This is a genomic window from Luteococcus sp. H101 (assembly GCF_038433155.1).
In the GTDB taxonomy this organism is placed as follows: domain Bacteria; phylum Actinomycetota; class Actinomycetes; order Propionibacteriales; family Propionibacteriaceae; genus Luteococcus.
This window is the reverse complement of the sequence record NZ_JBCDMW010000022.1, coordinates 1-202,943: the sequence shown is the minus strand read 5'-3', so window position 1 is coordinate 202,943 and position 202,943 is coordinate 1. Positions and strand designations below refer to the sequence as shown.

The window sequence follows — 202,943 nt, the reverse complement described above, 5'->3', positions numbered from 1 at the left end:
CGAGGCGCACCGGGCTCGTTCCTCGCCCTGCCTCGTCGAGCTACTCACGCTCGTCCCTCGCGCTCGTAGCGGCCCCTCGACAGGCTCGGGGTCCGTGGTGGGGCGGCCCGGTGAGCACGCCTCGCGCGCCGGGATTGGGCGGGTGGGCGGCCAACCACTAGGCTGGGGTCGGTCTGCATGGCCCCATACCGCAGGAAATGAGGAGAACCGTGACGCACGTCGTGGACGAGGCCTTCGACGCTTCGGTCACCGCTCGGCTGGCCCGGATCGAGGAGGATCTGGTGCAGGCGGCAGTGGCCGACAGCCCCTTCGTGACGGAGGCCGCCCGACACATCATCGACGCCGGCGGCAAGCGCTTCCGGCCGCTCTTGGTGATCCTCGGTTCCCACTTCGGCGCCGACTTCGACGAGGCCGACCTGGTGCGAGCCGCGCTGGTGGTGGAACTCACCCACGTCGCCAGCCTCTACCACGACGACGTCATGGACGACGCCGACAAGCGCCGCGGGGCGCCCAGCGCCAACCGTCGCTGGGACAACTCGATCGCCATCCTGGTGGGTGACTACCTGTTCGCCCGCGCCTCCACCACCGTCGCCGAGCTGGGCACCGAATACGTCCGGCTGCAGGCCGAGACCTTCGCCCGGCTGGTCCAGGGACAGATCGCGGAGACCCGCGGCCCGCAGGAGGGCGACGATCCGCTGGCCCACTACCTGCAGGTGGTGGCGGACAAGACCGGCTCCCTGATTGCCACCTCCGCCGTCTTCGGGGGCATGGTGGCCGGCGCCTCCGACGAGGTGTTGCGCGCCCTGGGCGCCTTCGGGGAACAGATCGGCGTCGTCTTCCAGCTGAGCGACGACATCATCGACATCACCAGCACCGTCACCGGCAAGACCCCCGGCACTGACCTGCGCGAGGGGGTGCCCACCCTGCCCACCCTGATGCTGCAGCCCTCCACCGACCCGGCCGACGAGCCGCTCAAGCAGCTGATTGCCTCCGACCTGTCCGACGACGACCGGTTGGCCGAGGCGCTGGCCGCCCTGCGGGCCCACCGGGTGATCGAGCAGGCCCGGGCCGAGGTGCAGCGGCACGCCGACCTGGCCCTGTCCCACCTGGCCCCGCTGCCCGACGGCCACGCCAAGACGGCGCTGGCCAAGATCTGCACCGACCTGGTGGGCCGCTCCAACTGACTCGCCGGCGCCCGTGACCCCAGGCGTGGCTCCGACCGGTACCCGACGGGAGTAACGATGCTCGACCTGCGCCGCCTGCACGTCCTGGCCGCCGTCGACCGGTTCGGCACCATGACCTCCGCGGCCGCGCACCTGCACATCACCACGTCGACCGTCAGCCAACAGATCGCGCTGCTGGAGAAGGACGTCGGGATGCCGTTGTTCGACCGTACCGGGCGCACGGTGCGGATCAACGAGGCGGGCGCCAGTCTGGTGGCGCACTACCGGCGGATCGTCGCCGTCGTCGAGGAGGCCGAGAGCAGCCTGGCCCGCTTCCGCACCGGCGTCGAGGGCGTCATCCGGATCAGCACCTTCCCCAGCTTCGCGTCGGCCGTGCTGCCCACCGTGTTGATGGCCCTGCGGGAACGCTATCCGCAGCTGGAACTGCTGGTGATGGACACCGAACCGCACGAGAGTGTCGCCCGGCTTCGCGAAGGCGAGATCGACGTCGCCGTGGTGGACAACAGCATCGCCTTGCCAGGGGAGGGAATCGACGTCATCCCCCTGGCCCGCGACGAGATCGTGCTCTGCCTGCCACCCCACCACCGCCCCACCCCGGCAGATCCGGCCGCCCTGGCCGACTTCGCCGACGAGGCGTGGGTGATGGACGCCGAGCACACCGGCTTCGAGGCCTGGATCAGCGACATCTGCCAGCAGGCAGGCTTCGAACCACGCGTGGTGGCACACTGCAGCAATCTGGTTGCCGCGCTGGGTCTGGTCCGCGCCGGATTCGGGGTGGCGTTGATGAGTTCGCTCAACCTGGGCCGGGAGACCGCGGACCTGATGGTCCGCCACGTGGAGCACGCCCCCTACCGGGAACTGCGCATCCTGGTGCGCACCGCCAGCCGGAACTCTCCCGTGGCCGGTGCCGTGGTGGGGGAGCTCAGCCGGGTCACCCGGGAGCACTATCGCCACAAGAACGCTTCAATCAGCAAGATTTCCAGCTGATTGTCCATTTTTCCCGCAATCATCCTTTGCGAAACGTCAACAGCGAGCATCCGTAGGTCGGACCTCATGGCCTCTCCGGGTCCCTAGAGTTGGTTTGGCGATCAGACAATTCACTGTTCGCCGTGACCGGCCGGACTACGACGACGACGTCGAGCGGCCTCTCGGGAAGGAAACAGCGTGGCTCTCAGCGTTCTGGACATCTACTCGATCGGGATCGGACCGTCGTCCTCGCACACCGTCGGTCCCATGCGGGCAGCGGGACTGTTCCTGGCCGAGCTGGACCAGGCGGGCCTGACCGGCTCCGTCGCGCGGGTGCGCAGTCAGCTCTACGGTTCACTGGGCGCGACCGGCCACGGCCATGGTTCCGACAAGGCGGTGTTGCTGGGGCTGATGGGGGAGGATCCGGAGCACGTCGACACCGAATCCGTCGACAGTCGGGTGGCGGCCCTGGAGAGTTCCGGGCAGTTGGTGCTGGGTGGTGGCCGCCGGATCGGCTTCAACCGCGCCGAGGACCTGGTGCTGCACCTGCGCGAGACCCTGCCGGCCCACCCCAATGGCATGTCCTTCGAGGCCTATGACGCCGATGGCGGGCTGCTGGCCAGCAGCCGCTACTACTCGATCGGCGGTGGCTTCGTGATCGACGAGCAGGCCGCCACCCGGCGGACCCCCCTGCTGGACCCCGAGGTGGAATTGCCCTACCGCTTCGACACCGCCAAGCAGTTGCTGGAGATCTGCGCCCGGGAGGGTCTGTCGATCAGCGACGTGATGCTGGCCAATGAGGCCACCTGGCGCCCCGAGGCCGAGACCCGCGCCGCCCTGTTGAACATCTGGCGCGTGATGGAACAGTGCGTCACCGACGGTTGCCGTCGCACCGAAGTCGCCCTGCCGGGTGGGCTGGCCGTACCGCGTCGGGCCCCGAAGCTGTACCAGGCGCTGCATGCGGAGACCGACTCCCAGGATCCGCTGCGGGCGATGGACTGGGTGAACCTGTTTGCCCTCGCCGTCAACGAGGAGAATGCCTCGGGTGGCCGGGTGGTGACCGCTCCCACCAATGGCGCGGCCGGGATCATTCCCGCCGTCCTGCACTACTACATGAAGTTCTGCCCGGGTGCCGACGAGGAGGGCGTGGTCCGCTTCCTGCTGACTGCGGCCGCCATCACCATCCTGATCAAGCAGAATGCCTCCATCTCGGGCGCCGAGGTCGGCTGCCAGGGCGAGGTTGGCTCCGCCTGTTCGATGGCTGCCGCCGGCCTGTGCGAGGTCCGGGGCGGCACCCCGGCCCAGGTGGAGAATGCGGCGGAGATCGGGCTGGAGCACAACCTGGGGCTGACCTGTGACCCGGTCGCCGGCCTGGTGCAGATTCCGTGCATCGAACGCAATGCGATTGCCGGTACCAAGGCGATCAATGCCGCTCGGATCGCGCTGCGCGGCGATGGCACCCACCAGGTGTCACTGGACGCCGCCATCCTGACGCTGCGCACCACCGGCGCCGACATGTCGAGCGACTACAAGGAGACCTCACGTGGTGGCCTCGCGGTCAACTACGTGGCGTGCTGAGGCACGCACCCAACCCTGCTGAGGAGCATCAACACATCATGAAGACAATGTTGTCTGACCAGGCCCAAGAGGCCGCTCCAGAACGGATCGAAGCCACCGCGCCGCGGTGGAATGGCTTTGACCGGAACTGGATGATCAGCCTGTTCGGCACCGCCATCGGTGCCGGCATCCTGTTCCTGCCGATCAATGCCGGCGCCGGCGGCGTCTGGCCCCTGCTGGTGGTATCGCTGATGGTGGCGCCCATGACCTATCTGGCCCACCGTTCCCTGTCCCGGATGATCTGCCACTCCCGTCGGCCCGGCGACGACATCACCGTCGTCGCCAAGGACTTCTTCGGTGAAGGCTTCGGGAAGCTGGTCACCGTGCTGTACTTCTTCGCGATCTACCCGATCGTGTTGATCTACGGCATCGGGATCACCAACACCGTGGACAGTCTGATCGTCAACCAGTTCCACCAGCCGTCTCCGCCCCGCGCGGTGCTCAGCTTCATCCTGATCGCGGCCATGATGGGCGTGATGGTCGCCGGGCAACGGATCATGCTGATCGTGACCGGCTGGCTGGTCTACCCGCTGATCGCCGTGCTCTTCGGCGTCACCGTCTATCTCATTCCCAGCTGGAAGCTGGACTTCTTCACCGCCGACGTGCCCTCGGCCGGCAGCCTGGCCAAGTCGATCTGGCTGATGATTCCGGTGATGGTCTTCGCCTTCAACCATTCCCCGGCGATCAGCCAGTTCTCGCTGGCGATGAAGCAGGAGTACGGCCAGCACGCCCCGGACAAGGCCTCCCAGGTGCTCAAGCGCACCACGGTCCTGTTGGTGGTCTTCGCGATGGGCTTCGTCTGGTCCTGCGTCCTGGCGCTCGGTGTCGACGGCCTGGCCGAGGCCCGCAAGACCAATCTGCCCGTGCTGAGCTACCTGGCCAATGTCAACGGTGCCCCGTTCATCTCCTACCTGGGCCCGGTGGTGGCGATCACCGCCATCGCCTCCTCCTTCTTCGGGCACTACCTGGGCGCCGCGGAGGGCCTGGCCGGCATCGTCCGCTTCGCCGACCCGGACGCCCGCAAGATCAGCAATCCGCTGTTGACCAAGGCCATCGCCGGCTTCATGTTCCTCACCACCTGGCTGGCCGCCGTGGTCAACCCGAGCATCCTGTCGATGATCGAGCAGCTCTCCGGCCCGATCATCGCGATGGTGCTCTTCCTGCTGCCGATGTGGGCGATCCATCGGGTGCCGGTGCTGCAGCGCTACCGCGGCCGGGCCTCCAATGTCTTCGTCGTGGTGGCCGGACTGCTGGCCGTCAGCGCCGTGGTCAGCGGTTTCCTGGCCTGAGCGTCCAAGAAATTCCTCGCCCCGTCGTCGGGATTCGGACACCGACGGCGGGGCGAGAGTCTACCCGGGCCGGGCCTCACCAGATGGTCACCCGATCCTCGGGGGCGAGCCACATGCCGTCCTGGGCAGTGGTGCCGAAGGCCTCGTGGAAGGCATCCACATTGCGCAGGATCTGGTTGCACCGGAACTCCGCGGGGGAGTGCGGGTCCACCACCAGCATTCGGCGGGCATGCTCATTGCGGGCCTTGCTGGACCAGATGGTGGCGTAGCCGTGGAAGAAGCGTTGGGTGCCGGTCAATCCGTCGACCGGCTCCGGCTCCACCCCGTCGGTGGCCATCCGCCAGGCCTTCAGCGCAATCCCCACCCCGCCCAGGTCACCGATGTTCTCCCCAATGGTGAAGGCACCGTTGACGTGCACCGGCGGCTGGTCGTCGGCCAGCTCCAGCGGGGTCAGCGCGTTGAACTGCTCCACCAGCGCTGCGGTGCGTTCGGTGAAGGCCGCCCGGTCCGCGTCAGTCCACCAGTTGCGCAGCTTGCCGTCGCCGTCGCAGGTGGACCCCTGGTCGTCGAAGCCATGGCCGATCTCGTGCCCGATCACCGAGCCGATGCCGCCATAGTTGACCGCGTCGTCGGCATCCGGGTTGAAGAAGGGCGGTTGCAGGATCGCGGCCGGGAAGACGATCTCATTGCGCAAGGGGTGGTAGTAGGCATTGACCGTCTGCGGGGTCATCAGCCACTCGTCGCCATCCACCGGCCGGGTCAGCTTGGCCAGCTGGTAGCGGGTCTCGAATTCGTCGACGCGCAGCACATTGCCCACCAGGTCACCGGGGATGAGTTCCAGCGCGGAGTAGTCCCGGAAGTTCTCCGGGTGGCCGATCTTGGGGGTGAAGGCGTCCAGTTTGCGCAGCGCCTCCGCCCGGGTGTCCTCACCCATCCAGTCCAGGGCCGTGATCGACTCGCGGTAGGCGGCCAGCAGGTTGGCCACCAGCTCGTCCATCCGCTCCTTGGCGGATGCGGGGAAGTAGCGCTGCACGTAGACCTTGCCGACGGCCTCACCCATGGCGCCCTCCACCAGGGCCACCCCCCGCTTCCAGCGGGGCCGCTGCTGCTCGACGCCCTGCAGGGTGCGCTCGTAGAAGTCGAACCGCTCGTCGACGAAGGCGGTGGACAGCCAGGGGGACAGCGCGGTGACAATCCGCCACCGGCACCAGGCCCGCCACTGCGGCAGTCGCTCGATGGTGAGCAGCTCGGCCGCCTCGGTGAGGAAGCTGGGCTGGCCGTTGACCACAAGGTCCAGCTGCTCCGGGTTGGCCTGCATCCCCGCCGCCAGCCGGTCCAGGTGCAGCCCGGGCACCTCGTCGGTCAACCGCAGCCAACTGGTGGGGTTGTACTTGGCGGCCAGGTCCCGGGTCCGTTCCCGGGCCCAGTGGCGACGGGCGATCTCGGTCTCCAGGGCCACCACCTGTGCGGCCTGCTCCGCGGCGTCGGACACGCCGGCCAGGGACAGGCTGCGTTCCACATGGGCCCGGTAGGCCGCCAGCAGCTCGGCGTGCTCCTCGGCCAGGTAGTAGTCCCGGTCCGGCAGCCCGATCCCGCCCTGTTCCAGGAAGAGCGCATACCGGGTGGGGTCGGCCATGTCCGCGTCAGGGCCAAGCTGCACCAGCGCACCAATCCCGTGCGCCAGGCTCCAGCCCCAGTGCTCCGCCAGCTCCTCGACGCCCACGATCCGATCCACCCGGTCCAGCAGCGGTTCCAGCGGGCCCGCGCACAGCGCCTCGATGGCGTCGGTGTCCAGGAAGTCCCGGTAGAGGGTGGCCACCTTGTCCGCCTCCTCGACGGGTTTCTCCACCCCGGGCCGGGCGGCCAGTTCCTCGATGATCTCCCGCACCGCCCGGCGGGACTTCTCCGTCAGGTCGACGAAACTGCCGGCCGAGGGCTTGTCCGGGTCGATCGGGGCCTGGGCCAGCCAGGCGCCGTTGACATGCCGGAAGAGGTCATCCTGGGGCCGGATCGCGGGATCGATGCGGCTGGAGTCAAGAGCTGGAATCACCCCGCCCAATCTAGCGGGCCGGGCCCGTCGACGGGCCGATCCCGACGGGCATTGTCAGCCGCGCCGTCGGATGCGAGGCTGGGCCCATGACCGAGACTCGCATCGTCAGTGCCGAGCGGGAGATCGCCGCCCCGTTCGAGGAGATCTTCGAGCTGATCGCCGACCCGGCGCTGCAGCCGCAGTGGGACGGCAACGACAACCTGACCCAGGCGGCCCGGGGGCAGCGGGTGCACAGGGTTGGCGACGTCTTCCGGATGATCGTCACCGGCAACCGGCCCCGAGACAATGAGGTGGTGGAGTTCACCGAGGGCCGGCTGATCGCCTGGAAGCCATCGCCGGTGGGCGAGCCCCAGCCCGGCCAGCTGTGGCGCTGGGAGCTGGAACCGCGCGGGCCGCGGGTCACCCTGGTGCGGCACACCTATGACTGGACCGAGCTGCACGACGAACAGCGTCTGGCCCGGGCGCGGACCACCACCCCGGCCAACCTGATGGCCTCGATCGAGCGGCTCAAGGAGCTGGCCGAGTCCCAGACCCAGCCGGGCTGAGCACCCGGCTCAGTGCCGGATCTCCCAGGTGTCCTTGCCGTCCAGCATCGCCTGCAGACCCGCATCGACGGCCCGGCTGCCCTTGGCCAGCTCCACCTGCTCGCGCGCCAGGTCGTCATAGGCCGGGCGCTCCACATTGCGGAAGATGCCGATGGGGGAGCGGTGCAGCACGCCGCCGTCGGTCAGCCGGCTCAGGGCGAAGGCCAGCGACGGGTCCGCGTGCTGCGCGTCGTGCACCAGGATGTTGTCCAGCCCCACCTCGGAGACCTCGACGACGTCCACCGAGCCGTCGCCGTGCTGCACGACGCCCAGGTGGTTGTCCTTGCCGAACAGGATCGGCTCGCCGTGCCGCAGTGGGATGATCGCCTCGTCGGACTGCGGGCCCTTGATGGCGTCGAAGGCACCGTCGTTGAAGATCGGGCAGTTCTGGTAGATCTCCACCAGGGCGGCGCCGCGGTAGTCGGCGGCGGCCTTCAGCACCTCGGAGAGGTGCTTGCGGTCCGAGTCGACGGTGCGGGCCACGAAGCCCGCCTCGGCGCCCAGCGCCAACGAAACCGGGTTGAAGGGGGTGTCCAGCGAGCCCAGCGGGCTGGACTTGGTCACCTTGCCGGCCTCGGAGGTGGGGGAGTACTGGCCCTTGGTCAGGCCGTAGATCCGGTTGTTGAACAGCATGATGGTGACGTTCACATTGCGTCGCAGCGCGTGGATCAGGTGGTTGCCACCGATGGACAGCGCATCACCGTCGCCGGTGACCACCCACACGCCAAGGTCCGGCCGGGTGACCGCGACGCCGGTCGCGATGGCCGGGGCCCGGCCGTGGATGGAGTGCATGCCGTAGCTGTCCACGTAGTACGGGAAGCGCGAGGAGCAGCCGATCCCGGAGACGATCACGGTGTTCTCCCGCTTGATCCCCAGCTCCGGCATCATCCCCTGGAAGGCGGCCAGGATGGCGTAGTCGCCGCAGCCGGGGCACCAGCGGACCTCCTGGTCACTGGTGAAGTCCTTGCGGTTGAGCGGCTCGAGGCTCAACGGCACCCCGGCCAGGCCGCGGTACTCGCTGGTCTGCTCGGTGACGGGGGTCTGGGTCGCGGTCACTTGGTCTCCTGTGGGGTCTGCTCGACGGCGTCCGCGGACTCCTCGATCTGGGTGTCGATCGGGACGTCGGGATGGTCGGGGTCGATGGCGTCGATCTCGGTCTCCAGGTCGGCCGCCAGCTCGCTGAGCGAGATCGGCAGGCCGAAGACCTTGGAATAGCTGTGCACGTCGACGAGGTACTTGGCGCGCAGCATCATGGCGAACTGGCCCAGGTTCATCTCCGGCACGATCACCCGGTCATAGGCCTTGAGCACCTCGCCCAGGTTGGCGGGCAGCGGGTTCAGGTGGCGCACGTGCGCCTGCGCGACGTGCCGGCCGGTCTTGCGCACCCGGCGCACCGCGGCCGTGATCGGGCCGTAGGTGGAGCCCCAGCCCAGCACCAGCACCTTGGCCTTGCCCGACGGGTCATCCACCTCGACGTCGGCGATGTCGCGCACGATGCCGTCCACCTTGGCCTGGCGCAGCCGGACCATCGCGTCGTGGTTGGCCGGATCGTAGGAGATGGCACCGGTGCCGTCGGCCTTCTCGATGCCGCCAATCCGGTGCTCCAGGCCCGGGGTGCCGGGCTTGGCCCAGGCGCGGGCCAGGGTCTCGGGATCCCGCTTGTAGGGCAGGAAGGCGTCCCCGTCGTTGGGCTCGGTGGCGAAGTTCGGGTCGATCGCGGGGATCTCGTCCACCTGCGGGATCTTCCACGGCTCCGCGCCGTTGGCCAGGTAGCCGTCGCTCAGCAGCACGACGGGGGTGCGGTAGACCACGGCGATCCGCACCGCCTCCACCGCCATGTCGAAGCAGTCGGCGGGGGTGGCGGGCGCCAGCACCGGAACCGGTGCCTCACCATTGCGGCCGTACATCACCTGCAGCAAGTCGGCCTGCTCGGTCTTGGTGGGCATGCCCGTCGACGGCCCGGCGCGCTGCACGTCGACCACCACCAGCGGAAGCTCGGTCATCACGCCCAGGCCGATGGTCTCCGCCTTGAGCGCGATGCCGGGGCCGGACGTCGAGGTGACGCCCAGCGCCCCCGCGAAGGAGGCGCCCAGCGCGGCGCCGACGCCGGCGATCTCGTCCTCCGCCTGGAAGGTGATCACGCCCTGCCCCTTGTGCTTGCTCAACTCGTGCAGGATGTCGGAGGCCGGGGTGATCGGGTAGGAGCCCAGGAAGAGCTGCAGGCCCGCCTTCTGGGCGCCGACGATCAGGCCGTAGCTGGTGGCGGTGTTGCCGGAGATCTGGCGGTACCGGCCGGTCTGCATCGGGGCCTTGGCCACCTCATAGCGCACCGCGAACTCCTCGGTGGTCTCACCGTAGGCGTAACCGGCGCGGAAGGCGGCGATGTTGGCGTCGCGGATCTCCGGCTTCTTGGCGAACTTCTCGCCCAGGAAGGCCTCGGTGCCCTCGGTGGGGCGGCTGTAGAGCCAGTTCAGCAGGCCCAGCGCGAACATGTTCTTGCTGCGGGCGGAATCCTTGCGGCCCAGGCCGAAGTCCTTCACCGAGGCGACGGCCAGGCCGGTCAGGTCCAGCGCCACCAGCTGGTAGTCGGCCAGCGAGCCGTCCTCCAGCGGGTTGGCCTCGTAACCCACCTTGGCCAGGTTGCGCTTGGTGAACTCGGCGGTGTCCACCAGCAGCAGCCCGCCGCGGGGCACGTCCTTCAGGTTGGCCTTCAGGGCGGCCGGGTTCATCGCCACCAGCACGTCGGGACGGTCGCCCGGGGTGACGATGTCGAAATTGGCGAAGTGCAGCTGGAAGCTGGACACGCCGGGCAGGGTGCCCTGGGGGGCGCGAATCTCGGCCGGGAAGTTCGGCAGGGTGGAGATGTCATTGCCCAGGGTGGCGGAGTCATGCGTGAAGCGATCTCCGGTCAGCTGCATACCGTCGCCGGAGTCGCCGGCGAAGCGAATCACCACTCGATCGAGCACATGCACAGCGGACACGGGGGCCTCTTTCCAACGGGGAGAACAACACTCAGTCTGCAAGCCTAAACCCTCGCGAAAAAGGGGGTGGGAGCCTGTCACGTTAGGCTGGCCGTCGTGACGGGTATTGCGCAGGGCAGATTCATCGACTGGTTCGGCGACCATTCCGTGGTGGTCGTGGACCTCGCGCTGGCCTGTTGCGCCATCGAGACCGAGTTTGCGGTGCCCGCGGGCGCACCGCGGCTGGAGCGGGTTCCCGACGGCGCCCAGGTGGTGGCGGTGGTCTCCGGCACCCTGACGGACGCGCTCAGTGGCATTGTCAAGGAGGAAGTTGACAACCTTCCGGGGGCTTTTGTGGTGAGCTTTGGCGCCTGCGCCTGCGCGGGCGGTCCGTACTGGGACGCCCCGTCGGTGACCAAGGGGGTGGACCAGCTGGTGCGGGTGGACCGCTACATCCCTGGTTGCCCGCCACCGCCCGAGGCTCTGGGCCTGGTGCTGGGCGAGCTGCGCACCGGGCTGGAGGTGGCACGGTGAGCGCCCATGGCCTGGACGACCAGCTGCGCGACGTCGACCCGGACACCTGGTTGGCGGCCATCTCCACGGCGTTGGCGCAGGGTTTCGGCTTCTTCGACTGGCTGGGTTGCGTCGACGAGATTGGCCGCGCCGACGAGCTGCGGGTGGTGTTGCGGCTGGTGAACTTCGACGCGACGCCACCGCGCGGGCTGCGGCTGCAGACCCGGGTGCCCCGGCAGGCTCCGGTGTTGCCGAGTTGCATCGGCCTGCTGCCCGGAGCCGCCTGGCACCAGCGCGAGGTGCATGACTTCTTCGGCGTGGTCTTCGACGGCGCGGACCTTGCGCCGCTGTTGAACCATGCCCCAGCGGGTGCGGAGCCCGTGCGTGGGCTGCGCAAGGACGTGGTGCTCGCAGCCCGGGCGGCCCAGCCCTGGCCTGGTGCCAAGGAGCCGGGGGAGGGGGCGGCCGCGCCCAGCCGACGCAAGATGGCGCCGCCCGGGGTGCCCGATCCGGATGTCTGGGGGGACCGCGACCCCGCCGCCCCCCTTCCCGATCCCGCCGAGATTGCCGCCGCTGTGGCCGGGGGCCGAGTGAGGAGGCGTCGATGACCGAACAGCCCCGGCCCGTCCAGGGCCACGGCTCGATCCGCCTGATCGAGGACAAGTGCACGTCCTGCATGATCTGTGCCCGGGAGTGTCCGGCCTGGTGCATCCAGATCGACTCGCACACCGAGCAGGTCAGTGGTCAGGGTGGAGCCCCGATCGGCGGGGCCGCGGCGTCGGCCACCAGCGGCTATGCCCGCGCCCGCCAGCGGTCGGTGAACGTGCTGGACCGCTTCCAGATCGACTGGTCGTTGTGCATGTACTGCGGCATCTGCGTGGAGCAGTGCCCCTTCGACGCCCTGGAGTGGGCCGGCCGGCACGTGGCAACCGCGGACCACCCGGGCGGCCTGCACCACGGCCGCGAGCAGCTCCGGTGAGCGTCGCCCCCACCGGATCCTGGATCGGTGACCTGGAGCTCCACTGGAGCAGCGTGCGCACGGCATGGCGGGTGCGGCACGTGCGCCGGGGTGCCTACGGCACCCTGCTGATCGCGCTCGGTTCGTTGACCCCCGCCTACCTGCCGCAGAACTCGCCGTGGTGGCGGATGTTGCGCCTGCTGCACGTCACCGGCACCCCCGCCCGGATCGGCGGGACGCTGCTGGTGATGGCCGGCCTGATGCTGCTGGTGGACGCCTGGTTCCGGATGCGGCCCGGGGCCCAGCCCGAGGGTGAAGCGGTGGCCTACACCCACCTCAAGCACTGGGCGGTGCTGGCCATCTGGGGCGCCCCCTTCCTGCTGGCCCCACCCATCTTCAGTCACGACGCCTACTCCTACGCCGCCCAGGGCTGGCTGATCCACAATGACATCAACCCGTACCACGGCAATGTGATGCTGCTGCCCGGTTCCTTTGCGGACCAGGTGGCCTGGGTGTGGCGGCGCACACCGGCTCCCTACGGGCCCCTCAGCCTGCAGATGCAGCACCTGATCGTCGACGTCTGCCGGTTCGACCCTTATGTCTCGGCGCTGGCAATGCGGATCCCGGCACTGGCCGGGGTGGTGCTGATCGGGCTGCTGGTGCCCCGGATCGCCGTCAAGCTGCGCCTGGATCCGGCCGAGGCGGCCTGGATGGCCACCCTGAACCCGGTGCTGGTGATCGACTTCATCGGCGGCGCCCACAACGACGCCCTGATGGTGGGGCTGCTGGTGGCCGGGCTGTGGCTGGCCTTCCAGCGCAGCTGGGCCTGGCTCTTCTCGGCGGTGCTGGTGGGCACGGCGGCCGCCATCAAGCAGCCGGCGATCCTGGCCTGCTACGCCCTGCCCCTGATCCCCCGGGAGTGGGCCAGCTGGCGCTGGCAGGAGCTGTTCACGACGGTGGTGCGGGTGCTGGTCAGCTTCCTGATCGGCGTCGGGACCTTCGCGGGGATCACCAGCCTGACCGGGCTGGGCTATGGCTGGCTGGATGCCGTCGACGTGCCGGGCAGCGTGGTCACGGTCTCCCCGTCCACCATCATCGGCCAGGGTGGGCAACTGCTGGCCAACTGGATGGGGTTGGACCCCAGCGGACACAACGTCATCCGCTATGCCCGCACCTCGGGCATGGTGATCGCGGTGCTGCTGATCTCCGCCTTCGCGCTGACCATCGCCCGGCGTCGTCCCCTCACCTTCCTGTCCTGGAGTTTCCTGGCGGTGGCGCTGTGCTCCCCGGCGCTGCACTCCTGGTATGTGCTGTGGGGCGGCGTACTGGTGCCGTTGACCAGGCCGTCGCAGCGAATGGTGCGGGCCGGGGTGTGGACCACCGTCGTACTGCTCAGCTATGCCGCCATCAACCTGGCCTACCGCAACAGCGTCAGCGCCGTGGACTCCTTCAACCCCGCCGTCGCGCTGGGGATCACCGCCGTCGCCGTCCTGGGCTGGCAGGTCTACACGCATGAGCGCAGCACGGAGAAGCGGCGACGTATGCTGGCGCGCAGACGGCACGACTGACATCAGGAGGCGATCATGACCCCCGAAGCCACTCCCACCGATGCTGTGGTGGCCGAACCGACCCCGGCCGAGATCCGCACCGAACGCGACGGTGACACGGCCCGGCTGGTGCTGGACCGGCCACGGGCGATCAATGCCCTCAGCCCGCAGATGATGCACACCATCTCCCAGACCCTGCAGGCCTGGCAGGAGGACCCCTCCGTGGAACGGATCGAGCTGGTTGGGGAGGGGGAGCGGGGCTTCTGCGCCGGCGCCGACGTGCGGGCCATCCGTCAGCTGGTGCTGGAGCAGCCCGAACAGGCCGTCGACTTCTTCACCGAGGAGTACCAGGTCAACGCCCTGATCGCCGGCTCCGCCAAGCCGATCACCTCCCAGCTGCACGGGATCGCCATGGGTGGCGGGCTGGGTCTGGCGCTGCACGCCACCCACGTGGTCACCACTCCCGACCTCAAGCTGGCCATGCCCGAGGTGGGGATTGGCCTGTTCCCCGACGTCGGGGTCTGCTGGCAGCTGGCCTGCGCGCCCGGCCAGACCGGGGCCTACCTGGCGATGACCGGCACCACCATCGACGCCGCCAGCGCCCTGTATGCGGGGATGGTGCATGAGATCCTGCTGCCCGAGCGGTTCGACGCGGCCCCGCCGGAGCCGCGAGGAGCCGTCTCCCCGGAATTGATGGATGCCGCCGAGGGCTCCCAGCTGGCCCAGGACCGCTCCTGGATCGACGAGTGCTTCACCGGCGATGACCCCGCCGGGATCCTGGCCCGGTTGGAGGGTCACGGCAATCCCCGGGCCCGGCAGTGCGCCGGCGAGATCCGGGCCAAGTCGCCGTGGAGCGTGTGTGTCGCCCTGGAGGCCGTGCGCCGGGCGGGCCAGCTGGAATCGGTGCGGCAGGTGCTGGCGCAGGACCTGGTGCTGGCGCGCAGCTTCGTCGCCGACTCCGACTTCGTCGAGGGGGTGCGCGCCCAGCTGGTGGACAAGGATCGCAACCCCTCCTGGCGGCATGCTCGGGTGGAGGACGTCCCCCGGGAGCTGGTCCTGGGGATGTTCCAGGAGCGCTGACCCAGCCAGGGTCTGGAGCCTGGCCCAGCCACGGTGGCCGAGCCTGTCGAGGCCCCTGACCGGGCGATCCGTCAGAAGTCGTAGTCGACGACGACCGGGGCGTGGTCGCTCATCCGCGCCTCATAGCTCTCGGCCCGGTCGGTACCCCCACGGACCGCCAGTTTGGCCAGCTTCGGGGTGGCGAACTGGTAGTCGATCCGCCAGCCAGCGTCCTTCACGAAGGCCTGGCCCATCCAGCTCCACCAGGAGTAGGGGCCGTCCTGGTCCGGATGCAGGGTGCGCACGACGTCCACCAGGGTGCGTGGGGAGAGGATCTGGTCCAGCCAGGCCCGCTCCTCGGGCAGGAAGCCCTCGCTCTTGAGGTTGCCCTTCCAGTTCTTGATGTCGTGCTCGTCATGGGCGATGTTGAAGTCACCCATCACCAGGAATTCCCGGCCCTGCGCGGCCGCGGTGCGCCTGGCCCTGGTCAGGTGCCGGGCGAAACCCTTGAGGAAGCGCATCTTGCGTTCGTACTTGGCGCCCCCGTCGGGCTTGTCCCGGCCGTTCTTCCCCTCGGCCTGCAACTCGGCCGGCAGGCCGCCCTTGGGCAGGTACAGGCTGGCGACGGTCAGCGGCCGGTCGGCCAGGTCCACCTCCAGGTAGCGCCCCTCGGTGGCGAAGGCCTTCAGCTCCCGCGCCAGGGCATCCCGCTCCGCCTCCTCGCGAAGCTCGACGTCGGAGTCACCCGGCGCCCGCACCAGGGCACCGGCGCCCCAGCTGCGCACATCCAGCGGCAGCTGCCGGGTGAGGATGGCCACCCCATTGCGGCCGGCCAGCTGCCCCGCGTCGTAGGCCAGGTGGTACTCCCCGAAGATGCCGTCGGGCAGCAGCGGCACCGGGCAGCGCACCTCCTGCAGGGCCACGACGTCGCACTGCCGGCTGGCCAGCCAGTCGGCGAAGCCCCGCTTCTGGGTGGCCCGGATTCCGTTCACGTTGAAGGTGGCGACGCGCAACATGTCCGCCAGCCTAGTCACCGTCGCCCGATCACGTCCGGCCGACGGTCCGGGCCCGTGGTGCGGGAGGGGTGCAGGGTCCCCGTCGCGGGTGTCCAGTGAACTGCTGCATCCTGGGCATTCCCCCGGGAATGCGTAGTGCCCGCCGGTGTGGCTGGCCGGCGGGCACTGGGACTTGTTGGTTCAGGCCTTGGTGAAGCGGATCCGGTAGGCCTCGGGCGTGGGGTCGATCACCTCGGTGCTGTACACACCGGGGAAGAGCTGCTCGATCTGGTTCAGCAGGGGAGTGGGCACGTGCGGGGCGACGAGGTCGAGCTGACCGCCCGACGGGATCTGGCTCAGGGCGCCGATGATGGCGCCGTGCCGCACGGCGTGCGGGATCTGCCCGGCCACCAGCGTGGGGACCTCGGTCTCGTGGTCATGGCCGCAACCGCAGCCACCGGACTTCTCGACAAGGGGGAGTTCGTTCGTCATGGCACCCAATATATATGGAAAGTTCCGTGTCAATGCCGGCGGGTGTCATGGCGGGACGGGGCGTCCGGGCCCCGCTGCCCCGACGGTGGCGGCCGACCGAGAGGGCAGCTGGTCGGCAGACTGGTTCCGGGGTGTTGTGGAACTCGTCGAGCAGTGGTCGGGCCCCGACGCCACCTCAGCGGTAGTTGGTGAACTGCACCGCGAAGTCGTAGTCCTGCTGCTTGATCAGGGCCTGGACGGTCTGCAGGTCGTCGCGCTTCTTGGAGCTGACCCGCAGCTCCTCGCCCTGAATCTGTGCCTTGACGCCCTTGGGTCCCTCGTCGCGGATCAGCTTGGAGATCTTCTTGGCGTTCTCCTGGGTGATCCCCTGCTTCATGGTGCAGGTGATCTTCCACATCTTGCCGCTGAGCCGGGGCTCGCCGGCGTCCAGCGCCTTGAGGTTGACGCCGCGCTTGACCAGCTTGGTCTGGAAGACGTCCAGCACGGCCTTGGCTCGCTCCTCGCCATTGCTCTCGATCTCGATCGCCTCGCCGGACCACTTGATGAGCGAATCGGTGTTCTTGAAGTCGAACCGCTGGCTGACCTCGCGGGCCGCCTGGCCCAGGGCGTTGTCCACCTCCTGCCGGTCGACCTTGCTGACGATGTCGAACGAGCTGTCGGCTGCCATGTTCTCTCCTCTGGGTTTGGCGTGCGGGCTCCATTTTGCCAGCGGCGGTGGCTCGATTGGCATGATCCGCCATCGGGCTGCTAGTGTTTCTCCTCGCCGGGTTGACCGGCATGGCAGGTTGCCCGAGTGGCCAAAGGGAGCAGACTGTAAATCTGTCGGCGTACGCCTACGTAGGTTCGAACCCTACACCTGCCACTCGAAAGCCCCGGATCCGTCCGGGGCTTTCGTGCATCTGCCACACTGTTCCCCTGAGCTGTCCCGGCCGCTGGATCGCCCGAGCCGACGTGGAGGAGGACCCGACGATGGACCAGCCGTTCTCGGCGCCCGACGCCCTGCGTCGGGCCAATCTGCGGGTGACCGCCATCCGGACCGCGGTGCTCGACGTCGTGGCCGCGGCTCCCCATGCGGAGGCCGAGGCTGTCCGTCGGGGGGTGGTGGAAAGGCTCGGGTCGGTCTCGGTCCAGTCCATCTACGACACGCTCAACGTGCTGCGGGAAGCCGGTCTGTTACGACGGGTGGAGCTGGCCGGTCATCCGGCCCTCTACGAGATCCACGCCCACGACAATCACCACCACATGGCCTGCCGCAGCTGCGGGGTGGTGCTGGACGTCGCCTGCGCGGTGGGGCGGATGCCCTGCCTGGCGCCCTCGGAGACTCACGGCTTCGTGCTGGACGAAGCCGAGGTCATCTACTGGGGCAGGTGCCCCGCCTGTTCCGCGGGCTGAACGGGGGCCGGGTCTCTCTTTGTGCTCCGCATGCGGTGGGGTGCCCCTGATGTCGGATAGTTCACGCACTCGTGTCCCGGAATGCTCCCGACTTGTTTGAAGTCTTACTACATTGGGCCGTGGGGGCAATGATCGGCCTCCCTTGGGCCAGGGCTGTCTCACGCAGACCACACTCGCCTTGCAAAGCGCTGGGTCAGTCGCTAGGTTCATTCTTGAACGGTTCCAGTTTCTGGAAATAGTCCAGTTTTGAACGAAAGGTTCCCCGATGTCCCTGATGAACACCAAGATCCTCCCCTTCAAGACCCAGGCCTACAAGGACGGCCAGTTCGTGGAGGTGTCCGACGCCGACGTCCTGGGCAAGTGGGGCGTCTTCTTCTTCTACCCGGCCGACTTCACCTTCGTCTGCCCCACCGAGCTGGGCGACATGGCCGACCACTACGAAGAGCTGAAGAGCATGGACGTCGAGGTCTACTCCGTCAGCACCGACTCGCACTTCGTGCACAAGGCCTGGACCGAGGCCTCCGCCGAGGTTGGCAAGATCAAGTACTACATGCTGGGCGACAGCAACGGCCAGATCACCAACAACTTCGACAACATGCGTCCCGGTGCCGGCCAGGCCGATCGCGCCACCTTCCTGGTGGACCCCGACGGCATCATCCAGTACATCGAGACCACCGCCGAGGGCATCGGCCGGGAGGCCGGCCAGCTGATCCGCAAGATCAAGGCCGCCCAGTACGTGCGCAACCACCCGGGCGAGGTCTGCCCGGCCAAGTGGGAAGAGGGCGAGGCGACCCTGACCCCCGGCATTGACCTGGTGGGCAAGATCTGAATGAACGGGGGCTCCGCCCCCGTTGGCCCCCGGAAGGGCGGCGAAGTCGCTTCGCTCCGCTCCTTCTGTTCCGTCCGGTCGTGCGGCTCCTTCGTCGCCTGACCGGACGGGGGGCTCCGCCCCCGTTGGCCCCCGGAAGGGCGGCGAAGTCGCTTCGCTCCGCTCCTTCTGTTCCGTCCGGTCGTGCGGCTCCTTCGTCGCCTGACCGGACGGGGGGCTCCGCCCCCGTTGGCCCCCGGAAGGGCGGCGAAGTCGCTTCGCTCCGCTCCTTCTGTTCCGTCCGGTCGTGCGGCTCCTTCGTCGCCTGACCGGACGGGGGGCTCCGCCCCCGTTGGCCCCCGGAAGGGCGGCGAAGTCGCTTCGCTCCGCTCCTTCTGTTCCGTCCGGTCGTGCGGCTCCTTCGTCGCCTGAGCGGACGGGGCCACCGCATCGGCATCGGCCGGTTCGGGCCGCCGTGGTTGCCCCCGCCGCAGGGAGTCAACCACGGTCCCCGAGCTTGTCGCGGGGCCGTTCGGCCCGTCGAACCAATCCCGGATCCCCGTCGTGAAATCCCCGTCCTGAAGTAGGAGCCATGGCAGTTCTTGATTCCAATCTCACCGCCCAGCTGTCCCAGCTGTTGACCAAGGTCGTCGAGCCCATCGAGCTGGTGGCCAGCCTTGACGACCGTCCCAAGGCCCAGGAGATGCTCGGGCTACTGAACGAGATCGCCGCGCTGAGCGACAAGATCACCGTGCGCAGCGACGGCGACGACGCCCGCAAGCCCTCCTTCAGCATCGAGCGCCCCGGCACGGACATCGCCGTCCGCTTCGCCGGCATCCCGCTCGGCCACGAGTTCAGCTCCCTGGTCCTGGCGCTGGTCCAGGTGGGCGGCAACCCCGTCAAGGAGGATGCCGACCTGATGGAGCAGGTCAAGGAACTAGACGGTGACTACGAGTTCACCACCTACATGTCCCTGACCTGCCAGAACTGCCCCACCGTGGTGCAGGCCCTGAACGCCATGAGTGTGCTCAACCCGCGGATCAAGCACACCGCCGTAGAGGGCTCGCTCTTCCAGGACGAGGTGAAGGAGAAGAACATCCTCACCGTCCCGCAGGTCTACCTCAACGGCGAGCCCTTCGCCACCGGCCGGATGGACATGGCCGACTTCGTTGCCAAGCTGGACACCGGCGCCGGCGCCAAGGCCGCCAGCAAGCTCAACGAGCGCGAGCCCTACGAGGTGCTTGTGGTGGGCCAGGGCCCGGCCGGCGCCTCGGCCGCCATCTACACCGCGCGCAAGGGTTTCCGTACCGGCCTGGTGGGGGAGCGCTTCGGCGGCCAGGTGCTGGACACCATGGCCATCGAGAACTTCATCTCCGTGCCCAAGACCGAGGGCCCCAAGTTCGCCGCTGCCCTGGAGCAGCACGTCGGCGACTACGAGATCGACGTGATCAAGAACCAGTCCGCCACCGGAATCATCCCCGCCGAGAAGGAGGGCGGCCTGCACACCGTCACGTTCGGTGAGGATGCCGCGCTCAAGGCCCGCAGCGTGATCATCGCGACGGGTGCCAAGTGGCGCCTGATGGGCGTCCCGGGCGAGGAGGAGTACCGCAACAAGGGCGTCACCTTCTGCCCGCACTGCGACGGCCCGCTGTTCAAGGGCAAGAGGATCGCCGTTGTCGGCGGTGGCAACTCCGGCATCGAGGCCGCGATCGACCTGGCCGGGATCGTGGAGCACGTCACCGTCGTCGAGTTCATGGAGACCCTGAAGGCCGACGACGTGCTGCAGGACAAGCTGCGCTCCATGCCCAATGTGGACGTCATCCTGAACGCCCAGACCACCGAGGTGGTTGGTGACGGCGCCCAGGTCACCGCCCTGAAGTACAAGGACCGGGCCACCGAGCAGGAGCACCAGCTGGACCTGGCCGGCGTCTTCGTCCAGATCGGCCTGCTGCCCACCACCCAGTGGCTCAAGGGCACCGCGGTCAAGCTCTCCCCGCGGGGTGAAGTGGAGATCAATGACCGGGGCGAGACCTCGGCCCCCGGCATCTTTGCCGCCGGCGACTGCTCGACCGAGCCGTACAAGCAGATCGTCGTCGCCCAGGGTTCCGGGGCCACCGCTGCCCTGAGCGCCTTCGACTACCTGATCCGGCACAAGCAGGCGGCCGTCGAGGCCTGATCCAGCACCACCCGGGCCCGCCCCTCGACGCTCCTAGAGCGTCGAGGGGCGGGCCCGGTGTGTCCGAGGGGTCGGCGCGTCGTCGGGCCGGAAGCCTCTTGTGCTGCGTCTCGTGGACACTCGCTCGCTCGCGTCTCCTCGCGGAACCGCGCTGCGAGGCTCCGGACCCGTCGACGAACCGACCCGGGCCAGTGCGGTCCAGGGCCTCGACCGGCTCGGGAGCCGGGTGGGGAGCTCAGGCCAGCAGACCGGCCGCGGCGATCCGCAGGGCATTGCCGAAGGAGGTCTCGCGCTCCTCGGCAGACATGTCGCCCGAACCATCCTTGAGGTGGTCGCTCACCGTGAGCACCGTCAGCGCCTCCGCACCCTCCAGCGCCGCACACGCGTACAGCCCGGCCGCCTCCATCTCCACGCCCAGGGTGCCCACCCGGTCCAGGCCCTCGACGACGTCGGAACGGCCCAGGTAGAAGAAGTCGGAGGAGTAGATCGGCCCGACGTGCACCTGGGCGTCGCCCACCAGCTCCATCGAGCGGGCCTGGTCCACCGCGCCACGCAGCATGTCGAAGCTGGCGGCCAGGCTCATGGTGACGCCGGGGGTGTACAGCGTCGAGACATTGGAATTGGTGTGGGCCGCGTTGCCGATCACCACGTCGCGCACCTTCACCGTCGACGAGATCCCGCCGCAGGTGCCCACCCGACAGATCCGACGCACCCCGTAGAAACGGAACAGCTCGGTGGCGTAGATGCTGAGCGACGCAATGCCCATCCCGGAGGCCATCACGCTCATCGGGGTGCCCTGATAGGTGCCCGTCCAGCAACCGATCCCGCGGACGTCGCTGACCAGCTGGGCGTCGGCGAGGAAGGTCTCGGCGATCCGGGCGGCGCGCTTGGGATCGCCGGGCATCAGTACCAGCTCGGCGATCTGGCCCGGCTCGGCGGCGATGTGCGGTGTGGCCATGGTGGGTCCTCCCTTGGGTGGGTCGGTTCGTGTGGCTGGCCCGGCGGTGCGGCCTCCTGGACAGCCTACTGGGATTGTGGCGGCCCGGATGCTCTAGCCGGACCTCACTCAAAACGGTACGATCGTAAGAGAAATCGTACTCTTGCTGATCACCTGCCCGACCTGCACGTTCAAACCAGAAGGAGCCGTCATGACCGAACCCAGTGCTGTGTTCTCTCCCGACGACATCGTGATCGTCGGTGCCGCGCGCACCCCGTCGGGCAAGCTGCTCGGTGCCCTGTCCAGCCTGTCCGCGCCGGAACTCGGCGGCATCGCCATTGCCGGTGCGCTCGAGAAGGGCGGCGTCTCGCCCGAGCTGGTGGACATGGTGGTGCTGGGGGAGGTGCTGCAGGCCGGTGTCGGCCAGAATCCCGCCAAGCAGGCCGCCCTGGCCGCCGGGATCCCGGCCTCGGCCCACACCAGCACGGTGAACAAGGTCTGCCTGTCCGGCCTGACCGCCATCATCGACGCGGCCCGCGCGCTGCGCTGCGGGGACAGCGAGGTGGCCGTCGCGGGTGGCATGGAGTCGATGTCCCGGGCGCCCCATCTGCTGCCCGACCTGCGGGTCGGCAAGTCCTATGGCGGGGTGCAGATGATCGACCACATGGCCTACGACGGGCTCACCGCCGCCGACATCGGGATCCCGATGGGCGAGCTGAGCGAGCGCTATGCGGAGCGCTTCCCGGTCACCAGGGAGGAGCAGGACGCCTTTGCCGCCCAGAGCCACCAGCGTGCGCACGCCGCGTGGGAGGACGGAACGCTGGCCCGGGAGGTGGTGCCGGTGACCGTGCGCGGCCGCAAGGGTGACGTCGTGGTGGAGCGTGACGAAGGCGTCCGCCCCGACTCCACTCCGGAAGCGATGGCCCGGCTACGCCCCGCCTTCACTCCCGACGGCACTATCACCGCCGGCAATGCCTCCTCGATCTGCGATGGCGCGGCGGCCGTCGTGTTGACCACCCGTGCCCGGGCGGAACGGGAGGGGTGGCGGCCCATGGCCACGCTGCGGGCCTGCGGCCAGGTGGCTGGCCCGGATCACTCGCTGCAGGCCCAGCCGGCACAGGCCATCGCGCAGGCGCTGCAGCGGCAGGGGTGGACGGCCGATGACCTGGACCTGGTGGAGATCAATGAGGCCTTCGCCGCCGTCGTGGTGCACTCCGCGCGCGAGCTGGGGGTGGACCTGTCCCGGGTGAACGAGTGTGGCGGCGGCATCTCGATCGGCCATCCGATCGGTGCCTCCGGTGGCCGGCTCACCGTCCACCTGGCTCATCAGATCGCCTCCGGCAAGGCCACTCGCGGCGCCATCGGGCTGTGTGGCGGGGGCGGTCAGGGCGAGGCCCTGCTGCTCGAGTCCTGATTTCGAGACGGCCTCTAGTATTTGGAAGTCAAACTATGTACTGTGTGACTAAAGCCACATTTTGGCTGTCAACGGAGACCAACGCGGCGAAGGACAATGACCATGACTGAAACCACCATCAGGGAAGTTCACCACTACATCAACGGGGCCGTCGTGCAGGGCAAGTCCGGCCGCTTCGGTGACGTCTACAACCCCAGCGAGGGCGTCGTCCAGGCCAAGGTGGCGCTGGCCACCGCCGCCGAGGTGACCGAGGCCGTCGACGCGGCCGCCGCGGCGCAGCCGGAGTGGGCCGCCACCAGCCCGCAGAAGCGCGCCCGCATCCTGGGCAAGTTCATCAACCTGGTCCGGGAGAATGCCGACGAGCTGGCCGAGCTGCTCTCCAAGGAGCACGGCAAGGTGCTGGCTGACTCGCACGGTGACATCGAGCGCGGTCTGGACGTCGTCGAGTTCGCCATGTCCGCCCCGCACCTGCTCAAGGGCGAGTACTCGGATTCGGTCGGCCGCGGCATCGACACCTACTCCATGCGCCAGCCGCTGGGTGTGGTGTGCGGCATCACCCCGTTCAACTTCCCGGCCATGATCCCGCTGTGGAAGTGCGGCCCCGCCATCGCGGCCGGCAATGCCTTCATCCTCAAGCCCTCCGAGCGTGACCCGGGCGTCCCGATGCGCCTGGCCGAGCTGTGGACCGAGGCGGGCCTGCCGGCCGGCATCTTCCAGGTGGTCAACGGTGACAAGGAGTCCGTCGACGCCCTGCTGGACGATCCCCGGGTCAAGGCCTACGGCTTCGTCGGCTCCACCCCGATTGCGCAGAGCATCTACGTCCGGGCCGCCGAGAACGGCAAGCGCGCCCAGTGCTTCGGTGGCGCCAAGAACCACATGCTGATCATGCCCGACGCGGACCTGGACGCCGTCGCGGACGCCCTGGTGGGTGCCGCCTTCGGCTCCGCCGGTGAGCGCTGCATGGCGATCTCCGTCGCGGTGCCGGTGGGCGAGGAGACCGCCGACGCGCTGGTGGCCAAGATGAAGGAGCGTACCGAGAAGCTGAATGTCGGCGCCTCCCTGGACCCGAAGGCCGACTACGGCCCCCTGGTCAGCGAGGCCGCGCTGAAGCGCGTCGAGGACTACATCGCCCAGGGCGAGCAGGCCGGCGCCGAGCTGGTGGTGGACGGCCGTGGCTTCACGCTGGCGGGCCATGAGAACGGCTACTTCATTGGCCCGACCCTGTTCGACAAGGTCACCAAGGAGATGTCGATCTACACCGACGAGATCTTCGGCCCGGTGCTGTGCATCATGCGCGCCGCGGACTACGAGGAGGCCCTGGCCCTGGTCAGCGACCACGAGTACGGCAACGGCACCTCGATCATGACCCGCAATGGCGACGCCGCCCGGGACTTTGCCAACCGCGTCGACACCGGCATGGTGGGCATCAACGTCCCGATCCCGGTGCCGATCGGCTTCTACACCTTCGGTGGCTGGAAGGCCTCGGGCTTCGGCGACCTGAACCAGCACGGGCCGGACGCCTTCCGCTTCTACACCAAGACCAAGACCGTCACCTCCCGTTGGGCCGCCGGCGCCAAGGACGGCTCCCACTTCGTGATGCCGCGGGGTGACCAGTCGTGACCCAGGCAACCGACGCGCCCGAGCCCGAGGTCCTCACCGAGGTCCGGGGCAAGGCCGGCGTGATCACCCTGAACCGGCCCAAGGCGATGAATGCGCTCAACCAGAACATGGTGGACGTGCTCGCCCAGGTGCTGGAGCAGTGGCGGGATGATGACCAGGTCAGCCTGGTGATCCTCGCCGGCGCGGGGGAGCGCGGCCTGTGCGCGGGCGGCGACGTGGTCAGCCTCTACCGGGACGCCCTGGCCAACGGCACCGACGGTGCGAAGTTCTGGGCCGACGAGTATGCCCTGAACCTGGTGATCTCGAACTACCCGAAGCCCTATGTCGCGATCATGAACGGGATCGTGCTGGGCGGCGGGATCGGGGTCTCGGCGCATGGTTCGCACCGGATCGTCACCGACGACACCCGGGTGGGCATGCCGGAGACCGGGATCGGCTTCGTGCCCGACGTCGGCGGTTCCCACCTGCTCACCCACGTGCCGAGTCACCTGGGCACCCACCTGGCCCTCACCGGCCAGCACGTGGGCCCCGGCGAGGCGATCGAGTGCGGCCTGGCCGACGTCTACGTCCCGCAGGACCAGCTGGCCACCCTGGTTGAGCAGCTGTGCGAGACCGGCGACGCCGGCCTGGTGCAGGGCTTCGCGCAGCCGGCGCCCACCGGCTTCGCCGCCGAGCACGACGACGTCGAGCAGGTCTATTCCCAGGAGACGGTGGAGGAGATCCTGGCGGCCCTCGACGAGCTGGGGCAGGACTGGGCCGCTGATGCCGCCAAGCGGATCCGCCGCAACAGCCCGCTGGCGCTGAAGGTGACGCTGGAATCCCTGCGTCGGGCCAAGGGGCAGAGCCTGGCCGAGGCCCTCGACACCGAGTTCCGGGTCTCGGTGAACATGCAGCGTGGGCACGAGTTCGTCGAGGGGGTGCGCGCCCAGCTGGTTGACAAGGACCGCAACCCGCAGTGGCAGCCCGCCACGCTGGACGAGGTCGGTCCCGACGGGGTGGCGGCGGTCTTCGCGCCGATCACCGATGAGCGGATCACCGAGCCGCAGTTGGCCAGCCGCGGCTGACCGGCCAGGTGATCACCTGACGGGTGCCGGGTTCCCAGCCCCCCGAGCGGAGCCCGGCACCCCCTTCCCCACTCCCACCCAAACTTTTGCACAGGAAGGTTTTCCCATCATGAACCAGACCGTCGGCTTCATCGGCCTCGGAAACATGGGTGGCTTCATGGCCGCCAACCTCGTCAAGGCAGGCTTCACCGTGCAGGGCTTCGACCCGGTGCCGGAGGCCCGCGACCGTGCCGCCGCCGCGGGGGTCACCCCGTGTGAGTCCCAGGCCGACGCCGTTCGGGGGGCGCAGTTCGTGGTCACCAGCCTGCCGAATGGCAAGATCCTCAAGGCGGCCTATGACGGCCCCGAGGGGCTGCTGGCCAATGCCCCGGGCGACACCCTGTTCATCGACTGCTCCACCGTCGACGTGCTGGATGCCCGCGAGGCCCGGGAGATGGCGCTGGCCGCCGGCCACCGGGCGATCGAGTCCCCGATGTCCGGTGGCACGACGGGCGCCGAGGCCGGCACCCTGACCTTCATGGTGGGCGCCGAGCCCGAGGACCTGGAGGCGGCTCGCCCGGTGCTGGAGGCGATGGGCAAGAAGATCGTGCTGTGTGGCGGCGCCGGCGCCGGGCAGGCGGTCAAGCTGTGCAACAACATGGTACTGGCCATCCACATGATCGGTGTCAGCGAGGCCTTCGTGCTGGCCGAGTCCCTGGGGGTGGACCACCAGGCCTTCTTCGACGTCGCCTCCAATGCGACCGCCCAGTGCTGGGCCCTGAACACGAACTGCCCGGTGCCCGGCCCGGTGCCCACCAGCCCCGCGAACCGGGACTACGCGCCCGGCTTCATGACCGCCCTGATGACCAAGGACCTGGGGCTGGCCGCCAGCGCGATCGAGCTGACGGGCACGGATGCCAAGATGGGGGCGTTGGCCGTGGAGGTCTACCGTCGCTTCAACGAGGGCGACGGCTCGACGAAGGACTTCTCGGCCATCATCAACGAGATCCGAGCCAATACGTCGAAGGACGCGTGAATGAGCAGCTACGAGAACATTCTGGTGGAGACCCGCGGCCGGGTAGCCATCATCACCCTCAACCGGCCCAAGGCGCTGAATGCGCTCAATGACCAGACCATGCGTGAGGTGGCCGCCGCCACCGCCGAGCTGGACGCCAACCCGGAAATCGGCTGCTTCGTGCTGACCGGGTCCGAGAAGGCCTTCGCCGCCGGCGCCGACATCAAGGAGATGTCGGAGAAGTCGGCCACCCAGATGTACACGCTGGACTGGTTTGCCGGGTGGGACCAGTTCACCAGCCGTCGCACCCCGGTGATCGCCGCCGTGAACGGTTACGCCCTGGGTGGGGGCTGCGAGCTGGCGATGATGTGTGACTTCATCCTGGCCGGGGACAAGGCCAAGTTCGGCCAGCCGGAGATCAACCTGGGCGTCATCCCCGGCATGGGTGGCTCGCAGCGGCTGACCCGGGCGGTGGGCAAGGCCAAGGCGATGGAGATGTGCCTGACCGGCCGGATGATGGACGCCGAGGAGGCCGAGCGCTCCGGGCTGGTGGCGCGGATCGTGCCGGCCGACCAGCTGTTGGAGGAGGCCATCAAGACCGCTGAGCTGATCGCCTCCAAGTCCAAGGTGGCCGCCACCATGGTCAAGGAGGTGGTCAATGCCGCCTATGAGACCAACCTGCAGCAGGGCGTGATGTATGAGCGCCGGGTCTTCCACTCGGTCTTTGCCTCGGCAGACCAGAAGGAGGGCATGGCCGCCTTCGTCGAGAAGCGGGATCCCAACTTCACCCACCAGTGAGCGCAGGGCACGGCGCCCGAACCGGCTTCGGTTCGGGCACCGTGTCGCGTCGCCACGCGCCCCGGGTCAACGGCTCTTGACCAGGCGGATCGCCGCCTCGGCGATGCCCGCGCGACCCAGCCCATAGTGCTCCAGGAGGTAGGCCGTCGTACCCACCTGGCCGAATTGTTCCCGCACCCCGATCCGGTACAGCGGGGTGGGGAGCTGCTCCGCCAACAGCTCGGCGACGGCGGACCCCAGGCCGTTGATCACATTGTGGTTCTCGCAGGTGATCACGGCTCCGGTGCGGCGGGCCGAGCCCAGCACGACGGTCTCGTCCAGCGGCTTGACCCGGAAGACGTCCACCACCTCGGCGCTGATTCCCTGCTCCGCCAGCAGATCGGCCGCCGCCAGCGCCTCCGACACCTCGATTCCGCAGGCCAGCAGGCTGACGTCCGAGCCCTCGCGTAGGACGACAGCCCCTGCCTCGGCAGCCCCGAAGCCCTCGGGGTAGACCTCCACCGCCGGTGCCTTGCGCTGGGTCCGAACATAGGTCAGCCCCCTGCGGCGATGTGCTTCGCGCAACACCGCGGCCAGTTGGACCGGTGAACAGACGTCGTAGACGTGGATGCCGGGGATCACCCGGACGATCCCCATGTCCTCGAAGGTCATGTGGGTGCCACCGTTGTGCTCGGCGGTGACCCCGGCATCCGAGCCGACCAGACAGGCACCGAGCTGGGCGTAGGCCAGGGAGACGAAGATCTGGTCCATTGCCCGACGGGTCAGGAACTGGCCGAAGGAGTGCACGAAGGCGTAACCCCCGACGGCCGCCAGACCGGCCGCGGTGCCGATCATGTGAGCCTCCATGATCCCCACGTTGACGTAGTGCTCGCCCATGGGTTCGGCCAGGCGATCGGTGGACATGGACGACGACAGGTCGGCCTCCAGAGCGTAGATCTCCTCCGGGAACTCCCGGAACAGCTCTTCGACGGTCTGGGCATAGGCCTTGCGGAGTTCGATCCCCGCGAGCGGCGCTGTCACTGTTCCTCCTTCTGGGCCACATCCGCCAAGTAGCTGGTCAGGACGCTCTTGCCCTCGTCATCCAGCCGGACATGGTGGTTGCTGGCCATCTGTTCCAAGTAGGGCACCCCAGCACCCTTGACCGTGTCGAGCACCAGACAGACCGGACGGTCCGTGGCGTCCCGGGCTTCGGCCAGCGCGTCGGCGATCGCCTCGGCATCCTGACCGGGAACCCGACGGGCGTCGAAGCCGAAGGCGGTGAACTTGGCCACCAGGTCGAAGGGCTCGCAGATCTGGTGGGTGGTGCCGTCCAACTGCTTCTTGTTGTCGTCCACCAGCAGGACCAAGTTGGTGAGCCGGCGGTGTGCGATGAACTGTGCCGCCTCCCAACACTGACCCTCGTTGAGCTCACCGTCGCCGACGATCACATAGACCCGGTTGGGGCGGCCACTGGCCCTGAGGCCATGCGCCATCCCGGCGGCGGCCGAGATGCCCTGTCCCATGGACCCGGTGGTCATCTCGACCCCGGGCACCTTGAGTCGGTCCGCGTGGGAGGGCAGCTCCGTGCCATTGGCATTGAGCGTGCTCAGCCGTTCCTCGGGAATCATGCCGATGGCGGCGAGCGCCGCGTACAGGGCCGGGGCGGCGTGCCCCTTGGAGAGGACGAGCCTGTCGCGCTCCTCCCAGGCCGGGTTTGATGGGTCGACGGTCATCTCCCGGCCGTACAGGGCGGCGAGAGCCTCGACGATGGACAGGCTTCCACCGAAGTGTCCGTAACCGATCCCCAGCAACTCGCTCACCAGGAGCCGACGGATCCGGCGGGAAAGCGCACCGACATCTGCGGTCGGCACACGTGTGGATTCTGCCAAGCGGCTCATGCCGTCGCCACCTCCGGCTTGCGACGCGAGCGGCTGACGATGGTTGCGGTGATCATGGCGCCATAGATCAGCGCCAGGCCAGCGATCACGGCGAACTTGCCGGTCTTGCCCAGCAGGCCGAAGTAGATGCCCATGGTGGTGAAGTCGAAGTCGCTGAAGGTGGATCCGGCGAAGCCGAGCGAGCCGAGCACGGGCATCAGGGCGATGGGCAGGAAACTGATCGCCACGCCATGGACGAAGGCTCCGGCGACGGCACCCTTCCAGCCGCCTCGCGAGTTGCCGAAGACGGCGGCCGTCGCGCCGCAGAAGAAGTGGGGAACGACGCCCGGCAGGACGATCGACAGGCCAAGGGCCGCCATCACGGGCATCGAGACCAGACCGCCGATGAAGCTCACGATGAAGCCGATCAGCACGGCATTGGGAGCGAAGGGGAAGACGATCGGGCAGTCCAGAGCCGGGATGGCCTTGGGGACGAGCTTCTCCGAGATGCCCTTGAAGGCGGGCACGATCTCGGCCAGGATCAACCGCACGCCGGCCAGGATGATGAAGACGCCGCCGGCAAACTTGCCGCCCTGGGTGATGGCGTAGATCAGGTAGTTGCCCTGGTCGAACTGCTTGGTGAAGGAGGGGCCGGCGAAGAGCACGACGATGATGTAGATGATCATCATGGTCAGGCCGATGGCGACGGTGGAGTCGCGCAGGAAGGCCAGGCCCTTGGGGAACTTGATCTCCTCGGTGGAACGGACCGGCTTGTTGTTCTTGGCCGCGGACTTGCCGAGCAGGTGGCCGATCGCACCGGCGAGCCAGTAGCCACCGCCGCCGAAGTGGCCCAGGCCGATGTCGTCCTTGCCGGTCATGGTCTTCATGAAGGGCTGCAGCATCCACGGAGACAGCGACATGATGGCGGCCAGCGCAAGCGCGCCGACGAGGATTCCGGAGATCCCGTGGAAGCCGGCCACGGTGAAGATCACCGCGAACATGCAGGCCATGTAGAGGGTGTGGTGGCCGGTCAGGAAGATGTGCTTGAACCGGGTGGTGGCGGCGATCAGGATGTTGAAGACCATGCCGAGCAGCATGATCCAGGCGGTGGTGGTGCCGTACTGCTTCAGCGCCACCGCGACGATCGCCTCATTGTTGGGGACGACGCCGCGGACGTGGAAGGCGTGCTGGAAGAGGTCTCCGAAGGGGGTCAGGGAGCTCACCACGACGTCGGCGCCGGCGCCCAGGACCAGAAAGCCGATGAAGGTCTTGATGGTGCCCTTGATGGTGTCACCTGCGCTCTTGCGCTGCAGCAACAGGCCGAGCAGGGCGATCAGCGCCACCAGGAAGGCCGGGGTGGACGCGATCGACTGCAGGAAGTCGAGAATCGCCTTCATGATCCTCAGCCCTCCACCAGGCCGAGCTCGCGACAGGTCTCGGTGACCTTGGCGCGCAGCTCGTCCATGTCGATGATGGAGTCGAGAACGACGGTGGGGGTGTTGAAGTGGACTCCGTCGGCCACGTCTCGCGCCAGGAAGAAGACGTCGGCATCACCATCGCTGGAGCTGGATACGTCGGAGTGCTCCACCTCGACGCCGGTGACGCCGAGCTCACCAAGGATCTTCTCGATGTTCATCTGGACCATGAAGCTGGAGCCGAGGCCGGATCCGCAGATTGCCATGAACTTCATTGTTCTGCCTTTCAGTGGTTGTGCTGTCGGTGGTTGTTCTGATTGCCGCCGAGGATGGCGACGACATCGTCGGGAGTGGTGGCGGCCTTCATGGCCTCCACCTGGCCGGGATCGGTGAGCACCCCGGCCAGCGTCCGCAGCATGGACAGGTGGGACGTGTTGTCCGGGGTGGCCAACAACAGGAAGACCTCAATCGGGTGGGCCGGATCATCCAGCAGCAGGACCGGGGTGCGGGTGCGCAGGAAGGACAGGGCGGGGGAGTGCACCAGACCCTCACCCCGGGCATGGGGCATGGCCACACCTCGTCCGAAGTCGAAGTAGGGCCCCATTTCTTCCGCGGTGGCGATGATGGCCTCCACATATCCCGGCTCGATGGCGCCGTCCGCGATCAGCGGCTGGGCTGCCAATGCGACGGCCTCGCGCCAGGTCAGTGCCTGGTCGCTGAACTGGACCCTGCTGGGAAGCAGGGGCGTGGCTGGATTCGACATGACCATCTCCCTTGACTTGTCATGTTGTTATGATGTTTCCATAGACTATAGACACAGATGGGGTTCTTTCGGAAGAGGGCCCCGGTGTAGGTTTCCCCGAGGGGCGTCGACACCGGTGCCGCAGGAGGAGGAGTCATGGCGGGGGTCGTCAAGCACGCAGCCCTGCATGACCTGTTGGCCCAGCGCATCCAGGGAATGGAGCCGGGGGATCAGATCCCCACGGAGGCAGAACTGTGCCGAACGTACTCGGTGAGCCGGATCACCGTTCGGCGGGCCATTGGTGATCTGGAACGAGAAGGCCTGCTGGTGCGGGAACAGGGGCGCGGGACCTTCGTCTCTCGGCCCGTTATTCCGCAGGTCTTCCGGGAGAACCTCAGCGCCCACGTGATCGGCTTCCATCAGCAACAGGCGGCGCTGGGGAACCGGGTTGCCACCCGGATCATCTCCAATGAGATCGTCTTCGACATCGCGATGGCCGATCGGTTGGGGCTCAGCCCCAGCAGTCCCTTGGCCAGGATCGAACGGGTGCGCTATGTGAATGGCCAACTGCACCAGCACTGCCTCACGTGGCTTGATGGGGTCCGTTTCCCGAACATCGTCGACCATGACTTCACCGATGCCAGCCTGTTCGACTATCTAGCCAAGGCACATGGCGTCCACCTGGTGCGCAATGAGCTCACGGTCTCCATCGTCAATGCCAGGGGATCCGTGTCCGAACTGCTCGACGTGCCGGAAGGGACGCCGCTGCTCGGCATGCAGTCATCCGTCTTCGACGAGGGGGAGTCCCTGGTCGCAATCAGCCTCACCACCCATGCACCCGACCACGGAGAGATCTCGATCTGTGTGGGGCCCACTCCGCCCGGTGGCTGACGGTGGCAGCGCAGGGCACGGCGCCCGAACCCTTCCGGTTCGGGCGCCGTTGCCTGTGCTCGACGTGGGCGGTGCTGACTAGGTGATCGACGCCTGGTAGATGCTGTCGATGGATTCGCCCAGCATCTGGTTGAACTCCTCGTCGGACTGCTGGGCCGTCAGGCCCTCGGTGAGGGCGCGGCTGAAGGAGGCGATCAGCCCGTGGTTGCGGGCCAGCAGCTGGTTGGCCTCCTCCCGGCTGTATCCGCCCGACAGCGCCACCACGCGCATCACACTGGGATGTGCGATCACGTCGGCGTAGAAGTCATCCTCGCTGGGAAGAGTGAGCTTGAGCATCACCGGGCACTCCTTGGGGAGGGCCTCCAGGTGGGCCAGCAGCTCGTCGCGCAGGATCCGCTCCGCCTCCGCCTTGTCGGCGGCCTTGATGTCCACCTCCGGCTCGATGATCGGGACCAGGCCCTTGTGGCCGATCTGCCCGCCGACCTCGAACTGCTGGTCCACCACGGCCTTGATCCCGAGGGGATTCGCGGCGGCGATGAAGGAGCGCATCTTGGTGCCGAAGATTCCCTTCGCCACCGCGCGGTCCAGCAGGACATCCAGTTCGGGCATCGGCTTCATCAGCTTGGCCCCGTCGGCCTCGTCGGCCAGGCCCTTGTCCACCTTGAGGATGGGCACCACCTGCTTGGTCTCCCACAGGTACTGGGCGGTGTCGACGCCCTCCACCTGGCTGTCCATGGTCTTCTCGAACAGGATGGCGGCCAGGATCTTCTCGCCGGTGAACGACGGGGAGGTGATGATCCGGGTGCGCATCTGGTGCACCAGCTCGAACATCTCCTGCTCGGAGCCGTACTGGCTCTCGTCGACGCCGTAGAGCTTCAGAGCCTTGGGGGTGGAGCCGCCGCTCTGGTCGAGGGCCGCGACGAATCCCTTGCCGGTGGACATGCGTTGTGCCTGGTCGGTGTTCATTTCTCCTCCACTGGGTGACGGGGGCTGCCTGGCGGTGCCAGCCCTGTATCGAGGCTAACCCGCCCGGGGAGGTTTGGGATGAGGTCTTTGCCACATCCGGGCGGGTCAGTCGGCCAGGTCCCCAGCCGCCCGCCGGTAGACATTGCACAGCGCGCTCAGCTGGTCACGCTCCTCGTCGTCCAGCCCCAGGTCGGTGAAGACCCGGTTCAGCACCTCCACCGCCCCGTGCACCAGCGTGATCCCCTGGTCGGTGATCCCCACCAGTTGGCCGCGGCCATCGTCGGGATTGGGCCGACGCTCCACCAACCCGTCGCGCACCAGCCGGTCGACGGTATTGGTGACCGACGCCGGGTGCACCTGCAGCCGGGCGCTGACCTTGGACATGGGCAGCGCCCGCGAACTGGAGAACATCAGCAGGGCCAGCAGCTCGAACCGGGAGAAGGTGATCCCGAAGGGCTTCAGCTCCTGCTCGATCCGCGACATCATCAGCTGGTGCACCCGCACCACGGAGACGACGGTGGCCATGCCGGGGGCCGCGTGCTCCCAGCCGTGGGCCGCCCACTGCCGTTTGGCCTCGGCGATCGGATCACTGCTGCGCTGCTTGCGCTGCGGACTCACTGCTCCTCCTCTGGGTCTGCGGTTCCCCCGGGGACATGCGACGGCTCCCCGCCCCATTCGCCCGGACGGACGAATCGGGCGGGGAGCCAGAGACTATCGGTTGCGCTGCGCGGGCACGCTCACCCGCGCAGCGACGGGAAGTCCGTGTCGGAGAATTCCTGCTGGACGCTGGTGGCGCCGCCGTCGGCCGCGTGGATCTCGTCCTCGCGCTTGCGCAGTTCCACCCGACGGATCTTGCCGGAGACGGTCTTGGGCAGGTCATGGAATTCCAGCCGGCGGATCCGCTTGTACGGCGCCAGGTGCTCGCGGCAGTGCTTCAGGATGGACTCGGCGGTCTCGGCATTGGGCTCGTAGCCCGCCGCCAGGATCACGTAGGCCTTCGGCACGGCCAGCCGGATCGGGTCCGGAGAGGGCACGACGGCCACCTCGGCGACGGCCGGGTGTTCGATCACCGCGGACTCCAGCTCGAAGGGGGACAGCCGGTAGTCGCTGGCCTTGAACACGTCGTCGCCACGGCCGACGTAGGTGATGTAGCCGTCGGCATCCCGGTCGGCGATGTCGCCGGTGCGGTAGAAGCCGTCGCGGAAGGCCTCGGCATTCTTGTCCGGGTCACCGTAGTAGCCCGGGGTCAGGCCGACGGGCCGCGGGTCCAGACGCAGGCAGATCTCGCCATGGTCGCCGATCTCGTCGGTGGCGGGGTCGATCAGCACGACGTCCATGCCGGGCAGTGGGCGGCCCATGGAGCCGGGCTTGACCTCCTGGCCCGGGGAGTTGCCGATCTGCACCGAGCTCTCGGTCTGGCCGAAGCCGTCGCGGATCCGGGTGCCCCAGCCCGTCTCCACCTGGGAGATCACCTCGGGGTTGAGGGGCTCGCCGGCGGCGATCAGCTTCTTGGGCGGGTTGGGCATCTGGGACAGGTCGGCCTGGATCAGCATCCGCCACACGGTGGGCGGGGCGCAGAAACTGGTCACGCCCTCCTTGGACATCTGCTTCATCAGCTTGCCGGCGTCGAAGCGGGAGTAGTTGTACAGGAAGACGGTGGCGCCGGCGATCCACGGGGCGAAGAAGTTGCTCCAGGCGTGCTTGGCCCAGCCGGGGGCGGCGACGTTGAGGTGCACGTCGCCGGGCTCCAGGCCGATCCAGTACATGGTCGAGAGGTGACCGACCGGGTAGGAGGTGTGGGTGTGCTCCACCAGCTTCGCCTTGGAGGTGGTACCAGAGGTGAAGTAGAGCAGCAGGGTCTCGTCGGCCAGGGTGGGCGCCTCGACGACGAACTCGGTGGGCGCATCGAAGGAGTCCGAGAAGCTCAGGGTGGGGTGGGCATCCTGGGCGGGGGGCTGATCGCCCACCTGGATCACGGTCAGCTCCTGCGGCACGTCCTGGAACTTGCCGGCATCCTCCGGGTTCACGATCACCCAGGAGATCTCCGCGCGCTCGGCGCGGTCGGTCAGGTCGGCCGGGCCCAGCATGATGGTGGTGGGGGCAATCACGGCGCCCAGCTTGATGCAGGCCAGCATGCTCTCCCACAGCTCCACCTGGTTGTGCAGCATGATCATCACCCGGTCACCACGCTTGACCCCGACGCTGCGCATCCACATGGCCAGCTGACTGCTGCGCTCCGAGAGCTGGGCGAAGGTGCGGCGGGTCTCCGGCCCGTCGGCCTCGACGATGATCAGGGCCTCGCGGTCCTTGGACTCCGGGGCGGTGGCCAGGTGGTCGAACCAGTCCAAGGCGAAGTTGAACTCCTCGAAGCGGGGCCACTCGAAGCTGGCCCTGGCCGCGTCATAGTCGGTGCGGACGCTGAGCAGATGGTCTCGGGCGGCCTGGAACTTCTCGGTATTGGTGGTCATCGGGGCTCCTGTCCGGTCGGGAGAGCGTGGCTGCGCTGCCACTGTGAGCTTTCTCACAGGAACTCTACTTTGATTTCAAACCAAATGTCGAGGGTTTCCGGCCAAAAATCTCAGCCCTGGCTCCCCGGCTTGTCAGCGCCCAGTCCAAACAGGATGACCTGTCCCAACTCGGTGTAGGCGCGGGCTGGATGGGCCCCCTGCAGCCGCCCCTGTTGGATCTGCTCCATGGCCAACTCGATCAACTGCGCGATGAAGTCCAGGGGTACGTCGCGGAACTCCCGGTCTGCGACGCCGCGCTCGATCAGCTGGCGGATCTTCTGGGTGGCGTGGTGGGTGTTGGTGTCATAGATCCCGCGGGTGGCCGGATGGGTTGCGACGTCGCGCATGAAGGTGGCCGACGCGGGCTCCAGGGCCGCGCCCATCGCCTCGAAGTAGGCCTGCAGCGCCCGCGCGGCGGAGCGCTGGCTGGTGAGCGCCAGATCCGTGCGACGAGCCACCTCCCGGAAGAAGCTGACCAGCACCCGGCGCAGCACGTCGTCGGCGGTGCGCCCCAGCGCATACATGGTGGACTTCGAGCAGTGGAAGCGGGCGGCGGCCTGGTCCATGGTGAAGTGCGCAAAGCCCTCCTGCAGGAAGGTGGTCAGCAGGGCGTCGAAGAGCTCGCGCTGGCGCGGGGTGGCGAGGGCGGGGCCAGCGCTCCCGGGTGTCTCGACGGGGGTGGCCGGGGCCGTGGCGGCGCTCGTGTGCGGCGGGGTCTGGGGCACGGAGGGGCTCCTGTGGCTGGTGGGTGATGGGTCTGCCATGAGTTGGACGGGGTCTTCCCATTGTGCCACTTTGGCAGTACGGTATTCGCATAGATCGTACAGTGTGACCAACTTCACAACCCAGCTGCACGACCCAGCTCAGCACAGTGCATCACCGGAACCCAGAGCCGAATCCAGTGGGGTGCGACGAAGCTCCTCACCAGCCGAGAGGAAGATCCATGTCAGCAATCGAGGGCGCTGCCCAGGACCGTACGTCGCATCTGGCGGGAATCGCCTTCCCCGAGGCCGACCTGCTGCAGGTGGCCGACCAGCTGGAGCCGGCCGAGCGCCAGCGGCTGGCCGAGCTGCACGAATTCCTGCAGACCGAGATTCGCCCCGTGGTGGGGGAGTACTGGGACCGGGAGCAGTTCCCCTTTGACCTGCTGCCCAAGCTGGCCGCGCATGGTCTGGGTGAGTTGGAGTTCTCCGGCGCGAGCCGGCTGTTCAAGGGGCTGGCCTATGCCGAGGTGACCCGCGCCGACGTCTCGCTCTCGGCCCTGGTGGGCATCCACAACGAGCTGGTGCTGGACCTGCTCAACCAGCTGGGTTCCGAGGAGCAGAAGCAGACCTGGCTGCCCGGTCTGCGTCAGTTCCAGAAGGTGGGCTGTTTCGCCCTGACCGAGCCGGACCACGGCTCCGATATCGCCGGCGGCCTGGCCACCACCGCCACCTGCACCGAGGATGGCTGGATCATTGACGGCCAGAAGCGCTGGATCGGCGGCGGCACCTTCTGCGACTTCGCGATCGTCTTCGCCCGGGACACCGCCGACAATGTGGTCAAGGGATTCATCGTCGAGTCCGACCGGGAGGGCTTCCAAGCCACCAAGATCAAGAACAAGCTGGGCCTGCGGATCATGCAGAACGCGGACATGGTCTTCGACCAGGTGAAGATCCCGGCCGAGAACCTGATCCCCGGCTGCGACTCCTTTGCCGCCACCAATGTGATGCTGCGCAATTCCCGCGCCTGGGTGGGCTGGCAGGGGGCCGGCGTGCAGCTGGCCATCTTTGACCGCGCCCGGGAGTACGCTGTCACCCGGGAGCAGTTCGGCAAGAAGATCGCCCGCTTCCAGCTGGTGCAGGAGGCGCTGAGCCGAATTGCCGGCAATGCCGCCTGCTCGCTGGCGATGATGGCCCAGATCGCCTGGCTGCAGACCAATGACAAGTTCGACATGCCGCACGCCGCCATGGCCAAGGCCACCGCTACTCGGCTGGCCCGCGAGTCCGCCGCCGCCGGCCGCAACCTGCTGGGTGGCAACGGAATTCTGACCGAGAACGAGGTCTCCAAGCTGCTGGCCGACGTCGAGATCCTCTACACCTATGAGGGCACCTATGAGATCAACTCCCTGATCGTCGGCCGCGCCATCACCGGCGTCTCGGCCTTCGTCTGAGCCGTCCCCGACGAGAACCAACCAGGAGCACATCATGGACATCACCACCCCCGCCTCCGCCATCGTCACCGGCGGAGCCTCCGGCCTGGGCGCCGCCACCGCGGCGGCCCTGGCCCAGCAGGGCCTGCAGGTCTTCGCGATTGACCTGCCCGCCGGGATCGAGAAGCTGCGGGCGGCCGGCGGCGAGCAGGCAGGCGTCACCTACCTGGGCGTCGACGTCACCGATCCGGCGGCGGTGCAGCAGGCCGTCGCCACCGCCCAGGCCGCTGCGCCGCTGAGGGTGGCGGTGAACTGCGCCGGGATCTGCCCGTCGGCCAGGATCGTCGGCCGCAAGGGCCCGCACGATCCGGGGCTGTTTGCCACCACCATCCAGGTCAACCTGATCGGCACCTTCCACGTGATGACGTTTGCGGCCGAGGCCATGGCCGGCAACGAGCCGCTCGACGAGGACGGTCAGCGCGGCGTGGTGGTCAACACCGCCTCGGTGGCGGCCTTCGAGGGGCAGGTGGGTCAGGCGGCCTATGCCGCGTCGAAGGGCGGGGTGTATGCCCTGACCATCACGGCGGCGCGGGATCTGGCCGGGGTCGGGGTGCGGGTGAACAGCATCGCCCCCGGTGTGGTCTGGACCCCGATGATGGAGGGCATCAACGAGGACTTCCGCACCGAGCTGCAGAACCGGGTGCCCTTCCCGCAGCGCTTCGCCAAGCCCGAGGAGTTCGCCAAGCTGGTGCTGTCCCTGGTGGACAACGACTACCTGAATGGCGAGACCATCCGGCTGGACGGCGCCCTGCGGATGCCCCCGCGGTGAGCTCTTCCTGAGCGCGTCGACGGGCGGTTCCTGAGCTTGTCGAAGGGCGGCCGCCGTGGTTGGTTCCGCAACCACGGCGGCTGCGGCATTCTCCGCTACAAACCCACCCCATGCAGGGGGGTCTTGGGGGCAGCATGCCCCCAGGGATCAGTGGTAGGGCTGGAGATCCCAGTAGGGGAAAACGGCCCGGGAAGTGGCATTGATGGCCGGGCAGGGCACCTCGGGGTAGAAGCGGTCCAGGTGGAAGTCGGCCAGGGCCGCGGCGGCTCCCTCGTCGCCCATGGTGGCCGAGGTCTGGTCCCGACGGACCCGTTCGGCCCAGTCCCGCGGCATCGGTCGGTCCGGCTCGACGGTCTGGTTGCCGACGGCGGCCACCAGGTGTGCCCAGGCCCGGGCGGCGGAGTCGCGCTGATAGCCGCCGCCACCCAGCGCCACCCACCGGCCCTGCGCAAAGCGATCCGCCCAACCCGCCGCGGCGCGTTGGCTGAGCGCCATGGCGTCCATCGAGATGTCCAGGTGGGTCAACGGATCGGCCCGGTGCGGATCGGCGCCGTGCTGGCTGATCAGGATCTGGGGTTTGAAGGCCCGCAGCAGGGGCGAGACGATGGCATTCAGCGCCCGCAGCCAGTCCAGGTCCTCGGTGTGGGTGGGTAGCGCGACATTGACCGCGGTGGCCAGGGCATCGGGCCCGCCGATCTCGTGGGCGAAACCGGTGCCCGGGAACAGGTGCTGGCCGGTCTCGTGCACGGAGATGGTGAGCACCCGCGGGTCATCCCAGAAGACCCTCTCCACCCCGTCGCCGTGGTGGGCGTCCAGGTCCACATAGGCCACCCGGTCAGCGCCGTGGGCCAACAGCCAGGAGATGGCCACATTGGCGTCGTTGTAGAGGCAGAAGCCGTGTGCCTGGCCGGGCATGGCGTGGTGCAGGCCGCCGCTGATGTTGACCGCGCGCCGGGTCCTGCCGTCCCAGACCAGCTGGGCCGCCGTCGCGGAGGCGGCGGCAATCCGGGAGGCGACGTGCGGCAGCCCCGGCACCACCGGATTGTCCTCGATCCCGATGCAGCGTTCCGGGTGTGGCTTGCCGTCGTTCAACGCCTGGATGTAGCCCTCCTCGTGCACCGGGCGCAGCAGATCGTCACTGGCCTGCCACGGCTCCACGATGTCGAAGCCGTCCAGCAGGCCCAGCTCGTCGGCCAGTTCCACCGCCAGCCGAACCCGGTCCGGGCCCATCGGGTGCTCGGGGCCGAAGCTGAAGCGTTCCAGCTCCTCGCAGTGCACCAGCACGGGGCGGGTGTCGGGTGCCGCCAGCGGGATGCTCACGTCGCCCTCCTGGCCAGCGGGTCACGTTCGGCGGGCAGCGGGACAATCCGCATCCGGGCGCCGACGATGGCGGTTCGGTCCCGGCCGGCGATCACCGGGGTGAGTTCCACCTCCGCCAGGGCCACCTGGTCATCCTTCAGCCGGGCGAGCCGGATCAGGGTGTCCTCGATGCTGTCCAGCCGGGCCGGGGGAGCGCCCCGGTAGCCGTGCAGCAGGCGCGCCGCGCGCAGCGAGTCCAGCATGGTGCGGGCGTCGGTGCGACGCAGCGGGGGCACGCCCCAGGCCAGGTCATCCAACAGGTCCGCCGGGGCACCCGCGACGCCGACGCAGAGCATCGGGCCCAGCACCTCGTCCTCGATCGCCCGCAGCGCCAGCGGGGTGCCGTGCTGGGTGGTGACCTGGACCACGGGCGCCAGCACCGTCGGGTCGCCGTCGGACAGCCCCAGGTCGGATGCCGTGCGGCCCAGCCCCTCCCAGGCCCGGCGCATCGCGTCGGCGTCGGTGAGGTGGAAGTAGATGGTGGGCAGGTCGGTGCGGCCGCGGACGCTGGGCGCGGTGGCCTTGAGCACCACGTCCCAGCCCAGGCCCTCGGCCGCCGCCACGGCCTCCTCCGCGGAGCCGACGGCCTGCCACGGCACCAGGTCGATGCCGTAGGCGGCCAAGATCTGGGAGCACTCCGCGTCGCTGGCCCAGCGCCCCTCGGGGCACTCCAGCAGGATGTTGGCGATCAGTGATCGGACCTCCATCTCCCGCCCCTCGTAGACCTCGTCGTCGGGGTGCGGACGCTGCCGGGCGCGACGCTCCTCGTTGTCGACGATCAGGGAGATGGCCCGCAGCGCGTCGGCATAGGCGGTGAAGCAGGGCAGGCCCCCCGGCAGGTCCGGCCCGGTGGCCGTCTGGGCCGGGTCCCGGAAGCCGACGAAGACGCCCACCACCGGTGTCTCGTGGCCCCCGGCGGCCAGCTCGGCCAGCCCGTCGCGGACCAGTTCCAGCACCGGGTCCACCACCTCCACCACGCCCACCACCACGGCGTCCACCTCGGGATCGGCGACGGCCCGCGCCGCGGCGGCCTCCAGCGCCCCGGTGCTGGGGTGCTCGTGGATGGTGACCGGATCACCCGGCTCGAGCCCGAAACGCACGGCCGCCTGACGCATCTGGTGGGCCAGTCCGGTGGAGTTGGAGATCACCCGCACCCGTCGTCCGGGGGGAACGGGCTGTCGGGCCAGGATCTGCGCGACGTCATACATGGTGTCGCGGCGGCTGCACACGATGGCGCCGGAGTTCTGGATCACCTGGTCCAGCGCCGTGGCCGGGGCCGACGGCAGGCCCGGGACGTCGGACTCGGCGCTGAGCAGGGCGCGCGACGGGGTGAAGACCACCACGTGTTTGGCCAGCGCCAGCCGACGCAGCACCCGGAAGAACTTGCGCGGATTGCCCACCGAGTCCAGCGAGAGCAGACAGACCCGGGTGCGCTCGTCGTCGGACCAGTACTGCATCACGTCATTGCCGGTGACATCGGCGAAGGCGCCGGTGGCAATGAAGGAGCTCAGCCCGATGCCGCGTTCCAGGGCCCGGGAGAGCACGATGGTGGCCACTCCGGCGCTCTGGGTGAACAGCCCGACGCTGCCCTGACGGGGCGGGCTGGCGGGGGAGGCGTTGAGCTGCAGCTCGGGATCCGTGTTCACCAGCCCCAGCGCCGACGGGCCGAGCGCCCGCAGGCCGTGGGTGCGGGCCCAGGAGACCAGCTGGCGGGCGTGGTCGTGGTCCAGCTGGGTGGAGCGGTCGCTGGCCAGCACCAGGATGCCCCGGGCGTGCTTCCGGGAGGCCTGCTCGATCAGTTCTTCCAACTCGCTGGTGGCGGCCCGCACCACCACCAGGTCCACATCGCCGTCGATCTGGGACAGTGCGCGGGTCTGGGCCTGGGTGGAGCCGTCGGCGCCGGTGGTCACCACCAGCTCACCCCGGTAGCCACCCTGCACCAGGTTGGCGGCAATGTCCTTGACCCGCATCACCTCGCCCACGACGGCCACTCGTCGCGGCTCCAGCAGCCCCCGGATCGCATTGCTCTCCGCCTTGTGCTCCCGCTGTTCCATCACGGCCCGGGACTGGTCGGTGGCGGCCAGCGGGAAGTCCACCAGGATGCAGCCGTCGGCCATCTCCGGACGCACCACGTAACCGGCATGGGTGAAGACCTGCAGCATCTTGCGGTTCTGGGTCAGCATCTCCGCGGTGAACCGCTCCACCTGGCACTCCCGGCCCACCTCCGCCAGGTGCTCCAGCAGGATGTTGGCGGCGCCGCGGCCCTGCTGGTCGTCCTGCACCAGGAAGGCCACATTGGCCACCCGGGCCGGCAGCAGCTGGTCCAGCACCTCGTAGTTGGCGAAGGCCACCATCTGTTCGTCGACGGCCAGCATCAGCGCCACCCGGTCCCGGTCACAGTGGGTGTAGTCGTGCAGCTCCTTCTCGTTCAGCTGGGGGTGCGCGGCAAAGAAGCGCAGGTATTTGGACTGTTCCGAGACCCGGCCGTAGAAGGCGATGAGTTCCTCCCGGTCGTCGGGGGTGAGGGGGCGCAGCTGGGCGATTCCGCCGTCGGCCAGCACGACGTCGGCCTCCCAGTGGGTCGGGTCGATGACGGGCTCCGGTGACCTGGTCATGGGCCAAGGCTAGGGGCCTCGACTGCGGCTGTCACTGGGCCGTCCCGGGAGGTGGGCCGGGGTGCGACGGCGCCGATTTGTGCCCGCTGTCGGATTCCTCTATTGTTCTGCGAGTCGCCTTCACGGCCCCCGGGTCGGGAAGAGGACGAAGTCGGGATCTGATTTGAAACCGGTTCACCGATCCGGTAGATTTGATCGTCGGCAAGCCCCTATAGCTCAGTTGGTAGAGCGTCTCCATGGTAAGGAGAAGGTCAGCAGTTCGATTCTGCTTGGGGGCTCTGATTGTTCACGGACGGCCGTTGACCCAGCGGCTCGGGTGACCGAACGGTCCGCGAGCAACTTGGCGGGGTAGCTCAGGGGTAGAGCAAGCGGCTCATAATCGCTGTGTCGCGGGTTCGATTCCCGCCTCCGCTACCAAGACCGATCCAGCACTGCCAGCCGGCAGCACGCGCCACGCACACGAAGGAACGACCATGGCCAAGAAGGGCGGGGACATTCGTCCCAAGATCACGCTTGCCTGCACCGAGTGCAAGGAGCGCAACTACATCACCAAGAAGAACCGTCGGAACAACCCCGACCGTCTTGAGCTGAAGAAGTTCTGCCCCAAGTGCACCTCGCACACCGCTCACCGCGAGACCCGCTGAGCACACCCAGGCACTCAGAATCTGGCCGTCACCCCACCGGGTGGCGGCCAGTTCTGCGTCTCGGGTCGAGAATGGGGAAGGTTCGGGCTCCCGGGAGAGCCCGAACCTTCCCCATTGCTGTGATGGATTGTCTCGACGGACCGTTCGGGCGGGTCAGCGGCGGATCACGCGGCCCAGGTTGGCGAAGACGGTCTCGCCGGTGGCGTCCTTGACCCCATCGTTGTCGGTGACGACGTAGACATTGCCCCGACGGTCAATGGTCATGCCCTCCAGCTTCTCCTGGGTCCAGCCATTGCCGGCCCGCAGGGTGGGCAGCACGTCCACGGCCAGCCGCTTGGCCAGCACCGGCAGCTTCTGGCCGTCGGCGACCCCCTTGCTGGTCAGCTTCACGGTGTAGATCCGCTTGACCTTGGCGTCGGGGCCGTTCATCTTGTCCCGCTCGATCACGGCCAGGGTGTCACCGTTGACGGTGGTGACCTCGCTCAGGCCCAGCCAGTCGCCCTTGGTCTTGGTGGTGCCCAGCCGGTAGCCGTAGAAGGTCCAGCTGCCCTTGGCGATGTCATAGCGGCCGATCCGCGTGACGTCCTCGCCCTTGGCCTCGCGCTGGAAGGCGACGTAGAGCACCTTGCCGTTGGTGCTGCCGCTGACGCCCTCGATGCCCTGCTTGCCCAGCTTGGCGGCATAACCGGCCGGGATCGTGACCTCGCGCAGCACCGCGCCCCGGGCGTCGGTCTCCACCAGCCGGTTCTCCGGGCCGGTCTCGCCCTCCACACCCAGCCAGAAGCCCTTGCCGTCGCGCTTTCGCCAGATGCCCTCGACGTCATAGCTGGCCTGCTTGCCGGCCTTGGTGACGGGGATGGTGCCGGTGATCCGGGCGGGCCGCGCGGTGGCGTCGATGGTCAGGATCCGGGTGTTGGCATAGGCCGAGTCGGTGACGCTCCACAGCCTGCCGGGCTTGCGGGGGTCCGCGGTGAGGGCGCCCAGCGCACCCCAGCCGATCCTTTTGTTGGCCGTGATCTGCGGGTAGCGCCGCAGCTGCGCCTGCTTGCCCTGGGCCGAGGAGCGGGTGAGGCGGTAGAGCTGCACGCTGGCCCGGATGTTGTTCTCGGCCTCGTCCACCTCGCTGGAGACCACCAGCAGGTTGCGCGACGGGATCGGCAGGATGCCCTCGGGGCCATTGGTGGAGGCCAGCATCTGCAGGTACTTCGGCTGGGCGGGATTGCTGACGTCGTAGACCGCCACCACATTGGCCCGCTCGGTGCCGACGAAGGCGTAGCGCCGGCCCTGGAAGGTGGCCACGGCCAGGCCCTCCGGCTCCACACCCTTCTTCTCGGCCCGGGCCTCGGGCCAGTTGCCATTGTCAATCACGTGCCGTTCCAGGCTGTTGCCGGCATCCCAGACCACCTTGCCCGTCCGCGAGTCGAAGATGGTCCAGGCCCGGGTGCCGCCCTTCCAGTCGCCCTCATTGGCGGTGGCCACGTAGCGGTTGTCGATCCAGCCGATGGAATCGGGCTCGCGCGGGGCGGTGATGCTGCCGGTGGGGTTGATCACCTTGTCCTTCTTGACGTCGACGCCCTTCACTGTGGCCGTACCGGCGCTGAAGGTCTTGACCACCTTCTGCCGGCGGTGGTCGATGATCGCAATCTGGTTGTTCTCCTGCAGGGTCAGCGCGGTGTACCTGCCGTTCGGGCTGATCTTCACGTACTCCGGCTCCGGATCGGTGGGCGCCACCATGCCGCGCAGGCCGGTCAGCGGGGTGCGCTTGACCCGCCACGTCTTCACCGGACTGTCCAGCCGGATCGACGCCAGATAGCCGGCCGGGGTCTGGGGCAGGTCGCCCTCATCGCCGCCCTTCGGGGTGGCTTCCTCGTCGCGCTGGTTCTCGATCGCGATGGTGGCCCACCGCCCGTCGGGGGAGACATCGATGGAGTCGGGCTGGCCGCCCAGATCCACCTGGCGCAGCAGCGTGCGGGTCCTGGCATCCAGCACCAGCAGCACGCCCTTCGGGCTGGAGAACTTGCCGTCGGTGCGGTCCACGCACACCAGGATCTTGTTGCCGGTGGCGTAGACGCTGGTCGGCTCTCCACCCACCGCGACGGTGCCGCGCGGCTTCGGCTTGCCGGGAACCCGGATGTCCACGAAGCCGATCCGCTTGCCCGCGGAGTCGGTGTACACCACGGTTCGGCCGTCGGGGGTCACGGTGGAGATCTCGGCCACCGCCGCCTCGGACTTCTTGCCGTTGAGGTAGGCCGGCATGGTGGCCACCCGCTCGAAGGCGCCGGCCCCGGGCGTGGGCCGCGGGGCCGGGCGGCGGGCCTCTGCGGTGGGGGCGGTGACGATCAGGCCGCAGGTCAGGCCGGCGGCGGCGACGATGCCGACCGCGGCGCGCAGGCCCCGACGAGTGGTGGTGCTGGGCACGATGTGTCTCCCTTGGTGGTGTTGTGATGCCCACGTCGGGCACCGGCGTGGACGGGGGACAGGCTCTCAACAGCGGATGAACCCTGGAAGACGGTCAGGCGGACCACTGGTGAACTGGCGGCCACGGTGCGGCCCGGTAGCCTTGGGGCCATGCCGATCACCCCTGAGCACGTCGGGCGCAGCTACCCGCCCACCGCCCCCTACCGGATCAGTCGAGCCAAGATCGCGGAGTTCGCCGCCGCGCTCGGCGGTGCCGAGGGTGGCGACCCCAACCCCGCCTATGCCGGTGAGGCGCCCGTCGCCCCGCCCACCTTCGCCATCGTGCTGGGAGCCCAGGCCTGGGAGACGCTGTTCGGTGACCAGGAGCTCGGTCTGGCGCTGAGCCGCACCATGCACGCTGACCAGCGCTTCGACTTCCAGCGGCCGCTGCGCGAGGGCGACGAAGTTGTTGCCCAGCTCACCATTGACAAGGTGCGCAACCGCGGCGCCATGGACATGGTCGGCGTCCGGGTGGACGTGCGGACGGTTGCGGGTGAGCCGGTCTGCACCGCCACCAGCCAACTCATCCACACCCGCCCCGAGGGAGGACAGGAATGAGCTTCGACCCCAGCACCGTCGCCGTCGGAGACCGGCTGCCGGACCTGGACGTTCACATCACCCGGGAGCGGATCGTGCGCTACTCGGGCGCCTCGACGGACCTGAACCCGATCCACTTCTCGGACCGGCATGCCCGGGCGATCGGGCTGCCCGGCGTGGTGGCACACGGCATGTGGACCATGGGGACCGCCCTGCGGGTGGTGACCGACTGGTGCGAGGACCCGGCCCGGGTGAAGAGCTACTTCGTTCGGTTCACCCGTCCGATCCAGGTTCCCGACGACGACCAGGGCCTGCTGGTGCAGTTCGGCGGCACCGTGACCGCCGTCGCCGACGGGATGGCCAGCGTGGCCCTGACGGCCACCTGCGTTGAGGACAAGGTCTTGGGCGCGGTCACGGTGGAGGTGGCGTTGTGAGTGGGGAGCAGGATTCGGGGCTGATCAACCTGGTGGACGACGACTACGGGCAGAACGACGACAATGCGTGCGACATGTGGCACGTCGACGCCCCCCTCACCCCGCGGGAGCCGGTGGGCGATTCGGTGGAGTTGGCCGACCACACCACCTTCCGGGTGGGCGGGCCGGCGCGCAAGCTGGTGGTGGCCACCACCGAGGCCGAACTGGTGGCCGCCGTCCGGGAGGCCGACCAGGCGGGGGAGCCCCTGCTGGTGCTCTCCGGGGGATCCAACCTGCTGGTGGCCGACGAGGGCTTCGGGGGCACCGTCGTGAAGGTGGCAACGCGCGGGATCAGCGCGGACGTGGCGGGCTGTGGCGGGGCCGTGGTCACCGTCGCCGCGGGTGAGGTGTGGGATGACTTCGTCGCCTTCACCCTGGAACAGGAGTGGTACGGGTTGGAGACGCTGTCCGGGATTCCCGGGCTGGTGGGCTCCACCCCGATCCAGAATGTCGGCGCCTATGGCAGTGACGTCTCCCAGACCATCTACCGGGTGCGCACCTTGGACCGCCAGACGGGGGAGTACCGCACCTTCACCAATTCCGAATGTGGCTTCGGGTACCGGGATTCGGTCTTCAAGCGCACCCGGATGCCCGACGGGGGCCCGACCGGACGCTATGTGGTGCTGGAGGTGATGTTCCAGCTGGAACTGGGGAATTTCTCGGCCCCCATCCGCTACCAGGAACTGGCCAGCCGGCTGGGCGTCGAAGTGGGCCAGAAGGCCGAGACCAAGAAGGTGCGCCAGACCGTGCTGGCGCTGCGGTCCGGCAAGGGCATGGTGAGCGATCCGGCCGATCACGACACCTGGAGCGCGGGCAGCTTTTTCACCAATCCGATCCTCGACGAAGGTCGGGCTGCGACGCTGCCCCCCGAGGCCCCGCGCTTCGCGGCCGGCCCGGGGCTGGTCAAGTCCTCCGCGGCCTGGTTGATCGACCATGCCGGCTTCGGCAAGGGATTCTCGGTGGGTGAGCGGGCCAGCCTGTCCACCAAGCACACCCTGGCGCTCACCAACCGGGGCGGCGCCAATGCTGAGGACTTGCTGGAACTGGCCCGGGTGGTGCGCGACGGGGTGAGCGAGCGCTACGGCGTGGTGCTGGAACCGGAGCCGGTGCTGGTCGGGTGCCGGATCTGAGCGTGAATTCCCCACCCGCCGGGGTGTGATCCGGCCTCCGAGCGGGGCCGCTGCCCAGCTGGCCGTCACCCCGGGGATCCCCCGACGGGTGACGGCCAGTTGGTCGCATGGCCATCTGAACTCGCCCCAAATATCCCGTAGGGTCAGGGATGTCGGCCGCCTGAACAGGTGGCCGAAAGTCGTCTCGGGGGAGAATTATGATGCACAGGCTATTTGAGCGGACTCTGCCCACCATCATGCTCGATGGCGTGCGCATCCATGCGCTCACCTGGCGGGAGACCGTCGACGTCGTGATGACGGAGCTGGACCGGGGGCGGGGCGGGCTGCTGCTCACCGCGAACGTGGACATCATGTACCGGATGAGCCGTCCCGACGCCTCCGACCTGAGGACCCGGGCAACCATGATCGTCCCCGACGGGATGCCGCTGGTCTGGGCAAGCAGGTTGCAGGGCACGCCGCTGCCCGAGCGAGTCACTGGCGCCGACCTGGTCTGGCACCTGTCCGAAGCCGCCTCCCGGCGTGGGCGCACGGTCTTCCTGTTGGGCGCGGGGCCGGGCATCGCGGAGCGGGCCGGCCAGGAGTTCGTCCGGCAGTACCCGGGTCTGGAGCTGGTGGGCACCGAGTGCCCGCCCTTCGGCTTCGAGAAGGACGAGGCCTACCTGGCGCGGCTGAAGGCCCGCCTGCTGGAGCTGCAGCCGGACCTGGTCTTCGTGGCCCTGGGCTTCCCGAAGCAGGAGCGGGTGGCCCTGGAGTTGATGCCGACGCTGCCCGGGGCCTGGTTCATGGGCTGTGGCGGCGCGCTGGACATGGCCGCCGGCCAGACCCCGCGGGCGCACCCGACGCTGCAGAAGCTGGGGGCGGAGTGGTTGCACCGGCTTGGTCTGGAACCGCGACGGATGGCCAAGCGCTACCTGGTGGACGACGTGCCCTACGCCGCGCGGATGGTTGCCGCGTCGGCGGTGAAGGGCTTGCGCCGGAAGCGCTAGAGTGCAGGGGGTCGTGTGCTCGTGCTGATGCCCAGTTCGACTCTTGGCCGCAAAGCAACTACACTTTTCATCTTGGTGGCACCCCCGGGTGGCATCGAAGGGCAATAGCTCAATTGGCAGAGCAGCGGTCTCCAAAACCGCAGGTTGGGGGTTCAAGTCCCTCTTGCCCTGCGAAGCAGGTCTCACCTGCCGACCAGTCAATCCCCATCGGGGGCACGTCCGGCCCAATCGCACGGGTCACCGACACAAGCCGAAAGGCGCGAACGAAGGAACACTGTGGCCGACGACCAGACGCGTAAGTCTTTTGACGACGCCGAGTACGAGTCGGTACCAGAGCCGTTCGAGTCGGATCCGTCGGGCGAGAATCTCGCCCGGCACGCCGAGGATGGCCCGGTGGGCGACATCATGGACGACGAGGCGGAGGAGCTCTCCGGAGAACCCGTCGCGGACCGCACTCCCGGCCACGCCGATCCCGAGGACATGGTGATCGACGACCCGCAGCAGCTGGCCGACGCCGAGGCCGTCGCGGCCCGTGCCCGGTCATCGCGTCCGGTGCGCAAGAAGCGGTCCCAGTCGGCGGCCGAGCAGGGCGCCCAGGGCGACGCTGCCGAGGCCGCCACCACCGAGCCGGTGGCCACGCCGGAGGAGCGGCCCAGCATGCCCAAGCCGGTGCGTCGCAACCGGCCGCAGCCCGCCAGCCAGACGCTCTCCGGGGAGGCGTCGAGCGCGAGCCCCGTCCCGGCACCGGTCCGCAAGAACCGGTCGGCCAGGGTCTCCTCGTCCTCCTCCGCGGAGGTGGCGGTCAAGCGGACCACGCCCGCTGCCTTCGTCGGCCAGTCGGTGGATGAGCTTCGCAAGGTGATCTGGCCCACCAGCTCGCAGCTCAGCCAGTACTTCGTCGTGGTTCTGCTGTTCGTCCTGTTCATCGTTGCCTATGTCGGTCTTCTGGACCCCGCCTTCGGCTGGGTGCTGTTGAAGTTCCTCGGCAAGTGACCCAGCCCTAGCTACGGAGAATCACGTGACCAATCACCCTGAATTCGACGAGTCCGCATTCGACGAGTCCGCCGAGCAGAACCCCGAGGTGGAGATTGACCTGGGGCAGTTCGACGACGCCGAGGAGGCTGAGGCGCCCGAGGCCGAGCTGAACCTCGACTTCGGCGAGGACGTTGCCGACGAGGCCGACAAGATCGAGCTGAACTTCGGCGACGACGAGGACGAGCAGTCCGAGGATGACGAGCCGGCCGAGAGCAGCGAGGATGCCGACGCCGCCCTGGAGGAGGCCCTCGAGGAGCTCCGTCAGGAACTGCGCACCAAGTTCGGCGACTGGTACGTCGTGCACACCTACTCCGGCATGGAGAACCGGGTGAAGCAGAACCTCGACGCCCGGGTGCAGACCCTGAACATGGAGGACTACATCTTCGAGACGGTGGTCCCCACGGAGCAGGCGGTGGAGATCCGCAATGGCGCCCGCAAGACCGTCACCCGCACCGTGCTGCCCGGCTATGTCCTGGTCCGGATGGACCTGACCGACGAGTCCTGGTCCACCGTGCGCCACACCCCGTCCGTCACCGGTTTCGTGGGGCAGGCCCAGACGCCGGTCCCCCTGAGCCTGGAGGAGGTGGAGCGGATGCTGACTCCGTCCGTGATGGCGCGCGTCGCGTCCGAGCAGACCACCCCGACCCCGCGGACCCGCAAGAAGGTGGAGGTCGTGGACTTCGCGGTCGGCGACTCCGTCCAGGTGACCGACGGCCCGTTCGCGGGCGTCCACGCCACCATCACCGAGATCAACGTGAACAGCCAGCGGCTCAAGGCCCTGGTCGAGATCCTGGGTCGCGAGACCCCGGTCGACCTGACCTTCCCGCAGATCGCCAAGATCTAGTTCACGCCCGGCCGAGCCGCCAGCCCGGCCAGCGCAGTACCAGTGGCCACGCAGCCCGCGTGGCCCAGCCAAGAAAAGGACCCAAACATGCCTCCCAAGAAGAAGGTAGCGGCGCTCGTCAAGGTCGCCCTGCAGGCGGGTGCAGCCACTCCCGCACCGCCGGTCGGTACCGCCCTCGGCCCGCACGGCGTCAACATCATGGAATTCTGCAAGGCCTACAACGCCAAGACGGAAAACCAGCGCGGCAACATCGTCCCCGTCGAGATCACCATCTACGAGGACCGCACTTTCACCTTCATCACGAAGACCCCGCCGGCCGCCGAGCTGATCAAGAAGGCTGCCGGTCTGAGCAAGGGCTCGTCGGTGCCGCACAAGGACAAGGTGGGCAAGCTCACCGCCGACCAGGTGCGTGAGATCGCGACCACCAAGCTCCCCGACCTGAACGCGAACGACATCGAGGCCGCCATGAAGATCGTGGCCGGCACCGCTCGTTCCATGGGCGTCACCGTCGAGTGACCCTCGCCCGGGCAACTGCCCGGGTGACGCTCCCCGCTGGGAGGGCCGGCGCGGTCCGCACCAGCACCTGGTGGATCAGCCCACGAGGCTGACTGCAGACAAGAACAAAGGAACCAGATCAATGAAGCGCAGCAAGGCCTACACGGCCGCAGCCGAGAAGCGTGACGAGAACCAGCTGTACTCCGCGGAGGAGGCCATCCAGCTGGTCAAGGACGGCGTCTCGGCCAAGTTCGACGAGACGATCGATGTCGCCATGCGGCTCGGCGTCGACCCCCGCAAGGCGGACCAGATGGTCCGCGGCACGGTCAACCTCCCGCACGGCACCGGCAAGACGGCAAGGGTCCTTGTCTTCGCCAACGGCGCCAATGCCGAGGCCGCCAAGGCGGCCGGTGCGGACGAGGTTGGCTCGGACGAGCTGATCGAGAAGGTGGCTGGCGGCTACCTTGACTTCGACGCCGTCGTGGCCACCCCGGACCTGATGGGCAAGGTCGGCCGTCTGGGCCGCGTGCTCGGCCCGCGTGGCCTGATGCCGAACCCGAAGACCGGCACCGTCACCATGGACGTGGCCAAGGCCGTCAGCGACATCAAGGGCGGCAAGATCGAGTTCCGCGTGGACCGGCACGCCAACCTGCACCTGCTGGTGGGCAAGGCCTCCTTCGACGCCAAGCAGCTGGTGGACAACTACTTCGCCGCCCTGGACGAGGTGCTGCGGCTCAAGCCGAACGCCTCCAAGGGTCGTTACCTGAAGAAGATCACCATCTCCTCGACCATGGGCCCCGGCGTCCAGATCGACCCCACCAAGGTGAAGCCGGCCGAGCAGGCCTGATCACCCCCGTAGCACCACAACTCCCCGTCGCCCTGAGGGCGGCGGGGAGTTCTGCATCCCCGCCCCAGCGCTCAGCCACGGGGCCGGGCGGGTCGACGTCGGGCGGCAAGGGGGTCGGGGGTCGGGGGGTCGGTCCTGGTGGCCGGGCGGATCGACGTCGGGGATGGGCCTTGGTTGCCGTGGCCGATCCGGTCGGGGCCAGCCACCCGCACCGTGCACCCGCTGCTGCATGCTGTGCCAGCCCTTGCACCCTGCGCGCGGTATGCGGGGCGCGTGGTGCCTCGGGCGGAGCGACGTGCAGCATCTGGTGCGCCGTGGTCGGTGGCTCAGGAGTCCAGACCCAAGGACCCCCAGAGCACCCTGCCTCGCCATTGTGGGCATGACTGGCAGCAGCCCGTCGTCCAACAGTCCACACACCCAAGGGCAGGGCCTTTCACCAAGAAGCCCCGTGCCCGGCTCCCTGGTGGGGGAGCCGGGCACGGGGCTGGCCGCTGCTGCGGCGAATGGTCCTGTGATCAGGCGGGGCGCACGGCGCCGGCGAAGGGCATCGAGTTCACCGAGGCGACCTTCACGTTCTGGCCGGTGCGGGGAGCGTGGATCACCTTGCCGTTGCCGACGTACAGGCCGACGTGGCCGCCGCCGTAGAAGCCGACGATGTCACCGGGGCGCAGGCTGGACTTGCTGACCCGCTTCAGGCCGCTCAGCTGGGCGTAGCTGGTGCGCGGGATGCTCTTGCCGGCCGAGCGCCAGGCGGCACCGGTCAGGCCGGAGCAGTCGTAGGAGGAGGGGCCGGTGGCGCCGTAGCGGTAGGGCTTGCCGATCTGGGCGTAGGCGAAGGACACCGCACGCGAGCCCTTGGCGCTGGAGCCGGTGTAGCTGCTGGTGACGCTGCGCTTGGGGCTGGTGGTGACCTTGGCACCGGCACCCTTGCGCAGGGCGTGCAGGGTGCGGGGGTCCAGCCGGCTGACCCGGCCCAGGCCGCGGGAGGCCTGGTAGTTGCGCAGCTGGGAGTTGGTCTGGCCACCGAAGTAGCCGGTCACCTGGACCTTGTAGCCCACCTGGTTCAGCGCCAGCTGCAGGTACCGCACCGAGCTGCCGCTCTGGCCGTACGAGACATTCTTGGTGATCTTGCGGGCGTTCTGCATGGAGCAGTACACGTTCTTGGCGGTGCTGGAGCAGTTGGCTGCCTCAGCGGGAGCTGCCACAGCAAAGGTGCTGAAGCCGACGGCGGCGGTGGCCGAGGCGGCCAGTACAGTGTTGCGGAGCTTGGTCATGTGTTCGTGATTCCCCTTGAATGGTGTCGGCCGCTGCAGTGGGTGAGCGGCCGTCTTTCGCGGTGTTTCTCGGTGCCTCCCAGGTGGGGCGACACGGGAACACTACGGCCCTGAACGTTCTTCGCCAACTCTCAGGCTTCATTAAGGATTGCTCAGGGTGGTCCGTGGCATGGGTCGCAGGCCGGCGACTCCACGCTGGCAAGCCATTTCGCGCCACGCGAAAATTGTTGAGTGATAAATGTCACAGCGAAACCCCTGCAACCTCGCAGTTCTGCCCCGGTGATCCCCGACAGCCCGGCCTGAGGATGTCTCAGCTTTGCCTGGGTTCGCGTGGTATCTGGGCCGACGTGGTGTGTGGGTCAACCTGTTTGCTTGGGCGCTGGCGTCTTGCCTGGGTCCACGCGGTGCCTCGTCGTGCTGGCTGGCGCCCCGCCGGCTCCTCGTCGGCGTGGTTCTGGCCGGATTTGTACTTGGCGTCGACGACGGTCTACAGTTGCAGGGCCGAAGACCGCTGGTAGTGATGAATGTGCAGTCGAGAGATTGGCTGGACGCCCGCGCAGGTGAACGCAGTTCGATTCCCAGATGAGACAACTGGGCCGCAAGGTCAGGATGTCGGGTCTGGAAGTTGCCCCGCGCCACTTGTGCGCCGGGGCTTTTTTGTTGTTCCGGGCCTGTCGCGCGTCAACGGTTGAGGCACAGGCGGGTCGCCCCTCGGGGTGGCTCGCGGACAACAGGAAGTGGGAAGGAGACCCAATGGCTAGGCCAGACAAGGCGGCTGCGGTCGATGAGCTGAAGCAGAGCTTCACCAACGCCGATGCAGCCGTGCTGACCGAGTACCGCGGACTCACCGTGAGCAACCTGAAGGAACTGCGCAGGTCGCTTGGTGGGGACGCCACCTACGCCGTTGCGAAGAACACCCTGACCACGATCGCGGCCAAGGAAGCCGGCATTGAGGGGCTCGACGAGCAGCTCACCGGCCCGACCGCCATCGCCTTCATCAACGGTGACGTTGCCACCGTTGCGAAGGGTCTGCGTGATTTCGCAAAGGCCAACCCCCTCCTGGTCATCAAGGGTGGTGTCATGGACGGCAAGGTCCTTGACGCCAATGAGGTCAAGAAGCTTGCTGATCTCGAGTCTCGTGAGGTCCTCCTCGCGAAGCTCGCGGGTGCCATGAAGGGCGCTCCGCAGCATGCCGTCCAGCTGTTCGCCGCTCCGCTCGCCCAGGCCGCTCGCGCCCTGGGTGCCCTGGAGACCAAGGCCCAGCAGGACCCCTCGATCATCGCTGGCGCCGGTGTGGCGCCCGCGGCTGACCAGGAAGCCGCCGAGGCCACCTCGGAGGCACCCGCCGCTGATGCGGCAGATGCAGCTGATGCTGCTGACAACACCGACGCGGCCAACTGACGCTGCATCAGACAGAAATACGAAAGGACCATCATGGCCAAGCTCAGCACTGAAGAGCTCCTTGACGCTTTCAAGGAGATGACCCTGATCGAGCTCAGCGAGTTCGTCAAGCAGTTCGAGGAGACCTTCGAGGTCACCGCCGCTGCTCCGGTTGCCGTTGCCGCCGCTCCCGCGGCCGGTGGCGCTGCCGGTGGCGACGCCGCCGCTGCCGACGAGGGCTCCGACGAGGTTGACGTCATCCTCGAGGCTGCCGGCGACAAGAAGATCCAGGTCATCAAGGAGGTGCGCGCCCTGACCTCCCTCGGCCTGAAGGAGGCCAAGGACCTCGTCGAGGGTGCCCCCAAGCCCGTCCTGGAGAAGGTCGGCAAGGAGGCTGCCGCCAAGGCCAAGGAGCAGCTCGAGGCTGCCGGCGCCACCGTCACCGTCAAGTGACCCCATCCCCCGCGGGGGAGCGCTGAATGTCGCCAGGGCGGCCGGGAAACCGGCCGCCCTGGCTTCTTTCTGTCTGGAGCGTCCCCTCGCCGGGCGGGCTGGCCGGGGCGGCACGCCGGGCCCGCCCTTTGCCTGACCGTCGCCAGCCGCTAGAGTTGGCAGCACTCGGAGGGGCGCATCGCAAGGACGCGGTGCCTGACACGGTGGTGGGCCGGAGCGCCGCTGTGCGCTCGTGTTGATTTTCCCACCCTGTTCGCGTAGTGTGCTTTTTTGCCCCATCGCCAAACTGTCGACCCGTGACTTGACTCGGGTCGTTCTGCATGCAAAGAACCCTTTCCGAGTTCTTGGAAGGACCAATATCTTGGCCGCCTCGCGCACTGCGTCGAAGAACATGAATGTCGTCTCCACCAGCGGACGAATTTCCTTCGCGAAGATCCATGAACCTCTCGAAGTCCCCAACCTGCTCGACCTCCAGACGAAGTCCTTCGACTGGCTGATCGGCAACGAGGCCTGGCGCACCAGCGTCGACGAGGCCTTGGCCGCGGGACGCACCGACGTCAACACCAAGTCCGGGTTGGAGGAGATCTTCGAGGAGATCTCCCCGATCGAGGACTTCTCCGAGACCATGTCGCTGAGCTTCCGCGACCACCGCTTCGAGAGCCCCAAGTACTCCGTGGAGGAGTGCAAGGACCGCGATGTCACCTATGCGGCCCCGCTCTTCGTCACCGCCGAGTTCATGAACAATGACACGGGCGAGATCAAGAGCCAGACCGTCTTCATCGGCGACTTCCCGCTGATGACGGACAAGGGCACCTTCATCATCAACGGCACCGAGCGTGTCGTCGTGTCCCAGCTGGTTCGTTCCCCGGGCGTCTACTTCGAGCAGACCCCGGACAAGACCTCGGACAAGGACATCTTCACCTGCAAGATCATCCCGTCGCGCGGTGCGTGGCTGGAGTTCGAGGTGGACAAGCGGGACATGGTGGGTGTCCGGCTGGATCGCAAGCGCAAGCAGAACGTCACCGTGCTCCTCAAGGCCCTGGGCTGGACCGACGAGCGGATCCTGGAGGAGTTCAGCGAGTACGAGTCCATCCGTCAGACCCTGGAGAAGGACCACGTCTCCACCCAGGACGAGGCCCTGCTGGACATCTACCGCAAGCTGCGTCCCGGCGAACCGCCGGCCCGTGACGCCGCCGAGGCGCTGCTGAAGAACTACTACTTCAACCCCAAGCGCTATGACCTGGCCAAGGTCGGCCGGTACAAGATCAACAAGAAGCTGGGTCTGGGCCTGCCCTTCGACCAGCAGGTGCTGACCGTCGACGACATCGTCGCGGCCATCCACTACGTCGTGGCGCTGCACGAGGGCAAGACCGAGATCGAGCGCGATGGGCAGCCGATCCTGGTTGAAGAGGACGACATCGACCACTTCGGCAACCGTCGCCTGCGCACCGTGGGTGAGCTGATCCAGAACCAGCTGCGCACCGGCTTGGGCCGGATGGAGCGCGTGGTCCGGGACCGGATGACCACCCAGGACATCGAGGCGATCACCCCGCAGACCCTGATCAACATCCGTCCGGTGACCGCGGCGCTGAAGGAATTCTTCGGCACCTCGCAGCTGTCCCAGTTCATGGACCAGAACAACCCGCTGGCGGGCCTGACCCACAAGCGTCGTCTGTCCGCGCTGGGCCCGGGCGGTCTGTCCCGTGACCGCGCCGGCATGGAGGTCCGTGACGTCCACCCGTCGCACTACGGCCGCATGTGCCCCATCGAGACCCCGGAAGGCCCGAACATCGGCCTGATCGGCTCGCTGGCCTCCTTCGCCCGGGTGAACGCCTTCGGCTTCATCGAGACCCCGTACCGCAAGGTCGTCGACGGCTCGGTCACCGACCAGATCGACTACCTCACCGCGGACGAGGAGGATCGTTACGTCATCGCACAGGCCAATGCCGAGATTGATGAGAACGGCCGCTTCGCCGAGGAGCGCGTGCTGGTCCGGATCAAGCACGGCGATGTCGACACCGTCCCGCGCGACGACGTCGAGTACATGGACGTCTCCCCGCGCCAGATGGTGTCCGTGGCCACGGCCCTGATCCCCTTCCTGGAGCACGATGACGCCTCCCGGGCCCTGATGGGCGCGAACATGCAGCGTCAGGCCGTGCCGCTGCTGCGCAACGAGGCTCCCTTCGTCGGCACCGGCATGGAGTACCGCTCGGCGATCGACGTCGGTGACGTCACCGTGGCCGACAAGGCCGGTGTGGTGATGAGCGTGTCCGCCGACCTGATCGACGTGGCCTGCGACGACGGCACCTACCAGACCTACCAGCTGCAGAAGTTCAAGCGCTCCAATGCCGGCACCTGCATCAACCAGCGCCCGCTGGTGAGCCAGGGCCAGCGCGTCGAGGTCGGCACTCCGCTGGCCGACGGCCCGTGCACCGACGGTGGCGAGATGGCCCTGGGCCGCAACCTGCTGGTCGCCTTCATGAGCTGGGAGGGCCACAACTACGAGGACGCCATCATCCTGAGCCAGCGCCTGGTGCAGGACGACGTGCTCACCTCGATCCACATCGAGGAGCACGAGGTGGACGCCCGCGACACCAAGCTGGGCCCCGAGGAGATCACCCGGGACATCCCGAACGTCTCCGAGGAGATGCTGGCGAACCTGGACGAGCGCGGCATCATCCGGATCGGCGCCGAGGTCGGTACCGGCGACATCCTGGTGGGCAAGGTCACCCCGAAGGGCGAGACCGAGCTGACCCCGGAGGAGCGGCTGCTGCGTGCCATCTTCGGTGAGAAGGCCCGCGAGGTCCGCGACACCTCGATGAAGGTGCCGCACGGTGAGACCGGCGTCGTGATTGGCGTGCGGGTCTTCGACCGCGAGGAGGGCGACGAGCTGCCTCCGGGCGTGAACCAGCTGGTGCGCGTCTACGTGGCGCAGAAGCGCAAGATCTCCAATGGTGACAAGCTGGCCGGCCGTCACGGCAACAAGGGCGTCATCTCCAAGATCCTGCCCGTGGAGGACATGCCCTTCCTGGAGGACGGCACCCCCGTCGACATCGTGCTGAACCCGATGGGTGTTCCGTCGCGAATGAACGTCGGCCAGGTGCTGGAGAACCACCTGGGCTGGATCGCCAAGACCGGTTGGGACATCGACGGGGTCGAGGGCGAGTGGGCCGAGCGCCTGCGCGAGGTTGGTCTGGGTCACGTCGACGGCAATTCCCGCCTGGCCACCCCGGTCTTCGACGGCGCCAACGAGGATGAGATCTCCGGCCTGCTGGAGAACGGCATCCCCACCCGCGACGGGGACCACCTGGTGGACCGCGACGGCAAGGCGCGGCTCTTCGACGGCCGCTCCGGCGAGCCGTACCCGGAGAAGGTGGGCGTCGGCTACATGTACATGCTGAAGCTGCACCACCTGGTGGATGACAAGATCCATGCCCGTTCCACCGGCCCGTACTCGATGATCACCCAGCAGCCGCTGGGCGGCAAGGCGCAGTTCGGTGGCCAGCGCTTCGGTGAGATGGAGGTGTGGGCCATGGAGGCGTACGGCGCCGCCTGGGCCCTGCAGGAGCTGCTGACCATCAAGTCCGACGACGTCCCCGGCCGCGTGAAGGTCTACGAGGCCATCGTCAAGGGCGAGAACATCCCCGAGCCCGGCATCCCGGAATCCTTCAAGGTTCTGGTGAAGGAGATGAAGTCGCTGTGCCTGAACGTGGAGGTCCTCTCCAGCGACGGCACGGTGGTGGAGCTTCGCGACAGCGAGGATGACTACCGCTCCGCCGAGGAATTCGGCATCGACCTCTCCCGTCGTCCCGGCAGCGACTCGTTCGCGGTCGTCGACGAAGTCTGAGTACCAGGGACGCACCGCGTCCTCGCCCGGCGGGCCGGCCCTCACCGGCCGGCCCCGCCGCGCGACTCAGTCAAGACAAGTACTCAGACATCTGAAGTTTCCTGAACCACCAGGAGAAAGAGAACCAACGTGCTGGACGTGAACTTCTACGACGAACTCCGGATTGGCCTGGCTGTAGCCGACCAGATCCGCGAGTGGTCGCACGGCGAGGTCAAGAAGCCGGAAACCATCAACTACCGCACCCTGAAGCCCGAGCGCGACGGCCTGTTCTGCGAGAAGATCTTTGGTCCCACCCGGGACTGGGAGTGCAACTGCGGCAAGTACAAGCGGGTGCGCTTCAAGGGCATCATCTGCGAGCGCTGTGGCGTCGAGGTCACCCGCTCCAATGTCCGTCGCGAGCGGATGGGCCACATCGAGCTGGCCGCCCCCGTGACCCACATCTGGTACTTCAAGGGCGTCCCGAGCCGGCTGGGCTACCTGCTGGACATCGCCCCGAAGGACCTGGAGAAGGTCATCTACTTCGCCGCCTACATGATCACCGCCGTCGACGAGGATGCCCGGCACCGGGATCTGCCCTCGTTGGAGGCGAAGGTGGAGAACGAGCGCAAGCGCCTGGAGCAGCGCCGCGACGCCGACATCGAGGCCCGGATGGCCAAGCTCGAGGCTGACATGGAGCAGCTGGAGAACGAGGGCGCCAAGGCCGACATCAAGAAGAAGGTGCGCGACGGCGCGGAGAAGGAGCTCAAGCAGCTCCGGGACCGCAGCCAGCGCGAGCTGGACCGCCTGGATGCCGTCTGGACCCGGTTCAAGGGCCTGAAGGTGCAGGACCTGGAGGGCGACGAGATCCTCTACCGGGAGATGAAGGCCCGCTTCGGCAAGTACTTCGAGGGCTTCATGGGCGCCGAGGCGATCAAGCGTCGCCTGGCCACCTTCGACCTGACCGCCGAGGCCGAGAACCTGAAGAACACCATCCAGACCGGCAAGGGCCAGCGCAAGACCCGCGCCCTGAAGCGGCTGAAGGTGGTCTCCGCCTTCCTGGACGGCAAGAACTCCCCGGCCGGCATGGTGCTGGACGCCGTCCCGGTCATCCCGCCGGACCTGCGTCCGATGGTGCAGCTGGACGGTGGCCGCTTTGCCACCTCGGACCTGAACGACCTGTACCGTCGCGTGATCAACCGCAACAACCGCCTCAAGCGGCTGCTGGACCTGGGTGCGCCCGAGATCATCGTGAACAACGAGAAGCGGATGCTGCAGGAGGCCGTCGACTCGCTGTTCGACAACGGCCGTCGTGGCCGTCCGGTCACCGGCCCGGGCAACCGCCCGCTGAAGTCCATCAGCGACATGCTGAAGGGCAAGCAGGGCCGTTTCCGCCAGAACCTGCTGGGCAAGCGCGTGGACTACTCCGGCCGTTCCGTGATCGTGGTGGGTCCGCAGCTCAAGCTGCACCAGTGCGGCCTGCCCAAGGCGATGGCCCTGGAGTTGTTCAAGCCCTTCGTGATGAAGCGGCTGGATGACCTGAACTACGCGCAGAACATCAAGAGCGCCAAGCGGATGGTGGAGCGTCAGCGTCCCCAGGTGTGGGATGTCCTGGAAGAGGTCATCAAGGAGCACCCGGTGCTGCTGAACCGTGCACCTACCCTGCACCGTCTGGGCATCCAGGCCTTCGAGCCCCAGTTGATCGAGGGCAAGGCGATCCAGCTGCACCCGCTGGTCTGCACCGCCTTCAACGCCGACTTCGACGGTGACCAGATGGCCGTGCACCTGCCGCTGTCGGCCGAGGCCCAGGCCGAGGCCCGGATCCTGATGCTGTCCACCAACAACATCCTGAAGCCGGCCGACGGCCGTCCCGTCACCCTGCCGACCCAGGACATGATCATCGGCATGTACTTCCTGACCCAGGAACGTGCGGGCGCCGGTGCCGGCAATGCCTACTCCTCGCTGTCCGAGGCCCTGATGGCCTTCGACCGCAAGGAGCTGCTGGTGGGCGCCCCGATCAAGCTGCGGCTGAAGGACATCGTTGCTCCCGAGGGCGCAGAGGTGCGTCCCGACGGCAGCGTGATCCTGGAGACCACGCTGGGCCGCGCCATCTTCAACGAGGCGCTGCCGGCCGACTACCCGTTCATCAACGAGACCGTCGGCAAGAAGCAGCTGGGCGCCATCGTCAATGACCTGGCCGAGCGCTACCAGAAGGTGCTGGTTGCCCAGACCCTGGACAACCTGAAGGACTTGGGCTTCCACTGGGCCACCCGCTCCGGCGTGACGGTCTCCATCGGCGACGTGCAGACGCCGCCGAACAAGCCGGAGATCATTGCCTCCTACGACGCCAAGGCCGCCAAGATCGACAAGCTCTACGAGCGTGGCGCGGTGACCGAGGATGAGCGTCGCCAGGAGTTGATCCAGATCTGGACCGACGCGACCGCCGAGTTGACCACCGCGATGGAGAAGAACTTCACCGCGACCAACCCGATCTTCATGATGGTGCACTCCGGTGCTCGAGGAAACATGACGCAGATGCGTCAGATCGCGGCCATGCGTGGCCTGGTGGCCAACCCGAAGGGTGAGATCATCGCCCGCCCGATCAAGTCCAACTTCCGTGAGGGCCTGTCGGTGCTGGAGTACTTCATCTCCACCCACGGTGGCCGTAAGGGCCAGGCCGACACCGCGCTGCGCACCGCCGACTCGGGTTACCTGACCCGTCGTCTGGTGGACGTCAGCCAGGACGTGATCATCCGCGAGGAGGACTGCCAGACCGAGCGTGGCCTGACCAAGCCGATCGCGGAGGTTGACGAGGCCGGCGTGCTGCGGGCCCTGGGCAATGTGGAGACCGCCGTCTACGCCCGTACCCTCGCGGTGGACGCCACCGACGAGCAGGGCACTGTGGTGGTCCCCGCCGGCACCGACCTGGGTGACGTGGAGATCAAGGCGATGGTGGAGGCCGGCATCTCCACCGCCAAGGTCCGCTCGGTGCTGACCTGTGAGGCCGCCACCGGCACCTGCGCCATGTGCTACGGCCGCAGCCTGGCCACCGGCAAGCTGGTGGACGTCGGCGAGGCCGTCGGTATCGTCGCTGCCCAGTCCATTGGCGAGCCCGGTACCCAGCTCACCATGCGTACCTTCCACACCGGTGGTGTGGCCGGTGACGACATCACCCAGGGTCTGCCCCGAGTGGTCGAGCTCTTCGAGGCCCGCCAGCCCAAGGGCAAGGCCCCGATGGCCGAGGCTGCCGGTCGGGTCACGATCGAGGAGGGCGACCGTTCGCGCAAGATCATCGTCAAGCGCGACGACGGCCAGGAAGACCTCGAGTACCCGGTGCCGCGTCGCGCCCGTCTGGAGTTCGAGGACGCCAACGGCGTCAAGCACTCCATCAAGGACGGCGACCACGTGGAGGCCGGCGAGCAGCTCACGGCCGGCACCCTGGACCCCCAGGACGTGCTGCGGGTTCGCGGTGTGCGCAAGGTGCAGGAGCACCTGGTGGAGGAGGTCCAGCGGGTCTACGGCACGCAGGGTGCCCCGATCCACGACAAGCACATCGAGATCATCATCCGGCAGATGCTGCGTCGGGTGACCGTGATCGATTCCGGCGACACCCAGATGATGCCCGGCGAGCTCGTCGACCGTCCGACCTACGAGAGCCAGAACCGCACGGCGCTGGCCGAGGGCGGCAAGCCCGCCGAGGGTCGTCCGGTGCTGATGGGCATCACCAAGGCCTCGCTGGCCACCGAGTCCTGGCTGTCCGCGGCCTCCTTCCAGGAGACCACCAAGGTGCTGACCGACGCCGCCATCCATGGCAAGTCGGACTCGCTGGTGGGCCTGAAGGAGAACGTGATCCTGGGCAAGCTGATCCCGGCCGGTACCGGTCTGGACCGCTACCGCAACATCCGGGTGGAGCCCACCGCGGAGGCGAAGGCGACCGCCTTCACCATGAGCTACGACCCGTTCGACTACGACTTCGGGTCGGGCACGGGCGCGGCGGTTCCGCTGGAGGACCTGGACTTCGGCGACATGCGCTGAGGTTGACCTCTGATGTCCACTGGGGCGTCTCCCTGCGGGGAGGCGCCCCAGTGCCGTTCCCCAAGGATCTGCGAGCGCGTCTGCCACACATGATCCCCGAACCTGTCGAGGGGCCTCGCGAGGCCCGGACGTCGTGGTTGGGCTCCCTGGCATCGGGCCGCTAGCGTGGCCGGCATGCGCATCCTCTCGGTGAATGTCGGACAGCCCCGTGAAGACCTGGGCGGCTATGGCATCCCGACGGGACATGACAAGCGCCCGGTGGGCTCCATCCGGGTCAGCGATCCCGGCCCACGCACGCCGGACGGCCCCCGGCTCTCGGGGGTGGAGGGTGACTTCGTCGGGGATCGCAAACACCACGGGGGTACGGACAAGGCGGTCTATGCGGTGGGCCGGGAAGACCTGGACCTGTGGAGCCGACGACTGGGGCGGGAGCTGTCGCCGGGCTGGATGGGGGAGAACCTGACCACCGTCGGCTGGGATGTCAACGCCTCGATCGTGGGGGAGTGCTGGGCCGTCGGGGAGGCGCTGCTGCAGGTGAGCGTGCCCCGGATCCCGTGCCGCACCTTCCAGCGGGTGGCCGAGCGGCCGGGCTGGATCAAGGAGTTCACCCGGGCGGGCGGCGCCGGCAGCTACCTGCGGGTGCTGCGGCCGGGCCGGATCGAGCCGGGCATGCCGGTGGCCCGGGTGGAGGTGCCCGGCCACGGGGTCAGCATCCGCGAGCTCTTCTGGGCCCGCACCACCCGGCCCGAGCTGGCGTCCCGGGTGCTGGCGGCGGGCGAGCTGCTGGCGGCCGACGTCCGGGAGAAGCTGGCGGGCCGCGTCACCACGGACCTGTCGTGACCTGACGGCCGTAGCCAGCGCATGCTGGGTGACACGTTTTGACCCAGCGACGCCCGTCGAGTAAATTTGTGACCTGTGCTCGATCGGATCGGGCCTTTGTGCGTGCCCTGGCAGTGGGGTCGCCCGCCTAAACGTTGCGAGGTGGGGGACAACGGTGCGGAGTTCGCACTGCAGACAACTGCACCAGCTGGGGATAACGGTGGTCCACAACTGAGGCGCGGGAGCTGCAAGCCAGGGTAAGACCATCCAGACAACGAAAGAGATACCAGCCGGTGCCTACAATCCAGCAGCTGGTCCGCAAGGGCCGCACTGACAAGGTCAGCAAGAACAAGACCCCCGCGCTCAAGGGTTCGCCCCAGCGTCGTGGCGTGTGCACTCGTGTGTACACCACCACCCCGAAGAAGCCGAACTCGGCCCTTCGCAAGGTGGCCCGTGTCCGCCTCTCCTCCGGGATCGAGGTGACCGCCTACATCCCCGGCGTGGGCCACAACCTGCAGGAGCACTCGATGGTGCTGGTGCGCGGTGGTCGTGTGAAGGACCTGCCCGGCGTTCGCTACAAGATCATCCGCGGTTCGCTCGACACCCAGGGTGTCAAGGGCCGCAAGCAGGCTCGCAGCCGCTACGGCGCGAAGAAGGAGAAGTAATGCCTCGCAAGGGTCCGGCGCCCAAGCGCCCCGTCATCGTCGATCCGGTCTACGGTTCGCCGCTGGTCTCCCAGCTGGTCAGCAAGATCCTGCTGGACGGCAAGAAGACCACCGCCCAGGACATCGTCTACACCGCGCTGGAGGGCACCCGCGAGAAGACCGGTGTCGATCCCGTGCAGACCCTGAAGCGCGCTCTGGACAACATCAAGCCCTCGCTTGAGGTCAAGTCCCGTCGCGTCGGCGGCGCCACCTACCAGGTGCCGATCGAGGTCAAGCCCGCTCGCGCCACCACCCTGAGCATGCGGTGGCTGGTCGGCTTCTCCCGCGCCCGTCGGGAGAAGACCATGGCCGAGCGCCTCATGAACGAGATCCTGGACGCCTCCAATGGTCTGGGCGCCTCGGTCAAGAAGCGTGAGGACACTCACAAGATGGCCGAAGCCAACAAGGCGTTCGCCCACTACCGCTGGTGATCAACCGCCCCAGCGCCGGTCAGCCGGTGCTGGGGCATTCATCACGTCCGGGATGGGTAGAATCTCCTCCCGGACGTGTTGCACGTCCAAACCTGTTCGAACCCATTCAAAGATTTGAGGTTGAAGCCCTGTGGCCATCGACTTGAAGACTGACCTGGCCAAGGTCCGCAACATCGGCATCATGGCCCACATCGACGCCGGCAAGACCACCACTACCGAGCGCATCCTGTTCTACACGGGCATCACCCACAAGATCGGTGAGGTGCACGACGGCGCCGCCACCATGGACTGGATGGAGCAGGAGCAGGAGCGTGGCATCACCATCACCTCCGCCGCCACCACCTGCTTCTGGCACGACACCCAGATCAACATCATCGACACCCCCGGCCACGTGGACTTCACCGTCGAGGTGGAGCGCTCGCTGCGCGTGCTCGACGGTGCCGTGGCCGTCTTCGACGGTGTGGCCGGCGTGGAGCCGCAGAGCCAGACCGTGTGGCGTCAGGCCACCAAGTACGGCGTGCCGCGCATCTGCTACATCAACAAGCTGGACCGCACCGGCGCGTCCTTCGACCACTGCATCAAGACCATCCGCGAGCGCCTGATGGCCACCCCGGCCATCATCCAGCTCCCGATTGGTGCCGAGGCCGACTTCAAGGGCGTCGTGGACCTGGTGGAGATGAACGCCAAGGTCTACCACGGTGAGACCGGTCTGGGTGAGATGTACGAGGTCGAGGAGATCCCGGCCGACATGCTGGAGCAGGCCAAGGCCGCCCGCGCCGAGCTGCTCGAGGTTGTGGCCGAGGCCGACGACGAGCTGATGATGATGTTCCTGGAGGGCGAGGAGCCCACCGTCGAGCAGCTGAAGGCGGGCATCCGCAAGGGTGTGCTGGCCAACCAGTTCAACGCCGTCGTCTGTGGTACCTCCTTCAAGAACAAGGGTGTGCAGCCGCTGCTGGACGCCGTCGTCGACTACCTGCCGTCCCCGCTGGACGTGCCGGCCATCGAGGGTTTCAAGCCGGGCGACGAGTCCGCCGTGCTGGAGCGTCACCCCAACAACGACGATCCGCTGTCCATCCTGGCCTTCAAGATCGCGGCCGACCCGCACCTGGGCAAGCTGACCTTCATCCGCGTCTACTCCGGCGTCCTGCAGGCGGGCACCCAGGTGCTCAACGCCACCAAGGGCAAGAAGGAGCGGATCGGCAAGATCTACCAGATGCACGCCAACAAGCGTCAGGAGATCGAGTCGATCGGCGCCGGCATGATCTGCGCCGTGATGGGCCTGAAGGACACCACCACCGGTGAGACCCTGTGCGACGCGGCCAACCCGATCATCCTCGAGTCGATGGAGTTCCCGGCGCCGGTGATCGAGCAGGCCATCGAGCCGAAGACCAAGTCGGACCAGGAGAAGCTGGGTGTCGCCATCCAGCGTCTGGCCGAGGAGGATCCCACCTTCCGCGTCCACACCGACGAGGAGACCGGCCAGACCATCATCGCCGGCATGGGCGAGCTGCACCTCGAGGTGCTGATCGACCGCATGAAGCGTGAGTTCAAGGTCGAGGCCAACATCGGCAAGCCGCAGGTGGCCTACCGTGAGACGCTGCGCCGTGCGGTGCAGAAGGTCGACTACACCCACAAGAAGCAGTCGGGTGGTTCCGGCCAGTACGCCAAGGTGATCGTGGACCTGGAGCCGCTGGAGCCGGGCTCGGGCTACGAGTTCGTCAACGCCGTCACCGGCGGCCGCATCCCCAAGGAGTACATCCCCGCGGTGGACGCCGGCATCAAGGACGCCATGCAGTTCGGCGTGCTGGCCGGTTACCCGGTGGAGGACATCCGGGTGACGCTGACCGACGGCGCCTACCACGATGTCGACTCCTCGGAGATGGCCTTCAAGATCGCCGGCTCGATGGTCTTCAAGGAGGCCGCCAAGAAGGCCGACCCGGCCATCCTGGAGCCGATGATGGCCGTCGAGGTGACCACCCCGGAGGACTACCTGGGTACCGTGATCGGTGACCTGAACGCCCGTCGTGGCCACATCCAGAGCATGGACGAGCTGCACGGCAACCGCGTCGTCCGCGCCCTGGTCCCGCTGTCGGAGATGTTCGGCTACGTGGGTGACCTGCGGTCCAAGACCTCCGGTCAGGCCTCGTACTCGATGGAGTTCGACTCCTACGGCGAGACCCCGAAGAATGTCGCCGACGAGATCGTCGCGAAGGCTCGCGGCGGCGAGTGACGGTTTCGGCCGGGCCGGGGCGGGGGAGCGATCTCCCGCCCCGGCCGGGTCAGCACCGGGGAATCAGTTTGACTCTGACGCCTTGGTGCACAAAACTTGGACGGTACCCTTGCCCAGCCTGCTGAGCAGGGGCGAAGCCCAGTAAGTCAGGAAACGGGGTGGGATCTCCCCACCCCGCTCACACCCAAGTACGCCCCGCGGAGAGCGTGGCGGCAATCCAGAAGGAGCCCTCAGTGGCAAAGGCCAAGTTCGAGCGGACTAAGCCGCACTGCAACATCGGCACCATCGGACACATCGACCACGGCAAGACCACGCTCACCGCGGCGATCTCCAAGGTGCTCCACGACACGTACCCGGATCTCAACGAGACCTTCGCTTTCGAGAACATCGACAAGGCTCCCGAAGAGCGCCAGCGTGGCATCACCATCTCGATCGCTCACATCGAGTACCAGACCGAGAAGCGCCACTACGCGCACGTTGACTGCCCCGGCCACGCCGACTACGTCAAGAACATGATCACCGGTGCTGCCCAGATGGACGGCGCCATCCTCGTGGTCGCCGCCACCGACGGCCCCATGCCCCAGACCCACGAGCACGTGCTGCTCGCCCGTCAGGTCGGTGTGCCCGCCATCGTCGTCGCGCTGAACAAGTGCGACATGGTGGACGACGAGGAGCTCATCGAGCTCGTCGAGATGGAGGTCCGCGAGCTGCTGTCCTCGCAGGACTTCGATGGCGACGACTGCCCCGTCGTGCGCGTGTCGGCCTTCCAGGCCCTGCAGGGTGACGCCAAGTGGGCCGAGAGCATCGTCGAGCTGATGAACGCTGTCGACGAGTACATCCCGCAGCCCGAGCGTGAGACCGACAAGCCGTTCCTGATGCCCGTCGAGGACGTCTTCACCATCACCGGCCGTGGCACCGTGATCACCGGCCGTATCGAGCGTGGCGTCGTCAAGACCGGCGAGACCGTCGACATCATCGGCATCCGTGAGGAGAAGCAGTCCAGCACCGTCACCGGTGTCGAGATGTTCCGCAAGATCCTCGACGAGGGTCGCGCGGGCGAGAACGTCGGCCTGCTGCTGCGTGGCACCAAGAAGGAGGACGTCGAGCGTGGCATGTGTGTCATCAAGCCCGGCTCCACCACCCCGCACACCGACTTCGAGGGTTCCGTCTACGTGCTGACCAAGGAGGAGGGTGGCCGTCACAAGCCGTTCTTCTCCAACTACAGCCCCCAGTTCTACTTCCGTACCACGGACGTGACTGGCGTCGTGCAGCTGCCCGAGGGCACCGAGATGGTCATGCCCGGTGACAACACCGACATGACCGTGCACCTGAACAAGCCCGTCGCCATGGAGGACGGCCTGAAGTTCGCCATCCGCGAGGGTGGCCGGACCGTCGGCGCCGGCCGCGTGACCAAGATCATCAAGTGACCCTGTGTCGCTGATCATGGTCAGGTGACAGCCTGAACAACGCAAGGGCCCCGATCCGCAAGGATCGGGGTCCTTGTGCATGTCCCCTTGTGCATGTCCCCTTGTGCATGTCCCCTTGTGCGTGTTCCCTTGTGTATGTACCGAGGTGCCATGGGCCTCGACAGGCTCGGCCGCCGTGGTTGGGGGAGGACATGACGAGGGCCACACACCGTGCGGTGTGTGGCCCTCGGCCGGTTCCCCGGGTCAGCGGGTGATGCGGGTCACTCCGGGATGGTGAAGACCTGGCCGGGGAAGATCAGGTCGGGGTTCTTCACGCCATTGGCGCGGGCGATGTCCATGTAGTCGACGCCGAACTTGGCCCCGATCTCGCTCAGGGTGTCGCCCGGCTTCACGGTGTAGGTCTGCTTCGGCTTGCCGGCCGGGGCGGCGGGGGCCTGCTTGGCCTGGTCCGCCTTGGACTTGGCGTCCGCCTCGGCCTTCGCCTTGGCATCCGCAGCCGCCTTGGCGTCGGCGTCGGCCTTGGCCTTCGCATCAGCGGCAGCCTTGGCATCGGCGTCGGCCTTCGCCTTGGCGTCCGCATCCGCCTTGGCCTTCGCGGCCGCCTCGGCGTCGGCCTTGGCCTTCTCGTCGGCCTCGGCCTTGGCGCGAGCTTCGGCCTCGGCCTTCTCCTTGGCGTCCAGCTCGGCCTGGGCGGCGGCCGCGGTGGCCTCATTGCTGGCCTGCTGCCGGTCGATGCGCGCCTGATCATCCGCCGAGACCTCGGCGGGGGGCATCTGGTCATTCTTCTGGTCGTTCTTGTCCAGGCCCAGCTTGTCCTTGATTCCGTCAAAAAGTCCCATGATTCCTCTTCCTGTGGGACGCCCAACTCCGGGCGCATGCCTTCACGCTAGCCCCATGGGGGTGGGCAGCGCCCGTGACCGGGCCGATTACGCCGCTGGCTGACAGCTGCTCAGCCCCGGGTCAGCAGGACCACCGGATAGCTCGCGAGGAGCTCCGAGACCAGGATGGAACCGGTGAAGACCGCGCCGGTCAACTGGTCCGTCCACTGGCCGTCGAGGTCCACCGTGGTGTCCTGCCAGCCGCCCTGCTCTGCCAGCCCCACGGGCAGCCGGGTGGCCAGGCTGATCAGGCCGGAGCGCTCGAAACCCAGCAGGTGGTCCGACGCCAGGCCGGTGGCCCGCACGGGCCGGTAGCCGACGAACAGTTCCGGCCGCTCGCGGCGCAGCCGCAGGACGGTGCGTACCAGGTGCTGCTTGGCGGCCGGGTCCTGCGCGTCGGCGGGTTCGCTGGTCAGCAGGGCGCGCAACCGCTGGTGGTCCACCGGGCGACGGTTGTCCGGGTCCACCAGGGAGTCATCCCAGACCTCCGTGCCCTGGTAGACGTCGGGGATGCCCGGCATGGTCAGCTGCACCGCCTTCTGGGCCAGGCTGTTGCTCCGGGCCGGCCCGTCCAGGGCGGCGGTCAGCGCGTCCCAGCGGGGGCGGATACTGGCGGACTCATAGGCCGACTCGATCGCGTCGTGCACCGCCTGCTCGAAGGCGGCATCCGGGGACATCCAGCTCGTGGCCAGCCCGGCCTCCCGCATCGCCTTCTCGGCATAGTCATGCAGCCGCTGGCGGTCCTCGACGGGACCGGTACCGGCCAGCGTCTGGGCCAGCAGATGGGCGAAGGTCGGCTCCGGCACCGCGGTGTCCGCGCTGAAGGCGTCCAGGAAGGCGATCCACGGCTTGCGCAGCTCGGACAGCGCCGCCAACCGGGCCCGGACGTCCTCGCCCCGCTTGGTGTCGTGCGTGGCCAGCGAGGTCATCGAGTCGGGCAGCTCCCGTTCCCGGCGGTCCATCGCCTTGTGGAAGGCATCCGGATCGGTGCCGAAGCTGGCCGGGTGGCCACCCACCTCGTTCAGGGCGACGAACCGGTTGGCCCGGTACCAGGCGGTGTCCTCCACGCCCTTGGCCATCACCGCGCCCGTGAACTGCTGGAAGCGGCGGGCAGCCTCCTGGCCGACGTCCAGCAGCTGCGGTTCCAGCACGTCGAGTGCGGCGGACAGGTCGGTGCGGTCATGCCGGGTGTCGGCCAGGGACGCCGTCAGCGCGGCATCGTCATCCGGCAGGTAGGTGCGGTAGACGCCCATCCTGGCGGCCAGCTGGTGCATGGCCTCGGCCACCTGCTCCGGCGCCAGGCCACCAAGATCCAGCAGGGAGAGCAAGCGCCGCGTCTCCGCGCCGAACATCTCCCGGGCCATCCACTGCTTGCCGCGCAGGATGTGCTGGGCCACGTCCAGCTCGTCACCGGTGCGACGCTGGTAGTCGTCAGTGAAGAAGTCCTCGGCGGCGGGATCGACGAAGACCTGGTTCACCTCGGTCATCGCGTCATAGCCGGTGGTGCCGGCCACCGGCCAGTCCGGCAGGTCCTCGCCGTGCTCCAGGATCTTCTCGGCCACGATCCAGGCGTCCGGGCAGGCCTCGGCCAGCCGCTCGAAGTACTGTTTGGGGTCCACCAGGCCGTCCGGGTGGTCCACCCGCAAGCCGTCGATCCCGTCCTCGCTGACCATCCGGACGATGCGCTCATGGGTGGCGCGGAAGACCTCCTCGTCCTCGATCCGCACCCCGGCCAGCGTCGCGACGGCGAAGAAACGCCGGTAGGTGAGCTGCTCGTTGCCCTCGGCCCCCGGGACCAGCCGGTAGTGCTGGCGGTCATGCACCTGGCGCGGGGTGTCGCCGGCGTGGGCGGTGCCCGGCGCCACCGGGAAGCGGTGCTCGTAGAAGCTGAGCTCGGTCAGGTCGTCGCTCAGGGTCAGCCGGTCCACGTCATCGGCACTGCCCAGCACCGGCACCGAGATCGGCCCGGCAGCCCAATCCACGTCGAACCAGCGCGCCTGCGAGGAGGACTGCCCATCCCGCAGGGTGCTCCACCAGGCCGGGTTCTCCCAGGCGTGGGCGATGCCCAGGTGGTTGGGCACGATGTCCACCACGATCCCCAGCCCCTTGGCGCGAGCGGCGGCCACCAGTTCCCGCCAGCCCTGCTCACCGCCGCGCTGGGGGTCGATCACGGCCGGATCGGTCACGTCGTAGCCGTGGCCCGAACCGGTGGTCGAGGCAAGGATGGGGGAGAGGTAGAGGGCACCGACGCCGAGCTCGTCGAGGTAGTCGACGACGCCGGCGGCATCCTGCAGCGTGAAGTCGGGGGTGATCTGCAGCCGATAGGTGGAAGTGGGCTTCATGCGGCCGAGCCTAGTGGGCCGCGCGGACAGTTCCCGCCAGGTCCGCGGCCATTCCGCTGTTGGCTGCACGGGCTACCGTGGAGGGGTGAGCACTCCTGGGGCCGGACGCCCCCGTGACCGTCGTCCCGGCGCCGCCGGCAACCGCGCCCCGCACGCCGCAGCCGGGGCGGACATCGGCACGTCGCGTGGCCTGGCGCACACCTTGGACGACCTGGTCCGAATCCCGGGCACCACCATCACCCTGGGCGTCGATGCCCTGCTGGGGCTGGTCCCCGGCGTCGGTGACGCCGCAACCACGGCGATGGCCAGCCTGATCCTGGTGGACGCGGTGCGCGCCCAGGTTCCGCTGCCGGTGCTGGCCCGGATGGTGGCCAACTGCGGTCTGGACGCCCTGCTGGGCCAGCTCCCGTTGGTGGGGGACCTGGCCGACATCGGTTTCCGCTCCAACCGCAAGAACCTGCGGCTGCTGGAACGTGCCGTGGCCGACCCCCGACGGGTGGAGCGCAACAGCGTCGCCTACCTGGCGGCGGCCAGCGCGATGGTGCTGCTGGCGGTGCTCGTGATGATCGGCGCGACGCTGTTCGCGCTGTGGTGGGTGGGGAAGGTGCTCGGGATTCTCTGACGCGGGCGGACACTCGGTGACCGGGTGGGGGTGGGCGATGCCCCGATCGGGTGGTGGCGGACGCTGGGTGACCGGTTCGCTCGGCGACTGTGCCGCGACAAGCCTTCTCGTTCATCGAAGCCTGGTCGCGTCTTCTACGTCGCTGCCGCGAACCCGGACCACCCAGCGCCCTTGGTTGCTGGCTACCGCGGGTTGGGTGCGGGCGGATGCCGCGGGTGGGAGGAGCACTCCGTGCCCCCGTCCTCCCGAGGCGGGTTACTTGCGCTTCTGGAGGGCCGCCCATTCGTCGCGCAGGCCAACCGTGCGGTGGAAGAGCATCGGCTGGTCCGGGTCGCAGGCGAAGTAGCCGGTGCGCTCGAACTGCACCACCTCACCGGGCTGGGTCTCGGCCAGGGCAGGCTCCACCTTGCAGCCGGTCAGGATCTGCCGGGAGTTCGGGTTGAGGTCATCGAGCGCCTCGCCGGTGGTCTCGCCGGGGATCCGGGCGGTGAACAGGCGCTCGTAGAGGGCCACGGTGGCGTCGACGGCATGGGCCGCAGAGACCCAGTGCATGGTGGACTTCACCTTGCGGCCGTCCGGGGCGTCGCCGCCGCGGGTGGCGGGGTCATAGGTGGCCAGTACCTCGGTCACGGTCCCGTCGGAATCCTTGATCACGTCGTGCGCCTTGACGAAGTAGGCGCCGCGCAGCCGCACCTCGCGGTCCAGCGTGAGCCGGAAGTACTTCGGCGGCGGCACCTCCGCAAAGTCCTCCTGCTCGATGTAGAGGCTGCCGCTGAAGGGCATGGCGCGCAGACCGTCCTCCGGACGCTCGGGGTTGTTGGTCACCTCGAAGTACTCCACCACCGGCTCGCCGTTCTCGTCGGTGGGCCAGTTGGTCAGGGTCAGCTTCAGCGGGCGCAGCACCGCCATCCGGCGCTGGGCGTTCTGGTTGTGCTCACGCCGCACGAAGCTCTCGAACTCCTCGATCGCCTTGACCGAGTTGTTGCGGGTGGTGCCGATGGCGGTCATGAAGGCCCGGATGGCGGCCGCCGGATAGCCGCGGCGACGCATGCCGCGCAGGGTGGGCATCCGGGCGTCGTCCCAGCCGTCGACCAGCCCATCCTCGACGAGCTTCTTGAGCCGACGCTTGGAGGTGACGGTGTGGGTGAGCTCCAGCCGCGCGAATTCCAGCTGGCGCGGCTTGTCGCCCGGCAGCGGCAGGTGCTCCAGGAACCAGTCGTAGAGCGGCCGGTGGGCATCGAACTCCAGGCTGCACAGGGAATGCGTGACGCCCTCCAGAGCATCGCTCTGGCCATGCGCCCAGTCATAGGTGGGGTAGATGCACCACGCGTCGCCGGTGTTGTGGTGACGGGCATGCCGGATCCGGTACATCACCGGGTCGCGCAGCCACATGTTCTCCGAGGCCATGTCGATCTTGGCGCGCAGGCAGCGGGACCCGTCGGGGAACTCGCCGGCGCGCATCCGCCGCAGCAGGTCCAGGCTCTCGGCGGCCGGCCGGTCCCGGAAGGGGGAGTTCACGCCGGGCTCGCCGAAGCCGCCCTTCTGCGCGCTGATCGTCTCCCCGTCCTGGTCATCCACGTAGGCCAGACCCTGCTCCACCAGGTGCTCGGCCCAGACGTAGAGCTGCTCGAAGTAGTCCGACGCGTGCACCGTCACGCCCGGGGTGTAGCCCAGCCAGGCGATGTCGTCCTTGATCGAGTCGACGTACTCCGCCTCCTCGGTGCCCGGATTGGTGTCGTCCAGCCGCAGATTGCACACCCCGCCGAAGTCCTCGGCCACGGAGAAGTTCTGCACGATCGCCTTTGCGTGCCCGATGTGCAGGTAACCATTCGGCTCGGGTGGGAAGCGGGTCTGCACCCGCTGGCCGTAGGTTCCCTGCTCGTTGTCGCGACGCACGGCATCGCGGATGAAGTCATTGGCGGCAACCACGGGCTCAGGGGCATTCATGGCCGCAAAACTAGCATGCACGGGCGTGGCCGCCGCTGGCCGGTGAGCAGGCACGTCGGCCAGGCGCAGCTCCAGGGGCTGTTGGCCGTCGACGGGCCGACCCGTGAGCCCACGGCCGCACGATAGGCTGGCGCCATCATGACTGAAGAGCTGAACCTTGCCCCGGCCGCCGTCGACCTGTCTCCCGCGCGGCTGCGCGTGGCGCCCTCCCCGACCGGTGATCCGCACGTCGGCACCGCCTACATGGCCCTGTTCGACAAGGCGTGGGCCCGGCGCACCGCCGGCGCCTTCGTGCTGCGGATCGAGGACACGGACCAGGCCCGGCTGGTGCCGGGCTCGGAGGAGCAGATCTACCAGACTCTGGAATGGCTCGGGCTGGGCCCCGACGAGGGTCCGCAGCAGGGCGGGGAGTACGGCCCCTACCGCCAGTCCGAGCGGCTGGACACCTACCGGCCCTTCGTGGACCAGCTGATCGACGACGGCCACGCCTACTACTGCTGGTGCAGCGCCGAGCGGCTCAAGCAGATGCGGGAGCAGCAGCAGGCCGAGAAGCGCGACGTGATTGGCTATGACCGGCTCTGCCTGGGCAAGACCAAGCAGGAGCGGGCCCAGCTGCCCGGCTTCCAGGAGACCCCCGTCGTGCGGATGCTGGTGCCCGATGACGTGGAGCTGACCTTCGACGACCTGATCAACGGCCCCACTGCCGCGCCCCGGCCGGATGACCAGGTGATCTTGAAGACCGACGGTTTCCCCACCTATCACCTGGCCGTGGTGGTGGACGACCACCTGATGGGCATCACCCACGTGGTGCGCGGCCAGGAGTGGATCAGCTCCACCCCCAAGCACCTCCTGCTCTACAAGTGGCTGGGCTTCCCGGCGCCGCGATTCGCCCACATGCCGCTGATCCGCAACACCGACCGCTCCAAGATCAGCAAGCGGAAGAATCCCGCCGCCCGGCTGACCTGGTTCCGCGAGCAGGGCTACCTGCCCGAGGCGCTGCTGAACTTCCTGATGCTGCTGGGCTACCCGCCCGTGCACGAGGGTCAGGAGGTGCAGTCCTTCGACGACTTCGTGGCGTCCTTCGACTGGTCCAAGATCAACCCGGCCGGTCCGATCTTCGACATGGACAAGCTGAACTGGCTCAACGGGCACTACATCCGCACCATGTCGGCCGAGGATCTGGCCGCCCGGATCGAGCGCTACTGGGCCGAGCAGGGGCAGCCCGAGCTGGACGACAGCGCCCGGACGCTGCTGGTGGGCGCCACCCCGTTGATCCAGGAGCGGCTGACGCTGCTCAGCGAGGCCCGGGAGAAGTTGGCCTTCCTGTTTGCCGAGGACGCCTCGATCAGCGCCCCGGACGAGGTGGTGGCCAAGCTCAAGGAGGACACCCCGCAGGTGCTGGACGCCGCGCTGTCCGTGCTGGAGGGGCTGGAACCCTTCGACGCCGAGAACATCCAGGCGGCGCTGCGCGCCAAGCTGGTGGACGAGCTGGGCATCAAGCCCAAGTTCGCCTTCGCCCCCGTGCGGGTGGGGATCACCGGCAGTAATGTCAGCCCGCCGCTGTTCGAGTCGATGGAGCTCTTGGGGCATTCCTCGTCGATCCGACGGTTGAAGGCCTTCCGCGCCAGTCTGTGAGCCCGCAACCGATCACCCCACGATCCCCAAGCTTGTCGGAGGGACGGGCTGCGGACCGGGGTGTCTCGTGCGCTGTGTCTCGTCGACACTCGCTGGCTCGCGTCTCCTCGCAGAACCGCGCCCAAGACACCCCGGCTCCTTCGCCCGTCCTGGGCGGCTACCGGCCGGGTCAGCGGAGCTTCTTGAGCGGGGTCTGCCAGCCCAGCTCGCTGACCTGGGCCAGGTACAGCTCGGCACAGGCCAGGGCATCGGTCAGCGCCTCGTGCGCCCGGTAGCGGGGCAGGCCGTACTGGTCCCGCGCGCCCCACAGCCGTAGCGCGCCGGGCGGCGGCTCGTCGTCGAATCCCTTGGTCAGCAACTGGTACTGCAGCTGCATGGTGTCGACGGTGGGGATCGGCACGCCGGCCCCCCAGACGCGACGCATCGCCACGTCCAGGAAGCCGGTCTCGATCACGGCGTGGTGGGCCAGCAGGAGCCGGCCACGCAGCGCGGTGAGCAGGGCGGTCAGGGCCTCGGCCGGCTCCACCCCGGCGGCCAGCTGGTCGTCGGTGATGCGGTGGATGGTGGCGCTCTGGCCCACCTCCGCGTCGGAGCGGATCACCAGGTGGCCGGCGCCGGCCAGCCGGATGGCCTGGCCGTCCACCGGCACGAAGCCGATGCTCAGCAGCCGGTCGGTCTTCGGATCCAGGCCGGTGGTCTCCACGTCGACGGCCAGCAGCCTGAGCTGATCCGCCGGGGTGCTGTCCGGTTGGATCACCGCAGCGGCAAAGTCCCGTAGCGGCCCCTCGGGCAGGGCCGCGGCCAGCTTCTCGGGATTGGGGGAGCGACGAGGGGTCCGGGAGAACAGTGCCATGGCCGCCTCAGTTCATCAGGTGGGTCTGGTAGCTGTACTGCAGACCCTCCTGCGCATGCCGGATCAGGGAGAAGGCGTCCTTGAGGTGCCGACGGTCGAAGCTGGACAGCTCGCCGGCCCGCACCAGGTTGTCCGGGGTGCGGGCCTGTACCGCCTGCTCGTTCTGGTGCGCCAGCCGGACATGGGTGATGAACTCGAAGGCGTCGGCCAGTTCCTCCAGGCTGGTGCTGCTGCTGACCTTGGCGACGGCCCGCAGCCGCTCCAGGGTGCCCACCTCGGCCAGGCCATGGGCCAGGGCATGGACCCGGGCCAGCTCGATGATGGCGTGCACGCCATTGGCCTTGAGGTCGAAGGTCTCACTCTCCTCTCCGCGCAGCGCCAACACCCGGCCACGGAAGAAGCCGACGGGTGGCTGGCGCTCCACCGCCTGCGCGGCCAGCTGGCCCAGGAATCGTTGGGCCTTCGGGGTGAGGGCGAGGGTCTCGGCCCGGACCTCGGCCAGCAGGGCCGGGTCCCCGTGCACCGTGCGGGCGTCGAAGAAGATCTGGCTGTGCAGCACCGCGTCGGGATGGGGCTCGTTGAGCCAGCTGGCGAACTGGCGCTTCCACTGACCCACCGTCAGCCGCCATGCGGGGTTGGAGGCCATCACGTCGCCGTCGCACAGGCGGTAGCCGCATTCGGCCAGGCCGGCGGTGACGCGTTCGGCCAGCTGTTGGAACCATTCGCCCGCGGGTCCGGACAGGTCCACCCCGTCGGCGATCACCAAGGCGTGATCCTGGTCCGAGTTGATGCTGAGCTCTCGCCGGGCCTGGGAGCCCAGCGCGATCCAGCTCCACGGGCCGGGGGCCGGGCCGAGCTCGGTCGTCGCCAGCGCGATCAGGCGACGGGCCATCGCATCGGCAACCGTCGTCAACAGCCGCGTGATGTCGTGGGCCGAGGCGTCCTGCTTCAACAACTGCGCCACCAGCTCAGGCACCCGCTTGCTGACCCGGGCGAGCGAGGTGACGTCCTGCTGGCGGGAGATGTCGCCCACCAGGAAGACCGGGTCGGCCTGCTGCAGCCGGACGATGTCGCCGGCTGTGACCATCCCCACCAGAGCGCCATTGGCCACCACCGGCAGGTGGTGCACCCCGCGGCTGGTCATCTCCAACAGCGCCTCGAAGGCCTGGGTGTCGGGGGAGATTCGCACCGGATCGGTGGTCATCACGCTGGCCAGCGGCTGGTCACCGTCGATTCCCCGGGCCACCACCTTGGAGCGCAGGTCCCGGTCGGTCACGATGCCGGCCAGCGCCCCGGAAGCGTCCACCACCGGCAGGGCGGAGACCCGGTGTTCGGTCATCAGCTGGGCCGCCTGCCGGATGGTGACGTCGGCGGGGGAGGTGACCAGCTTCTTGGCCCCGATCTCGGCCACCGTGCTGCGCAGCCAGGCCGCGGAGCGTTCGTCGGCGGACTGCTTGACCGCGACGGCCTGACGCAGCCGCCCCTGACCCTGACGGTCGTAGAAGGCCCGGACCTCGGGGTAGTGCTCCACCAGGTGGCCGAAGACCTCGGCCCCCATCACCAGCACCAGGCTGTCCTCGATGGTGGTGATGGTATAACGCGAACCCTGCCGGGACAGCAGGGAGGAGGCGCCGAAGCTGCCGCCGGGCTCCGTGCGCTCCACCAGGGCGCCGGTGGCGTCGACGATGTCCACCGCGCCGCTGCGCAGGATGTAGAGCTGGTTGTTGGGCCTGCCCTGGGTCATCAACTCGGTGCCCCACCGGTGGTAGCGCAGCTGCAGCCGGCTGGGCAGCTGGTTCAGCACCGTTCCGGGCAGGGTGGAGAATGGTTCATGGGCGGCGAGGAAGTCACGTACCTCTGCCAGTTCGACGTCCATCACAACTCCTTCGTCGTGGTGGGCTTTGGGGCTTTCCCGGGGCCTCGTGCCCTCAGCCTGCCAGCTCGACGGCGATTCCACAGCCGGTCCGGCCACCGATTTTGCATCGGGCGGCCGGACATGACAGAATCGTCAAGTTGCTCCGATGGAGTTGGCGCGTGCTGCCGTCGCTCGGGATCCCGCAGGGGATCACGTGATGACAGTCGCCCCGGTCCTGGGCAGTCGCCGTGTGAACGGAACTGAGGAGAGCACCACACAACGAAAGAGTGCGTTTGTGAGTGCCTGTGACAGTTGCGACACACCCGACCGCGGGGGTCGGTGGAAGAGGGTCTCGTCGATGACGAGATGAGGTTTCCACGACACACGAGGAGCATGCCGAGGCCCGCCGGGTCTACGGCCGCGAAAGCCGGAATCCTCCGGACCAAGCTTGGACGAGTAGAAGGAACAACTGTGGCGGGACAAAAGATCCGCATCAGGCTCCGGGCCTATGACCATGAGGTCATCGACTCGTCGGCGCGCAAGATCGTCGACACGGTGACCCGTACGGGTGCCAAGGTTGCCGGCCCGGTGCCGCTGCCGACCGAGAAGAACGTGTTCTGTGTGATCCGTTCGCCCCACAAGTACAAGGACAGCCGCGAGCACTTCGAGATGCGTACCCACAAGCGGCTCATCGACATCCTCGATCCCACCCCGAAGACGGTCGACTCGCTGATGCGGCTCGACCTGCCGGCCGGTGTGGACATCGAGATCAAGCTCCCGTGAGGTCCGTGAACATGACTAACGAACGCAAGGTGAAGGGCCTGCTGGGCACCAAGCTCGGCATGACCCAGCTCTGGGACGAGAACAACAAGATCGTGCCCGTGACCGTGATCCAGGCTGGCCCGTGTGTGGTCACCCAGGTGCGGACCCCCGAGGTGGACGGCTACAACGCCGTGCAGCTGGGCTTCGGTGCCGTCAAGGCCAAGAAGGTCACCAAGCCCGAGGGCGGGCACTTCGAGAAGGCCGGCGTGACCCCGCGCAAGCACCTGGTCGAGCTGCGCACCTCGGATGCCTCCGAGTACACCCTCGGCCAGGAGGTCACCGCGGAGACCTTCGCCGCCGCCGACTTCGTCGACGTGACCGGCGTGAGCAAGGGCAAGGGCACCGCTGGTGTCATGAAGCGCCACGGCTTCAAGGGCCTGCGCGCCTCCCACGGTGTGCACCGCAAGCACCGTTCCCCCGGTTCCATCGGTGGCTGCTCCACCCCCGGCCGTGTCTTCAAGGGCATGCGCATGGCGGGTCGGATGGGCGTCGACAAGGTGACCGTGCAGAACCTGAAAATCCACGCTGTCGACGCCGAGCGCGGCCTGATCCTGGTCCGCGGTGCGGTCCCGGGCAACAAGGGCTCGCTGGTCGTCGTCCGTAGCGCTGCCAAGAAGGGTGATGTCGCATGAGCGAGTCGCTGAAGGTCGACGTCCTGGGCGTCGACGGCAAGAAGGCCGGCACCGCCGATCTCCCCGCCGAGATCTTCGACGTGCAGACCAACATTCCGCTGATCCACCAGGTTGTCGTGGCCCAGCAGGCCGCGGCCCGTCAGGGCACCCACGCCACCAAGACCCGCGGCGACGTCCGCGGCGGTGGCATCAAGCCTTGGCGCCAGAAGGGCACCGGCCGGGCCCGTCACGGCTCGCGTCGTTCCCCGATCTGGACCGGCGGTGGCACCGTGCACGGCCCGCAGCCCCGCAGCTACGCGCAGCGCACCCCCAAGAAGATGATCGCGGCCGCGATCCGCGGCGCCCTGAGCGACCGCGCTCGCGACGGCCAGATCTTCGTCCTGGACCAGATCGTGGCCGGCGAGAAGCCGTCCACCAAGGCCGCTCTCAAGGCGCTGGCCACCATCGGTGACGCCAGCAAGCTGCTGGTGGTGCTGGACCGGACCGAGGAGATCGCCTGGCTGAGCCTGCGCAATGTCCCGACCGTGCACGTCCTGGCCGTTGACCAGCTCAACGCCTACGACATCCTGGTCAACGACGGCGTGGTCTTCACCAAGGCTGCCCTGGCCCAGTACACCGCTGGCCCCGCCAAGGGCAAGAGCGTCAAGGCCGTGGCCACCGAGTCCGAGGCCGCTGCAGAGGAGACCGAGAAGTGACCGAGTCCGTCAAGATCCGCGACCACCGCGACATCCTGCTCGCGCCCGTCGTGAGCGAGAAGAGCTACGGCCTGCTGGACGAGAACAAGTACACCTTCATCGTCGCCCCGCATGCCAACAAGACCGAGATCAAGATCGCCGTCGAGGCCATCTTCGATGTCAAGGTCACCAGCGTGAACACGATCAACCGCAAGGGCAAGACCCGCCGCACCCGCTTCGGGATCGGCAAGCGTCCCGACACCAAGCGCGCGATCGTGACCGTGGCCGAAGGCCAGCGCATCGACATCTTTGGAGGTCCGGTCGCCTGACCGGACGGACGCTGAGACAAGGAATCTGAGACCTCATGGGTATCCGTAAGTACAAGCCGACTACGCCGGGCCGTCGCGGCTCGAGCGTCGCCGACTTCGTCGAATTGACTCGTTCCACGCCGGAGAAGTCGCTGCTGGCCCCCAAGCCGAAGACCGGTGGCCGCAACAACTCCGGCCGGATCACCACCCGTCACATCGGTGGTGGCCACAAGCAGGCCTACCGCATCATCGACTTCAAGCGCTATGACAAGGACGGCGTGCCGGCCAAGGTCGCTCACATCGAGTACGACCCGAACCGCACCGCCCGGATTGCGCTGCTGCACTACGCCGATGGTGAGAAGCGCTACATCATCGCTCCCCAGGGCCTGACCCAGGGTGCGACCGTCAGCGCCGGTGAGGGTGCCGACATCAAGCCCGGCAACAACCTGGCCCTGCGCAACATCCCCGTTGGTACCACGGTGCACGCGGTGGAGATGCGTCCCGGCGGCGGCGCCAAGCTCGGCCGCTCGGCCGGCGCGGCGATCCAGCTGGTCGCTCGCGAGGGCAAGTACGCCACGCTGCGCATGCCCTCGGGCGAAATGCGCATGGTGGACGTGCGTTGCCGCGCCACCGTTGGTGCTGTCGGCAATGCCGAGCAGTCCAACATCAACTGGGGCAAGGCTGGCCGCAGCCGCTGGAAGGGCGTCCGCCCGACCGTGCGTGGTGTGGTCATGAACCCGATCGACCACCCGCACGGTGGTGGCGAGGGCCGTACCTCGGGTGGTCGTCACCCGGTGTCGCCCTGGGGCAAGCCTGAGGGTCGCACCCGCGACAAGAACAAGGCGAGCAGCCGCCTCATCATTCGTCGCCGCAAGTCCGGCAAGAAGCGCTGATTGGGAGCCTGAGGAAAAATGCCACGTAGCTTGAAGAAGGGTCCCTTCGTCGACGAGCACCTGTCCAAGAAGGTGGACGCTCAGAACGAAAAGGGCACCAAGAACGTCATCAAGACCTGGTCGCGCCGCTCGATGGTGGTGCCCGACATGCTGGGTCACACCATCGCCGTGCACGACGGTCGCAAGCATGTCCCGGTCTTCGTGACCGAGTCCATGATCGGCCACAAGCTGGGCGAGTTCGCTCCGACGCGTACCTTCAAGGGTCACGTCAAGGACGACAAGAAGGCGCGCCGCCGCTGAGCGGGCGAGACAAGGAACTGATCAGACAATGAGCAACAATGAAAGCCGGCCCAGCCGTCGCGCTGCCCTGCTCGGGGATCGTCCTGGCTCGTACGCGATTGCGCGTCACGTCCGGATGAGCCCGATGAAGGTGCGTCGCGTCGCGAACCTGGTGCGTGGGATGGGTGTCAACGAGGCCCTGGTCGCGCTGAAGTTCGCCCCCCAGGCCGCCAGCGACCCGATCTACAAGGTGGTGGCCTCGGCCATCGCCAATGCGGAGAACACCGAGAACCTGCGTGCGGATGACCTGTACATCTCGCAGATCTTCGTGGACGAGGGCGTGACCATGCGTCGCATCCGTCCGCGGGCCAAGGGTTCCGCCAGCCGCATCCTGAAGCGCGCCAGCCACATCACCGTGGTTGTCGAGCCGACCGCCAACAAGACCGCAACTGAGAGCAAGAAGGGAGCCTGAGCATGGGCCAGAAGATCAACCCGCATGGCTTCCGCCTCGGCATCACCACCGACCACAAGACCCGCTGGTACGCCGAGAAGCAGTACGCGGCTTTTGTTGGTGAAGACGTCAAGATCCGCCAGTACCTGCTCAAGAACCTTGAGCGGGCCGGCATCTCCTCGATCGAGATCGAGCGTCGTTCCGAGCGCGTGACCATCTTCCTGTACGCCGCCCGTCCGGGCATCGTCATCGGCCGCAATGGTGCCGAGGCGGAGCGCGTCCGCGGTGCACTGGAGAAGCTGACCGGAAAGCAGATCCAGCTGAACATCCTCGAGGTCAAGAACCCCGAGATCGATGCCCAGCTGGTGGCCCAGGGTGTCGCCGAGCAGCTGGGGGCCCGCGTGGCCTTCCGTCGGGCGATGCGCAAGGCGCAGCAGACCGCGATGCGTTCCGGTGCCCAGGGCATCCGGATCAAGTGCTCCGGCCGTCTCGGCGGCGCCGAGATGAGCCGCTCCGAGGGTTACCGCGACGGCCGCGTGCCGCTGCACACCCTGCGTGCGGACATCGACTACGGCTTCTACGAGGCCCGCACCACCTTCGGCCGGATCGGCGTGAAGGTGTGGATCTACAAGGGCGATGTCACGGGCACCCGCGCCGAGCGCGCCGCCCAGAAGGCCGCCCGTGCCGCCGCTCCCGGCGCCAACCGCCGCGGCGGTCGTCGTCCCGAGCGCGGTGGCCGTGGTGACCGTCCGGAGCGTGGCGGCCGCCGTCGCGCCGAGGAGGCGCGCAATGACAACAACGCCGAGGCCCCCAAGGCTGAGTCCCAGGCCCCGGCTACCGAGAACGCAGGAGCCTGAGCATGCTGATTCCTCGTCGTGTGAAGTACCGCAAGCAGCACCACCCCAAGCGGACCGGTGCTGCCAAGGGTGGCACCAAGCTCGCCTTCGGTGAGTTCGGCATCCAGGCGCTCGAGTCCTCCTACCTGACCAACCGTCAGATCGAGGCCGCTCGTATCGCCATGACCCGCCACATCAAGCGAGGCGGCAAGGTGTGGATCAATGTCTACCCCGACCGTCCGCTGACCAAGCACCCTGCCGAGTCCCGCATGGGTTCCGGCAAGGGTTCGCCCGAGTTCTGGGTGGCCAACATCAAGCCGGGTCGCGTGCTCTTCGAGCTCTCCGGCGTTGATGAGGAGACCGCTCGCGAGGCCATGCGCCTGGCAATCCACAAGCTGCCCTTCAAGGCTCGCTTCATCAAGCGCGAAGCAGGTGAAATCTGATGGCGAAGACCACCACCGCCGCCGATCTGCGCGGCCTCAGCCGTGACGACCTCAATGCAAAGGTCCTGGAGCTGAAGGAAGAGCTGTTCACGCTGCGCTTCCAGGCGGCCACCGGCCAGCTGGAGAACCACGGACGTCTGCGCGAGGTTCGCAAGGACATCGCCCGGATCTACACCGTGCTCCAGGAGCGCAACCTGGGCATCGTCGACGACCCTGAGAAGAAGGCCTGACAATGAGCGAGAACACCAAGGTCGAGACCGAGGCCCGCAACTCCCGCAAGGTGCGTGAAGGCGTCGTCGTCTCGGACAAGATGGACAAGACCATCACCGTGCTCGTGGAGGACCGCGTCAAGCATCCCCTCTACGGCAAGGTCATGACCAAGAGCGAGCGCCTCAAGGCGCACGATGAGAACAACGAGGCCGGCATTGGCGACCGCGTGCGGGTGATGGAGACTCGTCCGCTCTCGGCCACCAAGCGTTGGCGCCTGCTCGAGATCACCGAGAAGGCCAAGTGATCCGTCACTGAGCACAAGAAGGGGCCCGTCCATCCGGACGGGCCCCTTTTTCATTGTCTGAAAGGGATTGCGAATTATTGCATGAAGTGGACAATTGTGCTGATCGTTTCCTTCCGCGGGTGGGCGGCGGCCGGTTAGGTTCGACGGAGTCGGCGGACAGTGGGGTCCGCCCAGCGCCCATGAAGGTGGAAACCATGCGGAATACGAAACGGGCCATCGCGCTGCCCGTCGCCCTGGCCCTGGCGGCCGGCGCGCTCGGCGCGGCGACGTCGGACACCACCGCCAGGGCAGGGGAGTCTCCCCTCCTGGCCGACATCGTGATCGACAAGGTGGGTGGGCTGCACCGGCCTTTCCAGCCCGAGGTGCACGACTATGCGGTGGCCACCTATGCCAGCACGCAGTCCCTGTTGATCTGTCCCAAGGCGATCCGGGGTGAGGTCACGATTGCCGGCCAGCCCGTGGATGGCGATGGTTGTGGCCGGGTGCCCGTGGCCCTTGGGATCAACCGGGTGCCCATCGTGGTCAGCCACCAGGGGGCCAGCGACGAGTACCGGGTCAGCATCCTGCGTCGCAACACCGACTTCCGGGGGCGCTCGGTCATACCGGGGGTGAAGGCCACTGCTGCCCTGCAGGCACCGGACCACCCGGCCGCGGCGGCGGTGGACGGCAAGCGCGAGAGCTACTGGCGCCCGGAGCAGAACAAGGCGGGCAAGCCGGGGCAGGCAGGGGTCAGCGAGGTGGTGCTGACGCTGCCGGAGAAGCGGTGGATCAGCAAGGTCACCGGCTGGCTGGAGCTCACCACCGAGAAGATGTGGGTCAATGACCTGCCGCAGAACTACCTCACCATCCAAACCTCGACGGATGGACGCCACTGGAAGACGGTTGCTGAGAAGGCCACCCTGCGCCAGGACTCCCACATCGCCCCGCAGGATCCCAACTCCGGGCGCTACTACTGGGACTGGAACAATGCCGTCCAGGCCAAGTACGTCCGGCTCACCCTGGGCGCCGGGCGGCAGCAGGTCATCGACTCCTTCGGGGTGCGTGAGTTGAGCGTCTGGGGTTTGCCGAAGGGGGCCCGACCCAAGCGCGCGCCGTTCACCCGGCAGCAGCCGGTGCGGCGAGCCGACGGCTCACTGGGGGTCAACCGGGCCAATGAGCTGGCCATTCGCAACAACATCACCGTCTCCACCTGGACCCCGAATGACCAGCGGGCGGCGATGACCCCCAACAATGCCGAGTACGACTCGCTGGCCCGGCCGGCCGCCATCTTCTACGGCCTGGACGTCGGCCCGGATCCCGACGGCCTGCACAATGCCACCGAGTTCATGAAGAACAACCCCCAGGCCCAGTGGGGAATCGCCCGGGCCCCCAGGGGCGACAACTGGAGCAAGCTGGCCGACGCGGGGGAGCCAACCGACTTCCTGCACCCGTCGATGAAGCCCTACCGTGACCGGTTGGTGGAGGTGCAGTTGGGCGACGAGGGCGGCTACAGCGATTCCGAGGTGGCGGCTTTCGCCAAGTGGTTCGAGTTCACCAAGAAGCAGTACCCGACGGCCCTGGTTCACTCCAACCAGTTCACGGCGCCCAGTTGGGCCACCAACGCCCAGAGCTATGTGCAGCGGGCCAAGCCGGACATCCTCAGCTGGGACAACTACTACTGGGGTGGTGGCAAGACCTTCGGCTCCCACGGCCCGACGGCGGCCGAGACCGTGAACCACCTGCTGGGTGCCACCATGTGGACCGCCTACCGGGAGGCCGCCGCCAAGGGCCTGACCGGCGATGGGTCACAACCCATTCTGTGGGGTCAGTACCTGGACGCCTTCGACTCCGACTACTCCCAGTCCCAGCGAGCCATCGTGACCAACCTCTCCCTGGCCTCCGGGGCGAAGTGGTTCGGGCTCTTCCGGCTTGACCTGAACCGCTATGACGGTTCCAACATGGTGGGACCCGACGGAGAGCCGCTGCGCGAATGGCATGAGTACGCCGCACTCTTCCGGCAGATCCGCAACCTGGGGAACTACCTCACCCCGATGACCAGCGACTGGGTGGCGGTGCAGCCCGGCCAGTCCGGCGGACCGGTCATGCCCGTGACCAACCGGACTCCCAGCGCCTGGCGGATGGACAGCTTCGCCCGTTCCCAGGCTGCCAATGGCAATTATGGGATCAAGTCCGTGACTGCCCGCAATGTCGGCACCCAGAACCGGGGGCGGCCGGGTGACGTGGTGCTGGGCTACTTCAAGCCACTTCCCGGTCTGGACACCAAGCTCCTGCGGCAGCGTTTCGGAACCACTTCGCCGCGGGCGGTCATGGTGGTCAACGGGTTGACCAGTCACGCCAAGCGGCCCAACACCAGCTACTTCCCGCGGATCGACGACGGCCAGTTCTGGCAGACGGCCCAGGAGATCAGCCTGGACGTGGATCCGCAGGCCGGTGACCTGATGCGCGTGGATCCCGAGACCGGCCGGGTCAGCCAGGTGCCGATCCGCGACGGCAAGGTGACCCTGCGGCTGGGTGGTGGACAGGCCGCTCTCCTGTACTGGCGCAAGGCCATGGTGCAGGCCGAGCTGAAGGCTCCGTCGGAGCCCGTTCAGTACACCGGCAGCACCCAGCTGAGCGTCACCGTCAACAATCCGTTGACCGAGAAGCTCACCGGCGTGCGGGTCCAGGCCGCCCAGGCCAAGGACTGGGAGGTCAGCGTGCCCTCCGAGAGCGTGGATCTGGCGCCCGGCCAGTCGCACACCTTCGCCCTGACGGCCCGCAACCTGCGCGCTTCCGGACCCACCCCGCTGAGCGTGACGCTGGCCGGTGAGGACTTCACCCGACAACTGACCGGGACGCTCACCGGCACACCGTGCTCCACCGAGCGGATCCCGGCCACCGTGCTGGGTGCCAGCTCCGAGGAGACCGCCAAGGAGGACGGCAAGGCGGCCAATGCCGTCGACGGAAAGCTGAACACCCAGTGGCACACCGACTGGTCCACCACGTCACCGAAGCTGCCGCACTGGATCCAGCTGGACCTGGGCAGCAGTCAGCCCATCTGTCGGCTGGGCTACCAGGGCCGGCAGGACATGGCCACCGGCCAGGGCTGGGTCAAGGACTATGAGGTCTACGTCTCCGACCAGCCGATCGACCCGGCCAAGCTGCCCCCCGCGCCCACCGCGAGTGGGGTCTTCGAGGCCCAGCTGGCCCGTCAGGAGGTGCCGGTGAATGCCACCGGCCGCTATGTCCTGCTGCGTGGCAAGTCGATCTGGGATGGCTCGCAGTGGATGACGGCGGCCGAGATCCAGACCACCCGGTCCGGGCCCGCGCCCGTGCCGGAAGGCTGAGCCAAGGCGGTAGGATTCACCAGCAGCGCACCCCCCGGAGCCGATTGGCTCTGGGGGGTGTCGTTGCCTTATGCTTGACAAGTTGGCCTGAGCCGGGTCGCGTCTGCGCGCCCCCCGGATCGTGGCCAGTGCCTGCGGGCCTTCGGGCCCGGGGTTGTCCACCCCAGCTGGCCAAATCCAGGTGGGTAACAAATTCAAGCCTCTCAAGGCCCCGTGAGGGGAACCGGTGGGGCAGAGGAGAACAAATGATCCAGCAGGAGTCGCGGCTGAAGGTCGCCGACAACACTGGTGCCAAGGAACTCTTGTGCATCCGTGTTCTCGGTGGATCCAAGCGCCGTTACGCCGGTCTCGGCGACACCATCGTGTGCAGCGTCAAGGACGCCATCCCCGGTGGCAACGTGAAGAAGGGCGAGGTCGTCAAGGCCGTCATCGTCCGCACCGTGAAGGAGAACCGTCGCGCCGACGGCTCCTACATCAAGTTTGACGAGAATGCGGCCGTCATCCTGAAGAACGACGGGGAGCCCCGCGGCACCCGTATCTTCGGCCCGGTGGCCCGCGAGCTGCGCGAGAAGAAGTTCATGCGCATCGTCTCGCTCGCCCCGGAGGTGATCTGACATGAAGTCGCTGCACGTGAAGAAGGGTGACCGGGTCAAGGTCATCGCCGGCAAGGACAAGGGCACCGTGGGCGAGGTCATCGCCGTCGACGTCGAGCGCAACCGCGTCACCGTCGAGGGTGTCAACATCATGAAGCGTCACCTGCGTGACCAGCAGACCCAGGCGGGCCAGCAGACCAAGGGTGGCATCATCGCCTCCGAGGCTCCGATCCACGCCTCCAATGTCCAGCTGGTCGTCGGCTCCGGCAAGGATGCCCAGGTGACCCGCGTCGCCCACAAGCGCGTCGACGTGATGAAGCGCCGCCCCGACGGCTCCGAGTACGCCGCCCAGCGCAGCGTGCGCATCGCCCGCAAGACCGGGGAGGAGATCTGATGACCGAGACCGCCACCGAGAACAAGAATGTTGCTCGCGAGCTGCCCCGTCTGAAGAAGAAGTACCGCGAGGAGATCATCCCCGCGCTGCAGAGCGAGTTCAACTTCGCCAACCCCATGCAGATCCCCGGTCTGGTCAAGATCGTGGTGAACATGGGTGTGGGTGACGCCGCCAATGACTCCAAGGTGATGGACGGCGCCATCAAGGACCTGACCGCCATCACCGGCCAGAAGCCGCAGGTGACCAAGGCCCGCAAGTCCATCGCCCAGTTCAAGCTGCGTGAGGGCCAGCCGATCGGCTGCCACGTCACGCTGCGTGGCGACCGGATGTGGGAATTCGCCGACCGGCTGCTGACCCTGGCGCTGCCCCGAATCCGCGACTTCCGCGGCCTCAACGGCAACCAGTTCGACGGCCTGGGCAACTACACCTTCGGTCTGAACGAGCAGGTCATGTTCCTGGAGATCGACCAGGACAAGATCGACCGCCTGCGTGGCATGGACATCACCTTCGTGACGTCCGCCTCCAACAATGAGGAGGGCAAGGCGCTGCTGAAGCACCTCGGCTTCCCCTTCAAGGAGGTCGACGATCCCAAGGCCAAGAAGGTGCGTCGCGGCCCGGCGTACTACAAGAAGAAGAAGTGAGGCGCTGAACCATGGCCAAGACAGCCCTGAAGGTCAAGCAGTCGCGTACCCCCAAGTTCGGCGTCCGCGCCTACACCCGCTGCCAGAAGTGCGGCCGGCCGAAGTCGGTCTACCGCAAGTTCGGTCTGTGCCGCGTGTGCCTGCGCGAGATGGCTCACAAGGGCGAGCTGCCCGGCGTGACCAAGTCGTCCTGGTGAGCTCACCCCTGCGCTGAGCCGCTGCCGACGGCGGGGGAGACCCCGCCGTCGGCGCACCATGCGGGCGTCCACCACTGTGGTGGACGTCGGCACCCCAAGCTTCCTGGCCGCCGGTCAGGACAAAGCGCGAAAGGTCATGTCTGGGTGTACCCGGGCCTGAAACCGTCGCGAGAAAGAAGTGCACACAGCCATGACAATGACTGATCCGATCGCAGACATGCTGACCCGTCTGCGCAACGCCAACCAGGCGTTCCACGACTCGACCTCCATGCCGCATTCGAAGATCAAGGTGGGTATCGCCGAGATCCTCAAGCAGGAGGGTTACATCACCGACTTCGAGGTTGCCGAGCCCGCCGAGGGCGAGGTCGGCAAGACCCTGAAGATCACCCTCAAGTACGGCGACGACCGCAAGCGTTCCATCGCCGGGCTTCGTCGCATCAGCAAGCCGGGCCTGCGCGTCTACGCGAAGTCGACCGGTCTGCCGAAGGTGCTGGGTGGGATGGGCATCGCCATCATCTCCACCTCGCAGGGCCTGCTGACCGACAGCCAGGCACATGAGAAGTCCGTGGGCGGCGAAGTGCTCGCCTACGTCTGGTGACCCGACGAGACTGATAAGGAGAATTTGAATGTCACGCATTGGCAAGCTCCCGATCACCGTCCCGTCCGGTGTTGAGGTCAAGCTCGACGGCCAGAATGTCGAGGTGAAGGGCCCCAAGGGCACCCTGACCCACGTCGTTCCTGAGCCCATCAAGATTTCGAAGAACGAAGAAGGCCAGCTCGAGGTGGCTCGTCCCGACGACGAGCGCACCAGCCGGTCCCTGCACGGCCTGACCCGGACCCTGGTGAACAACATGGTCATCGGCGTCACCGAGGGCTATGAGAAGAAGCTGGAGATCGTTGGCGTCGGCTACCGCGTCATGGCCAAGGGTCCCAAGCAGCTCGAGTTCGCGCTCGGCTTCTCCCACCCGGTGGTCATCGACGCGCCCGAGGGTGTCACCTTCGCCGTCGAGAAGCCCACGCTGTTCAGCGTCCAGGGCATCGACAAGCAGGTCGTGGGTGAGGTTGCGGCCAACATCCGCAAGCTCCGCAAGCCCGAGCCGTACAAGGGCAAGGGTGTGCGTTACGCCGGCGAGCAGGTTCGCCGCAAGGTCGGAAAGGCTGGTAAGTGACCATGGGTATCTCTCTGGGAGTCCGCAAGGGACTGGCCCCCAAGACCGCGTCGCGTCTGCGTCGTCAGGGCCGGGGCCGCAAGAAGATCCACGGTTCGGCCGAGCGTCCGCGCATGGTCGTCACCCGCTCCGCCCGTCACATCGGCGTCCAGGTCATCGACGACGTGCAGGGTCACACCCTGGCGTCGGCCTCGACCATGGAGGCTACCGTGCGCGGTGCACAGGGCGACAAGTCGGCCAAGGCCGCGAAGGTCGGCGAGCTGATCGCCGAGCGCGCCAAGGCCGCCGGCATCGAGAACGTGGTCTTTGACCGCGCTGGCAACAAGTACCACGGCCGCATCGCCGCGCTGGCTGACGCCGCGCGCGAGGCTGGCCTCGGGTTCTGATCACGACTGAAAGGCAAAAGACGATGAGTGAAACTCAGCGCCGCGGTGGCGGTGCAGGAGGCGGCGAGCGTCGGGGTCGTGAGGACCGTCGAGGCAACAACCGCCAGCAGCAGGAAGAGAAGTCGCAGTACCTGGAGCGCGTGGTTGCGATCAACCGCGTCGCCAAGGTGGTCCAGGGTGGCCGCCGGTTCAGCTTCACCGCACTGGTTGTGGTGGGCGACGGCGAGGGCACCGTGGGCGTCGGCTACGGAAAGGCCAAGGAGGTGCCCGCGGCAATCGCCAAGGGCGTCGAGGAGGCCAAGAAGCACTTCTTCAAGGTGCCGCTGATCCAGCGCACCATCCCGCACCCCGTGCAGGGCGAGAAGGCTGCCGGTGTCGTGATGCTGCGTCCGGCTTCGCCCGGTACCGGTGTCATCGCCGGTGGCTCGGTGCGCGCCGTGCTGGAGTGCGCTGGCGTGCACGATGTGCTGGCCAAGTCCCTGGGCTCGCCCAACGCCATCAACGTGGTGCACGCCACCGTTGAGGCGCTGCAGAGCCTGGAGGAGCCGGAGCAGATCGCGAAGCGTCGCGGCAAGTCCGTCGAGGACGTTGCCCCCGCCGCCCTGCTCAAGGCTCGCAAGGAGGAGGTGGCTCACTGATGGCACGCCTGAAGGTGACCCAGAAGAAGTCCAGCATCGGCGGCAAGCAGAACCAGCGCGACACCCTGCGTACGCTGGGTCTCAAGCGGATCGGCGATGTCGTCGTGAAGGAGGACCGTCCCGAGATTCGCGGAATGGTCAAGACCGTGCAGCACCTGGTTGCTGTGGAAGAGGTTGAGTGACATGGCGTTGAAGGTTCATCACCTGCGTCCTGCCCCCGGCGCCAAGACCGCCAAGACCCGCGTGGGTCGTGGTGAGGGCTCCAAGGGCAAGACCGCGGGCCGCGGTACCAAGGGTACGGGCGCCCGGAAGAACGTCCCCGAGAACTTCGAGGGCGGCCAGATGCCGATGCACATGCGTCTGCCGAAGGTCAAGGGCTTCAAGAACCCGTTCCGGACCGAGTACCAGGTTGTCAATGTCAACACCATCGCCGAGCTGTTCCCGGAAGGCGGCGCCGTGAGCGTCGACGACCTGGTGGCCAAGGGCGCCGTCCGCAAGGGCCGCCTGGTGAAGGTGCTGGGCAATGGCGACATCCAGGTTGCCGTCCAGGTGAGCGCCGACGCGTTCACCGGCTCGGCCAAGGAGAAGATCGAGAAGGCCGGGGGCTCCGTCACGGAGCTGTGATCCCTGCCTGACGAACGGGGAGGTACCACTTCGGGGGTACCGCCCCTTTCGCGTCGGGTGGCTTGGGAGAGCCGGCAGGAGGGCGGAGCTTCCAGAAGATGGCGAGTGGTGCGTAGGCAACCACAACAAATGCGGCAGGTCAGTTGTCCAAGGGCTCCGAAAGGCCCTTGGACAACTGACCTGCCGCATTTGTTGTGGGAGTGCCTGGGATCAGACCGGGACCACCTGGCGCAGCTCGGCGTGGTGGCAGGCGCTGGCGTGCTGGCCGGCGCCGTCCGGCTGCGCCACCAGCTCGGGGACCTTCGTGCGGCACAGTTCGGTGGCCTTCCAGCAGCGGGTGTGGAAGCGGCAACCCGACGGGGGATTGGCCGGGAGGTGGCCAGCGCGGCAATGGCGAGGGAGCGTCGTGCTCGCATGTCGTGCCTCCTGTTTGGGGGGATCAGACCCGGTTGGGGCGCGCGTCGGCCGGCTGCAACGGTGCGGTCCCGGCCGGCACGCGGTGGCCAAAAGCTATCCGTCCTGACCACTGAAGGGAATGCCGCCGACCGGACCGACACCAAACTGTTATGGAATGCGGGTGGGCCCGCAGCGCGTCACCATGCCGCGCGTCCGAGTTCCGGGGTTCCGCCGTCCGCACGGATGTGGGGAAGTGAACAGCCGCTTGATAGGCTGGCGCGGCTGCCCGCCGTGCGTGGGTGACACCCCGAGCCCGTGACGGCACCCGTGCCCCACGAAGAACGATCGAAGAGAGTTCGCCTTCATGCTTTCAGCCTTTGGTAACGCGTTCAGGTCACCGGACCTTCGCAAGAAGATCCTGTTCACCCTGTTCATCCTGGCCGTGTTCCGGCTTGGCTCCACCATTCCGTCGCCGAATGTGAACATCGCGCGAATCGACGAGTGCCGGGTGCTGGCCGAGCAGGGGTCCAATGGTGGCCTGTACTCGATCATCAACCTGTTCTCGGGTGGCGCGTTGCTGCAGCTGTCCATCTTCGCGCTGGGCATCATGCCCTACATCACCAGCTCGATCATCCTGCAGCTGCTCACCGTCGTGATCCCGCGGCTGGAGACGCTGAAGAAGGAAGGTGCGTCGGGCCAGCAGAAGATCACCCAGTACACCCGCTACCTGACCCTGGTGCTGGCGGTGCTCAATGCCACCGCCTTCGTCACCATGGCCCGCAATGGCCAGCTCTTCCCGGGCTGCGAGGGGATTTTGTACGACGAGTCGATCTTCCCGATCGTGACCATGATCCTGGTGATGACCGCCGGCACGTCGATCATCATGTGGATGGGTGAGCTGGTGACCGACCGGGGCATCGGCAACGGCATGTCCATCATGATCTTCACCCAGATCGCCGCGCAGTTCCCCACCTCGCTGTGGTCCATCAAGACCGCCCGCACCGGCGCCAATGCGTGGCTGGTCTTCGGCCTGGTGATCGCGATCGGCCTCGTGGTGATGGCCGGCATCGTCTTCGTCGAGCAGGCCCAGCGACGGATCCCGGTGCAGTACGCCAAGCGGATGGTGGGCAAGCGGCTGTTCGGCGGCACCACCACCTACATCCCGCTGAAGGTCAACCAGGCCGGCGTCATCCCGGTGATCTTCGCCTCCTCCATGCTCTACCTGCCGGTGCTCTACGCCACCTTCCAGAAGGACACCCCGGCGGCCCGTTGGATCAATGCCAACTTCACCGGCAGCGGCGGCAACCACCAGCCGATCTACAATGCGGTCTTCTTCCTGTTGATCATCGGCTTCACCTACTTCTACGTCGCGATCACCTTCAATCCCGTGGAGATCAGCGACAACATGAAGAAGTACGGCGGTTTCATCCCGGGCATCCGGGCGGGCAAGCCCACCGAGGACTACCTGGCCTACGTGCTCTCCCGCCTCACCGCCCCGGGTTCGCTCTACCTGGCCCTGATCTCGCTGATCCCCACCATCGCCTTCATGATGCTGGGCGCCTCGCAGAACTTCCCCTTCGGCGGCACCTCCATCCTGATCATCGTCGGTGTGGCGCTTGATACGGTCAAGCAGATCGAGAGCCAGCTCCAGCAACGCAATTACGAAGGATTCCTCAAGTGAGAATGCTGATCATGGGCGCCCCGGGCGCCGGCAAGGGCACCCAGGCCAAGCTGATTGCCAACCACTACCGCATCCCTGCCGTCAGCACGGGCGCCATCTTCCGCGCCAACATCGCCGCCAAGACGCCGCTGGGCCAGCGGGTGGACCAGCTGATCAGCGGTGGTGAGTTCGTCCCCGACGTGATCACCACCGCCGTCGTCGCCAAGCGACTGCTGGAGCCCGACGCCGCCAATGGCTGGCTGCTGGACGGCTACCCGCGCACCACCGAGCAGGTGGAGGCGCTGGACATCATCCTGGAGGACGCCAAGCGTCACCTGGACTGCGTGCTGTGCCTGGACACCGACGAGGAGACCCTGATCGACCGCCTGGTCAAGCGGGCCGCCATCGAGGGCCGCGCGGACGACAATGAGCAGACCATCCGCCGCCGGATGGAGGTCTACCGCGAGGAGACCGCCCCGCTGCTGGCGATCTACGAAGAGCGCAAGCTGCTGGTCCGGGTGGACGGCGAGGGCACCGTGGACGAGGTGGCCGAGCGGATCTTCGCCGCGATCGACTCCATCGCCTCCAAGTGATGTTCTCCCGCGGGATCGAGCTCAAGAAGCCGGACCAGCTCAAGCAGATGCGGCGGGCCGGTCTGGTCGTCGCCAGGATCCTGGACGAGCTGGGTCGCCGGATCGACGTCGGTGTCACCACCGGCGAGCTCGACGGGATCGCGCGTGAGATGCTGGCCGAGGCCGGGGCCACGTCGAACTTCCTGAACTACGGCGCCGAATGGGGCTACCCGCCCTATCCCGCGGTGGCCTGCATCTCCGTCGACGAGCAGATCGTGCATGGCATCCCGAATGAGCGGAAGCTGGCCGACGGCGACATCGTCAGCATCGACTTCGGTGCCGTCGTCGACGGGTGGCACGGGGATGCCGCCCGCACCTTCCTGGTGGGCGACGTCAGCGCGGAACACCGGCGGCTGAGCGAGATCACCCGGGAGTCCATGTGGGCCGGGATCGGCGCCGCCCGGCTGGGTGGCCGGGTGGGCGACATCTCCCACGCCATCGAGAAGTCGATCCTCTCCCACGGCGTCGACTACGGCATCGTGCGCGAGTACACCGGCCACGGGATCGGCACGGCGATGCACCAGCCGCCGGACGTTCCCAACTATGGCAAGGCGGGGCGCGGCCCCAAGGTGGTGGAGGGCCTGGTGCTGGCCATCGAGCCGATGGTCACCACCGGCAGCGAGGATGCCGTCACCCTGGACGACGAGTGGACCGTGGTCACCCACGACGGCAGCTGGGCCGCCCACTGGGAGAACACCGTCACGGTCACCAAGAAGGGGCTGTGGGTGCTGACCGAACTGGACGGTGGCGAGGCCGAGCTGGCCGCCCGGGGGCTGCCCTTCGGTCCGCTGGCCGACTGAGCCGCTGCCAACCACCGGCCCGGCCCGGCCCGCCCGCGCGTGCGCGGTGCGGGCTGTCGCTGGTCCTCAACCCTCCCGCAACCCGTCGGTGCCACCCAACAGGCGGACGGCGGCCGCCGTCCGGCGTGCGGCCTCCACCAGCCGGGTGCGCTCGGGGCCGGCCGACAGCTTGGCCAGGCGCTGGTTGACCAACAGCACGCGCGCGGGGGAACCCGGCCGGTAGTGCGTCACCAGGGTGGGGAAGTAGGAGGCGGCGGTGACCGCGAAGCGGCCGTCGGGCTTGCGGGCGAAGGTGAACCGGGTGGTGATTCCTTCCTGCCCCCGGGGCACGTCGGTGCGGTGCTGGGCCACCAGGTTGCCCAACCCAAAGACCACCCACTTGCCGTTGACCGTGGTGATGGGCTGCACCACGTGGGCGTGGTGGCCGTAGACCAGGTCGACGTCCGGGGAGGCCGTCAGCACCCGGGCAAGGTCAGTCTGCTGCCGGTTGGGCCGGGAGGAGTATTCGTCACCGCCGTGGATCGCGACCAGGACGATGTTGGCACCTCTCTGCCGGGCGGCCCGGGCCCGCTGCAGCAGCACCGGGGCCGCCAGGCCGGTCCAGGCCCAGGGCTTGCCGTTGGGCAGCGGGATGCCATTGGTGCCATAGGCACCCTCCACCACGGCGATCCGCACGCCACCCTTGGTGGTGATGATCGTGGGGGCCTCGGCCTCGTGCTGGCTACGGGCCGTCCCGACATGGGCGAGGCCGACGGCGTCCATCCGGTCCAGCGTGTTCTTCAGGCCGGCGTAGCCCTGGTCGAGGCTGTGGTTGGAGGCGGTGGTGCACAGGTCATAGCCCAGCCCCTTCACCGCTTCCAGAGTCTGCGGTGGGGCGGAGAACTGGGGATAGGACCGGTAGGGGCCACCCGGTTGGGCCACGGGAACCTCGTTGTGGCAGATCGCCAGGTCAGCGCTGCTCACCATCGGGCCAATGGCGCTCAGGGTGGGCAGGAAGTCCAGGTCGTCGGGGCCCCGGCGGCCGGCCCGGTTGGCATCCTCCCGGGCGCCGAACCACAGCGTGTTGTGCCAGAGCAGATCGCCATTCATCACGACGGTGGCCGTGACGGGTGCCGCGTCGGGTGTCCGGTGGGGTGTGGGGCTGCTGGTCAGCCGCTGGGCCGTGGGGGTCTGGTGTGGTGCGGGGCTTTCGGGGGTGCAGGCCGAGATCAGGACGGCGCTGGTGGCGATGGCCAGCGCCCGGCAAGGTTTCATGCTGCATTCTCGATCCACAGTGGGTCACTTGTTCTGCTGTCCCGCGTCGGTGGCCTGAGGAGCCATGCAGATTCTGGCGCCAATCGGGTGCGCCGCCGCAGCAGGTGGTGTTGACTCTTCCTGTGACGACAAATCATCTGCCCTCGGACCTGGAAATTGCCCGTGCCGCCCGCCTGGACCCGATCCAGGAGGTGGCCACCCGAGCCGGCATCGACGCCGGCCGGGTGGTGAACTACGGTCCGCACGTGGCCAAGATCGGGCTGGGTACCATCGATGACCTGGCCCAGCAGCCCAACGCCAAGTACGTCGTGATCACGGCGATCACCCCGACCCCGCTGGGGGAGGGCAAGACCACCACCGCGGTGGGGCTGGCGCAGGGGCTGGCCCGGCTGGGCAGGCGTTCGATGTTGGCGCTGCGGCAGCCGTCGATGGGCCCCACCTTCGGGGTGAAGGGTGGCGCCGCGGGGGCGGGTTACTCCCAGGTGGTGCCGATGGAGACCCTGAACCTGCACCTGACCGGGGACTTCCACGCCATCACCGCCGCCCACGACCTGCTGGCCGCGATGATCGACAACCACCTGTACCACGGCAACGAGCTGGGGATCGATCCGCACTCCATCAGCTGGCGCCGGGTGATCGACATGAATGACCGCGCGCTGCGCAATGTGATCGTCGGGCTCGGGGCCCGGCTGGACGGGGTGCCCCGGCAGGCCGGCTTCGACATCACCGCCGCCAGCGAGGTGGGGGTCTGCCTGGCGCTGGCCACCTCCCTGCAGGACCTGCGCGAGCGGCTGGGCCGGATCGTGATTGGCTACACCGTCGAGGGGCAACCGGTCACCGCCGAGGACCTGAAGGCCGCGGGGGCCATGACCGTGATCATGCGGGAGGCCATCAAGCCCAACCTGATGCAGACCACGGAGAACACCCCGGTGCTGATCCACGCCGGGCCCTTCGGCAACATCGCCACCGGCAATTCGTCGGTGATCGCGGACCAGGTGGGGATCAAGACGGCCGACTACCTGCTCACCGAGGCCGGCTTCGGCGCCGACATGGGCGCGGAGCGCTTCTTCAACGTCAAGTGCCGGGTCTCCGGGCTGCGCCCCGATGCCGCGGTGCTGGTCACCACGGTGCGGGCGCTGAAGGCCCATTCCGGGCGCTTCCGGGTGGTGGCCGGCAAGCCGCTGCCGCCGGGAATGCTGGCCGACAGCCCCGACGACGTGCTGGCCGGCGCCGACAACCTGAAGAAGCACATCGAGATCGTGCGTGGCTTCGGGGTGGCCCCGGTGGTGGCGATCAATGTCTTCCCGACCGACCACGAGGATGAGATCGCGGCCGTTCGTCGGGTGGCCGAGGAGGCGGGGGCCCGGGTGGCCGCCTCCACCCACGTCGTGGACGGTGGCGCCGGGGCCGAGGAACTGGCCCGGGTGCTGGAGGAGGCGTGCGCGGAGCCGACGGACTTCCGCTACACCTATGACGAGCGGGACCCCCTGGTCACCAAGATCACCAAGGTGGCCACCGAGGTCTACGGCGCGGCCGGCGTCGAGATCCTGCCGCAGGCCCGCAAGGACCTGGCGCACTTCGAGGAACTGGGCTTTGGTCACTTCCCCGTGGTGATCGCCAAGACCCACCTCTCGGTCTCCCATGACCCGAAGCTGCGCGGCGCCCCGTCGGGCTGGACGCTGCCGGTGCGGGAGGTCCGGTTGGCTGCCGGGGCGGGCTATGTCTACGCCATCTGCGGCGAGATGCGCACCATGCCCGGCCTGGGCAAGCACCCCGCCGCCGAACGGATAGACATCGACGAACACGGGGAGATCGTCGGGCTGTTCTGATCCCGAGGCCTCGACAAGCTCGGCCGTCGGGTTCAGGGCCTCGACAAGCTCGGCCCCGAGCGTGCGGTGGGGTCAGCGTCCGGCGCCGTCGGAGCCGAAGAACTTCTCCCACGGGACGTTGACCGGCTGGTCCTCGCCCACCACCTCATACAGGTGGCGCAGCAGCGGGAACTGCTCCGGGGGCACGACGCCGCGCTCGGTCAGGGCCTTGAGGGCCTTGCCCACGACGACGATGCAGGTGGCACCCTCCAGGGTGACCCCGGGCATCTTGGCCTTGGCCTCGCTGAAGGTCAGGCCGGTGCCCACCAGGGTGCCCACCTTCACATTGCGCCCGCCCATCGACGTGACGAAGCAGTCGCCGATGCCGGCGATGCCCATCACGGTCTGCGGGTCGCACTCCAGGAGCTTCAGCCACTCCTGCATCTCGATCGAGGCCTGGCCGAAGATCGCGGCACCGTAGTTGAAATTGACGTAGGGGCTGTCCCAGCCCGCAACCTTCTCCTCCTGCAGGCGCTGCAGGGTGCCGTGCATGAAGCCGGCGCCGAAGGCATAACAGTTCTTGGTGGCGGCCATCAGCTCGATGCCCTTGAAGTCCGTGTTGAGCCAGACGTGGTAGTAGTCGGTCTGAAAGAGGTCGCGCCACATCTCAAGGGTCTTGCGGTCCTCGCCGGTGAAGGTGACGCAGGTGTGCCGGTGCACGGCCACCTCGCCGGCGATCGACGGCCCGGCGATCGCGGACCAGGTGACCTGGTTGCGCAGTTCCTCGGGCACCTGGTTGGCCAGCACCTGGGGCAGGATCTCGAAGTTGCCCTCGTCATCGGCCCGCAGGCCCTTGGCCAGCGCCATCACGTGCATCCCGGGGCGCAGCAGGGTGGCCAGCTGCTCCCCGGCCCATTCGACACCAAAGGAATTGACGCCGCTCATCACCAGGTCGACGCCCTCGAAGGCCTTGGCGGCATCCTCGAGCTGGTAGGCCTCGGTGCCCTCGGGCACCGGGAGCTGCAGGTTGGGGTGGATGCCGGTCTTCTGGATGGAGTCAATGATCTCCCGGTCCAGGTGGGTGCCGACCAGGCGGACCTGGTGGCCGTTGTCGGTGAAGGGGGTGGCCAGCGCGGTGGCCATGATGCCGGAGCCGAGTACGACGAGTGTCGCCATGGAAGTTCCTTTCACTGCGGACGGTCCCGACGGCCGGTTGCACGCCGAGGCTGGGCGGCAGCGCCCAACGGGTCCTTGCGTCGTCCACGCTAGCCCCTGTGATCCCACTCGCAACAGGTGAGCCTGACCGTTTCTCACAGTTTGTGTGAATTTCCCCGGTTGATTCGGGTGCCGGACCCCGGCCGTCAGTCCCTGGAGCGCTTCCCGCCGCCGGTGGTTAGGCTGGCGGTCATGACGCAGCGCCGCAACCACCCCCCAGTCACCACCACCGACGACGTCGTCGAGGACCTGCACGGGCACCGGGTTTCCGACCCCTACCGCTGGCTGGAGGACGTCGATTCCGAGCGTACGCGGCAGTGGGTGGCCGAGCAGCGCGCGTTCGCGCAGGAACAACTGTCCGGGCTGTCCGCGCGGGACTTCTTCGACGACGTGATGGCCCACGTCACCTCCCGCCCGCGGTGGCAGACCCCGTTCTGCCGCCAGGGGATGTACCTCCAGGAACGCCACGACGGCCGGCGCAACCAGGCCGTTGTGCACGTGGCGGACAGCCTGGCCGAGCTGCAGGCCGGAGGCCGGGTGCTGCTGGACCCGAACGACTGGGCCGAGGATGGCAGCTCGTCGCTGGCCTTCCTCACCGTCAACTCGCAGGCCAGCCTGATCGCCGTCGGGCGCAGCGATGCCGGCTCCGACTGGACCCGGATCAGCATCGTCACCCCCTCCGGTGAGGCCGTGGATGACGTGGAGACCGTCACCAAGTTCAGCCAGGCGCTCTGGCTGCCCGACGGCCAGGCCTATGTCTACAAGGCCTTCCCGGGGGCCGGCCGGGCCGACGGCACCGAGACGCGGGCGCTGCCCGGCTGCCAGCTCATGATCCACCGGATTGGCGACGACCCCAGCCAGGACGTCGCCTTCGCGGACTTTGAGCTGGACCCGGAGGTGCTGCCCTGGTTGGAACTCAGCGACGACGACCGGTGGCTGGTGGCCCACCTGGCCCGCGGCACGGAGCGGACCAATCGGATCTGGCTCTACCCGGTGCGGGAGCAGGGCGGCCGCAGCGTCGTCGACCCGGAAGCACTGGAGCTGATCGACAAGCCCACTGCCGCCTGGCACTACCTGGGCACCCGGGCGGGGGAGCTCTACTTCCACACCGACGATGACGCCCCGCAGGGGCGGGTGGTCGCCCTGAGGCAGGACGAGTGGACCCTGCGCGAAGCCGTCCCGGAGGGTCGGGCGGTGATCAGCGAAGCGGTGCTGGCCGGCGAGGCGCTGGTGGTGCAGACCCTGGAGGATGCCCAGAGCGTGCTGCGCCGCTGGAGCCTGGGCAGCCAGGCCGCTCCCGGGCAGGAGCTGGGTACCGTCGAGCTCCCCGATGGGGTGGTCGACGTGCTCAACGCCCGGGCCAGCAGTGGTGAGGTCTTCATCGGGCTGAGCACCCTGACCGAGCCGGTGGACAGCTGGCGGCTGGACGCAGCCACGGGTGATCTGCGCCACCTGCCGGGGCCCGCGGGGGAGTGGACGTCGCCGGGCTACCGGACCGAGCGTCACCGGGCCACCAGCGCCGACGGCACCCGGGTGCCCTACTTCCTGGTGATTCCCGACGGAGTGGACCTGGCCGAGCCGCGCCCCACCATGCTCTACGGCTATGGCGGCTTCGACAGCCCGGTGTTGTTGAACCATCGCGCCACTTGGCCCGGGTGGCTGGCCGCCGGCGGTGTGCTGGTGATTGCCAACCTGCGAGGCGGCGGCGAGTTCGGCCGGGACTGGTACGAGGACGGGATCAAGGAGCACAAGCAGCACGTCTTCGACGACGTGATCGCGGTGGCCGAGCAGCTGGTGGCCGACGGGGTCACCAGCCCGGCCCAACTGGCCATCCACGGCAAGAGCAATGGTGGGCTGCTGGTGGGTGCCGCCATCACCCAGCGGCCGGACCTGTTCGGCGTCGCGCTGCCGCACGTCGGGGTGCTGGATGCCCTGCGCTTCCACCGGTTCACCATCGGCCGGGCCTGGATCAGCGACTACGGCAACCCCGACGAGGCCCGGGACTTCGAACGGATCCTGGCCTGGTCACCGCTGCACAACATCACGTCGGGCACCCGCTACCCGGCCACCTTGGTGCTGACCAGTGACCACGACGACCGGGTGGTGCCGGCCCACTCCTACAAGTTCACCGCGGCGCTGCAGGCCGCCCAGGGCGGGGAGGCGCCGGTGCTGGCCCGGATCGAGGCGGCCACCGGGCACGGGCTGGCCGGCAAGCCGCCGTCGGTGCTGGCGGCCGAATGCGCCGACCTGCTGGCCTTCGCCGCCCACCACACCGGGCTGAACCCCTCGACAAGCTCGGGGAGCGAGTAGCGGCGGCGCGGGGAGCGGGTAGGGGCCGGGCGGAGTCCGGACCGGGGAACGCGCCGGCGAGCTAGGCTGGAGGAGTGAGCAACCTGCCGATCTCCTCCAAATACCGCAGCCAGCCCGCCCGACCGGTGGACGAGGCCGAACGTGAGGACCTCACCAAGCGGCTGAACGACGCCTTCACCTCCGGCAGCATCGACGGCGACACCTACCGCACACTGCTGGACCAGCTCTACGGCGCCCAGACCCTCGGGGAACTGGTGCCCGTCGTGGAGCACCTGCCGGCCAAGCAGACCTATGACGACCCGGCGATGGTGCGCCAGCAGACCACCACCGCACCCGGTGAGTTGGCGCCGGCCGGGATGAATGCCCAGCTGGCCTTCAAGGTGGGCGGTGTGATCACCGCCCTGTCGGTGCTGCTGGTGCTGATCGTCGCCGTGCTGCTCTGACTCACGCCACTGGCCTCATGGGGCGCCCACCGAGGCCGGGTCCGGCTGACCATGGCGCTGGGGCATGGCGGGCTCTACTTGCCGGCGAGGATCCCGATCACCGGATTCCACTCGTCGACCTGGACGTCGGCCACCTGGCCCAGCTGCTGGAATGGATCCTCGGACAACCAACCGCGCACCTCGTCGGCGGAATCACCACACATCAGGATCAGTGCCTTGGCGGGGCTGGTGCCCACCAGCGGCCCGGAGGCCACCAGCTTGCCCTGCTCGGCCAGCGAGCCCAGAAAGGCCCGGTGGGTGGGGCGGTTCTCGTCCTGGGTGGCGAGGTCCGGTCCATAGGTGTACACAACGCTGTAGTAGGCCATGCGCGCATGGTAGCGCGTCTCGTGTGACCCGATTTGGTGCCGCTGGTGCGCTGGCGTAGAGTTGTGTGTCGGTCACCTGTGTCCAGGCGATCGTTCGTGCCCTCGTCCATCCGTCGGGGGAGCAATCGAAGAGATTGAGAGTTCATGGCAAAGAAAGAGGGAGCCCTCGAGCTTGAGGGAACCGTGGTCGAGTCCCTGCCCAACGCGATGTTCCGCGTCGAGCTGGTCAACGGTCACAAGGTGCTCGCCACGATCAGCGGCAAGATGCGTCAGCACTACATTCGCATCCTGCCGTCGGACCGCGTCGTCGTCGAGCTGTCCCCCTATGACCTGACTCGCGGACGCATCGTCTACCGCCACAAGTGATCCAGCGGGGTGACTCGTCGCCCCAGCAGACACATCCACCACAGAACCGGGGCATCGCTGTGCGCAGCGAAGGCCGGGTTCGATGATCCGAAAGAGACTCTCGAATGAAGGTTCAGCCGAGCGTCAAGAAGATCTGCGACAAGTGCAAGGTGATTCGCCGGCACGGTCGCGTGATGGTGATCTGCGACAACCCGCGCCACAAGCAGCGCCAGGGCTGACCAGCCAGGCTTTGCCGCCCCGAGAGCACACGCTCGACGGGCAATGGGCGGTGACTCGCAGAACATCGCAGGTGCAAGGTCACCCATCGCCACGGCGATGAACCACCTGCCAGACAACAACACAACGTGAACGCAAGGCCGGAGATGAATACCGGTCGCACCCCTGGACGAAGGCCAGGGCCCCGACGGTGGTCCACGGACCGCCAAAGGCATCGGGGACGCGTCACGCCACACACCTTCGCGGCCCAGGACCGAAAGCTCCACAACCCGCTGGAAACGGGGGAGCCCCCAGCAATGGGGAATGGGTCGAAAGATTGAAAGGTAACCGCCTGATGGCACGCCTCATTGGTGTCGACCTCCCGCGCGAAAAGCGCCTCGAGGTCGCCCTGACCTACATCTTTGGCATCGGCAAGACCCGCGCCAAGGAAACCCTGGAAGCCACCGGAATCTCCGGTGACGTCCGTGTCCACGCCCTCACCGACGAGCAGCTGGTTGCCCTGCGTGACCACATCGAGGCCAACTACGAGACCGAAGGTGACCTCCGCCGTGAGGTTGCTGCCGACATCCGTCGCAAGATCGAGATCGGCACCTACCAGGGTCGTCGTCACCGTTCCGGCCTGCCGGTCCGCGGACAGCGCACCCGCACCAACGCTCGTACCCGCAAGGGCAAGAAGAAGGCCGTCGCCGGCAAGAAGAAGGCGCGCTGACCTTCCGGTTGGTGCAGACACGACAGACTCCAGGAGAAAACTGACCCATGGCTACTGCAGGCCGTAAGGGCGCCGCCGCCAAGACCAAGGTGCGCCGCAAGGAAAAGAAGAATGTGGTTGCCGGACAGGCCCACATCAAGAGCACGTTCAACAACACGATCATCGCCATCACCGATCCCACCGGTGCTGTGATCTCGTGGGCCTCCGCCGGCACCGTCGGCTTCAAGGGCTCGCGCAAGTCGACCCCCTTCGCCGCCCAGATGGCCGCCGAGGCCGCTGGTCGTCGCGCGATGGACCACGGCATGAAGCGCGTGGACGTCTTCGTCAAGGGCCCCGGCTCCGGCCGTGAGACCGCCATCCGTTCGCTGGGAGCCATCGGGCTTGAGGTCGGGGCCATCTCCGACGTCACCCCCGTGCCCCACAACGGCTGCCGTCCGCCCAAGCGCCGTCGCGTCTGATCCCGAGAACACAGAAAAGGACTGATCAACAATGGCCCGTTACACCGGCCCCATGACCAAGAAGTCCCGTCGCTACGGGACCGACCTGGTCGGCAACGACAAGGCTTTCGAGAAGCGCCCCTACCCGCCGGGCGTGCACGGCCGCGGCCGTACCAAGGACTCCGAGTACTCGCTGCAGCTCAAGGAGAAGCAGAAGGCTCGCTACGCCTACGGCGTGCTGGAGAAGCAGTTCCGTCGCTACTACGCCGAGGCTGACCGGGTTCCCGGCAAGACCGGCGACATGCTGCTGCAGATCCTCGAGAGCCGTCTGGACAACGTCATCTACCGCGCCGGCTTCGCCTCGACCCGTCGTCAGGCCCGCCAGCTCGTGGTGCACGGTCACTTCCTGGTCAATGGCCAGAAGGTGAACATCCCCAGCTTCCGCGTCAGCCAGTACGACATCATCGACGTCCGCCCCAAGTCCATGGACCTGCACCCGCTGGTGGTGGCCCGTGAGACCCACGGCGAGCGCGAGGTTCCCGCCTGGATGGACGTGCGTCCCAACAAGATGCGCATCCTGATCCACCAGCTGCCCACCCGCGAGCAGATCACGGTGGACGTGCAGGAGCAGATGATCGTCGAGCTCTACTCGAAGTAAGGTCTCCTCGGTTTCCGTCAGGTTGTCCGGGCGACGCTCGGCCAACCACCCTCCTCGCAAGCTCGGAGGGGGCCAGGCCCATCCACGGCCTCGCCGCCGCCCGGAGCAACCTGACGGAAACCTCACCTTCTTCTCTGCAGACTCTGGATTTTTCGCGCATCGAGCGCGAAAAATCCTTTCCGCGCCATCTCACCCTGGGTGGCGCACCACATGGTCCTCATATAGCGGGGGACCTGGAACGAAGGAAAGTACATGCTCATCGCACAGCGTCCGACCCTGTCGGAAGAAGTGATCGGCGAATACCGCTCGCGCTTCATCATCGAGCCCCTGGAGCCCGGCTTCGGCTACACCCTGGGCAACTCGCTGCGTCGCACCCTGCTGTCGTCCATCCCGGGCGCGGCCGTGACCAGCATCAAGATCGAGGGCAACCAGCACGAGTTCTCGACCCTCGAAGGGGTCGTCGAGGACGTCACCGAGCTGATCCTCAACCTCAAGGGCCTGGTGCTCTCCTCCGAGGAGGACGAGCCCGTCACCATGTACCTGCGCAAGCAGGGCGCCGGTGAGGTGACCGCCGCGGACATCCAGCCGCCGGCCGGCGTGGAGATCCATAACCCGGATCTGCACATCGCGACGCTGAACGACAATGGCAAGCTCGAGATGGAGCTCGTCGTGGAGCGTGGCCGTGGCTACGTCTCCAGCGCGCTCAACAACAACCCGGACGCCGAGATCGGCCGGATCCCGGTTGACTCCATCTACAGCCCCGTGCTGAAGGTCACCTACAAGGTGGAGGCCACCCGAGTCGAGCAGCGCACCGACTTCGACAAGCTGATCGTCGACGTCGAGACCAAGCCCGCCATCCGTCCCCGCGACGCCGTGGCCTCGGCCGGGCGCACCCTGGTGGAGCTGTTCGGCCTGGCCCGCGAGCTGAACCTGGACGCCGAGGGCGTCGAGATCGGCCCGTCGCCCGTCGACGAGCAGCTGGCGCAGGACCTGGCCCTGCCGGTTGAGGACCTGAACCTGACGGTTCGCTCCTACAACTGCCTCAAGCGCGAGGGCATCCACACCGTGGGTGAGCTGGTCTCGCGCAGCGAGCAGGACCTCCTCGACATCCGCAACTTCGGCTCCAAGTCCATCGACGAGGTGAAGCTGAAGCTGCACGAGATGGGCCTGTCGCTGAAGGACTCCGCCCCCGGCTTCGACCCGCTGCAGGCTGCGGATCGTTACGAGGACGACGTCGAGGGCGACGACGAGGACTTCGCCGAAACCGAGCAGTACTGACCCGCTCCGCTGACCAATAACCTGGAGAACTGACATGCCTACACCTACCAAGGGTCCCCGCCTCGGCGGCAGCCCCACCCACGAGCGGATCATCCTGGCCAACCTGGCCAGCCAGCTGTTCGAGCACGGCCGGATCACCACCACCGAGACGAAGGCCAAGCGCGTTCGTCCCCTGGCGGAGAAGCTGATCAGCAAGGCCAAGCGCGGCGACCTGCACAACCGTCGCCAGGTGCTGAAGACCATCACCGACCAGGGCGTCGTGCACACCCTGTTCACCGAGATCGCCCCGGCCATGGCCGAGCGCGACGGTGGCTACACCCGGATCACCAAGATCGGCAACCGCAAGGGTGACAACGCCCCGATGGCCGTGATCGAGCTCGTGACCGAGGCCGTCGTGAAGAAGCCGTCGAAGAAGGCCGACAAGGCCGAGGACGTCAAGGCCGACATCGCCAAGGCTGCTCCGCTGGCCGACGCCGAGGCCGTCGAGGTCAAGGCTGACGAGGCTGCTGCCGAGACCACCGGGGCGAGCGAGTTCGGCGAGGGTTCCTTCGTCGGCGAGACCGCCCCCGAGGGCTTCGACATCAAGGGCAACAAGGACTCGATGCTCTTCCACACCCCTGAGTCGCAGTGGTACGAGAGCACCATCGCCGAGGTCTGGTTCAACTCCGCCGAGGCCGCCGAGGCCGCCGGCTTCACCAATGCCGTCAAGGCTGAGGCTGCCGACGAGGCCAAGGCCTGAGCCTCGGCCCAGCCACTGGCTGACTGAGCGACCCAAGGGCGCCCCACCATCACGGTGGGGCGCCCTTGGGCATTTTGCGCCCCACTGCGGGGGCCGGAGGCCCCGCGCCACCGGCTGATCCTTTTGGGCGGGGGCTGGCCGACCCGTCCGGGCACGGTGGAACGGGCACCGCTAGGCTCGGGGACATGACTTTGCGCATCGCCCAGTTGGCCAATTTCGTCGGTCCGGTCTCCGGGGGCATGCGCGTCGCGATCGACCAGCTGGGCAAGGGCTACGTCGAGGCCGGGCATGAGCGGATCCTGGTGATCCCCGGCGAACACGACACCACCACCGAGACCGAGAACGGGCTGGTGGTGCAGGTGCGGGCGCCGCGGATCACCCGGGACTACCGGATGATCGCCGCCCCGTGGCGCGCCCTGAAGGTGCTGGAACGGTTCAACCCGACCTCGATCGAGGTCAGCGACAAGTGGACCCTGTCCCCGGCGGCCCGGTGGGCGAAGCGACGGGGGGTGGGCTCGGTGCTGTTCAGCCACGAGCGGCTGGACGACATGCTGGCCGGGTGGGTGCGGGCCCAGTTCGGCGTTGAGACCGCCGTCGGCGCGCTGAACCGCCGGCTGGTGAAGGAGTTCGACGCCGTGGTGGTCACCTCCGACTACGCCCGGGAGGAGTTCGCCGACCTGGGGGCCAACCTGTGGAAGGTGCCGCTGGGCGTGGACCTTGAGACCTTCCACCCCAGCAAGGGCACACCCGTCGACGACGGCCTGGTGAAGCTCTGCTATGTCGGGCGGATGTCGCACGAGAAGAATCCCGAGCTGGGCGTGGCTGCCGCCGTGGAGCTGCACCGCCGCGGGCTGCCGATCCAGCTCAACATGTACGGCGTCGGCCCAGACCTGGAGAAGATGCGGGCCCAGGCCGGGGACGCCCCGGTGGTCTTCCACGGCTTCGTCAAGGGCCGCGACGAGGTGGCGCGGCGCTTCGCGGCCAGCGACATCTCCCTGTCCGTCTGCCCCTCGGAGACCTTCGGTCTGGCCGTGCTGGAGGCGCTGGCCTGCGGCACCCCCGTCGTGACGTCGAACCGGGGCGGCGCGCATGAGCTGGTGGACGCCACCAGCGGTGAATACGGCCCGCCGGATGCCGTCGGGATCGCGGACGCGATCGAACGGCTGGTTGGCCGGCTTTCCCCCGATCTGCGCGCGGCCGCCCGCCGTCGCGCGGAGCAGTACACCTGGCAGAGCAGCGTGACCACCATGCTGGAACTGCACGACAGCCTCGGAGGCCCCCGATGAACAAGACCCTGCTCCCTCTGGCCGCCGTGCTCGCCTTGGCCGCGCCCGCCGTCGCCACCGCGCCCGGGCCCGCCCCCGGCTCGCGGGGGACCAGCATCGACGAGCTGGTGGCCGAGTGCCGCGCCAGCGGACTGAGCGGCTGGGATCTGGTGGACGAGGCCACCCGTCGGGTCCACGAGGCCTTTGACCACATCTCCCTGTGGCACCTGTGGGAAGGGTCCGCGACGGCCCTGCGACACGGGCACGGCTGGTCGGCCCAGTACAACGGGGCGTTGAAGCACGTGCTGCGGCGGCTTGGATTCCGGGTGGAGGTGGTGCACGCCGCCCGGGTGCACCACCTGGGGCGAAACCCCTGGTGGAATGCCGGGCACACCTGGCTGCGGGTCACCCACGACGGCCGCACGCTGGACGTCTGCTGCTCCCGGGCCCAGCACCGGGCCGGTCAGGTCAGCTTCGTCCCGGTGACCCAGGTGCGCCCGATGAACCGTTGGACCCGCTCCGTGGTCTCGCTGAGCCTTGCGCCGGTGGTCAGCGTGCAGGCCTGGCGCCAGCTGGCCGGTGCACCGGTCCCCAAGTGGCTGTACCGGGGCTTCGACGAGGACCTGTGAACACATTGGGAGCATGCTGCCCCCACACCCCTGCAGCGGTTGGTACTGTCCTCGGCCGTTGACTTCGTGGATGGTTGCGTCGACAGTGTCGGAGCCAACTGACTGGGTCCGGGGCAAGCGCACCGGCTCTCTTGTCGCCTGCTGGTAACGCCAGATCTTGCCCGGCACGTCCTGACGCTGCCGGTCTGTGCTACAAACCACATCCTGATTCGGGCCCGGTGTCAGAGGAGCACTGGGTCCCATTCAGAATGCAGTTTGTGGCGCAAACCTGACGAGTAGTTGGGTGGTTGTCCGTGACCCCTGGGGTCAGCTCGGGGACCTCAGGCGGCGTGGGCACAGCCCCATGGCTGCAGACCGCGCTGGGCGTAGAGCTTGTTGGCGATGGTGATCTGCTGTTCCCGGGTGGCCAGGTTCGCCGTCGGGGCGTACTTGGTGCCACCGTTGGCCTCCCAGGTCTGCCGGTCGAACTGCAGGCCGCCGTAATAGCCATTGCCGCTGTTGATGGACCAGTTGCCGCTGGACTCGCACTGGGCAATCCGATCCCACATCGCCGAGCGGGAGGTGTCCAGGCCCTCGGACGAGCCGGCCGGCTTGGTGCTCTGCGTCGCACTCGGCTTGGACGATGACGGTGCGGCGCTGGGCTGGGCCGACGCGCTGGGGTTGGCGGAAGCGGCCGGCTTTGCGGCCTCCTTGGTGCCGACGCTCTCCTGCTGGTCCACCGGCTGCTGGGTGACCTTGGTGGTCAGCAGCTTGCTGGAGGTCTCCTTGCCGTCCTCGACGGTGACCTGCCAGGTCTTGGTGGCCTTGCCGTCCTTGCCCTTGGTCACCACCTTGGTGGTGCCCTTGGGCAGATCGGCCGACGGGGTCTTCACCGTCTTGAACTTGACCACCTCGGTGGTGGTCTTCAGCTTGGTGCCGACCTTGCTGACCACCACCTCCATGTCGTCGGTGAGCTGGGTGGTGGTGGCAGGGACCACGCTCTGCCCCTTGCCCAGGGTGATCTGACGCTCCTTGAGCAGGTCCGCGACGGTGGCCGCGGTGGTCTCCATGCCGACGGGGACCTTGCCGTCCTCGGAGAGCTTGATGCTCTTCGGGGTGGTGGCCACTACCGACAGGCCCTCGCGCTTGAGCGCGGTGGAACGGCTCACCGAGAGGCGGGTTCCGGATTCGGTGACGCCCAGCTGGGTCAGCGCGGCGTCGACGGTGGTGGCGGTGGTCCACACGGTGGTCCGCTTGCCGTCGAGGGTTAGGGTCAGGGGGCGGCCGTAGTTGACGGTGACCTGGCTGCCGTCGGTGATCGGGCTGCCGGGGGAGGGCACGACGGTGTCGTGTTCGGTGAGGGTGACCTCGCTGGCCGCGAGCGCGTCGTTGACCGTCTTGCCGAAGGTGTGCACCGCCATGGTGGTCCCGTCGACATTCACCAGGACCTCCTTGTCCATCACCTGCCAGCCGACGACGCCGGCGACGGCCGCAACGGCGGCGGTGGTGGTGGCCGAGATGATCCCGATGGTCTTCTTGTTCACGCTGCTCCTCGCTGGGGCCCGGTCACGGGTACCTGCCCCAATTCTCCCGGAAGCCTGAGATTCCTCATAATCAACGCCGGAAAATCTCAGGAAGTCCGGAGGTTGGTGGTAATGCGCGTGTCCGCAGCCAAGGGGAGCGGGTGCACCCGTCGTTCCCGGAGCGGGTGCTGGCGTCGTTCCCCGGCCCCCGATCTGACTGCGCAGCCGTTGGGTCTTCGGGCAGCAGCTCCAGCGGCTGCCCCTGACAGTTGCTGCTGCACAGTCATGGGTTGGGTCGTCGCGGGGTCATCCGGGCCGCCCGGAAGTCGACGGGCTGGTCAGCGGCTGCGCGGTGGGGCGGAGGCCGAGATGGACGACGAGAGCCCCCGCTCCATGGAGCGGGGCTCTCTGGGCGACCGGTGGTCCGGTCAGCGCCTGGGTCAGGCCTGCTGCGCCTTGGTGAAGCGCTCGGCGACGTCGGCCCAGTTGACCACATTCCACCACGCAGTGACGTAGTCGGCCTTGACGTTCTTGTACTGCAGGTAGAAGGCGTGCTCCCACATGTCCAGCTGCAGCAGCGGCACCTGGTTCAGCGGGATGTTGCCCTGCTGATCCCACAGCTGCAGGGTGTTGAGCCGCTTGCCCAGCGAGTCCCAGGCCAGGACGGACCAGCCGGAGCCCTGGATGGCCTTGGCATTCTCGCTGAACTGGGCCTGGAAGCCGTCGAAGGAACCGAAGAACTCGTCCAGCGCGCTGGCCAGCTCACCCTCGGGGCGGCCGCCGCCCTCGGGGGACATGTTCTTCCAGAAGACGGAGTGGTTGATGTGGCCACCCAGGTTGAAAGCCAGATCCTTCTCCAGCTTGCCGATGGTGGCGAAATCACCCTTGGAACGGGCCTCCTCCATCTTCTCCAGCGCGGTGTTGGCGCCGGCCACGTAGGTTGCGTGGTGCTTGGAGTGGTGCAGCTCCATGATCTCGGGAGCGATGTGCGGCGCCAGGGCGCTGTAGTCGTAGTCAAGATCGGGCAGGGTGTAGACAGCCATGTAAATCCTCTTTCCGTCTTCGCCGGACCGGGGCCCGGAGCCCTTGGTGAAGGGGCTTTCCTAGGGACAACAACGATCCTAGGCACTTTGTTCCCGGTGGGCCAGACTGTTCGCCGCGAGCGCGATCCCCGGTAGCGCACCATGGCTTCGGGCGGCTCTGCGTCGGTATGGCCATTGGGTCTGGCCCCATGGGGCGATGTACTGGATGGATGAGTCAACCACGTTCCGACTACGGCGCTCCCGTTCTGGTGATGCGCAGTCTGTCCAAGCGATTCGGGCCGAAGGTGGCGGTCGACAACCTCTCGCTGGCCGTGCCCGCGGGCTGCCTCTTTGGCCTGGTCGGGCCGAACGGGGCGGGCAAGACCACCAGCCTGAGCATGGCCACCGGTCTGCTCCGTCCCGACGCCGGCCAGGTGGAGGTCTGGGGCCACGACGTGTGGAGCGATCCCGTCGCGGCAAAGGCGATGATGGGCGTGTTGCCCGATGGCCTGCGGGTGTTTGATCGGTTGAGCGGCCTGGAGTTGCTGCGCTTCGCTGCCGGGCTGCGCGGCGTTGCACCCGACCAGATCGAGAGTCGGGCCCAGGCACTGCTGCGCGCCCTGGGGCTGACGCAGGACGCCAATACCTTGGTCTGCGACTATTCCGCCGGCATGACCAAGAAGATCGGGCTGGCCTGTGCCCTGGTGCACAATCCGCGACTGCTGGTGCTGGACGAGCCCTTCGAGGCGGTGGATCCCGTCTCCGGCCAGGCGATCCGGCAGATCCTGCACGACTTCGTGGCCGGTGGCGGCACCGTCGTGCTGTCCAGCCATGTGATGGAGCTGGTGGAGAGCCTGTGCGATGCGGTCGCGGTGGTTGCCAACGGGCGGGTGCTGGCGATCGGCCCGACGGCCGAGGTGACCCAGGGGCGGCGACTGCAGGAGCGCTTCATCGAGCTGGTGGGCGGGACGAGCGACGCGGGGGAGGGGTTGGCATGGTTGGGACACTCGTCCGACTCAAACTGACGCTGCTGCGACGCTCACTGCAGGGTCAGACCGCCAAGATCATCGGCCTGGTGGTGATCGGCCTCTACGCCCTGGGGGCCCTCGGCTGGCTGTCGGTCGCCCTGATGGGGCTGCGCCTCGCCTCCGACCAGTTGCACGGCGGCGCCACCACCGTCGGCTTCGCAGCGCTGACCCTGGGCTGGCCGCTGGGCACCCTGCTGGTCTCCGGCAGCGACCAGACCCTGGACCCGGGCCGGTTCGCGCTCTTCCCGGTGAGTGCCCGGCAGCTGATGCCGGGGCTGCTGGTCTCCGGCCTGGTGGGGATCGGGGGCGTCTTCACGGCGCTGCTGGCCCTGGTCCAGGTGGCCAGTTGGAGCACCGGCGCCTTGACGGCAATGTGCGCGTTGGTTGCGGCGATCCTCGGCTGCACCACCTGCATCCTGTTGGCCCGCACCGCGGCTGCCAGCTTTTCGTCGGCGCTCAGCACCCGCCGCTACCGGGACGGTGCCGCGCTGCTGCTGGGCCTGCTGGCGATGGGCAGCGGAGTCGGCGTCCAGTTGGTGATTCGCTGGCTGGGCAATGTGGAGCAGCTCGAACAGCGGGCGGCGCGCCTGGCCTCGGTGGCCTCCTGGACGCCCTTCGGCTGGGCCTGGGCGCTTCCCTGGGATGCGGCCACCGGCCGATGGGGCCTGCTGGCGGCCCACACTGCGCTGGCCGTCGCGCTGGTCGCGGCACTGTGGCTGCTCTGGGAACGTTCCCTGTCCCGGGCGCTAACCTCGCCGCTGGAAGCCGGTGGTGCCGGTGGGCGGGCCAAGGCGCACTCCGTTGTGGACCGGCTGGTGCCCTCGGGGCCAGCCGGAGCGATCGCGGGCCGCTCGCTGCGCTACTGGCGTCGTGACCCCCGGCACCTGGTGTTGGCCGTCTCGGTGCTGCTGATGCCGCTGCTGATGCTGGCCCCCAGCCTGCTCGGGGGCTCCGGGGAGGATTCGATGATCAGCGGGCGCGGGATCCTGTTCCCGGCGATCTTCTCCATGCTGCTGTTGGGATCCCTGGCCGTGGCGCAGGAGATCAGTTACGACGGGAGCGCGCTGTGGATGCACATCTCCGCCGGGGTCAGTGGCCGGGCCGACCGACTGGGCCGGCTGCTGGCCGCCGGATGGATCCTGCTGCCCATCGCCCTGCTGATCGACGTCGTGCTGATGGCGGTCTCCGACGGATGGGCACTGGCGCCGGAACTGGTGGGTGGCACGCTCGGATCACTGCTGGTGGGAGCCGCCGTCGGCACCGTCACCGGTGCCTTCTGGCAGGTGCCGCAGCCGCCGCCCGGGCAGAACGCCTTCTCCCGTGGGGAGGGCGGCGGCGCGGCGGGCATCCTGCTCAGTCTGGTCAGCATGCTCGCCACCGGCCTGCTGGCCCTGCCCTTCATCATCCCGCTCTTCCTGACCGCGTCGCGGCCCTGGCTGGGCTGGTTGCTGCTGGGCGCAGCACCGGTCTACGGACTGGCCCTGCTGGCCGGCTCGGTGGTCTGGGGCGGCCGGGTGCTGGAGCGCAGCTGGCCCGAGGTGCTCAAACAGGTCACCTACAGCAAGGAGTGATCACCCCGGGTGCCCAGCCTGCCCAACGTCGCCCCGGCCGTGTGGCACGATCGGCAGGGCGACGCCGCGACGGGTGGATGGGTCTGCGGGCGGCTCAGGCCTTCTTGCGACGGCTGGCCAGGAAGGCGGCGGCCCCGGCGCAGAGCAGCAGTGCCACCACGCCGATGGTGGCCCACGGGGTGTCCTTCTTGCCAGCCTCCTGCGCGGGCGCGGTGCTGGCGGGGGACGACGGTGCAGCGCTGGTGCTGGCCGTCCCGGCGGCGCCGTCCAGCGCAGGCATCGTCGGGGTGCACTGCTTGCCATAGCACCAGCCCTCGAGGGTGCCGGCCTTCGGCTTGGACTGGTCCGCGCCCACCTGGCTGAAGGTCCACTTCCCGCCCTTGGTGGCGGTGTAGTACTGCCAGTAGTTGCCGTCGAACTTGGCCGGGCAGGCGGCCGGCTCCCCGTCCATCGCGCAGATCATCTGGGTCTTGGGATCCTTGGTGATCTTCACCCCGGCGCTGGTGAGCAGCTCGGTGCCGCTGGCCGCCTTCTCCACGCACTTGTTGACCATCAGCTCACCCTTGGAGCTCTGCACCACCAGCCACACCTTGCCCTGGTCCAGGCAGTCGGTGGTCTGGTTGGCGGGCAGGACGCGGGCCGGGGCGTGGGCGGCGTCGGACGGCAGGGGAGCGGCGACGGCGGCCAGTGGTGCCAGGGACAGGGTGGCCGCGGCGGCGCCGGTGGCGACGAGCTGGCGAGCGGTGGCGGTGAGCACAGTGGTTCCTTTCGGCGGCCGGAAGGCGGCCGCGGATGCCCCCACCCGCGACTCGCCCGCAGACCACGACGGGTGGTGATGAGTCTGCCGACGCCGGGTACTCCGACTGTACGGTTGCGGGTCAGTTCCGGGCTTGCACCGGATTCCCCCAGCGGCGGCAATGCGCCGAAGACTACTGCACGGGGCTCTGCGGCGTCGCCGCGGTGCCTCCGGGTCAGCCGCCCGGGCGCACCTCCAGCACCCGGAAGCCCTTGTGGGAGGCCAGTCGCTCACAGGCATAGCCTTGCTCGGTCAGCCAGCGGGCCAGCGAGTCCGCGCCCAGGTTCTTGCCCACCACCAGTACCGCGCGCCCGGTCGGTGCCAGTCGGGGGAGCCAGGTCAACAGCAGCTCGTGCAAGGCGGGCTTGCCGATCCGGATCGGCGGATTGCTCCAGATCTCGTCATAGCGGGTGGCCGGGTCGGCCTGCTCGGGCAGGAGGGCCTGCACCCGGCCGCCAGCGCCGATCACGTCGGCATTGAGCCTGGTCAGCGCCAGGGCACGCTCGTTCACGTCGACGGCGTCCACCACACTGCCCGGGCAGGCGGCGGCCAGGGCGACGGCGATCGGGCCATAGCCACAGCCAAGATCAAGAAGCCGGGCACCGTCGTGCGGCGGCGCCACCTCGTCCAACATGATCTTGGTGGCCGGATCCAGTCGGGTGCCCGAGAAGACGCCGTTGGCCGTCGTCAGGGTGAGCTCCTGCCCCCAGATGGTGGCGTGGATCTGGCGGCGCTTCTCCGGGCCGTCCGGGGTGGTGAAGTAGTGGCTCACGGGGCCTCCAGGGGGGTCTCGGGCAGGGTGCGCACGGCGCGGGAGAGTTCGGCGCGAACTGCCAGCTGGTCGTCGTCGGGGTAGCCGACCTCCTCCAGGCACAGGCCCTTGGCCGGCATCACCAGCACCCCGCTGTGCCGCTTGGGCGAGGCCATCACCTCGGCCAGCCAGGCCTGGTCCCGTCGCCCGGTGCCGACCGTGGTCATGGCCCCCATCAGCGAACGGACCATGGAGTGGCAGAAGGCGTCGGCGGTGACGGTGTATTCCAGCACTCCGTCGGGGGTCCGCGCGGCGTGCAGGCCGGTCAGGGTGCGGATGGTGGTGGCCCCGTCGCGCGGCTTGCAGAAGGGCGCGAAGTCATGCAGACCCAGCAGCATCCGGGCGGCCTCATTGGTGGCGTCCACGTCGACGACGCCGCGGATCTGCGCGATGTGCCCGCGCAGCAGCGGATCTGGCCGCGAGACCTCGTCCCAGACCCGGTAGACATAGCGACGCCAGATGGCCGAGAAGCGGGCGTCGAAGCCGGGCGGGGCGGGGCTCACCCGCAGCACCTGCAGGTCCTCGTCCAGCACCCGGTCCAGCCGTCGCTGCAGCCGCGAGGTGTCCACCGTCGACGGCAGGTCCACGTGGGCCACCTGGCCGCGGGCGTGCACCCCGGCGTCGGTGCGGCCGGCGACGGTGAGCTGCACCGGCTCGCGCAACCGCAGCACCTGGGTGATCCAGCGTTCCAGTTCGCCCTGCACGGTGCGCAGGTCCGGTTGGCTGGCCCAGCCAGAGAAGCGGGCGCCGTCATAGGCGATGTCCAACCGCCAACGGGTGAGGGGGGTCGACGGGGCCTCGACAGGCTCGGCCGTCGGGGTTCGGCCCTGCTCGGCCGTCGGGTCGGGATGGCCGGTCACGAGGTCTTCCGATAGGTCAGGTCGTGGATGGTGCGGCCGGCTGCCAGGCCCTTGCGTTCGTACTTGGTGACTGGGCGCAGCTCCAGCCGCGGCGCCCACCCGGTGTTCTCGGGATCGGCCGGGTCCAGGTGTTCGTTCACCAACCCGGAGGCGACGTCCAACACCTCCCGCATCCATTCGGCGTAGTCATCCCAGTCGGTGGCCAGCCGCCAGCGCCCGCCGTCGACCAGCCGGGAACGCACCAGCTGCGCGAAGTCGGCGCCGACCAGACGTCGCTTGTGGTGGCGGACCTTGTGCCACGGGTCGGCGAAGAAGAGCCACAGCTCGCTGATCGAGCCCGGCTCGAAGAGGTGTTCCAGGCCCTGCTGGCCATTGCCCATCACGATCCGGATGTTGTCCACGCCCTCCCGCGCCATCCGGCTGAGGGTTGAGGCGACGGCGGGCTGGAAGACCTCGAAGGCCACCACATTCGCCTCGGGATGCGCCTTGGCCATCGCGACGAGGGATTCCCCGGTGCCGGAGCCGATCTCCACGATCAGCGGTGCCTCCCGGCCGAAGACCACCTCCCAGTCGGGCTGGGGCTGCGCGACGATCGAGGTCTCCGTCTCGCCCTGCGCCACCTCGATCACCCAGCGGTCATGGTGCGCCTCCCACGCCTTGACCTGCGAGTCATTCATCCGGGCGCTGCGCCGCACGAAGCTCACCACCTCGCGGTGGACGCGACGCTTGCGGGGCGGTTGGTCCGGCGTCGACGGGCTCACGTCAGGGGGCATTGGCACCGGACAATCCTACGGGCGATGTCAGCGTCCAGCGGAATCGCTGGCCGCCGCGCTCCGGCCTCCGCAAGGCTGGCAGGATGACGACCACTGAAAGTCTCACCATTTCCCGCGTGATCGATGCGCCCGCCAAGGACATCTTCGACGTGCTCACGCTGCCCCGCAACCATGTCTCGATCGACGCGTCGGAGATGGTGCGCGGTGCCGAGCAGGGCGACCAGCGGATCCAGGCGGTCGGCGACGTCTTCAGCATGGACATGTTCCACGAGAAGATGGGCGGCGAGTACCGGATGGAGAACCATGTCACCGGGCTGATCGAGAACAAGCTGCTGGCCTGGCGACCGGCCCGCGAGGGGGAGGAGCCCGGCGGCTGGGAATGGGTCTACGAGCTGGAGCCCGAGGGGTCCCAGGCCACCAAGGTCTCGCTCACCTATGACTGGAGTGAGGTACGCAGCAGCAAGTTCAAGTCCCGCTTCCCGATCCTGCCGGCGCAGGTGCTGGAGGACACGCTGGCGCAGCTGGCCGCGCGGGTCAGCGAGAAGTAGGTCCACAAGAGCCGACGTATCCAGACCCAACCGGCGACCCCCCGGGTCAAGAAGCGACGAGGGTCGCCGTTCCGGTGGGGAACGGCGGCCCTCGTCATGCGTCGCTCGACAGGCTCAGGAGCCTTGAAGGGTCAGCCCTTCTGCTCGAACTTCTCGGCGATGTTGGCGGGCACCAGCTCGTAGCCGTGGAAGCGACGGGTGAAAGTGCCGCTGCCGTGCGCCAGACCGCGCAGGTCAACCGCGTAGCGCTCCAGCTCGGCCACCGGAACCAAGGCCTTCAGGATGGCGTGGTGCTCGGTGTCCGCGTCGGTGCCCAGCACCTGCCCGCGTCGGCTGCCCAGATCGGTCATCACGGCGCCCATGTATTCCTCGCCGACGGTGACGGTGATCTCGTCGATCGGCTCCAGCAGCCCGACGGTCTTCGGCGTCGCCGCCTCCTTGAGCGCCAGGGCGCCGGCGGACTGGAAGGCCATGTCGGAGGAGTCGACGGAGTGCGCCTTGCCGTCGTACAGGGTGACCTGCACGTCCACCATGGGGAAGCCGTAGACGGTGCCGCGCTCCATCTGGTTCTTCAACCCCTTCTCCACGCTGGGGATGAACTGGCGCGGGACGGCGCCACCCACCACCTTGTCCACGAAGGTGAAGCCGGAGCCGCGTTCGGCGGGCTCAATCTCGATGTCACAGACCGCGTACTGGCCGTGGCCGCCGGACTGCTTGACGTGCCGGCCGTGCGCCTTGGCGGGGGCGATGAAGGTCTCCCGCATCGGCACCTTGATCGGTTCCTGGGTGACCTTGACCCCGTAACGGTCATTCAACCGGTTCAGCAGGAGCTCGGTGTGGGCCTGGCCCATGGTCCACAGGATCTCCTGGTCGGTCTCCGCGGTGCGTTCCAGCCGGACCGTGGTGTCCTCGATCACCAGCCGCGCCAGGGCACCGGCCAGCTTGTCCTCGTCATTGCGGGTGGCGGCCTTGAGGGCGGTGGGAAGCAGCGGTTCGGGCTGGTTCCAGGGCTCCACCAGGGCCGGGGATTCCTTGCTGGACAAGGTGTCGGTGGTCTCCGCCTTGCTCAGCTTGCCCACCAGCACGATGTCACCGGCGATCGCGATGTTCTTGGTGTTCAGCTCGGTCCCGACGGGGAAGGAGAGCGGGCCGATCTTCTCGTCCTCCTCGTGCTCCGGGTGGTGCGCGTCGGCCACGCCCGTGAACAGCTCCCGGTGGCCGGCCACCTGCACCACGTCGTCGGTGCGCAGGGTGCCGGAGAAGATCCGCACCATGGACTGCCGCCCGGCATAGGGGTCGGAGGTGGTGCGGACCACCTCGGCCACCAGCGGGCCGTCGGGGTCACAGCTGAGTTCCAGGATGTCGGAGCCATCCGCGGAGGTCACGGTCGGCAGCGGGTGCAGCGCGGGATGCGGCAGACCGTGCTCGATCAGGCTGTAGAGCTCCTCGACGCCGACGCCATTTCCCGCCTGCACCGGGATGACGGGGAAGAAGGCGGCATGGGCGGTGGCCTTGAGCAGATCCCCCCGCACCTGGTCGACGGCCAGCTGCTCGCCCTCCAGGTAGCGCTCCATCAGGTCGTCGTCCTCGGCCTCGGTCACCACGCTTTCCAGGAAGGGCGCCCGGTAGGTCTCGATCTGGTCCGACTCCTCGTCGCTGGGCTCGCGCACTGCGGAGGAACCCGACGAGTAGTCGTGGATTCGCTCGGTGACCAGCGACATCGAGCCGATCACCTCACCGGCGTCATTGGTCAGTGGCAGGTAGGCCGGCACCACGCCCTCGCCGAAGGTCTGCTGGCACAGCTCCACGGTGGTCTCATAGTCCCCGCGTTCCGCGTCGAGCTTGGTGACCACGATCGCCCGCGGCAGGTCAACGGCCTTGCACTCGGCCCACAGGGCGGCGGTGGTGTTGTCGATCCCGTCGCTGGCCGAGACCACGAAGATGGCCGCGTCGGCCGCGCGCAGACCCGCGCGCAGCTCACCGACGAAGTCCGGGTGGCCCGGGGCATCGAGCAGGTTGATCACCACGTCGCCGCTGGAAACCGAGGCGAGGGTGAGGGCGGCGGCACGGTCCGTGTCGTCCTTTGCCGGCCGGTGGCCGGGAATCCGGACAGCCAGCAGCGTGTCGAACAATGTGGTCTTGCCAGACCCGGATGACCCGACCAGGACCACATTGCGTAGGTCTACGGGGCTGGAAACCTTGTTTGCAGTAGCGCTCACCTTTGAACTCATGTGCCCACATTGCCCCTTGTGGTGGGTGCTGACAAGGAGATTTGGCTGTGGCTTTTGTCACCGACGGCCGCAGGGGGTGGGGTGGCGAGGCTCGGGGGAGGCTCAACCGGTGGTGGTGTGCACCGTGCCGGGCCGCAGCACGCGGCACCCCCACCCGAGCAGCACGCCTGGGCGGAGCCGCTTGAGCAGGTTCGCATCCCGGGCGCCGGTGACCGGATGGTGGTTGATCACCAGGCAGCGGTCGAGCTCCCGCTCGGCCTCCAGCAGCACACCGTCGGGCAGCTCGATCCGCGCGCCCGGGCGCAGGCTCAGCGGGGCCTCCCGGTCATTCAGGACGATGTTGGGGCGGTAGCGCGCGGTGTCGTCGGGCAGCGGCTCGGTGGGGTGGGCCAGTTCACTGCGCAGCAGCAGGCTGACCGGCGAGCTCCAGATGAATCCCGCCGGGCCGGTGGTGTGCGCCAGCCAGACCGGCTCGCCCACCACGGCGCCGATCCGACGGGCCAGCGGACCGTCGTGCACCCACGCGGTGAACGGCCGGTGGTAGTACCGCACCGTGCGGGGGCGGGGGAAGACCAGGTCCTCGCCGACGCCAGGAAGTTGCGCGGGCTCGACCCGCAGGCCGGCCAGCTGGGGCACGTCGGTGGCCTTCACGGCCCGCAGGTCCCGGGTGATCGGAGTCCAGCGCCGGTCCTGCTCGATCCCGTCGACGCCCACTTCCAGCCGGGATGCCGCGTGCCAGGAGGTGCCCTTGACCGGGGTCCAGCCCAGTGATTCCACGATTGCCTGCTGCCGCATGGCACTCATCCTGCCCGCTGTCCCGCGGCCTCAGAGGCTGGCCAGCAGTTCGCACAGGGTCATGTCCGCCCAACTGAACCATGCCCGGGTGAAGTCCGACGGGTCGTCGGCGTGGAAGCTCTCGTGCATCCGGCCGGTGCCGCCGGTGGTGTCGACGAGCAGCCGCGCCAGCCGCAGCCGCTCGTCGGCATCCGGCGACGTCAACCCCTGCACTGCCAGCCCAATCGGCCAGATCCGACGCCCCGGGGTGTGCGGACTGCCGATCCCGCTGGCCTGCGTTCCCTGGTGCCACCAGGGGTTGGCCGACGACAGGATCCGGCCCCGGGTGGCCAGGTATCGCGGATCGGAGGCGTCCAGGCCGGCCACCAGCGGCAGCCCCAGCAGGCTGGGCAGATTGGCGTCGTCGCCGGCCACGACGCCACCCAGGCCGTCCACCTCATAGGCGAAGCCCCCGTCGGGCAGCATCGCGAAGTGCTCCACCCCGGCGGTGATCTCCGCGGCCAGCCGCTCGCAATCCGCGGCCAGAGGCATGTCGGACCACAACTCGCGGCACCAGCGCGCGCCCAGCCGCAGCGCGTGTGCCGCCATCAGGTTGCCGGGGATGTGGTAGCCGTGCCGACAGGCATCGTCGCTGGGCCGAAATCCCTGCCAGGTCATCCCGGTGTACCCGACGGGATTTCCTCGGCCCCACTGGGCCAAGGTGTCCCGGCGGTGGCGCAGCAGTGCCGCCCCCAACCGGACGAAGCGGTAGTCACTGCGCTGATGATCTTGCTCCAAGCGCCACACCCGCTGCACCCTCCGCAGGCCCCGGTGGACCCGGCCGTCCAGATGGGAGGGGTCGCCGGTGGACTTCCACAGCGCATCGGCTAGCAGCATCGGGAAGGCCAGCGAGTCCACCTCGTACTTGCGCTCCCAGATCCAGGGATCCAACCGGGTCTGCCAGGCGTGGTTGTCCAACAGGTGGCGCAGGCGGCGCCAGGAGGCAGGGTGATCGGGGTGGTTGAAGGCATTGGCGTAGGGGTCGTGGGCGATGAGCCGCCACTGCATCCGCACCACGCCGCGCACCATCTCGTCGATCTGCGGGCAGACGGCCAGCGCCAGCCAGGGGCGCAGCTGGGCTGAGGAGTCCCGCAGCCACATGGCCGGGATGTCGCCGGTGACCACGAAGACCCCATCCGGCCCGGGCTGCAGGGTGCGCTGCCAGGTGTCCAGCATGAGGCGGCCGTAATGCTCCCCGAACCGGGGCTCACCGGTGGCGTCGACGATCCGTTCGGCCTCGGCGGCCACCCGGGCACGGACCTGGGGGCTCGCCGGGTTCACCACATGGGGGGGCATGCGCCCAGTATGGCGGGGCGCACCACAACAAATGCGGCAGGTCAGTTGTCCAACCCGGCTTTGGCGGCTCTGGTCATCTGACCTGCCGCAGATGTTGTGGGTGACCGGCTGGTCAGCGCTGCGGGTGGCCGTACCATCGGGCCCGGACGGCGATCTGCTGGCCCCGCGGTGGCCGCCCGTGACGGTTCGAACGTGCAAAGCGTTCATTCTGGGCGAAGACCGTGTCCATCCGGGCAGTGGGCGCCCCGGAAGCGGATACCGTGACAACACCATCCGTTCCACCCCCACGCAGGAGTTGCTCATGCCGCTGTCGCTTGATCTCTGGGCCCCCATCCCCGAGCGCGTCGACCTGGTGATCGACGGCACACAGGTGCCGATGACCCGCGCCGACGAGGGCTGGTGGCGGCTGGACCCGGAACACCAGCACCTGGTGCGCGAGGGCGTTGACTACGGCTACCGGCTCAATGGGGAGGACGCCATCATCCCCGCGCCCCGCTCCCGCTGGCAGCCCGACGGGGTGCACGGCCTGTCCCGGCTCTACGACCCCGCCAGCTACGACTGGCAGGATCAGGACTGGACCGGGCGACAGCTGGCCGGCGCCATCATCTACGAGCTGCACATCGGCACCTTCACCCCCGAGGGCACCCTGACCGCGGCCATCGACAAGCTGGACCACCTGGTGGAGCTGGGGATTGACCTGGTGGAACTGATGCCGGTCAATGCCTTCAACGGCGAGCACGGCTGGGGCTACGACGGGGTGGGTTGGTACGCCGTGCACCACGCCTACGGTGGCCCGCGGGCCTACCAGGAATTCGTCGACGCCTGCCACGCCCGCGGCCTGGGTGTGATCCAGGACGTCGTCTACAACCACCTGGGGCCCAGCGGGAACTACCTGCCGCTGTTCGGCCCCTTCCTCGACGAGTCGGTGCAGTCTCCGTGGGGGAGCGCCATCAACCTGGCCGGCGAGGACTCCGACGAGGTGCGCCGCTTCATCATCGACAATGTGCTGATGTGGCTGCAGGACTACCACGTCGACGGCCTGCGGCTGGATGCGGTGCACGCCCTGATCGACACCCGCGCCATCCACATCCTGGAGGAGATGGCCGTTGAGGTGAATGCCCTGAGCACCTTCCTCAACCGGCCGCTGTGCCTGATTGCCGAGTCCGACCTGAACGACCCCCGGCTGATCACCCCCCGGGAGGCCGGCGGCTACGGCCTGGATGCGCAGTGGAGCGACGACTTCCACCACGCCCTGCTGGCGAACCTGACCGGCGACGACTCCGGCTACTACGCGGACTTCGCGGAGCTGGAGGCCCTGGCCAAGGTGATGGAGACCGGCTTCTTCCACGACGGCACGAAGTCCAGCTTCCGCGGCCGGCGGCACGGACGTCGGCTGGACACGCCCACCATCCCCACCTGGCGGCTGGTGGTCTGCAGTGACAACCATGACCAGATCGGCAACCGCGCCGACGGTGGCCGGCTGGCCACCCGGGAGACCCCGCGGCAGTTGCAGATTGCGGCGCTGATCACGCTGCTCAGCGCCTACACCCCGATGATCTTCATGGGGGAGGAGTGGGCCGCCAGCACGCCCTTCATGTTCTTCAGCTCCCACCCGGAACCGGAGCTGGCCGAGGCGGTCAGCAAGGGCCGGCTGGAGGAGTTCAGCAAGATGGACTGGGATGTGTCCACCATCGTCGACCCGCAGGATCCGGCCGCCTTCGAGCGCTCCAAGCTCAACTGGGACGAGCTGGCCGAGGACGCCCATGCGGAGATCCTGGCCACCTACCGCGATGCGATCGCCCTGCGCCGCACCTACCCGGACCTGACCGACCCGCGCTTCGAGTGGGTCAGCGCCCGGTTCGATCCGGAGGGCCACTGGTTTGCCCTGGAGCGGGGCGAGACCATGACCATCGCGGTGAACTTTGACCTGGATCCGGCGGAGATCGATCTGGAGGGGCCCTCGGGGGTGCTGCTGCGGATCGGCGACGTCCAGGTCACCGATGAGAAGTTGCTGCTCGGTCCGCAGGCCGCGGCGGTGCTGCACCTTGCCAAGGACGCCCTGCCGGGCCGCTCCTGACGTCGTTTTGACCCATCCCGTTTCGGCGGGGTAGGCTAAATCGCTGTTGCGCATTGGAGTGTCTAGGTGTGAGTTGATCGCCGACGCCACGCGCTGCCGAACCTGTTCACGAATCTAACGGAAGATGGTCTGCGACCCGTGTCTACGTACAGCCCGAAGCCTGGGGACATCACCAGGAATTGGCATGTGATTGATGCCGAGAATGTCGTCCTCGGACGCCTCGCGGTGACTGCCGCCACCCTGCTGCGCGGCAAGCACAAGGCCACGTACGCCCCCCACGTCGATGGTGGTGACTTCGTCGTCATCATCAACGCCTCCAAGATCGCCCTGACCGGCCAGAAGCGCACCAAGTCCATGCGCTACCGCCACTCGGGCCGTCCCGGTGGCCTGACCAAGACCCCGATCGGCGAGATGCTGGACAAGGATCCGCGCAAGGCCGTCGAGCTGGCCGTGTGGGGCATGCTGCCGAAGAACAAGCTGAGCCGTCAGCTGATGAGCAAGCTCAAGGTCTACGCCGGCCCCGAGCACCCCCACGCCGCGCAGAAGCCGCAGGTGTACGAGATCACCCAGATCGCCCAGTGACGATCGACCACGCGAATCAAGGAATCAAAGTGTCTGAGACCGTAGAGCTTGACGAGAACCTCGAGACCGAGGTCGCCCCGTTCACCGACGAGAATGATCGTGAGATCGCCTACCGCACGGATTCGAACCCGGCTCCCGCGACCAACCCGTCGGGTCGCGCCGCGGTGATCGCCGCTGGTGGCGGCACCGGCCGGCGCAAGGAGGCCGTCGCCCGCGTTCGCCTGGTTCCCGGAACCGGCAAGTTCTCCATCAATGGCGGCCGCAGCATCGAGGAGTACTTCCCGAACAAGGTGCACCAGCAGCTGGTCAACGAGCCCTTCGTGACCGCTGGCGTCACCGAGGCCTATGACGTGATTGCCCGGATCAATGGCGGTGGCATCACCGGCCAGGCCGGTGCGCTGCGCCTGGGCATTGCCCGCGCCCTGAACGCCATCGACGAAGAGGCCAGCCGCCCCGCCCTGAAGAAGGCCGGTCTGCTGACCCGCGACGCGCGGATCAAGGAGCGCAAGAAGGCCGGTCTCAAGAAGGCCCGCAAGGCTCCGCAGTACAGCAAGCGCTGATTCCGGCCGGCGGCCACTGGCCGTCGCGGATTCCACAAGAACCGTCACCCTCCGGGGTGGCGGTTTTTGTGTTTCCCGCTCCGTGTGTGGTGCCGATGCGCCCGGCAACCAGCCGGTAGGGTTGCGTTCCATGGCTCGACTTTTTGGCACCGACGGTGTGCGCGGACTGGCAAACAAGGACCTCACGGCCGAACTGGCCCTGGACCTCTCGGTGGGCGCTGCCCACGTCCTGGGGGAGGCCGGCGTCTTCGACGGCAAGCGGCCCACCGCCCTGGTGGGGCGCGACACCCGCGCCTCCGGTGAATTCCTGGAGGCGGCCGTCGTGGCGGGCCTGGCCAGCGCCGGCGTCGACGTGGTGCGGGTGGGCGTGGTGCCCACCCCCGGCGTCGCCTTCCTGGTGAATGAGCGCAATGCGGACCTGGGCGTGATGCTGTCCGCCTCCCACAACCCGATGCCCGACAATGGCATCAAGTTCTTCTCCCGCGGTGGCGTGAAGCTGGACGACCTGCTGGAGGACGCCATCGAGGAGCGAATGGGCGAGGAGTGGGACCGTCCCACCGGCGCCGCCGTCGGCCGGGTCACCGAGGACCCGGGGGCGATCGAGGCCTATGTGGCCCATCTGGTTTCCAGCCTGGGCGCGGATTCCAGCCTGCAGGGGCTGAAGGTGGTGCTGGACTGCGCCAACGGGGCCTCGTCGATGACGGCGGTGGCGGCCTTCGAGACCCAGGGCGCCGAGGTGGTGGCCATCCACAACACCCCCGACGGCGAGAACATCAACGAGGCCTGCGGCTCCACCCACATGGGTGACCTGCAGGCCAAGGTGGTCGAGGTGGGGGCCGACCTGGGCCTGGCCTTCGACGGCGACGCCGACCGCTGCCTCGCCTGCGACGCTGAGGGCACCCTGATTGATGGTGACCAGATCCTGGCGATCCTGGCGCTGGCCCTCAAGGAGGACGGCAAGCTGCACATCGACACCGTCGTGGCCACCATCATGAGCAACCTGGGCTTCGTCAACGCCATGAAGGCCAACGGCATCCACGTCGACTCCACCAAGGTGGGCGACCGCTATGTGCTGGAGAGCATGAATGCCAATGGTTTCGCGCTGGGTGGCGAGCAGTCCGGCCACGTGATCATGAGTGAGTTCGCCACCACCGGCGACGGGGTGCTCACCGGCCTCCACCTGGCGGCCCGCATGGTGCGCACCGGCAAGAGCCTCAAGGAGTTGGGCGAGGTGATGACCCGCCTGCCGCAGGTGATGATCAACGTCAAGGGCGTCGACAAGCTGCGTGCCGGCATCGACCCCACCATCCAGGCCGCCGTCAGTAAGGCCAACAAGGAACTCGGCGACACCGGTCGCGTCGTGCTCCGCCCCTCGGGCACCGAGCCGGTCGTCCGCGTGATGGTGGAGGCCGCCACGACGGAGAAGGCGCAGGAGGTCTGCGAGGAGCTGGCGGCGATCGTCAAGGAGCGCGTCAGCCTGTAGACACGGAGGGCTCCGCCCCGTGAACCCCGACCATGGTTGGGATTGTGCCCGGCCATCCACTGTTTGGGTGGCCGGGTCTCCTGTGTCGGCACCTCGCGCCGGTTGATGCACCGTGCGACGGGTGTGCGGGTCGCCAGGTGCACCTGCTGGCGCACCGTGCCGGATCCGGCGCGCCTGCCCGGAACAGACAGAGGAGAGCGAAGCGACTCGATGCACGGGTGGTGAGCGGAGGCGGAGCCGAAGCGAACCCGTGTGTTCAGAGCTTGCGGATCCGCACGCACTCCACGGCGTGGTCTGCGCCCTTGCGCAGGATCACCGTGGCCCGAGGCCGGGTGGGGGCGACGTTCAGCCGCAGGTTGGGGCCGTTGATCTCGTCCCAGACCTTGTGGGCGAAGTCGATCGCCTCCGGCTCGGACATCGTCGCGTAGCGCTTGAAGAAGCTGCGCGGGTCGCTGAAGGCGGTCTTGCGCAGTTGCAGGAAGCGGTCCAGGTACCAGGTCTGGATGTCGTGTTCCGCGGCGTCGACATAGACGCTGAAGTCGAAGAAGTCGCTCAGCGCCAGCCCGGTTGTGCCATTGCTGCGCACTCGGGCGGGTTGCAGCACGTTCAGCCCCTCGACGATCAGGATGTCGGGGCGGCGCACCACCTCCACCTCATCGGTCACGTCGTAGATCATGTGTGAGTAGACGGGCGCATGCACCTCGGGGGCGCCGGACTTCACGTCGACCACGAAGCGTTGCAGCGCCCGCCGGTCATAGCTCTCCGGGAAACCCTTGCGGTCCAGGATCCCGCGTCGCTCCAGCTCGGCATTGGGGTAGAGGAAGCCGTCGGTGGTGATCAGCTCCACCTTGGGCCGGCCGGGGGAGCGGGAGAGCAGTTCCTTGAGCAGCCGGGCGGTGGTGGACTTGCCGACGGCCACCGAACCGGCCACGCCGATCACGAAGGGGGTGCGGCGCACGTCCAGCCCCAGGAAGGCATTGCTGGCCCGGTAGAGGTGGCCGGTGTGGCGCATGTGCAGATGGATCAGCTGGGTGAGCGGCAGGTAGACCGCCTCCACCTCCTCCCGGCTGGTGGGGTCGCCCAGGCCGCGCAGCCGCGCCAGGGTGGCCTCGTCCAGGTCGATGTCGGTGTGGTCGGCCAGCTCAGACCAGCTCTTGCGGTCCAGCTCGACGTAGGGGCCTGCCGGGTTCTCCTCTGAACCAGGGGCGGCCGCCAACTTTTCGCTCATGATCTTGCGCCAATCGGTGTGCGGCGCCTCCTCATTGGCTACATTCTCAATGTCGGTATGTTCGTGTCCAACACATCGGCCGCGCGTCCAGCATGCGGCGCCGGTTCGACAAGGGCTGACGGGGTGTCATTCGCAAAACGCTCAATCGTTTTGTACACTTCTTGCCATGTGTGGAATTGTGGGATATATCGGGCCGCGTAGCGCCCAGGACGTTGTCATCGAGGGGCTTCGCCGCCTTGAGTACCGCGGTTACGACTCGGCAGGCGTTGCCGTCGAGGCCGACGGCAAGATCGAGGCTCGCAAGAAGTCGGGCAAGATCACCAATCTGGATGCCGAGATCGCCGCGAGCCCGCTGCCGGCCAGCAATCACGGCATCGGGCACACCCGTTGGGCCACCCACGGTGGCCCCACCGACCAGAATGCCCACCCGCACGTGAGCCAGTCCGGCCGGGTTGCGCTGGTGCACAACGGCATCATCGAGAACTTCGCCGAGCTGCGCAGCGAGCTCGAGGCCCAGGGCGTCACCTTCAAGTCCGAGACCGACACCGAGGCCGCCGCCCAGCTGCTGGGCAAGCTGGTGGACGAGGGCGCCAGCATCACCGACGCCATCCACCAGGTTGCCAACCGCCTGGAGGGCGCCTTCACCCTGGTCGCCATCGACGCCCAGGACCAGGACCGCGTGGTTGCCGCCCGTCGTAACAGCCCGCTGGTGGTGGGCGTCGGCGAGGGGGAGCACTTCCTCGGTTCCGACGTCGCCGCCTTCCTGGAGTTCACCCGCGACGCCGTCGAGCTGGGCCAGGACCAGGTGGTCGTGATCACCAAGGACTCCTACGAGGTCACCAACTTCGACGGCAGCCCCGCCACCGAGGTCAAGCCCTACCACGTCGACTGGGACATCACCGCCGCCGAGAAGGGTGGCTTCGACTGGTTCATGCGCAAGGAGATCTACGAGCAGCCGCAGGCCGTTGCCGACACCCTGCTGGGCCGCTATGACGCCGACGGCCAGCTGACCCTGGACGAGATCCGCATCTCGCCCGAGGAGCTGCGTCGGATCAACAAGATCGTGATTGTCGCCTGTGGCACCGCGTACCACGCCGGCCTGGTGGCCAAGTACGCCATCGAGCACTGGACCCGCATCCCCTGCGAGGTCGACATCGCCAGCGAGTTCCGTTACCGCGACCCGATCATCGACCCCAACACCCTGGTGGTCACCATCAGCCAGTCCGGCGAGACCGCCGACACCCTGATGGCCATCCGCCACGCCCGCGAGCAGCACGCCAAGGTGATTGCCATCTGCAATGTCAACGGCGCCACCATCCCGCGTGAGTCCGACGCCGTGATCTACACCCACGCCGGCCCCGAGCGCGGCGTCGCCTCCACCAAGGGATACCTGACCCAGGTGGTTGCCTGCTACCTGCTGGGCCTCTACCTGGCCCAGGTGCGCGGCATGAAGTATGGCGACGAGATCAAGGCCATCACCGACGAGCTGCAGAAGATGCCCGCCGCGATCCAGTCGATGCTGGACAACGACCAGCAGATCCTGGACCTGTCCAAGGACCTGATGGATGACCGGTCCTTCTTCTTCCTGGGCCGTCACGTGGGCTACCCGTCGGCGCTGGAGGGTGCGCTGAAGCTCAAGGAGATTGCCTACAAGCACGCCGAGGGCTTCCCGGCCGGCGAGCTGAAGCACGGCTCCATCGCCCTGATCGAGCAGGACATCCCGGTCTTCGTGATGGTCCCGCCGCAGGGCCGCGACCAGCTGCACGACAAGGTGGTCTCCAACATCCAGGAAGTGCGCGCCCGCGGCGCCAAGACCATCGTGCTGGTGGAGGAAGGCGACGACTCCGTCAACCCCTACGCCGACGTGATCATCCGCCACCCCAAGGCGTCCACCCTGCTGCAGCCGCTGCTGGCCATCGTGCCGCTGCAGCTGTTCGCCTGCGAGGTGGCCACCCTACTGGGCAATGACGTCGACCAGCCCCGCAACCTGGCCAAGTCCGTCACGGTTGAATGAGTTGAGGGGGGCGACCCCCTCAAACTCCCCCGAGCACTCGCGCGCCTCGGCACTCGCAGGCTCGTGCCTGCGCTCGCGGGCGGACATGAGTTTCGGGGGGCGACCCCCTCAAACTCCTCAGCGCAGCGCCCCCACCGGTTCTCCGGTGGGGGCGCTGCTGTCCCGGCCTCCAGGCCACGGGCGGGCACCGGTTCAGGCGCGTCGCGTGGTCACGATCACGTCGTCGTCCCAGCCGATGGCTCCGGGGTCCCCGCCAGTGACCAGCAGCCAGATCCACAGCGGGAGGAAGGCCACCCCGAGGAAACGCAGGCTTCCACGGAAGGCGCCCACCACCCTTCCATCACGGGTCCGGCGGGACTTCACCCGCATCAGGAGCTGCCCGGGGCTGAAGCCCCGCCCATAGAGCGCTCCCAGCAGAATGGCCCCCGCGGGATAGGACAGCGCGGCGAAGGCCTGCGCCAACGACGGGTCGAAGCCGGGCCAGACGGACAGGACGGCCCAGACGGTCGGGCACAGCAAGCACACCGCTGCGGCGTCGATGAGCCGGGCCCACCATCGCCTGCTGGCGGGGGCCTCGGGCAGCACCCGTCCTGTGGCACGCACCAAGACCTGCGACGGCGGATGTGATTCAGGCATGGCGAACACCCTAACCACAGGCTGGTTCACGGGTTTGGTAGGGGTGTTCGCGCGGCTGCAGCCACCAGACCGGGACCGCTCCCAGGCCAGTCGATGGATCGCGAATCGCGGGCCTGGGGTCAGGCCAGGGGGGTGGGCTGGCCGGGATCCTCCTCGGGGTCCCCAGCGCCCCCATCGATTCTCCGGTGGGCGTCGTCGTGTGCCGGGTTCGGGTGGGATCGGACGGCCCCCTCCGCAGGGTGCTGCCAAAGTTGGCAGCCTGGTGGACACAGAAAATTATTGGCACGATCCAATCGTCGAAAAGCTGCCAACTTTGGCATGCCCCCCGGTTCCGAAGGGGAGTCGGTCAGGCCCGCTCGCAGGCGACGCTCCGCCAGCCGGCGATGGCCCGACGCGATGTGGGGCCCGCCCGAGCCGTCGACTATGGTCGGGGCGTGGCAATCATCGGAATCGGGGTGGACCTGTGCAGCGTCGAGCGCTGGCAGGCCATGTGCGAACGCCGCCCGGCCATGGTTGCCCGGATCCTGAACCCGGCCGAAGCGGCCGTCTCGGTCACCTCGCAGGCCGCCCGGTGGGCCGCCAAGGAGGCGCTGGCCAAGGCGCTCGGCGCCCCCGTCGGCATGTCCTGGCTGGATTCTGAAGTGGTCCGGGGCGACGACGGCGCCCCCAGCTTCCTGCTGCGTGGAACCGTACTGGCCCGGGCCACCGAACTCGGCGTCACCGACGTCCACCTGTCCATCTCCCACGACGGCGGCCTGGCCACCGCCTTTGTCATTTGCGAGGCACGATGATTCCCATCCACAGCGCCCAGGCGGTCCGCGAGGCGGAGGAGGAGTTCTTCGCCCAGAACCCCGGCGTCGACCTGATGCAGGTGGCCGCGGACGGGGTGGCGGAGGCCGCCCTGCGGATGCTGGGTGACAACATCCCGCACAGCCCGGTGCTGGTGGCCGTCGGCCCCGGCAACAATGGCGGCGACGGGCTGTACGCCGCCGCCCGGCTGGCCACGGCGGGGTGCCGGGTGAGCTTCTGGCTCACCGCCGGTTCCGGGCATGAAGCCGGCCTGGCTGCCGCCCGTTCCGCGGGTTGCCAGGAGCTGGACACGCTGGCCGCCACCCAGGCGCTGGCCGACACCTACCTGGTGATCGACGCCGTGCTGGGAATCGGCGGACGGCCAGGGCTGCCGGACGTGGTGGCCACCTTCGCCGCCGAGGCCGAGGTGCTGGGGATCGAGGTGCTGGCCGTCGACCTGCCGTCGGGTCTGGGCGCCGACCTGGGAACCTTGCCGGAGCAGAGTTTCTGCGCCACCCGCACCATCACCTTCGACGTGCTCAAGCCCTGTCATGTGCTGCAGCCGGCCGCCCGTCGGTGCGGGGTGGTGGAGCGGCACCCGATCGGGCTGCGGGTCGACGCGGAACCCGTGGCCCTGCAGGCCGAGCCCGCCGACATTGCCCGGTTGTGGCCCGTTCCCGGCCCCACCAGCCACAAGTACTCCCGCGGCGTGGTCGGGATCGACACCGGCTCCACCCGCTACCCGGGTGCCGCGGTCCTGGGCACCATCGGCGCCCTGCACGCCGGCACCGGGATGATCCGCTTTGTCGGGCCGGACATCGCCGCCGGGCTGATCCGCTCCCAGCTGCCCAGCGTCACCCAGGGGGAGGGGGGAGTGCAGGCCTGGTTGCTGGGCTCCGGCTGGGGCCAGACCGAGGCCAACCGGGACCGGCTGGCGGGGCGGCTGGCCAGCAACACCCCGGCCGTGATCGACGCCGACGCGCTGCTGGCCCTGCCCGACGCCGTCCCGGCCAACAGCCTGCTCACCCCGCACGCCGGGGAGATGTCCCGGATGCTCGGAGTGAAGCGGGAACAGGTGGAGACCGATCCGCTGTGGTACGGCCGGCAGGCTGCGGAGCGGTGGAATGCCGTCGTGCTGCTCAAGGGCGCCACCCAGTACGTGATCGAACCCGACGGCCGGGTGCGCCTGGCCGTGCCCGGCCCGCACTGGAGCGCCCAGGCCGGGTCGGGTGACGTGCTGGCCGGGATCTGCGCGTCGCTGCTGGCCAGCGGGATGAGCGCCTCCGACGCCGCCCTGCTGGGCTCCTCGGTGCAGGCGATGGCCGCCAAGCGCAAGCGGGGCCCGTGGCCGCCGGACGTGGTCGGCCGCGAGGTGGCCGCCGTGGTGGCGGAGTTCGACCCCTTCTGGTGATTGTGCTGGTCAGACCCCGCGACAGGCTCTGGGCTCGTGGTCACCACTGCGCCGAAGCCAGCCACGATAGCCTAGCTTGTCGAGGCCCCTCGGCCAAGGCCCCTCGACGGGCTCGGGGATCGTGGTTGGGCCTGCGCCCTGGGTCAGCGCAGTGAGTTGGTGAGCCGGGGAATCCGGACGCCCATCTTGATCGCCTCGCGGTAGTGCTCCACCAGCTCGCCGCAGATGTAGGGCCAGGTCCGGTACTCGACGGTCGCCCTGGCGGTGCGGCCAAAGGCCTCGCGCTTGCGGTCGTCGCCCACCAGGTCCAGCACGTACCCGCGCAACTGGTCCAGCCGGCCCGGCTCGTAGAGCCAGCCATTGTGGGAGGGCTGCACCAGGTCGATCGGTCCGCCGCGGCGGGGGGCGATCACCGGCAGCCCGCTGGCCCCGGCCTCCTGGATGGTCTGGCCGAAGGTCTCCAGCTCCCCGGTGTGCACGAACAGGTCGAAACTGGCCAGGCAGCGGGGCAGCTCGTCGCCGCCCTTCATGCCCAGGAAGACGGCGTCGGGCAGCTTCTGCTCCAGCTCGGCCCGGCTGGGGCCGTCGCCGATGATCACCAGCTTGATGCCGGGGATGTCGGCGATGGCCGCCAGGTCCTGCACCCGCTTCTCGGCGGCCAGCCGGCCCATGTAGCCCACGATCCGCTCGCCATTGGGGGCCCACTGGCGGCGCAGGTCCTCGTCGCGCTTGGCCGGGTGGAAGCGTACGGAATCCACGCCGCGCGCCCAGATCCCGACCCGCGGGATGCCCTGGCTCATCAACTGGTCCCGGGCATAGGTGGAGGGGGCGAAGTTCAAGGTCGCCAGGGAGTGGGCCTGCTTCAGCCGGTACCAGAAGACCGGCTCCAGCGCCGGGAAGCCGTACTGGGCGGCGTAGGTGGCGATCTCGGTCTGGTAGATCGCCACGCTGGGGACGTTCAGCTTGGCGGCGCTCAGGGCCGCCTTGTAGCCGATGGCGAAGGGGGCGGCCAGGTGCACCACGTCGGGCTTGAAGTCGGCCAGGGTTCGCTCGATCATGAACCGCGGCGCGGTGTTCACCCGCACGTCGGAATAGCCGGGCAGGCCGACGCTGGACAGCGTGACCACCGGGAAACCGGCGTACTGCTTGGGGACCCGGCCGGCGTCAGCGGGGGCCAACACAAGCGCCTCGTGACCATTGGCCTGCAGGTGCTCCAACATCCGGAGCACCGAATTGGTGACCCCATTGACCTGGGGGAGGAAGGATTCTGCCGCAAAAGCAACTCTCACATTTTCGATGGTAGACCCGCGGCAACGGTCGGCTCGCCATGCCGGGGGAACGCCGGGCTGAACACTTCGAAACAAATCTGAACGCCGCGCAACGAATCTGAACAGCAGGCATCCGGGCCGCGACCAACCCTGGGTTGCCGGCCTCGGGGCAGCCCAGTAACCCTGCCACCACAAGCGATGTCACCTCAGCGGCCCCACAGGGACAATTCGTCGGGCAGGCGGATCACTGGTAGAGTCGACGACGCGTTGGGCAATTCGTCGGTGAGGATCGACGGCAGTTGGCCCACGATGCGAATCAGTTGCAGCTTGGATGAGGCGACCAATTCGCCCGCAAGCGCCTGATGCCAACCATGGCTTCGAGTGCCATGTGCCGCCGCCCATCAATTTGCGATCACAGAACGTGCATGTTGGTGCGCCGCGGTTCTACCGCCCGCCGCAAGTCCGCGGGCCGTTGCTGAACCAGCCGCGAAGGCTGCCCCGATGGGCGTGCTGCGCCCAGAAGTGAGTACCACCATGCCCCGTCCCACCCCGCATGGCCGCAAGGCCGCCAAGACCCCCGGATTCAAGCCCGCCAAGAAGGGCCCCAAGAGCTTCAAGGCCGACGGCACCGCGAAGAATCGCTGGAGTGCAGAGAAGCGCGAGGCCTATGGCAAGAACCCCCGCAAGCCGTGGGAGCCCCGCAAGAAGTTCGACGACGACCGTCCCTCCCGTGACGACCGCGGTTTCCGTTCCGGTGACCGGGACCAGCGCGGCGGCCGCGACGGCGGCTACGAGCGCCGCGACGACTACCGCAGCGACGCCCCCCGTCGCTCCGACTCCAAGGGCCGCAACTTTGCCGCCGTCGAGCCCCGCGAGGGTGGCTTCGGTGGCCGTGCGCCCCGCAGCTATGACAACCGCGGCACCGACAGCCGGGACAGCCGCGGCTACGGCAACCGCGATTCGCGTTCCTACAACCGCGATGACCGGTTCAACCGCGACGACCGCGGCGGCTTCAAGCGCAATGACCGCGGCTTCGGTCGGGATGATCGGCGCGACGACCGTCGCGATGACCGCGGCGAGCGGCGCTCCTTCAACCGGGATGACCGGTTCGAGGATCGCGGCCCCCGCAAGGAGTACCGCCCCGCGCGCAACGTCGACCCCGCGCCCCGCCCCAAGTGGGAGCCCCGCGCCGAGCGCAAGCCGTGGGACCGTCCCGAGCGCCCGCACCGTGATGACCGGGCGCGCTTCCAGCGCGACGATCGTCCCCGTCGCAACTACCAGGGCGGGGACCAGCTGCCGGCCGACGAGCGCACCTGGCGCGACGAGAAGCCGCGGCAGGACCGGCCGTCCTACCAGGACCGGCCCGTTCGCAGCGAGCGCCCGAGCTTCAACCGGGAGGATCGCCCGGCCCGCAGCTTCAACCGGGAGGACCGGGGTGAGCGTCGTGACTTCCGTCGGGATGACCGCGGCTCGCGCGGTGGCTACGAGCGTCGCGACGACCGCGGCGGGCGCCGCGACTTCGAGCGCGAGGACCGCCCGTCGAACGAGAATCTGGACCAGATGAGCTGGGAGGCCACTGACCTGGGCGAGGTGGATGACTCCGCGGTGGTGGAGACCGAGGGCTTCGCCGCCCTGGGCGTGCCGACCAAGCTGGTTGCTGCGCTGGACAAGCAGGGGATCACCAGCCCCTTCCCGATCCAGTCCGCGACCATCCCCGACGCGATCGCCGGGCGCGACGTGCTGGGCCGCGGCCAGACCGGCTCCGGCAAGACGCTGGGCTTCGGCCTGCCGATGCTGACCCGGATCTCCCAGGCGGAGTCCACCGGCGGCGCCCCCCGCGGCCTGGTGCTGGTGCCCACCCGGGAGCTCGCGCTGCAGTGCGCCGACGTGCTGGCCCCGCTGGCCAAGACCCTGCGGCTGGACCTCACCCTGATTGCCGGCGGCATGGGCTACGGCCCGCAGCTGCGCGCCTTCGATCGCGGCGTGGACATCGTCGTGGCCACCCCCGGCCGGCTGATCGACCTGCTGGAGCAGGGCGCGGTGGACCTCTCCCAGGTGCTGGTCACCGTGCTGGACGAGGCCGACCACATGGCCGACCTGGGCTTCATGCCCGCCGTCACCACCCTGATGGACACCGTCCCGGCCGACGGCCAGCGGCTGCTGTTCTCCGCGACGCTGGACGGCGCCGTGGACAAGATCGTGAAGAAGTACCTGCACGACCCGATCACCCACGAGGTGGACTCGGACCGCGCGTCGGTCACCACGATGGAGCACTACCTGCTGCACGTGCCGCCGCACGAGAAGAACGCCATCACGGCCGAGATCGTCAACCGCGAGGGCCGCACCGTGGTCTTTGCCCGCACCCAGATGGGCGCCACCCGGATTGCCTCCCAGCTGCGCGAGGCCGGCGTGATGGCCGGTGCGCTGCACGGCGGCCTGACCCAGGGTGCCCGCACCCGGATCCTGGCGGCCTTCAAGGAGGGCACCGTGCCCGTCCTGGTGGCCACCGACGTCGCCGCCCGCGGCATCCACGTCGACGACGTGACCCTGGTGCTGGAGGTGGACCCGCCGATGAACTCCAAGGACTACCTGCACCGTGCCGGGCGCACCGCCCGCGCCGGAACCAAGGGCGTCGTGGCCTCCATCTGCCTGCCGCACCAGCGTCGCTCCATGCTGCGCCTGCTGGGCGGTGCCGGTGTGAAGGCCGAGCAGGTCACCACCCATCCCGGGGAGGAGCAGCTGGCGGCCATCACCGGCGCGCGTCCCGTCGACGGGATGCCGATCGAGGAGGCCGACTTCGAGCGGCTGATCGCCCCCAAGCGCGGCGGTGGCCGTGGCCCCCGCCAGGGCGGCCGGGGTGGCTTCGGTGGCGGTGGCCGGGGTGGCTACCGCGGTCAGGGCGGTGGCCGTCGCTTCGGCGACCGCGACCGGGACCGTGGCGGCCGTGGCTTCGACCGGGACCGTGGCGGCAACGACGGCTGGCGCCGCGAGCGCTGAGCAGAACAAACCAGCCCGCCCGGCGGCTCCTCCACACGAGGGCCCCGGGCGGGCGCGGTGCTCGGGATTGCAAGCATCCCGGGTGGCGGTGGATTCGGGTGGCACGAACTAGAGTGGGATGACGTGACTGATTCTGAACAGGTTGACCTGCGCCTGGCCGAGGCGGACGACGCCCCGGCGATGCTGGAGGTCATCCACCAGGCCTTCGGCGCGCGCCCGGCGGTAGACCCGCCCGCGGCGGCGCTCTCGGACACCGTCGACGACGTACTGACCCGGTTGGCGGCCGCGCCCGGCGTGATCGCCGAGGTGGACGGCCGGATGGTGGGCTGCCTGCACACCTCCCTGGACGGGGAGGTTGGCGGGCTGCACCGGGTCAGCGTGCTGCCCGGACAGCGCACCCATGGCGTCGCCTCCACGATGGTCCGCGGCGCCGGTGAGGTGCTGCTGGAGCTCGGCGCGAAGCGGCTGGAACTGCTGTGCCGCAAGGAATTTCCCCAGACCTGCCAGTGGTGGCAGAGTCACGGGTTCCGGGTGCTGCGGGAGACCCCGCTGGGCCAGATCCTGGGGATCGACCTGCCGGCGCGGGTGGAGGCCGCCACGGGCGAGCAGATGCAGGAGCTGGGCCGGCGCCTGGCCGGTCTGCTGCGGGCCGGGGACGTCGTGGTCGCCTCCGGTGACCTGGGCGCCGGCAAGACCACCCTGACCCAGGGCATCGGTGCCGGGCTGGACGTCGACGGGCCGGTGATCTCACCCACCTTCGTGCTCAGCCGGGTGCACCACAACCGGGGTGCGGGGCCGGACCTGGTACATGTCGACGCCTACCGGCTGGGTTCCGAGGCGGAACTCTTTGATCTTGATCTGGACCTGACCCTGCCGGACGCGGTGACTCTGGTGGAGTGGGGCGCCGGTCTGGCCGAGGGCCTCAGCGATTCCGTGCTGCAGATCGACATCCGTCGCAGTCTGGACCCCGACGACGAAACCCGGGTGGTGTACTTCTTCGGCACCGGGGAACGCTGGCAGGGCGTCGACCTGCACCAGTTGGAGAAGGAATGATGAGCACTGACAACGTGGCCTCGACAAGCTCGGCCGACGTCGCAAGCAAGACCACGGACCTCGAGCCGGGCGCGGGGTGGGCGCTGGCAATCGACACCTCCACCGACATCTGCATCGGTCTGGCACACGACGGCCGGATCGTGGCCAGCGACCGGATCGATGACCGTCGCGGCCACGCCGAGAAGCTGATGCCGCTGATCCAAGCCATGTGCGCCCGGATGGGAATCGCCGTCTCCGACATCACCGAGGTGGCCGTCGGGCTGGGGCCCGGCCCCTTCACCGGCCTGCGGGTGGGGATCGTCACCGGCCACACCATCGCCAGCCTGGCCGGCGCGCCCATGCACGGGGTGTGCAGCCTGGACATCGTCGCCAAGCAGTGGTTGACCAGCGACGATGCCCCAGAAGGGGAGTTCGTTGTTGCCTCCGACGCCCGTCGCAAGGAGCTCTACTGGGCCCGCTACGCCGCCGACGGCACCCGGACGGACGGACCGCACGTCAGTGCCCCCGCCGACCTGCCCGCCGGGCTGCCCATCGCCGGGCCCGGCCGCAGTGCCTGCCCGGAGCTCTTCGTCGCCGACGGGCCGGACCGGCTGGACGCCGGGATCCTGGCCACCCGCTGGGCCGAACTGCCCGATGCCGGCAGCGACGCGATGTACCTGCGAAAGCCCGACGCGGTGGCTCCCACCACCCGCAAGTCCACCCTGCTCAGCAGCAGCGGTGCCCGGCTCAGTCTGAAGCCGCTGCAGCCCCGGACGGCGGAGCGGTGATGATCTTCGGGGCGGCCCGGGAGGAAGACGTCGAGGCCATCATGGAGATGGAGCACGGCTGCTTCCACACCTGGGAGCGTTGGGGGCGGCAGTCCTGGCTGGACGAGATGGCCGCCGACGACCGGTTCGTGATCACCGCCCGGGACGCCGAGGACCGGGTGATGGGTGCGGCCACCTTCCAGTGCGTCGCCGATGATGCGGACCTGCACCGGATCATGGTGGCCCGGGAACGCCGCGGCGAGGGCACGGCCAAGCAGATGATGCGCGCCGGGATGGCCTGGGCGCAGTCGATCGGCGCTCGCCGGATGCTGTTGGAGGTCCGGGAGGACAATGAGGCCGCGATCAGCCTCTACGACGGCTTCGGCTTCGCGCCGCTTGCCCGTCGTGAGAACTACTACGGGCAGGGAGTGCACGCCATCGTGATGGCGGCGCCGCTGGCCCCGGAGCGCCCCGAGCGCCTGAGTGATGATGGGTTGGACTGATGACTGAACCGCTGATCCTGGGGATCGAGTCTTCCTGCGACGAGACCGGCGTCGGCATCGTGCGCGGCAACGAGCTGTTGGCCAATGAGGTGGCCAGCTCCGTGGAACAGCACGTCCGCTTCGGCGGCGTGGTGCCGGAGGTCGCCTCCCGGGCACATCTGGAGGCCATGGTGCCCGCGCTGGAGCGGGCACTGGCCGCCGCCGACGTCGACCCGTCCGAGCTGGACGGCATTGCCGTCACGGCCGGGCCGGGCCTGATGGGTGCGCTGGTGGTGGGCCTGGCCTCGGCCAAGGCGCTGGCCGCCTGGACCAACAAGCCGCTCTACGGGCTGAACCACCTGGCCGGGCATGTGGCCGTCGACCTGCTGGACCACGGCACGCTGCCCACGCCGGCGGGTGCGCTGCTGGTCTCTGGCGGCCACACGGAGCTGCTGGTGGTCAATGACATCGCCACCGACATCGTGCAGGTCGGTGGGACCATCGACGACGCCGCGGGGGAGGCCTACGACAAGGTGGCCCGCGTGCTGGGCCTGCCGTATCCCGGTGGTCCGGTGATCGACAAGGCTGCCCAGGACGGTGACCCGAAGGCCATCCGCTTCCCTCGCGGTCTGACCACCCGGAAGGACCTGGAGAAGCACCGCTTCGACTACTCCTTCTCCGGGTTGAAGACCGCCGTGTCGCGGTGGGTGGAGACCCGCGAGCGCGACGGGCTGGACGTGCCGCTGAACGACGTGGCCGCATCCTTCCAGGAGGCGGTTTGTGACGTGCTCACTGCGAAGGCCGTCGACCTGTGTCAGCACCACGGGCTGAAGCACTTCCTGATCGGTGGCGGCGTCGCGGCCAATTCCCGGTTGCGTGGCCTGCTGGAGGAGCGGATGAGCGCCGCCGGCGTGGAGCTTCGTCGTCCCCGCCCGGGCCTGTGCACGGACAATGGTGCGATGATCGCGGTGCTCGGCTCCGAGGTGATCAAGGCCGGCGGCAAGCCGTCGAGCATGGACATCGGCGCCAACTCCGGCCTGCCGATCTCCACGATCCTGGTCTGATCTCAACCCCCGATGGAATCCCTGCGGCTGCGCTTCGACGACGTCGCGGCCGGGCAATGCCGACGCTGGGAGGATGCGGCTGGGCCTGGCCTATTGCCGGGTGACCAGCGCGGATGTCTGGCGCGGGCTGAAGACCACCCACCGCCCGGTGCTGGACGAGACGCGACGGAGCTGGCCGGACGCTCCGCACGGTAGCCGCCGCAACCGGAGGCTCAGCGGTGGGCCAGCCAGCGGAAGAAGAGCAGGGCGCCCGGGCCCCACAGCGGGCTGAAGCCCAGCACCCACCACCAGAAGGTGGGGACCATGATCGGGTTTTGACCTGTGCGCGGATCGATGGTTCGGTCGCGGACCTGCCGGACTATTCCCACGGTGCAGGCCAGCAACAGGAGCAGGCAGACCAGCCACAGGCTCCACGCCGGGACCCTAGCCGCGTGGGCGTTCCAGTCCCGGAGCCAGGTGTTGATGGAACTCCATACCATGAAGGCCACCAACCAACCGACGACCCCCTGCCAGCGTTCGCGCTGGATGCTTCGTTGCATGATGACCATCGCCAGGACGAGGACCAGTGAGACGGGTACTGCCAGCAGGCTTCCCCAGTTGACGTCGACTGATCGTGGCAAGGGCACCCAGGGGATACCGGCCACCATGTTCAGGCCGATGCCTCCCAGCCAGACCGCACCGATGATGCCGAAGAGCGGGCCCCAGCGGCGGGGTGAACCGGTCAGGGAACGGGCATAGTCCACGGGGTCCCCGAAGGCGACGGCGGGATTGGTGTGAGATTCGGCGCAGTGCGACTCCACCGTCGCCCAGGCCTCGCCGATGGTGCGCCCCGAGGCACCGCGATAGCGCATCTCGTCGCCGAAGATGTTCTTCCAGTGCTCGACGTCCATCGGGTCCGTCGAGGTCCAGACCGTGCCCTTCTTCGTGGTCATCTCAGTTCCCTTCTGTTGGGCAGATGAAGTCGTGGGTGAGGCGGCTGAACCGGCTCCAGCGGGCCGACTCCTGAGCCAGATAGGTCTGGCCGTCGGGGGTGAGGCGGAAGTACTTGCGGCCGGGGCCGCGGGAGCCCACCTGCCACTTGGTCTCCACCCGGCCCGCCTCCTCCAGCCGGGCGAGCAGCGGGTAGAGAGTGCCGCCCTTGACGGTGCCCAGCCCGATCTCCTCCAGTCGGGTCGCAATGGCGTAGCCATAGGTGGGCCCGTCGGACAGGATGCGCAGCACGGACAGCTCCAGCACTCCGCGCAGCCATTCGGTGGGCCATCCCTCGTCCATGGAGTAGACAGTACGCCAATCTAGTCAGGCGCGCTACCCAATTTTGGTGACGATGTACCGGGGGAGCCACGGGGCACCCGCTGGAGCGGTTGCAGGGGACCCTCCGGGGTGCACTGTGGGGAGCGGACCCGGTGGAGCTGCGCGGTTGGTGCAGCGGATCTGATGATGCCGTGGAGGGGGCGGGGAAGGAACAGGGAGGCAATGGACGCGGGGTGGGCTTCCCTCAAAGGTCGTAACCGAAATCCCCCCGCGCGCCCGACGCGAACCGGCCCCCACAAGGGCAAGGATGAAGCCGTGAACACGTCCAAGACCCGCACCCCCTGGCATCGACGGCTTCCCGGTGTCGGCTGGGCGGCCATCATCGCCACCCTCTACAGCCTGCTCACGCTGGCGGCGAGCGCGTGGAGTTCCGGCTTCCCGGGCCCTGTGACGGCCGAAGGTCTGGTGAAGCCCGCAGTGGTGGCCCTGGTGGTGCTGGCCGCCTTCCTGCTGCTGGTCCGGTGGCCAGTGGCTGCCTTCTGTGTGGTGGCGGCGGCCATCTTCCAGCTCCGCTTCCTGCCGAACCTGTGGGGTTATGGGGTGGAGATGTTGCTGATCCCGGCGGGCTACCACCTTGGCCGACGCACCCGGCCCCGCACCGCGGCGCTGCTGGCCCTGGCCGCGACGGTGGTCGGGATGGCGGCCTCGGCGGTGCAGTTCCGGCATGACCTGCTGGGAAGCTCTGTGGAGGGCGCGCCGCCGGTGTCGGAGAACGTGCACTACACGGCGGCGGTGATGCTGGGTTTCCTGACCGGCCACATCACATCGGTGCTGCTGCCGGTGCTGGGCGGGATGATCGTGCGCAAGCAGGTGGCGCAGGCGGAGCTGATCGAGCGGCGGGCAGCCGAGGAGCGCGCCGCGCATGACGCCGCCACCGTCGCGGCGTTGCGGGCGGACCGGGAGCGGATGGCGCGGGAACTGCATGATCTGGCTGCGCACCACTCCACCGCGGCCGTGATCAACGCCAAGGCCGCGCGCAAGCTGGGCGCCAGCGATCCGGCGCGGGTTCCTGAGCTGATGGATGAGGTGGTCGTCGAGACCCAGGCCGCGCAGACCAGCCTGCGTCAGATGGTCCGGGTGCTGCATGACCCGGATGATGCCGTTCCCTTCCAGCCCCAGCCGACGCTGGCGGAGATCCCGGCCGCCGTCGCTCATGCCCGACGGGTGAACTCCGACGTCGTGCTGGAGATGGACCTGCCCGAGGATCTGGCCGTTGCGGAGTCCACCGCGCTGGCGGCGTGGCGGATCGTGCAGGAGTCGCTGACCAATGCCCACCGCTACGCCCCGGGGGCGCCGCTCACCGTCCGGGTGGAGCGGGACGACGACCTGCTGGTGGTGGAGGTGGTCAACGGCCGAAGCAGCCAACTGGTGGACGATGCCGGGTTGGGAATGGGCCAGGGGATCGCGGGAATGAGGCAACGCGCCGAGCTGCTGGGCGGCTTCCTGGAGGCCGGTCCGCACGGCCGGGGCTGGCGGGTGCTGGCCGAGTTGCCGCTGCAGCCGGACGTGGATGAGGCGGATCCGCAGTGGCATCAACCGGTGGGAGGGGCGCGATGATCCGGGTGTTGATTGCCGACGACCAGCCCGTGGTGCGCCGTGGGCTGGCGCTCTTCCTGACCGACGAGCCGGACCTGGAGGTGGTGGGGCGGGCCGCCAGTGGGCCGGAGGCGGTGCGTCTGGCCATCGAGCGGGACGTCGATGTGGTGCTGATGGATGTCCGGATGCCCGGCGGCGACGGGATCACCGCCACCCGGGAGCTGACGGCGCGGGCCGATTCGCCGGCCGTCGTGGTGGTCGCCACCTTTGATCTCGACGAGTACCTGTTCGGTGCCGTGGAGGCTGGGGCCAGCGGCTTCATCCTCAAGGACTGTGATCCCGACGAGCTGGTGGCCGCGGTCCGGGCGGCGGCCGGGGGAGAGGCGATGGTCTCCCCGCGGATGACCCGACGGGTGCTGGATGAGTTCACCCGTCGCCGCCCACAGCCAACCGTCGAGGCTGATCTGCTCAGTGCTCGGGAGGTGGAGTTGGTGGAGGCCCTGTGCGAGGGGTTGAGCAATGCGGAGCTCGCCAACCGGCTCTGCATCGAGGTGAGCACCGTGAAGACCCACCTGGGCCGGATCTGTACCCGGCTGGGGCTGCGCGATCGGGTGCAGCTGGTGGTCTGGGCCTATCGGCACGGTTTCGGGGCGTGACGCGTCGCCACGGTGCAGAGCCCCAGGGCCAGACCAGCTGCAAGCATCGGCGCCGGTGTCAGTCCGCCCGACTATGCTGCGGCCCATAGATGCTTAGGGGATGCGATGGACCCCAATCGTTTGGGCAACTTGGCCGTGATCTGGGTGGTCATCATGGTGATCTTCAGCCCCAGCTTCCGCAAGGAGTACCCGGAGCTGGTGCAGCTGACCGTGATCGGGTTGATCATGTTCACGCCCCTGATCCTCTTCCTCGGGTACTTCTTCGTGCCCGGCTTCATCGAGCTGCTGTTCTGGGGCTCATGAGTTACGTCGCGACGGGAGTGCCAGCGTCGAAGAGTTCGGCGATCTCCGGGTGTCCTGCCCGGTAGCCCGCCAGCAACTGGCGCCCCAGCACCGGGGAGTCCACCAGTGGGTGGGTGCTGAAACCCTCCCAGGCCGCATCCCAATCCCGGTTCAATGCCGCGGTCAGGATGCACCGCTCCGCCGCCCGTACCTGACTGATCAAGCCCAGCTGTCCCAGCGTCGGAGCAGAGACCGGCCGGGGGTGCACCCCGGACCCGTCGGCGACGCACGGCACCTCCAGCACCATGTCCCCGGGCAGCGCAGCCACCACCCGTCCGGCAACCGCGGAATCATTGCCCACGTTGAGGATCATCGGTTCGGGTCGGTCCAGGGCAATCGCGGTCATCAGCCGCAGCGCCACCTCCTGGTAGCCGCCGCCGGCAATGTCCTCCTCCCGCCGTTCCTCCTCGCGGGATTCGGCCATGTAGGTGGCCTCCCGCTCGTGCAGGGCGTCGCGCCAGGCGGTCAGCGGGGAGGCACAGCAGGCGGCCTCACGGTAGAAGTCGCCCTGCTGCGCCAGCAGGAATTCGCCCCGGGTCTGTGCCGACGAGGTGATCCGTCGCACCGCCTCGGCGGTGTGCCGGTAGTAGAACAGGTACTCATTGGGCAGGCAACCACCCTGCCGGACCCAGTCCAGACCCAGTAGCCGGGCCTCCTCGATCTGTTCCAGCAGGGCGTCGTCGGCCATCAGCTCCGGCAGCCGGTCGGACCCATCGGCGCGCACCGCCCGTAGCCAACCGAGGTGGTTGATCCCCAGATAGTCGTAGTCCAGCCGGTCCTGCGGGATGCCCAGCGCGCGGGCCACCCGCTTGACCAGGCCGATCGGGGTGTCGCAGATGCCCACCACCCGATCGCCCAGCACGTGCCGCATGGCCTCGGTGACGATCCCGGCCGGGTTGGTGAAGTTGATCACCCACGCCTGGGGCGCCACGTCGGTGATCACCCGGGCAATCCGGGTCATCTCCGGGATGGTGCGCAGCGCATAGGCCAGCCCGCCCGGCCCGACGGTCTCCTGACCCAGCAGGCCCAGGTCCAGGGCCACCCGCTCATCGACGGTGCGGGCCCGGGTGCCGCCCACCCGGATGGCGCAGAAGACGAAGTCGGCACCGGTCAGGGCGTCGGTCAGCTCGGTGGTGGCGCGCACCCTGGTCCGGGCGCCGGGAATGGTCTGGGCCAGGCCCTGCACCACCCCCTCGATCACGGCCAGGCGCTGCGGGTCCACGTCGTGGATCACCACCTCGTCCACCACCAGACCCGTCGCGCCGCGGGCCACCGCCTCGTAGACCAGGGGAGTGCGGAAACCCCCGCCGCCGAGAATGCTCAGTTTCATGACCGGACCTCCGGGAATGGGATGGGCAGCCACCACTAAACCACCTTGGCCGGCAGCGCGAGGCGGTCATCAGCAGACCCGCACCCGATGCGCGGCCCGACGGCCCGGTGGGCTGGGCATGATGGGTGCCAACAGGTGGCGACGTTGAGGGGAGCCAGGGCAATGGACAGCGAAAACCGGGGAACCGCCGCGGCAAACCACGCGGAGACCGCCCCGGGGCAGGCCCGGCATTGGGACCCGTTGGCGGATCAACGCACCCCGCAGGATCCGCCGTTGGATGTCCTGCTGTCCGGCACCGTCTTCTATGACCTGATCTTCACCGGGATCGAGCGGATGCCCCGGCCCGGGGAGGAGATCTGGACCCAGGGGATGGGCTCCTGCCCCGGCGGGATCGCCAATCTGGCCGTGGCCTCCGCGCGGCTGGGGATGCGCACCGGGTTGGTGGCCGGCTTCGGTGACGACGCCTATGCCCAGTGGCTGTGGCACACCCTGGCGGACCAGGAACACATCGACCTGTCCGCCTCCACCCGGTTCCGCAACTTCCACACCGCGATCACCGTCTCGGTCTCCGTCGACGGGGACCGCGCCATGATCACCCACGGACATGACCTGCCCACCGGCCTGGTGCAGCCGATCCTGGCCGCACCCGCCGCCCGGGCTGCGGTGCTGGATCTGGCCGGCGACGGCGGCTGGTGCTCCGCGCTGGCCGCCCGTGGCACCCGGATCTTCGCCGACATCGGCTTCGACGAGACCGATCGCTGGGACCCGGGCGATCTGGCGCCGCTGGCCAACTGCCACGCCTTCACCCCCAATGCCGTCGAGGCGATGCAGTACACCCGCACGGACTCTCCTGACCGAGCGGTGCGGGCCCTGGCGGAATTGGTTCCGCTGGCGATCGTCACCGACGGGGTCAGCGGCAGCTATGCCATTGACCAGTCGACGGGGGAGGAGGCCTACTGTCCGGCCGTCCCGGTCAAGGCCACCGACCCCACCGGCGCCGGCGACGTCTTCGCCGCCGCCTCGGTCCTGGGGGTGTTGGCCGGCTGGCCGCTGGAGCACCGGCTGCGGTTCGCGTCGTTGTGCTCCGCGTTGGCGGTGCAGCAGTTCGGTGGATCGCTGGCCGCGCCCGGCTGGGGTGACCTGGCCGACTGGTGGCACACCGTCACCGGCCGCGCCGACGACGGGGACCTGCGGTCGGCCTACATCCGGGACCAGTACGGCTTTCTGGGTGACATCATCCCCAACTGCCCGGTGCAGGGCGTACGTCGGGCCCAGGCCACCTTCGCGATGTCCTCCGACGCCGGAGACCACTGAGCTGGCCCGTTGCCGGCGGGAGACCCCACAGCGCCCACGAGGTGTTGCTCAAATTGGCAACTTATTGGGGTTTTGAACGAGTCAAAACGATTTCTGTGTCAGCCTGGCTGCCAACTTGGGCGGTACTAGGCTGCGGGGCATGGCCCTTACCCCGATCATGACCACGCTCGGCTTCGTCCTGCACCCGGACGGGGAGCGGGTGCTGATGGTGCATCGCACCGCACGTCCGGGCGATGAGCAGCTGGGCAAGTACAACGGGCTGGGCGGGAAGCTGGAGCGCGACGAGGACGTCGTGGAATGCCTGCGACGAGAGCTTCGGGAGGAGGCCCGGATCGAGGCAACCGGGCTGCGGCTACGGGGGACGGTGAGCTGGCCCGGCTTCGGCCGCAACGGGGAAGACCACTTCGGCTTCATCTTCGTCGTCGACGCCTTCACCGGTGAGGTGCCCGAACACAATGAGGAGGGCGAGCTCAGCTGGGAGAGGATCGACCAGCTGGACCAACTCCCGATGTGGGAGGGGGACCGGCACTTCCTGCCGCTGGTCTTCGACGAGTCAGTGCACCAGTTCCACGGTGTGCTGCCCTATGCCGACGGCCGCCCCACCGGCTGGAGCGTGAGCACGCTGTGAGCCTGCTGCACACCCCCGAGGGTGCCGCGGCGCTGACCGCGGCGATGGCGGAGCAGGATCCGGACTCGCTCGCGGCCGCCACCCGGTTGCGCCGCGGGCATCCTGCGGAGCTGGCCGCCGAGGCCCTCACCCAGGCGGCGCTGCGTCGCAAGGCCCGCACCAAGTTTGGCGACGACGCGGCCCGGTTGTTCTTCACCCCCGACGCCCTGGAGCAGGCCACCCGGCCGGCCGTCGCGGCCTGGCGGGCGGAGCGGCTGCGGGCCGCGGGGATCAGGCGCGTGATCGATCTGGGCTGTGGCATTGGAGCAGACTCCATCGCCTGCCTGCACGCCGGGATCGACGTCGTCGCGGTGGAGCTGGACCCGACGACGGCCGAGCACGCCCGGGCAAACCTGGCCGCGGCGGCTGAGCCACACAACCCAAGCACGGCGGCCGAGCTTGTCGAGGCGCGGGCGGAGGTGATCCAGGGCGACGCAGTCGCTCTGGCCCCCGAATTGCTGGCCGGTGCGGGCCCCGAGACCTGCGTCTTCATCGACCCGGCGCGGCGTACCGAGGGTGGCCGCACCTGGAAGGTGGAGGCCTTCACCCCGCCCTGGGATTTCGTGCTCTCCCTGCTGGACGGGCCGCACTCGACGGTGGTCAAGCTCGGGCCCGGGGTGCCCAAGCAACTGCTCCCGGATGACGTGGAGGCGCTGTGGGTGGCCGTCGGCAATGACGTCGTGGAGTGTTCGCTGTGGCGCACCCCCGACGCGCGCCCGGTGCATGGGGCGGTGCTGCTGCAACCCTTCGACAGGCTCGGGGATCGTGCGGCGGGCAGGCGGATCGACGCCATGGCCCACGAGCCGCTGCCCGTGGGTCCCGTCGGCCGCTATCTGGTGGAACCCCATGGCGCGGTGATCCGGGCTGGGGCGTTGGACCAGATCGGTCCCGAGACCTGGTTGCTGGACCCACAGGTGGCCTACCTGTCCACGAACCATCCGGTTACCAGCCCCTTCGCCACCTGCTTCGAGGTGCTGGAAGACCTGGACTTCAACCCCAAGCTGCTCAAGGCCTGGGTTCGGGAGCATCGTGTCGGCACCCTGGAGATCAAGAAGCGGGCCATCGACGTGGACCCAGCCGAGCTGCGCAAGAAGCTGCAGCCCAAGGGCCCCAACAGCGCCACGCTGGTGTTGGCCCGCACGCCCGACGGGGCCCGGGCCCTCGTCGTGGCCCGGCTGGTCAGCGCTCGATCCCAGACTTGCTAGCACTCGGCTTGAAGGAGTGCCAGCGTCGGTATAACTTGGTTCTTGGCACTCGCCAGTGGTGAGTGCCAACAGCCGTCGGCGGCACCCGCGACGACGCCCCGGCTGCTCCACATGACCTTGAAGATCGACGCCGAATGATCGGCGCTACTAGTCAGAAAGGGGTTTGACGTGGCAACCACGATCAAGCCGCTCGAGGACCGCGTCCTCGTCCAGCCGCTGGAAGCAGAGCAGACCACCGCCTCGGGCCTGGTGATCCCGGACACCGCCAAGGAGAAGCCGCAGGAGGGCAAGGTCATTGCCACCGGCCCCGGCCGCTTCGACGACAAGGGCGAGCGCGTCCCGATGGACGTCGCCGAAGGTGACGTCGTCGTGTTCAGCAAGTACGGCGGCACCGAGGTCAAGTACGACGGCCAGGAGTACCTGCTCCTGAACGCCCGCGACATCCTCGCGATCGTCCAGAAGTGACCTGCGTCGCGGCAAGGGGGACGACCCCCTTGGGCCCCCGCGACACTCGCGCGCACCGCTGCTCGCAGGCTCGCAGCTGCGCTCGTGAGACGAAGTAGTGATCATTACCGCGCCCGCCGGTCCCCTCGGGGCGGCGGGCGCGGCTCTCACACCCCACGTCGGCCGAGCCTGTCGAGGCCCCGTGTCCACTCTTTCCACCAGGAGTATTGAATGCCCAAGATTCTGCAGTTCGACGAGGAGGCCCGCCGCTCCCTGGAGCGTGGTGTCGACGTCCTCGCCAACACCGTCAAGGTGACCCTCGGCCCCAAGGGCCGCTACGTCGTGCTCGACAAGAAGTGGGGCGCCCCCACCATCACCAACGACGGCGTGACCGTCGCCCGTGACGTGGAGCTGGACGACCCGTACGAGAACCTCGGCGCCCAGCTGGCCAAGGAGGTGGCCACCAAGACCAATGACGTCGCCGGTGATGGCACCACCACCGCCACGGTGCTGGCCCAGGCCCTGGTGCACGAGGGCCTCAAGGCCGTCGCCTCCGGCTCCAATCCCGTCGGCCTCAAGCGCGGCATCGAGCAGGCCGTCGCCGCCGTCGAGGACGAGCTGAAGAAGGTCGCCAAGCCGATCGAGACCACCGAGGACATGGCGGCCGTGGCCACCATCAGCTCCCGCGACGAGGTGATCGGCAAGCTGATCGCCGACGCCTTCGACAAGGTGGGCAAGGACGGCGTGATCACCGTCGACGAGTCCCAGACCTTCGGCACCGAGCTGGAGTTCACCGAGGGCATGCAGTTCGACAAGGGCTACCTGTCCCCGTACATGGTCACCGACGCCGACCGGATGGAGGCCGTCCTGGACGACCCCTACATCCTGATCCACTCCGGCAAGATCAGCTCCATGAATGACCTGCTTCCCCTGCTGGAGAAGGTCATCGGCGCCAAGGGCACCCTGTTCATCGTGGCCGAGGACGTCGACGGCGAGGCCCTGTCCACCCTGGTGGTGAACAAGATCCGCGGCACCTTCACCAGCGTCGCCGTCAAGGCCCCGGCCTTCGGCGATCGTCGCAAGGCCATGCTGGAGGACATCGCCATCCTCACCGGCGGCCAGGTGGTTGCCCCCGAGGTCGGCCTTAAGCTGGACCAAGTTGGCCTGGAGGTGCTGGGCCGCGCCCGCCGCGTCGTGGTCAGCAAGGACAACACCACCATCGTCGACGGTGCCGGTGAGTCCGACGAGGTGCAGGCGCGCGTCGCGCAGCTGCACGCCGAGATCAGCCGCTCCGACTCCGACTGGGACCGCGAGAAGCTGCAGGAGCGGGTTGCCAAGCTGGCCGGCGGCGTGTGCGTGATCCGGGTTGGCGCCGCCACCGAGGTGGAGCTGAAGGAGACCAAGCACCGGATCGAGGACGCCGTTTCGGCTACTCGCGCGGCCATCGAGGAGGGCATCGTCGCCGGTGGCGGCTCCGCCCTGGTGCACGCCGCCCGCGTGCTGGAGGACGGCCTGGGTCTGGAGGGCGACGAGAAGGTCGGCGTCCAGATCGTCAAGAAGGCCGTCGTCGAGCCGCTGCGCTGGATTGCCGAGAATGGTGGCGAGCCCGGCTACGTGATCGTCTCCAAGGTGGCCGAGCTGGAGCCCGGCAATGGCTACAACGGCAAGACCGGCGAGTACGTGAACCTGGTGGAGGCCGGCGTGATCGACCCGGTCAAGGTCACCCGCTCCGCCTTGGCCAATGCCGCCTCCATCGCGGCCCTGCTGCTCACCACCGAGACCCTGGTGGTGGACAAGCCGGAGGAGTCCGACGAGGACGCCCACCAGCACTGAGCACGACGCCGGTCGCCTGACCGGTGAGCTTGCTCGCAGGCCCTCGCCCCTTGTGGGGCGGGGGCCTGCGGCGTGTTGTGGCCTCCCGCGAAAATTGTCGGGGGCATGGCCTAGCATGTGGACTGGCGAAGAACTCCACCCTGCCTGAAGGGTCCGTGTGTTGGCGCACCGGTCACCGGGTGTACCCAACCAATCCCGCCTGCGGTGCTGGACCCGGGGGGAGTAGTGGATCGTTCAAGCCTCGGTACCAGCGGCGCTGCGGCGCCCGACGAAAGAGACCCTATGTCCACTCCCGCGGCCCCCTCGGCGGCCAAGCAGGCCCAGGCGCACGTCCAGCGCTTCGGCACCTTCCTCTCGGGCATGATCATGCCCAACATCGGCGCCCTGATTGCGTGGGGTCTGATCACTGCCCTGTTCATCGAGGTCGGCTGGCTCCCCATCCTGTTCCGCAACATCGGCTCCGGCGTCGTGCCCGACTGGGTTGGCGCCATCGGCGGCTGGGGTACGCACATGGTCGACGGCAAGGAGGTCAAGTGGGACGGCCTGGTCGGCCCGTCGATCTCCTACCTGCTGCCCCTGCTGATCGGCTACATGGGTGGCCGGATGGTCTACGACGACAAGGTGCGCGGCGGCGTCCTGGGCGCCATCGCCACCATGGGTGTCATCGTCGGCGTGCCGTCCAGCCCGATGTTCCTGGGCGCCATGATCATGGGCCCGCTGGGCGGCTGGACCATGAAGAAGCTCGACGCGCTGTGGGAGGGCAAGATCAGGCCCGGCTTCGAGATGCTGGTCAACAACTTCTCCGCCGGCATCTGGGGCATGATCGTCGCCATCTTCGGCTTCTTCGCGGTCAGCCCCGTGGTCCACAAGGTGATCGAGCTGCTCGGCAAGGGCGTGGACGCCCTGGTCAGCCACAACGCCCTGCCGGTGGCCAGCGTCATCATCGAGCCCGCCAAGGTGCTCTTCCTGAACAACGCCATCAACCACGGCGTGCTCACCCCGCTGGGCACCGAGCAGGTGAGCCAGGCGGGCAAGTCCATCCTGCTGATGCTGGAGTCCAACCCCGGCCCCGGCCTGGGCATCCTGCTGGCCTACATGCTGTTCGGCAAGGGCATGAGCAAGGCCTCGGCCCCCGGCGCCGCGATCATCCACTTCCTCGGCGGCATCCACGAGATCTACTTCCCCTACATCCTGATGAAGCCGGCCCTGCTGCTGGCCACCATCGCCGGCGGTGCCTCCGGCGTCGCCATCAACCAGCTCTTCAAGACCGGTCTGGTCGGCCCCGCCGCGCCCGGCTCGATCTTCGCCTACATGATGATGGCCGCCCCCGGTGACCTGGTGAAGATCCTGCTGGCCATCCTGGTCTCGGCCGCAGTCACCTTCGCCGTGGCCATGCCGATCCTCAAGATGGACAAGTCCGATGGTGACCTGTCCAAGGCCACCGCAGACATGGAGGCCATGAAGGGCAAGAAGTCCTCGGTGGCCGGCAACCTCGTCGCCGCCCCCAAGGGCGAGATCAAGAACATCGTCTTCGCCTGCGACGCCGGCATGGGGTCCTCGGCCATGGGTGCCTCGGTGCTGCGCAACAAGGTGAAGGAGGCCGGCTTCGGTGACGTCAAGGTCACCAATGAGGCCATCGCCAATCTGAAGGATGTCTACGACATCGTCGTCACCCAGGAAACCCTGGCTCCCCGGGCCATCCCGAAGGTGCCCAGCGCCACCGTGCTGACCGTCGACAACTTCATGAACTCGCCGCGCTACGACGAGGTGGTGGAGATGATCCGCACCCAGCGCTCCGGCTCCGCCGCGCCCGCTGCCCCCGTCGCCGCGACCGCACCGGTGGCCGCGGCCGCCCCGGCCCGGGCCGCCGTCGAGGAAGATGCTCCCGCCAATGGCGTCCTGGCCACCGAGAGCATCCAGCTGGGTGCCCACGCCGTGGACAAGGGCGACGCCATCACTCAGGCCGGCCGGCTGCTGGTCAACCGCGGCGCGGTGGGGGAGGCCTACATCGACGCGATGCATCAGCGCGAGCAGTCGGTGAGCACCTACATGGGCAACTTCCTGGCCATCCCGCACGGCACCAATGAGGCCAAGGAGCACATCTTCAGCTCGGCCATGAGCTTCATCCGGCTGGCCGAGCCGATCGACTGGAATGGCAACCAGGTCAAGTTCGTCGTCGGCATCGCCGGCAAGAACAAGGAGCACCTGCAGATCCTGGGCAAGCTGGCCAAGATCTTCTCCAACAATGAGTCCGTGGCAGCCCTGGAGCAGGCCAACTCGGCCGACGAGGTTGCCGCCATCCTCGGAAAGGTCAATTCCTGATGAGCAAGGCAGTGCACTTCGGTGCCGGCAACATCGGTCGCGGCTTCGTCGGCCTGCTGCTGAACGGGGGCGGCTACCAGCTGACCTTCGCCGACGTCGCCGATGCCCTGATCGAGCAGCTCAAGGCGGCCGAGAGTTACACCGTCCATGAGGTGGGAGACGGCGGCCAGGAGCACGTGATCAGCGGTTTCAGCGCGATCAACTCCAAGACGGAGGGCGACGCCCTGACCGCGGCCATCGCCGAGGCCGACGTGGTCACCTGTGCCGTGGGCCCGAACATCCTCAAGTTCATCGCCCCGGCCATCCGCGCCGGGATCGACGCCCGCCCCGCCGACGCCCCGAAGGTGGCGGTGATGGCCTGTGAGAATGCCATCAACGCCACCGACAACCTCAAGGGCTTCATCCTGGGTGACAACCCCGGCGACGTGGAGACCAAGGCGATCTTCGCCAACACCGCCGTCGACAGGATCGTCCCCAACCAACCCGAGGGCATGGGCCTGGACGTCAACGTGGAGCCCTACTACGAGTGGGCCATCGAGGAGCCGCCCTTCAACGGTGACAAGCCGGAGATTCCCGGCGCCACCTGGGTGGAGAGCCTGGCGCCCTACATCGAGCGCAAGCTGTTCACGGTCAACACCGGCCACGCCGCCACCGCCTACTTCGGCTACGGCGCGGGCATCGAGAAGATCTCCGACGTGCTGGCCCAGCCGGAACTGAAGGACAAGATCTATGCGGTGCTGAGTGAGACCAAGGCGCTGCTGGTGGCCAAGTACGGCTTCGAGCCCGAGGTGCAGGAAGCCTATGTGCAGAAGATCCTCAAGCGCTTCGCCAACCCGGAGCTGCCCGACACGGTGACCCGCGTCGGCCGTTCCCCGCTGCGCAAGCTGTCGCGTCACGAGCGTTTCGTCGGCCCCGCTGCCGAACTCGCCGAGCGCGGGATGGACTCGAAGGGGCTGCAGGCGGCCATGCTCGGCGCCATGCTCTTCGACGTCGCCGAGGATGCCGAAGCCGTGAAGGTTGGCGAGATCATCGCCGGCAATGCGCCCGAGGCCGCGGTCACCGAGCTGACCGGGCTGGATGACTCCCATCCGCTGTTCGTGCAGCTGGTGGAGGTCGCCACCCAGGCCCGGGCCCAGCGCAACACTGACTGACCCCACCCAGCTGGCTGGACCTCACCATCCCGCTGGCTGAGCCTGTCGAAGCCACGGCGGCCGTCCCTTTCGAGGGGCGGCCGTCGTCGTATGTCCCTAGGGGCCAGCCTCCAAGAGCCTTGGCGGGGACCCGGCCGCGGTCCCTGAGCCGGTCGGAGAGGGAGCCCCGTCCCCGAGCGCGGGACGCAGGCCCAACCGCGGCCCTGAGCCTGTCTAGGGGTTGACCTGGTAGGCACGGTTGCGGCGCGTCCAACTGCCCCCGGAGTGCCGGAGCTGGAAGAACTGTCGGTGGCGCCCGATAGGATGGGCCCATTCCCGAGCACGAAGGTGGTAACCGGTGTCCCAGAACGAGGCGTCCAGCATTCCGACCCACGAGCTGACCGGCTCGGGAGTCCCCGACAAGTTCCTTCCCCTGGGGCTGACCTATGACGACGTCCTCCTGCTCCCCGGCGAGACCGATGTCATCCCGTCGGAGGTGGACACCACCGCGCAGCTCACCAAGGGCCTGCAGATCCGCATCCCGCTGATCTCCGCCGCCATGGACACCGTGACCGAGTCCCGGATGGCCATCGCGATGGCCCGTCAGGGCGGCTTGGGCATCCTGCACCGCAACCTGTCGATCGAGGACCAGGCCTACCAGGTGGACCTGGTGAAGCGGACCCAGACGGGCCGCATCACCAACCCGGTCACCATCGGCCCCGAGGCGACCCTGGAGGACCTGGACCACCTGTGTGGCCAGTACCGGATCTCCGGCCTGCCCGTCGTCGACGCCGAGAACCACCTGCTGGGAATCTGCACCAACCGGGACCTGCGCTTCACGCCCGTCGACGAGTGGAGCACCACCCGGGTCAGCGACGTGATGACCAAGGCGCCGCTGTTCACCGGCCGCGACGACATCACCAATGAGGAGGCCACCGCGCTGTTGCGGCAGAACAAGCGCGAGCGGCTGCCCCTGGTGGACGCCGAGAACCGGCTGACCGGGCTGATCACCGTCAAGGACTTCGTGAAGTCCGAGCAGTTCCCCAATGCCAGCAAGGATTCCCAGGGTCGACTGATGGTGGGCGCCGCCGTCGGCTACTTCGGGGACTCGTGGGACCGCGCCACCCGGCTGATCGAGGCCGGCGTCGACGTGCTCGTCGTGGACACCGCCCACGGCCACGCCAAGCTGCTGCTGGACATGATCCGTCGCCTGAAGGCGGACCCGGCCACCCAGCACGTCCAGATCATCGGCGGCAATGTTGCCACCCGCGCCGGTGCGGCTGCGCTGTGCGAGGCGGGGGTCGACGCCGTCAAGGTGGGCGTGGGCCCCGGCTCCATCTGCACCACCCGCGTCGTCGCCGGTGTCGGCGTGCCGCAGGTGACCGCCGTCTACGAGGCCGCCCAGGCCTGCCGCCCGTTGGGCGTCCCGGTGATCGCCGACGGTGGCCTGCAGTACTCCGGTGACATCGCGAAGGCCCTGGTGGCCGGCGCGTCCACCGTGATGGTCGGCTCCCTGCTGGCCGGCTGCGAGGAGAGCCCCGGCGAGACCGTCTTCATCGCCGGAAAGCAGTACAAGCAGTATCGCGGGATGGGTTCGCTGGGCGCCATGAGCAGCCGCGGCAAGAAGTCCTACTCCAAGGATCGCTACTTCCAGGCCGATGTCACCAGCGACGACCAGCTGATTCCCGAGGGCATCGAGGGCAATGTGCTCTACCGCGGCCCCGTCGGCCAGGTGGTCCACCAGCTGGTCGGCGGCCTGCACCAGTCGATGTTCTACGTCGGTGCCCGCAACCTCGACGAGCTGCATGAGCGGGGCCGCTTCGTCCGGATCACCTCCGCCGGGCTGAAGGAATCCCACCCGCACGACGTCGCCAACATCGCTGACGCCCCCAACTACTCGCGCTGACCCGCGTCTAAGGAATCACTTCATGTACGACATCGGACGCAGCAAGCGCGCCACCAAGGCCTTCGCCCTCGACGACATCTCGATGGTGCCCACCCGGCGCACCCGCGGGATGGACATGGTCAACCTGACCTGGAAGATCGACGCCGTCACCTTCGACTTCCCGATCATCGGGGCGCCGATGGACTCGGTGATGAGCCCCGAGACCGTGATCCAGATGGGCAAGCTCGGTGGTCTGGGCGTGCTCAACCTGGAGGGCCTGTGGACCCGGTATGAGGATCCGGAGCCGCTCTTCGATGAGCTGGCCGCCATCGAGGACCGCTACCAGGCCACCCGCTTCATGCAGCAGGTCTACGCCGAGCCGATCAAGGCGGAGCTGATCACCCAGCGGATGCAGCAGATCCGCGAGGCCGGGGTGCCGGTGGCCGGCTCGCTCAGCCCGCAGAACACCCGCGAATTCGCCTCCGTGGTGGAGCAGGCCGGGGTGGACTTCTTCGTGATCCGCGGCACTACGGTCTCCGCCGAGCACGTCTCCAATGTCGACGAGCCGCTCAACCTCAAGGAGTTCATCCGCAAGCTCGAGGTGCCCGTGATCGTCGGCGGGTGCGCCACCTACCAGGCGGCCCTGCACCTGATGCGGGCTGGGGCGGCGGGCGTGCTGGTCGGTTTCGGCGGCGGCGCCGCGCACACCACCCGCGACGTGCTGGGCATCGAGGTGCCGATGGCCTCGGCCATCGCCGACGTCGCCGAGGCTCGTCGGGACTACCTGGACGAGTCGGGCGGCCGCTATGTGAACCTGATTGCCGACGGCTCGGTGGGCCGCTCCGGCGACATCGCCAAGGCCATCGCCTGCGGTGCCGACGCGGTGATGGTCGGCGCCCCGCTGGCCCGCGCCGCCGAGGCCCCTGGCAAGGGGTGGCACTGGGGCGCGGAGGCATGGCACGAGAGCCTGCCCCGCGGCGAGCGGGTGCACTTCGACACCGTCGGCTCCTTCGAGGAGGTCGTCGTTGGCCCGTCGCACATCCCCGACGGCACGATGAACCTGGTCGGAGCCCTGCGCCGGGCGATGGCATCCTGTGGCTACACCGAGGTGAAGGAGTTCCAGCGGATCGAGCTGGTCATCCGGTAGCACGTGCCAGGTTCGGTGGCTCCGGGTCAACAGCCCGTCGCGGCGTTCCCCGGGGCCGGTCCTGCTCTTCGTCGCGGCTAGGTGCCGAGTTGCTTTTCATCCATCTCAGCGCCGCGACGGGCTGCCGAGCCCTCCGCCACCGCGGTTCCTGCCCGCGTTTCGTTGTGGCGTGGGCTTCTGCGACGGGCTCGGGGGCCGCTCCGCGACCCCGTCGCCCGTCGCCCACCACGGTGACGGGTCCTGTCGAGGCGGCCTCGCCTCACGTTGTGGGCGGGGTGCGCGGGCTCGGCGGGCGCCCGTAGGCTGGCGACATGAGCGAGGCGACCGATCCCGAACTGCTCCAGCTGCGTGGCAGCATCGACAATCTTGATGCCGCCCTGGTGCACCTGCTGGCCGAACGCTTCAAGGTGACGCAGCGGGTGGGGGTGTTGAAGGCCACCAAGGGGCTGCCCCCCGCCGACCCGGACCGGGAGAAGCGCCAGATCGAGCGGTTGCGCGCCCTGGCCGAGGACGCACAGCTGGACCCGGAGTTCGCGGAGAAGTTCCTCACCTTCATCGTCACCGAGGTGGTCCGCCACCACGAACAGATCGCCAAGGACCACGCCTGAGCCATTCCGGAGGATCCCCGCCGGCATCCTGCGACTGCCCGCCCGAACTCACCGCCCAAGATCTCGGATGGCGTCCATCTGTTCCCAATGACGCTTCAGCGCGGCGCGTCCGGCGGGGGTGATCTCCTGCATGGTGCGGGGGATCTTTCCCTGGAAGACCTTCGTCACCCGGATCAGGCCCGCCGCCTCCAGCTTGGACAGGTGACTGGACAGGTTGCCCTTGGTCAGGCCCAGGACGGTCTGCAGGAACTGGAAGTCGGCCTCCTTCTGCCCCTCCAGGACGCTCAGGATCCCCAGCCGGGCGGGCTCATGGACGAGCTTGTCGACGGCCAGGTCCGGCGTCGTCGCCTCACCGCTGCTCATCGACGGCCCCCGGTCCCAGGGCACTGACCAGCCGCTGGTGGTCCACCAGGCCAATCACGATCAAGGCGGGCGCCACTGTCCCCATGGAGAACCAGAAGGACGGCTGGTATCCGGTGAGCGGGATGAAGGCACACAGGGTGAGGGCGATGCAGCTGATCCAGTGCCAGATGGTGAGCCCGGTGTTCCGCAGCCCCGCCCACTCACCGGCCAGCATCAGCGGACCCGCCACCAGTGGGGTCCACAGCAGGGGGCCCGGCTTCCACTGGTCGACGCCGCTCGCGATGACCACCGCGAGGATGGCGAGGATGCTGAAGAGGATCGTCACGGCGCTGCGGCTGCGCCTGGAGCGAGCCTTGCCATAGCGCTTCTCGTACCAGGGCAGGCCGATGGCCACACTGAGGCAGCTGCCCACCCCCATCCACATGAAATTGCGGGTGACGGCGGTCAGCAGGATCGAGATGCCCGTGCCCACCGTGATCAGGCCCTGCAACATGTCGTAGTCCTTGCTGACCGCGATCCTGCGTTGCAGGTCGTCGGTGGTGTTCGACGTCGTGCTCATGGCAGCCTCCGTGTTCGCAAACTGGTTTGTACTACAAACCCAATGGAGGACAAACGAGTTTGCAACGCAAACCAGAGGGTCTTCAGGAACTAGCGGACCTCGAAGCTCGTCGCCAGGTCTGCGGTCGAGGAACCGCCCACCCAGACGTCGAAGGTGCTGGACTCCTGTACCCAGTCGCGGGCGGCGGCATTCCAGTAGCGCAGCTCGTCGGGGCCGAGCTCGAAGACCAACTCACGGCTCTCGCCGGCGCCCAGGGTCACTCGCTGGAAGCCCTTGAGCTCGCGCGCCGGCCGCGAGGCGGACCCGTAGCGCTGGTGCAGGTAGAGCTGGGCCACCTCGTCGGCCTCCCGCTGGGAGGTGTTGGTGAGCGTCACCGTCACGGTCGCGGTCTCACCCACGCCCAGCTGGGAGGGCTCCACCCGCAGGTCCGAGTACTCGAAGCTGCCGTAGGACAGGCCGTGGCCGAAGGGGTAGAGCGGTGTCGACGATTCATCCCAGTAGCGCTCATGGGCGTACTCGGGCTGGAAGGTCGTGTAGTGGGAGAGCGTCATCGGCACCTGCCCGACGGTCCGCACCCAGGTGAAGGGCAGGCGGCCGGCGGGGGAGAGGTCGCCCATCAGCGCCGCGGCCACCGCCTCGCCACCGCGGCAGCCGGGGTACCAGGCCTGCAGGATGGCCGGGAGGTGTTCGTCGGGCCAGCGCAGGTCCAACGGGCGGGCGGACATCAGCACGAGCACCACTGGGGTGCCGGTCTCGGCCAGCCGCTGCAACTGCTCCAGCTGGCGTCCGGGCAGGTCCAGGCTGCTCACCGAGGCGCGCTCGCCGGTCTGGTTCTGCCGCTGTCCGGCCACGACGATGGCCACATCAGCACCACGGGCCAGCTCGACGGCCCGCTCGATGGCGGCATCGTCGTCATAGCCCTCGCCGGTGACGGCGGGCTCGGCCTCCATGTCGTCGAACATCGACGGGAAGAGGCGGTCCGGGATGCAGGCGCCGGGGGCGTGCTCGACGGTGACGCCCTCACCCAACCGCTGCCGCAGGCCCTCCAGGACGGTGACCGTCTCCGCCAGGTCGAAGTCGAAGATCCACGGGCCCAGGGTGTCGCGGCGGCTGTCGGCCAGCTGCCCGATCACCGCCACCTTCTTCAGCGACGAGGGATCCAGGGGCAGCAGGCCGTCGTTCTTGAGCAGCACCAGGGACTTCTGGGCGGCCTCGCGCGCCACGTCGCGGTGCTCGGGTGCATTCAACACCGCGTCGGTCTGGTCGGCGTCGGCGTAGGGCTGGTCGAACAGGCCCATCCGGAACTTGGCGGTCAGGATCCGGCGGACGGCCTGGTCCAGCTCGGCCGCGGTGACGGTGCCGTCGGCGATGGCCTGCGGCAGGCGTGAGTAGGCCGGGTCGGTCATGGTCATCTCCATGTCCAGGCCGGCGTGCACAGCCTTGGCGGCGGCATCGGTGAGGTCACGCGCATAGTGCTGGGTGGCCAGGGAGCGCACGGCATTGGCGTCGGAGACGACGAATCCCTCGAAGCCCATCTGGTTGCGCAGCACCTCGGTCAACAGCCAGCGGTTGCCCGACGCCGGTACCCCGTTGAGGTCCATGTAGGCGCTCATGATGTTGGCGGCGCCGGCCTTCACGGCGGCGTGGAAGGGCGGCAGGTAGACATTCCACAGCTCGTTGTCGCTGATGTCGGAATCCTCGTAGTCCCGGCCACCCGTCGCGGCGCCGTAACCGGCCAGGTGCTTCGGGCCGGCCAGGATGTGTGAGCCGTCCAGGCGGCCCTGCTCATCCAGTTCGCCCTGGAAGCCGCGCACCTGGGCCGCGGCCATCGCCCCACCCAGGTAGGGGTCCTCGCCGGCGCCCTCGAACATCCGTCCCCAGCGCGGGTCGCGGGCGATGTCCACCATGGGCGCGAAGGTCCAGTGGATGCCGATGGCGCGCGCCTCTCGTGCCGCCACCTCCTGGCCGCGACGCGCGGTCTCCGGGCAGAAGGAGGCCGCCACGCCCAGCGGCGCCGGCATCACGGTGCGCAGGCCATGGATCACGTCGAAGCCGAACAGCAGTGGGATGCCCAACGGCGACTGCTCGACGGCCAGCTTCTGCAGCCGGTTGGCGGTGACGACGTCGCGCACGAACAGCACGGATCCGGCCCGGCCGTCGATGATGGCCTGCTCCACCTCGTGGACGTCGTTGTCGGCATTGGCCTCGGAGGCCTCGGGATTGCCGAAGTAGAAGAACTGGCTGACCTGGCCGGCCTTCTGCTCCACGCTCATCCTGCTCAGCAGGTCGGTCACCCGCTCGTCGACTGGCAGCTCCGGGTTCCTGAAGGCTTCGTTGCTCACGTCCGGCTCCTTGTTCGAGGCGCGTGCGCGCCATTACCTACCATAAGGTTAGTTTGTTGTCGGCGTGGGGAGAAGGGGGCACCGCCAACTTGGTCCGGACGCGACGAGGGGTCGGCCACCATGATGGTGGCCGACCCCTCGGGGTGAGTCGGTGAGCTCGGTTCACCGGTGACGAGCGGAGGCGGAGCCGCAGCGAGTCGATGTGTCTCAGTTCATCAGGTCCGCGTAGAGCACGGTGGACAGGTAGCGCTCACCGAAGTCCGGCAGCACGACGACGATGGTCTTGCCGGCCATGTCGGCGCGTTCGGCCACCTGCTTGGCTGCCACCAGGGCGGCGCCGGAGGAGATGCCCACCAGCAGGCCCTCATCCTTGGCGGCGCGGCGAGCCATCTCGATGGCGTCCTCGCCCTTGACCGCCACAACCTCGTCCAGGATCTCCCGGTTCAGGATGTCGGGCACGAAGTTGGCGCCCAGGCCCTGGATCTTGTGCGGGCCGGCCTTCCCCTCGGTCAGCAGCGGGCTCTCGGCCGGCTCGACGGCGATCACCTTCACCTCGCCCTTCTGGGACTTGAGGTATTCGCCGGCGCCGGAGACGGTGCCACCGGTGCCGATGCCCGCGACGAAGACGTCGACGCTGCCGTCGGTGTCCTCCCAGACCTCGGGGCCGGTGGTCTTTAGGTGGATCTCCCGGTTGGCCTGGTTGGCGAACTGGCGGGCCAGGATGCCGCCGCGCTCGGCGGCAATCTCCTCGGCCTTGGCCACGGCACCCTTCATGCCGTCGGCCCCCGGGGTGAGCACCAGCTCGGCGCCGTAGGCGCGCAGCAGGGCGCGACGCTCCATGCTCATGGTCTCCGGCATGCACAGCACCACCTGGTAGCCACGGGCGGCGCCCACCATGGCCAGGGCGATGCCGGTGTTGCCACTGGTGCCCTCCACGATGGTGCCACCGGGCTTCAGTTCGCCCGAGGCCTCGGCGGCATCAATGATGGCGACGCCGATCCGATCCTTGACGGAATTGGCCGGGTTGTAGAACTCCAGCTTGGCCAGCACGGTGGCATTGCTGCCAGCCAGCTTGTTGATCTGCACCAGGGGGGTACGGCCGACGACGGCGGTCACGTCTGAGTAGGTCTTCATGTTCGCTGCAACTCAGCCGCTGGAGGATTTGTTCCGGATTCCTCGAAGATTTCAGATAGTGGTCATACCGAGCAGGGGGCTTCGCAGCCGGTATCGCGACGCGCGGTGAGCAGGGTGGTGGCTTTCCCCTAGACTTTGGCCCATGCCAGCAGCCCACGATCTCGTCGTCGTCATCGACTTCGGCGCGCAGTACGCCCAGCTGATCGCCCGTCGCGTGCGAGAAGCCAATGTGTACTCCGAAATCATGCCCCACACCGCCACCGTCGAACAGATCATGGCCAGGCAGCCCGCCGCCATCATCCTGTCCGGTGGGCCGCAGTCGGTCTATGCCGACGGCGCGCCCCAGGTGGATCCCGCGCTGTTCACCGCCGGGGTGCCCGCCTTCGGCATCTGCTACGGCTTCCAGGCGATGGCCAATGCCCTGGGCGGCACGGTTGCCAAGACCGGGCTGAGCGAGTTCGGCCGCACCTCCGTCGCCGTGACCGAGCCCGGATGCCTGCTGGCCCAGCTGCCCAGCACCATGAACATCTGGATGAGCCACGGCGACTCCGTCACCCAGGCTCCCGACGGCTTCACCCCGCTGGCCCGCACCGCCGGAGCCCCCGTCGCCGCATTCGAGAACACCGAGGCCAAGCTGGCCGGCGTGCAGTGGCACCCCGAGGTGCTGCACTCCGAGCAGGGGCAGGCGGTGCTGGAGCGCTTCCTCTTCCAGATCGCTGGGCTCAAGCCCGACTGGACCAGCGACAACATTGTCGACGAGCAGGTGGAGCGAATCCGCCAGCAGGTGGGCGACAAGAAGGTGCTGTGCGCCCTGTCCGGCGGCGTCGACTCGATGGTTGCCGCGGCCATCGTGCAGAAGGCGATCGGTGACCAGTTGACCTGCGTCTATGTTGATCACGGCCTGCAGCGCAAGGGCGAGTCCGACCAGGTGGAGAAGGACTTCGTCGAGATCACCGGCGCCAAGCTCGTCGTCAAGGACGTCAGTGAGCGCTTCCTGGCCAAGCTGGCCGGCGTCACCGACCCGGAGACCAAGCGCAAGACCATCGGCAACGAGTTCATCCGGGTCTTCGAGGACACTGCCCGGGAGATCGCCGACGCCGACGGGATCGACTTCCTGGTGCAGGGCACCCTGTACCCCGACGTCGTCGAGTCCGGTGGGGGAGAGGGTGCCGCCAACATCAAGAGCCACCACAATGTCGGCGGCCTGCCCGACGACATGCAGTTCCAGCTCATCGAGCCGCTGCGCACCCTGTTCAAGGACGAGGTGCGCGCCGCCGGCCTGCAGCTCGGCCTGCCCGAGAAGCTGGTCTACCGGCACCCCTTCCCCGGCCCCGGCCTGGGCATCCGGATCATCGGCGAGGTCACCAAGGAACGGCTGGACATCCTGCGGGAAGCCGACTTCATCGCCCGCGACGAGCTGACCAAGGCCGGCCTGGACCGCTCCATCTGGCAGTTCCCCGTGGTGCTGCTGGCCGACGTGCGCTCCGTCGGGGTGCAGGGCGACGGCCGCACCTACGGGCATCCGATTGTGCTGCGCCCCGTCACCAGCGAGGATGCGATGACCGCCGACTGGGGTCGGCTGCCCTATGAGCTGCTGGAGAAGATGAGCACGCGCATCACCAATGAGGTGCGCGAGGTGAACCGCGTCGTCGTCGACGTCACCAGCAAGCCGCCGGGCACCATCGAGTGGGAGTGAACATTGGGGGCATGCTGCCCCCAAACCCCCTACCGGGGTCGCGAGAGTGCCCGGCCATTCACTGTGTGGGTGGTCGGGCTTCTCCTTTCCTGGTGCTCGCTGCGCTCGCGCTCTTGTCGGTTCCGGGCAGGCGCACCGGCTCCTGCGTCGCCTGCCTGCCCGGGCTGCTCACGCTCGTTCCTCGCGCTCGCAGCACCAGTGAGCCTGGGGGGCATGCTGCCCCCACCCTCTGCCGGGGTTCTGAGAGTGCCCGGCCGTCCATTTCGGTGGGTGGCCGGGTTCTTTCAGTTCGTGAGTCGCTTCGCCCCGTCCTGACTGTTCCGGCCAGGCGCATCGCTCCTTCGTCGCTGTCTGGACGGGCTGCTCACGGTTCGTTCCTCACCGCTCGCAGCGCCCCCTCGACAAGCTCGGGGACCGTGGCGGGGTCAGGCTCGGGGACCGTGGTGAGGTCGGGCTCGGGGACCGTCGTGGGGTGGGGTCAGCAGCGTGAGGTGACCACGGCGGCCGAGCCTGTCGAGGCCTGCCGGCCACCCAGCGTGCGGTGACAACGGCGGCCGAGTTCGGTGGGCTCTCTTACGCGACGGAACCAGGCGGCCGCCCTTCGACAGGCTCACGAAGCGCTTGTCCGAGGGTTGGTCGCTGATCCGGTCCCGCAATGACGAAGTGCCCGCCCCGGGAGGGGCGGGCACTTCGTGGGAAAGGGGGTATCGGATCAGTTGCGGGGGTCGCCCTCGTAGGGGTTGAAGACCTCCTGCGGGCGCTCGGCGCTGGGGGCCTGGGCGCGCTTGGCGTCGTTGCTGGCCTTCCATTCCTTGGCCTGGCCAATCAGGGTGTCGACGCCGGCCTTGTCGGAGCCCTCCTCGGGCATCAGCAGCCACAGCAGCGGGTAGATCCACAGGCTGACGCCGCCGATCAGCACGGCGCCGGCGACGACGACGCGGACGAGGGCGGTGTCGACCTTGAGGTAGCGGGCGATGCCGGAGCAGACACCGGCGATCACGCGGTCGTCGGTGGGGCGGACGAGGTTCGGGATGAGGGCCATGGTCTTGTCTCCTTGGTAGTGGCCGACGGTGGGTGACCCGTCGGCCGGGATGGGCGGTTGCCCGTGGTGCCTTGGTGACTCCCATCCTTCTCCCACAAGGGGGCTTCCGCCATCCGGCATCACCCTGAGAGGGTCCCGACTGTTGCCCCTCATGGGTGTTCTGGGCTGGCGCCCAACGCGCGTGCATGTGAGTCTTGGTATCACGATGAATCAGCCCCAGAGCCCGATGCCGAGCCTGCCCGAGCAGCCGCCCGGGCCGTCGGCGCGCCCGGGCGCAGGCCACCCCGATCTGGCAGCGGAAGCCCCGGCTCCCGTCGCCCAGCCCTCGGCGGTTCCGACGGCGCCCAATGGCCTGCCCGCCACGGTGGCCCGCCCAGACGACGAGCTGGCGCCGCCCCGGGCTCGACGGGTGTCCGAGGGGGCCTGGCTGGGTGGCGTCTGCACCGGCATCGCGCAGCATCTGGGCTGGCCGCTGCTGGTGGTTCGCGGCGGCTTCGTGGTGCTGGGCTCCATGCAGATGCTCGGCGTCTTCCTCTACGGGCTGCTGTGGATGCTGATGCCCTCCCAGCAGGAGGAGTCTGCCCAGAACCCGGAAGCCCCCGGCCTGGAGGCGGCCAAGCGCCAGGACATGCGCCGCCCGGGCAGCGCCATGGTCCGGGCCAAGCGCGACGGCGCCGCCGTGGGGGCCCTGGCGCTGATCGGCGGGGGTACCGTCCTGCTGGCCGAGCGCTTCGGTGCCGGCCCCTCGTCGGCGATCTTCTGGCCGCTGGCCTTCGCTGCCGTCGGCCTGACCATCGTCTGGCGGCAGGCCGACGCCCCCCGCCCGTCGAAGGAGGAGCTGGCCCAGGGCGGTCGGCTGGACCGGCTGCTGCTCGGCCGCGGCTGGGCAGAGGTGGTCCGGATGGTGGTCGGCCTGGGTCTGGTGGGGGTTTCGGTCTCCATGGTGGCCGCCAGTCAGATCGGCGTCGCGCAACTGCCCATCGTTCTCGGATTCTCCGCGCTGATGCTGTTGGGCGTGACCATTGCCGCTGCGCCGTGGATTGCCAAGTGGCGTCGCGCCTCCCAATCCGCCCATGAACGGGCCGTTCTGGAGCAGGCGCGGGCGGACATGGCCGCCCACCTGCATGACTCGGTGCTGCAGACCCTGGCCCTGATCCAGCGCCAGTCCAACGATCCCAAGGCCGTCGCCTCGCTGGCCCGACGCCAGGAGCGGGAGCTGCGCACCTGGCTCTACGGCGAGGTACCGGCCGAGACCACCCTGAAGGCCGCCCTGACCAGGGCCTGCACGGAGATCGAGGACGAGCGCGGGGTGGAGATCGAGCTGGTCTGCGTCGGCGACGTGGACACCGACAGCCGCACCGACGCGGTGGTGCGTGCCGCCCGCGAGGCCATGATGAATGCTGCCAAGCACTCCGGCGCGCCGCGGATCGACGTCTACTGCGAGGTGGAGCCCGGCCTGGTGGAGGTCTTCGTCCGGGACCGTGGGGCGGGTTTCGAGCTGGCGGCCATCGGTGATGACAGGATGGGTGTGAAGCGCTCGATCATCGAGCGGATGGAGCGCCACGGTGGCAGTGCTCGGATCCGGTCGGCGCCCGGCGAGGGCACCGAGGTCCGGCTGGTGATGGAGATCGAAAGGGAACAGTGATGGAGCCAGAACAGCAGAGCATGCTTGGCCAGCAGCCCGAGGGCGCGCAGCCCAACGAGCCGGTGCGTACCGGCCCGTGGCGGGTGGTGCTGGTGGACGACCACGCCATGTTCCGCGCCGGGGTGCGTCACGAGCTGGGAGATTCCACCCGGATCACCATCGTCGGCGAGGGGGAGGATGTGCCCACCGCGGTGCGCAGCATCGCCGAGCACCAGCCCGACGTCGTGCTGCTGGACGTCCACCTGCCCGGTGGTGGCGGCGCCGAGGTGGTCAAGCAGGTGCACGCCCGGCTGCCGCAGATCAAGTTCCTGGCCCTGAGCGTGTCCGACGCCGCCGAGGACGTGATCGGCGTGATCCGGGCCGGGGCTCGCGGCTATGTCACCAAGTCCATCTCCAGCGAGGAACTGCTGGAGGCGATCGACCGGGTGGCCGGCGGCGACGCCGTCTTCTCCCCCCGGCTGGCGGGCTTCGTGCTGGACGCCTTCAGCGGCAGCATCGACGTCGCCAGCGTCGACGAGGACCTGGACCGGCTCAGCCCCCGGGAGCGGGAGGTGCTGAAACTGATCGCCCGTGGCTACGCCTACAAGGAGGTGGCGCGGGAGCTGTTCATCAGCGTCAAGACCGTCGAGACCCACGTCTCCAGCGTGTTGCGCAAGCTGCAGCTCTCCAACCGGCACCAGCTCACCAAGTGGGCCACCGACCGGAAGCTGGTCTGAACCCTTCCGGCTGCTGGTCAGCCGCGACGGCGGGCCACGGCGCCCAACACCAGCCGCAACACGCCCAGGCCGATCAGCACGAAGGGTGCCGCGTCGGTGAGCTGTTTGCGGTCCACCGGGTGCCCGGTGGCCCGCCAGAGCACCAGCCCGGTCAGCAGACAGAGCACCAGCCCCCACCACAGGCCGGCCGCGTCCAGGCGACGTCGCGTCGGGGCCGCCTCACGCATGGCGCACCTGTGCCGCAGCCGCCCGGAGGTCCAGCTCGATCACCAGCCGGGGATTGTCCGGGCGGGACTCCGGCCAACTGCCGGTGCGCTGTCCGTCGGCGGTGAAGGTCTCCCGGCCGCGGGTCACCTCCAGGTCCGCACCCGTGAGGCGGTAGTCGATCCGCACGTCGGCATCATGGGGGAGGACCAGCTTCACGTCGGCCGCGGTGGCCCGGATGGACACCGTGTGGGGCGAGGCGCCGGACAGGTCCAGGCCGGACAGGTCATAGCTGGCCTCGGTGGCCGCCAACTCGATCCGGTTGGTGGGAAGCTGGCTGACCGAGGTCCAGGTGACGTCCCGAGGCTCCACCATGCTCCGGTCGAGCGGTGGGGCGACGGCCGACGCGAAGACCAGCAGGCCGGCCAGCACCGCCAGTCGGGGCCGAGGGAGCCGCAGCAGGGCACAGGACAGCAGCGCCAGGGAGAGGACCGCCAGGGCGGCACCGTGCTGCAACAGGCGGGGATCGGCTCCCGGTAGCCGTTGCATCACGCCCGAAAGGGCCGCCAGCCGGGCGGCGCCAGCGGCCAGGGCCAGCACCAGCAGGCCGAGCAGCAAGGACTTGCGGGGCCGACGGCGGGTCGGCGTCGGCGGGGCCCACTGCTGGTAGGGCGAGGCCTGGGTGTGCGCCGGTGGGCCCATCGGCTGGAAACCGGTCGGGACGAATGGTGGCCCGCCGGCCGTGGCGGCGAGCACCGGTGCCGGTGCCGGTACGGGGGCGGCGGGCGGTGGCGGCGGGAAGGTCGGCGGGGGATAGTTCGGTGGCGGCAGCTGCCGGGTGGGTTCGTGCTGCCCGGGTTCGGGCGGGAGCGGAACGGTGTGCTCCAGGTTGAGCACCTGGGTGTGCTCGATCCGCTCGGTGTGCTCGATCTCCAGCGCCCGGGTGGTCTCATTGTCTGCGGCCGCGGGCTCGATCACCTGGGTGTACTCCAGGTCCGGATCCGGCTCGATCACCTGGGTGTGCGTGAGGTCCGGGTTCTGCTGGATCGTCCGGGTGTGCACCAGGTCCGGGTTCTGCTCGACCACTTGGTTCGGCTCCTCGGCGTGGTGGCCCAGACTGTCCAGCCGATCCGCCCACGCCTGGGTGGCCAGGGCGAACTGGGAGCCGGGCGCGACGGACGGGAAGGCCGGGCTCGGTGCGGTCTGGGCGGTGGGTTCGGCGTCGGAGCGCTGACGTCTGGCCAGGGCAACCATGATCAGCAGCACGATCCCGGGAGCCACGCTCCAGGCCGCCACCGAGCCGAAAAGCAGGGTGCAGGCCAGGCTCACGGCCAGCCCCAGGGTGAGCTGCTGCTGCCGGCTCAGCCCGTCGAGGGGCGGAAACCACTGCTGGGCAAAGCTCTGGCTGCGTCCCTTCTGTGGCAGCACCAGCCAGGCCCAGGCGTAGAGCGCGATCCCGAAGCCCGAGCTGAGCGCCAGGACGACGGCGGCGACTCGTACCAGCAGGGGGTCGACCCGCAGCCGCTGGGCCAGCGCGAAGCACACCCCGGCCAGCAGCGCGTCGTCACGGCTGCGGTACAGGGCCGGGGCATGAGTCTCCATGTGCCCCATGGTGCTGCGGGATTGCCGGTTGCACCATCGGGAATGACCCTGAGATCCCGCCGGTTCCGCCTCGTCGCTCGGGTTTCGTCATGCCGCGACGGATCTATCCGTCGCGGCATGACGAAACCCGAGCGGCCAGGCGGGGGGCGGACGCAGCAGGGCCCCGGCCGAAGCCGGGGCCCTGCTGGATCGTGGTTTGGGGAAGGAAAGGTCAGGTGTCAGACGTGGCTGGACTTGCGCTGGATGAAGCCCCAGATCGCCAGGACGATCAGCGACCCGACGACAGCCATCAGGATGCCGTAGAGGTTGATCGAGGAGACGGACTTGTTGAACAGCGTCGAGCCCAGGAAGCTGCCGACGAAGGCTCCGACAACACCCAGCAGCATGGTGACGATGATGCCACCGCCCTGCTTACCGGGCATGACGAGCTTGGCGAGAGCACCGGCGATGAGGCCGAGGACGAGCGTTGCAATGAATCCCATGGCTACGACGATAGATCAGGGGACTTGAAAAGTCGCGTCATTCCACCCCGGGCGAAAAGAACCCACCCCAAGGGGTGAACAGTGCGGCCCCATGGGCGGCAACGGTAGGCTGAGTAGCGGCTTCGTGCGGTCGGCTGGCAGACATCGACGGCGCCGGGCCCAGCTGTAGCGGATCAGAACAGCGGACGCCAGGGCGCCAGCAGGGCCTCGGTGAACTTGGCCACCCCGGAGCGTCGCTGCCACTCCTCGCGGGTCAGCTCGACGCAGTTGGCCTCATCCACCGCCCAGATCTCCTCCATCCGACGCGCCACGTCGGCGTCCAGGACCTCCGCATTCACCTCGTAGTTGCCGGCCAGACTGAGCCGGTCAAGATTGGCGGTGCCGATGGTGGACCAGTAGCCGTCGATGGTGGCGGTCTTGGCGTGCACCATCGCGCCCTGGTAGAGGAACAGGCGCACGCCATACTTCAGCAGGTCGTCGTAGAAGCCGCGGGAGAGCCAGTCCGCCACCACATGGTTGGACTGGGCGGGAACGATGATCCGCACGTCCACCCCGCGTCGCGCCGCGGAGAACAGGGCGGCGGTCAGGTCGTCGTCGGGAATCAGGTAGGCCTGGGTCAGCCAAATCCGATCCACCGCCCGGTCGATGGCCTCCAGGTACATGTTGCGAATGGGGTAGACCGAGATCTTGGGGGTGTTGCGGTGCACCCGCACCGACGTCTCCCAGGAGCGCACCCCGTGCTGCACCAGCTCATGGTCCGCGTCGCGACGAGCACTCAGGACCCCCACGTGCCGCAGGTTCCAGTAGTCGACGAAGGCATTCTCCACCTCCGCCACGGCCGGGCCCACCAGCCGGGCGTGGGTGTCGCGCCAGCGGTTGGCATAGGTGTCGCCGATGTTGTAGCCGCCGATGTAGGCCACCCGGGAATCAACCACCAGCAGCTTGCGATGGTCCCGGCCGATGCTGCGCGGGGTGGGAATGGGGCTGGCGATGATCGGATGGCTCTGGACCAGCACATTGTCCGGGAAACGGAAAAAGCTGCGCGGCACCACCAGGTTGGCGAATTCGTCATAGACCAGGCACACCTTCACCCCCCGGTCCGCGGCATCGATCAGGGCCTGCTTGAACTCGTGACCAATCTGGTCACCCTTCCAGATGTAGGTCTCGAAGTAGATCGTGCGGGTGGCCGACGCAATGTCGGCCAGCATGTCGCGGTACAGGTCGTCGCCGAAGGTGTACACGGTCACCTCGTCCTTGCCGGCCGTCACCGGCGTCGGGTCCGCGACGGGGAAGCGGTAGGGGCGTCGGTGCCGCCGCTGTACCGCGTCGACGGCCGTCAGCCCGAGCGCCGTGCCCACCTGCGCCGTGAACACGGTGGCCATGGCGCGGACGGCGAGGCGACGAAGATCGGGGCGGTGCATGCCACCACGATAGCCACCCGGACTGGCGGCGCTCCCGGCCTGCCGGGGCGGCCATGTCGGTGGCAGCGAATAGGGTGTACCTGCCATGAGTGACCTGCCGATGCCCGACCTGTTCAGCGCCTTCCAGCCCGAACCCACCCGCCGCCCGCCGGCCCCCCGCCCGGAGCGACCCACCGGAGGTGCACGGCGCCCCGACGTCGAAGAACTCCTGGAAGGGCTGAACCCGCCGCAGCGGCAGGCCGTGCTGCACGCCGGCGGGCCGGTGCTGGTGGTGGCCGGTGCCGGATCCGGCAAGACCCGGGTGCTCACCCGCCGGATCGCCTACCTGGTGGCCGAACGCGACGTGCACCCCGGATCCATCCTGGCCATCACCTTCACCAACAAGGCGGCCGCGGAGATGAAGAGCCGGGTGATCGAGCTGGTCGGCAACCGGGCCAAGCTGATGTGGGTCAGCACCTTCCACTCCGCCTGCGTCCGGATCCTGCGCAGTGACATCGACCGCTTCGGGATGAACAAGAACTTCTCCATCTACGACGACACCGACGCCAAGCGGTTGATGACCCTGGTCACCCGGGAACTGGAGATGGATTCCAAGCGCTTCCCGGTGCGCGCGGTGATGAACTGGGTCAGCAACTGCAAGAACGAGCTGGTGGACCATGAGACCGCCCTGCAGCAGGCGGGCGAGGGCAATGAGCGCCCCTATGCCGAGGCCTATGCGGAATACCAGCGCAGGCTGGTGGCTGCCAATGCCCTGGACTTCGATGACCTGATCATGACCACCGTGCACCTGCTGCAGGCCTTCCCGGACCTCAGGGAGGGCTACCGACGTCGCTTCCGGCAGGTGCTCGTCGACGAGTACCAGGACACCAATCATGCCCAGTACCAGCTGATCCGCCAGCTCTGCGGTGAGCTGGACGACGTCCAGCTCACCGATGGCAGCCCGGTGATGGACCCGCCCGAGCTGATGGTGGTGGGCGACTCCGACCAGTCGATCTACGCCTTCCGCGGCGCCACCATCCGCAACATCCTGGACTTCGAGAGCGACTTCCCCGGCGCTGCCACCATCCTGCTGGAGCAGAACTACCGCTCCACCCAGAACATCCTCAGCGCCGCCAATGCCGTGATCGGCCACAATCCCAACCGGCCGGAGAAGCGGCTGTGGAGTGACCAGGGCGAGGGCGACCTGATCACCGGCTACGTCGCCGACACCGAGCACGACGAGGCCCAGTTCATCGCCACCGAGATCGACAAGCTGGCCGACGCCGGCACGTCCCGCTACGGCGACACCGCGGTCTTCTACCGCACCAATGCGCAGTCCCGGGCCTTCGAGGAGGTCTTCATCCGGGTCGGGTTGCCGTACAAGGTGGTCGGCGGGGTGCGCTTCTACGAGCGTCGGGAGATCCGCGACGCGATCAGCTACCTGCGGGCCATCGCCAATCCGGCCGACGACGTGAGCGTGCGGCGGATCCTGAACGTGCCCAAGCGGGGGATCGGGGACCGGGCCGAGGCCGCGATCGAAGCCCTGGCCACCAGCGAGCGGATCAGTTTCTCCGACGCCCTGGAACGGGCCAGCGAGGCCCCCGGGATCGCCACCCGCAGCTTCAAGCAGATCAAGGCCTTCGCGGAGATGATGGCCAAGCACCGGCAGATGGTGGCCGACGGCCTGCCCGCCGACGAGATCTGCACCTCGATCCTCAAGGAGTCCGGCTACCTGGCCGAGCTGGAACAGTCCACCGATCCCCAGGACGAGACCCGGCTGGAGAATCTCGTCGAGCTGGTGGCGGTGGCCGGCGAGTTCGTGGCCGCGGCGCATGCCGTCGACCTCGGCGAGGGGGTCCCCGGCCTGGCCGAAAGTGACGTGGAGAGTGAGGAGCTGGCCGACGAACTGGTGGCCGGGATGCCCGAGCCTGACGACAGCCTGCCCGCCTTCCTGGAACGGATCGCGCTGGTGGCCGACTCCGACCAGATCCCCGACGACGGTGACGGCGCCGGGGTGGTCACCCTGATGACGCTGCACACCGCCAAGGGGCTGGAATTCGACACCGTCTTCCTCACGGGATTCGAGGACGGCGTCTTCCCGCACATGCGTGCCCTGATGGACCGCAACGAGCTGCAGGAGGAGCGACGGTTGGCCTACGTCGGCATCACCCGGGCCCGCAAACGGCTCTATCTCTCCCGTGCCGCGGTGCGGACCGCGTGGGGTTCACCGGCCTACAACCCGCCCAGCCGCTTCTTCGACGAGATTCCCGCCCACCTGCTGGACTGGCGCCGCACCGGCGCCGCCCTGACCGGCTGGGCCACCACGTCGGCCACCCGGACGGCGCAGGCCCGGCAGGGAACTGGGCGCGGCTACTCCTCCGGCAAGACCCTGGGCGGAGGACCCTCCTTCGGCTCCGGCCAGGTCAAGCCCAAGCGGTTGACCACCGTCGAGGCGGGGGAGCGGGTGCTGCATTCCAGCTTCGGGCTGGGCACCGTGGTCGGCGTCACCGGCAGCGGGGAGACCATGAAGGCCGACGTGGACTTCGGCTCCGCCGGGGTGAAACGCCTGAGCCTGAAGCACGCACCGATGGAAAAGTTGTAGGGCCGCCTGGTTCAGATCCGTGGGCGGCTTGTGTCCAGGCGCCTGTGGGGCTGGCGCGCCCAGTGATGCGAGCGGGCCAACCCCGCGGGATGCAACAAGCCCCGCACCGGAGGTGCGGGGCTTGCTGAGAAGGCTGAGGGCCGTCGGTCACATGTGGACGCCGAGCGTCAACAGGTAGGTAACAGGATTCTTGGCGGAGTAGACATCGCCGGGGGTGGTGCCCGACGGGTAGTACTCGAAGTGCAGGTGCGGGCCGAAGGTACGGCCCTTCATGCCGACGTAGCCGATCACGGTGCCGGCCTTGACCACCTGGCCCGGCTGAACCGTGTACTGGCTCATGTGGGCGTACAGGGTGGAATTGCCGTTGGCGTGGTGCAGCACCAGGGCGCTGTCGCCGGCCCAGCCCTGGCAGCCACCGCAGTTGGTGGCGGCCACACCGTCGGCGACGGCGAGGATCGGGGTGCCGACCGGGGCGGGCAGATCCTGCCCGGTGTGCCAGCGGGACCATGAGCCGTACTGGCCCCAGGAGGCGCCGACGGAGTAGGTGCCGGGGCGCATCGGGGTGGAGCCGCCACCGCCGGTCACGGTGCCAGCGGCGGGAGTGGTGGCGGCCGGGGCGGTCTTGGCGCCCTCGGCCTGCTTCTTCTTCATCTCCGCCTCGGCGGCCTTCTTGGCCTCCGCCTCGGACTTGCCCTGGGCCTTCAGCTTCGCCTCGGCCTTGCGCTTCTCCTCGGCGATCCGGCCGGCCTCGGCCTTGACCTTGGCCATGTCGACGTCGATCTGGTCGCCGCGGTAGTCGGCACCGGCGTCGGTGGCGGTCTTGGTGACCGTCTCGTTCACGTCGGCCAGGGTGCCCTGACGCATGGTGGCGTCCTCATTGGCAACCGCCCGGCTCAGCTCGGTGCGAGCCGCGGTGCGGGAGATGGAGGTGCGGCCGGCGAAGGCGGCCAGCGTGCCCTTGTTCTGGCGCTGCACGGTGTTGGCCTGTGCCACCTGAGACTGGACCTGCTGCTCAATGCTCAGGGCGTCGGGGGCGGCCACGGCGCGCGTGATGTCCTTGGCGTTCTTGTCGGTGGAGACCGCGGAGGTGTCCACCCGATCCGAGCTGGCGGAAGCAGTGGCGACCACGCCGCCGACCGTCAACAGGCTCAGGGTGCTGACCGCGAGGGCCGCCAGGCTGCGCTTCAGCACGCTGGGGGCGGCGTCTTCCTCGGCGGTGTCCAGAACACTGTCGAAGTCGAGTTCGTCGGGGGTCTCCGACACCTCCAGGACGCGCTTGGCGCGCACCTTGCGGAACGGGGTGTGGGACACGGTTCTCCTAAACGGGTGATGACAATTCAGATCCTACGACGCGCCGGGCACTTTGTCGGCTGCGGTCGCAGGGAGCTGCGGGACTTCCCGCAGGTTTCGCGACTAGATGAACCTTAGCATTTCTCAGGAAACCGTCACAATCGATGGCTGTGAGATCTCTCACCATCGTCTCAGCGCGGGCTCAGCGCTGGGTCATCCGCAGGCCGGAGCGCACGGCAATCTGGGTGAACTTGTCCTTGCCCAGGTCATAGGAGGCGCTGGGATTGTTCACCAGGTAGACCACCCGGTGGCCCGCCACCACGACGGCCGTGCGGAAGCGCGCAGTCTCACTGCCACCCATGCTCTGCTGGAGCAGCAGGGTGCGGGCCGTGACCTTCACGCCGTCCTCACCCGGTGCGGTCGAGTTAAGGGACTCGCCCACCTTGGCGGTGCTCTGCCGGGAGGCGCAGCTGGTGAGGGCATTGTTCAGCCGGCCCGCAAAGGCGTTGGCGGTGCGCGGATCCTTGAAGGTGTAGACGATCTCGTCGATGCCGAAGGTGCGCGGGGCGGCGCTGTCCTGGGTCATCAGGAAGGTCCGCTGCTCCTTCTGGGAGGGGCCGGGGACCGACGCCAGGTCCAGGTTCTCGCAGGTGGTGCCCTTGCTGGTCACGTTCGTGGTGTCCGTCGCGGTCCACAGGCCGGCGCCGGGGGTCACCCGCTGCAGGTCGGAGGCGATCAGCCAGCCGGGCGTTCCGCTGGGCGGAGGCAGGATGGCGCTCACACTCGGGTTCTGCGCGCATTCCCCGCCAGAGGTGGCGCACTGGCGGTTGATGGCCAACTTGGCCGTCTGGGCCAGCGTGGCGGTGGAGAAGGGCTTCGCGGGCTGGGCCACATCGAAGGCGTGCAGCACCGTGCCGGTGCGCGTCAGCAGCACCGTGTGGTACTCCACCGTCGGGTTCTGGTAGGCGACGGTGACGGCCGCGGCCTCGTCGCCGATGCCAGTCACCTTGGCGGCACCGGTGATCCAGGTCGGCACCTCGTCACAGGCCGCCAACTGCGCGGCCCGCGCCTGGTAGGCATTGCGGGCGTCGGCGGTGGTGGCGAAGCCGTCGATCTGGTGCTTCATGCTGGGGGCCGAGGCGGCCTCGGTGGTCAGTGTGCGCTGCTTGGTCATGGTGGGGTTGGGCTGGCCCTGGGTGGAGTTCATGCAGGCCGGGCGCAGGGTCGTCGGCGTCAACTTGTCCAGCGTGGTGGGGGCCGACCACTTCTGCTTGGGATCCAGGGTGGCCGCGTCCTTGACGCTCAGCAGGTCATCGGCGGTGACCACCGGCGGCTTGCTCACCGTCGGGGTCGGCGTCGGGGTGATCACCACGACTGGCTTGCGGGTGTAGGCATACATCAGACCGAAGGCCAGCAGCGCCAGGGCCAGGGCCCCGGCCACCCAGGGCAGCAGGCGCAGGCCCAGCGGTCGCCCGGGAGTGGGGGAGAAGGTGTCCTCGGCATAGCGCTCCGGGGCGTGCGCCAGGCTGGCGCCGGGCACGTCGGTGCGGGCTAGGGCCGCGCGGGCGCCGACGATTGCGGCGTGCTGGTGGCCGTCCAGCGGGGTGTGCTCCTCGGCCTGGGCCTGTTCGGCCTCCTCCGGGGTGACCGGCGCGCCCTCGTCGAAGACATCCACCGGCTCCTCGTCGGGCTCCACCCGCGGTTCCTCGGGGGCCAGGGCGCCGACGATCTCCGACGTGCGCCGCTCCTCGCCCACGGCGGGGCGCATCCACGCGCTGTGATCCTCGGCCGGAACTGGAGGAATCACCGTGGTGGCGGCGTCGTCACCGGGGAAGCCGGGCTCGGCTGGGATAGGGTCGGAGCCGCCTTGCTGACCGACGTCGCCCGCAGACGTCCCGGGCTCGACGGGCAGGCCGTCCTCGCCCCCGGGGTGCCGGGGCTGGTGGGTATTGTCGTCGGTCACGCGATTCCTCCGGGAACTCGTGGATGGGGCACATCAAGAAAAACTCATGCAGAGTTTACCCGCCAGACCGCTGGGCGGCGATCTCTGAACGGAGGACCAGCTGAGAGGTGGAGCGATGAAGGGACTGCCCGGGCGGCGCACCGGGGCCGGAAGGGCTTCCACGCCGGCCAACCGTCGCCGCACCCAGATCTCCCGGACGGACCGGGAGCACCCGGAGCACGAACGGCGCGGACGGCATTCGCGGCTCTCACCGCTGCCCTGGCCGGTGGTGGCCGCCCTGGCCGCCGTGCTCACCGCGGTGGCTGGGATCATCCCCCCGGTCGCCCTGGCCTCGGTGGGCTGGATCCAGGCCCCCGACGTGGGGCTGTGGAGCGTGCTCCTGCTGGGCGTGCGCGGGTGGCTGCTGGCTCACGGGGCCGGGATGGAAGGCGGTGCCACCACCCTCACCATCGCCCCGCTGGGGGCGACCGCCGTGATCCTGCTGATGGGCAGCGCGCTGGCCGCCATGGCCGGGGCCCAGGCCCGCGCCGAGGCCCAGATCGAACTCTCCCAGCGGCAGCGCCGCGCCCTCACCGTGCGGGTGGCGGGGGTCTTCACGGCGGCCTACCTGGTGTGCGTGCTGTTTGCCTCCGCCCTGACCGACACCGCCGGACAGACCGGCCGGGCGCTGCTGGGCGGTCTGGTCATTGGTGGCCTGAGCGGGATGATCGGCGCCGGGCGAGCAGTCGACTGGCATCCGACGGCGTGGTGGCCGGCCTGGGGTCGGGCCATCCCGCGCGCCGTGGCCGCCGCCCTGGCCGTGATGGTGGTCACCGGATCGGCGGTGGCGATGTGCGCACTGCTGCAACACCGCGGACGGGTGGCCGAACTGCACAATGTGCTGGCCCCGGGCACTGCGGGTGGCATCTCCCTGATGGTGCTGCAGCTCACCTGGCTGCCCAACCTGGTGCTGTGGTGCGGCTCCTGGGCGCTGGGTGCCGGCTTCTCGATCGGCTCCGGCACCCTGGTCTCCCCGGCGCACAACCTGACCGGCATGCTGCCAGCCATCCCGGTCTTCGGCGCGATCGGGCCCAATGGGCCCGGCCCCAAGGTGGCGCTGCTCTGGCTGCTCTCCGGGGTGTTGGCGGGTGTCATCGCCGCCGTGGTGATCGTGCGTTCCCGGCGGGCGGCGCGGCTGGACGAGACCGCGCTGGTCGGGGGCCTGTCCGGGGTGTTGGCCGGGCTCACCTTCTGGCTGTTGGCGGCCTTGAGCAATGGTGACCTGGGCCAGACCAGGCTGGTGGGGGTTGGTGCCCGGTTGGTGCCGCTGGCCGTGATGGCGCCCACCGTGATGGGAATCTCGGGGCTGGTCACCGGCCTGGCACTCGGGCTGCGGCGGGAACTTGCCGGGCGCCGGATCGAGGCCCACCACACCGGGGCCGTCCAGCCGGGGGAGGATTCCGAGGAGCCCGGCCCGAACTGAGCCAGTCCCAGAAAGTGTGGATGGTTGCCACCGTCGACGGTGGTAACCATCCACACTTCCATTTCGTTTGAAATGTAGCTAGATACGATCAATACTTAGCTACATGAGTGACAAGGACCAGCACTGGCCGAGCGCCTGGGTGCGTGCCTGCTTGGAGATCGCCATCCTGTCCACCCTGCAGGGTGACGCGCTGCACGGCTACGGCATCGCCAGCCGGATGGAGGAGGTCGGGTTCGGCAGGTTGAAGGGCGGCTCGCTCTACCCGGTTCTGGCAAGACTGGAACAGGCCGGGTTTGTGGAGGCGGTCTGGCTGCCGGGGGAGTCCGGCCCGGGACGCAAGGCCTACACCCTCACCACGTCGGGCCGCGAGGAACGCACTCGGTTGCTCGCCAGTTGGCGGGCCCTCTCGGAGAGCTTGCAGGCGCTCGGGCAGCCCAGCGACGTGACCCGATGATCGACCTGCTCAAGGACTTCCACCACGCCCGTGGAGTGCACGAGGCCGTCCGTACCCGTACCCGAATCCGAGGAGCATGAGCATGAATCGCACATTCGACGCGGTCGAGGAGTTCAAGGCTGCCCGCGGGCAGGAAACCGATGCCACCTGGGCCGCTCGGGCGCTGATGCGGCTGACCATGGCCAACGTGGAGGCCAGTGAGACGGATCGGGTGCTCGCCCGGGCCTGCGAACAGGTGCGCGAGAGCCAGGAGGCCGCCGAGGACCTGTTCGGTTCCGCCGACGACTGGGCCGCGGAGCAGGTGACCGAGCTCAGCGAACAGGGGGCGACCTTCGTCGACGACTCCACCGATGCCAACACGTTCGCGGTGGTCTGGCTGAGCATCGCGGGCATCATTGCCCTGCTGTTCGCGGTCTCCTTGTGGTTCAAGTACGACGATGGCGCTCCCTTCAATGGCTGGCTCGCTGCCACGCCCGTCCTGATGGGCTTCGGGACGGCGGCCGTTGCCACGGTGCGGGAATGGTTGCTGCCCAAGCGCTCTGCCCTGGTGGGGTGGCTCGCGGCCGCCGGTGTCCTGGGCGGCACCCTCGGTGCGACGGTCCTCTGCTTCGTGATGGGCAAGGGAGCGCCACACCGTCCCGTGGGTTGGTGGCTGGCCGAGGGCGTGGCCCTGTTCGCCCTGGCCTGGCTCGCCGCCCGCCTCATCCCGGAATCCGATCGCGCCATGGTGCGGGCCCGGGGCGCCGCCGCCGTGGACGACGAGGAGTGGGTTCGCCGCGCTCGCGGCGCCCTGCGCGAACGGCAGGACCTGAGCGAGGAGCAGGTCACCGAGCACATCGAGGAGGCCCGACGGCATGCCCGTGAGTCGGGCGCCACCCTCAGCGCGGAATTCGGGAACCCGTTGGGCTATGCCGGAACACTCCCGGGCGACGAGGTGCTCAGCACCCGGCGAACCGCCCTGTGGTGGACGGCCATGATGGGTCTGTGGGCCTACCTGAGCATCGACTCCGCCGACTGGTGGCACATCGTCTTCCTGACCCTGGTGGGGATCGTGACCCTCCGCCACTGGCGGCGCCACCTGAAGGCGCGGGGCGCGCGGGTTGGTGGCTGACCGGCGCCAGCAGCGTGACCGGTCGGGCAAGTCCCGGGACCGATACAGTGGGGCAGTGACCTATCGCGTGCTCGTCCTGGTGTCCGGCAGTGGCACCCTGCTGCAGTCCCTGATCGACGCCCGCGACGCCGACCATTTGCAGGCCGAGCTGGTGGCCGTCGGGGCCGACGTGGAATGTGCCGGAATCGAACGCGCCAAGGCCGCCGGGATCGCCACCTTCGTCCACCCGATGCCGACGCTGCTGCGTCGCGGTACCGCTGAGCGGATGGCCTGGGATTCCGAACTGGCCGACCGGATCGCGGCCCACCAGCCCGACCTGATCGTCTCCGCCGGTTTCATGAAGCTGCTCGACGAGCCCTGCATGAGCCGCTTTGGTGACCGGATCATCAACACCCACCCGGCGCTGCTGCCTCACTTCCCGGGCGCCCATGCCGTGCGCGATGCGCTCGCCGCGGGAGCCACCACCACCGGGGCCTCCATCTTCTGGGTCAACGACGGCGTCGACACCGGCGAACTGATCACCCAGGAGGTCGTCGAGGTCCTGCCGGATGACGACGAGGCCACCCTGCACGAACGGATCAAGGTTGTCGAACGCCGCCTGCTGGTGGACGTCGTGAACCAGCTGGCCGACAGCCACGCCCGCTGAGGGCCCACGAATCACCGAATCCACGGCACGAAACATTCTGGAGTTGAAAATGAGTGACAACCGAATGCCCATCAAGCGCGCGCTGGTGAGCGTCTACGACAAGACCGGGCTGGTCGAGCTCGGCCAGGCGCTGGCCGATGCGGGGGTGGAGCTGGTCAGCACCGGCGGCTCCTACCAGAAGCTCGTCGACGCCGGCCTGCAGGTCACCGAGGTGGCCGAGCTGACCGGCTTCCCCGAATGCCTCGACGGACGCGTCAAAACCCTGCACCCCAAGGTGCACGCCGGCATCCTCGCCGACCGTCGCCTCGAGGACCACCGCACCCAGCTCGACCAGATGGGGATCGCCCCCTTCGACCTGGTGGTCAGCAACCTGTACCCCTTCACCCAGACCGTCGCCTCGGGTGCCGGCGAGGACGAGTGCGTGGAGCAGATCGACATCGGCGGGCCGTCCATGGTGCGCGCCGCCGCCAAGAACCACCCCAGCGTGGCGATCATCACGTCGCCCGGGCAGTACGAGGAACTGAAGGCTGCGCTGGCCGAGGGCGGTTTCACCCTGGAGCAGCGCAAGGCGCTGGCCGCCGCCGCCTTCAAGCACACCGCCGCCTATGACATGGCCGTCGCCGGCTGGATGGGGCAGGTGCTCAGCGACGACACCGACGGCACCGGTTTCCCGGCGTGGGTCACCGGCAGCTATGAACGCCTCGACGTGCTGCGCTATGGCGAGAACAGCCACCAGCAGGCCGCTCTGTACCGCAAGAACTTCGGCCCCGAGGGCCTGGCCACCGCCGAGCAGCTGGGCGGCAAGGCGATGAGCTACAACAACTACGTCGACACCAATGCCGCGCACCGCGCCGCCTACGACTTCGAGCAGCCCGCCGTGGCCATCATCAAGCACGCCAATCCCTGTGGCATCGCCACCGGTGCCGACATTGCCGAAGCCCACCGCAAGGCCCACGAGTGCGACTCGCTCAGCGCCTTCGGTGGCGTGATCGCTGCCAACCAGACCGTCACGCTGGCCATGGCCGAGCAGGTCAAGCCCGTCTTCACCGAGGTCATCGTCGCGCCCGACTACGAACCCGGGGCCCTGGAACTGCTGCAGACCAAGAAGAACCTGCGCATCCTCAAGTGTGGCGCCCCGGCCCGCGGCGGCGTCGAGACCCGCGAGATCGACGGCGGGATGCTGATGCAGCAGACCGACGTGCTGCAGGCCGACGGCGACAAGCCCGAGAACTGGACCCTGGCCGCCGGCCAGGCCGCCGACGAGCAGACCCTGGCCGACCTGGCCTTCGCCTGGAAGGCCTGCCGCTCGGTCAAGTCCAATGCCATCCTGCTGGCCTGCGACGGCGCCTCGGTGGGCGTCGGCATGGGCCAGGTGAATCGCGTCGACTCCTGCAAGCTGGCCGTGGAGCGCGCCGGGGAGCGGGCGCAGGGTTCGGTGGCCGCCTCGGACGCCTTCTTCCCCTTCAGCGACGGCCCGCAGATCCTGATCGACGGGGGAGTCAAGGCCATTGTCGAGCCCGGTGGCTCCATCCGCGACGACGAGACCATCGAGCTGTGCAAGGAGAAGGGCATCACGCTCTACTTCACCGGCACCCGCCACTTCTTCCACTGACATCCGGACTCGCTGCGGCTTCGCCTCCGCTCATTGCCGGAGACAGAGCTCGCTTCGCTCGCACGATCTCTTCCAGGTGGCTCGCGACGCTCGCCCACCGAAGCACGCTTCGGTGGCATCGGGACGATGGTTGGCCTGTGCCTTCCTTGCGGTTCGTGCAGGGACCATCGTCCCGATGGTCTTGGGCAAGTGAGCGATACGATCAAGATCCCGAGCCTTCCAAGGAGTTTCAAGGTGACTGCACAGAAGATCGACGGCAAGGCCGTCGCCGCCCAGATCAAGGACGAGCTGAAGGTCCGGGTGGACGCCCTGCGTGAGCGCGGCGTGGTGCCCGGCCTGGGCACGGTGCTGGTGGGCGCCGACCCGGGCAGCCAGATCTACGTCGGGGGCAAGCACAAGGACTGCGCCCAGGTGGGGATCGAGTCGATCCGCGTCGACCTGCCGGAGGACACCACCCCCGCCCAGCTGGACGAGGCCATCCAGGCACTCAACGAGAACCCGGCCTGCACCGGCTACATCGTGCAGCTGCCGCTGCCCAAGCACCTGGACGAGCACCGCGCCCTGGCGCTGATCGATCCGGACAAGGACGCCGACGGCCTGGCCCCGGCCAGCCTGGGCAAGCTGGTGCTCACCGAGCCCGGACCGCTTCCCTGCACCCCTCGGGGGATCGTGGAACTGCTGCGTCGCTACGACGTGCCGCTGGCTGGCGCCGAGGTGTGCATCGTGGGGCGGGGGACCACCGTCGGGCGGCCGCTGTCCCTGCTGCTCACCCGCAAGAGCGAGAACTGCACCGTGATCCAGTGCCACACCGGCACCAAGGACCTGGCGGCGCACACCCGTGAGGCGGACATCGTGGTGGCCGCGGTGGGCCGGGCCGGATTCCTGACCGCGGACATGGTCAAGCCGGGCGCCGTGGTGGTCGACGTCGGCGTCAGCCGGGTGGATGGCAAGCCGGTGGGTGACGTGGCCGCCGATGTCTGGGAGACCGCCGGGATGGTCACCCCGAACCCGGGCGGCGTGGGCCCGATGACCCGGGCCATGCTGCTCAGCAATGTGGTGGACCGGGCCGAGCAGCTGGCCAACGCCCAGGGCTGACCGGTGGGCGCCTCCACCGAGCAGCACGAGCGGGACACCGCGCTGGCCAGGGCGCGCGCCCTGGCCAGCGGCCGCACCCTGAACCAGTGGCCACTGACCGCGGTGCTGATCTGTCTGGCCTGCTCGCTGGGGATCACCGCGACGGGGCACTGGCGTCGCGGTGCCTTCGCCATCGGGTGCAGCGTGCTGTTGGCCGGGCTGCTGCGCATGCTGCTGCCCAACCGGGTGGCCGGCCTGCTGGTGGTGCGACGACGCTGGTTCGACGTCCTGCTGCTGCTGACCGTCGGTGGCGCCATCATCGGGCTCACCCTGGTGGTCCCACCCTTCAAGCCGGGCCTCGGCGGAGCCTGATCCGGCATCGGACCGGCCCGTTCCGTGGCGGTGCCGCCCGGATTGGGAAGGGCCCAGCCGTGGGAATCGGGGGTGGGGTTCCCGGCTGGCACCCGGCCTCCTAGACTGGCCGGAAGAGCACAGTTCGCCGGACCCCGGAACGCCTCCGGCAAGGGCACACGGTAGTGTCAGGGACGTCCGTCAAGCAGTTGCCGGCGAGACCAACCAAGAGTGAGGAAGTAACCGTGAAGCAGACCCCCATCAAGGTTGCAGTGACCGGCGCGGCCGGCCAGATCTGCTACAGCCTGCTGTTCCGCATCGCGAGCGGCGCGGTGCTGGGCGACGCCCCGATCGAGCTGCGCCTGCTGGAGATCCCGCACGCCATGAAGGCGCTCGAGGGCGTCGTGATGGAGCTCGACGACTGCGCCTTCCCGAACCTCAAGAATGTGGTGATCGGCGACGATCCCGAGACCATCTTCGAGGGCGCCAACATCGCCATGCTGGTGGGCGCCTTCCCGCGCAAGGCCGGCATGGAGCGCGGCGACCTGCTCTCCGCCAATGGCCGCATCTTCACCGCCCAGGGCAAGGCCCTCAACAAGGTGGCCGCCGACGACATCCGCGTGCTGGTCACCGGCAACCCGGCCAACACCAATGCCCTGATCACCATGCACAACGCGCCCGACATCCCGCGTGAGCGCTTCGGCGCCCTGACCCGGCTGGACCTGGACCGGTCCAAGGCCCAGATTGCCAAGAAGCTGGGGGTCACCACCCGGCACATCGAGCACCTGACCATCTGGGGCAACCACTCGTCCACCATGTACCCGGACCTGTTCCACGCCACCGTCGACGGCAAGCCCGTCCTGGAGGCCATTGGTGACAACGAGTGGGTGAAGGACACCTTCATCCCGAAGGTCGCCAAGCGCGGTGCCGAGATCATCAACGCCACGGGCCTGTCCAGCCGCGCGTCGGCCGCCAATGCCACCGCCTCCTGCATGCACGACTGGGAGCTGGGCACCGTGGGCAGCGACTGGACCAGCATGGGCGTCTGCTCCGACGGCTCCTACGGCGTGCCCGAGGGTCTGATCTCCTCCTTCCCCGTGCGTCACAAGGACGGCAACTGGGAGATCGTCCAGGGCCTGGAGATCAGCGACTTCAGCCGCAAGATGATCGACATCTCGATCAAGGAGCTGGAGGACGAGCGCGACGCCGTCAAGGAGCTCGGCCTGATCTGATCCGGACCTGTCTGGAGTCGGCCCTGCATTGGGTCGACCCGGACGTGAGCCGGTTGAGTCACGACGCACACGTGGCCGTCACCCCGCGGGGTGGCGGCCACGTTTCGTCGACCAAGAATGCCGCCCACCCCAGGTTCGAGTCCGATCCTGGTTGATCGCCGCACCTGCGCGACGGGTGACGCTTCGTCAGCCGGTCTTGGTCGGGTCACGCCGGGGTGCGGAAGGGTCGCGCGGTGGTGGTCAACGACGGGGGCCGAGCCTGGGGGTGGCGGCGGCCGCCTGAGGGCAACCGAAGAGAGCGCCCGGGGATGACGACGCGGCCGCCCTCCGCGGAGGACGGCCGCGCCGCATGTTCAATCTGTGCCCGGGGTCAGTGGGCGACGGCACCTTCGGCGCCGGCACCGGTCATGGAGCGGACCTCCATCTCGGTGTACTTCTCCGGGTTGTACTCCTTCGAGCTGATCGAACCGAGCCAGCCCAGGATGAAGCCGATCGGGACGCTGACCAGCGCCGGGTTGTCCAGCGGGAACCAGGCGAAGTTCGCATTCGGGAACATCGAGGTCTTGGTGCCGGAGACGGCGGGGGAGAAGGTGATCAGCACCAGGGCGGAGATCAGGCCGCCGTAGATGGACATCACCGCGCCGCGGGTGTTGAACCGCTTCCAGTACAGCGAGTACAGGATCGACGGCAGGTTGGCCGAGGCCGCGATGGCGAACGCCAGCGCCACCAGGAAGGCGATGTTCTGGCTCTTGGCCGCGATGCCACCGACGATGGCCAGCAGACCGATCACCACCACGGTGTTGCGGGCCACCTTGACCTCCTGCGCCGGGTCCGCATTGCCGTCCTTGAGGATGGCGTTGTAGATGTCGTGCGCGAAGGAGGCCGACGCGGTGATGGCCAGACCGGCGACCACGGCCAGGATGGTGGCGAAGGCGATGCCGGCGATCACGGCCAGGAAGAGGGTGCCGCCCAGCCCCTTGCCGGGCAGCCAGAAGGCCAGCGCCGGGGCGGCCGCATTGGCCTTGCCGGGCAGGGTGTTGACGACGTCGTAACCGACCAGCCACGCCACGCCGTAACCCAGGATCATGGTGAACAGGTAGAAGGCACCGATCAGGCCGATGGCCCAGGTCACGGAGCGACGGGCCTCCTTGGCGGTGGGAACCGTGTAGAAGCGCATCAGCACGTGCGGCAGGCCGGCGGTGCCCAGCACCAAGGCCAGGGCCAGGGAGATGAAGCCCAGCTTGTTCTTGCCGTACTTGCCCATCGGCTCGGTCAGGTTGCGCCAGTCGGCGCCATTGGCGGCCGGGTCGGCGGCCTTGATGGCGTCGGCATTGCTCTGCGCATGGCCGATCAGCGTGGACAGGTTGAAGCCGGTCTTGCCCAGCACCCAGGCGGACATGATCGCGGCGCCGGCAATCAGCAGCACGGCCTTGATCATCTGCACCCAGGTGGTGCCCTTCATGCCGCCGATCAGCACGTAGACGATCATCAGCAGGCCGACGAGGATGATGACCAGGTTCTGCATCATGTCGTCGGTGACGCCCAGCAGCAGGGAGACCAGGCCGCCGGCGCCGGCCATCTGGGCCAGCAGGTAGAAGAAGGAGACGGCCAGGGTGGAGATGGCGGCCGCCATCCGCACCGGCTTCTCCTGGGTGCGGAAGCTGAGCACGTCGGCCATGGTGTACTTGCCGGTGTTGCGCAGCGGCTCGGCCACCAGCAGCAGGGCCACCAGCCAGGCCACCAGGAAGCCGATGGAGTAGAGCAGGCCGTCGTAGCCGCTCAGCGCGATGGCGCCGACGATGCCCAGGAAGGACGCGGCGGACAGGTAGTCACCGGCGATGGCCAGGCCATTCTGTCGGCCGTCGAAGGAGGCGCCGCCGGTGTAGAAGTCGCTGGCCTTCTTCTTGCCACCCTGGGAGACCCGGATGACGATGGTCAGCGTCGCCACCACGAAGACGGCGAAGATGATGATGTTGGCAATCGGGTTGCCCAGCTTGGTCTGCAGGAGGGGCAGGTAGGTGTTCATCGGGTGCCCTCCAGCTCGGCGCGGATCTTGGTGGCGATCGGGTCAAGGTTCTTGTTGGCGTGACGGATGTACAACGCGGTGATCGCGAAGGTGGTCACGAACTGCAGCAGGCCCAGGAAGAGCCCGATGGTGACATGGCCGATCATGGGCTTGGCCATGAAGCTGACCGCATAGGTGCTGAGCAGCACATAGGCGAAGTACCAGATCAGGAAGGCAATGCTGAGGGGGAAGGCAAAGTTGCGGAAGCGCTTCTTCAGTTCCTGGAATTCGTCCGAGGCCTGAACCTGCGCCAGCTTGGCGTCGTCGACGACGTAGCCGTGCGGGCCGTCCAGCTCGGGCAGGGGATTGTGGTTGGGCGGAAGGTGGCGTTCCGGGTCGTCGGGGAGATCCCTGGGCTCGTGGGGCTCCGGGTGGGCCTGGTGTGAAGTTGACATCGGGCTCCTAGCGTCGTTGCTCTGGCTCCTGCCGTCCGGTGGCAAAAGCTGGAGCAAAGTTAGCCGCAAATGTGACCAATGTCACGGTTTTCGACGAAATCATTTCACCCGATAGTGAATTGGTTTCCCCGGAGAAGGCCGTCGGATATGCCGGAATTCCTTGCTCAGTGGAAGATCACGGTGCGGTGCCCGTCCAGGAAGACCCGCTTCTCGGCAAAGAGCTTGACCGCTTCGGTGAGGGTTCGGCTCTCCTCGTCCTGGCCGATCGCCACCAGCTGGGCCGCGGTGCGGGAATGGTCAACCCGCACCACGTTCTGCTCGATGATCGGGCCCTCGTCCAGGTCGCTGGTGACGAAGTGGGCGGTGGCGCCAATCAGCTTCACGCCCCGCTGGTGCGCCTGACGGTAGGGATTGGCGCCCTTGAAACCGGGCAGGAAGGAGTGGTGGATGTTGATCGCCCGGCCGGTCAGGGCCTCGCACAACTCGGGGGACAGGATCTGCATGTAGCGGGCCAGCACCACCAGCTCGATGTCGAACTCGTCCACCAGCTCCAGCACCCGTCGCTCGAAGGCGGCCTTGGTCTCGGGCAGCACCGGGTGGCTCTCGAAGTCGATCCCGTAGAAGCCCGCCAGGGCACCCAGGTCCGGGTGGTTGGACAGGATCCGGGGGATCTCCACGTTCAGGTACCCGCTGCGCTGCCGGAAGAGCAGGTCATTGAGGCAGTGCCCGGCCTTGGAGGCCAGCACCAGGGTGCGGGTGGGCCGACACTCCAGGTCCAGGTCCCAGTCCGCCGCCAGGTCCTCCACCACCGGTGCCAGCGCGGCCTCGATGCCGGCCCGGTCCAGCGAGGTGTCCAGGGTGAGCCGCATGAAGAAGCGCCCGGACTCGGAGGTGAACTGCTGGCACTCGACGATGTTGCCCCGGGCCGCGACGCAGGCCCCCGAGACGGCGTGCACGATCCCCGGCCGGTCGTCGCAGGAGATGGTGAGCACCCAGATGTCCTGCCCGGGCTGGGCGGGCTGGGTGGGGGGAGTCGTCGTGGGAGCAAGCGCAGTGGTCACCCGGCCAAGAGTACGGGACTCGCGGCGCGCCCACGCGGCTGTCCGGCGTGGCAGTCTGGTGCCATCCCCGGAACAGGAGCCCCGCCATGACAGAACGTCCCGAACAGCCCCGCACCGTCGAGGTGCCGGGCGACGAACTGCCGGATCCGCAGTGGACCCCGCAGGCGCGCCACGAGCTGACAGCCGCCGCCGACACAGCGGCCCGAGCCGTGCAGGACTATGCGTCGTGGTTGGGCGGCTGCACCAGTGAGGAGGGCTTCGACCCGCAGGAGGCCATGGCGCGGGCGGAACAGCTGCGGGCCGCTCTGCTGGCCTTCGACGACGCGGGCTTTGACTACTCCGGCTTCTTCCCGGTCTGCCTGCCCGATGAGGAGCTGGACCCCGATGAGCTGGACGAGGACGAGGACGACGAGATCGACGAGCTGGACCTGGACGAGCCCGCCGCGACCACCGGCCCCAGCTTCGTCACCCTGGTGGCCCGATGTGACTACCGGATCACCGACCCGGACAATGACCTGCAAGAGGTGGTCGAATCCTTGATGGGCAAGGACCTGGTGCCGATCGCCGGGTTGGAGGAGGTGCGCAAGGCCGTCGTGCACATCCCGCTGGATGAGTTGGAGAGCGACGAGGACTTCGACGAGGACCCCTTCGGGCTGATGCTCGACGACTGAGACGGGGGCCTCGACCGGCTGGGTCGAAGTGGTGGGGCTGGGTCGTCGCGAGGGGCAAGTTATTCTGTGCTGGTGACTATTCGGCGTGACCGGCCCCGACGGGGCGAAGACACCTGCCTGGTGCGGGCCCGTGCCCGGGGTGCCCGGTGAGCCTCAACCAGATCCTGATCAATGTGGCGCTGATCTTCCTGTTCATCGTCATCGGCGGCATCTTCTCCGGTGCCGAGATGGCGCTGGTCAGCCTGCGGGACAGCCAGATCAAGAATCTCTCCGGGCGCGGCAAGCGAGGGGAGGCGATCGCCCGGCTGACGTCCAACCCGAACGACTTCCTGTCCGCCGTGCAGATCGGCGTGACGGTCTCGGGCTTCCTGTCGGCCTCCTTCGGTGGCGCCACCCTCTCCCCGGCGCTGGCGCCGTTGCTGGTCTCCTGGGGGGTGCCGTCCAGCGTCGCCAACACCCTGGCGCTGGTGGCCATCACGGTGGTCATCTCCTACTTCTCCATCGTGCTGGGTGAGCTGACCGCCAAGCGGATCGCGATGCAGCGCGCCGAGGGCTTCTCCATGGCGATTGCGCCGCTGGTGGACTCGATTGCCCGGGTGGCGCGGCCGATCATCTGGTTCCTGGGCAAGTCCACCGACGTCGCGGTCCGGCTGCTGGGTGGTGACCCGAGCGCCGCCAAGGAGGAGGTCAGCGACGAGGAGCTGCGCCAGATGGTGGTGGGCTCGCAGACCCTGGGCGCGGAGGAGCGGCACATCGTCGACGAGGTCTTCGAGGCCGGGGAACGCAGCCTGCGGGAGGTGATGGTGCCCCGCACCGAGGTGGACTTCCTGCCCGGCGACATGCCCGCCTACAAGGCCATTCGCGAGGTGCAGGGTGCGCCGCACTCCCGTTACCCGGTGACCGACGGCTCGCGGGACCGGATTGTCGGCTTCCTGCACGTGCGGGACCTGATGGACATGGACCCGTCCACCCGCTCCACCGCCATCAAGCAGCTGGTGCGGCCGGTGCTCAGCCTGCCGGACACCGTGCGGGTGCTGCGGGCCCTGACCGACATGCGTCGGGCCCACTCCCACCTGGCCATCGTGCGCGACGAGTACGGCGGTACCGCCGGGATCGTCACCCTGGAGGACCTGGTGGAGGAACTGATCGGTGACATCACCGACGAGTACGACCTGCCGCCCGCCGGCATCCACACCCAGCTGAACGACATCGACGGGCTGATGACCCTGGAGGAGTTCGCCGAGAAGTTCGGCTACCTGTTGCCGGAGGGGCCCTATGACACGGTGGCGGGCTACTTCATGGCCCAGCTGGGCCGGCTGCCCGTGGTGGGGGACGAGATCTTGGTGGAGCTGGAACGCGACCCGGATGCCGACCCGGCACAGGGTCTGCCGGACAACTCCAGCGTGGTCTTCACCGTGACCGAACTGGACGGCCGGCGGGCCGCCTGGCTGAGTGCCCGGCGGCACCGGGAAGCCGACGCGACCGCCAGCCCGGTGGCCGAGGACCAGGAGACCGACCGGCCGGTGCTGGACCTGTCCGGGGCTGGCCGGGGCGCCACCGCGGTTGGTCACGAGGCGCCGGCGAGGACGTCATGACCCGCGGCCGGGGCGCGGACGACGGCCAGGAGCTGCTCACCACCCAGGAGGCCGAGCCGCTGCTGCGGGCGGCCGTCGAGCACGCCGGGGGCTCCCTGCTGGACTGGCGGCTGGACCATGTGGACCATGACCCGCAGCGCTCCACCACCGCCACCTACGCCGCCCGGGTGCGCTGGGGCTACGGCGAACGCGACGAGCTGCTGGGCTGCTCCGTGCGCGCCCAGGGGCCACTGGCCAGCGACGATGCCGCCGAGATCTTCGCCGACGGGAAGCACCAGGCCGCCGTCTGGATCTACCCTGCCGATCCGGACCTTCCCGGTCTGCCCCGGGCGGTCTTCGCGGAGCGGATGGCGGAGGTGCTCGCCGAAGAAGGGCTGGTGGGCCGCCCGGTGCACCCGTCGGAGCTGGAACTCACCATGATCGGCTACCGTCCGCGGCGCCGGGCGGTGCTGCGGGTGGGCGTGCGCGGCGAGACCTTCTACGTCAAGGTGCTGCGGCCCGACCAGTTCGAGCTGGTCAACTCCCGGCACCAGCTGTTGCGTGAGGCCCACATTCCGGCGCCGGAGGTGCTGGCCGCCACCGATGACCGGTTGCTGGTGCTGCGGGAGCTGCCCGGCCGTCCCCTGGCCAAAGCGATGTTCGACGACCGGCCGCCGTGCTCGGCGGAGAAGGTGGTGGAGCTGCTGGACCGACTGCCCCCCGGGATCGCCCGGTTGGAGCGGCGGCCCCCGTGGAGCGACGCGGTGGACCACTACGCCCGGGTGGTCAGCCGGGCCTTGCCGGAGCAGGAGGGGCGGCTGGCCTGGCTGGCCGACGTGATTGGTTCCGGCCTGTCCGGAATTGAGCTGGGCGACGAAGCCACCCATGGCGACTTCCACGAGGGCCAGTTGCATGTGGCGGACGGGGCCATCACCGGTCTGCTGGATGTCGACACCATCGGGCCGGGGCGTCGGGCGGATGACCTGGCCTGCCTGGTGGCCCACCTGTCCACCGTGCAGCGGATGAACGACGTCCAGACCCAGAACCTGCACCGGTTGATCCGGGAATGGGTGCCGGTCTTCGACGAACGCGTCGACCCCACCGAGCTGCGGCTGCGGGCCGCGGCGGTGATCATCTCCCTGGCCACCGGGCCGCATCGGGGCCAGGAGCCCGACTGGGAGCAGGAGACGGTGAACATTCTGGACGCCGCGGAGGCTCTGGTCCGCCAGGTGGGCTGAGCCGTCTCGCGTCGTGAGCGGCCGGGGCTGGCTCAGGACACGATCCGATAACGCTTTGCTGATCTGTTGCCCCGAGTAAACATCAGCAGGTGAACGGAGGGTTACGATGCTGGGGCACCCCCAGCTCGGGCGCGCCCAGTTCATCTGCTCAGGAGGCAGTTCAGTGAAGAAGTCCCTCGTCGCCCCGGCCATCGCCTCGGCCCTCGCCCTGACCATCGCCGGCTGCGCCAAGGCGCCCGACGCCACCCCCGCCGCCTCCGGCGGTGCCAGCTCCAGCAGCGGCGCTGCCGCCCCCGCAACTGGTGACTTCAAGGCCTGCATGGTCTCCGACGAGGGCGGCTTCGACGACAAGTCCTTCAACCAGACCTCGCACGACGGCCTGATCAAGGCCAAGGACGAGCTCAAGATCGAGACCGGCGAGATGCAGTCGGCTACCGCCAATGACTTCGCCAAGAACATCAACGCGATGGTGGCGGCCAAGTGCAAGGTGATCGTCACCGTCGGCTTCATGCTGGGTGATGCCACCGTCGCTGCCGCCAAGGCCAACCCCAATGTCCAGTTCGCCATTGTCGACTGGAATGACCCCACCAAGACCAAGGGGATCAAGAACCTCAAGCCGCTGATCTTCAACACCGCCCAGCCTTCCTTCATGGCCGGTTACACCGCGGCCGCGATGAGCAAGAAGGGCACCATCGGCACCCTCGGCGGCATGAACATCCCCACCGTGACCATCTTCATGGACGGCTTCCACCAGGGCGCCATGTATTACAACAGCCAGAAGAGCAAGAGCGTCAAGGTGCTGGGCTGGGACCCGAAGAATCCCAAGGGCGGTCAGTTCACCGGCAACTTTTCCGATGTGGCCGGCGGCAGCCGGATTGCCTCCACCCTGACCAGCCAGGGCGCCGACGTGATCTTCCCCGTCGCCGGGCCGGCTGGTGAGGGCGCTCTGCAGGTGGCCAAGAAGTCCGGCGGCAATGTCAGCGCGGTCTGGGTGGACACCGATGGCTGCGTCTCCAGCGCCAGCTACTGCTCCTCAATCATGACCTCGGTGCAGAAGGCGATGGACGTGGCCGTCTTCGACGCGATCAAGGCCGCGAAGGACGGCTCCTTCAGCGCCGAGCCCTATGTCGGCACCCTGGAGAACGACGGCGTGAAGCTGGCCGAGTTCCACGACTACGACTCGAAGGTCCCGGCGGAGCTGAAGGACGAGCTGAAGACCATCAAGGAGGACATCGTCTCCGGCAAGATCACGATCGAGTCGGCCTCCCAGCCGAAGTGATCCGGTTGCCAGTCAACCACTGAAATCCCTGATCAAGGCCCCGTCGCCGGTTCTCCAACCGGGCCGGCGGGGCCTTGATTCCCCCAACGAGTGTGGGAGTATTCCCCTGTGACTGAACACGCCACCGCCAGCGCCGGCCAGGGCACGGAGCAGGGCTCCGGGCTGCAGCTTCGCGGCATCACGAAGCGCTTCGGAACGCTGGTGGCCAATGACCACATTGACCTGGACATCCGCCCCGGCGAGATCCACTGCCTGCTGGGGGAGAACGGCGCCGGCAAGTCCACCCTGATGAATGTCCTGTACGGCCTGCTGCAGGCCGACGAGGGTGAGATCACCGTCGACGGCAAGCCACTGCACCTGACCAACCCGAAGCAGGCGATGGCCGCCGGGATCGGCATGGTGCACCAGCACTTCATGCTGGTGGAGGTCTTCAGCGTCGCCGAGAACCTGGTGCTGGGCCGGGAGCAGGGCCCCGCGGGCACCGTCGACATGCGGGCCGCCCGCCAGCGGGTGCGGGAACTGTCCGACCGCTACAAGCTGCAGGTGGAGCCCGACGCGATCATCGAGAACCTGCCGGTGGGCATCCAGCAGCGGGTGGAGATCCTCAAGGCCCTGGCCAATGACGCCAAGTACCTGATCTTCGACGAGCCCACCGCGGTGCTCACCCCGCAGGAGATTGACGAGCTGATGCAGGTGATGCAGGCCCTGCGCGACGAGGGCCGGGCGATTGTGTTCATCACCCACAAGCTGCGCGAGGTGCGCGCCATCGCGGACCGGATCACCGTGATCCGCCGTGGGAAGGTGGTTGGCGCCGCCGATCCCGGGATGAGCGAGGCCCAGCTGGCCGAGCTGATGGTGGGCCGCGCGGTCAGCCTGACGGTGGCCAAGGACGCCCCGACGCTGGGGGAGGAGCGGCTGCAGGTCCGCGACCTGGTGGTGGCCGCCCCGTCGGGCGCGGTGATGGTGGACCACGTGGACTTCAGCGTCCGCGGCGGGGAGATCCTCTGCCTGGCCGGTGTGCAGGGCAATGGCCAGACCGAGCTGGCCGAGGCCCTGCTGGGCACCACCCCCGTGAAGAGCGGCGAGGTGCTGGTGGACGGCAAGGACGTGGCCACGATGAACCCGAAGCAGAGCCTGGGCAATGGCCTGGGCTTCGTGCCCGAGGACCGGCAGAAGGATGGCTTCGTCGGCAGCTTCAGCGTGGCCGAGAACCTGGTGCTGAACCACATCGAGGACTACTCCCGCGGTCTGGCGCTGGACATGAAGAAGATCCGCAGCAATGCGGAGCAGCGGGTCGACGAGTTCGACATCCGCACCAATGGGATCGACCTGCCGGTGGCCAGCCTGTCCGGCGGCAACCAGCAGAAGGTGGTGCTGGCCCGGGAGCTGAGCCGTCCGCTGAGCCTGCTGGTGGCCAACCAGCCCACCCGGGGCGTCGACGTCGGTGCCATCGAGTTCCTGCACGAGCGGATCGTCGCCGAGCGGGACCGGGGGACCGCCGTCGTGATCGTCTCCACCGAGCTGGACGAGGTGGTGGCCCTGGCCGACCGGATCGCCGTGATGTACCGCGGCCGGATCGTCGGCATCGTGCCGCCCGACACCCCGCGCGATGCGCTCGGCCTGATGATGGCCGGCGTGCCGCAGGACGAGGCGCTGGCCGCTGCCCAGGAAGGAGGGCGGGCATGAGCACCGCCGCACCCGTCAAGAAGTCCGACGCGAACCAGACCCTAGCCGGCAGGGCCGGCGGCTTCCGGATGCCGTGGAGCGAGCTGGCCACCACCCTGGCCGCCTTCGTGCTGGCCTTCCTGATTGGCGCGATCCTGATGATCGTCGCCGACCCCGAGGTGAGCAAGAAGTGGACCTACCTGTTTGCCCGCCCCGGGGACGCCCTGGGCGCCTCCTGGGACAAGATCTCCGGTGCCTATGGCGCGCTGCTGATGGGATCGGTGGGCAGCTGGAAGGCGATCACCGAGACCACCGCCGCCGCCGCGCCGCTGATCTGCGCCGGTCTGGGTATGGCGCTGGCCTTCCGGGCTGGCCTGTTCAACATCGGCGCGCAGGGGCAGGCGATCATGGGCGCCATCCTGTCCGCCTATGCCGGCTTCTCCATCGCCAACCTGCCGCTGGCCCTCCACCTGCCGCTGGCAATCCTGCTGGGCGTGCTGGCCGGGGCCCTGTGGGGCGGTTTCGCCGGCTGGCTGCGGGCCGCGACCGGCGCACATGAGGTGATTGTCACCATCATGCTGAACTACGTCGCCTCGCTGACCCTGGCCTGGCTGCTGGGCACCAAGGCCTTCCTGCGCCCCGGACGCCAGGACCCGATTGCCCCCGAGGTGAAGTTCTCCGCCACCTTCCCGCGGCTGGAGGGTGGGCAGCTGCACCTGGGCTTTGTGCTGGCCCTGCTGGCGGCGCTGGCGGTGTGGTGGCTGATGGAGCGCTCCACCGTCGGCTTCCGGATCAGGGCCGTCGGCGCCAATCCCGACGCCGCCGCCACCGCGGGCATGAGTGTGGCACGGACCACCGTCGTCGCGATGACGCTCTCCGGTGCCTTGGCCGGTCTGGCCGGGGTGCAGGCGGCGCTGGGCCCGGGTGACTTCGGACTGCCCACCCCGCTCTCGCTGGGTCTGGTGGGTTCGATCGGCTTCGACGCCATCACCGTCGCCCTGCTGGGCCGCTCCAAGCCGCTGGGTGTGGTGCTGGCCGGCCTGCTGTTCGGCGCCATGCATGCCGGCGGCCTGGCGATGCAGTCGCAGGCCGACACCCCCTTGACCCTGACCACCGTGCTGCAGGCGCTGATCGTGATGTTCGTCGCGGCGCCCATGCTGGTGCGCACGCTGGTCCCCTTCCTGAAGGCCCGCAAGGCCCGGCCCGCCGCCCTGGTGGGCGAGGCCAGCGGGGCCGTCGCCGCCCAGAACGGAGCGAAGGCATGAGGAATACCAAGTTCCCCCAGGGCGCCCAGCCGGAGTCCACGCGGCCCGGCGCCAGCAGCGAGCAGCCCGACCCGTACGCCCAGCCGGCCAGCGCCGGCGCCCACCCGGCGATCCCCACCGAGGAGATCGTGCTGCGCACCACGGAGAGCGCCTCGGCCCGCCGCAGCCGGCTGACCACCGGCGCGCTGGTCACCCTGTTCGGGCTGTTGCTGCTGGGCCTGGCCTTCAGCACCCGGGGCACCGCCCGGTTTGCCCTGTCTGACGCCTTCGACGCGGTCCAGCTGCCGACGATCAGCCTGCCCGGCCTGGCCACCGTGCTGGTCTGTGGCCTGCTCACCCTGCTCGCCGGGCTGGGCTACCTGTCCGGCCGGTTGAGCGGCCGGCTGCCCGCCCTGGCAGGCACCGTCGCCGGGATCGCGGTGATGGTGGGCTTCCTGGCCTGGGCAGTCGCCGGCCGGGACCTGCCCTTCCCGATCAGCAACCAGCTGAACGGCACCCTGGCCATCGCCACCCCGCTGGTGCTGGGCGCCCTGGCCGGTGTGCTGTGCGAGCGGGCCGGCGTGGTCAACGTCGCCATCGAGGGGCAATTCCTGGTGGCCGCCTTCGCTGCGGGCGTGGTGGGCTCGGTCACCAAGTCCATCCCCGCGGCCCTGCTGGCGGCCGTGATCGCCGGCGTGCTGATGGCCGCGCTGCTGGCGCTGTTCACCATCACCTATCTGGTGGACCAAGTGGTGATGGGCGTGGTGGTGAACCTGTTTGCCGCGGGGATCACCGGCTTCCTGTTCGACCAGCTGATCCAGCCCCAGTCCAGCACGCTCAACACGGCGCCGCAGATGCAGAACATCGCCATCCCGGGGCTGTCCAAGATCCCCTTCTTCGGCCCGGTGCTGTTCAACCAGACCGCCCTGGCCTACCTGGCCATCGCCTCGGTGGTGCTGGTCTGGTTCCTGCTCTACCGCACCAAGTGGGGCCTGCACGTGCGCGCCGTCGGTGAACACCCCAAGGCGGCCGACACCGTCGGCATCAACGTCGCTGGCACCCGCTGGGCCGCGGTGCTGGCGGGCGGCCTCTTCGCCGGTCTGGGTGGTGCCTTCTTCACCATCGGCTCCACCGGCTCGTTCAGCAAGGACATGACCGTGGGCAACGGCTTCATCGCCCTGGCCGCGCTGATCATGGGCCGCTGGCACCCGGTGCTGGCCGCGCTGATGGCGCTCTTCTTCGGCTTCGTGAAGCAGATGGCCTCCCAGCTGTCCGCGCTGAACACCCCGGCGCCCAGCCAGCTGCTGCTGATGCTGCCCTACCTGGCCACCATCATCGCCGTCGCCGGTCTGGTCGGCCGGGTGCGGGCACCCGCCGCGGACGGACAGCCCTATGTCAAGGAAGGCCACTGAGATGAACACTCAGAGGGAGGCCGCTCAGCCCGTCGCGGTCACGGAGCCCGGCGCCACCACGGTGCCCGAGCTTGTCGAGGGGGACTGGGAGCTGCTGCGCCAGCGCGCCCGGGAGCTCGCTGCCCGCGCCTACGCGCCCTACTCCCGCTACCGGGTGGGGGCCGCGGCCTTGGTCGACGACGGGCGGGTGGTGGGCGGCTGCAATGTGGAGAATGCCAGCTACGGCGTCACCCTGTGCGCCGAGTGCGGTCTGGTCAGCGAGCTGGTGGCCGGTGGCGGGGGACGGCTGGTGGCCTTCACCTGCTGCAATGGCGACGGTCAGGTGATCATGCCCTGTGGCCGTTGCCGCCAGCTCCTCTTTGAGCACGGCGGCGACGATCTGCTGGTGGAGACCCCGCTCGGCATCCTCCCGATGTCCCAGGTGCTGCCGCAGGCCTTCGGGCCCGCGGACCTGGGTGGGTAAGACCAAAAGAGTGTGGATGGTACCCACCGCAGTCGGTGGGTACCATCCACACTTGGTGTTCGAGGGTCAGGGGGCCGAGTTGGGAATCCGGGGGGAGCGGGCGTAGGCCTCGGTGGGGGTCATCGGCTCGCCATTGATCTGGACCGTCTCGAAGGTGCTCACCTGGGCGCAGCCGGTGGTCTCCGAGGAGACCTGGGCGCTGCCACCCGTGGCCTGGTCGGGCGTCGGGCTGGCCGAATCACCGGTGGCCTCACCGGGTGCGGTGCTGGCCTGCTCGGTGGCCGGCGTGGGGCTGGCGCTGGCCGACGTCGCGGCGCCGCCCGTGGGGCTGCTGGTGGAGGCGGTGCCCGACGGATGGGCGGACGCCTTGGACTTGGGGGTCACCAGCGGCTGGTCGGCGGCCAGCTTGGCGAACAGGTCCTTGGAGGCCTGGGTGGGCAGCACCGTGTTCTCGTTCTCCGGGTTCTGCTCCGACGGCATGGTGACGAAGGTTGTGGCGCTGGAGGGGATGTTGCCCACCGTCGTGGCCACCTTGGCCAGGGTGGACACATCGGCCAGCCCCTTGTCCACGGTCAGCGCCCTGGTGCCGGCCTCGGCCAGCCGGTAGACCTTCTGCGGGTTCAACAGGGTTCCCGCGCTCTCCAGCTTGCGCTGCAGGGAGGACAGGTAGAGCCGCTGCCCGATGGTGCGGCCCAGGTCACCGCCGTCGCCGAAGCCATGCCGGGTGCGGACGAACTGCAGGGCCGCGACTCCCTGCAGAGTGTGCTTGCCCTGGGCCAGCTTGAGGTGCGAATAGGTGTCGTAGACATCCTTGTCCACACACACGTCCACGCCACCCACGGCGTCGGACAGGCTCACCACACCGCTGAAGTCCACCATCATGAAGTGACTGATCGGCAGGCCGGTGAGCTGGTGGACGGTGCGCAGCTGGCACTCGATCCCGTAGTTCAGCGAGCCATTGATCCGGCCGGTGGTTGCCTCCCGGGTCTTGCCGTTCCCGGAGCAGGCCGGCAGATCGACGAGGGTGTCGCGGGGCAGGGAGACGATGGTCATCCAGGTCTGGTCGGCCGAGATGTGCACCAGCAGCTCGACGTCGGCGTTGGTCTCGCCGTCCTTCTTGTCCTCACCGCAGGAGCCACCCAGCTTGCAATCGGCTGCCTTCTGCCGGGAGTCGGTGCCGATCACCAGGATGTTCTGGGCGGTGCCCTTGGGCAATCCCTCCAGTGGCTTCTCGCCCTGCACCTCGACGGGCATCTCCACTGAGGTCAGGTTGGAGTTCAGGTGGCGGTAGTAGCCAAAACCCGCGGCGGCCAGCACCAGGGCCAAGACCAGCAGCGCGATCAGCACGATCCGACGTCGGCTCCGCCGGGGAGCCTGGGCCCGTTGCGGCACGGCCACATGGCCCTCCGGGAGGTCGTCGCTGTCCTCGGGTGGCAACTGGTGCTTCATGGGGATTGAGGCTACCGTTCGCGCCGCGGCGGGCGGAAACAGCTCTCAGGAAGCCCACGGGTACGGGCTCCGGAGAAAAGTTGAGTGAGGTTGACTCAATCCCGGGAATAGATCTCGGAATGCCTGTGTTGGCAGGGATGCAGGCCGCAAGGAGCGGCCCCGATTCAACCGCACGACAGGAGTGACACCATGGCTCGTACGTTCGACCCCTTCCGTGAGATGGACCGCGTCGTCAGCGAGTTCACCCGCACCCCCAACACCACCCCGATGCCGATGGATCTCTACCGCGACGGGGACACCTTCATTGCCCGGATCGACCTGCCCGGGGTCGATCCCAGCACCATCGACGTCGACGTCGAGGAGCGCACCCTGACGGTTCGGGCCGAGCGCAAGCCGGCCGAGAATGCCGAGGGGCGGGTGTGGCTGGCCCGCGAGCGTGGCGCCGGCACCTTCGCCCGGCAGCTGAGCCTGGGGCAGGGCCTGGCCCTGGACCAGATCACCGCCGAGTACAGCGACGGCGTGCTCAGCCTCACCATCCCGGTGGCCGAGCAGGCCAAGCCACGCAAGATCCAGGTCACCCATGCCGGTGGCTCCGCGCAGATCGAGGGATCGGTGGCGGATGAGCAGGAGCAGGAGCAGGGCTGACGGGCCCGATGCCGTCGGGCCCTGGGCCCGTGCCCACGGCGAGCAACCACTGATGGACGACCACCGGGGGCCGTCCCGCCGCGGCGGGGCGGCCCCCGGTGCTTGCGCTGGCCGCCCCGGGCGCTCCGGGCGAGCAGGGCGCGGGTGATGGGGACGACGCCGGCGTGGAGCTGGCGCCGGGTGTTGGTGATGCCGGCCTTGGGATGGGGCGTGGGGCGGGCCGCAATCCGACGTCGAGCTACCCGGAAGACCGCGCCCAGTGCCCGTCGCGGTGCTGGCACAATTGCCCGGTGATCACTGCAGCAGCCGACGGTTCCTCCCTGTCCAATCCCGGCCCCGCCGGCTGGGCCTGGTACATCGATGACAGCACGTGGGCGGCCGGGGGCTGGCCGCATGGCACCAACAACATGGGCGAGCTGATGGCGGTGCTGAACCTCCTGCAGCAGACCGCCGTCGTGCCCGACGAACGGCTGCTGATCCTGTGCGATTCCCAGTACGTGATCAACTCGGTCACCAAGTGGATGCCGGGTTGGAAGCGGCGCGGTTGGCGCAAGGCCGACGGCAAACCGGTGATGAACGTCGAGCTGCTGCAGGAGATCGACCGGCTGCTGGTGGGGCGAAGCGTCAGCTTCGAGTGGGTCAAGGGGCATGCCGGGCACGCGATGAACGAGGCCGCCGATGCCCGGGCGCAGGCCGCGGCCCGCGCCTACCGCGACGGCACGGCCGTGCCCGCCGGGCCGGGATTCCAGGGTGCGGGGGAGTCCAGCGCCACCAGCCTGGACGTGGCCCCCAGCAAGCCGGAGCCGGTGGAGATCGACCTGTTCAGCGTCGACGACCAGCCGGCCACCTCCGACGCCGACGACGTGATCGCCCTGGAGGAGGCCCTGCTGCTGGACTCGGTGCGCTCCGACAAACGACGCGTGGAGGCCCTGCTGCACCCGGACTTCACCGAGATCGGGGCCTCCGGCAAGCTGTGGAGCCGGGCCCGGATGCTGGCCTCCCTGCAGCCGCTGACCAACCGGACCACGCTGGAGGTGATCGGGGTGGACACGCTGGCAGACGACGTCGTGTTGCTGCGCTGGCGTTCCCGAAGCCGCGGGGCGATCGCGCTGCGCAGCTCGGTCTGGGTGAGAACCCCGTCGGGCTGGCAACTGCGCTTCCACCAAGGAACACCCGCCGACCTGTGAGGTGACCCTGCGAGCCGAACCGTCGGCTTGCACGCCCAACGGTCGGCCTGCGATGGGTAGAACCATCGGAAGGCAACCGTCCAACGAGCAGGGTGACGGTTTCAGGGCCACAGCGCCCCTCGACAGGCGAAGGTGCCGTGGCTGGCGCTCGGGTTCCGTTTTCCCGCGTCGGATGGATCCGTCGCGGGAAAACCAAACCCGAGCGGCGACGGAGCACCGGCGGCCGTCAGCGGCGAGGGGGCTTGGGGGGTGTCCCTATGTTCCTCGTCAAGCGGCGAGGGGCATGAGTGGGGGTTCCGGTGCCGGGGCGGGTGCCCGGTAGGGCTCCCGGTTCTTG

Annotated in this window: 186 protein-coding genes, 4 tRNA genes, 1 pseudogene and 1 riboswitch; of the genes and pseudogenes, 132 read left to right on the top strand and 59 right to left on the bottom strand. The window is 68.4% G+C overall.

The annotated features are described in order from the left end of the window. Positions 1-209: 209 nt before the first annotated feature. The 4 genes from AAEX60_RS10025 to AAEX60_RS10010 all read left to right on the top strand — a co-directional run bounded on the left by AAEX60_RS10025 (position 210) and on the right by AAEX60_RS10010 (position 5,056). Positions 210-1,184, top strand: a complete 975-nt coding sequence (locus AAEX60_RS10025; RefSeq protein WP_342103151.1) for a polyprenyl synthetase family protein — start codon at positions 210-212, stop codon at positions 1,182-1,184. Positions 1,185-1,241: 57 nt separating this feature from the next. Continuing rightward, entirely contained in the window at positions 1,242-2,171 is a 930-nt protein-coding gene (locus AAEX60_RS10020) for a LysR family transcriptional regulator (protein WP_342103149.1), read from the top strand. Between the two features lie 177 nt (positions 2,172-2,348). Next, the gene (locus AAEX60_RS10015; protein WP_342103146.1) at positions 2,349-3,728 is read left to right on the top strand and encodes an L-serine ammonia-lyase; all 1,380 of its coding nucleotides are present in this window, start codon (positions 2,349-2,351) and stop codon (positions 3,726-3,728) included. Between the two features lie 47 nt (positions 3,729-3,775). Continuing rightward, positions 3,776-5,056 carry an aromatic amino acid transport family protein gene (locus AAEX60_RS10010; RefSeq protein WP_342103143.1) on the top strand — a complete coding sequence of 427 codons (1,281 nt, stop codon included), beginning with the start codon at positions 3,776-3,778 and terminating at the stop codon, positions 5,054-5,056. Positions 5,057-5,132: 76 nt separating this feature from the next. On the opposite strand, the gene AAEX60_RS10005 is transcribed toward AAEX60_RS10010, so the two are convergent. Next, entirely contained in the window at positions 5,133-7,106 is a 1,974-nt protein-coding gene (locus AAEX60_RS10005; protein ID WP_446721303.1) for a M13 family metallopeptidase, read from the bottom strand. Positions 7,107-7,192: 86 nt separating this feature from the next. Here AAEX60_RS10005 and AAEX60_RS10000 point away from each other — a divergent pair, with 86 nt between their 5' ends. Further along, complete coding sequence (locus AAEX60_RS10000) at positions 7,193-7,651, top strand: SRPBCC family protein (RefSeq protein ID WP_342103141.1); 459 nt, start codon at positions 7,193-7,195, stop codon at positions 7,649-7,651. A 9-nt stretch (positions 7,652-7,660) separates the two neighbouring features. Here the strand turns inward: AAEX60_RS10000 and AAEX60_RS09995 are convergent, their stop codons facing one another. Both AAEX60_RS09995 and AAEX60_RS09990 read right to left on the bottom strand, forming a co-directional pair. Further along, entirely contained in the window at positions 7,661-8,746 is a 1,086-nt protein-coding gene (locus AAEX60_RS09995) for a 2-oxoacid:ferredoxin oxidoreductase subunit beta (protein WP_342103140.1), read from the bottom strand. Further along, positions 8,743-10,671, bottom strand: a complete 1,929-nt coding sequence (locus tag AAEX60_RS09990) for a 2-oxoacid:acceptor oxidoreductase subunit alpha (protein ID WP_342103137.1) — start codon at positions 10,669-10,671, stop codon at positions 8,743-8,745. The genes AAEX60_RS09995 and AAEX60_RS09990 overlap by 4 nt, the downstream gene beginning before the upstream one ends. A 96-nt stretch (positions 10,672-10,767) precedes the next feature. Between AAEX60_RS09990 and AAEX60_RS09985 the strand changes: the two genes are divergently transcribed. Genes AAEX60_RS09985 through AAEX60_RS09965 form a run of 5 tightly spaced genes read left to right on the top strand, consistent with a single transcriptional unit; the run spans position 10,768 to position 14,748 of the window. Beyond that, on the top strand, positions 10,768-11,184 hold the full coding sequence (locus AAEX60_RS09985; RefSeq protein WP_446721302.1) for an NADH-quinone oxidoreductase subunit B: 417 nt from the start codon (positions 10,768-10,770) through the stop codon (positions 11,182-11,184). Continuing rightward, positions 11,181-11,771, top strand: a complete 591-nt coding sequence (locus tag AAEX60_RS09980) for an NADH-quinone oxidoreductase subunit C (RefSeq protein ID WP_342103134.1) — start codon at positions 11,181-11,183, stop codon at positions 11,769-11,771. The genes AAEX60_RS09985 and AAEX60_RS09980 overlap by 4 nt, the downstream gene beginning before the upstream one ends. After that, positions 11,768-12,142: an NADH-quinone oxidoreductase subunit I gene (locus AAEX60_RS09975; protein ID WP_342103132.1), complete on the top strand. Its 375-nt coding sequence runs from the start codon at positions 11,768-11,770 to the stop codon at positions 12,140-12,142. Before AAEX60_RS09980 ends, AAEX60_RS09975 begins: the two co-directional genes overlap by 4 nt. Then, positions 12,139-13,689, top strand: a complete 1,551-nt coding sequence (gene mptB, locus AAEX60_RS09970) for a polyprenol phosphomannose-dependent alpha 1,6 mannosyltransferase MptB (RefSeq protein ID WP_342103130.1) — start codon at positions 12,139-12,141, stop codon at positions 13,687-13,689. The genes AAEX60_RS09975 and mptB overlap by 4 nt, the downstream gene beginning before the upstream one ends. Positions 13,690-13,704: 15 nt before the next feature. Next, positions 13,705-14,748, top strand: a complete 1,044-nt coding sequence (locus AAEX60_RS09965; protein ID WP_342103129.1) for a 3-hydroxyisobutyryl-CoA hydrolase — start codon at positions 13,705-13,707, stop codon at positions 14,746-14,748. A 71-nt stretch (positions 14,749-14,819) separates the two neighbouring features. On the opposite strand, the gene AAEX60_RS09960 is transcribed toward AAEX60_RS09965, so the two are convergent. From AAEX60_RS09960 to AAEX60_RS09950, 3 genes are all read right to left on the bottom strand, one after another. Further along, complete coding sequence (locus tag AAEX60_RS09960; protein ID WP_342103165.1) at positions 14,820-15,740, bottom strand: exodeoxyribonuclease III; 921 nt, start codon at positions 15,738-15,740, stop codon at positions 14,820-14,822. A 183-nt stretch (positions 15,741-15,923) separates the two neighbouring features. Continuing rightward, positions 15,924-16,214 carry a DUF2249 domain-containing protein gene (locus AAEX60_RS09955; RefSeq protein WP_342103127.1) on the bottom strand — a complete coding sequence of 97 codons (291 nt, stop codon included), beginning with the start codon at positions 16,212-16,214 and terminating at the stop codon, positions 15,924-15,926. A 175-nt stretch (positions 16,215-16,389) separates the two neighbouring features. Further along, positions 16,390-16,881, bottom strand: a complete 492-nt coding sequence (locus AAEX60_RS09950; RefSeq protein ID WP_342103124.1) for a YajQ family cyclic di-GMP-binding protein — start codon at positions 16,879-16,881, stop codon at positions 16,390-16,392. Between the two features lie 112 nt (positions 16,882-16,993). On the opposite strand from AAEX60_RS09950, the gene AAEX60_RS09945 reads away from it, so the two are divergent. The 4 genes from AAEX60_RS09945 to ahpF all read left to right on the top strand — a co-directional run bounded on the left by AAEX60_RS09945 (position 16,994) and on the right by ahpF (position 20,590). Continuing rightward, positions 16,994-17,076 (top strand) — tRNA-Tyr (locus AAEX60_RS09945). Positions 17,077-17,183: 107 nt separating this feature from the next. Then, entirely contained in the window at positions 17,184-17,606 is a 423-nt protein-coding gene (locus AAEX60_RS09940; protein ID WP_342103123.1) for a Fur family transcriptional regulator, read from the top strand. A 265-nt stretch (positions 17,607-17,871) separates the two neighbouring features. After that, entirely contained in the window at positions 17,872-18,435 is a 564-nt protein-coding gene (ahpC, locus tag AAEX60_RS09935) for an alkyl hydroperoxide reductase subunit C (protein ID WP_342103122.1), read from the top strand. 571 nt (positions 18,436-19,006) lie between these two features. Beyond that, positions 19,007-20,590 (top strand): alkyl hydroperoxide reductase subunit F, encoded by a 1,584-nt coding sequence (ahpF, locus tag AAEX60_RS09930; protein WP_342103120.1) that lies wholly within the window; start codon positions 19,007-19,009, stop codon positions 20,588-20,590. Positions 20,591-20,825: 235 nt separating this feature from the next. Here ahpF and deoD read toward each other — a convergent pair whose 3' ends face one another. Next, complete coding sequence (deoD, locus tag AAEX60_RS09925; RefSeq protein ID WP_342103118.1) at positions 20,826-21,548, bottom strand: purine-nucleoside phosphorylase; 723 nt, start codon at positions 21,546-21,548, stop codon at positions 20,826-20,828. A 190-nt stretch (positions 21,549-21,738) separates the two neighbouring features. On the opposite strand from deoD, the gene AAEX60_RS09920 reads away from it, so the two are divergent. The 5 genes from AAEX60_RS09920 to AAEX60_RS09900 all read left to right on the top strand — a co-directional run bounded on the left by AAEX60_RS09920 (position 21,739) and on the right by AAEX60_RS09900 (position 27,417). Further along, positions 21,739-22,941 carry an acetyl-CoA C-acyltransferase gene (locus tag AAEX60_RS09920; RefSeq protein ID WP_342103115.1) on the top strand — a complete coding sequence of 401 codons (1,203 nt, stop codon included), beginning with the start codon at positions 21,739-21,741 and terminating at the stop codon, positions 22,939-22,941. A 102-nt stretch (positions 22,942-23,043) separates the two neighbouring features. After that, positions 23,044-24,561, top strand: coding sequence for a CoA-acylating methylmalonate-semialdehyde dehydrogenase (locus AAEX60_RS09915; RefSeq protein ID WP_342103112.1), 1,518 nt, complete (start codon positions 23,044-23,046; stop codon positions 24,559-24,561). After that, positions 24,558-25,625, top strand: coding sequence for an enoyl-CoA hydratase/isomerase family protein (locus AAEX60_RS09910; RefSeq protein WP_342103110.1), 1,068 nt, complete (start codon positions 24,558-24,560; stop codon positions 25,623-25,625). Before AAEX60_RS09915 ends, AAEX60_RS09910 begins: the two co-directional genes overlap by 4 nt. Beyond that, on the top strand, positions 25,585-26,640 hold the full coding sequence (mmsB, locus tag AAEX60_RS09905; RefSeq protein WP_342103108.1) for a 3-hydroxyisobutyrate dehydrogenase: 1,056 nt from the start codon (positions 25,585-25,587) through the stop codon (positions 26,638-26,640). The genes AAEX60_RS09910 and mmsB overlap by 41 nt, the downstream gene beginning before the upstream one ends. Next, positions 26,641-27,417: an enoyl-CoA hydratase gene (locus AAEX60_RS09900; RefSeq protein ID WP_342103106.1), complete on the top strand. Its 777-nt coding sequence runs from the start codon at positions 26,641-26,643 to the stop codon at positions 27,415-27,417. A gap of 66 nt (positions 27,418-27,483) precedes the next feature. Here the strand turns inward: AAEX60_RS09900 and AAEX60_RS09895 are convergent, their stop codons facing one another. The 5 genes from AAEX60_RS09895 to AAEX60_RS09875 are packed head-to-tail and all read right to left on the bottom strand — an operon-like array spanning position 27,484 to position 31,451. Beyond that, the gene (locus AAEX60_RS09895) at positions 27,484-28,437 is read right to left on the bottom strand and encodes a transketolase family protein (protein WP_342103104.1); all 954 of its coding nucleotides are present in this window, start codon (positions 28,435-28,437) and stop codon (positions 27,484-27,486) included. After that, the gene (locus AAEX60_RS09890; RefSeq protein ID WP_342103101.1) at positions 28,434-29,267 is read right to left on the bottom strand and encodes a transketolase; all 834 of its coding nucleotides are present in this window, start codon (positions 29,265-29,267) and stop codon (positions 28,434-28,436) included. The genes AAEX60_RS09895 and AAEX60_RS09890 overlap by 4 nt, the downstream gene beginning before the upstream one ends. Before the next feature lie 23 nt (positions 29,268-29,290). Beyond that, positions 29,291-30,670 carry a PTS ascorbate transporter subunit IIC gene (locus tag AAEX60_RS09885; RefSeq protein WP_342103098.1) on the bottom strand — a complete coding sequence of 460 codons (1,380 nt, stop codon included), beginning with the start codon at positions 30,668-30,670 and terminating at the stop codon, positions 29,291-29,293. Between the two features lie 5 nt (positions 30,671-30,675). Beyond that, positions 30,676-30,963 carry a PTS sugar transporter subunit IIB gene (locus AAEX60_RS09880; protein ID WP_342103097.1) on the bottom strand — a complete coding sequence of 96 codons (288 nt, stop codon included), beginning with the start codon at positions 30,961-30,963 and terminating at the stop codon, positions 30,676-30,678. A gap of 11 nt (positions 30,964-30,974) precedes the next feature. Beyond that, entirely contained in the window at positions 30,975-31,451 is a 477-nt protein-coding gene (locus tag AAEX60_RS09875) for a PTS sugar transporter subunit IIA (RefSeq protein ID WP_342103095.1), read from the bottom strand. 135 nt (positions 31,452-31,586) lie between these two features. Between AAEX60_RS09875 and AAEX60_RS09870 the strand changes: the two genes are divergently transcribed. Continuing rightward, positions 31,587-32,321, top strand: coding sequence for a GntR family transcriptional regulator (locus AAEX60_RS09870; protein WP_342103094.1), 735 nt, complete (start codon positions 31,587-31,589; stop codon positions 32,319-32,321). A 78-nt stretch (positions 32,322-32,399) separates the two neighbouring features. Here AAEX60_RS09870 and AAEX60_RS09865 read toward each other — a convergent pair whose 3' ends face one another. The 4 genes from AAEX60_RS09865 to AAEX60_RS09850 form a co-directional block, all read right to left on the bottom strand. Continuing rightward, entirely contained in the window at positions 32,400-33,287 is an 888-nt protein-coding gene (locus AAEX60_RS09865; protein WP_342103091.1) for a fructose bisphosphate aldolase, read from the bottom strand. A gap of 105 nt (positions 33,288-33,392) precedes the next feature. Further along, positions 33,393-33,905 (bottom strand): MarR family winged helix-turn-helix transcriptional regulator, encoded by a 513-nt coding sequence (locus AAEX60_RS09860; RefSeq protein WP_342103089.1) that lies wholly within the window; start codon positions 33,903-33,905, stop codon positions 33,393-33,395. A gap of 119 nt (positions 33,906-34,024) precedes the next feature. Beyond that, positions 34,025-35,755: an AMP-binding protein gene (locus AAEX60_RS09855; RefSeq protein WP_342103086.1), complete on the bottom strand. Its 1,731-nt coding sequence runs from the start codon at positions 35,753-35,755 to the stop codon at positions 34,025-34,027. A 110-nt stretch (positions 35,756-35,865) separates the two neighbouring features. Further along, complete coding sequence (locus AAEX60_RS09850) at positions 35,866-36,519, bottom strand: TetR/AcrR family transcriptional regulator (protein WP_342103084.1); 654 nt, start codon at positions 36,517-36,519, stop codon at positions 35,866-35,868. A 218-nt stretch (positions 36,520-36,737) separates the two neighbouring features. On the opposite strand from AAEX60_RS09850, the gene AAEX60_RS09845 reads away from it, so the two are divergent. Both AAEX60_RS09845 and AAEX60_RS09840 read left to right on the top strand, forming a co-directional pair. After that, positions 36,738-37,946, top strand: a complete 1,209-nt coding sequence (locus AAEX60_RS09845; protein ID WP_342103081.1) for an acyl-CoA dehydrogenase family protein — start codon at positions 36,738-36,740, stop codon at positions 37,944-37,946. Between the two features lie 34 nt (positions 37,947-37,980). Continuing rightward, a complete protein-coding gene (locus AAEX60_RS09840; protein WP_342103078.1) occupies positions 37,981-38,754 on the top strand; it encodes an SDR family oxidoreductase in 774 nt (257 codons plus the stop codon). 147 nt (positions 38,755-38,901) lie between these two features. Here AAEX60_RS09840 and AAEX60_RS09835 read toward each other — a convergent pair whose 3' ends face one another. Beyond that, positions 38,902-40,074 (bottom strand): acetoin utilization protein AcuC, encoded by a 1,173-nt coding sequence (locus AAEX60_RS09835; RefSeq protein ID WP_342103077.1) that lies wholly within the window; start codon positions 40,072-40,074, stop codon positions 38,902-38,904. After that, positions 40,071-42,728 carry a GNAT family N-acetyltransferase gene (locus AAEX60_RS09830; RefSeq protein WP_342103075.1) on the bottom strand — a complete coding sequence of 886 codons (2,658 nt, stop codon included), beginning with the start codon at positions 42,726-42,728 and terminating at the stop codon, positions 40,071-40,073. Before AAEX60_RS09830 ends, AAEX60_RS09835 begins: the two co-directional genes overlap by 4 nt. Positions 42,729-42,933: 205 nt before the next feature. Here AAEX60_RS09830 and AAEX60_RS09825 point away from each other — a divergent pair. The 3 genes from AAEX60_RS09825 (at position 42,934) to rpmG (ending at position 43,372) form a co-directional block, all read left to right on the top strand. Beyond that, a tRNA-Thr gene (locus AAEX60_RS09825) sits at positions 42,934-43,006 on the top strand. A gap of 64 nt (positions 43,007-43,070) precedes the next feature. Further along, positions 43,071-43,145 (top strand) — tRNA-Met (locus AAEX60_RS09820). Positions 43,146-43,201: 56 nt separating this feature from the next. Further along, positions 43,202-43,372 (top strand): 50S ribosomal protein L33, encoded by a 171-nt coding sequence (gene rpmG, locus AAEX60_RS09815; RefSeq protein ID WP_342091969.1) that lies wholly within the window; start codon positions 43,202-43,204, stop codon positions 43,370-43,372. Between the two features lie 153 nt (positions 43,373-43,525). Here rpmG and AAEX60_RS09810 read toward each other — a convergent pair whose 3' ends face one another. Further along, positions 43,526-45,790, bottom strand: coding sequence for an esterase-like activity of phytase family protein (locus AAEX60_RS09810; RefSeq protein ID WP_342103074.1), 2,265 nt, complete (start codon positions 45,788-45,790; stop codon positions 43,526-43,528). Positions 45,791-45,940: 150 nt separating this feature from the next. Here AAEX60_RS09810 and AAEX60_RS09805 point away from each other — a divergent pair, with 150 nt between their 5' ends. The 9 genes from AAEX60_RS09805 to rplA all read left to right on the top strand — a co-directional run bounded on the left by AAEX60_RS09805 (position 45,941) and on the right by rplA (position 52,176). Then, positions 45,941-46,387 (top strand): FAS1-like dehydratase domain-containing protein, encoded by a 447-nt coding sequence (locus tag AAEX60_RS09805; protein WP_342103073.1) that lies wholly within the window; start codon positions 45,941-45,943, stop codon positions 46,385-46,387. Then, a complete protein-coding gene (locus tag AAEX60_RS09800; RefSeq protein WP_342103071.1) occupies positions 46,384-46,800 on the top strand; it encodes a MaoC/PaaZ C-terminal domain-containing protein in 417 nt (138 codons plus the stop codon). Before AAEX60_RS09805 ends, AAEX60_RS09800 begins: the two co-directional genes overlap by 4 nt. Positions 46,801-46,874: 74 nt before the next feature. Beyond that, positions 46,875-47,969 carry a UDP-N-acetylmuramate dehydrogenase gene (locus AAEX60_RS09795; RefSeq protein ID WP_342103163.1) on the top strand — a complete coding sequence of 365 codons (1,095 nt, stop codon included), beginning with the start codon at positions 46,875-46,877 and terminating at the stop codon, positions 47,967-47,969. A 248-nt stretch (positions 47,970-48,217) separates the two neighbouring features. After that, positions 48,218-48,955, top strand: coding sequence for a WecB/TagA/CpsF family glycosyltransferase (locus AAEX60_RS09790; protein ID WP_342103070.1), 738 nt, complete (start codon positions 48,218-48,220; stop codon positions 48,953-48,955). Between the two features lie 98 nt (positions 48,956-49,053). After that, positions 49,054-49,126, top strand: a tRNA-Trp gene (locus AAEX60_RS09785). Between the two features lie 105 nt (positions 49,127-49,231). After that, positions 49,232-49,948 carry a preprotein translocase subunit SecE gene (gene secE, locus AAEX60_RS09780; protein WP_342103068.1) on the top strand — a complete coding sequence of 239 codons (717 nt, stop codon included), beginning with the start codon at positions 49,232-49,234 and terminating at the stop codon, positions 49,946-49,948. Positions 49,949-49,973: 25 nt separating this feature from the next. Beyond that, on the top strand, positions 49,974-50,834 hold the full coding sequence (gene nusG / locus AAEX60_RS09775; RefSeq protein ID WP_342103066.1) for a transcription termination/antitermination protein NusG: 861 nt from the start codon (positions 49,974-49,976) through the stop codon (positions 50,832-50,834). Between the two features lie 87 nt (positions 50,835-50,921). Further along, the gene (gene rplK, locus AAEX60_RS09770; protein ID WP_342103065.1) at positions 50,922-51,350 is read left to right on the top strand and encodes a 50S ribosomal protein L11; all 429 of its coding nucleotides are present in this window, start codon (positions 50,922-50,924) and stop codon (positions 51,348-51,350) included. Between the two features lie 121 nt (positions 51,351-51,471). After that, positions 51,472-52,176 (top strand): 50S ribosomal protein L1, encoded by a 705-nt coding sequence (gene rplA / locus AAEX60_RS09765; protein ID WP_342103064.1) that lies wholly within the window; start codon positions 51,472-51,474, stop codon positions 52,174-52,176. A gap of 515 nt (positions 52,177-52,691) precedes the next feature. Here rplA and AAEX60_RS09760 read toward each other — a convergent pair. Then, on the bottom strand, positions 52,692-53,450 hold the full coding sequence (locus tag AAEX60_RS09760; RefSeq protein ID WP_342103062.1) for a C40 family peptidase: 759 nt from the start codon (positions 53,448-53,450) through the stop codon (positions 52,692-52,694). A gap of 753 nt (positions 53,451-54,203) precedes the next feature. On the opposite strand from AAEX60_RS09760, the gene rplJ reads away from it, so the two are divergent. The 9 genes from rplJ (at position 54,204) to tuf (ending at position 68,752) form a co-directional block, all read left to right on the top strand. Beyond that, positions 54,204-54,851: a 50S ribosomal protein L10 gene (rplJ, locus tag AAEX60_RS09755; protein ID WP_342103061.1), complete on the top strand. Its 648-nt coding sequence runs from the start codon at positions 54,204-54,206 to the stop codon at positions 54,849-54,851. 33 nt (positions 54,852-54,884) lie between these two features. Continuing rightward, positions 54,885-55,283 (top strand): 50S ribosomal protein L7/L12, encoded by a 399-nt coding sequence (gene rplL / locus AAEX60_RS09750; protein ID WP_342103059.1) that lies wholly within the window; start codon positions 54,885-54,887, stop codon positions 55,281-55,283. Between the two features lie 361 nt (positions 55,284-55,644). After that, positions 55,645-59,130 carry a DNA-directed RNA polymerase subunit beta gene (rpoB, locus tag AAEX60_RS09745; RefSeq protein WP_342103057.1) on the top strand — a complete coding sequence of 1,162 codons (3,486 nt, stop codon included), beginning with the start codon at positions 55,645-55,647 and terminating at the stop codon, positions 59,128-59,130. A 129-nt stretch (positions 59,131-59,259) separates the two neighbouring features. Further along, positions 59,260-63,141 carry a DNA-directed RNA polymerase subunit beta' gene (locus AAEX60_RS09740; protein ID WP_342103056.1) on the top strand — a complete coding sequence of 1,294 codons (3,882 nt, stop codon included), beginning with the start codon at positions 59,260-59,262 and terminating at the stop codon, positions 63,139-63,141. Between the two features lie 174 nt (positions 63,142-63,315). Then, positions 63,316-63,981 (top strand): MOSC domain-containing protein, encoded by a 666-nt coding sequence (locus tag AAEX60_RS09735; protein ID WP_342103055.1) that lies wholly within the window; start codon positions 63,316-63,318, stop codon positions 63,979-63,981. A gap of 272 nt (positions 63,982-64,253) precedes the next feature. Next, positions 64,254-64,625, top strand: coding sequence for a 30S ribosomal protein S12 (gene rpsL, locus AAEX60_RS09730; protein ID WP_077340453.1), 372 nt, complete (start codon positions 64,254-64,256; stop codon positions 64,623-64,625). Then, positions 64,625-65,095 carry a 30S ribosomal protein S7 gene (rpsG, locus tag AAEX60_RS09725; protein WP_342103054.1) on the top strand — a complete coding sequence of 157 codons (471 nt, stop codon included), beginning with the start codon at positions 64,625-64,627 and terminating at the stop codon, positions 65,093-65,095. The genes rpsL and rpsG overlap by 1 nt, the downstream gene beginning before the upstream one ends. Before the next feature lie 130 nt (positions 65,096-65,225). Next, entirely contained in the window at positions 65,226-67,325 is a 2,100-nt protein-coding gene (gene fusA, locus AAEX60_RS09720; RefSeq protein WP_342103052.1) for an elongation factor G, read from the top strand. A 233-nt stretch (positions 67,326-67,558) separates the two neighbouring features. Continuing rightward, positions 67,559-68,752: an elongation factor Tu gene (gene tuf / locus AAEX60_RS09715; protein ID WP_342103050.1), complete on the top strand. Its 1,194-nt coding sequence runs from the start codon at positions 67,559-67,561 to the stop codon at positions 68,750-68,752. Between the two features lie 260 nt (positions 68,753-69,012). On the opposite strand, the gene AAEX60_RS09710 is transcribed toward tuf, so the two are convergent. Continuing rightward, the gene (locus tag AAEX60_RS09710; RefSeq protein WP_342103049.1) at positions 69,013-69,591 is read right to left on the bottom strand and encodes a LysM peptidoglycan-binding domain-containing protein; all 579 of its coding nucleotides are present in this window, start codon (positions 69,589-69,591) and stop codon (positions 69,013-69,015) included. A gap of 110 nt (positions 69,592-69,701) precedes the next feature. Continuing rightward, positions 69,702-71,972, bottom strand: coding sequence for a malto-oligosyltrehalose synthase (gene treY, locus AAEX60_RS09705; RefSeq protein WP_342103047.1), 2,271 nt, complete (start codon positions 71,970-71,972; stop codon positions 69,702-69,704). A gap of 85 nt (positions 71,973-72,057) precedes the next feature. Here treY and AAEX60_RS09700 point away from each other — a divergent pair, with 85 nt between their 5' ends. Then, positions 72,058-72,594, top strand: coding sequence for a DUF4112 domain-containing protein (locus AAEX60_RS09700; RefSeq protein WP_342103045.1), 537 nt, complete (start codon positions 72,058-72,060; stop codon positions 72,592-72,594). 255 nt (positions 72,595-72,849) lie between these two features. On the opposite strand, the gene AAEX60_RS09695 is transcribed toward AAEX60_RS09700, so the two are convergent. Beyond that, positions 72,850-74,541, bottom strand: coding sequence for a glutamine--tRNA ligase/YqeY domain fusion protein (locus AAEX60_RS09695; protein WP_342103043.1), 1,692 nt, complete (start codon positions 74,539-74,541; stop codon positions 72,850-72,852). A 243-nt stretch (positions 74,542-74,784) separates the two neighbouring features. Between AAEX60_RS09695 and gltX the strand changes: the two genes are divergently transcribed. Continuing rightward, positions 74,785-76,176 (top strand): glutamate--tRNA ligase, encoded by a 1,392-nt coding sequence (gene gltX, locus AAEX60_RS09690; protein WP_446721306.1) that lies wholly within the window; start codon positions 74,785-74,787, stop codon positions 76,174-76,176. 169 nt (positions 76,177-76,345) lie between these two features. On the opposite strand, the gene AAEX60_RS09685 is transcribed toward gltX, so the two are convergent. Together AAEX60_RS09685 and AAEX60_RS09680 are read right to left on the bottom strand one after the other, a co-directional pair. Further along, on the bottom strand, positions 76,346-77,029 hold the full coding sequence (locus AAEX60_RS09685) for an exonuclease domain-containing protein (protein WP_342103039.1): 684 nt from the start codon (positions 77,027-77,029) through the stop codon (positions 76,346-76,348). 7 nt (positions 77,030-77,036) lie between these two features. Next, on the bottom strand, positions 77,037-78,905 hold the full coding sequence (locus AAEX60_RS09680) for a DUF294 nucleotidyltransferase-like domain-containing protein (RefSeq protein ID WP_342103037.1): 1,869 nt from the start codon (positions 78,903-78,905) through the stop codon (positions 77,037-77,039). Positions 78,906-79,355: 450 nt separating this feature from the next. Here AAEX60_RS09680 and rpsJ point away from each other — a divergent pair, with 450 nt between their 5' ends. The 22 genes from rpsJ (at position 79,356) to rplO (ending at position 92,704) form a co-directional block, all read left to right on the top strand. After that, positions 79,356-79,667, top strand: a complete 312-nt coding sequence (rpsJ, locus tag AAEX60_RS09675; protein WP_015071250.1) for a 30S ribosomal protein S10 — start codon at positions 79,356-79,358, stop codon at positions 79,665-79,667. Positions 79,668-79,678: 11 nt separating this feature from the next. Next, positions 79,679-80,338 carry a 50S ribosomal protein L3 gene (gene rplC, locus AAEX60_RS09670; protein ID WP_342103035.1) on the top strand — a complete coding sequence of 220 codons (660 nt, stop codon included), beginning with the start codon at positions 79,679-79,681 and terminating at the stop codon, positions 80,336-80,338. Then, complete coding sequence (gene rplD / locus AAEX60_RS09665; protein WP_342103033.1) at positions 80,335-81,033, top strand: 50S ribosomal protein L4; 699 nt, start codon at positions 80,335-80,337, stop codon at positions 81,031-81,033. Before rplC ends, rplD begins: the two co-directional genes overlap by 4 nt. Further along, on the top strand, positions 81,030-81,341 hold the full coding sequence (gene rplW / locus AAEX60_RS09660; RefSeq protein WP_342103031.1) for a 50S ribosomal protein L23: 312 nt from the start codon (positions 81,030-81,032) through the stop codon (positions 81,339-81,341). The genes rplD and rplW overlap by 4 nt, the downstream gene beginning before the upstream one ends. A gap of 35 nt (positions 81,342-81,376) precedes the next feature. Beyond that, the gene (rplB, locus tag AAEX60_RS09655) at positions 81,377-82,213 is read left to right on the top strand and encodes a 50S ribosomal protein L2 (protein ID WP_342103028.1); all 837 of its coding nucleotides are present in this window, start codon (positions 81,377-81,379) and stop codon (positions 82,211-82,213) included. A gap of 18 nt (positions 82,214-82,231) precedes the next feature. Continuing rightward, positions 82,232-82,513, top strand: a complete 282-nt coding sequence (rpsS, locus tag AAEX60_RS09650) for a 30S ribosomal protein S19 (protein ID WP_342103026.1) — start codon at positions 82,232-82,234, stop codon at positions 82,511-82,513. A 28-nt stretch (positions 82,514-82,541) separates the two neighbouring features. Next, positions 82,542-82,964, top strand: coding sequence for a 50S ribosomal protein L22 (gene rplV / locus AAEX60_RS09645; protein ID WP_342103024.1), 423 nt, complete (start codon positions 82,542-82,544; stop codon positions 82,962-82,964). Positions 82,965-82,966: 2 nt separating this feature from the next. Beyond that, entirely contained in the window at positions 82,967-83,800 is an 834-nt protein-coding gene (gene rpsC / locus AAEX60_RS09640) for a 30S ribosomal protein S3 (RefSeq protein WP_342103022.1), read from the top strand. 2 nt (positions 83,801-83,802) lie between these two features. Then, positions 83,803-84,222 (top strand): 50S ribosomal protein L16, encoded by a 420-nt coding sequence (gene rplP, locus AAEX60_RS09635; protein WP_342103019.1) that lies wholly within the window; start codon positions 83,803-83,805, stop codon positions 84,220-84,222. Further along, positions 84,222-84,452 carry a 50S ribosomal protein L29 gene (rpmC, locus tag AAEX60_RS09630; protein ID WP_342092010.1) on the top strand — a complete coding sequence of 77 codons (231 nt, stop codon included), beginning with the start codon at positions 84,222-84,224 and terminating at the stop codon, positions 84,450-84,452. Before rplP ends, rpmC begins: the two co-directional genes overlap by 1 nt. Positions 84,453-84,454: 2 nt before the next feature. Beyond that, positions 84,455-84,736: a 30S ribosomal protein S17 gene (gene rpsQ / locus AAEX60_RS09625; protein ID WP_342103017.1), complete on the top strand. Its 282-nt coding sequence runs from the start codon at positions 84,455-84,457 to the stop codon at positions 84,734-84,736. 194 nt (positions 84,737-84,930) lie between these two features. After that, complete coding sequence (locus AAEX60_RS09620; RefSeq protein ID WP_342103013.1) at positions 84,931-88,062, top strand: discoidin domain-containing protein; 3,132 nt, start codon at positions 84,931-84,933, stop codon at positions 88,060-88,062. 245 nt (positions 88,063-88,307) lie between these two features. Further along, positions 88,308-88,676 (top strand): 50S ribosomal protein L14, encoded by a 369-nt coding sequence (gene rplN / locus AAEX60_RS09615; protein WP_342092012.1) that lies wholly within the window; start codon positions 88,308-88,310, stop codon positions 88,674-88,676. A gap of 1 nt (position 88,677) precedes the next feature. Next, positions 88,678-89,049: a 50S ribosomal protein L24 gene (rplX, locus tag AAEX60_RS09610; RefSeq protein WP_342103010.1), complete on the top strand. Its 372-nt coding sequence runs from the start codon at positions 88,678-88,680 to the stop codon at positions 89,047-89,049. Next, a complete protein-coding gene (gene rplE / locus AAEX60_RS09605; protein WP_342103007.1) occupies positions 89,049-89,690 on the top strand; it encodes a 50S ribosomal protein L5 in 642 nt (213 codons plus the stop codon). Before rplX ends, rplE begins: the two co-directional genes overlap by 1 nt. Before the next feature lie 11 nt (positions 89,691-89,701). Beyond that, entirely contained in the window at positions 89,702-89,887 is a 186-nt protein-coding gene (locus AAEX60_RS09600) for a type Z 30S ribosomal protein S14 (protein ID WP_094763878.1), read from the top strand. A gap of 190 nt (positions 89,888-90,077) precedes the next feature. Further along, positions 90,078-90,485 (top strand): 30S ribosomal protein S8, encoded by a 408-nt coding sequence (gene rpsH, locus AAEX60_RS09595; protein WP_342103006.1) that lies wholly within the window; start codon positions 90,078-90,080, stop codon positions 90,483-90,485. Between the two features lie 28 nt (positions 90,486-90,513). Then, positions 90,514-91,056: a 50S ribosomal protein L6 gene (gene rplF, locus AAEX60_RS09590; RefSeq protein ID WP_342103005.1), complete on the top strand. Its 543-nt coding sequence runs from the start codon at positions 90,514-90,516 to the stop codon at positions 91,054-91,056. A 2-nt stretch (positions 91,057-91,058) separates the two neighbouring features. Beyond that, positions 91,059-91,442 carry a 50S ribosomal protein L18 gene (gene rplR, locus AAEX60_RS09585; protein ID WP_342103004.1) on the top strand — a complete coding sequence of 128 codons (384 nt, stop codon included), beginning with the start codon at positions 91,059-91,061 and terminating at the stop codon, positions 91,440-91,442. A 23-nt stretch (positions 91,443-91,465) separates the two neighbouring features. Then, positions 91,466-92,080, top strand: a complete 615-nt coding sequence (rpsE, locus tag AAEX60_RS09580; RefSeq protein WP_342103002.1) for a 30S ribosomal protein S5 — start codon at positions 91,466-91,468, stop codon at positions 92,078-92,080. Next, a complete protein-coding gene (rpmD, locus tag AAEX60_RS09575) occupies positions 92,080-92,262 on the top strand; it encodes a 50S ribosomal protein L30 (RefSeq protein WP_342102997.1) in 183 nt (60 codons plus the stop codon). The genes rpsE and rpmD overlap by 1 nt, the downstream gene beginning before the upstream one ends. A gap of 1 nt (position 92,263) precedes the next feature. After that, entirely contained in the window at positions 92,264-92,704 is a 441-nt protein-coding gene (rplO, locus tag AAEX60_RS09570; RefSeq protein ID WP_342102993.1) for a 50S ribosomal protein L15, read from the top strand. 210 nt (positions 92,705-92,914) lie between these two features. On the opposite strand, the pseudogene AAEX60_RS09565 reads toward rplO, so the two are convergent. Beyond that, positions 92,915-93,076: pseudogene (locus AAEX60_RS09565) on the bottom strand (peptide ABC transporter ATP-binding protein); the annotation flags it as partial. A 388-nt stretch (positions 93,077-93,464) separates the two neighbouring features. Here AAEX60_RS09565 and secY point away from each other — a divergent pair. The 3 genes from secY to map are packed head-to-tail and all read left to right on the top strand — an operon-like array spanning position 93,465 to position 96,192. After that, positions 93,465-94,781 carry a preprotein translocase subunit SecY gene (gene secY / locus AAEX60_RS09560; protein ID WP_342102991.1) on the top strand — a complete coding sequence of 439 codons (1,317 nt, stop codon included), beginning with the start codon at positions 93,465-93,467 and terminating at the stop codon, positions 94,779-94,781. Next, a complete protein-coding gene (locus tag AAEX60_RS09555) occupies positions 94,778-95,353 on the top strand; it encodes an adenylate kinase (protein ID WP_342102989.1) in 576 nt (191 codons plus the stop codon). The genes secY and AAEX60_RS09555 overlap by 4 nt, the downstream gene beginning before the upstream one ends. After that, on the top strand, positions 95,353-96,192 hold the full coding sequence (gene map / locus AAEX60_RS09550) for a type I methionyl aminopeptidase (RefSeq protein WP_342102986.1): 840 nt from the start codon (positions 95,353-95,355) through the stop codon (positions 96,190-96,192). The genes AAEX60_RS09555 and map overlap by 1 nt, the downstream gene beginning before the upstream one ends. Before the next feature lie 66 nt (positions 96,193-96,258). Here the strand turns inward: map and AAEX60_RS09545 are convergent, their stop codons facing one another. Then, positions 96,259-97,446 carry a CapA family protein gene (locus AAEX60_RS09545; RefSeq protein WP_342102983.1) on the bottom strand — a complete coding sequence of 396 codons (1,188 nt, stop codon included), beginning with the start codon at positions 97,444-97,446 and terminating at the stop codon, positions 96,259-96,261. Positions 97,447-97,568: 122 nt separating this feature from the next. Between AAEX60_RS09545 and AAEX60_RS09540 the strand changes: the two genes are divergently transcribed. Then, on the top strand, positions 97,569-99,275 hold the full coding sequence (locus tag AAEX60_RS09540) for a formate--tetrahydrofolate ligase (protein WP_342102982.1): 1,707 nt from the start codon (positions 97,569-97,571) through the stop codon (positions 99,273-99,275). A 72-nt stretch (positions 99,276-99,347) separates the two neighbouring features. Here AAEX60_RS09540 and AAEX60_RS09535 read toward each other — a convergent pair whose 3' ends face one another. Beyond that, entirely contained in the window at positions 99,348-100,430 is a 1,083-nt protein-coding gene (locus AAEX60_RS09535; RefSeq protein ID WP_342102980.1) for an NAD(P)H-dependent glycerol-3-phosphate dehydrogenase, read from the bottom strand. A gap of 231 nt (positions 100,431-100,661) precedes the next feature. Here AAEX60_RS09535 and AAEX60_RS09530 point away from each other — a divergent pair, with 231 nt between their 5' ends. Further along, positions 100,662-102,779 carry a prolyl oligopeptidase family serine peptidase gene (locus AAEX60_RS09530; protein ID WP_342102977.1) on the top strand — a complete coding sequence of 706 codons (2,118 nt, stop codon included), beginning with the start codon at positions 100,662-100,664 and terminating at the stop codon, positions 102,777-102,779. Between the two features lie 74 nt (positions 102,780-102,853). Continuing rightward, positions 102,854-103,222 carry a DUF1707 SHOCT-like domain-containing protein gene (locus tag AAEX60_RS09525; protein WP_342102976.1) on the top strand — a complete coding sequence of 123 codons (369 nt, stop codon included), beginning with the start codon at positions 102,854-102,856 and terminating at the stop codon, positions 103,220-103,222. 74 nt (positions 103,223-103,296) lie between these two features. On the opposite strand, the gene AAEX60_RS09520 is transcribed toward AAEX60_RS09525, so the two are convergent. Further along, positions 103,297-103,587, bottom strand: a complete 291-nt coding sequence (locus AAEX60_RS09520; protein WP_342102975.1) for a YciI family protein — start codon at positions 103,585-103,587, stop codon at positions 103,297-103,299. A gap of 144 nt (positions 103,588-103,731) precedes the next feature. Here AAEX60_RS09520 and infA point away from each other — a divergent pair, with 144 nt between their 5' ends. From infA to AAEX60_RS09475, 9 genes are all read left to right on the top strand, one after another. Continuing rightward, positions 103,732-103,953: a translation initiation factor IF-1 gene (gene infA, locus AAEX60_RS09515; RefSeq protein ID WP_094763903.1), complete on the top strand. Its 222-nt coding sequence runs from the start codon at positions 103,732-103,734 to the stop codon at positions 103,951-103,953. 104 nt (positions 103,954-104,057) lie between these two features. Beyond that, the gene (rpmJ, locus tag AAEX60_RS09510; protein ID WP_002514836.1) at positions 104,058-104,171 is read left to right on the top strand and encodes a 50S ribosomal protein L36; all 114 of its coding nucleotides are present in this window, start codon (positions 104,058-104,060) and stop codon (positions 104,169-104,171) included. Between the two features lie 332 nt (positions 104,172-104,503). Further along, positions 104,504-104,878 (top strand): 30S ribosomal protein S13, encoded by a 375-nt coding sequence (rpsM, locus tag AAEX60_RS09505; RefSeq protein WP_342102974.1) that lies wholly within the window; start codon positions 104,504-104,506, stop codon positions 104,876-104,878. Positions 104,879-104,925: 47 nt separating this feature from the next. Further along, positions 104,926-105,336: a 30S ribosomal protein S11 gene (gene rpsK, locus AAEX60_RS09500; protein WP_342102972.1), complete on the top strand. Its 411-nt coding sequence runs from the start codon at positions 104,926-104,928 to the stop codon at positions 105,334-105,336. A gap of 31 nt (positions 105,337-105,367) precedes the next feature. Next, positions 105,368-105,973, top strand: a complete 606-nt coding sequence (gene rpsD, locus AAEX60_RS09495; RefSeq protein ID WP_342102970.1) for a 30S ribosomal protein S4 — start codon at positions 105,368-105,370, stop codon at positions 105,971-105,973. Positions 105,974-106,225: 252 nt separating this feature from the next. Then, positions 106,226-107,251 (top strand): DNA-directed RNA polymerase subunit alpha, encoded by a 1,026-nt coding sequence (locus AAEX60_RS09490; protein WP_342102969.1) that lies wholly within the window; start codon positions 106,226-106,228, stop codon positions 107,249-107,251. A gap of 34 nt (positions 107,252-107,285) precedes the next feature. Continuing rightward, the gene (gene rplQ / locus AAEX60_RS09485; RefSeq protein ID WP_446721301.1) at positions 107,286-107,990 is read left to right on the top strand and encodes a 50S ribosomal protein L17, sunset domain variant; all 705 of its coding nucleotides are present in this window, start codon (positions 107,286-107,288) and stop codon (positions 107,988-107,990) included. 185 nt (positions 107,991-108,175) lie between these two features. After that, positions 108,176-109,276, top strand: a complete 1,101-nt coding sequence (locus AAEX60_RS09480; RefSeq protein WP_342102968.1) for a glycosyltransferase — start codon at positions 108,176-108,178, stop codon at positions 109,274-109,276. Further along, entirely contained in the window at positions 109,273-109,884 is a 612-nt protein-coding gene (locus AAEX60_RS09475; RefSeq protein ID WP_342102965.1) for a hypothetical protein, read from the top strand. Before AAEX60_RS09480 ends, AAEX60_RS09475 begins: the two co-directional genes overlap by 4 nt. Before the next feature lie 320 nt (positions 109,885-110,204). Here the strand turns inward: AAEX60_RS09475 and AAEX60_RS09470 are convergent, their stop codons facing one another. Continuing rightward, on the bottom strand, positions 110,205-111,407 hold the full coding sequence (locus tag AAEX60_RS09470) for a transglycosylase family protein (protein WP_342102963.1): 1,203 nt from the start codon (positions 111,405-111,407) through the stop codon (positions 110,205-110,207). Positions 111,408-111,826: 419 nt separating this feature from the next. Beyond that, a complete protein-coding gene (locus AAEX60_RS09465; RefSeq protein ID WP_342102962.1) occupies positions 111,827-112,429 on the bottom strand; it encodes a superoxide dismutase in 603 nt (200 codons plus the stop codon). 209 nt (positions 112,430-112,638) lie between these two features. Here AAEX60_RS09465 and AAEX60_RS09460 point away from each other — a divergent pair, with 209 nt between their 5' ends. Then, on the top strand, positions 112,639-113,433 hold the full coding sequence (locus AAEX60_RS09460; protein ID WP_342102960.1) for an ABC transporter ATP-binding protein: 795 nt from the start codon (positions 112,639-112,641) through the stop codon (positions 113,431-113,433). Then, positions 113,403-115,007, top strand: a complete 1,605-nt coding sequence (locus AAEX60_RS09455) for a hypothetical protein (protein ID WP_342102959.1) — start codon at positions 113,403-113,405, stop codon at positions 115,005-115,007. Before AAEX60_RS09460 ends, AAEX60_RS09455 begins: the two co-directional genes overlap by 31 nt. A 94-nt stretch (positions 115,008-115,101) precedes the next feature. Here AAEX60_RS09455 and AAEX60_RS09450 read toward each other — a convergent pair whose 3' ends face one another. From AAEX60_RS09450 to trmB, 4 genes are all read right to left on the bottom strand, one after another. After that, positions 115,102-115,764, bottom strand: coding sequence for a hypothetical protein (locus AAEX60_RS09450; protein WP_342102957.1), 663 nt, complete (start codon positions 115,762-115,764; stop codon positions 115,102-115,104). Between the two features lie 87 nt (positions 115,765-115,851). Beyond that, a riboswitch (adenosylcobalamin-variant (AdoCbl-variant) riboswitch) is annotated at positions 115,852-115,933 on the bottom strand. Positions 115,934-115,978: 45 nt separating this feature from the next. Further along, entirely contained in the window at positions 115,979-116,575 is a 597-nt protein-coding gene (locus AAEX60_RS09445) for a class I SAM-dependent methyltransferase (protein WP_342102955.1), read from the bottom strand. Continuing rightward, positions 116,572-117,381 (bottom strand): tRNA pseudouridine(38-40) synthase TruA, encoded by an 810-nt coding sequence (gene truA / locus AAEX60_RS09440; RefSeq protein WP_342103161.1) that lies wholly within the window; start codon positions 117,379-117,381, stop codon positions 116,572-116,574. The genes AAEX60_RS09445 and truA overlap by 4 nt, the downstream gene beginning before the upstream one ends. A gap of 89 nt (positions 117,382-117,470) precedes the next feature. Next, positions 117,471-118,247, bottom strand: a complete 777-nt coding sequence (gene trmB, locus AAEX60_RS09435; RefSeq protein WP_342103159.1) for a tRNA (guanosine(46)-N7)-methyltransferase TrmB — start codon at positions 118,245-118,247, stop codon at positions 117,471-117,473. 83 nt (positions 118,248-118,330) lie between these two features. On the opposite strand from trmB, the gene AAEX60_RS09430 reads away from it, so the two are divergent. Next, complete coding sequence (locus AAEX60_RS09430; RefSeq protein ID WP_342102954.1) at positions 118,331-118,795, top strand: SRPBCC family protein; 465 nt, start codon at positions 118,331-118,333, stop codon at positions 118,793-118,795. A gap of 131 nt (positions 118,796-118,926) precedes the next feature. Here AAEX60_RS09430 and AAEX60_RS09425 read toward each other — a convergent pair whose 3' ends face one another. From AAEX60_RS09425 to AAEX60_RS09415, 3 genes are all read right to left on the bottom strand, one after another. Next, the gene (locus AAEX60_RS09425; protein ID WP_342102952.1) at positions 118,927-121,014 is read right to left on the bottom strand and encodes an elongation factor G-like protein EF-G2; all 2,088 of its coding nucleotides are present in this window, start codon (positions 121,012-121,014) and stop codon (positions 118,927-118,929) included. Positions 121,015-121,128: 114 nt separating this feature from the next. Continuing rightward, on the bottom strand, positions 121,129-121,821 hold the full coding sequence (locus tag AAEX60_RS09420) for an MOSC domain-containing protein (RefSeq protein WP_342102951.1): 693 nt from the start codon (positions 121,819-121,821) through the stop codon (positions 121,129-121,131). A gap of 30 nt (positions 121,822-121,851) precedes the next feature. Then, the gene (locus AAEX60_RS09415; RefSeq protein WP_342102950.1) at positions 121,852-123,156 is read right to left on the bottom strand and encodes a glycoside hydrolase family 125 protein; all 1,305 of its coding nucleotides are present in this window, start codon (positions 123,154-123,156) and stop codon (positions 121,852-121,854) included. 301 nt (positions 123,157-123,457) lie between these two features. Between AAEX60_RS09415 and treZ the strand changes: the two genes are divergently transcribed. The 4 genes from treZ (at position 123,458) to glmM (ending at position 127,858) form a co-directional block, all read left to right on the top strand. Beyond that, complete coding sequence (gene treZ / locus AAEX60_RS09410) at positions 123,458-125,233, top strand: malto-oligosyltrehalose trehalohydrolase (RefSeq protein ID WP_342102949.1); 1,776 nt, start codon at positions 123,458-123,460, stop codon at positions 125,231-125,233. A gap of 138 nt (positions 125,234-125,371) precedes the next feature. Further along, positions 125,372-125,815, top strand: a complete 444-nt coding sequence (gene rplM, locus AAEX60_RS09405; protein ID WP_342102947.1) for a 50S ribosomal protein L13 — start codon at positions 125,372-125,374, stop codon at positions 125,813-125,815. 29 nt (positions 125,816-125,844) lie between these two features. Beyond that, positions 125,845-126,375 carry a 30S ribosomal protein S9 gene (gene rpsI / locus AAEX60_RS09400; protein ID WP_342102945.1) on the top strand — a complete coding sequence of 177 codons (531 nt, stop codon included), beginning with the start codon at positions 125,845-125,847 and terminating at the stop codon, positions 126,373-126,375. 130 nt (positions 126,376-126,505) lie between these two features. After that, positions 126,506-127,858: a phosphoglucosamine mutase gene (gene glmM, locus AAEX60_RS09395; RefSeq protein ID WP_342102943.1), complete on the top strand. Its 1,353-nt coding sequence runs from the start codon at positions 126,506-126,508 to the stop codon at positions 127,856-127,858. A gap of 256 nt (positions 127,859-128,114) precedes the next feature. Here the strand turns inward: glmM and coaA are convergent, their stop codons facing one another. After that, positions 128,115-129,086: a type I pantothenate kinase gene (gene coaA / locus AAEX60_RS09390; protein WP_342102942.1), complete on the bottom strand. Its 972-nt coding sequence runs from the start codon at positions 129,084-129,086 to the stop codon at positions 128,115-128,117. Positions 129,087-129,252: 166 nt separating this feature from the next. On the opposite strand from coaA, the gene glmS reads away from it, so the two are divergent. Continuing rightward, a complete protein-coding gene (gene glmS / locus AAEX60_RS09385; protein ID WP_342102940.1) occupies positions 129,253-131,100 on the top strand; it encodes a glutamine--fructose-6-phosphate transaminase (isomerizing) in 1,848 nt (615 codons plus the stop codon). Between the two features lie 192 nt (positions 131,101-131,292). Here the strand turns inward: glmS and AAEX60_RS09380 are convergent, their stop codons facing one another. Beyond that, entirely contained in the window at positions 131,293-131,736 is a 444-nt protein-coding gene (locus tag AAEX60_RS09380) for an RDD family protein (RefSeq protein WP_342102938.1), read from the bottom strand. Positions 131,737-132,170: 434 nt separating this feature from the next. Here AAEX60_RS09380 and AAEX60_RS09375 point away from each other — a divergent pair, with 434 nt between their 5' ends. After that, positions 132,171-132,527 (top strand): holo-ACP synthase, encoded by a 357-nt coding sequence (locus AAEX60_RS09375; protein WP_342102937.1) that lies wholly within the window; start codon positions 132,171-132,173, stop codon positions 132,525-132,527. Then, complete coding sequence (locus tag AAEX60_RS09370) at positions 132,524-133,936, top strand: bifunctional ADP-dependent NAD(P)H-hydrate dehydratase/NAD(P)H-hydrate epimerase (protein ID WP_342102935.1); 1,413 nt, start codon at positions 132,524-132,526, stop codon at positions 133,934-133,936. Before AAEX60_RS09375 ends, AAEX60_RS09370 begins: the two co-directional genes overlap by 4 nt. 143 nt (positions 133,937-134,079) lie before the next feature. Here the strand turns inward: AAEX60_RS09370 and AAEX60_RS09365 are convergent, their stop codons facing one another. Further along, positions 134,080-135,225, bottom strand: a complete 1,146-nt coding sequence (locus AAEX60_RS09365) for a glycosyltransferase family 4 protein (protein ID WP_342102934.1) — start codon at positions 135,223-135,225, stop codon at positions 134,080-134,082. A 513-nt stretch (positions 135,226-135,738) separates the two neighbouring features. Here AAEX60_RS09365 and AAEX60_RS09360 point away from each other — a divergent pair. The 5 genes from AAEX60_RS09360 to tsaD all read left to right on the top strand — a co-directional run bounded on the left by AAEX60_RS09360 (position 135,739) and on the right by tsaD (position 141,546). Continuing rightward, positions 135,739-138,201, top strand: coding sequence for a DEAD/DEAH box helicase (locus AAEX60_RS09360; RefSeq protein WP_342102933.1), 2,463 nt, complete (start codon positions 135,739-135,741; stop codon positions 138,199-138,201). A 180-nt stretch (positions 138,202-138,381) separates the two neighbouring features. Further along, a complete protein-coding gene (gene tsaE / locus AAEX60_RS09355) occupies positions 138,382-139,254 on the top strand; it encodes a tRNA (adenosine(37)-N6)-threonylcarbamoyltransferase complex ATPase subunit type 1 TsaE (protein ID WP_446721305.1) in 873 nt (290 codons plus the stop codon). Beyond that, the gene (gene tsaB / locus AAEX60_RS09350; RefSeq protein WP_342102929.1) at positions 139,254-140,021 is read left to right on the top strand and encodes a tRNA (adenosine(37)-N6)-threonylcarbamoyltransferase complex dimerization subunit type 1 TsaB; all 768 of its coding nucleotides are present in this window, start codon (positions 139,254-139,256) and stop codon (positions 140,019-140,021) included. The genes tsaE and tsaB overlap by 1 nt, the downstream gene beginning before the upstream one ends. After that, entirely contained in the window at positions 140,021-140,503 is a 483-nt protein-coding gene (locus AAEX60_RS09345; protein WP_342102928.1) for a GNAT family N-acetyltransferase, read from the top strand. The genes tsaB and AAEX60_RS09345 overlap by 1 nt, the downstream gene beginning before the upstream one ends. Continuing rightward, the gene (gene tsaD, locus AAEX60_RS09340; RefSeq protein WP_342102926.1) at positions 140,503-141,546 is read left to right on the top strand and encodes a tRNA (adenosine(37)-N6)-threonylcarbamoyltransferase complex transferase subunit TsaD; all 1,044 of its coding nucleotides are present in this window, start codon (positions 140,503-140,505) and stop codon (positions 141,544-141,546) included. The genes AAEX60_RS09345 and tsaD overlap by 1 nt, the downstream gene beginning before the upstream one ends. Positions 141,547-141,758: 212 nt before the next feature. On the opposite strand, the gene AAEX60_RS09335 is transcribed toward tsaD, so the two are convergent. Both AAEX60_RS09335 and AAEX60_RS09330 read right to left on the bottom strand, forming a co-directional pair. Beyond that, the gene (locus tag AAEX60_RS09335) at positions 141,759-142,478 is read right to left on the bottom strand and encodes a hypothetical protein (RefSeq protein WP_342102925.1); all 720 of its coding nucleotides are present in this window, start codon (positions 142,476-142,478) and stop codon (positions 141,759-141,761) included. 1 nt (position 142,479) lies between these two features. Further along, complete coding sequence (locus tag AAEX60_RS09330) at positions 142,480-142,818, bottom strand: PadR family transcriptional regulator (RefSeq protein ID WP_342102924.1); 339 nt, start codon at positions 142,816-142,818, stop codon at positions 142,480-142,482. Between the two features lie 294 nt (positions 142,819-143,112). Between AAEX60_RS09330 and AAEX60_RS09325 the strand changes: the two genes are divergently transcribed. The 3 genes from AAEX60_RS09325 (at position 143,113) to AAEX60_RS09315 (ending at position 145,352) form a co-directional block, all read left to right on the top strand. After that, positions 143,113-144,414 carry a sensor histidine kinase gene (locus tag AAEX60_RS09325; RefSeq protein WP_342102922.1) on the top strand — a complete coding sequence of 434 codons (1,302 nt, stop codon included), beginning with the start codon at positions 143,113-143,115 and terminating at the stop codon, positions 144,412-144,414. Continuing rightward, complete coding sequence (locus tag AAEX60_RS09320) at positions 144,411-145,049, top strand: response regulator transcription factor (protein ID WP_342102920.1); 639 nt, start codon at positions 144,411-144,413, stop codon at positions 145,047-145,049. The genes AAEX60_RS09325 and AAEX60_RS09320 overlap by 4 nt, the downstream gene beginning before the upstream one ends. 105 nt (positions 145,050-145,154) lie before the next feature. Beyond that, positions 145,155-145,352, top strand: a complete 198-nt coding sequence (locus tag AAEX60_RS09315) for a hypothetical protein (protein ID WP_342102918.1) — start codon at positions 145,155-145,157, stop codon at positions 145,350-145,352. A 1-nt stretch (position 145,353) separates the two neighbouring features. Here the strand turns inward: AAEX60_RS09315 and AAEX60_RS09310 are convergent, their stop codons facing one another. Continuing rightward, positions 145,354-146,721, bottom strand: coding sequence for a family 4 glycosyl hydrolase (locus AAEX60_RS09310; RefSeq protein ID WP_342102916.1), 1,368 nt, complete (start codon positions 146,719-146,721; stop codon positions 145,354-145,356). A 162-nt stretch (positions 146,722-146,883) separates the two neighbouring features. Here AAEX60_RS09310 and AAEX60_RS09305 point away from each other — a divergent pair, with 162 nt between their 5' ends. From AAEX60_RS09305 to AAEX60_RS09260, 10 genes are all read left to right on the top strand, one after another. Beyond that, on the top strand, positions 146,884-148,035 hold the full coding sequence (locus AAEX60_RS09305) for a carbohydrate kinase family protein (RefSeq protein WP_342102915.1): 1,152 nt from the start codon (positions 146,884-146,886) through the stop codon (positions 148,033-148,035). A 139-nt stretch (positions 148,036-148,174) separates the two neighbouring features. Then, on the top strand, positions 148,175-148,663 hold the full coding sequence (locus AAEX60_RS09300; protein ID WP_342102913.1) for an NUDIX hydrolase: 489 nt from the start codon (positions 148,175-148,177) through the stop codon (positions 148,661-148,663). Further along, complete coding sequence (locus tag AAEX60_RS09295; protein ID WP_342102912.1) at positions 148,660-149,907, top strand: class I SAM-dependent methyltransferase; 1,248 nt, start codon at positions 148,660-148,662, stop codon at positions 149,905-149,907. The genes AAEX60_RS09300 and AAEX60_RS09295 overlap by 4 nt, the downstream gene beginning before the upstream one ends. A gap of 168 nt (positions 149,908-150,075) precedes the next feature. Beyond that, positions 150,076-150,372, top strand: coding sequence for a co-chaperone GroES (gene groES, locus AAEX60_RS09290; RefSeq protein WP_342102910.1), 297 nt, complete (start codon positions 150,076-150,078; stop codon positions 150,370-150,372). A gap of 210 nt (positions 150,373-150,582) precedes the next feature. After that, positions 150,583-152,184: a chaperonin GroEL gene (gene groL, locus AAEX60_RS09285; protein ID WP_342102907.1), complete on the top strand. Its 1,602-nt coding sequence runs from the start codon at positions 150,583-150,585 to the stop codon at positions 152,182-152,184. A gap of 282 nt (positions 152,185-152,466) precedes the next feature. Beyond that, positions 152,467-154,506, top strand: a complete 2,040-nt coding sequence (locus AAEX60_RS09280; protein ID WP_342102905.1) for a PTS mannitol transporter subunit IICBA — start codon at positions 152,467-152,469, stop codon at positions 154,504-154,506. After that, on the top strand, positions 154,506-155,657 hold the full coding sequence (locus AAEX60_RS09275) for a mannitol-1-phosphate 5-dehydrogenase (RefSeq protein WP_342102904.1): 1,152 nt from the start codon (positions 154,506-154,508) through the stop codon (positions 155,655-155,657). The genes AAEX60_RS09280 and AAEX60_RS09275 overlap by 1 nt, the downstream gene beginning before the upstream one ends. 337 nt (positions 155,658-155,994) lie before the next feature. Next, on the top strand, positions 155,995-157,542 hold the full coding sequence (gene guaB / locus AAEX60_RS09270; RefSeq protein WP_342102903.1) for an IMP dehydrogenase: 1,548 nt from the start codon (positions 155,995-155,997) through the stop codon (positions 157,540-157,542). A gap of 22 nt (positions 157,543-157,564) precedes the next feature. Continuing rightward, the gene (locus AAEX60_RS09265; protein ID WP_342102902.1) at positions 157,565-158,668 is read left to right on the top strand and encodes a GuaB3 family IMP dehydrogenase-related protein; all 1,104 of its coding nucleotides are present in this window, start codon (positions 157,565-157,567) and stop codon (positions 158,666-158,668) included. 311 nt (positions 158,669-158,979) lie between these two features. Further along, positions 158,980-159,276 carry a chorismate mutase gene (locus tag AAEX60_RS09260; protein WP_342102900.1) on the top strand — a complete coding sequence of 99 codons (297 nt, stop codon included), beginning with the start codon at positions 158,980-158,982 and terminating at the stop codon, positions 159,274-159,276. A gap of 48 nt (positions 159,277-159,324) precedes the next feature. On the opposite strand, the gene AAEX60_RS09255 is transcribed toward AAEX60_RS09260, so the two are convergent. The 4 genes from AAEX60_RS09255 to cysK form a co-directional block, all read right to left on the bottom strand. Beyond that, complete coding sequence (locus AAEX60_RS09255) at positions 159,325-159,639, bottom strand: winged helix-turn-helix domain-containing protein (RefSeq protein WP_342102898.1); 315 nt, start codon at positions 159,637-159,639, stop codon at positions 159,325-159,327. After that, complete coding sequence (locus AAEX60_RS09250) at positions 159,626-160,198, bottom strand: hypothetical protein (protein WP_342102896.1); 573 nt, start codon at positions 160,196-160,198, stop codon at positions 159,626-159,628. The genes AAEX60_RS09255 and AAEX60_RS09250 overlap by 14 nt, the downstream gene beginning before the upstream one ends. An 89-nt stretch (positions 160,199-160,287) precedes the next feature. Further along, positions 160,288-162,540 (bottom strand): glycoside hydrolase family 3 N-terminal domain-containing protein, encoded by a 2,253-nt coding sequence (locus AAEX60_RS09245; RefSeq protein WP_342102895.1) that lies wholly within the window; start codon positions 162,538-162,540, stop codon positions 160,288-160,290. Between the two features lie 207 nt (positions 162,541-162,747). Continuing rightward, on the bottom strand, positions 162,748-163,674 hold the full coding sequence (cysK, locus tag AAEX60_RS09240; RefSeq protein WP_342102893.1) for a cysteine synthase A: 927 nt from the start codon (positions 163,672-163,674) through the stop codon (positions 162,748-162,750). Positions 163,675-163,816: 142 nt separating this feature from the next. On the opposite strand from cysK, the gene guaA reads away from it, so the two are divergent. After that, on the top strand, positions 163,817-165,370 hold the full coding sequence (guaA, locus tag AAEX60_RS09235) for a glutamine-hydrolyzing GMP synthase (protein WP_342102892.1): 1,554 nt from the start codon (positions 163,817-163,819) through the stop codon (positions 165,368-165,370). A 712-nt stretch (positions 165,371-166,082) separates the two neighbouring features. Here the strand turns inward: guaA and AAEX60_RS09230 are convergent. Further along, on the bottom strand, positions 166,083-166,412 hold the full coding sequence (locus tag AAEX60_RS09230; protein ID WP_342102889.1) for a PspC domain-containing protein: 330 nt from the start codon (positions 166,410-166,412) through the stop codon (positions 166,083-166,085). A 205-nt stretch (positions 166,413-166,617) separates the two neighbouring features. On the opposite strand from AAEX60_RS09230, the gene AAEX60_RS09225 reads away from it, so the two are divergent. Both AAEX60_RS09225 and AAEX60_RS09220 read left to right on the top strand, forming a co-directional pair. After that, positions 166,618-168,057 (top strand): ATP-binding protein, encoded by a 1,440-nt coding sequence (locus tag AAEX60_RS09225; RefSeq protein ID WP_342102887.1) that lies wholly within the window; start codon positions 166,618-166,620, stop codon positions 168,055-168,057. A gap of 20 nt (positions 168,058-168,077) precedes the next feature. After that, entirely contained in the window at positions 168,078-168,773 is a 696-nt protein-coding gene (locus AAEX60_RS09220) for a response regulator transcription factor (RefSeq protein ID WP_342103158.1), read from the top strand. Between the two features lie 17 nt (positions 168,774-168,790). Here the strand turns inward: AAEX60_RS09220 and AAEX60_RS09215 are convergent, their stop codons facing one another. The 4 genes from AAEX60_RS09215 to AAEX60_RS09200 form a co-directional block, all read right to left on the bottom strand. After that, on the bottom strand, positions 168,791-169,000 hold the full coding sequence (locus tag AAEX60_RS09215) for a hypothetical protein (RefSeq protein ID WP_342102885.1): 210 nt from the start codon (positions 168,998-169,000) through the stop codon (positions 168,791-168,793). Continuing rightward, on the bottom strand, positions 168,993-170,579 hold the full coding sequence (locus AAEX60_RS09210) for a PspC domain-containing protein (protein ID WP_342102882.1): 1,587 nt from the start codon (positions 170,577-170,579) through the stop codon (positions 168,993-168,995). Before AAEX60_RS09210 ends, AAEX60_RS09215 begins: the two co-directional genes overlap by 8 nt. Positions 170,580-170,797: 218 nt before the next feature. Beyond that, positions 170,798-171,061, bottom strand: a complete 264-nt coding sequence (locus AAEX60_RS09205) for a GlsB/YeaQ/YmgE family stress response membrane protein (RefSeq protein WP_342102880.1) — start codon at positions 171,059-171,061, stop codon at positions 170,798-170,800. A 173-nt stretch (positions 171,062-171,234) separates the two neighbouring features. Continuing rightward, on the bottom strand, positions 171,235-172,482 hold the full coding sequence (locus AAEX60_RS09200; RefSeq protein WP_342102878.1) for a phospholipase D-like domain-containing protein: 1,248 nt from the start codon (positions 172,480-172,482) through the stop codon (positions 171,235-171,237). Between the two features lie 94 nt (positions 172,483-172,576). Between AAEX60_RS09200 and pcrA the strand changes: the two genes are divergently transcribed. Then, positions 172,577-175,063 carry a DNA helicase PcrA gene (pcrA, locus tag AAEX60_RS09195; protein WP_446721304.1) on the top strand — a complete coding sequence of 829 codons (2,487 nt, stop codon included), beginning with the start codon at positions 172,577-172,579 and terminating at the stop codon, positions 175,061-175,063. A gap of 147 nt (positions 175,064-175,210) precedes the next feature. Here the strand turns inward: pcrA and AAEX60_RS09190 are convergent, their stop codons facing one another. Both AAEX60_RS09190 and AAEX60_RS09185 read right to left on the bottom strand, forming a co-directional pair. Then, complete coding sequence (locus tag AAEX60_RS09190; protein ID WP_342102875.1) at positions 175,211-176,374, bottom strand: M23 family metallopeptidase; 1,164 nt, start codon at positions 176,372-176,374, stop codon at positions 175,211-175,213. 181 nt (positions 176,375-176,555) lie between these two features. Further along, the gene (locus tag AAEX60_RS09185; RefSeq protein ID WP_342102874.1) at positions 176,556-178,316 is read right to left on the bottom strand and encodes a hypothetical protein; all 1,761 of its coding nucleotides are present in this window, start codon (positions 178,314-178,316) and stop codon (positions 176,556-176,558) included. 115 nt (positions 178,317-178,431) lie between these two features. On the opposite strand from AAEX60_RS09185, the gene AAEX60_RS09180 reads away from it, so the two are divergent. The 8 genes from AAEX60_RS09180 (at position 178,432) to AAEX60_RS09145 (ending at position 186,258) form a co-directional block, all read left to right on the top strand. Then, complete coding sequence (locus AAEX60_RS09180; RefSeq protein WP_342102873.1) at positions 178,432-179,778, top strand: cell division protein PerM; 1,347 nt, start codon at positions 178,432-178,434, stop codon at positions 179,776-179,778. 103 nt (positions 179,779-179,881) lie between these two features. Further along, entirely contained in the window at positions 179,882-180,232 is a 351-nt protein-coding gene (locus tag AAEX60_RS09175; RefSeq protein ID WP_342102872.1) for a PadR family transcriptional regulator, read from the top strand. 82 nt (positions 180,233-180,314) lie between these two features. Continuing rightward, positions 180,315-181,343 (top strand): hypothetical protein, encoded by a 1,029-nt coding sequence (locus tag AAEX60_RS09170; protein ID WP_342102871.1) that lies wholly within the window; start codon positions 180,315-180,317, stop codon positions 181,341-181,343. Positions 181,344-181,398: 55 nt separating this feature from the next. After that, complete coding sequence (gene purN / locus AAEX60_RS09165; RefSeq protein ID WP_342102869.1) at positions 181,399-181,989, top strand: phosphoribosylglycinamide formyltransferase; 591 nt, start codon at positions 181,399-181,401, stop codon at positions 181,987-181,989. A gap of 49 nt (positions 181,990-182,038) precedes the next feature. After that, complete coding sequence (purH, locus tag AAEX60_RS09160) at positions 182,039-183,601, top strand: bifunctional phosphoribosylaminoimidazolecarboxamide formyltransferase/IMP cyclohydrolase (RefSeq protein ID WP_342102866.1); 1,563 nt, start codon at positions 182,039-182,041, stop codon at positions 183,599-183,601. A gap of 234 nt (positions 183,602-183,835) precedes the next feature. After that, complete coding sequence (locus tag AAEX60_RS09155; protein ID WP_342102865.1) at positions 183,836-184,696, top strand: bifunctional methylenetetrahydrofolate dehydrogenase/methenyltetrahydrofolate cyclohydrolase; 861 nt, start codon at positions 183,836-183,838, stop codon at positions 184,694-184,696. A gap of 3 nt (positions 184,697-184,699) precedes the next feature. Then, positions 184,700-185,047, top strand: coding sequence for a DUF3017 domain-containing protein (locus tag AAEX60_RS09150; protein ID WP_342102863.1), 348 nt, complete (start codon positions 184,700-184,702; stop codon positions 185,045-185,047). Positions 185,048-185,271: 224 nt separating this feature from the next. After that, positions 185,272-186,258: a malate dehydrogenase gene (locus AAEX60_RS09145; RefSeq protein WP_342102860.1), complete on the top strand. Its 987-nt coding sequence runs from the start codon at positions 185,272-185,274 to the stop codon at positions 186,256-186,258. 370 nt (positions 186,259-186,628) lie between these two features. Here AAEX60_RS09145 and AAEX60_RS09140 read toward each other — a convergent pair whose 3' ends face one another. The 3 genes from AAEX60_RS09140 to purU form a co-directional block, all read right to left on the bottom strand. Next, positions 186,629-188,284: a solute symporter family protein gene (locus AAEX60_RS09140; protein ID WP_342102857.1), complete on the bottom strand. Its 1,656-nt coding sequence runs from the start codon at positions 188,282-188,284 to the stop codon at positions 186,629-186,631. Further along, a complete protein-coding gene (locus AAEX60_RS09135) occupies positions 188,281-188,718 on the bottom strand; it encodes a DUF485 domain-containing protein (RefSeq protein WP_342102855.1) in 438 nt (145 codons plus the stop codon). The genes AAEX60_RS09140 and AAEX60_RS09135 overlap by 4 nt, the downstream gene beginning before the upstream one ends. A gap of 164 nt (positions 188,719-188,882) precedes the next feature. After that, the gene (purU, locus tag AAEX60_RS09130) at positions 188,883-189,716 is read right to left on the bottom strand and encodes a formyltetrahydrofolate deformylase (RefSeq protein ID WP_342103156.1); all 834 of its coding nucleotides are present in this window, start codon (positions 189,714-189,716) and stop codon (positions 188,883-188,885) included. A gap of 149 nt (positions 189,717-189,865) precedes the next feature. Between purU and AAEX60_RS09125 the strand changes: the two genes are divergently transcribed. From AAEX60_RS09125 to AAEX60_RS09090, 8 genes are all read left to right on the top strand, one after another. Next, positions 189,866-190,450, top strand: a complete 585-nt coding sequence (locus AAEX60_RS09125; RefSeq protein WP_342102854.1) for a hypothetical protein — start codon at positions 189,866-189,868, stop codon at positions 190,448-190,450. A 146-nt stretch (positions 190,451-190,596) separates the two neighbouring features. Beyond that, positions 190,597-192,045: a hemolysin family protein gene (locus AAEX60_RS09120; protein WP_342102853.1), complete on the top strand. Its 1,449-nt coding sequence runs from the start codon at positions 190,597-190,599 to the stop codon at positions 192,043-192,045. Continuing rightward, the gene (locus AAEX60_RS09115) at positions 192,042-193,262 is read left to right on the top strand and encodes an aminoglycoside phosphotransferase family protein (RefSeq protein ID WP_342102851.1); all 1,221 of its coding nucleotides are present in this window, start codon (positions 192,042-192,044) and stop codon (positions 193,260-193,262) included. The genes AAEX60_RS09120 and AAEX60_RS09115 overlap by 4 nt, the downstream gene beginning before the upstream one ends. Positions 193,263-193,425: 163 nt before the next feature. Next, positions 193,426-194,541, top strand: coding sequence for a BMP family lipoprotein (locus AAEX60_RS09110; RefSeq protein WP_342102850.1), 1,116 nt, complete (start codon positions 193,426-193,428; stop codon positions 194,539-194,541). Positions 194,542-194,649: 108 nt separating this feature from the next. After that, positions 194,650-196,227: an ABC transporter ATP-binding protein gene (locus AAEX60_RS09105; protein ID WP_342102849.1), complete on the top strand. Its 1,578-nt coding sequence runs from the start codon at positions 194,650-194,652 to the stop codon at positions 196,225-196,227. Beyond that, positions 196,224-197,471, top strand: coding sequence for an ABC transporter permease (locus AAEX60_RS09100; protein WP_446721300.1), 1,248 nt, complete (start codon positions 196,224-196,226; stop codon positions 197,469-197,471). The genes AAEX60_RS09105 and AAEX60_RS09100 overlap by 4 nt, the downstream gene beginning before the upstream one ends. Next, positions 197,468-198,862, top strand: a complete 1,395-nt coding sequence (locus tag AAEX60_RS09095) for an ABC transporter permease (protein ID WP_342102847.1) — start codon at positions 197,468-197,470, stop codon at positions 198,860-198,862. The genes AAEX60_RS09100 and AAEX60_RS09095 overlap by 4 nt, the downstream gene beginning before the upstream one ends. Position 198,863: 1 nt before the next feature. Then, positions 198,864-199,325: a cytidine deaminase gene (locus AAEX60_RS09090; protein WP_342102845.1), complete on the top strand. Its 462-nt coding sequence runs from the start codon at positions 198,864-198,866 to the stop codon at positions 199,323-199,325. 66 nt (positions 199,326-199,391) lie between these two features. Here AAEX60_RS09090 and AAEX60_RS09085 read toward each other — a convergent pair whose 3' ends face one another. After that, positions 199,392-200,774: an LCP family glycopolymer transferase gene (locus AAEX60_RS09085; protein ID WP_342102844.1), complete on the bottom strand. Its 1,383-nt coding sequence runs from the start codon at positions 200,772-200,774 to the stop codon at positions 199,392-199,394. A gap of 189 nt (positions 200,775-200,963) precedes the next feature. Between AAEX60_RS09085 and AAEX60_RS09080 the strand changes: the two genes are divergently transcribed. Together AAEX60_RS09080 and AAEX60_RS09075 are read left to right on the top strand one after the other, a co-directional pair. Next, complete coding sequence (locus AAEX60_RS09080; protein ID WP_342102843.1) at positions 200,964-201,419, top strand: Hsp20/alpha crystallin family protein; 456 nt, start codon at positions 200,964-200,966, stop codon at positions 201,417-201,419. Between the two features lie 290 nt (positions 201,420-201,709). Then, the gene (locus tag AAEX60_RS09075) at positions 201,710-202,606 is read left to right on the top strand and encodes a ribonuclease HI family protein (protein ID WP_342102842.1); all 897 of its coding nucleotides are present in this window, start codon (positions 201,710-201,712) and stop codon (positions 202,604-202,606) included. Positions 202,607-202,943 lie beyond the last annotated feature (337 nt).

Excerpts from the sequence above, each read along its gene's own strand:
- AAEX60_RS09685 (WP_342103039.1), bottom strand. The coding sequence starts at position 77,029 with ATGGCACTGTTCTCCCGGACCCCTCGTCGCTCCCCCAATCCCGAGAAG.
- rpmJ (WP_002514836.1), top strand. The coding sequence starts at position 104,058 with ATGAAGGTTCAGCCGAGCGTCAAGAAGATCTGCGACAAGTGCAAGGTG.
- treY (WP_342103047.1), bottom strand. The coding sequence starts at position 71,972 with ATGAAGCCCACTTCCACCTATCGGCTGCAGATCACCCCCGACTTCACG.
- AAEX60_RS09205 (WP_342102880.1), bottom strand. The coding sequence starts at position 171,061 with ATGGGATTCATTGCAACGCTCGTCCTCGGCCTCATCGCCGGTGCTCTC.
- AAEX60_RS09080 (WP_342102843.1), top strand. The coding sequence starts at position 200,964 with ATGGCTCGTACGTTCGACCCCTTCCGTGAGATGGACCGCGTCGTCAGC.
- AAEX60_RS09845 (WP_342103081.1), top strand. The coding sequence starts at position 36,738 with ATGTCAGCAATCGAGGGCGCTGCCCAGGACCGTACGTCGCATCTGGCG.
- ahpF (WP_342103120.1), top strand. The coding sequence starts at position 19,007 with ATGGCAGTTCTTGATTCCAATCTCACCGCCCAGCTGTCCCAGCTGTTG.
- AAEX60_RS09300 (WP_342102913.1), top strand. The coding sequence starts at position 148,175 with ATGGCCCTTACCCCGATCATGACCACGCTCGGCTTCGTCCTGCACCCG.
- rplB (WP_342103028.1), top strand. The coding sequence starts at position 81,377 with ATGGGTATCCGTAAGTACAAGCCGACTACGCCGGGCCGTCGCGGCTCG.
- AAEX60_RS09220 (WP_342103158.1), top strand. The coding sequence starts at position 168,078 with ATGCTTGGCCAGCAGCCCGAGGGCGCGCAGCCCAACGAGCCGGTGCGT.
- rplL (WP_342103059.1), top strand. The coding sequence starts at position 54,885 with ATGGCCAAGCTCAGCACTGAAGAGCTCCTTGACGCTTTCAAGGAGATG.
- rplF (WP_342103005.1), top strand. The coding sequence starts at position 90,514 with ATGTCACGCATTGGCAAGCTCCCGATCACCGTCCCGTCCGGTGTTGAG.
- AAEX60_RS09735 (WP_342103055.1), top strand. The coding sequence starts at position 63,316 with ATGCGCATCCTCTCGGTGAATGTCGGACAGCCCCGTGAAGACCTGGGC.
- AAEX60_RS09420 (WP_342102951.1), bottom strand. The coding sequence starts at position 121,821 with ATGCGGCAGCAGGCAATCGTGGAATCACTGGGCTGGACCCCGGTCAAG.
- AAEX60_RS09760 (WP_342103062.1), bottom strand. The coding sequence starts at position 53,450 with ATGACCAAGCTCCGCAACACTGTACTGGCCGCCTCGGCCACCGCCGCC.
- trmB (WP_342103159.1), bottom strand. The coding sequence starts at position 118,247 with ATGCCCCCTGACGTGAGCCCGTCGACGCCGGACCAACCGCCCCGCAAG.
- AAEX60_RS09305 (WP_342102915.1), top strand. The coding sequence starts at position 146,884 with ATGGACAGCGAAAACCGGGGAACCGCCGCGGCAAACCACGCGGAGACC.
- AAEX60_RS09870 (WP_342103094.1), top strand. The coding sequence starts at position 31,587 with ATGGCGGGGGTCGTCAAGCACGCAGCCCTGCATGACCTGTTGGCCCAG.
- AAEX60_RS10020 (WP_342103149.1), top strand. The coding sequence starts at position 1,242 with ATGCTCGACCTGCGCCGCCTGCACGTCCTGGCCGCCGTCGACCGGTTC.
- AAEX60_RS09795 (WP_342103163.1), top strand. The coding sequence starts at position 46,875 with ATGTGGCACGTCGACGCCCCCCTCACCCCGCGGGAGCCGGTGGGCGAT.
- rplC (WP_342103035.1), top strand. The coding sequence starts at position 79,679 with ATGACTAACGAACGCAAGGTGAAGGGCCTGCTGGGCACCAAGCTCGGC.
- AAEX60_RS09880 (WP_342103097.1), bottom strand. The coding sequence starts at position 30,963 with ATGAAGTTCATGGCAATCTGCGGATCCGGCCTCGGCTCCAGCTTCATG.
- AAEX60_RS09175 (WP_342102872.1), top strand. The coding sequence starts at position 179,882 with ATGAGTGACAAGGACCAGCACTGGCCGAGCGCCTGGGTGCGTGCCTGC.
- tsaE (WP_446721305.1), top strand. The coding sequence starts at position 138,382 with ATGCTGGAGGTCATCCACCAGGCCTTCGGCGCGCGCCCGGCGGTAGAC.
- rpsQ (WP_342103017.1), top strand. The coding sequence starts at position 84,455 with ATGAGCGAGAACACCAAGGTCGAGACCGAGGCCCGCAACTCCCGCAAG.
- AAEX60_RS10010 (WP_342103143.1), top strand. The coding sequence starts at position 3,776 with ATGTTGTCTGACCAGGCCCAAGAGGCCGCTCCAGAACGGATCGAAGCC.
- coaA (WP_342102942.1), bottom strand. The coding sequence starts at position 129,086 with ATGAGCGAAAAGTTGGCGGCCGCCCCTGGTTCAGAGGAGAACCCGGCA.
- AAEX60_RS09380 (WP_342102938.1), bottom strand. The coding sequence starts at position 131,736 with ATGCCTGAATCACATCCGCCGTCGCAGGTCTTGGTGCGTGCCACAGGA.
- rplJ (WP_342103061.1), top strand. The coding sequence starts at position 54,204 with ATGGCTAGGCCAGACAAGGCGGCTGCGGTCGATGAGCTGAAGCAGAGC.
- rpsS (WP_342103026.1), top strand. The coding sequence starts at position 82,232 with ATGCCACGTAGCTTGAAGAAGGGTCCCTTCGTCGACGAGCACCTGTCC.
- AAEX60_RS09345 (WP_342102928.1), top strand. The coding sequence starts at position 140,021 with ATGATCTTCGGGGCGGCCCGGGAGGAAGACGTCGAGGCCATCATGGAG.
- rpsH (WP_342103006.1), top strand. The coding sequence starts at position 90,078 with ATGACAATGACTGATCCGATCGCAGACATGCTGACCCGTCTGCGCAAC.
- AAEX60_RS09085 (WP_342102844.1), bottom strand. The coding sequence starts at position 200,774 with ATGAAGCACCAGTTGCCACCCGAGGACAGCGACGACCTCCCGGAGGGC.
- AAEX60_RS09620 (WP_342103013.1), top strand. The coding sequence starts at position 84,931 with ATGCGGAATACGAAACGGGCCATCGCGCTGCCCGTCGCCCTGGCCCTG.
- AAEX60_RS09230 (WP_342102889.1), bottom strand. The coding sequence starts at position 166,412 with ATGGCCCTCATCCCGAACCTCGTCCGCCCCACCGACGACCGCGTGATC.
- AAEX60_RS09490 (WP_342102969.1), top strand. The coding sequence starts at position 106,226 with ATGCTCATCGCACAGCGTCCGACCCTGTCGGAAGAAGTGATCGGCGAA.
- AAEX60_RS09170 (WP_342102871.1), top strand. The coding sequence starts at position 180,315 with ATGAATCGCACATTCGACGCGGTCGAGGAGTTCAAGGCTGCCCGCGGG.
- rplR (WP_342103004.1), top strand. The coding sequence starts at position 91,059 with ATGGGTATCTCTCTGGGAGTCCGCAAGGGACTGGCCCCCAAGACCGCG.
- rplQ (WP_446721301.1), top strand. The coding sequence starts at position 107,286 with ATGCCTACACCTACCAAGGGTCCCCGCCTCGGCGGCAGCCCCACCCAC.
- AAEX60_RS09415 (WP_342102950.1), bottom strand. The coding sequence starts at position 123,156 with ATGCCCCCCCATGTGGTGAACCCGGCGAGCCCCCAGGTCCGTGCCCGG.
- rpsE (WP_342103002.1), top strand. The coding sequence starts at position 91,466 with ATGAGTGAAACTCAGCGCCGCGGTGGCGGTGCAGGAGGCGGCGAGCGT.
- guaA (WP_342102892.1), top strand. The coding sequence starts at position 163,817 with ATGCCAGCAGCCCACGATCTCGTCGTCGTCATCGACTTCGGCGCGCAG.
- AAEX60_RS09680 (WP_342103037.1), bottom strand. The coding sequence starts at position 78,905 with ATGGACGTCGAACTGGCAGAGGTACGTGACTTCCTCGCCGCCCATGAA.
- AAEX60_RS09965 (WP_342103129.1), top strand. The coding sequence starts at position 13,705 with ATGACCCCCGAAGCCACTCCCACCGATGCTGTGGTGGCCGAACCGACC.
- AAEX60_RS09695 (WP_342103043.1), bottom strand. The coding sequence starts at position 74,541 with ATGAATGCCCCTGAGCCCGTGGTTGCCGCCAATGACTTCATCCGCGAT.
- rpsD (WP_342102970.1), top strand. The coding sequence starts at position 105,368 with ATGGCCCGTTACACCGGCCCCATGACCAAGAAGTCCCGTCGCTACGGG.
- AAEX60_RS09600 (WP_094763878.1), top strand. The coding sequence starts at position 89,702 with ATGGCCAAGACAGCCCTGAAGGTCAAGCAGTCGCGTACCCCCAAGTTC.
- rpmD (WP_342102997.1), top strand. The coding sequence starts at position 92,080 with ATGGCACGCCTGAAGGTGACCCAGAAGAAGTCCAGCATCGGCGGCAAG.
- AAEX60_RS09920 (WP_342103115.1), top strand. The coding sequence starts at position 21,739 with ATGACCGAACCCAGTGCTGTGTTCTCTCCCGACGACATCGTGATCGTC.
- rplO (WP_342102993.1), top strand. The coding sequence starts at position 92,264 with ATGGCGTTGAAGGTTCATCACCTGCGTCCTGCCCCCGGCGCCAAGACC.
- rplX (WP_342103010.1), top strand. The coding sequence starts at position 88,678 with ATGAAGTCGCTGCACGTGAAGAAGGGTGACCGGGTCAAGGTCATCGCC.
- AAEX60_RS09200 (WP_342102878.1), bottom strand. The coding sequence starts at position 172,482 with ATGCACCGCCCCGATCTTCGTCGCCTCGCCGTCCGCGCCATGGCCACC.
- infA (WP_094763903.1), top strand. The coding sequence starts at position 103,732 with ATGGCAAAGAAAGAGGGAGCCCTCGAGCTTGAGGGAACCGTGGTCGAG.
- AAEX60_RS09480 (WP_342102968.1), top strand. The coding sequence starts at position 108,176 with ATGACTTTGCGCATCGCCCAGTTGGCCAATTTCGTCGGTCCGGTCTCC.
- AAEX60_RS09250 (WP_342102896.1), bottom strand. The coding sequence starts at position 160,198 with ATGAGCACGACGTCGAACACCACCGACGACCTGCAACGCAGGATCGCG.
- rplD (WP_342103033.1), top strand. The coding sequence starts at position 80,335 with ATGAGCGAGTCGCTGAAGGTCGACGTCCTGGGCGTCGACGGCAAGAAG.
- AAEX60_RS09535 (WP_342102980.1), bottom strand. The coding sequence starts at position 100,430 with ATGGCGACACTCGTCGTACTCGGCTCCGGCATCATGGCCACCGCGCTG.
- rplE (WP_342103007.1), top strand. The coding sequence starts at position 89,049 with ATGACCGAGACCGCCACCGAGAACAAGAATGTTGCTCGCGAGCTGCCC.
- AAEX60_RS09320 (WP_342102920.1), top strand. The coding sequence starts at position 144,411 with ATGATCCGGGTGTTGATTGCCGACGACCAGCCCGTGGTGCGCCGTGGG.
- AAEX60_RS10000 (WP_342103141.1), top strand. The coding sequence starts at position 7,193 with ATGACCGAGACTCGCATCGTCAGTGCCGAGCGGGAGATCGCCGCCCCG.
- rplP (WP_342103019.1), top strand. The coding sequence starts at position 83,803 with ATGCTGATTCCTCGTCGTGTGAAGTACCGCAAGCAGCACCACCCCAAG.
- AAEX60_RS09360 (WP_342102933.1), top strand. The coding sequence starts at position 135,739 with ATGCCCCGTCCCACCCCGCATGGCCGCAAGGCCGCCAAGACCCCCGGA.
- AAEX60_RS09215 (WP_342102885.1), bottom strand. The coding sequence starts at position 169,000 with ATGCGTGAGGCGGCCCCGACGCGACGTCGCCTGGACGCGGCCGGCCTG.
- AAEX60_RS09855 (WP_342103086.1), bottom strand. The coding sequence starts at position 35,755 with ATGACCACCAATACCGAGAAGTTCCAGGCCGCCCGAGACCATCTGCTC.
- AAEX60_RS09865 (WP_342103091.1), bottom strand. The coding sequence starts at position 33,287 with ATGAACACCGACCAGGCACAACGCATGTCCACCGGCAAGGGATTCGTC.
- AAEX60_RS09090 (WP_342102845.1), top strand. The coding sequence starts at position 198,864 with ATGAACACTCAGAGGGAGGCCGCTCAGCCCGTCGCGGTCACGGAGCCC.
- AAEX60_RS09210 (WP_342102882.1), bottom strand. The coding sequence starts at position 170,579 with ATGGAGACTCATGCCCCGGCCCTGTACCGCAGCCGTGACGACGCGCTG.
- AAEX60_RS09275 (WP_342102904.1), top strand. The coding sequence starts at position 154,506 with ATGAGCAAGGCAGTGCACTTCGGTGCCGGCAACATCGGTCGCGGCTTC.
- AAEX60_RS09460 (WP_342102960.1), top strand. The coding sequence starts at position 112,639 with ATGAGTCAACCACGTTCCGACTACGGCGCTCCCGTTCTGGTGATGCGC.
- AAEX60_RS09335 (WP_342102925.1), bottom strand. The coding sequence starts at position 142,478 with ATGACCACGAAGAAGGGCACGGTCTGGACCTCGACGGACCCGATGGAC.
- AAEX60_RS09800 (WP_342103071.1), top strand. The coding sequence starts at position 46,384 with ATGAGCTTCGACCCCAGCACCGTCGCCGTCGGAGACCGGCTGCCGGAC.
- glmS (WP_342102940.1), top strand. The coding sequence starts at position 129,253 with ATGTGTGGAATTGTGGGATATATCGGGCCGCGTAGCGCCCAGGACGTT.
- AAEX60_RS09915 (WP_342103112.1), top strand. The coding sequence starts at position 23,044 with ATGACTGAAACCACCATCAGGGAAGTTCACCACTACATCAACGGGGCC.
- AAEX60_RS09180 (WP_342102873.1), top strand. The coding sequence starts at position 178,432 with ATGAAGGGACTGCCCGGGCGGCGCACCGGGGCCGGAAGGGCTTCCACG.
- rplA (WP_342103064.1), top strand. The coding sequence starts at position 51,472 with ATGAAGCGCAGCAAGGCCTACACGGCCGCAGCCGAGAAGCGTGACGAG.
- AAEX60_RS09255 (WP_342102898.1), bottom strand. The coding sequence starts at position 159,639 with ATGAGCAGCGGTGAGGCGACGACGCCGGACCTGGCCGTCGACAAGCTC.
- AAEX60_RS09475 (WP_342102965.1), top strand. The coding sequence starts at position 109,273 with ATGAACAAGACCCTGCTCCCTCTGGCCGCCGTGCTCGCCTTGGCCGCG.
- AAEX60_RS09975 (WP_342103132.1), top strand. The coding sequence starts at position 11,768 with ATGACCGAACAGCCCCGGCCCGTCCAGGGCCACGGCTCGATCCGCCTG.
- tsaD (WP_342102926.1), top strand. The coding sequence starts at position 140,503 with ATGACTGAACCGCTGATCCTGGGGATCGAGTCTTCCTGCGACGAGACC.
- rpsG (WP_342103054.1), top strand. The coding sequence starts at position 64,625 with ATGCCTCGCAAGGGTCCGGCGCCCAAGCGCCCCGTCATCGTCGATCCG.
- AAEX60_RS09530 (WP_342102977.1), top strand. The coding sequence starts at position 100,662 with ATGACGCAGCGCCGCAACCACCCCCCAGTCACCACCACCGACGACGTC.
- rpsM (WP_342102974.1), top strand. The coding sequence starts at position 104,504 with ATGGCACGCCTCATTGGTGTCGACCTCCCGCGCGAAAAGCGCCTCGAG.
- AAEX60_RS09840 (WP_342103078.1), top strand. The coding sequence starts at position 37,981 with ATGGACATCACCACCCCCGCCTCCGCCATCGTCACCGGCGGAGCCTCC.
- AAEX60_RS09940 (WP_342103123.1), top strand. The coding sequence starts at position 17,184 with ATGGACCAGCCGTTCTCGGCGCCCGACGCCCTGCGTCGGGCCAATCTG.
- AAEX60_RS09280 (WP_342102905.1), top strand. The coding sequence starts at position 152,467 with ATGTCCACTCCCGCGGCCCCCTCGGCGGCCAAGCAGGCCCAGGCGCAC.
- AAEX60_RS09830 (WP_342103075.1), bottom strand. The coding sequence starts at position 42,728 with ATGACCAGGTCACCGGAGCCCGTCATCGACCCGACCCACTGGGAGGCC.
- AAEX60_RS09520 (WP_342102975.1), bottom strand. The coding sequence starts at position 103,587 with ATGGCCTACTACAGCGTTGTGTACACCTATGGACCGGACCTCGCCACC.
- AAEX60_RS09875 (WP_342103095.1), bottom strand. The coding sequence starts at position 31,451 with ATGTCGAATCCAGCCACGCCCCTGCTTCCCAGCAGGGTCCAGTTCAGC.
- AAEX60_RS09885 (WP_342103098.1), bottom strand. The coding sequence starts at position 30,670 with ATGAAGGCGATTCTCGACTTCCTGCAGTCGATCGCGTCCACCCCGGCC.
- secY (WP_342102991.1), top strand. The coding sequence starts at position 93,465 with ATGCTTTCAGCCTTTGGTAACGCGTTCAGGTCACCGGACCTTCGCAAG.
- AAEX60_RS09955 (WP_342103127.1), bottom strand. The coding sequence starts at position 16,214 with ATGACGAACGAACTCCCCCTTGTCGAGAAGTCCGGTGGCTGCGGTTGC.
- AAEX60_RS09225 (WP_342102887.1), top strand. The coding sequence starts at position 166,618 with ATGAATCAGCCCCAGAGCCCGATGCCGAGCCTGCCCGAGCAGCCGCCC.
- AAEX60_RS09805 (WP_342103073.1), top strand. The coding sequence starts at position 45,941 with ATGCCGATCACCCCTGAGCACGTCGGGCGCAGCTACCCGCCCACCGCC.
- mmsB (WP_342103108.1), top strand. The coding sequence starts at position 25,585 with ATGAGCGGATCACCGAGCCGCAGTTGGCCAGCCGCGGCTGACCGGCCA.
- AAEX60_RS09315 (WP_342102918.1), top strand. The coding sequence starts at position 145,155 with ATGGACCCCAATCGTTTGGGCAACTTGGCCGTGATCTGGGTGGTCATC.
- AAEX60_RS09135 (WP_342102855.1), bottom strand. The coding sequence starts at position 188,718 with ATGTCAACTTCACACCAGGCCCACCCGGAGCCCCACGAGCCCAGGGAT.
- rplN (WP_342092012.1), top strand. The coding sequence starts at position 88,308 with ATGATCCAGCAGGAGTCGCGGCTGAAGGTCGCCGACAACACTGGTGCC.
- AAEX60_RS09265 (WP_342102902.1), top strand. The coding sequence starts at position 157,565 with ATGTACGACATCGGACGCAGCAAGCGCGCCACCAAGGCCTTCGCCCTC.
- deoD (WP_342103118.1), bottom strand. The coding sequence starts at position 21,548 with ATGGCCACACCGCACATCGCCGCCGAGCCGGGCCAGATCGCCGAGCTG.
- rpmC (WP_342092010.1), top strand. The coding sequence starts at position 84,222 with ATGGCGAAGACCACCACCGCCGCCGATCTGCGCGGCCTCAGCCGTGAC.
- AAEX60_RS09545 (WP_342102983.1), bottom strand. The coding sequence starts at position 97,446 with ATGAAACCTTGCCGGGCGCTGGCCATCGCCACCAGCGCCGTCCTGATC.
- treZ (WP_342102949.1), top strand. The coding sequence starts at position 123,458 with ATGCCGCTGTCGCTTGATCTCTGGGCCCCCATCCCCGAGCGCGTCGAC.
- AAEX60_RS09115 (WP_342102851.1), top strand. The coding sequence starts at position 192,042 with ATGACCCGCGGCCGGGGCGCGGACGACGGCCAGGAGCTGCTCACCACC.
- AAEX60_RS09950 (WP_342103124.1), bottom strand. The coding sequence starts at position 16,881 with ATGGCAGCCGACAGCTCGTTCGACATCGTCAGCAAGGTCGACCGGCAG.
- AAEX60_RS09310 (WP_342102916.1), bottom strand. The coding sequence starts at position 146,721 with ATGAAACTGAGCATTCTCGGCGGCGGGGGTTTCCGCACTCCCCTGGTC.
- gltX (WP_446721306.1), top strand. The coding sequence starts at position 74,785 with ATGGCCCTGTTCGACAAGGCGTGGGCCCGGCGCACCGCCGGCGCCTTC.
- AAEX60_RS09260 (WP_342102900.1), top strand. The coding sequence starts at position 158,980 with ATGAGCGAGGCGACCGATCCCGAACTGCTCCAGCTGCGTGGCAGCATC.
- rplK (WP_342103065.1), top strand. The coding sequence starts at position 50,922 with ATGCCTCCCAAGAAGAAGGTAGCGGCGCTCGTCAAGGTCGCCCTGCAG.
- rpmG (WP_342091969.1), top strand. The coding sequence starts at position 43,202 with ATGGCCAAGAAGGGCGGGGACATTCGTCCCAAGATCACGCTTGCCTGC.
- AAEX60_RS09125 (WP_342102854.1), top strand. The coding sequence starts at position 189,866 with ATGACAGAACGTCCCGAACAGCCCCGCACCGTCGAGGTGCCGGGCGAC.
- groL (WP_342102907.1), top strand. The coding sequence starts at position 150,583 with ATGCCCAAGATTCTGCAGTTCGACGAGGAGGCCCGCCGCTCCCTGGAG.
- AAEX60_RS09095 (WP_342102847.1), top strand. The coding sequence starts at position 197,468 with ATGAGGAATACCAAGTTCCCCCAGGGCGCCCAGCCGGAGTCCACGCGG.
- rplV (WP_342103024.1), top strand. The coding sequence starts at position 82,542 with ATGAGCAACAATGAAAGCCGGCCCAGCCGTCGCGCTGCCCTGCTCGGG.
- tsaB (WP_342102929.1), top strand. The coding sequence starts at position 139,254 with ATGAGCACTGACAACGTGGCCTCGACAAGCTCGGCCGACGTCGCAAGC.
- rpsC (WP_342103022.1), top strand. The coding sequence starts at position 82,967 with ATGGGCCAGAAGATCAACCCGCATGGCTTCCGCCTCGGCATCACCACC.
- map (WP_342102986.1), top strand. The coding sequence starts at position 95,353 with ATGTTCTCCCGCGGGATCGAGCTCAAGAAGCCGGACCAGCTCAAGCAG.
- AAEX60_RS09330 (WP_342102924.1), bottom strand. The coding sequence starts at position 142,818 with ATGGACGAGGGATGGCCCACCGAATGGCTGCGCGGAGTGCTGGAGCTG.
- AAEX60_RS09430 (WP_342102954.1), top strand. The coding sequence starts at position 118,331 with ATGACGACCACTGAAAGTCTCACCATTTCCCGCGTGATCGATGCGCCC.
- AAEX60_RS09100 (WP_446721300.1), top strand. The coding sequence starts at position 196,224 with ATGAGCACCGCCGCACCCGTCAAGAAGTCCGACGCGAACCAGACCCTA.
- AAEX60_RS09140 (WP_342102857.1), bottom strand. The coding sequence starts at position 188,284 with ATGAACACCTACCTGCCCCTCCTGCAGACCAAGCTGGGCAACCCGATT.
- AAEX60_RS09455 (WP_342102959.1), top strand. The coding sequence starts at position 113,403 with ATGGTTGGGACACTCGTCCGACTCAAACTGACGCTGCTGCGACGCTCA.
- ahpC (WP_342103122.1), top strand. The coding sequence starts at position 17,872 with ATGTCCCTGATGAACACCAAGATCCTCCCCTTCAAGACCCAGGCCTAC.
- cysK (WP_342102893.1), bottom strand. The coding sequence starts at position 163,674 with ATGAAGACCTACTCAGACGTGACCGCCGTCGTCGGCCGTACCCCCCTG.
- glmM (WP_342102943.1), top strand. The coding sequence starts at position 126,506 with ATGGCTCGACTTTTTGGCACCGACGGTGTGCGCGGACTGGCAAACAAG.
- AAEX60_RS09900 (WP_342103106.1), top strand. The coding sequence starts at position 26,641 with ATGAGCAGCTACGAGAACATTCTGGTGGAGACCCGCGGCCGGGTAGCC.
- AAEX60_RS09710 (WP_342103049.1), bottom strand. The coding sequence starts at position 69,591 with ATGGGACTTTTTGACGGAATCAAGGACAAGCTGGGCCTGGACAAGAAC.
- AAEX60_RS09465 (WP_342102962.1), bottom strand. The coding sequence starts at position 112,429 with ATGGCTGTCTACACCCTGCCCGATCTTGACTACGACTACAGCGCCCTG.
- rpsK (WP_342102972.1), top strand. The coding sequence starts at position 104,926 with ATGGCTACTGCAGGCCGTAAGGGCGCCGCCGCCAAGACCAAGGTGCGC.
- AAEX60_RS09370 (WP_342102935.1), top strand. The coding sequence starts at position 132,524 with ATGATTCCCATCCACAGCGCCCAGGCGGTCCGCGAGGCGGAGGAGGAG.
- purH (WP_342102866.1), top strand. The coding sequence starts at position 182,039 with ATGAGTGACAACCGAATGCCCATCAAGCGCGCGCTGGTGAGCGTCTAC.